Annotated in this window: 172 protein-coding genes, 2 tRNA genes and 1 pseudogene (2 of these 175 cut by a window edge); 93 read left to right on the top strand and 82 right to left on the bottom strand. The window is 72.2% G+C overall.

The window, feature by feature from the left end; all coding sequences use genetic code 11:
• The 3 genes from nrfD to WMF33_RS27315 all read right to left on the bottom strand — a co-directional run.
• Positions 1-907, bottom strand: partial view of an NrfD/PsrC family molybdoenzyme membrane anchor subunit gene (nrfD, locus tag WMF33_RS27325; protein ID WP_437331375.1) — the 5' portion only. The gene continues 437 nt to the left of window position 1, outside the view; 907 of the gene's 1344 nt are visible here — the first part of the coding sequence; the start codon lies at positions 905-907; the stop codon falls past the left edge of the window.
• Entirely contained in the window at positions 904-3930 is a 3027-nt protein-coding gene (locus tag WMF33_RS27320; RefSeq protein ID WP_437331374.1) for a TAT-variant-translocated molybdopterin oxidoreductase, read from the bottom strand. Before WMF33_RS27320 ends, nrfD begins: the two co-directional genes overlap by 4 nt.
• A 98-nt stretch (positions 3931-4028) precedes the next feature.
• Positions 4029-4679 (bottom strand): cytochrome c3 family protein, encoded by a 651-nt coding sequence (locus WMF33_RS27315; RefSeq protein ID WP_061628056.1) that lies wholly within the window; start codon positions 4677-4679, stop codon positions 4029-4031.
• Between the two features lie 258 nt (positions 4680-4937).
• On the opposite strand from WMF33_RS27315, the gene WMF33_RS27310 reads away from it, so the two are divergent.
• Complete coding sequence (locus tag WMF33_RS27310; RefSeq protein WP_437331373.1) at positions 4938-6368, top strand: PQQ-dependent sugar dehydrogenase; 1431 nt, start codon at positions 4938-4940, stop codon at positions 6366-6368.
• Positions 6369-6374: 6 nt separating this feature from the next.
• Here WMF33_RS27310 and WMF33_RS27305 read toward each other — a convergent pair whose 3' ends face one another.
• Entirely contained in the window at positions 6375-7457 is a 1083-nt protein-coding gene (locus WMF33_RS27305; RefSeq protein ID WP_437331372.1) for a hypothetical protein, read from the bottom strand.
• A gap of 10 nt (positions 7458-7467) precedes the next feature.
• Positions 7468-8985: a serine/threonine-protein kinase gene (locus WMF33_RS27300; protein ID WP_437331371.1), complete on the bottom strand. Its 1518-nt coding sequence runs from the start codon at positions 8983-8985 to the stop codon at positions 7468-7470.
• A 321-nt stretch (positions 8986-9306) separates the two neighbouring features.
• Between WMF33_RS27300 and WMF33_RS27295 the strand changes: the two genes are divergently transcribed.
• The 3 genes from WMF33_RS27295 (at position 9307) to WMF33_RS27285 (ending at position 16750) form a co-directional block, all read left to right on the top strand.
• Complete coding sequence (locus tag WMF33_RS27295; protein ID WP_437331370.1) at positions 9307-9930, top strand: TetR/AcrR family transcriptional regulator; 624 nt, start codon at positions 9307-9309, stop codon at positions 9928-9930.
• 429 nt (positions 9931-10359) lie between these two features.
• A complete protein-coding gene (locus WMF33_RS27290) occupies positions 10360-15657 on the top strand; it encodes a trifunctional serine/threonine-protein kinase/ATP-binding protein/sensor histidine kinase (RefSeq protein WP_437331369.1) in 5298 nt (1765 codons plus the stop codon).
• Positions 15658-15748: 91 nt separating this feature from the next.
• On the top strand, positions 15749-16750 hold the full coding sequence (locus WMF33_RS27285) for a response regulator (RefSeq protein WP_437331368.1): 1002 nt from the start codon (positions 15749-15751) through the stop codon (positions 16748-16750).
• A gap of 94 nt (positions 16751-16844) precedes the next feature.
• Here the strand turns inward: WMF33_RS27285 and WMF33_RS27280 are convergent, their stop codons facing one another.
• On the bottom strand, positions 16845-17846 hold the full coding sequence (locus WMF33_RS27280) for a hypothetical protein (protein WP_437331367.1): 1002 nt from the start codon (positions 17844-17846) through the stop codon (positions 16845-16847).
• 646 nt (positions 17847-18492) lie between these two features.
• Here WMF33_RS27280 and WMF33_RS27275 point away from each other — a divergent pair.
• Positions 18493-19776, top strand: coding sequence for a S1 family peptidase (locus tag WMF33_RS27275; RefSeq protein ID WP_437331366.1), 1284 nt, complete (start codon positions 18493-18495; stop codon positions 19774-19776).
• A gap of 569 nt (positions 19777-20345) precedes the next feature.
• Complete coding sequence (locus WMF33_RS27270; protein ID WP_437331365.1) at positions 20346-21332, top strand: serine/threonine-protein kinase; 987 nt, start codon at positions 20346-20348, stop codon at positions 21330-21332.
• Between the two features lie 24 nt (positions 21333-21356).
• Here WMF33_RS27270 and WMF33_RS27265 read toward each other — a convergent pair whose 3' ends face one another.
• Positions 21357-21884 (bottom strand): hypothetical protein, encoded by a 528-nt coding sequence (locus WMF33_RS27265; protein ID WP_437331364.1) that lies wholly within the window; start codon positions 21882-21884, stop codon positions 21357-21359.
• 493 nt (positions 21885-22377) lie between these two features.
• Between WMF33_RS27265 and WMF33_RS27260 the strand changes: the two genes are divergently transcribed.
• The 4 genes from WMF33_RS27260 to lon all read left to right on the top strand — a co-directional run bounded on the left by WMF33_RS27260 (position 22378) and on the right by lon (position 28350).
• Positions 22378-22980, top strand: coding sequence for an RNA polymerase sigma factor (locus WMF33_RS27260; protein ID WP_061623474.1), 603 nt, complete (start codon positions 22378-22380; stop codon positions 22978-22980).
• Complete coding sequence (locus WMF33_RS27255; RefSeq protein WP_437331363.1) at positions 22977-23852, top strand: tetratricopeptide repeat protein; 876 nt, start codon at positions 22977-22979, stop codon at positions 23850-23852. Before WMF33_RS27260 ends, WMF33_RS27255 begins: the two co-directional genes overlap by 4 nt.
• A gap of 54 nt (positions 23853-23906) precedes the next feature.
• Positions 23907-25715, top strand: a complete 1809-nt coding sequence (locus WMF33_RS27250; RefSeq protein WP_437331362.1) for an LA_2272 family surface repeat-containing protein — start codon at positions 23907-23909, stop codon at positions 25713-25715.
• A 235-nt stretch (positions 25716-25950) separates the two neighbouring features.
• Complete coding sequence (gene lon / locus WMF33_RS27245) at positions 25951-28350, top strand: endopeptidase La (protein ID WP_437331361.1); 2400 nt, start codon at positions 25951-25953, stop codon at positions 28348-28350.
• A 340-nt stretch (positions 28351-28690) separates the two neighbouring features.
• Here the strand turns inward: lon and WMF33_RS27240 are convergent, their stop codons facing one another.
• Positions 28691-31453, bottom strand: a complete 2763-nt coding sequence (locus WMF33_RS27240) for a PAS domain S-box protein (RefSeq protein WP_437331360.1) — start codon at positions 31451-31453, stop codon at positions 28691-28693.
• Between the two features lie 272 nt (positions 31454-31725).
• Here WMF33_RS27240 and WMF33_RS27235 point away from each other — a divergent pair, with 272 nt between their 5' ends.
• Positions 31726-32319 carry a serine/threonine-protein kinase gene (locus tag WMF33_RS27235; RefSeq protein ID WP_437331359.1) on the top strand — a complete coding sequence of 198 codons (594 nt, stop codon included), beginning with the start codon at positions 31726-31728 and terminating at the stop codon, positions 32317-32319.
• Here the strand turns inward: WMF33_RS27235 and WMF33_RS27230 are convergent.
• From WMF33_RS27230 to WMF33_RS27220, 3 genes are all read right to left on the bottom strand, one after another.
• Positions 32288-32521 (bottom strand): hypothetical protein, encoded by a 234-nt coding sequence (locus tag WMF33_RS27230; protein WP_020737398.1) that lies wholly within the window; start codon positions 32519-32521, stop codon positions 32288-32290. The two genes, WMF33_RS27235 and WMF33_RS27230, sit on opposite strands and share 32 nt — an antisense overlap.
• Positions 32518-32718, bottom strand: a complete 201-nt coding sequence (locus WMF33_RS27225; RefSeq protein WP_437331358.1) for a hypothetical protein — start codon at positions 32716-32718, stop codon at positions 32518-32520. The genes WMF33_RS27230 and WMF33_RS27225 overlap by 4 nt, the downstream gene beginning before the upstream one ends.
• Before the next feature lie 127 nt (positions 32719-32845).
• On the bottom strand, positions 32846-34426 hold the full coding sequence (locus tag WMF33_RS27220; RefSeq protein ID WP_437331357.1) for an aldehyde dehydrogenase family protein: 1581 nt from the start codon (positions 34424-34426) through the stop codon (positions 32846-32848).
• Between the two features lie 373 nt (positions 34427-34799).
• Between WMF33_RS27220 and glgB the strand changes: the two genes are divergently transcribed.
• The 4 genes from glgB to WMF33_RS27200 all read left to right on the top strand — a co-directional run bounded on the left by glgB (position 34800) and on the right by WMF33_RS27200 (position 39770).
• Positions 34800-37046 (top strand): 1,4-alpha-glucan branching protein GlgB, encoded by a 2247-nt coding sequence (gene glgB / locus WMF33_RS27215; RefSeq protein ID WP_437331356.1) that lies wholly within the window; start codon positions 34800-34802, stop codon positions 37044-37046.
• A gap of 594 nt (positions 37047-37640) precedes the next feature.
• Entirely contained in the window at positions 37641-38252 is a 612-nt protein-coding gene (locus tag WMF33_RS27210; protein WP_437331355.1) for a response regulator transcription factor, read from the top strand.
• Positions 38253-38518: 266 nt separating this feature from the next.
• Positions 38519-39031: an Hsp20/alpha crystallin family protein gene (locus WMF33_RS27205; RefSeq protein WP_437331354.1), complete on the top strand. Its 513-nt coding sequence runs from the start codon at positions 38519-38521 to the stop codon at positions 39029-39031.
• 223 nt (positions 39032-39254) lie between these two features.
• Positions 39255-39770, top strand: a complete 516-nt coding sequence (locus WMF33_RS27200; RefSeq protein WP_437331353.1) for an Hsp20/alpha crystallin family protein — start codon at positions 39255-39257, stop codon at positions 39768-39770.
• A gap of 9 nt (positions 39771-39779) precedes the next feature.
• Here WMF33_RS27200 and WMF33_RS27195 read toward each other — a convergent pair whose 3' ends face one another.
• The 6 genes from WMF33_RS27195 to WMF33_RS27170 all read right to left on the bottom strand — a co-directional run bounded on the left by WMF33_RS27195 (position 39780) and on the right by WMF33_RS27170 (position 45849).
• Positions 39780-40403: a hypothetical protein gene (locus WMF33_RS27195; RefSeq protein WP_437331352.1), complete on the bottom strand. Its 624-nt coding sequence runs from the start codon at positions 40401-40403 to the stop codon at positions 39780-39782.
• A complete protein-coding gene (locus tag WMF33_RS27190; RefSeq protein WP_437331351.1) occupies positions 40400-40963 on the bottom strand; it encodes an FMN-binding protein in 564 nt (187 codons plus the stop codon). Before WMF33_RS27190 ends, WMF33_RS27195 begins: the two co-directional genes overlap by 4 nt.
• Before the next feature lie 87 nt (positions 40964-41050).
• A complete protein-coding gene (locus WMF33_RS27185) occupies positions 41051-42424 on the bottom strand; it encodes a protoporphyrinogen/coproporphyrinogen oxidase (protein ID WP_437331350.1) in 1374 nt (457 codons plus the stop codon).
• Between the two features lie 23 nt (positions 42425-42447).
• Entirely contained in the window at positions 42448-43944 is a 1497-nt protein-coding gene (locus WMF33_RS27180; RefSeq protein WP_437331349.1) for a hypothetical protein, read from the bottom strand.
• 79 nt (positions 43945-44023) lie between these two features.
• Positions 44024-45634: a hypothetical protein gene (locus tag WMF33_RS27175; protein ID WP_437331348.1), complete on the bottom strand. Its 1611-nt coding sequence runs from the start codon at positions 45632-45634 to the stop codon at positions 44024-44026.
• Positions 45631-45849 (bottom strand): hypothetical protein, encoded by a 219-nt coding sequence (locus WMF33_RS27170; RefSeq protein WP_437331347.1) that lies wholly within the window; start codon positions 45847-45849, stop codon positions 45631-45633. Before WMF33_RS27170 ends, WMF33_RS27175 begins: the two co-directional genes overlap by 4 nt.
• A gap of 172 nt (positions 45850-46021) precedes the next feature.
• On the opposite strand from WMF33_RS27170, the gene WMF33_RS27165 reads away from it, so the two are divergent.
• Positions 46022-46708: an SMI1/KNR4 family protein gene (locus WMF33_RS27165; protein WP_437331346.1), complete on the top strand. Its 687-nt coding sequence runs from the start codon at positions 46022-46024 to the stop codon at positions 46706-46708.
• A 172-nt stretch (positions 46709-46880) separates the two neighbouring features.
• Entirely contained in the window at positions 46881-48458 is a 1578-nt protein-coding gene (locus tag WMF33_RS27160) for a serine/threonine protein kinase (protein WP_437331345.1), read from the top strand.
• 173 nt (positions 48459-48631) lie between these two features.
• Here the strand turns inward: WMF33_RS27160 and infC are convergent, their stop codons facing one another.
• The 3 genes from infC to WMF33_RS27145 all read right to left on the bottom strand — a co-directional run bounded on the left by infC (position 48632) and on the right by WMF33_RS27145 (position 51770).
• A complete protein-coding gene (gene infC / locus WMF33_RS27155) occupies positions 48632-49354 on the bottom strand; it encodes a translation initiation factor IF-3 (RefSeq protein ID WP_437331344.1) in 723 nt (240 codons plus the stop codon).
• Positions 49355-49598: 244 nt separating this feature from the next.
• Positions 49599-51665, bottom strand: a complete 2067-nt coding sequence (gene thrS, locus WMF33_RS27150) for a threonine--tRNA ligase (RefSeq protein ID WP_437331343.1) — start codon at positions 51663-51665, stop codon at positions 49599-49601.
• A 33-nt stretch (positions 51666-51698) separates the two neighbouring features.
• Positions 51699-51770: transfer RNA gene (locus tag WMF33_RS27145), tRNA-Val, on the bottom strand.
• Between the two features lie 602 nt (positions 51771-52372).
• Here WMF33_RS27145 and WMF33_RS27140 point away from each other — a divergent pair.
• The 9 genes from WMF33_RS27140 (at position 52373) to WMF33_RS27100 (ending at position 63369) form a co-directional block, all read left to right on the top strand.
• Positions 52373-53515 (top strand): transketolase, encoded by a 1143-nt coding sequence (locus WMF33_RS27140; RefSeq protein ID WP_437331342.1) that lies wholly within the window; start codon positions 52373-52375, stop codon positions 53513-53515.
• Positions 53516-53733: 218 nt separating this feature from the next.
• Complete coding sequence (yajC, locus tag WMF33_RS27135; protein ID WP_020737383.1) at positions 53734-54168, top strand: preprotein translocase subunit YajC; 435 nt, start codon at positions 53734-53736, stop codon at positions 54166-54168.
• Between the two features lie 55 nt (positions 54169-54223).
• Positions 54224-56377, top strand: coding sequence for a protein translocase subunit SecD (gene secD, locus WMF33_RS27130; protein WP_437331341.1), 2154 nt, complete (start codon positions 54224-54226; stop codon positions 56375-56377).
• Between the two features lie 77 nt (positions 56378-56454).
• On the top strand, positions 56455-57696 hold the full coding sequence (gene secF, locus WMF33_RS27125) for a protein translocase subunit SecF (protein ID WP_437331340.1): 1242 nt from the start codon (positions 56455-56457) through the stop codon (positions 57694-57696).
• Positions 57697-57781: 85 nt separating this feature from the next.
• The gene (recJ, locus tag WMF33_RS27120; protein ID WP_061625084.1) at positions 57782-59554 is read left to right on the top strand and encodes a single-stranded-DNA-specific exonuclease RecJ; all 1773 of its coding nucleotides are present in this window, start codon (positions 57782-57784) and stop codon (positions 59552-59554) included.
• 40 nt (positions 59555-59594) lie between these two features.
• Positions 59595-60374 (top strand): ABC transporter ATP-binding protein, encoded by a 780-nt coding sequence (locus WMF33_RS27115; protein ID WP_061625085.1) that lies wholly within the window; start codon positions 59595-59597, stop codon positions 60372-60374.
• 35 nt (positions 60375-60409) lie between these two features.
• Positions 60410-61525, top strand: a complete 1116-nt coding sequence (locus WMF33_RS27110) for an MlaD family protein (RefSeq protein ID WP_437331339.1) — start codon at positions 60410-60412, stop codon at positions 61523-61525.
• 237 nt (positions 61526-61762) lie between these two features.
• Positions 61763-62962, top strand: coding sequence for a pyridoxal phosphate-dependent aminotransferase (locus WMF33_RS27105; RefSeq protein WP_437331338.1), 1200 nt, complete (start codon positions 61763-61765; stop codon positions 62960-62962).
• 335 nt (positions 62963-63297) lie between these two features.
• Positions 63298-63369 (top strand) — tRNA-Val (locus tag WMF33_RS27100).
• Between the two features lie 317 nt (positions 63370-63686).
• Here WMF33_RS27100 and WMF33_RS27095 read toward each other — a convergent pair.
• Together WMF33_RS27095 and WMF33_RS27090 are read right to left on the bottom strand one after the other, a co-directional pair.
• Positions 63687-64646 (bottom strand): hypothetical protein, encoded by a 960-nt coding sequence (locus tag WMF33_RS27095; protein WP_437331337.1) that lies wholly within the window; start codon positions 64644-64646, stop codon positions 63687-63689.
• Positions 64647-64685: 39 nt separating this feature from the next.
• Entirely contained in the window at positions 64686-66281 is a 1596-nt protein-coding gene (locus tag WMF33_RS27090; RefSeq protein ID WP_437331336.1) for a TIGR02266 family protein, read from the bottom strand.
• Between the two features lie 254 nt (positions 66282-66535).
• On the opposite strand from WMF33_RS27090, the gene WMF33_RS27085 reads away from it, so the two are divergent.
• Positions 66536-66901, top strand: a complete 366-nt coding sequence (locus tag WMF33_RS27085) for a PilZ domain-containing protein (RefSeq protein WP_061627742.1) — start codon at positions 66536-66538, stop codon at positions 66899-66901.
• A 489-nt stretch (positions 66902-67390) separates the two neighbouring features.
• Here WMF33_RS27085 and WMF33_RS27080 read toward each other — a convergent pair whose 3' ends face one another.
• The 6 genes from WMF33_RS27080 to pilB all read right to left on the bottom strand — a co-directional run bounded on the left by WMF33_RS27080 (position 67391) and on the right by pilB (position 74625).
• Positions 67391-69136: a hypothetical protein gene (locus WMF33_RS27080; RefSeq protein ID WP_437331335.1), complete on the bottom strand. Its 1746-nt coding sequence runs from the start codon at positions 69134-69136 to the stop codon at positions 67391-67393.
• 132 nt (positions 69137-69268) lie between these two features.
• A complete protein-coding gene (locus tag WMF33_RS27075; protein WP_437331334.1) occupies positions 69269-70366 on the bottom strand; it encodes an OmpA family protein in 1098 nt (365 codons plus the stop codon).
• A 62-nt stretch (positions 70367-70428) separates the two neighbouring features.
• Positions 70429-70707 (bottom strand): DUF4398 domain-containing protein, encoded by a 279-nt coding sequence (locus WMF33_RS27070; RefSeq protein WP_020737372.1) that lies wholly within the window; start codon positions 70705-70707, stop codon positions 70429-70431.
• Positions 70708-70882: 175 nt separating this feature from the next.
• Entirely contained in the window at positions 70883-71575 is a 693-nt protein-coding gene (gene lexA, locus WMF33_RS27065; protein WP_061627745.1) for a transcriptional repressor LexA, read from the bottom strand.
• Positions 71576-71780: 205 nt separating this feature from the next.
• On the bottom strand, positions 71781-72920 hold the full coding sequence (locus WMF33_RS27060; protein ID WP_437331333.1) for a type IV pilus twitching motility protein PilT: 1140 nt from the start codon (positions 72918-72920) through the stop codon (positions 71781-71783).
• A gap of 4 nt (positions 72921-72924) precedes the next feature.
• A complete protein-coding gene (gene pilB / locus WMF33_RS27055) occupies positions 72925-74625 on the bottom strand; it encodes a type IV-A pilus assembly ATPase PilB (protein ID WP_437331332.1) in 1701 nt (566 codons plus the stop codon).
• 105 nt (positions 74626-74730) lie between these two features.
• Between pilB and WMF33_RS27050 the strand changes: the two genes are divergently transcribed.
• The gene (locus WMF33_RS27050; protein ID WP_437331331.1) at positions 74731-75957 is read left to right on the top strand and encodes an FHA domain-containing protein; all 1227 of its coding nucleotides are present in this window, start codon (positions 74731-74733) and stop codon (positions 75955-75957) included.
• Positions 75954-77303 (top strand): serine/threonine-protein kinase, encoded by a 1350-nt coding sequence (locus WMF33_RS27045; RefSeq protein ID WP_437331330.1) that lies wholly within the window; start codon positions 75954-75956, stop codon positions 77301-77303. The genes WMF33_RS27050 and WMF33_RS27045 overlap by 4 nt, the downstream gene beginning before the upstream one ends.
• A 13-nt stretch (positions 77304-77316) precedes the next feature.
• On the opposite strand, the gene WMF33_RS27040 is transcribed toward WMF33_RS27045, so the two are convergent.
• A complete protein-coding gene (locus WMF33_RS27040; protein WP_437331329.1) occupies positions 77317-77613 on the bottom strand; it encodes a hypothetical protein in 297 nt (98 codons plus the stop codon).
• A gap of 149 nt (positions 77614-77762) precedes the next feature.
• On the opposite strand from WMF33_RS27040, the gene WMF33_RS27035 reads away from it, so the two are divergent.
• A complete protein-coding gene (locus WMF33_RS27035; protein WP_437331328.1) occupies positions 77763-80555 on the top strand; it encodes a tetratricopeptide repeat protein in 2793 nt (930 codons plus the stop codon).
• A gap of 54 nt (positions 80556-80609) precedes the next feature.
• Here WMF33_RS27035 and WMF33_RS27030 read toward each other — a convergent pair whose 3' ends face one another.
• Entirely contained in the window at positions 80610-82757 is a 2148-nt protein-coding gene (locus WMF33_RS27030) for a M3 family metallopeptidase (protein ID WP_437331327.1), read from the bottom strand.
• Positions 82758-82856: 99 nt separating this feature from the next.
• Positions 82857-84377 (bottom strand): hypothetical protein, encoded by a 1521-nt coding sequence (locus WMF33_RS27025; protein ID WP_437331326.1) that lies wholly within the window; start codon positions 84375-84377, stop codon positions 82857-82859.
• 255 nt (positions 84378-84632) lie between these two features.
• On the opposite strand from WMF33_RS27025, the gene WMF33_RS27020 reads away from it, so the two are divergent.
• Positions 84633-84911, top strand: coding sequence for a hypothetical protein (locus WMF33_RS27020; protein ID WP_437331325.1), 279 nt, complete (start codon positions 84633-84635; stop codon positions 84909-84911).
• 33 nt (positions 84912-84944) lie between these two features.
• On the opposite strand, the gene pruA is transcribed toward WMF33_RS27020, so the two are convergent.
• Positions 84945-86585: an L-glutamate gamma-semialdehyde dehydrogenase gene (gene pruA / locus WMF33_RS27015; protein ID WP_437331324.1), complete on the bottom strand. Its 1641-nt coding sequence runs from the start codon at positions 86583-86585 to the stop codon at positions 84945-84947.
• A 170-nt stretch (positions 86586-86755) separates the two neighbouring features.
• On the opposite strand from pruA, the gene WMF33_RS27010 reads away from it, so the two are divergent.
• Positions 86756-87751 carry a DUF2804 domain-containing protein gene (locus tag WMF33_RS27010; RefSeq protein WP_437331323.1) on the top strand — a complete coding sequence of 332 codons (996 nt, stop codon included), beginning with the start codon at positions 86756-86758 and terminating at the stop codon, positions 87749-87751.
• 19 nt (positions 87752-87770) lie between these two features.
• Here the strand turns inward: WMF33_RS27010 and ligA are convergent, their stop codons facing one another.
• Together ligA and WMF33_RS27000 are read right to left on the bottom strand one after the other, a co-directional pair.
• Entirely contained in the window at positions 87771-89795 is a 2025-nt protein-coding gene (gene ligA, locus WMF33_RS27005) for an NAD-dependent DNA ligase LigA (protein WP_437331322.1), read from the bottom strand.
• 13 nt (positions 89796-89808) lie between these two features.
• Positions 89809-90294: an NUDIX hydrolase gene (locus WMF33_RS27000; protein ID WP_437331321.1), complete on the bottom strand. Its 486-nt coding sequence runs from the start codon at positions 90292-90294 to the stop codon at positions 89809-89811.
• A gap of 151 nt (positions 90295-90445) precedes the next feature.
• On the opposite strand from WMF33_RS27000, the gene WMF33_RS26995 reads away from it, so the two are divergent.
• Positions 90446-91204, top strand: a complete 759-nt coding sequence (locus WMF33_RS26995; RefSeq protein ID WP_437331320.1) for a hypothetical protein — start codon at positions 90446-90448, stop codon at positions 91202-91204.
• Between the two features lie 59 nt (positions 91205-91263).
• Complete coding sequence (locus tag WMF33_RS26990; RefSeq protein ID WP_437331319.1) at positions 91264-92082, top strand: carbon-nitrogen hydrolase family protein; 819 nt, start codon at positions 91264-91266, stop codon at positions 92080-92082.
• A gap of 85 nt (positions 92083-92167) precedes the next feature.
• On the opposite strand, the gene WMF33_RS26985 is transcribed toward WMF33_RS26990, so the two are convergent.
• The 3 genes from WMF33_RS26985 to WMF33_RS26975 form a co-directional block, all read right to left on the bottom strand.
• On the bottom strand, positions 92168-92749 hold the full coding sequence (locus WMF33_RS26985) for a helix-turn-helix domain-containing protein (protein WP_061625148.1): 582 nt from the start codon (positions 92747-92749) through the stop codon (positions 92168-92170).
• 405 nt (positions 92750-93154) lie between these two features.
• On the bottom strand, positions 93155-95092 hold the full coding sequence (locus tag WMF33_RS26980; protein WP_437331318.1) for a DNA gyrase/topoisomerase IV subunit B: 1938 nt from the start codon (positions 95090-95092) through the stop codon (positions 93155-93157).
• Between the two features lie 2 nt (positions 95093-95094).
• A complete protein-coding gene (locus tag WMF33_RS26975) occupies positions 95095-97497 on the bottom strand; it encodes a DNA gyrase/topoisomerase IV subunit A (RefSeq protein WP_437331317.1) in 2403 nt (800 codons plus the stop codon).
• 310 nt (positions 97498-97807) lie between these two features.
• Between WMF33_RS26975 and bamA the strand changes: the two genes are divergently transcribed.
• Positions 97808-100456 carry an outer membrane protein assembly factor BamA gene (gene bamA / locus WMF33_RS26970; protein WP_437331316.1) on the top strand — a complete coding sequence of 883 codons (2649 nt, stop codon included), beginning with the start codon at positions 97808-97810 and terminating at the stop codon, positions 100454-100456.
• 296 nt (positions 100457-100752) lie between these two features.
• Positions 100753-101514, top strand: a complete 762-nt coding sequence (locus tag WMF33_RS26965; protein ID WP_020737351.1) for a rhomboid family intramembrane serine protease — start codon at positions 100753-100755, stop codon at positions 101512-101514.
• A 75-nt stretch (positions 101515-101589) separates the two neighbouring features.
• On the opposite strand, the gene WMF33_RS26960 is transcribed toward WMF33_RS26965, so the two are convergent.
• The 9 genes from WMF33_RS26960 to WMF33_RS26920 form a co-directional block, all read right to left on the bottom strand.
• Positions 101590-101892 (bottom strand): hypothetical protein, encoded by a 303-nt coding sequence (locus tag WMF33_RS26960; protein WP_437331315.1) that lies wholly within the window; start codon positions 101890-101892, stop codon positions 101590-101592.
• Between the two features lie 135 nt (positions 101893-102027).
• On the bottom strand, positions 102028-103947 hold the full coding sequence (gene rpoD / locus WMF33_RS26955) for an RNA polymerase sigma factor RpoD (protein WP_020737349.1): 1920 nt from the start codon (positions 103945-103947) through the stop codon (positions 102028-102030).
• Between the two features lie 120 nt (positions 103948-104067).
• Entirely contained in the window at positions 104068-106017 is a 1950-nt protein-coding gene (dnaG, locus tag WMF33_RS26950) for a DNA primase (protein WP_437331314.1), read from the bottom strand.
• A 199-nt stretch (positions 106018-106216) separates the two neighbouring features.
• The gene (gene atpC, locus WMF33_RS26945; RefSeq protein WP_437331313.1) at positions 106217-106774 is read right to left on the bottom strand and encodes an ATP synthase F1 subunit epsilon; all 558 of its coding nucleotides are present in this window, start codon (positions 106772-106774) and stop codon (positions 106217-106219) included.
• Positions 106775-106781: 7 nt separating this feature from the next.
• The gene (atpD, locus tag WMF33_RS26940) at positions 106782-108206 is read right to left on the bottom strand and encodes a F0F1 ATP synthase subunit beta (RefSeq protein WP_437331312.1); all 1425 of its coding nucleotides are present in this window, start codon (positions 108204-108206) and stop codon (positions 106782-106784) included.
• A gap of 216 nt (positions 108207-108422) precedes the next feature.
• Positions 108423-109253, bottom strand: coding sequence for a 16S rRNA (adenine(1518)-N(6)/adenine(1519)-N(6))-dimethyltransferase RsmA (gene rsmA / locus WMF33_RS26935; protein WP_437331311.1), 831 nt, complete (start codon positions 109251-109253; stop codon positions 108423-108425).
• A 9-nt stretch (positions 109254-109262) separates the two neighbouring features.
• Positions 109263-110939 carry a DUF58 domain-containing protein gene (locus tag WMF33_RS26930; RefSeq protein WP_437331310.1) on the bottom strand — a complete coding sequence of 559 codons (1677 nt, stop codon included), beginning with the start codon at positions 110937-110939 and terminating at the stop codon, positions 109263-109265.
• 6 nt (positions 110940-110945) lie between these two features.
• On the bottom strand, positions 110946-111923 hold the full coding sequence (locus WMF33_RS26925) for an AAA family ATPase (RefSeq protein WP_437331309.1): 978 nt from the start codon (positions 111921-111923) through the stop codon (positions 110946-110948).
• Complete coding sequence (locus WMF33_RS26920) at positions 111920-113383, bottom strand: DUF4350 domain-containing protein (RefSeq protein WP_437331308.1); 1464 nt, start codon at positions 113381-113383, stop codon at positions 111920-111922. Before WMF33_RS26920 ends, WMF33_RS26925 begins: the two co-directional genes overlap by 4 nt.
• A gap of 219 nt (positions 113384-113602) precedes the next feature.
• Here WMF33_RS26920 and WMF33_RS26915 point away from each other — a divergent pair, with 219 nt between their 5' ends.
• The 10 genes from WMF33_RS26915 to WMF33_RS26870 all read left to right on the top strand — a co-directional run bounded on the left by WMF33_RS26915 (position 113603) and on the right by WMF33_RS26870 (position 120837).
• The gene (locus WMF33_RS26915; protein ID WP_080682315.1) at positions 113603-113785 is read left to right on the top strand and encodes a hypothetical protein; all 183 of its coding nucleotides are present in this window, start codon (positions 113603-113605) and stop codon (positions 113783-113785) included.
• Between the two features lie 459 nt (positions 113786-114244).
• Entirely contained in the window at positions 114245-114511 is a 267-nt protein-coding gene (gene rpsP / locus WMF33_RS26910; RefSeq protein WP_012237071.1) for a 30S ribosomal protein S16, read from the top strand.
• A 1-nt stretch (position 114512) separates the two neighbouring features.
• Positions 114513-114764 carry a KH domain-containing protein gene (locus WMF33_RS26905; RefSeq protein WP_012237070.1) on the top strand — a complete coding sequence of 84 codons (252 nt, stop codon included), beginning with the start codon at positions 114513-114515 and terminating at the stop codon, positions 114762-114764.
• A gap of 12 nt (positions 114765-114776) precedes the next feature.
• Complete coding sequence (gene rimM / locus WMF33_RS26900; protein WP_061625140.1) at positions 114777-115289, top strand: ribosome maturation factor RimM; 513 nt, start codon at positions 114777-114779, stop codon at positions 115287-115289.
• Between the two features lie 40 nt (positions 115290-115329).
• Positions 115330-116121 (top strand): tRNA (guanosine(37)-N1)-methyltransferase TrmD, encoded by a 792-nt coding sequence (gene trmD, locus WMF33_RS26895; protein WP_437331307.1) that lies wholly within the window; start codon positions 115330-115332, stop codon positions 116119-116121.
• Positions 116118-116693, top strand: a complete 576-nt coding sequence (locus tag WMF33_RS26890) for an RNA methyltransferase (protein ID WP_437331306.1) — start codon at positions 116118-116120, stop codon at positions 116691-116693. The genes trmD and WMF33_RS26890 overlap by 4 nt, the downstream gene beginning before the upstream one ends.
• A 68-nt stretch (positions 116694-116761) precedes the next feature.
• A complete protein-coding gene (queG, locus tag WMF33_RS26885; RefSeq protein ID WP_437331305.1) occupies positions 116762-117943 on the top strand; it encodes a tRNA epoxyqueuosine(34) reductase QueG in 1182 nt (393 codons plus the stop codon).
• 136 nt (positions 117944-118079) lie between these two features.
• The gene (locus tag WMF33_RS26880) at positions 118080-118976 is read left to right on the top strand and encodes a lysophospholipid acyltransferase family protein (protein ID WP_061621384.1); all 897 of its coding nucleotides are present in this window, start codon (positions 118080-118082) and stop codon (positions 118974-118976) included.
• Positions 118977-119065: 89 nt separating this feature from the next.
• Complete coding sequence (locus WMF33_RS26875) at positions 119066-119791, top strand: DUF72 domain-containing protein (RefSeq protein WP_437331304.1); 726 nt, start codon at positions 119066-119068, stop codon at positions 119789-119791.
• The gene (locus WMF33_RS26870) at positions 119788-120837 is read left to right on the top strand and encodes a hypothetical protein (protein WP_437331303.1); all 1050 of its coding nucleotides are present in this window, start codon (positions 119788-119790) and stop codon (positions 120835-120837) included. Before WMF33_RS26875 ends, WMF33_RS26870 begins: the two co-directional genes overlap by 4 nt.
• Before the next feature lie 426 nt (positions 120838-121263).
• Here the strand turns inward: WMF33_RS26870 and rpmB are convergent, their stop codons facing one another.
• From rpmB to WMF33_RS26855, 3 genes are all read right to left on the bottom strand, one after another.
• Positions 121264-121488: a 50S ribosomal protein L28 gene (gene rpmB, locus WMF33_RS26865; protein WP_061623235.1), complete on the bottom strand. Its 225-nt coding sequence runs from the start codon at positions 121486-121488 to the stop codon at positions 121264-121266.
• 212 nt (positions 121489-121700) lie between these two features.
• Positions 121701-122843 (bottom strand): hypothetical protein, encoded by a 1143-nt coding sequence (locus WMF33_RS26860; protein ID WP_437331302.1) that lies wholly within the window; start codon positions 122841-122843, stop codon positions 121701-121703.
• A gap of 13 nt (positions 122844-122856) precedes the next feature.
• A complete protein-coding gene (locus tag WMF33_RS26855; RefSeq protein WP_437339522.1) occupies positions 122857-123714 on the bottom strand; it encodes an N-formylglutamate amidohydrolase in 858 nt (285 codons plus the stop codon).
• Between the two features lie 195 nt (positions 123715-123909).
• Between WMF33_RS26855 and xerD the strand changes: the two genes are divergently transcribed.
• Positions 123910-124800, top strand: coding sequence for a site-specific tyrosine recombinase XerD (gene xerD, locus WMF33_RS26850; RefSeq protein WP_063823690.1), 891 nt, complete (start codon positions 123910-123912; stop codon positions 124798-124800).
• Positions 124801-124815: 15 nt separating this feature from the next.
• On the opposite strand, the gene WMF33_RS26845 is transcribed toward xerD, so the two are convergent.
• The 7 genes from WMF33_RS26845 to WMF33_RS26815 form a co-directional block, all read right to left on the bottom strand.
• Entirely contained in the window at positions 124816-126621 is a 1806-nt protein-coding gene (locus WMF33_RS26845) for a serine/threonine-protein kinase (protein ID WP_437331301.1), read from the bottom strand.
• A 4-nt stretch (positions 126622-126625) separates the two neighbouring features.
• On the bottom strand, positions 126626-127270 hold the full coding sequence (locus WMF33_RS26840) for a hypothetical protein (RefSeq protein WP_437331300.1): 645 nt from the start codon (positions 127268-127270) through the stop codon (positions 126626-126628).
• A 146-nt stretch (positions 127271-127416) separates the two neighbouring features.
• Entirely contained in the window at positions 127417-128460 is a 1044-nt protein-coding gene (locus WMF33_RS26835; RefSeq protein WP_437331299.1) for a DUF4340 domain-containing protein, read from the bottom strand.
• The gene (locus WMF33_RS26830; protein WP_437331298.1) at positions 128457-130424 is read right to left on the bottom strand and encodes a Gldg family protein; all 1968 of its coding nucleotides are present in this window, start codon (positions 130422-130424) and stop codon (positions 128457-128459) included. The genes WMF33_RS26835 and WMF33_RS26830 overlap by 4 nt, the downstream gene beginning before the upstream one ends.
• Entirely contained in the window at positions 130421-131146 is a 726-nt protein-coding gene (locus WMF33_RS26825; RefSeq protein ID WP_020737327.1) for an ABC transporter permease, read from the bottom strand. The genes WMF33_RS26830 and WMF33_RS26825 overlap by 4 nt, the downstream gene beginning before the upstream one ends.
• Positions 131143-132222 carry an ABC transporter ATP-binding protein gene (locus tag WMF33_RS26820; RefSeq protein WP_437331297.1) on the bottom strand — a complete coding sequence of 360 codons (1080 nt, stop codon included), beginning with the start codon at positions 132220-132222 and terminating at the stop codon, positions 131143-131145. Before WMF33_RS26820 ends, WMF33_RS26825 begins: the two co-directional genes overlap by 4 nt.
• A gap of 306 nt (positions 132223-132528) precedes the next feature.
• Positions 132529-133419 carry a hypothetical protein gene (locus WMF33_RS26815; RefSeq protein WP_437331296.1) on the bottom strand — a complete coding sequence of 297 codons (891 nt, stop codon included), beginning with the start codon at positions 133417-133419 and terminating at the stop codon, positions 132529-132531.
• Positions 133420-133765: 346 nt separating this feature from the next.
• Between WMF33_RS26815 and WMF33_RS26810 the strand changes: the two genes are divergently transcribed.
• Complete coding sequence (locus tag WMF33_RS26810) at positions 133766-135649, top strand: type VI secretion system Vgr family protein (protein WP_437331295.1); 1884 nt, start codon at positions 133766-133768, stop codon at positions 135647-135649.
• Between the two features lie 9 nt (positions 135650-135658).
• Here WMF33_RS26810 and WMF33_RS26805 read toward each other — a convergent pair whose 3' ends face one another.
• Entirely contained in the window at positions 135659-137515 is a 1857-nt protein-coding gene (locus WMF33_RS26805) for a DUF2169 family type VI secretion system accessory protein (protein WP_437331294.1), read from the bottom strand.
• A gap of 221 nt (positions 137516-137736) precedes the next feature.
• Between WMF33_RS26805 and WMF33_RS26800 the strand changes: the two genes are divergently transcribed.
• The 4 genes from WMF33_RS26800 to WMF33_RS26785 are packed head-to-tail and all read left to right on the top strand — an operon-like array spanning position 137737 to position 141609.
• The gene (locus tag WMF33_RS26800) at positions 137737-138975 is read left to right on the top strand and encodes a DUF2169 family type VI secretion system accessory protein (RefSeq protein ID WP_437331293.1); all 1239 of its coding nucleotides are present in this window, start codon (positions 137737-137739) and stop codon (positions 138973-138975) included.
• Positions 138968-140197, top strand: coding sequence for a DUF4150 domain-containing protein (locus tag WMF33_RS26795; protein ID WP_437331292.1), 1230 nt, complete (start codon positions 138968-138970; stop codon positions 140195-140197). Before WMF33_RS26800 ends, WMF33_RS26795 begins: the two co-directional genes overlap by 8 nt.
• A gap of 11 nt (positions 140198-140208) precedes the next feature.
• Positions 140209-140958: an ankyrin repeat domain-containing protein gene (locus WMF33_RS26790; protein ID WP_437331291.1), complete on the top strand. Its 750-nt coding sequence runs from the start codon at positions 140209-140211 to the stop codon at positions 140956-140958.
• Between the two features lie 9 nt (positions 140959-140967).
• A complete protein-coding gene (locus WMF33_RS26785; protein WP_437331290.1) occupies positions 140968-141609 on the top strand; it encodes a hypothetical protein in 642 nt (213 codons plus the stop codon).
• Between the two features lie 204 nt (positions 141610-141813).
• Here WMF33_RS26785 and WMF33_RS26780 read toward each other — a convergent pair whose 3' ends face one another.
• Positions 141814-142203, bottom strand: coding sequence for a cupin domain-containing protein (locus WMF33_RS26780; RefSeq protein WP_437331289.1), 390 nt, complete (start codon positions 142201-142203; stop codon positions 141814-141816).
• 103 nt (positions 142204-142306) lie between these two features.
• Here WMF33_RS26780 and WMF33_RS26775 point away from each other — a divergent pair, with 103 nt between their 5' ends.
• Positions 142307-143503, top strand: a complete 1197-nt coding sequence (locus WMF33_RS26775) for a BMP family ABC transporter substrate-binding protein (RefSeq protein WP_437331288.1) — start codon at positions 142307-142309, stop codon at positions 143501-143503.
• A gap of 21 nt (positions 143504-143524) precedes the next feature.
• Here WMF33_RS26775 and WMF33_RS26770 read toward each other — a convergent pair whose 3' ends face one another.
• From WMF33_RS26770 to WMF33_RS26750, 5 genes are all read right to left on the bottom strand, one after another.
• Positions 143525-144199 carry a cysteine hydrolase family protein gene (locus tag WMF33_RS26770; protein ID WP_437331287.1) on the bottom strand — a complete coding sequence of 225 codons (675 nt, stop codon included), beginning with the start codon at positions 144197-144199 and terminating at the stop codon, positions 143525-143527.
• Positions 144196-145797, bottom strand: coding sequence for an ABC transporter ATP-binding protein (locus WMF33_RS26765; RefSeq protein ID WP_437339521.1), 1602 nt, complete (start codon positions 145795-145797; stop codon positions 144196-144198). The genes WMF33_RS26770 and WMF33_RS26765 overlap by 4 nt, the downstream gene beginning before the upstream one ends.
• Positions 145797-146495 (bottom strand): biuret amidohydrolase, encoded by a 699-nt coding sequence (biuH, locus tag WMF33_RS26760; RefSeq protein ID WP_437331286.1) that lies wholly within the window; start codon positions 146493-146495, stop codon positions 145797-145799. The genes WMF33_RS26765 and biuH overlap by 1 nt, the downstream gene beginning before the upstream one ends.
• Before the next feature lie 82 nt (positions 146496-146577).
• Positions 146578-147507: an ABC transporter permease gene (locus WMF33_RS26755; protein ID WP_437331285.1), complete on the bottom strand. Its 930-nt coding sequence runs from the start codon at positions 147505-147507 to the stop codon at positions 146578-146580.
• Complete coding sequence (locus WMF33_RS26750; protein ID WP_437331284.1) at positions 147507-148607, bottom strand: ABC transporter permease; 1101 nt, start codon at positions 148605-148607, stop codon at positions 147507-147509. The genes WMF33_RS26755 and WMF33_RS26750 overlap by 1 nt, the downstream gene beginning before the upstream one ends.
• A 47-nt stretch (positions 148608-148654) precedes the next feature.
• Here WMF33_RS26750 and WMF33_RS26745 point away from each other — a divergent pair, with 47 nt between their 5' ends.
• A complete protein-coding gene (locus WMF33_RS26745; protein ID WP_437331283.1) occupies positions 148655-149815 on the top strand; it encodes a hypothetical protein in 1161 nt (386 codons plus the stop codon).
• A gap of 351 nt (positions 149816-150166) precedes the next feature.
• Positions 150167-151876, top strand: coding sequence for a recombinase family protein (locus WMF33_RS26740; protein WP_437331282.1), 1710 nt, complete (start codon positions 150167-150169; stop codon positions 151874-151876).
• Between the two features lie 12 nt (positions 151877-151888).
• Here WMF33_RS26740 and WMF33_RS26735 read toward each other — a convergent pair whose 3' ends face one another.
• The gene (locus WMF33_RS26735) at positions 151889-152392 is read right to left on the bottom strand and encodes a hypothetical protein (RefSeq protein WP_437331281.1); all 504 of its coding nucleotides are present in this window, start codon (positions 152390-152392) and stop codon (positions 151889-151891) included.
• Between the two features lie 252 nt (positions 152393-152644).
• Positions 152645-153373 (bottom strand): annotated as a pseudogene (locus WMF33_RS26730) (ABC transporter permease subunit); the annotation flags it as partial.
• A gap of 467 nt (positions 153374-153840) precedes the next feature.
• On the opposite strand from WMF33_RS26730, the gene WMF33_RS26725 reads away from it, so the two are divergent.
• The 5 genes from WMF33_RS26725 (at position 153841) to WMF33_RS26705 (ending at position 160061) form a co-directional block, all read left to right on the top strand.
• The gene (locus tag WMF33_RS26725; protein WP_437331280.1) at positions 153841-154827 is read left to right on the top strand and encodes a hypothetical protein; all 987 of its coding nucleotides are present in this window, start codon (positions 153841-153843) and stop codon (positions 154825-154827) included.
• A 248-nt stretch (positions 154828-155075) separates the two neighbouring features.
• Positions 155076-156371, top strand: coding sequence for a Kelch repeat-containing protein (locus WMF33_RS26720; protein ID WP_437331279.1), 1296 nt, complete (start codon positions 155076-155078; stop codon positions 156369-156371).
• A 324-nt stretch (positions 156372-156695) separates the two neighbouring features.
• Positions 156696-157010, top strand: a complete 315-nt coding sequence (locus WMF33_RS26715) for a hypothetical protein (RefSeq protein WP_437331278.1) — start codon at positions 156696-156698, stop codon at positions 157008-157010.
• Between the two features lie 302 nt (positions 157011-157312).
• Complete coding sequence (locus WMF33_RS26710; protein WP_437331277.1) at positions 157313-158461, top strand: AraC family transcriptional regulator; 1149 nt, start codon at positions 157313-157315, stop codon at positions 158459-158461.
• 520 nt (positions 158462-158981) lie between these two features.
• On the top strand, positions 158982-160061 hold the full coding sequence (locus WMF33_RS26705; protein WP_437331276.1) for a hypothetical protein: 1080 nt from the start codon (positions 158982-158984) through the stop codon (positions 160059-160061).
• A gap of 287 nt (positions 160062-160348) precedes the next feature.
• On the opposite strand, the gene WMF33_RS26700 is transcribed toward WMF33_RS26705, so the two are convergent.
• From WMF33_RS26700 to WMF33_RS26675, 6 genes are all read right to left on the bottom strand, one after another.
• Positions 160349-161770 carry a PEGA domain-containing protein gene (locus tag WMF33_RS26700; RefSeq protein WP_437331275.1) on the bottom strand — a complete coding sequence of 474 codons (1422 nt, stop codon included), beginning with the start codon at positions 161768-161770 and terminating at the stop codon, positions 160349-160351.
• A gap of 11 nt (positions 161771-161781) precedes the next feature.
• The gene (locus tag WMF33_RS26695; protein WP_437322484.1) at positions 161782-162549 is read right to left on the bottom strand and encodes a hypothetical protein; all 768 of its coding nucleotides are present in this window, start codon (positions 162547-162549) and stop codon (positions 161782-161784) included.
• Entirely contained in the window at positions 162546-166103 is a 3558-nt protein-coding gene (locus WMF33_RS26690) for an nSTAND1 domain-containing NTPase (RefSeq protein WP_437322483.1), read from the bottom strand. Before WMF33_RS26690 ends, WMF33_RS26695 begins: the two co-directional genes overlap by 4 nt.
• 56 nt (positions 166104-166159) lie before the next feature.
• Positions 166160-167179: a hypothetical protein gene (locus WMF33_RS26685; protein ID WP_437322482.1), complete on the bottom strand. Its 1020-nt coding sequence runs from the start codon at positions 167177-167179 to the stop codon at positions 166160-166162.
• A 33-nt stretch (positions 167180-167212) separates the two neighbouring features.
• Complete coding sequence (locus WMF33_RS26680; RefSeq protein ID WP_437322481.1) at positions 167213-167641, bottom strand: hypothetical protein; 429 nt, start codon at positions 167639-167641, stop codon at positions 167213-167215.
• Between the two features lie 97 nt (positions 167642-167738).
• Complete coding sequence (locus WMF33_RS26675) at positions 167739-169082, bottom strand: ATP-binding protein (protein ID WP_437322480.1); 1344 nt, start codon at positions 169080-169082, stop codon at positions 167739-167741.
• Positions 169083-169418: 336 nt separating this feature from the next.
• Between WMF33_RS26675 and WMF33_RS26670 the strand changes: the two genes are divergently transcribed.
• The 24 genes from WMF33_RS26670 (at position 169419) to WMF33_RS26555 (ending at position 197332) form a co-directional block, all read left to right on the top strand.
• Positions 169419-169997 (top strand): DUF4255 domain-containing protein, encoded by a 579-nt coding sequence (locus WMF33_RS26670; protein ID WP_437322479.1) that lies wholly within the window; start codon positions 169419-169421, stop codon positions 169995-169997.
• Positions 169994-170806, top strand: coding sequence for a hypothetical protein (locus WMF33_RS26665; protein WP_437322478.1), 813 nt, complete (start codon positions 169994-169996; stop codon positions 170804-170806). The genes WMF33_RS26670 and WMF33_RS26665 overlap by 4 nt, the downstream gene beginning before the upstream one ends.
• 12 nt (positions 170807-170818) lie before the next feature.
• Positions 170819-172147: a phage tail sheath family protein gene (locus tag WMF33_RS26660; RefSeq protein ID WP_437322477.1), complete on the top strand. Its 1329-nt coding sequence runs from the start codon at positions 170819-170821 to the stop codon at positions 172145-172147.
• 3 nt (positions 172148-172150) lie between these two features.
• Positions 172151-172624, top strand: a complete 474-nt coding sequence (locus tag WMF33_RS26655) for a phage tail protein (protein ID WP_437322476.1) — start codon at positions 172151-172153, stop codon at positions 172622-172624.
• Positions 172625-172633: 9 nt separating this feature from the next.
• Positions 172634-173083, top strand: coding sequence for a phage tail protein (locus tag WMF33_RS26650; protein ID WP_437322475.1), 450 nt, complete (start codon positions 172634-172636; stop codon positions 173081-173083).
• A gap of 102 nt (positions 173084-173185) precedes the next feature.
• Complete coding sequence (locus WMF33_RS26645; RefSeq protein ID WP_437322474.1) at positions 173186-173662, top strand: phage tail protein; 477 nt, start codon at positions 173186-173188, stop codon at positions 173660-173662.
• A 2-nt stretch (positions 173663-173664) separates the two neighbouring features.
• A complete protein-coding gene (locus WMF33_RS26640) occupies positions 173665-173850 on the top strand; it encodes a DUF5908 family protein (protein WP_437322473.1) in 186 nt (61 codons plus the stop codon).
• A 2-nt stretch (positions 173851-173852) separates the two neighbouring features.
• Positions 173853-174569, top strand: coding sequence for a CIS tube protein (locus tag WMF33_RS26635; protein WP_437322472.1), 717 nt, complete (start codon positions 173853-173855; stop codon positions 174567-174569).
• Positions 174570-174586: 17 nt separating this feature from the next.
• Complete coding sequence (vgrG, locus tag WMF33_RS26630; protein ID WP_437322471.1) at positions 174587-176278, top strand: type VI secretion system tip protein VgrG; 1692 nt, start codon at positions 174587-174589, stop codon at positions 176276-176278.
• A gap of 17 nt (positions 176279-176295) precedes the next feature.
• Positions 176296-176463, top strand: coding sequence for a hypothetical protein (locus WMF33_RS26625; RefSeq protein ID WP_437322470.1), 168 nt, complete (start codon positions 176296-176298; stop codon positions 176461-176463).
• Positions 176453-176869, top strand: a complete 417-nt coding sequence (locus WMF33_RS26620; protein ID WP_437322469.1) for a GPW/gp25 family protein — start codon at positions 176453-176455, stop codon at positions 176867-176869. Before WMF33_RS26625 ends, WMF33_RS26620 begins: the two co-directional genes overlap by 11 nt.
• Positions 176870-176876: 7 nt before the next feature.
• A complete protein-coding gene (locus WMF33_RS26615; protein WP_437322468.1) occupies positions 176877-177311 on the top strand; it encodes a hypothetical protein in 435 nt (144 codons plus the stop codon).
• A gap of 15 nt (positions 177312-177326) precedes the next feature.
• Positions 177327-181541: a baseplate J/gp47 family protein gene (locus tag WMF33_RS26610; protein ID WP_437322467.1), complete on the top strand. Its 4215-nt coding sequence runs from the start codon at positions 177327-177329 to the stop codon at positions 181539-181541.
• 69 nt (positions 181542-181610) lie between these two features.
• Positions 181611-182633, top strand: coding sequence for a hypothetical protein (locus WMF33_RS26605; protein ID WP_437322466.1), 1023 nt, complete (start codon positions 181611-181613; stop codon positions 182631-182633).
• A gap of 65 nt (positions 182634-182698) precedes the next feature.
• Positions 182699-184690, top strand: a complete 1992-nt coding sequence (locus WMF33_RS26600) for a hypothetical protein (protein ID WP_437322465.1) — start codon at positions 182699-182701, stop codon at positions 184688-184690.
• A gap of 4 nt (positions 184691-184694) precedes the next feature.
• Complete coding sequence (locus WMF33_RS26595) at positions 184695-186287, top strand: hypothetical protein (protein WP_437322464.1); 1593 nt, start codon at positions 184695-184697, stop codon at positions 186285-186287.
• Entirely contained in the window at positions 186284-187795 is a 1512-nt protein-coding gene (locus tag WMF33_RS26590; protein ID WP_437322463.1) for a contractile injection system tape measure protein, read from the top strand. Before WMF33_RS26595 ends, WMF33_RS26590 begins: the two co-directional genes overlap by 4 nt.
• 78 nt (positions 187796-187873) lie before the next feature.
• A complete protein-coding gene (locus WMF33_RS26585) occupies positions 187874-189220 on the top strand; it encodes an eCIS core domain-containing protein (RefSeq protein ID WP_437322462.1) in 1347 nt (448 codons plus the stop codon).
• A gap of 145 nt (positions 189221-189365) precedes the next feature.
• Complete coding sequence (locus tag WMF33_RS26580; protein WP_437322461.1) at positions 189366-190652, top strand: hypothetical protein; 1287 nt, start codon at positions 189366-189368, stop codon at positions 190650-190652.
• Between the two features lie 98 nt (positions 190653-190750).
• Positions 190751-192448, top strand: coding sequence for a peptidoglycan-binding domain-containing protein (locus tag WMF33_RS26575; protein ID WP_437322460.1), 1698 nt, complete (start codon positions 190751-190753; stop codon positions 192446-192448).
• Entirely contained in the window at positions 192445-193665 is a 1221-nt protein-coding gene (locus WMF33_RS26570) for a hypothetical protein (protein ID WP_437322459.1), read from the top strand. Before WMF33_RS26575 ends, WMF33_RS26570 begins: the two co-directional genes overlap by 4 nt.
• Before the next feature lie 42 nt (positions 193666-193707).
• Positions 193708-195063 (top strand): metallophosphoesterase, encoded by a 1356-nt coding sequence (locus tag WMF33_RS26565; protein ID WP_437322458.1) that lies wholly within the window; start codon positions 193708-193710, stop codon positions 195061-195063.
• Complete coding sequence (locus WMF33_RS26560) at positions 195063-196754, top strand: hypothetical protein (protein WP_437322457.1); 1692 nt, start codon at positions 195063-195065, stop codon at positions 196752-196754. The genes WMF33_RS26565 and WMF33_RS26560 overlap by 1 nt, the downstream gene beginning before the upstream one ends.
• 2 nt (positions 196755-196756) lie before the next feature.
• Positions 196757-197332: a hypothetical protein gene (locus tag WMF33_RS26555; RefSeq protein WP_437322456.1), complete on the top strand. Its 576-nt coding sequence runs from the start codon at positions 196757-196759 to the stop codon at positions 197330-197332.
• Positions 197333-197358: 26 nt separating this feature from the next.
• Here the strand turns inward: WMF33_RS26555 and WMF33_RS26550 are convergent, their stop codons facing one another.
• Positions 197359-198612, bottom strand: coding sequence for a hypothetical protein (locus WMF33_RS26550; protein ID WP_437322455.1), 1254 nt, complete (start codon positions 198610-198612; stop codon positions 197359-197361).
• 179 nt (positions 198613-198791) lie between these two features.
• Between WMF33_RS26550 and WMF33_RS26545 the strand changes: the two genes are divergently transcribed.
• Together WMF33_RS26545 and WMF33_RS26540 are read left to right on the top strand one after the other, a co-directional pair.
• On the top strand, positions 198792-200786 hold the full coding sequence (locus WMF33_RS26545; protein ID WP_437322454.1) for a CHAT domain-containing protein: 1995 nt from the start codon (positions 198792-198794) through the stop codon (positions 200784-200786).
• A 22-nt stretch (positions 200787-200808) separates the two neighbouring features.
• Entirely contained in the window at positions 200809-202482 is a 1674-nt protein-coding gene (locus tag WMF33_RS26540; protein ID WP_437322453.1) for a hypothetical protein, read from the top strand.
• Positions 202483-202910: 428 nt separating this feature from the next.
• Here WMF33_RS26540 and WMF33_RS26535 read toward each other — a convergent pair whose 3' ends face one another.
• Both WMF33_RS26535 and WMF33_RS26530 read right to left on the bottom strand, forming a co-directional pair.
• A complete protein-coding gene (locus WMF33_RS26535) occupies positions 202911-203540 on the bottom strand; it encodes a response regulator transcription factor (RefSeq protein WP_437322452.1) in 630 nt (209 codons plus the stop codon).
• Complete coding sequence (locus tag WMF33_RS26530) at positions 203537-205753, bottom strand: ATP-binding protein (protein ID WP_437322451.1); 2217 nt, start codon at positions 205751-205753, stop codon at positions 203537-203539. Before WMF33_RS26530 ends, WMF33_RS26535 begins: the two co-directional genes overlap by 4 nt.
• A 366-nt stretch (positions 205754-206119) precedes the next feature.
• On the opposite strand from WMF33_RS26530, the gene WMF33_RS26525 reads away from it, so the two are divergent.
• Positions 206120-211894 (top strand): Ig-like domain-containing protein, encoded by a 5775-nt coding sequence (locus tag WMF33_RS26525; RefSeq protein WP_437322450.1) that lies wholly within the window; start codon positions 206120-206122, stop codon positions 211892-211894.
• A 3-nt stretch (positions 211895-211897) separates the two neighbouring features.
• Positions 211898-214405, top strand: coding sequence for a penicillin-binding protein 1C (gene pbpC, locus WMF33_RS26520; RefSeq protein ID WP_437322449.1), 2508 nt, complete (start codon positions 211898-211900; stop codon positions 214403-214405).
• Positions 214406-214445: 40 nt separating this feature from the next.
• Here the strand turns inward: pbpC and WMF33_RS26515 are convergent, their stop codons facing one another.
• Both WMF33_RS26515 and WMF33_RS26510 read right to left on the bottom strand, forming a co-directional pair.
• Positions 214446-215720: a DUF1501 domain-containing protein gene (locus tag WMF33_RS26515; protein ID WP_437322448.1), complete on the bottom strand. Its 1275-nt coding sequence runs from the start codon at positions 215718-215720 to the stop codon at positions 214446-214448.
• A gap of 8 nt (positions 215721-215728) precedes the next feature.
• Complete coding sequence (locus WMF33_RS26510) at positions 215729-218074, bottom strand: DUF1588 domain-containing protein (protein WP_437322447.1); 2346 nt, start codon at positions 218072-218074, stop codon at positions 215729-215731.
• A gap of 392 nt (positions 218075-218466) precedes the next feature.
• Here WMF33_RS26510 and WMF33_RS26505 point away from each other — a divergent pair, with 392 nt between their 5' ends.
• The gene (locus tag WMF33_RS26505) at positions 218467-219768 is read left to right on the top strand and encodes a sigma 54-interacting transcriptional regulator (RefSeq protein WP_020737266.1); all 1302 of its coding nucleotides are present in this window, start codon (positions 218467-218469) and stop codon (positions 219766-219768) included.
• A 328-nt stretch (positions 219769-220096) separates the two neighbouring features.
• Here WMF33_RS26505 and WMF33_RS26500 read toward each other — a convergent pair whose 3' ends face one another.
• The 3 genes from WMF33_RS26500 to WMF33_RS26490 are packed head-to-tail and all read right to left on the bottom strand — an operon-like array spanning position 220097 to position 223138.
• Positions 220097-220789: a hypothetical protein gene (locus WMF33_RS26500; protein ID WP_437322446.1), complete on the bottom strand. Its 693-nt coding sequence runs from the start codon at positions 220787-220789 to the stop codon at positions 220097-220099.
• A gap of 59 nt (positions 220790-220848) precedes the next feature.
• Positions 220849-222009 (bottom strand): GNAT family N-acetyltransferase, encoded by a 1161-nt coding sequence (locus tag WMF33_RS26495; RefSeq protein ID WP_437322445.1) that lies wholly within the window; start codon positions 222007-222009, stop codon positions 220849-220851.
• Positions 221999-223138: a quinone-dependent dihydroorotate dehydrogenase gene (locus WMF33_RS26490; RefSeq protein WP_437322444.1), complete on the bottom strand. Its 1140-nt coding sequence runs from the start codon at positions 223136-223138 to the stop codon at positions 221999-222001. The genes WMF33_RS26495 and WMF33_RS26490 overlap by 11 nt, the downstream gene beginning before the upstream one ends.
• A gap of 242 nt (positions 223139-223380) precedes the next feature.
• On the opposite strand from WMF33_RS26490, the gene WMF33_RS26485 reads away from it, so the two are divergent.
• Positions 223381-224676: a M18 family aminopeptidase gene (locus WMF33_RS26485; protein ID WP_437339520.1), complete on the top strand. Its 1296-nt coding sequence runs from the start codon at positions 223381-223383 to the stop codon at positions 224674-224676.
• 52 nt (positions 224677-224728) lie between these two features.
• Here WMF33_RS26485 and WMF33_RS26480 read toward each other — a convergent pair whose 3' ends face one another.
• On the bottom strand, positions 224729-225988 hold the full coding sequence (locus WMF33_RS26480; RefSeq protein WP_437322443.1) for an agmatinase family protein: 1260 nt from the start codon (positions 225986-225988) through the stop codon (positions 224729-224731).
• A 203-nt stretch (positions 225989-226191) separates the two neighbouring features.
• On the opposite strand from WMF33_RS26480, the gene WMF33_RS26475 reads away from it, so the two are divergent.
• Positions 226192-227136: a fatty acid desaturase family protein gene (locus tag WMF33_RS26475; RefSeq protein ID WP_437322442.1), complete on the top strand. Its 945-nt coding sequence runs from the start codon at positions 226192-226194 to the stop codon at positions 227134-227136.
• Between the two features lie 105 nt (positions 227137-227241).
• On the opposite strand, the gene WMF33_RS26470 is transcribed toward WMF33_RS26475, so the two are convergent.
• Positions 227242-227562, bottom strand: a complete 321-nt coding sequence (locus WMF33_RS26470; protein ID WP_020737259.1) for a KGG domain-containing protein — start codon at positions 227560-227562, stop codon at positions 227242-227244.
• Between the two features lie 511 nt (positions 227563-228073).
• Positions 228074-229159: a 3-phosphoserine/phosphohydroxythreonine transaminase gene (gene serC / locus WMF33_RS26465; protein ID WP_437322441.1), complete on the bottom strand. Its 1086-nt coding sequence runs from the start codon at positions 229157-229159 to the stop codon at positions 228074-228076.
• A 206-nt stretch (positions 229160-229365) separates the two neighbouring features.
• Here serC and WMF33_RS26460 point away from each other — a divergent pair, with 206 nt between their 5' ends.
• Together WMF33_RS26460 and WMF33_RS26455 are read left to right on the top strand one after the other, a co-directional pair.
• Positions 229366-230328, top strand: coding sequence for a ferritin-like domain-containing protein (locus tag WMF33_RS26460; protein ID WP_437322440.1), 963 nt, complete (start codon positions 229366-229368; stop codon positions 230326-230328).
• A 16-nt stretch (positions 230329-230344) separates the two neighbouring features.
• Positions 230345-230686 carry the start of a 1-aminocyclopropane-1-carboxylate deaminase/D-cysteine desulfhydrase gene (locus WMF33_RS26455; protein WP_437322439.1) on the top strand. It continues 867 nt past the right edge of the window, so 342 of the gene's 1209 nt are visible here — the first part of the coding sequence; its start codon is at positions 230345-230347; its stop codon lies off the right edge, out of view.

Here is a 230686-nt window from a genome sequence, read left to right as displayed (position 1 = left end):
TGACGATCCAGCCCGTGACGAGCGTCAGCTTGCTGAGGTTGTCGAGGTGCCGCTGGGTGACGACGCGCTCCAGGTGGAAGATCCGGCGCGCCGGGATGAGGAGCGTGAGCACCATCGCGAAGCCGGAGAAGATGGCGCCCGCGACGAAGAACGGGGGGAAGATGGTCGAGTGCCACCCCGGGACGAGCGATATCGCGAAGTCGCTGCTCACGATCGAGTGCACCGAGAGGACGAGCGGCGTCGCGAGGCCGGCGAGGAGGCCGTAGAGGAGGCGGTAATGGCGGTAGTCTTGCGCGGAGCCGCGCCAGCCGAGCGACAGGATGCCGTAGATCACCCGGCGGCGGCGATCGGGCGCCCGATCGCGCAGGGACGCGAAGTCGGGGACGAGCCCGAGGTACCAGAACACGAGAGAGACCGTGAAGTACGTGAAGATCGCCGCCGCGTCCCAGGGCAGCGCGCTCTTGAACTGAGGCCAGACCCTCAGCGTGGAAGGGTAGGGGATGAGCCAGTACGCGAACCACGGCCGGCCGAGGTGCAGGAGCGGGTAGAGGCCCGCCTGGACGACGGCGAAGAGGGTCATCGCCTCGGCGAACCGGTTGATGCTCGTGCGCCAGCGCTGCTCGAGCAGGAGCAGGATCGCCGAGATGAACGTCCCGGCGTGCCCGATGCCGATCCAGAACACGAAGTTGATGATCCCGAACGCCCAGCCCACCGGGATGTTGTTGCCCCAGACGCCGATGCCGCTCACGATGGTGTAGGCGACGAGCGTCAAGAGCACGATCGTCCCTGCGCCGGTGAGCGCGAGCGCCGCCCACCAGAGCCGCGACCGCGGCTTCCAGACGACCGACAGCAGCTCTTCCGAGAGGGCCTCGTCGGTGGGCCTCCCGAGGATGAGGGGTTGTGTCACGGCTCGCCGAGCTCCGGGTTCTCGTTGTCGACGCGCGCGAGGTACATCGTCCTCGGCCGGGTCCCCTGGTCGTGCAGCACCGCGTAGCTCCGCGGCTCGTTCCGCCACGCGACCATCGGCGTCTCTGCGTGCTCGAGCGCCCCGAACTGGATCGCCCGCGTCGGACAGGCCTGCTGGCAGGCCGTGACGACCTCGCCCGGGCGGATCCCGCGCTGCTCGACGCGCGCCGCGATCTCCGCGCGGCGGATCCGCTGGACGCAGTACGTGCACTTCTCCATGACGCCGCGCTCCCGCACGGTGACGTCGGGGTTGCGCTGGAGCCTCGCGAGCCCCGTGTTGTAGGCGTGGAGCTCGTGGTAATCGAACCAGTTGAAGCGGCGGACCTTGTAGGGGCAGTTGTTCGAGCAGAACCGCGTCCCGACGCAGCGGTTGTAGGTCATCTCGTTGAGCCCGTCGGGGCTGTGCGTGGTCGCGTTGACCGGGCACACGTACTCGCACGGCGCCTTCTCGCAGTGCTGGCACAGCATGGGCTGGTGGACGACGCGCGGGTCGCGCGGGTCGCCGGAGTAATACGTGTCGATGCGGAGCCAGTGCATCTCGCGGCTGTTCAGGACCTCGTCCCTGCCCACCACGAGGACGTTGTTCTCGGCCTGGCACGCGACGACGCACGCGCTGCACCCGGTGCAGATCGAGAGATCGATCGTCATGGCCCATTGCGCGAGCGCCACCCCGGGTGCAGGCACCGCGGGCATGAGGGACGGCTGCGGCCCCCTGAACGCCTCCGTGAAGTCGGGGTGCTCGCGGTAGACGGCGAGGGGGACAGAGAGCGCGATGGGCCGCCCGCGCACGCTGAAGTGCGTCTGCGTCAGGGCGAGCCGGTGCTTCTCCCCCGGCCGCTTGCGCACCGAGAGGCCCGCCGCGAAGAACGGCGCGTCCGCGGTGCGGAGCCGGTACGCGTCCGCCCCCACGCCGGCGGCGATCGACTCGGCGCCGCTCCGCCCGTAGCCGAGCGCGAGCGACACCATGCCGTCGGCGTGCCCCGGCGCGACGAGGACCGGTATCGAGATCGTCCGCCCCCGGAGCTCGAGATCGACGACATCCTCGCTCTCGACGCCGAGCGCTCTGGCCGTGTCCGGGCTGAGCAGCGCGGCGTTGTCCCAGGTCAGCTTGGTCATCGGATCGGGCAGCTCGAGCAGCCACGGGTTGTTGGCGAACCGGCCGTCATAGACGTTGGCGTCCACCGAGAAGGCGACCTCCAGGACCGCCGCCGGCGCCGGGACCGCCGCCGCGAGCTGCCCGAGGGCCGCGAGCGCCCCGTCGGGCCGCAGCGCGGCGCCCTCGCGCGGGGCCGCGCTGCCCTCGACGAGCCCGCGCCGGAGCGCCTCCTCCCAGAACGCCTCGAAGTCGGCGCCGCCCCGCCGCGCCGACCAGGCGTCGCGCAGGAGCTGGCGGGCGCTCCGGCGCGGCTCGCCCGCGAACACGGCGAGCACCTCGGAGGCGGTCCTGCCACCGAAGAGCGGCTCGATGAGCGGCTGGACCATCGAGATCGTGCCGTCGTAGGCGCGGGCGTCGCCCCAGGCCTCGAGCTCGTGCGCCGCGGGCACGAACCAGCTGCAGGCGGCCGCGGTCTCGTCCTCGTAGAGCCCGAGGTAGACGCGGTTCGGGACGGAGCGGAGGAGCGCCGCGAGCTCGAGATCCGCGGGCGCCGTGTAAACCACGTTGTCCTCGAGGATCACGAGCGTATCGACGCCGCCGGCCCGGATCTCGTCGGCGAGCGCGGCGAGCTCCTGCTCCGCGGCGCCGGCCGAGATCAGGGTCGGCCCGGTGACCCACGCGGCGCGGTCGTTGCCGAGCGCCGCGTTCATGAGGTGCGCGAGCGCGTGGACCGGCGGGGGCTGCCGCTCCCCCGCGACGACGACGCTCGCCGCGGCGCCGCGCGCGAGGTCGCGCGCGAGCGCCCTGACGAACGGCTGCTCCTCGGCGCGCACGTGCGCCCGGAGCGGCTCGAGCGCGCCGAGCGCCTGGGGCGGGATGGCCCCGGGGCGCGGGCCGATTGCGAGGAAGAGCTCCGCCGCGATCGCCGCGGCGAGCGCCGGCACCTCGCTCGGGCGCTTGCGCAGCCGGTGGTCGGCCATGCTCCCGGTCGGGCTCAGGCCGGGCTCGACGACGTAGAGGCGGTTCATGGTGCCCGTCGGCGAGCCGACCCGCCTGCGCTCGGCGAACTGGCGCGCATACGGCACGCTGAACGGCATCGACGCGAGGAAGTCGGCGTCGAGCGCGAGGATGACGTCCGCCGCCCGGAAGTCGTACTGGGCCTGGAGCGGCGCGCCGAAGGCGAGCGCGGCCCCGCGCGCCGGATGGGCCGACCGGGCGGGCGCGTAGAACGTGAACCGCGCGGCCGGATGGCGCGCCTGGACGCGGCCGATGAGGTCGAGGATGAGCGGCGAGCCCGTCGGCCGGAGGACGAACCGGAGCCCGGCGCCGCGGTCGCTCCGCGCCGCGCCGAACTGCTCGATGAACGCCTGCCACGCCGCCGGCGCGGCGCCGCGCCGCGCCGCGCGCGCCCGGTGCTGATCGTAGAGGCCGAGCACCGACGCTTGCTCGTGAACGCCGGTCGCGCCGAGGCTCGCCGGGTGCTCCGGGTTGCCCTCGACCTTCGTCGGCCGCCCCTCGTGGTTCTCGACGAGGATGCCCGTGGCGAACCCGTCGAGCTCCAGGCTGGTGGCGTAGTACCGGAGGATCCCCGGCGTCACCTCCGGCGGGGTCGTCACATAGGGCACGATCTTGTCCGCGGGCCTCGATCGGCACCCGGAGACGCCCGCGAGCGCCATGCTCGCGCCGAGGAGCTTGAGCCAGCCCCGCCGGCTCACCGCGCCCGGGTCGCCCTCGCCGCCGGGGAGCTCTCGCGCCGCGGCCTCGCGGAGCTCCGGCGACTCGAGGAGGTCCGCGAGGCTGCGCCAGTATGCCTTGCCCGTCTTGCCGTCGAGCGCCGCGCTCCAGGGGGTCTGTCTCTGATCAGCCATCATCCCTCTTCAGGTCCTCGGCGGCCGGCGCCGCCGACTCGAGTGCTCTCCGCTGTTCGCCGCATGCCGTCTCCTCGCCTCCGCCTGCTCCCGCGCGCTCACCTGTGGCACGCCGAGCAGTGCTCGAGGCGCCTCACGCCGAGCTCCCGCGCGACTTGGCGGCCGATCCGCTCCGCGTCGGGGCCGGCGTCCCACTCCATGTCCGTGACGGCGGATGGCGGGCGGAGGTGCCGCTCCGGCGCCCTGTGGCAGTCGAGGCACCAGCCCATCGTCATCGGAGACACCTTCCGGACGTCGGGCATCTGGTCCACGCGGCCGTGGCACGTCACGCAGCCCACCCCCTTGTTCACGTGGATCGCGTGGTTGAAGTAGACGAAGTCGGGGATGTTGGTGACGCGGTTCCAGGCGATGGGCGTGTTCGAAAAAAAGCTGTTCCGGACGACCTCGAGCTTGGGGCTCTGATTCCAGATCTGGCTGTGGCACCCCATGCAGAGCGTGGTCGACGGCATCCCCGCCGTGCCGGCGCGCTCGACCGTGGAATGGCAGAACCGGCAATCGATGGCGTCGTCCTGCACATGGTGCCTGTGGTCGAACTGCACCGGCTGCTGCACGGGCTGGTTCCGCCCGGTGTTCCAGTCCGTGCGCACGTAGATCATCGGCGCTGCCACGGCCGCCGCGCCGCCGAGGAGGACGACGGCGATGGCGATTCGGAAGGCGGTGTTGCTCCAGCGCGGAAAGACGGATGCCATGATCTCGTGTAGCCGGCCTCGCTCGATGGGCGGCGTGGCGGCCATCTCCATCGATGCGGAGATCGCCGGGGTCGTTTCGCGATCTCGTCTCGCGCGCGCGCCGGGATCTCGCCTCGCGCGCGCCCCGGGAGCCGCGCGCTCAGGCGATCCCGGAGCGGCGCCGTCCGGCGTGCGCTCGATCGCGCCATGCGCGCGAGCGCCGTCCGCGAACACCAGATCTTCGCCTCGTGGGACGGAGATCTGCGATATCTTGCCGTGATGAGGCCATCGAACTCTGCCCTATCGCCCCTCCTGGTCATCGCGCTTCCGGTGGCGGCCGGGCTCGCCTTCTTCGCGTGCTCGCGCGACGAATCGATCTCCCCGCTGCCCCTCGGCACCGGCGGCGCGGCCTCCTCGGCCTCCTCGACCGGCGGGCCGGGCGGGAGCGGCGCCGGCGGTGACGGCGGCGCCGGCGGAAGCGGCGATGCCGGGGGCAGCTCCGGCGGGGGCGGCGCCGGCGAGGGCGGGGCCGGCGGTGACGGCGGCGATGGCGCGAGCGGCGGGGGCGGCGCGCGGCTGAGCTGCGCGCCGCCGTCCGAGGACGAGGGCGCGCTGAAGCTCACCCCGCTCGTCACCGGCCTCGAATCCCCGATCCTCGTGAAATCCGCGCCGGGCGACCCGACGCGGCTCTTCATCGTGACGCAGCCCGGCCAGATCCTCGTCCTCGACGAGGGGGCGACCGAGCCGACGGTCTTCCTCGACATCCGGGACCTCACCGTCTTCGCGGACGAGCGCGGCCTCCTCGGGCTCGCGTTCCACCCGGAGTACGAGAGCAACGGCCGCTTCTTCGTCCACTACTCCGACAAGGCGACGGGCGGCGACACGCGCGTCGTCGAGTTCGCGCGGGGCGAGCGCCCGGACGTGGCCAATCCGACGCCGGTGGCCACCTACCTCGAGCAGGCGCAGCCGGCGCGCAACCACAACGGCGGCTCGCTCGAGTTCAGCCCCGTCGACGGCTTTCTCTATCTCGCGCTCGGCGACGGCGGCAACAGCAACGATTCCGGCCCCGGCCACTCGCCCATCGGCAATGGCCAGGATCTCACGACGTGGCTCGGGAAGATCCTTCGCCTCGACGTCTCGACGCACCCGTACCGCATCCCGGAAGGCAACATGACCGGCGAGGGCGTCCTGCCCGAGATCTGGGACTATGGCCTGCGCAACCCGTACCGCTTCAGCTTCGACGCGTGCACGGGCGATCTCTACATCGCCGACGTCGGACAGCGGCTCTGGGAGGAGATCAACATCGAGCCGGCGGGGCAGGGCCGGAAGAACTATGGCTGGCGCGTCATGGAGGGCGCGCACTGCTTCTCGCCGGCGGAAAACTGCGATCCCGAGGGCACCACCACGCTCCCCGCCGCCGAATACGGCCATGCGGGGCAAGTGATCGAGGATTGCTCGGTCACCGGCGGCTACGTCTACCGGGGCAGCAAGATCCCCTGGCTCCGGGGCAGCTATCTGTTCGGCGACTACTGCAGCGGCCGGATCTGGACGCTGAGGTACGAGGGCGGGGTGGCGTCGGCGCCCGTCGACCGGACGGACGATCTCGGGTCGTTCCGCTTCAAGCTCGCCAGCTTCGGGCAGGACGGCACGGGCGAGGTCTACGTCATGGATTTCGGCGGCGGCGCCGTGTACCGCATCGATCCGGAGTGATGGCGCTCACATGGACCAGCGGAGCCCGGCGTAGCGCGGGCCGAGGACGAGCTCGGGCGGCGGCGCGGAGGCGGCCTTCTTCTCCGGCTGGACCGGCACCTTGCGGCCGCCGACGATGGCGAGCGGGATGCCGACGCCGGCGAAGACGACCCCGCCGACGATGAGCGCGACCCCGGCGTCCGCCGCGCTGGCATCTTCCTCGTAGGTGAAATCTTCCTCGAACGGGTCGGTGGGATCCCCGGTGTAATCCGGGTCCGTGGCCGAGCTCGCGGCGAGCGCCAGGCCCCCGCCGAGGAGGGCCACGGCGCCGATGCTCGTCAGGACGATGCCCGTGACCATCATCCCCTTGCTGCGGCGCCGGGTCAGCGGCTGCGGCGGGGGGGCTGGCGCCCGCCCGGCCACAGGCGCGAGCGCGGCGCCGCTCGCCGGCGGGGCGGCGGCGCGCGCCGGCGGCGGCGCGGCGGGGCCGCTCACCGGCGGGGCGGCGGCGCGGGCCGGCGCGCCCGCGAGCTGCGGGACGGCCACCGTCTCCGAGGCGCCGGCCTTGTTGAGCTCGACGGTCTTCACGAACGGCGATCGGCCGGCGGCGGAGGCCTCGACCGTGTGCTTTCCGGGATCCACGGGCACCGGCGTGCCCCACTGCGCGCGCCCCACGAGGGCGCCGTCGCGCTTCACCTGGAGGTCGGCCGGGGCGTCCGCGGGCGCCGTGATCGTCAGCCGGATGAGCTTCGGCTCCAGCGCCGTGGCGCGCTGCCGCGCGACCTTCTCGCGCTCCGGCTGGCCGGCGGCCTTGGCTGCGCCCGCCACGTCGAGGAACGTCGACCAGGCGCTCGCCGTCCGGCCGACCTGCTCGTAGCAGGCCGCGAGGTTGAACTGCGTGCCGATGCCGGGATCGAGCCGCTGGCTCTCCTCGAGCTTGGGGCACGCCTCGGCGTGCTTGCCCTGGGCCATCAGCTGCCGGGCCGCGTCGAACAGCGCCTGCGCCGCCGCCGTGTCGGCCCTGGCGTCGCGGCCGCCCCCCACGAGGGCGGCAAGGAACATCGCGAGCGCCAGCAGGCGCCCGAGGTGCTGCATGGGCAGGCTCGTCATGGTCGTGTCCTCACTTGCGATCGTCGAACAGGTTGCCGCTCGCCGGCGCGGCGGAAGGAGCGGCGGCCGGCCGGGCGGTCCGGGGCTGCGGCGCGGCCGCGGCGCCCGCGGGTGCGGGTGCGGGTCGAGGAGCGGCGCTCGCCGGGCGCGCCGCCGCGGGCTTGCCGCCGGCCGGTGTCGCGGAGGCGGCCGCGGCCGGGCCCGGCGCGGCGCGCTCCTCCGTCGGCGAGGGCGCCTCGACGCCGCCGGGCGTGACGGCCGGCGAGAGCGCCGCGGGCGCGTCCGGCGATGCCGCGGAGGCCGCCGGCGACGGCGCCGCGGGCGCGTCCGGCAGCGCCGCGGAGCCCGCCGGCGACGGCGCCGCCGCGGCGCTGGCGGACGGCTCGGCCGGGGCGCCGTCGCGGCCCGCGCGGGCGCTCAGGAAGCCGAAGATCCCGAGCGCGACGGCGAGCGACAGGCCGATGCCGGCCAGCGCGACGAGCCCCACGGGCCGCTTCCGCCGCACGACCGTCCCCGTCCACGGCGCGGAGGTGCTCGCCATCGTCGGCGAGATCGTCCCGCTCCGCGCCGGGGCGTCCGGCCGCGACGGCGCCGAGCTCCGCGAGATCCCGCTGATCCGGTCGATGGAGACCCGCGCGCGCCCGCTCGCGAACGGCGCGAGCGCCTCGGCCAGCGCCCCGACGTCGCGGAACCGCCGCTCCGGCAGCTTCTCCAGGCACCGCTGGATCACCGCCTCGAGCGCCGGGGGCACGTCGGGGCGGAACGAGGCGAGCGGGCGGGGGATCCCCTGCATGATCGCCACGCAGAGCTGCGGCATGGTCGCGCCGTCGAACGGCGGCGCGCCCGCGAGCAGCTCGAACAGGATGACGCCGAGCGACCAGATGTCGGTGCGCGCGTCGACGTCGCGCGCGGACTTGAGCTGCTCCGGCGACATGTAGAGCGGCGAGCCCATCACCGCCGTGGTGTCGGTGATCCGCGGATCGGCGCCGCCGGTCGCCACCTTCGAGATCCCGAAGTCGAGCACCTTCACGCACGGCGAGCCGTCGGCGCGCCGCGTCAGGAACAGGTTCGCCGGCTTGAGGTCGCGGTGGACGATGCCCGCGGCGTGCGCCTCGGCGAGCGCTTCGCAAGCCTGGAGCACGTATTCCACGGCGATCTGCGGCGGCATGGGCCCGCCGGCGCGGAGCGCGTCGGCGAGGTCGCTGCCCGACAGGTACTCCATCACCATGTACGGCGTGCCCGACTCGAGCGTCCCGACGTCGGTCACGCGGGCGACGTGCTCGCTCTTGACCTTCACCGCGGCGCGCGCCTCGCGCACGAAGCGCTCGGCCAGCGTGCGCGAGTGGGCGGCCGAGGGCAGGAGCAGCTTGATCGCGACCTGCTCCTCCAGCTGGAGGTGGGTGGCGGCGACGACGACGCCCATCCCGCCGACGCCGATCACCCGCTCGACGCGGTACTTGCCGGCGATCACCTGCCCCTGTCGAACCAGCCCTTCGGCTTCGTCGTGTGTCGGCGCGGTGCTCGTCATCGATCGGTCCCTTCGGCCCGCCGGATCGCGGATCGCGTGAAACGCGCGATCTTCGCGGAGAATCCGGCGCAAAGCCAGCCCACGATAGCCGCCGGGCGGACGGCAATCAACGTCATGGCTCGGCTCCGTCGCGCGCCTCCCCCGGCCCCGCGCCCGCGCCCGCGCGCCGCCCGCGCCTCCTCCGGCGCCCGCGCGCCGTCCACGCGGCCCGCGCCTCCCCCGGCGCCGCGCGGGGCCCGCGCCGCCCCCGGGGGGGGTCCCGCCGACGCCTCGCCGGGACGCTTCCCCCGGGCGTGAATCCGAGAGAACATCGCTCACGCCATGGAGCACGGTCACCCCGGCGGCGCGAGCGAGCGGCGTCAGCGGATCCTCGAGGCGACAGAGCGGCTCCTCCGCCGGTACGGGCCTGCCAAGACCACCGTCGCCGACATCGCGCGCGAGGCCGAGATCGCGGTCGGCGCCGTGTACCTGGAGTTCGCCTCGAAGGACGCCATCGTCGAGGAGCTCTCCCAGGGCCAGCACCGCGCCGTCATGGCCGCCATGCGCGCCGCCGCGGCCGTGGACGACCTGCCCTTCTGCGACCGGCTGCGCGCGGTGTTCGACGCCCGCGCGCGCTCCTTCCTGGAGCTCGCCGGCTCGGGCGCGCACGCCTGCGACCTCGTGCATTGCCAGAGCCGCGCCGTGAAGGCGGCCCACGCCCGCTTCCTCGACGAGGAGCGCGCCCTCCTCCGCGACCTCATCGCCCGCGGCGCCCGCGCGGGCGAGCTCGACGCCGAGGATCCCGAGCTCGCCGCGCGCGCGCTCCTCCGCGCCTACGCGAGCTTCTCCCCTCCGTGGCTGTTCCAGAGCTCCCGCGAGGAGGCGTTGGCGATGTTGTCCGCGGTCCACCGGATCGTCCTTTACGGCCTCGTCGGCCGCGCGCCCGCCCCCAAGCCGAGGCGCTGACGCGACGCGGGCGTATCCCCGCTCGCCGGCCCAGCCGCCTGCCCGGGCGGGCGCCGCGCGGCGGGCCCGAGATCCCGAGTCGCCGCCCCGGCGGCGGCGCGGGCCAGCGAGGCTGTTTGACGGGCTGCGTAACGCGCCTGCGCGGCGCGAGCTCGCGTCTTCCGGCCACGAAAGACCTCGATCCGCGCACCGCCAGGGCCAGTGTGCGCACTCCCTGGCTCGATGATCTCGAGCGCGCCAACACGCGCCAACACGCGCAAGCACGCGCAAACGTCGATAGCCGCCGAGTTCTCCCTGGAGTTTCGACAATTTCTGTGACAGCCGCGGATCGGCGGCTTATTATCCGCCCCTTGCTGGAGGGCAGTCATCGCCTCGCCAGATCGGAGCAGAGCCTTGCAAGCAGCTGTGGGCTATCGAAGCGAAGAGGTTGTGCAGACGACAAATGAGCGGTGGAGCCTCGTGCGCGCCGTGCGCGAGAGCGACGAGCGCCGCGTGCTGCTCAAGGGGCACCTCGACTCACCTCGTCATACGGCTGCTGCGGCCGCTTCTGCGCTGCTCAACGAATTCGAGATCACCCGCTCTCTCGACGCCGCGCGCGCGCTCTGCCCCGCGCGGGTGGAGCTCTCCGGCGAGACACCGGTGCTCGTCTTCGAGGACGAGGGGCTCGTGCCCCTCGACGCGCTCCTCGCGCGCGCTCCGCTCCGGATCGCGCAGCTCCTCTCGTGGGCGGCGCGCATGGCCGACGCGCTCGCCGAGGTGCACGGCGGCGGCGTGATCCACAAGCACATCCAGCCGCAAAGCTTCCTCGTCGACCCCGGGACTGGCGCGGTCCGGCTCACCCATTTCATGTTCTCGACGCGGCTCCGCAAGGAGCACCCGCAGGCCCAGAGCACGGTCGAGGAGGGCAGGCTCCCCTACATGTCGCCGGAGCAGACGGGCCGGATGAACCGGACGCTCGACTGGCGAACAGACCTCTACTCGCTCGGGGTCGTGTTCTACGTGATGCTCGCCGGGCGCCTGCCGTTCGACGCCTCGGGGCCGCTCGAGTGGATGCACGCGCACCTCGCCCGGCCGCCCGCGCCGCTGCCCGAGGACTCCGTCCCTCCGGCCGTGTCGGCCATCGTGATGAAGCTCCTCGCGAAGGACGCGGAGGAGCGGTACCAGAGCGCAGAGGGGCTGTCGAAGGACCTGGAGCGGTGCCAGCGCGCGCTCCGCGAGGCCGGGCGGATCGACCCGTTCCCGCCCGGCGAGCACGACGTCTCCGGTCACTTCCGCATCCCGCAGCGCCTCTACGGCCGCGAGGCGGAGGCGCAGCAGTACCTGTCGATCTTCGAGCGGGTGCTCCAGGGCAGCCGCGAGATGATCATGATCACGGGCTATTCCGGGATCGGCAAGACGTCGCTCGTGCACGAGATCTACAAGCCGCTCACGCGGGAGCACGGCTATTTCATCTCGGGCAAGTTCGACCGTCTCCACCGCGGGATCCCGTACTCCGCGGTGATCCAGGCGCTCCGGAGCCTGCTCCAGCAGGTGCTGGCGGAGAGCGCGGAGCGCGTCGAGGCCGCGCGGCAGTCGCTGCTGAAGCGCCTCGGGAGGAACGCGTCGCTGCTCGTCGAGGTGCTGCCCGAGCTCGGGATCGTCCTTGGCGCCGGGAACGTCCCGCCCGCGCCGGCCGAGCTCGGCCCTGCCGAGGCGCAGCACCGCCTCCTGCTGGCGTTCCGCGGGGTCCTCAAGGCGTTCTGCGGCCGCGAGCAGCCGCTCGTCCTGTTCCTCGACGACCTGCAATGGGCCGACGCGGGCTCGCTCTGGCTGCTCGAGGGGCTCCACGGCGGCGAGGATCTCGGGCCCTTGCTCCTCGTCGGGGCGTACCGCGACAACGAGGTGAACGAGAGCCATCCGCTGTGCCTGACGCTGAGGTCCGTGCAGGCGACCTCGGTGACGGTGAACACGATCAAGCTCTTCCCGCTGTCGTTCGCGTCGCTGACCCGGCTCGTGGCCGACACCCTGAGGCAGGACGCGAGGGCGGTGGAGCCGCTCGCCTGGCTGGTCATGCACAAGACGGAGGGGAACCCGTTCTTCGCGCGGCAGTTCCTGCAGGCGCTCGACGCGGACGGGCTCGTCTACTTCTGCCCGGAGGAGCGGCGCTTCGGGTGGGACATCGAGAAGATCGAGGCGCGCGGGTTCACCGAGAACGTCGTCGAGCTGATGAGCGGGCGGGTGCGCGGCCTCGACGCCGGGACGGTCGAGCTCCTGAGGCTCGCCGCGTGCATCGGGAACACGTTCGACCTGGAGACCCTCGCGGTCATCGCCGGCCTCGACCGGGCGGAGGTCGCGCGCCGCCTCGTGCCGGCGATCCGCGACGAGTACATCCTCGCGGTCGGCGAGCCCTCGAGCGCGCCGGGCGAGGCCGCCGGCCGCTACCGGTTCCTGCACGACCGGGTGCAGCAGGCCGTCTACGGGCTCATCGACAGGCCGCAGCGCGAGGCGGTCCACCTCCGGATCGGCCGCCGGCTGCTCGCAGCCGCGGGGCCGGAGGAGCGCTCCGAGCGCATCTTCGAGATCGTCGAGCAGCTCGACGAGGGGCTCGGCCTCGTGCAGTCGGTCGAGGAGCGGCTCGCGATCGCGCAGCTGAACCTGGAGGCGGCCGTGCGCGCCAAGCAGGCGACCGCGTACGCCGCCGCCCGGCGGTACCTGGAGGCGGGCCGCGGGCTGCTGCCGGCCGGCGCGTTCGGGTCGCACTACGCGCTCGCGTTCGCCCTGCTGCGGCAGCTGGCCGAGGTGGAGTACCTGCTCGGGGCGATGGACGCGGCCGAGGCGCTCGTCACCGAGGCGCTCGGCTACGCCAGGACGCCGGTCGAGAAGGCGGACCTGCTGAAGCTGCGGATGGTGCAGTACACGATGCGCGGGCGCTTCACCGACACGGTGGAGGCCGGGCGGGAGGCGCTGGCGCTGGTGGGCGTGGCGCTGCCGTCGCGCGCGAGCGCGGCGGAGCTCGACGCGCTGGTCGAGGCCGAGGCGGCGCGGGTCGAGCAGCTGCTCGGCGGCCGGGCGCCGGCGTCGCTGATCGAGGCGGAGGAGATCGCGGACGAGAGCCAGCGGCTCGCGGTGGGCGTGCTCAACGAGCTGATGGCGCCGCTGTACATGCTCAAGCTCGAGAAGCTGAACTTCTTCGCGTGCTGCAGCATCGTGCGGATCTCGCTCGAGCACGGCCTCGCGCCCGAGGCGTCGTACGGCTTCGCGATGTACGGCGGGCTGATCGGGCATTTCTACGGCGACTACCACCAGGGCTACGCGTTCGGCCGGCTGGCGGCGGACATCGGGCTTCGGTTCCGGATGCAGGGCGACTTCTGCCGCGCCTGCTACATCCTCGGCAACAACATCCAGTCGTGGGTGCGTCCGCTGTCGGAGACGGACGCGCTGTTCCGGGACGGCTACCGGGCGGGCCTGGACGCGGGCGATCTCCAGTTCGCGGGCTACTTCCTGATCTACCTGCTGCTCAACCCGCTGTTCCGCGGCGCGAGCGCGCGCGGGCTGCTCGACGAGCTGCCCGCGTCGCTGCGCTTCGCCAAGCGCACCAAGCACACGGTCGCCACGCACAGCATCCTCGGCCTGCTGCTGGCGCTGCGGGACCTGACGGGCGACGCGGCCGCGGTCGCCGAGGAGGCGCTGACGGAGGAGCAGTACCTCAAGGACTGCGAGGCGCACCAGACGCGCTACGCGCTCTGCCACTACCAGATCCTCAAGGCGACGTGCCTGTACCTGCACGGCCTGCCCGCGGAGGCGCTGCGGCTGGCGGACGAGGCGGAGGAGAACCTCGGCTTCCTCGCGGGGAAGTTCCAGACCGCGGCGCTCCGGTTCTACCGCGCGCTGGCGCTGGCGGCGCTGTTGCCCGAGGCGGCGGAGGGGGACCGGGCGCGGCTCCGGGCCGATCTGGACGCGTGCCGCGAGCGGCTGCGCGGCTGGGCGGAGAGCTGCCCGGCGAACTTCGCCCACAAGCACGCGCTGGTCGAGGCGGAGGCGGCGCGGCTGGACGGCCGGGTGGACGAGGCCGCGCGGCTGTACGAGCAGGCGATCGCGCTAGGCCGGCAGCACGCGTTCGTCAACATCGAGGCGCTCGCGTGCGAGCTGGCCGGCCGCTTCTGGATGTCGCGCGGCAGGACGCGCGTGGCGCTCGACTTTTTGACCGACGCGCTGCAGGCCTACGGCCGCTGGGGCCTGGGCCGCAAGATCGCGCTTTTGACCGAGGAGTTCCCGCTGATCAAGCCCGGGCGCGAGCGGGGCGCGCGGGCGGACGTGTTCGACGCGGAGACGCTGCTCAAGGCGGCGCGCGTGCTCTCCGAGGAGCTGGTCGTCGAGCGGCTGCTCAGCAGCATGGTGCAGGTGCTCGTCGAGAACGCGGGCGCCGAGCGGGGGGCGCTGCTGCTCGTCCGCGGCGACGACCTCGCGCTGGTGGCGCTGGGCACGGCGCACCCGCCGGCGTCGAGGGCGCTGCCGTCGATCCCGCTCGAGGACCAGAGCGACGAGGTCTGCGCCTCGGCGGTGCGGCTCGCGGTGCGCACGCGGCAGAGCGTGATCTACGCCGACGCCTCGCAGGACCCGGCCGTGCGGGACGACCCGTACGTGAGCGCGCGCAAGGTCCGGTCGATGCTGTGCGCGCCGCTGCTGTTCAAGGGGCGGGCGCTCGGCGCGATCTACCTCGAGAACAACCTGTTCGAGGGGCTCTTCGGGCCCGAGCGGCTCGAGATCCTGCACCTGCTCGCCGCGCAGGCGGCCGTCTCGTTCAACAACGCGCTCGTCTACGAGAGCCTCGAGCGCATGGTGGAGGAGCGCACGCGCGAGCTCCGGAGCACGCAGCAGCAGCTCGTCGACGCCGCGCGCAAGGCCGGGATGGCCGAGGTCGCGGGCAGCGCCATGCACAACGTGGGCAACGCGCTGAACAGCGTCATGGTGCTGCGGATGCAGCTCTCGGAGAGGATCGCGGGCTCGCGCGTCCCGCGGCTCGGCCAGGTCGCGCAGCTCCTGAAGGCGCACCGGGACGACCTCGCCGGGTTCCTCTCGGACGACCCGCGCGGCCAGCGGCTGATCGAGTACGTCGACGAGCTGGCGCGCCACCTCGCGGCCGAGCAGGAGGCCGCGGCCGGCGAGCTCGCGGAGCTCGGCGAGTGCGTGGCCCGCATCCGCGACATCGTGTCCGATCAGCTGCGCAACGCCGGGATGAAGCTCATCGTCGAGCCGGTCATGGTCTCCTCGGTGGTCGAGGACGCCCTGCGCGTCGGGCTGAACCGCGCCGAGCGCGCGCACCACGGCATCGAGGTCGTCTGCGAGCTCTCGGACGAGGCGCGGGTCGAGACGGACCGGCACCGGCTGCTCCAGATCGTCACGAACCTCATCACGAACGCGCGGCGGGCGGTGTGCCACGCGGTGGGCCCGGATCGCCGGGTGCTCGTGCGGTGCGCGCCGCGGGAGGGGGGTGGCTGCTCGGTGGAGGTCGAGGACACCGGCGTGGGCATCGCGTCGGACCACCTGGCGCGGCTGTTCCAGCAGGGGTTCACCACGTGGCCCGAGGGCACGGGGCTCGGCCTGCACGCGAGCGTGCTGGAGGCCCGCCTGCTCGGCGCGGACCTCCGCGTGGAGAGCGACGGCCCCGGCCAGGGCGCGAAGTTCACGCTCGAGCTCCCGGCCACCGCGCCCCGGAGCGGGAAGCGGCGCGCCGAGGCGCTCGCTTGACGCGCGCCCGGGCGGTGCGTAGCGGCGATCTTCCGCGCACGGCAGGGCCGGCTCGCTCGGATCGAGGGGGCCGGCGCGGGCCGAGGTACCGATGAACAAGGCGAGCGTGCTCCACAGAACGAGGATCCTGGTCGTCGACGACAACGCCGCGATCCACAGCGATTTCCAGCGGATCTTGAAGGTCGGGCCCCAGAGGTCGTCGCTCGAGGAGCACGAGGCCGAGCTCTTCGGCGACCTCGACGCGCCGATGACGCTCCCGGTGGTCGAGCTCGACGTCGAGCTCACGCTGGCGCACCAGGGGGAGGAGGGGGTCGAGCTCGTGCGCGAGGCGCGGGCGCGCGGGGAGCCCTACGCGGTGGCGTTCGTGGACTTCCGGATGCCTCCCGGGATCGACGGGGTCGAGACGATCCACCGGATCTTCGAGGAGGATCCGGACGTGCAAGCGGTGTTCTGCACGGCGTACACCGACCTGTCCTGGAAGGAGATCGCGAGCCGGCTCTCGCAGGTGGACCGGTACCTGGTCCTCAAGAAGCCGTTCGAGCCGGTGGAGGTGCGGCAGATGGCCGCGGCGCTGAGCGCGAAGTGGCGGCACCAGCGGGAGCGCGCGAGGGCGCACGCGGCGCTGCTCGAGCGCGAGGCGCACCTCACCGAGCTCCGGCAGCGCCAGGAGGAGGAGAGCCGGCTGCGCGAGCGGGAGATCGCGCTCCGGGCGCAGGTCGAGGCGCTCGGGGCGCTGTCGACGCCGATCGTGCCGATCTCCCGGCGCGCGGTCGTGGTCCCGCTCGTGGGGGAGTTCGACGCGCGGCGCGGCGAGGGCATGCGGTCGGCGCTGCTCGCGGGGATCGTCGCGCGGGGCACCCGGACGGCGATCATCGACGTGACGGGCGTGCCGAGGATGGATGAGGCGATGGCGATGGAGCTCGAGCGGACGGCCGGCGCGGTCCGGCTGCTCGGCGCGGAGCCGGTGCTGACCGGCCTCGGCCCGGAGGCGGCGCTGCAGCTGGTCGCGCTCGGCGTCTCGCTTTCGGGGTTAAGGACGTTTTTGACGCTCCAGGAGGGCGTCGCGTTCGCCCTCCGGCGGCACAAGGTTTAGGTGCCCTGCTCGCAGGGGGGTGGATGCGCCCTGTGCGCATCCACCCTCGAGAGCAGGGTTGCCTCCAGCGCGCGTCGTGGGGAGAGCTCCGCGATCAGTTACACGACCCGAGGCGGGCCCATTCGGCCGGGCACCAGGAGGCCGGGTTGCTGGGTGGGCAGTCCGGGTGCGACCACCAGATCTGCTGCTTCGCCTGCCAGAACTGTCCGCCCTGGGTGACCAGCGTGCCGGGCGTATACACCTGCCCCGACTGCCATGAGGCCAGGCTGCTGCACTGCAAGCAAGACTCCCAGGTCGACGGCGACGCGCTGAGGTTCTTGTTCTGGTAAACGTAAGGAGGCTCGTTGTAGAACGACCAGGTGCTCGAGCCCGACATGTTCTGCCAGGTGCCCGAGGTGGTCTTCAGCTGCTGGCGCAGCATCTTGATGGGCGTATCGCAGGAGATCTGCGGCTCGGCGTACTGCGGGCCCACGTCGCGGAAATGCTCGATGTCGTGCGCGTACATCTCGACGGTCGTGCGCGTGTCCTGGGCGAGGAACTGCCAGCCGGCGCCGTCCTTCATGTCGACATAGAGGCAGAGCAGCGAGCCGTTCACGTCGGCGACGCGCGCGGACGTGCACCACTCGTACTTGAAGACGACCTGATCCCCGGGCTGCAGGCCGCTGAGCGAGCCGCCGCAGGTGCCCCCCGAGCCCCACTGGGTGTTGCAGCTCGAGTGATTCCCCGTGACCCCGTTGTCATCTCCGAAGTAGTAGACGAACCACCCGTCCGGGGTGTGGTAAATGCCGGACTCCAGGTTGTAGTACCACTGGCCCACCACGCCCCAGGCCTCGGACTCGTTGACGAACTCGGGGACCTCCCACTCGATGAGCCAGCCGCGGGTGTCTCCGACGTTGCCCGTATAGGTGCTCGTCAGATGGTAAGATCCGAGCAGGCTCGCCTCGCCGAGGCTCTCCTCCTCGACGGCGCCGCCGGCGGTGCACGCGGCGCCGCCGAGGGTTCCGAGGAGCAACAGCGCCGCGCCGACGCGCGGCCAGACGGCGCGCGACGCACGACGAGCATCGGTATCCATCGACAGGGTGCTCTTCTCGCTCATAAGGATTCTCCTGAGCCGGTGTTTTTCCCCCGCCGGGTGAGTACCGCAGACTCCGTCCGCTTGCTGTTAAGTTGTGTTAAGTCGTACGACTTGATCTCGGGATCAGACGCCGAACGCGCGGGTCGTCGCTCGCGAGGGAGGTCGATGCGCTGACGGCGAATTGGGCGGCGGCGCCGCGCGCCCGGGAGGCTGCCGGCGGCGCGAGGTGCCGGGATGAGGGCCGCGGCCTGGAGGCCGTGGCCTCCAGGCGTGGAGGCTCGCCCCTCCGGCGAGCCGCCCCGGGGTCGAGCGGCCGCGTCGGCTGCCGGGCGGGAATGAACTGCAGGATCGCGCCGATTCCGCCGTGATCTAAGCGCATCGGCGGTCGATGTTGGCTCGCGGCGAGCTCATCGGCACGCCCGTTGCTGATTGGCGGATTGCGGCGCACCCTCGGACGGGCGCCGCAGGATCGCCGATGTCGGCAGGCGGTTGTTCCGCGGCGAACGCGCGTGTCGTGCGGCGGCCTGCGCTCGGGATCCTTGGCTGGGCTCATCGGCGGAGTCACACCGCGTCTCCCCGACAGAGCCTTTGATCGACAACGGAGATGATCATGTACGATTGCCATCGAAAGACCACGCTGTCCCTCCAGTGGCTCGCCATCCCTGTCGTGACGGCGCTGCTCTCGGGATGCTTGACGGCCGATCCGGACGCGGAGCCTTCCCACGAGGACTCCGCCTTGGAAGGACACCTGTCGCCCAACGGATTTTCCTCTCCGTCTTCCGCCACCCGGGCCGAGACGGACTGGGAAGTGGCGGGGTTTGCCCGCGAGCGTGGCATCTCGTACGCCGAAGCGCAGCAGCGGCTCGGCTGGCAGACGCTCGCGCCAGCGCTCGAAGAGCTGGTCAGCGCCGGTCTGGGCGATCAGTTCGGCGGCACCTGGATCGACGCCGCGCGCGGCGATCGGATCATCGTCGGCGTGGCGGGCAAGGCCGGCACCGACGCGGTCGCTTTCGTGCGGGAGGCGGCCCGGAAGATCGGTCTGACCGAAGGGTACGACATTGTCGATGGGCGCCGCTCCATGGCGGAGCTCGAGCGCGCCAACGACTGGCTCGGCGATCGGATCGAGAAGGTCAACGACGGCGCGGACGCGACCCTGACCGCCGGATTGCGCGCGGACCTCAGTGCGGTCGAGCTGCAGGTACCAGCCGAGGGCCGGCTGACCGAAGCCCAGCGCGACCTGGTCGCCGCCGCGAGGGCGGAGCTCGGCGACGTGCTCGCGCTCGGCTCGTACGCCGGCCGCGCCACGGCGCGCGCGTGCGTCTATCCCCATTGTGACCCGCCGCTACGCGGCGGTATCCGGATCACCAACTCCGGAGCGGGTTGCACGGGGGCGTTCATCGCCAAGAGCAAAGTCAACGACGTGCTCTACCAGTTCACCGCCGGGCACTGCGCGCCCGGCAACACCGACGACTGGTCGACCCGCTTCACGGACAACTCCAGCCATGTGATCGGCTCCGTGTGGCACTGGGAGTGGCATAAGGGCGGTGACATGGCGATCCTGCGGATCAAGAACCCGGGCGGATGGGATCCGGAGCCGTGGGTCCACGTCACGAGCGGGCCGGACACGACGACCAACACGACGTATACGATCAAATCCGACAACACGAGCGTGCTGGGCATGCGCATCTGCACCACCGGCGCCTTCTACGGCCGCAGCGACTGCGGGTACGTCACCCAGCTCGGGGTGACGGCCACGTACGGCGGCGTGACCGTGCGCAAGCTGGGTCGGGGGTCGTTCTGCGGGACCGGCGGCGACAGCGGCGCGCCGATGTACGCCTCGCACGTGGCCTACGGGCTCCAGGTGGCCGGATACAGCGAGTGCGACAGCCTCTATCAGGGCATCCGGGCCGCCGAGTCGGTGCTGAACGTCAATGTCTTGCACGCACCGTAGCCGTCGCGCCGCGTACGGCCGTTGCGTCGGAATCTTGCGCGGAGCCGGCGCCGCCGGCGGAGAGGCGCGCGCGCGGCGCCCTGGGGCGCGAGCCCGATCGCGATCGAGGCGAACCTGCCACGATGGTTTTGCCACGATGTGACGAATTACCTCAGCGCTGCGCCCCACCGGGCATATCGCCGACGCGCGACCGGCGAAGCTCCCCGGTGGGATAGGGCCCCCACGTAGGTTGAGCCCTGGCCTCGGCTGGGGCGGATACCGCGGGGCACATGCCTTGCAGACATCGACGACGAACGCCGATTCGCCTCACTCCGACGCTTGTCCAGGAGACGAGCCGGCGGGCTCTCCGCATCTATCACACCTGACCAACCAGCGCTCTGCGCGCCCGGGGGCGCCGCCTCCGCGAGAGGAACTGCGCGTTCGCCGAGGCAGCTCGTTCTCGTCGAGGACGGAGCTCACGCCCTCGCAGGGATGACCTGTCTTCCTTGCGCCGGCCGCGCAGAGGCGCGTTCGGCGCTGTCGTGCGCGGACCCGGCTCGATCGACTCGTCAAATCAGGAGAGAGGCACCATGACCCGTGACAGCGTGATTCCAAGGTTGGTTGCGGGCCGCTACTGGACCGAACGACGGATCTCGGCAGGCGGCATGGGGACCATCTGGCAAGCTCTGGATCGCTATCTGGAGCGCCCGGTCGCCCTGAAGTTGATATCGGACACGTATGCCTCCGACATGGGCGCGCGTGAGCGGTTCGCGCGCGAGGCCAGGGCGGCGGCGCGGCTCGGCTCGGAGACGGATCACGTCGTACGGATCATGGACTTCGGCGTCGACGCCGGGACGCCGTACATCGTCATGGAGCTCCTCCACGGGGAGGATCTCGAGGCGCGCCTCCTGCGGCGCGGGACGCTGACCGTGCAGGAGGTGGCCGCGTTCCTGCCGCAGATCGCCTGTGCGCTGCGGAAGGCGCACGCGATCCGGCTCGTGCACCGGGACATCAAGCCGGCGAACCTCTTCATCTCGTCCCAGGATGAAGAGGAGAGGATCAAGCTCCTGGATCTCGGCATCGTGAAGGAGCTCGGTCGACCAGGGATCTCCACGTCGGGTAAGCTCCTCGGCACCCTCTGGTACATGAGCCCCGAGCAGCTCGACGGCAGGTCGCTGCTGGACCATCGCACCGACCTGTGGTCGCTCGGCCTCGTGATGTACCGGGCGCTCTGCGGACAGCTGCCTTTCCAGGGGAGGACCCTGGGAGAGCACCTGATGTTGCTCTCGATGGGCCGGGTCCCCCGCATCTCCGAGGTCGCGCCGGGGCTGCCCGTCGAGCTGGACGGGTTCTTCGAGCGCGCGCTGGAGAGGGATCCCGCGCTGAGATTTCAGACGGTCGAGGAGCTCGCGCGGACGTTCGCGGGGCTCGCCAAGGGATCCTGGCGTCCGCCGCCGCCGGTGGCGGAGGCGCGGGGCGAGCCCAGGCGCGCTTCGCTGGACGCCGACGTGCCCACCGCGAGCCTCGCGGCGACCCGACCCGCGAGCGCCGAGGCGACCCGGGTCACGGTGAGCTAAGGCCCCCGGGATACGCCGTGCGCCTCAGGTGCAGGTCCCCTCGACGCACTCGCTGCCGCTCGGACAGTCGCAGTCCGCCTCGCAGGAGATGGCCGGCTCGGGCGGCGGCTCGCAATAGCCGGCCTCGCAGGACTCGCCCTCGGGGCAATCGCACGACGCCGCGCAGGGCGTCTTGCAGGTCCCCTCGACGCACGCGCTGCCGCTCGGGCAGTCGCAGTCCGCCTCGCAGGCGCCCGGGTTCTCCGAGGAGCTCCCGCCCGCGCCGCCGGTGCTCGCGCCGCCCTCGCCGCCGGTGCCCGAGCCGCTCTGGCCGCCGGTGCTCGCGCCGCCCTCGCCGCCGGTGCCCGAGGGGTCATCATCATCTTCTTCTTCCTCTTCGCGGTCCGGGCGCCCCACGTGGGGTGCGTCGGGGCCTTCGTCCCAGAAGCACTCCTCCTCATCTTCATCCCAGTCGCAGCGATCGTTGGTGTTGATGTAACAACCCATCATCGTCGTCGAGACGAAGCACAAAGAGAGGCCGAGGCCCCACTCGAAGGCGGTGCGCATGCTCATACGTCATCACTCCTGATCAGCGATGGACCCAGGGCAGCGGCGCCGCACGTCCCGCGGCGCCCTCTGCCCACCCGACGCTGCGTGCCCGCCACCGCGCGCTCCGTTCAACGCTCCCGCGCCTCCGCACGATCTCGACGCTCACCCCGCCCGGAGCCCTCGACGCGGTGAGGTGGAACACGCCTGGAGGTCGACCTCGCCGGCCGAGGTCGATTTCCCCCGCCGGGGTTGAACGTTCCGAGCCCCTCCGGGCACGAAACCGACGCCGCCCCATGAACGATCCCCGCCACGCCGGGCACGAAGCCCTGTGCCACAGGTCGCCCCGACCCCCCCGACGCCCGTCGACGTCAAAAGGGCAGCGCCGCTGGGCCCGTTCGGATGTAACCATGACAACGCAGGGATGGACCGAGAAGGGACGGAGCGAGCGGCGGGCTTTCCGCCGGGAGAGGCGGCGGGCCCCGGTCACCCCGCGAGCGCCGCGGAGAGGTCGCGGCCGATGAGGGCCATCGCGCTCGTGATGCCGTTCCTCTTCTCCCGCGGCGCCGAGCGCGCGCAGGACGAGGAGGAGGCGCTCGTCGAGCGGCTGCGGCGCGGGGACGCCGCGGCGGTCGGCGAGGCGTACGACAAGCACTACGCGGCCGTGCGCGGGTTCGCCCGCCGCCTCACCGGCGACGACGCCGCCGCCGAGGACCTGGCGCACGACGTCTTCGTCAGCTTGCCGCAGGCCGCGCAGCGGTTCCGCGGCGGCTCGTCGCTGAAGACGTTCCTCATCGCGATCGCGGTCAACCACTCCCGCCACCACCTCCGCGCCGCCGCGCGCCGCCGCGCCGCCATGGAGCGGCTCGCCCTGGAGCCGGACGAGGACGACGCGCCGAGCCCCGAGCGGGAAGCCGGCCGCGCCGCGCTGGCCCAGGCCCTGAACCGCGCCCTCGACGCGCTGCCGGACGCGCAGCGCGCGACGTTCGTGCTCTGCGAGGTCGAGGAGCGCAGCGCGCGCGAGGTGTCCGAGATCCTCGGCGTGCCCGAGGCGACGGTGCGCACGCGGCTGTTCCACGCCAAGCAGAAGCTCCGGACGCTGCTGGAAGAGAGGACCCCATGAAGGACGACGTGCTCCGCGAGGCCGCGCGCGCGCTGCGCGAGGAGGCGGACGCGTCCGTCGCCCGCCGCGACGAGACGCGCGCCCGCGTGATGAGGAGCCTGAAGGCGCAGCGCGCCCGCCGGCTCACCACGGTCCGCGTGGTCGTCCCGCTGGCCGCCGTGCTCGTCGGCTCGGCCGCGTGGGCCTCGGCCGCGCGCTGGTTCCCGGACGCCTTCCACGACATCGCGTCCCAGCTCGGCCTGAGCGCGGCCGAGCCGCCGAGGGATCCTCCCGCGCCGCCGCCGCGAGCGCGCTCCGGGCCGCGGCACGCGGCCGACGCGCCCGCGCCCGAGGCGCCCGAGATCGCGGCGCCCGAGGTCGACGCGCCCGCGCCGCCGGAGGCCGAGGCGAGCGCCGCACCGGTCGCGCCCGCGCCGCCGCCGCCGTCTCTGCCCACCGCCGATCCCCCGGTCGCCCCCGCGCCGCAGCGCGCGCCGGAGCTCGCCGTCGCGCCGCGCGCCGCGCGGACCGCGCCCGCGCCGAGCGCCGCGCGCCCCGCGCCCGCGCGCGCGTCAGCGAGCGATCCCCAGGCCATCCAGCGCCCGCCGCCGGGGCCCGACGCGGACGCGCTCTATCAGGCGGCGCACCGCGCGCACTTCGTCGAGCGCGATCCCGCGTCCGCGCTCTCGGCCTGGGACGCTTACCTCGCGGCCGCCCCGCGCGGCCGCTTCGCCGTCGAGGCCCAGTACAACCGCGCCCTCTGCCTCGTTCGCCTCGGCCGCAAGGACGAGGCGCAGCGGGCGCTCGAGCCGTTTGCGCAGGGCTCCTTCGGCGGCTACCGCCAGGCCGAGTCGCGCTCGCTGCTCGAGGCGATGCGCAGCGCGGACGAGTGAGCGTGAGCGTCGCGCGCGTGAACGAACGCGCCGCGAGCGGGCACAGCACGGTCGATGAACACACCCCACATCGCTCCTCCGCCCGCGCCGCCGCGGGGCTCGCCGCGCCGCGATCGGAAGATGTCCGCGCGCGGCGCGGGCCTCCGCGCGGGCGTCGCCCTGCTGCGCGCCCTCGCGGCCGCGGGCGCCTTCGCCGCGGCCGCTGCGCCTCCCGCGCGCGCCCTCGCCGAGGAGCCGCGCGCCGCCGGCGTCGATCTCGTCGTCGACGGCGCGCCGTGGACGCTCGATCCCGACGCGGTGCGCGCCGCCGTCGAGCGCGAGCTCGGCGCTGGCGTGACGCTGGCCCGCGCGGCGGCCGCCGGGCGCCCCACGCTGGTGCTCCGCGGCGAGCCCGACGGCCGCGTCACGCTGAGCTACAGCGCCGCGGACGGCCGCCGCATCGAGCGCACCATCGACCTCCCCGGGGATCCCGATCGCGCCGCCGAGGCGATCGCCCTGCTCGCGGGCAACCTGGTCCGGGACGAGGCCGCGGAGCTCGCGGCGTCGTTCGGCAAGCGCGCCCCCGAGGCGCCGCCCGCGCAGCCGGAGCCCGCCGCGCCCGCGGCGCCTCCGCCCGCAGGCGGGCAGGCGGCGCCCGCGGGCGCCGCGCGCCCCGCGCAGGCCGCGCGCTCCTCGCGGCCCGCGCCCCCGGAGCCTCCCCGGTGCTCGCTCCCCGGCGCGAAGCACGTCTTCCTCGGCGCCGACATCGCCCCGTTCGTCGGCACCTCGACGTTCGACGGCACGAACGTCGTCCGCCGATACTCGCTCAACCTCGTCGGCGGGTACACGGCGGGCATCTCGGGCATCGAGGCCGGCGGCGGCGTCAACATCGCCTCGTCGTTCGTGTGCGGCACCCAGCTCGCGGCCGGCGCCAACCTCGCGCTCGGCCCGGCGCGCGGGGCGCAGATCGCCGCCGGATTCAACCTCGCGAGGTCGCTCTCGGGCGCGCAGGTCGGCTCGATCAACGTCGCCGCCGGCCCGGTCTCGGGCGCGCAGGGCGGCGTGCTCAACGTCGCCGCCGGCGCCGTGGACGGGGCGCAGCTCGGCGCGATCAACTTCGCCGCGGGCGCCGCGGCCGATCTGCAGCTCGGCGTGGTCAACGCCGCCGTGAGCGACGCGACCGGCGTGCAGCTCGGCGCCATCAACCTCGCCGTGGGCGCGGCGACCGACGTGCAGCTCGGCCTCGTCAACGTGGCGGCGGGCCAATGGACCGACACACAGCTCAGCCTGATCAACGTGGCCGCGGGCGCGTCGACCGACGTGCAGCTCGGGCTCGTCAACGTGGCCACCGGCAAGGTGGAGGGGACGCAGATCGGCCTCGTCAACTACGCCGACGCATCGCAGTTCTCGTTCGGGCTGCTCAACTTCATCCGCGACGGCCGCACCCACGTCGACGTGTGGGGCACGGAGTCCGGCATCGTGATGGCCGGCCTCAAGCACGGGAGCGTCCACGTCCACAACATCTACGGGGTCGGCGTCCGCGTGGCCGGCGACCGCCCCCTGCTGGCGTTCTCGCTCGGCCTGGGCGGCCGCTTCCATCTCCGCGAGCGCGCCTTCATCGATCTGGACCTGCTCGGGTACTCCCTCCTCGAGCCCTCGACGGGCAACCTCTCGGCCTGGATGACGCAGGCGCGCGCGCTCCTCGGCTACCGCCTCTTCCCCGGCCTCGCGGTCTTCGGCGGCCCCAGCTACAACGTCGCCAACGGCGCCACCGCCGAGGAAAGCCAGCTCAGCCCGTACGGCAGCAAAGCCCTCGGCGAGGGCGACACCGTGAACCCCTGGCGCGGCTGGCCCGGCCTCGTGCTCGGCGTCGAGGCGTTCTGACCTGACCGCCGCGCTCGCTCGCAGGGCGGGTTGACGGACGCGTGAACGAATTTACTTTCCGTTCATCGATTCATGGAGCTCGCCCGAGCGGTCGCTCGCGGCGGTCTACGTGAGCGACCCATCCGCGCGCCGCGCGCCGCCCTGACCCGGCGGAGGCGCGGCGCTCCGCAACCACCCGTCCACCGATCCGATCCGGCAGGGATGGCGCGAGCCTTTCGCTGCCCCAGGAGTTCGCATGAGCCAGCTTCGCAGCGGCGCCAGCGCGCCTCGCTCTCCATTCCCCCTGCTCCCGCTCCGCACGGGCGTGCTCTTCCCGGGCACCGTGCTCACGCTCCCGGTGGGCCGCGCCCGCTCGGTGGCGTTGCTCGGCGCGGTCCACCCCGGCGACGTGATCGGCGTGATCGCGCAGCGCGACCCCAAGCGCGAGGATCCGCGCCGCGAGGATCTCCACGACATCGGCACGTTCGCCCGGGTCGTCGACGTCACGCGCGTCTCGAACGGCTACCGGCTGGTGATCGAGGGGCTCGATCGCTTCGCGCTCACGGCCCTTGTCGAGACCGAGCCGTACTGGCGCGCCGAGGGCGCGCTCGCGCCGGAGTTCCCCGGCGACGCCGAGGAGGCGCGCCTGCTCGCCGCGTCGCTGCGCGAGCGCGCCCGCGAGCTCGGCCCGAGGACCGCGACGAACCTCGCCGAGATCGCCGCCGCGAGCCGGGCCGAGCCGGGCCTGTTCGCGGATCAGGTCGCCGGCGCGCTCGGGCTCCCGACCGAGAAGGAGATGGAGGTGCTCGCCGAGCTGCGCGTCGTGCCGCGGCTCCAGCGGGTCGCCGGCCTGCTCGCCGAGGCGGCCGCGCTCGCGGACCTGAAGAAGAAGATCGACAACGACGTGCGGCGCGAGCTCGGCAAGGGCCAGCGCGAGGTGATCCTGCGCGAGCAGCTCCGGGCCATCCAGAAGGAGCTCGCGGGCGGCGAGGAGGGCGAGGACGAGCTGTCGCTCCTCCGCCGGCGCCTCGACGAGGCCGGCCTCTCCGAGGAGGCGCGCGCGGTCGCCGACCGGGAGCTCCGGCGGCTCGAGTCGGTCGGCCCGCAGAGCGCCGAGCACAACGTGATCCGCACCTACCTCGAGTGGATCGCCGATCTCCCGTGGAGCGCGCGGGCGACCGTCAAGGACGACCTCGACGCGGTCCAGGCGAAGCTCGACGAGGATCACCGCGGCCTCGACGACGTGAAGCGCCGCATCCTGGAGCACATGGCGGTGCTCAAGCTGACGGGCAAGGCGCGCGCGACCATCCTGTGCTTCGCGGGCCCGCCCGGCGTGGGCAAGACCTCGCTCGGCCAGTCGATCGCCGACGCCACCGGCCGGCCGTTCGTGCGGATCTCGCTCGGCGGCGTGCACGACGAGGCCGAGCTGCGCGGCCACCGGCGGACGTACGTCGGCGCGCTGCCCGGGCGCATCGTGCACGCGCTGAAGAAGGCCAAGGTGAAGAACCCGGTCGTGCTCCTCGACGAGGTCGACAAGCTCGGCGCGGGCTTCCGCGGCTCGCCCGAGGCGGCGCTCCTGGAGGTGCTCGATCCGGAGCAGAACCGGACGTTCGTCGACCATTACATGGAGCTGCCGTTCGATCTGTCGGAGGTCGTCTTCCTCTGCACGGTGAACGACCTCGGCGCGCTCTCCGCGCCGCTCCGGGACCGGCTCGAGGTCATCGAGCTGTCCGGCTACACGCCGGACGAGAAGATCGCGATCGCGCGGTCGCACCTCGTCCCGAAGCAGCTCAAGGAGCACGCGATCGATGCGGGATCGCTGTCGATCACGGACGAGGCGCTGGCGGCGATCGTGCGCGACTACACGCGCGAGGCCGGGGTGCGGCAGCTCGGCCGCGAGATCAAGAAGCTGTGCCGGGCGGTCGCGCTGGAGATCGCCCGCGCGGCGGACGGCAAGGCGCCGCGCGTGGTGATCGAGGCGAGCGATCTCGGCAAGTACCTGGGCAAGGTCCGGTTCTTCAGCGACGTCGCGGAGCGGACGAGCGTGCCCGGGGTCGCGACCGGGCTCGCCTGGACGCCGGTGGGCGGGGACATCCTGTTCATCGAGACGTCGCGGATGGCGGGGAAGGGGAGGGTCGAGATCACGGGCCAGCTGGGCGACGTGATGAAGGAGTCGGCGAAGGCGGCGCTCACCTACGTGCGCAGCCACGCCGGCGAGCTCGGCGTCGACACGGCGAAGCTCGAGACGGAGGACCTGCACATCCACGTCCCGGCGGGCGGGGTGCCCAAGGACGGGCCGTCGGCGGGCGTGACGATGTTCACCGCGCTGACGTCGCTCCTCTCCGGGCGGCGCGTGCGCTCGGACACGGCGATGACGGGCGAGTGCACGCTGCGCGGGCGGGTGCTGCCGGTCGGCGGGATCAAGTCCAAGGTGCTCGCGGCGCACCGCGCCGGGATCACGCGGGTGATCCTGCCGCAGAAGAACGCGCGCGACGCGGAGGAGATCCCGGCGGAGGTGCGGGCTGGGCTGGAGATCATCTTCGTCGAGGACATGAGCCAGGTGATCGCGGCGGCGCTGGAGGAGGCGCCGATCGAGGCGGTGGGCGGCGGCGCGGCGGCGAACGCGACGGCGGGTGAGCCGGCGGCGGCCGCGTAGCGGAGGGGGGCGAGCGCGCGCGGCTGTGCCGAGCCGCGCGCGCCGGCGGGGGGCTGTGCGCGGCGGCGCGCGGGTGGGCGCTCGGCCATCCGCCGAGGCGGGCGGCGTGGGTGCTTGCGCTGAGAACACCGCCCGGCATGTCTCACTTCGGGCCATGCCTCCTGGGACGTTTCGTCGCGCGCCACACAAGGCGCGCCTGAGACGCAGAGCCCGCTGAGAGCTTATGGCACCTCGTTCGGTGCTCGCCGCGCCCACCCGCGCGCCGCCGCGCACAGCCCCCCGCCGGCGCTTACGTTGTATTGGGGGGCGTCGTTCGCACCGCCATGAGGCGCTCACGGGATCACGCGGGTGATGTCGTGAGCGACGCGAGGATCCGCTGGAGAGACGACAGATCGATCGGCTTGATGAAGTGCATGTCGAAGCCAGCCTCCCGGACCCGGCGCTGATCTTCCTCCTGACCATAGCCGGTCAGCGCGATCATCAGCGAGGGGGATGAGAGGCTTACGCTTCCCCTCAAGGCCCTGGCCACGCCATATCCATCCATCCCGCCAGGGAGACCGATGTCACACAGGATGACCTCCGGGCGGAACGAGCGCGCCGCCGTCACGCCGGCAGGCCCGGACAGGGCGACCTCGACGTGGTAGCCGTACAAGGTGAGCAGCGCCTGCAGGGTCTCCGCGGCGTCCACGTTGTCCTCGATGATCAGGATGCGCAGCGCGTGCGACGCGCCGCACGAGGGCGGCGCGGAGCGCTCCGACGGCGGGTCCTGGCTGCGCTCGATCGGCAGGCAGAGGACCATCTCCGTCCCGTGGCCGATTCCCCCGCTCCCGGCCGAGACCGCGCCGCCGTGGAGCCCGACGAGGCCCTTGACGAGCGCCAGGCCGAGCCCGAGCCCACCCCGGCTGCGGTCCAGGCTGCGATCGGCCTGGCTGAACGGCTCGAACATGCGCGCCAGCGTCGCCGGATCCATGCCGATGCCGGTGTCGCGGATGCGAACCACGGCGGAGCTCTCCGGCGTCGCCGACAGCGCGACCGTCACCCGGCCGCCCGGATCGGTGAACTTGTTGGCGTTGTGCAGCAGGTTGCTCACGGCCTGCGATAGCCGCGTCGGGTCGCCGAGCACCCAGACCGGCCCCGCCGGCAGCTCCAGATCGAGCCGCAAGCCGCTCGCCTCCAGCGTGCTGCGGTAATCCTCGGCCGTGTGCCGGAGGACGCGCACGAGGTCGCAGCGCTCCTTGCGGAGCTGGATCCTGCCGCGCGCGACGCGGGAGACGTCGAGCAGGTCGTCCACCAGCCGGGCCATGTGAGCGACCTGCCGGTCGATCACGCCGCACGCCCGCACGAGCGCCGGCTGCTGCACGGCCATGTGCCGCAGGAGCTCGACCGCGTTGCGGATGGGCCCGAGCGGATTGCGCAGCTCGTGCGCGAGCATCGCCAGGAAATCGTCCTTGCGCTGGTCCGCCTCCTTCAGGACCGCCTCTGTGAGCTTGGCGTCGTGGATGTCCGTGCAGGTGCCATACCATCGCACGATCTCGCCCGAGGCTCCCCGGATCGGCACGGCGCGGACCAGATACCACCGGGGCTCGCGGGCGGCGGGGAACGCGATGCGGTGCTCGATCTCGTAGGGAGCGCCGGTCGCCACCGAGCGAGACCAGGTGTCGAGGACCCGCTGGCGATCGGCCTCGGGCAGGAACGAGATCCAGGTATCGCCGGCCACCTCCGCCTGCTCCGCGCCGGCGAGCTCGAACCATCGACGGTTGTAGTAATCGATGCTGCCGTCCGGCCTCGCCATCCAGACGATCTGCGGCATCGCGTCGGCGAGCTGCCTGAAGCGCGCCTCGCTCTCGCGGAGCGCCTCGTCGATCTGCCGCCGCTCGGTGACGTCGTGGGCGATGCTGATGGCGAGTCGCCGGCCGGCGGCGTCCTTCCCCAGCGGCGCGGCGCTGAACGCCCAGATCCGCTGCTCGCCGCTCGCCGTGGAGATCGGGAGCTCGCGCTCGGCCGTGCCGCCGTCGGCATCGTAGAGGGACTGGATCAGGTCGCTCACGTCGCCGTTCCGCGCCCCGTACGCCCGTTCGAGCCACGCCGCGAGGGTGGGGATCTGGTCGCGGGTATACCCGCTCATCTCCGTCCACGCGCGGTTCAGGCTGATGACCTCGCCGTCGTCGGCGTGGATCATGATGGGGAACGGGGTCGCCATCACGGCGCGGCGGAACCGCTCCTCGCTCTCGCGCAGGAGCAGCTCCGCCTCCTTCCTCTCGGTGATGTCGATGACCGAGCCGATGTAGCCCAGGAGCTCGCCGTCCGGCCCGAGCCACGGCTGGGCCACGTCGATGCACCAGCGGTACGCGCCGTCGCGGCGGCGGAACCGGTAATCCATCCTGAAGGCCTCGCGGCGCGCGGTGGACCGCCGGAACGTCTCCGCCGCCGTCTCGTGGTCCGAGGGGTGCACCGCCGCGAGCCAGCCGAAGCCGAGGCTGGTCGCCTCGGGCTGGCCGGTGAGCTCGCGCCACCGCGGGTTGGCGTAAATGCACGAGCCGTCAGGGGCCGTGATCCAGATCACCACGGGCGCGTGATCGGCGATGTTCCGGAAGTGCGCCAAGCTCTCGAGCGGGCTCTCCTCCGCGTCCCTGCGCGCCGTGACGTCGCGCGCGGTCTCCTGCACGAGCCGCCGCCGGTCCATCCCCTCGACGACCTGCATCCGGGACTCGTCGATGTCGGTGGACGTGCCGAGCCAGCGGATCACGCGGCCGGCTCGGTCCCTGACGGGCTCCGCTCGGGCGAGGAACCAGCGGTAGGCGCCGTCGTGGCGCCGCAGGCGGAGCTCCTCGGCGAACGGCGCGCCGCGCGCGACGGCGGCCCGCCACGCCGCCGCGCTGCGGGCTGCGTCGTCCGGGTGGACCGCGGCGGCGAAGCCCGCGCGCGTCAGCTGCTCCGCGGTCAGCGCGGTGTACGCGCGCCAAGGCTCGTTGACGTAATCCCATGTTCCGTCGCCGCGAGCGGCCCAGACCATCTGAGGGAGCATCTCGGCGAGCAGGCGGAACTGCAGGTCGACACTACCCTCCTCGTCGCCCTGTCCCGGCATCGATGCTGCCGCGCTCATGTTCCAACCAGAGTACCTCGAACGCGCCGGAGGGCCAGGCCGCGACGTCCCGTGAGAGCGGACCATGGCCGCCGGGCGGAGGCGGCCTGGGGGGAGCGAGGGGCGCCGAGATAGCGTGGATGCGGGTTCGAACCGCTTGTACTCCATCGCTCCTTCTTCCGTTTCCTCCTTCCTGGGGCGTCCGCGGTTGTGCCCATGAGCTCCTCCGGAACCATCGCCTGGAGCAGAGCGAGGATGATGTCTCCCGACGTGAGGGGGAGCTGGAGCTCATCTTGGTCGAGGGCCCTCAGGCCCACGCGCGCGGGATCATCCACCGAGATCTCAAGCCGAAGAACCTCTTCCTTACCCGCCGCCCGGACGGGACTCCCACCCTCAAGGTGCTCGACTTCGGTTTGTCGAAGTTCATCGCCGTAGGTAACTCCATCAAGGAGGCGAGCCTAACGGCGACGGGCCTCATCATGGGCTCCATCCATTCCATGTCGCCCGAGCAGATCCGCAGCCTCAAATACGCGGATGTGCGCACGGACATTTGGGCCCTCGGTGTGATCCTATATCGCATGCTCACGGGGCGACACCCGTTCGAGGGTGACACTGACGCTGGAGTCACGGCGGCGATTATGGTGGATACGCCTACCTGGCTCCTGAGCCTGCGCCCTGACCTGCCGCCAGAGGTCGCGACGCTCGTGAGCCGGTGTCTCGTGAAGGATCCGACCGCCCGGGTCCAGGGCGTGACCGAGATCGCCCGCGTGTCTGAAGCGACTCCCCTCACCGCCCGCGCGGCGCTGGATGCCGGCGCCGCGCGGGCGGCTTCGAAGCGCTTGCCCTCGGTAGCGCTCAGCGAACGCGATAGATGCGGAGCACGGTGATCGTCCGCGCCTCGCGATCGATCGCGAGCACCGCGTCGTGGAAGCCCGCGCTGAGGAGGTAATGGGGCGCCTCCCATGCGAGCTCGCCCTCACCCGTCTCTGCGAAGCGAACGACCGCCCGGTCGATCATGAAGGCCGAGTGCATCGGCAGGCTGTAAAACGTCGCCAGGGCGGGGAAGTTCCAGACGACGCGGAAGCTCATCCGTCCCGCCCGCGAGCCAGCTCCTCCAGGGCCCGCGGCAGATCCTCGTGAGCGACGAGGCGCGCTCGGCCCGCCGCGATGTCGGCGAGGTCTCGCTCGAGCTCGGCGCGCTGCTCCGGCGTGAGCCTCTGCACACGCGGCGCGCGATCGAGGGCCGCAAGGATGGGGTCGCTCGGCGAGGCGTCGGGGCGGGGCATGCCTGCAGCGTGGATCGGAAAGGGGCAGGGGAGCAAGGGGGCGCGTCTGGCACGTCGCCAAGTGGCCGCCGTCCCCACCCGGCGGCCGTCCTGCCTGGCACCTGGCCGGCCCGCCCCGCGCCCTCGCCTAGAACAGCTCCCCGATCCGCCGGAGCAGGCTGCCGCTCGAGTAGAGCGCGCGCATGCCGCGCTTGAACCAGCCGTACGACGACTCGGTGTAGGGGAACCACGTCGGGTCCTTCGACCCGAGCGCGACGCGGTCCGCGTTGATGTGCTTCACGTCGCACATCTGCCGGAGCCCGTCCTCGCCCATCACCCGGCCGAAGCCGCTCTGCTTGACGCCGCCGAACGGCGCGTCCGGGAGCGCGCCGTTCATGAGCACGTCGTTCACCAGCACGCTGCCGGCCTGCAGGCGCTCGGCGAGCCGGCGGGCGTGATCCGTGTCCTCCGAGAAGACGTACGCGTTCAGGCCGAGGTGCGACTCGTTCGCCAGCCGGATCGCCTCCTCCTCGGTCGCGACCTGCATGAACGGCACCACCGGCCCGAAGATCTCCTCGCTCATCACGTTCATCCCGTGATCGCAGCCGGCGAGGATCGTCGGCTCGAAGAACTGGCCCTGCCCCGGCGCGCGCTTGCCGCCCGCCCTCACGCTCGCGCCCTTCTCGACCGCGTCCTTGATGAGCCGCTCGGCCACCTCGATCTGCGGCCCGAAGATGATCGCGCCGACGTCGACGAACTCCTTGCCCGGATCGCCCTGGTTCAGCCCCCTCGTGATCTCGACCGTGCGCTCGAGCAGCCGGTCGTGGATCTCGCGGTGCGCGTAGACCCGCTCCACCGCCACGCAGACCTGCCCCGCGTTCGCGAAGCCGCCGAAGACGATCGCCTGCGCCGTGCGCTCGATGTCCGCGTCCGCGCACGCGATGAGCGGCGCCTTGCCGCCGAGCTCCATCACGCACGGGATGAGGCGCTCCCCGCACGCGGCCGCCACCCGCTTGCCCGTGCTGACGCTGCCCGTGAACACGAGCATCTGGATGCCGCTGTCGATGAGCGCCGCGCCGGTCGGCCCGTAGCCGGTCACCACCTGGAAGAGATCCTCCGGCATGCCCGCGCCGTCCCAGATCTCCTTCTGCTTGAGCGCGATGAGCGGCGTCACCTCGCTCGGCTTCAGCACCGCCGCGTTGCCCGTCACCACCGCCGCGAGCACGTCGCGCAGCGCCAGCTGGAACGGGAAGTTCCACGGCGAGATCACCCCGATCACGCCGCGCGGGGCGTAGTGGACGAAGCTGCGCCGGTGCTTGAAGAGGTGGAGCTTGATCTCGCGCGGCTCGAGCGCCTTCGGCGCGATCTCGGCGAAGTACGTCGCCATGTCGGCCGCGACCAGCACCTCGTGCAGGAGCGCCTCGTGGCGCGGCTTGCCGCACTCGCGCGAGAGCAGATCGACGATCTCGTCGGTCCGGTCGACGATGGCGTCGCGGAAGCGGAGGACGCGCTGGCAGCGCTCCTCGACCGGCAGCGCGCCCCAGGCCTCCTGCGCGCGCCGCGCCCTGGCCACCGCGGCCCGCACCTCCTCGGCGCTCGTGTTCGGCGCCTCCCCGAGGAGCTCCCCGGTCGCGGGCGCGTAGCTGCGGATCGTCGCGCCCCCGTGCCCGTTCATGCCAGGACCGCTGCCGTTGCCGCCGATCGAGCGTTCGCTCACCACCTGACCCATGTTCGATCCCTCCACCTGTCGAGCCCCGCGCAACCCGCCGGATGGCCCCCGTGGCCCGCTGCTCGCGCCCGGACCGTACCCTCCCAGCGAAGGTACAGCAAATGAGCATTTGCTCAATTTCCCGACGATTCCCGCCGATTCCCGGTGAGAGCGCGCGCGGCGCCGCCCTCCGCGGCGCCCGCTGTTGCGCCGCGGACAAATGGTGAGCACACCGCGGTTGCGCCAGGGGCAGGCCGGACGGCGAGGGCCGCGCAGCATGTAGGGCGAGCCCTGGCTTTTGGCTCGGGCGTTCGTCGGGGCGACCCTGGCTCTCGTCTCGGGCGGACTCTCGGCATGACGTCGGCGAGAGGAGCCGGTATAGGCGGACCCCGACATGTTGGAACAACGAGAAGTCGATCTCATCGCGGCTGTGGAGCACCCGGATCCGCACCACGTGCTCGGCGCGCACGAGGACGAAGACGACCTGGTGGTCCGCGTCTTTCGCCCGGACGCCACCGAGATCGCGGTGCTCCCGGACGACCCCTCGCTCCCGAAGCAGCCCACGGAGCGCATCCACCCCGCGGGCCTCTTCGAGGCGCGCTTCCCCGGCGTCTCCTACCCGAAGGACGGCCGCTTCCTCTACCGGATCGAGCTGCGCTACCCGGACGGCAACGCCTCGGTCGAGCGCGATCCGTACGGCATGCCGCCCACGCTCGGCGACGTCGACCGCCATCTCCTCGCGGAGGGGAGGCACTGGGAGCTCTACCGCGTCCTCGGCGCGCACGTGCGCGAGGTGGACGGCGTCTCCGGGACGTCGTTCGCGGTCTGGGCGCCGAACGCGCGCCGCGTGAGCGTCGTCGGCGACTTCAACCACTGGGACGGCCGCCGGCACCCGATGCGCCGGATGGGCGAGGGCTTCTGGGAGCTCTTCATCCCCGGCGTCGGCGACGGCGCGCTCTACAAGTACGAGCTCAAGACCCCGGAGGGGCACATCACCGTGAAGAGCGACCCGCTCGGCCAGGCGATGGAGCTCCGGCCGGCGACCGCCTCGCGGGTCACGACGAGCCGCTACGCGTTCCAGGACGGCGAGTGGATGCGGACGCGCGGCCAGCTCGACTCACGCAAGAAGCCGATCGCCATCTACGAGGTCCACCCCGGCTCCTGGCGGCGCGTGCACGAAGACGGCCCGCCGTACGAGCACGGGATGCGCTGGATGACCTACCGCGAGCTCGCCGACCACCTCGTCGACTACGTGGCCGAGCTCGGCTTCACGCACATCGAGCTCATGCCGATCATGGAGCACCCGTTCGACGGCTCGTGGGGCTACCAGGTGGCGGGCTACTACGCCCCGACCAGCCGCTACGGCGATCCCGACGACTTCCGCTACTTCGTCGACCGGTGCCACCAGAAGGGCATCGGCGTGATCCTCGACTGGACCCCGGCGCACTTCCCGAAGGACGCGTGGGCGCTCGGCCGGTTCGACGGCACGGCGCTCTACGAGCACCTCGACCCGCGCCTCGGCGAGCACCGCGAGTGGAACACGTACATCTTCAACTACGGCCGGCACGAGGTGCGGAACTTCCTCGTCGCCAACGCCCTCTACTGGCTCGACGAGTTCCACATCGACGGCCTGCGCGTCGACGCGGTCGCGTCGATGCTCTACCTCGACTACGCCGCGCAGGGCGGGGACTGGGTGCCGAACCGGTACGGCGGCCGCGAGAACATCGAGGCGATCGACTTCATCCGGGAGCTGTCGAACCGGGTGCACGAGCGCTTCCCGGGCGCGATCCTGTGCGCGGAGGAGTCCACCGCCTGGCCGTCGGTGACGCACGCGACGTACGTCGGCGGGCTCGGCTTCGACTTCAAGTGGAACATGGGGTGGATGCACGACACGCTCGACTTCTTCAAGCACGAGCCGGTCCACCGCGCGTTCCACTACCACCAGCTCACGTTCGGGCTCATCTACGCCTTCTCGGAGAAGTTCCTCCTGCCGCTGAGCCACGACGAGGTCGTCCACCTCAAGCGGTCGCTGCTCTCGAAGATGCCGGGCGACTACTGGCAGATGCTCGCGAACCTGCGCGCGCTCTACGGCTACATGTGGGCGCACCCGGGCAAGAAGCTGCTCTTCATGGGCGGCGAGATCGGCCAGTTCGCCGAGTGGAGCGAGAAGACGGAGCTCGACTGGGGCCTGCTCGCGGTGCCTGCCCACGCCGGGCTCAAGCGGCTCGTGACCGACATCAACGCGCTCTACAAGAAGTATCCGGCGATGTACGAGCTCGACGACGAGCACCACGGCTTCCGCTGGATCGACTGCACCGACAACCTGCAGACCGTGATCTCGTTCATCCGCTACGGGGACGGCGCGGGAGACCAGATGTCGCCCTCGGGCCAGCACGTCGTGTTCATCGGCAACTTCACGCCGGTCCCGCGCCGCCCGTACCGCATCGGCGTCCCGCGCCGCGGCGCGTACCTGGAGGTGCTCAACACGGACGCCACCGAGTACGGCGGCAGCGGCGTGGGCAACATGGGCCGCGTCGAGGTCGAGGACATCCCCTGCCACGGGTTCCCGCAGTCGATCGAGCTGACGCTCCCGCCGCTCGGGGTGCTCTGGCTCATCCCCGAGCGCGACGCGTCGCCCTGACGCCGCACCCGGCGCGCGGCGCCGACGGCAACCGACGACAACCGACGACAACCGACGACAACCGACGGCAGAGAAGCGACGGCCGGCATCCCGCCGCGCTCCTCCGCCGCCGGCCCTCGCGAGGCGGCCGGCTCATCTCGCCCTCTCCTTTTTCAACCGCGACCGAGATCGATTGTCCGTCCAGGTCGGAGCACTCTCCGCGCTTGGCTGCGCCGTTCTCTCTCGTTCCGTTGTCTGTGCTCCGAGGCAGGCGCACTGCACAGCGGCCCGGGCGAGCAAGATGTCGTGCACGAAACCGGCTTGCACGAATTGACAAATTTCTTTACTAAGGAGTTTCCGCAACGGAAAGGGCTCCTCGACTCACCCGGGGCGAACGCGTCGAGGGGGGAGCCTTGTCCTGGCGGGGCCGCTTCTCCGGCGGCGAGCGGGGCAAGAGCGATTCGGTCGGTTGTCGGCGGGGGCCTCGCTGCTCGCTCGTCCTCACGCACCCGGCCAGCAGGGCCGATCTCGTAGACACGCTGTCTGCTGCTCGCCTGCTCCTCGAACGTACGCTGGGATGGACTGGCTCGCATCGAGCAGAGGTGGACCTTTTCAATGACGAGTCATCACGGCAAGCTCCTCGGTCACACGCTCGAGACGATGAGCCAAGGAGGTCCGCCCCGCTTCCTGACGCAGCCGCCGCCCGCGGCGTGGACGGGGCCTGACTCCGCGCGCGGGAACGAGGTCCGGAGGGTCCTCGTCATCGACGACAACCCCGCGATCCACCGCGATTTTCAGAAGCTCCTGTGCCCGGATGTGGGGACATCGGCGGACCTCGACGCCCTCGACGCGGCGATCTTCGGGGCGCCGGCGGCGGTCCCGAGGAGCACGTTCCAGGTGGACGGCGCTTGCCAGGGGCAGGAGGGGCTGGAGAGGGTCCGGCGGATGCAGCGGGTCGGCCGCCCCTATGCGCTGATGTTCGTGGACATGCGGATGCCGCCGGGCTGGGACGGCATCGAGACGATCGAGCGGATCTGGGCCGAGTGTCCGGACATCGAGGCCGTGATCTGCAGCGCGTACTCGGACTACTCGTGGCACGACGTGATCCGGCGCCTGAAGCGGCCCGAGCTCCGGCTGCTGAGCAAGCCGTTCGAGAGCAAGGACGTGCTCGAGCTCGCCTGGTCGCTCACGTCCCGGTGGCTGAAGCGGAGCGCGATCCGGCGCTGAGGCGGCGCGGGGCGTTGACACCCCGGGAGCGGTGTTTACACCTTGCAGTGGGTTCGGCAGGGGTCCTGAGCCAACGCCCCAACCTCGACACCGGTAAAGCGGTACAGAGGTGGTGAGCTCCCCCGTACCGGCTCTGTCCGACGGCCGCAGCGCGCCGGACAGCGCCCGGCCTGGAGCTCCTCTGTCCGCCGGGTCCTCCTGAACTGGCGCCCTCCGGCTCAGGCCCCCGCCGAACCCGCTCACGAGGAGCGCAAGGAGGAGACCTCGTGAGACGCACGAAGGAGGTTACCATGCTGGCGCGATACACTCCCTGGTTCTCGACAGATGCTCTGTTCCGGCCGCTCTTCGGCTTCCCCTGGAACCTCGGCGCGGACCTGGCTTCGACGGCGCTCGCGGGCGCTCCCCGGGTGGACATCCTGGAGAACGACGGCGGCGTGGAGCTCGTCTGCGACGTGCCCGGGTGCGGGCCCGACGACATCGGCATCACCGCGGAGAACGGCGTCCTGACGATCCACGTCCGCCGCAAGGAAGACAGCGAAGGCGCCGCGATGATCCGGAGCGAGCGCTATCACGGTGAGTTCACCCGTTCGTTCGCGCTGGGCGAGCACTACGACATGGATCAGGTCTCGGCCTCGCTCGAGAACGGCGTGCTCACCGTGAAGGTGGCGAAGCGGCCGGAGGCGACGCCGCGGCGCATCCCCGTCCGCCTGGGCGCGGACGACGCGAGCAAGCAGCTCGGCGCCAAGCCGTCCGAGGCTCGGCTGGAGGCGGCGTCGTGACGTGACAGCGGCCCTGGGCGCGCGCCCGGGGCCGCCCCCGCGGGTCTCCCGCGATGATCTGGCGATCTGGAGAGGAAGGCGTGAACTCGGCGGCGCGCTCCGCCGCCCGCGGCTCGGCGGTGGGGCGCGCTCTCCGGGCGGAGATGGGATGAGTGTGGCGATCCCGCTTCCGCCGGGCACGGGGCGCCGGACACGGGGCAACGAAGGAAGGGGGAAAACACCCATGTTGACGACCTACAATCGCTGGCTGACGAACGATCCCTGGGGCACCGCGGCCGCGATGTCGCGCGCCCTCGACGCTGTCTGGCGATGGCCCCTCGATGCCTCCGCCCCGCGGGCGGACGTCGTGGAGCGCGAGGACGCCTGGGAGATCGTCTGTGACGTACCGGGCATGGGCCCGGAGGACCTCCAGGTGGCCGCCGAGGACGGCGCGATCACCCTCCGCGGCGGGCGGCGCTGGAACGGCGGTTCGAGCGAGTTCGTGCGCTCGTTCCGGCTCGGGGACGCGGCGCCGTCGGCGGACGTCTCGGCGTCGCTCGCGAACGGCGTGCTCCGGGTGCGGGTGCCCAAGCGCGCCGCCCCGGAGGGGCGCGTCATCCCCGTGCGCGTCGGCGGCGCGAGCGCCGCCAGCGAGCGCGGCGGCGTGCTGAGGCGGCTCCGGGAGGGGCTCTCCCGGAGCGGCCGGGCGCTGGCGAGGATGCTCAGGCCCGAGCGTCGGGCCGCGTCGCCGGCGGCGTAAGGCGCCGCCTTACCGCGCGTCGTCGAGCGGCGCCGCCTCGCCCCGCCGCGATCGCCTCGGCAGCCACATGTCCACGGTCGAGACGACCGCCATGGCGCCGAGCGACAGCAGCATGGCCACGCCCGAGATCGGCATCAGCGCCGCGGCGCCGGGCGCGCTCCGGATGAGCCACGGCGCCGCGATGTGCAGCCCGCTCGTGACGACGGCCGCCGCCACGCCCCCGGTGTGCAGCCACGCCGGCAGCCGCGCGAGCAGCCAGAGGTGCGCGAGGATCAAGACGTAGACGGGCACCGAGAAGAGGTGGAAATGCGTCACCTCCAGCAGCTTCCGCTCGGAGATCTGCTCGACCAGGACCCGCGGCGGCTCCGTCGCGGCGGGGAGCTCGAGCTCCGGGCCGAGCTCGAGCGCCGGCCCGTCGGCCGCGGCGGGCGCCTGCGTCGGCGCGGGCGGCGGCGCGGCGGCCGGCGCGCCCGCGTAGTACGCGGCGGCGCCCGCGTCCTGCACCATCGCCCCGTAGAGGCGCCACGACACGAGCAGCCCGACGATCGAGGCGACCGCGAACGCCGTGTACAGGAGCTTCGCGCCGAGCGAGAGCGACCGCAGCCGCCCCGCCGCCGCGGTGAAATCCCTCACAGGGCGCCGCGCTTGAGCGCGAGCTGGAGGACGAGGGCGTCGCGCTTCACGCCGAGCGCGACCGAGCGCGACGAGATCGACGCGCCCGACACGATGTCGATGTCCTTGCCCGCCGTGATCGGGTCGCTCGCCGTCTTGCCCTGGAACTGGGCGCGGAAGCGGTCGCCGCGGACCTCGTCGCCGTACGCCTCGCGGTACTCGAGGATCTCGATCCGCTCCACCGCGCCGGCCGTCGAGAACTTCACGGCGAAGTCGATCGGCTCGTGCATCCCCTTCTCTTCGTCCTTGATCGCATAGCCGTCGGTCTTGCCGTCCGACTCCGCGACGTAGACCACCCACTCGCGCTTGACCGGCGCCCCGAGCTTCTTGGCGATCTCCTGCGCCTCGGCGTCGCCGAGGACGACCTTGCGGTAACCGACCTTCTTCGAGCTCGCGAAGAAGCTCTTCAGGACGGCAGGGACCGTCCAGTACGTCGCGCCGTGCGCGGGGAGCGCCGCCAGCGCGAACGCGAGGGCCGTGGCGGCGGCGAAGTGGGCGGTGCGGAGGCCGGAAGAACGCATCAAGACTCCGAGGAAACTGTCATTCGTGAAAGTCAAAGTCAACAGCGTTGGGCCGCGGGATCCGCTGGATCCCGCGGCGCGCGTGCCTCAGTCGCGCACCTGCACGTCGAGGTAGCGCTCGGCGCTCAGCACCCACGCCTCCGGGCTGCGGCCGGCCTCGACGTGGGCCACCGCGTCGGCCGCGATCGCGGCGCAGTGGTCCAGGTTGCAGTGCAGGAAGAGCGCCTGCCGCCCGAAGGGGAGCGCGCCGAGCGCGGCGGCGCGGCGCATCGCCGCGCGCCAGTCCTGGAGCCAGCCGCGCCGGTAGAGCGGGTAGACGCCGGGCACGAAGCGCTGGCGGGCCTCGATCGGCGCCACCCCGCGCGGGGCGATGCCGGCGCGGACGAGCTGGTCGAGCAGCGCCGCGAGCGGCCGGCCCGAGGCGAAGTCGCGCCCGCGGCCCCAGGCGCCCTCCGGGATCTCCACGCACAGCACCGTCTCGCCCGGGCGGCGGAGATCGGGCGCGTAGTTCTGCAGCTCGGAGACGCGGCCGAACCAGAAGCGCGGGTCGGGGCAGTAGTACGTCTCGGGCGCGCCGAGCCGCGCGCGCGGGTAGGCGAGGTAGACGAGGTACAGGCCGCGGTGCTCGAGGCGCGCGTCGGGCACGAGATCCGCGAGGTCGCCCGCGAACAGGACCGGCGCCGCGCCGGCGGCCGCGGCCACCCCGGCCGCGTCGAGGGCGGCGCCGCACTCGGCCCGGACGCCGGCCTCCGCGAGCCGGGCCTCGAGGTACGCGATGAGCGACGAGATGCCGGCCGGCGGGTAGACGAACCGCGCGAGGTCCGCGGCCGCGCCGCCGCGGCCGCGGGCGAGCCCCCGGAACAGCGCGAGCGGGCTGGTGGTGCTGATCCGCTTCTTCGCGACGGTCTGGGACAGCTCGGACGGCGGGATGCCCCAGACCTTCTCGGCGTAAGGCCGGTAGAACGACGCGTAGGCCGCGGCGCCGACGCGCTCGCGCACGAACCGCTCGAAGCCGACGTCCTCGCCGGCGATCGCGCGGTCGTGCTCCCAGCGGGCGAAGGCGGCGCGGCGGCCGCGCTGCGCGACGAAGCCGAGGCCCATCGCGGCGCCGGCGCGGAGGCCGAGCGCGCGCAGCATCGACGGGACGCTCGGGGGGTAGGGGACGTGCCGCTCGCCGAGCACGAGCACGCCGCGGCGCGGGCGCGACAGGAACGGGGAGCGCGCGTGCACCTCCCGGAAGAGCGGCTGCTCGAGGGCGGCGGGGTGGAGCCGGTGCGAGCCGAGGTCGCACGGCAGCCCGCGGAACAGCTCGGCGCCGGCGAGGCCGCCGGGGCGCGCCGCGCGCTCGAGGAGGCGCACGCGCCGGCCGGCCCGCGCGAGCAGCAGGGCAGCGTAGAGGCCGGAGATGCCGGCGCCGACGACGAGGCGCTCGGGCCCCGCGCCGTCTGGGCGGAGTGACATGGCGGTGCTCTCGGCCGGCGCGCTCAGTACATGAAGCCGAGCCCGAAGTTGAGCTGCGTCTGGTCGAACCCGAGGGTGCGGTCGCGCAGCTGGTAGTCGGCCTTGAGCACGAGCCCCTGGGTCGGCCGGTACGAGGCCCCGAGCGTGAGCTCGCGGACCCCGTACGAGGCGTTCTCGGTGTAGCCCTCGGGCACCGCGGACTGCGTGTCGTACGCCTCGAGGCGCGCGAACGGCAGGAGCTCGTGGCCCACGCCGAGCGGGCGGAGCACGTCGTAGGCGGCCTCGACGTAGCCGCCGCGGATCCGGGTGGCGACGGGGCTCGTGGGATCGATGAAGTTCGGCGCGCCGCTCTGGTTGAACGAGACCATGAGGGCGCGCGCCTCGGGCAGGTGCCACTGGGCGAACAGGATCCGGGTCTCCAGGCCGCTCCTGCGCCAGCGCGCGTCGAGCGACCAGCCGAGGACCGGGACCGAGAGATCGACCGGGGTGCCGTCGCGGAGGAAGAACTTGCCGTCGCCGTTCGGGCCGGCGTCGCTCGCGTACACCGACGCGCCGGCGACGACGCCGAGCAGCGGCTCGGCCTCGACGCGCGCGACGCCGGCCCACGCGTTGGCGCGGGCGAGCCCGCCGTTCTGCCGGCCGCCGGCGAGGCCGCCCGCGCGGAAGCCGAGCGGATCGAGGCCGGTCATCGCGTAGGCCTCGAAGCGCAGCCAGTCGAGCGGCTGCCCGAAGGCGCCGACGGCGATCTCGCGCCACGTCGAGGGGATGACGACGGTCTCCACCTTCGGCCGGACCACGCCGTGGAACACCGGGGGCTCGTGCCACTGGTTGATGATCCCCATCGGGACGAGCACGAGGCCAGCGCGCAGCCCGAGCGCGCGGCCGGCGGCGTTCCACTCGAGGTAGGCCTGCTCCAGCTCCGCGGCGCCGGGGCAGCTCGCGCAGGAGAGCGAGTGCTCCACCTCGAGCTCGACGTAGGACCGGATGTCGGTCGTGAACTCGTGCGCGACGAAGAGCACGAGCCGGGGGATGTCGGCGACCCACGCGCGCTCGCCCTCGCGGCCGGTCGTGGTGCCGCGGACGTGCACCTCGCCGTAGCCGCCGATCGAGGTGCTCGTCGCGCTCGCGCCGGCGCTCCGGAACCGCTGCTCGGTCAGGCCGCGGACGAGCTCGTGCTCCGGCGCCTGCCCGGCGCCGAGGCCGACGGCGGGCTTCGGGGGCTCCGGCGGCGGCCCGTCGTGCTCGGGCGGGAGGTCGAGGACCGGGCCGTCCGGCGCGGGCTGCGCGGCGGGCGCGGGTTGCGCGGCGGGCGCGGGTTGCGCGGCGGGCGCGGGTTGCGCGGCGGGCGCGGGTTGCGCGGCGGGCGCGGGTTGCGCGGCGGGCGCGGGTTGCGCGGCGGGCGCGGGTTGCGCGGCGGGCGCGGGTTGCGCGGGCGCGGGCTGCGCGGCGGCGGCGAGGGGCAGCAGCGCGCCGAGGACGACGCCCGCAGAGCGAGGCCACAGGGACGAGATCGCTTTCATGACGAGGACCGGGAGCCCCGCGAGGCGCTCGGCAGGGCGGGAGTCTTCGCGCCCTTGAAAACGGAGGTCAACCTCGTTTTCAGCCGGCCGGCGCGCCGCGCGGCGAGCGCGGGAGCGATCGGCCCGCCGGAGATCCGGCCGGCAGCGCCTCGAGCAGGGCGAGGTCGCTCCAGAGCGCGTCGACGTAGCGCGAGCGCGGGCGCGCGAAGCGGATCGAGATCGCGTAGCCGCGGCCGGCGAGCGCGTCGCGCGCCGCGGGCGAGAGCGCCTCGCTCGTGATCAGCGCGCCGCCCGGGCCAGCCTGCTCGACGGCGCGGACGAGCTCGTCATCACCGCGGACGCGCACCGGCCGCCGGCCGGGCGCGCCCTCCTGGATCATCCGGTCGAGGTCGCGCGTGAGCACGGGGCGCTGCTCGGCGCCGGCGTCGCGGAGGAAGCCCACGATCGCGGCCGCGGGCGAGGGCGCCTGGTGCTGGCGCGCGAGGGCGATCGCGTCGGCGAGCCACTGCGCGGCGAGGGCCGCGACGAGGGCGGCGGGCGCGGCCGAGCGGAGCGCGCGGCCGCGCGCCGCGCCCGCCGGCAGGAACGCGGGCGAGCGCGCGGGCGAGAGCGCCGCCGCGCCGGCGGCCAGGGCGACGACCAGGAGCGGGACGAGCGGCAGCCAGTGACGCGGCTTGAAGGCGATGTTCTGTCCGAGGAGCGCCCAGACGAAGTACGCGAGCGCCGAGGCGAACAGCTCGGGCTGGTCCCGCGCCGCGCGCGCGGCCCGCCGGAGCGGCGCGGCGCGGAGCGCGGCCGCGGCGAGGAGCGCGAGCAGGATCGGCGCGCCAAGCCAGCGCGCCGCCGGGGCGTCCGGCCACGCGCCGCCGAGGCCGTTGGCCCAGATCCCCCAGACGACGCCGTGGAGCCGATCGGCCGGCGACGAGACGGTGATCGCCGTCCCGCCCCAGCGGGTGAAGTGCCCGAGCCCCTGCACCCACGTCGTCGCGACGAGGTCGCGCGGCGTCGCGATCAGCACGAGCGGCACGAGCCACGCGAGCGCGCCGGTCGCGAGGTCGCGGCCGCGCGCGAGCCACGCGAGGCGGCCGCCCTCGCTGCGGGCGATGACGGCGAGGCAGGCGAGCGCGAACGGGAAGTACGAGAGCCGCACGCCGAGCCCGACGCCGAGCAGCACGAGCGCCGCCGTGCGCGCGCGCGCGGCGCTCGCCTCGCGCGCGGCGCTCGCGTCCTCCGCCGCGCGGCGGAGGCGCCGGCCGCGAGCGCAGAGCCAGAGCGCCGCGGTCGTCACCGCGGCGCCGGCCATGTCGCTGAGGAGCTTCTCGGACGACAGCCACAAGAACGGCGAGGCGAGGGCGAGGATGCCGGCGAACGCCGCCGCGCGCCGCCCGGCGACCTCGCGCGCCAGCAGGGCGGTGAAGGCGACCGCGGCCGCGCCCGACGCGGCGCTGACGAGGGCGAGCGCGGCGCGCGGCGCGGCGCCCAGCAGCGCGAGCCCCTTCGCCGCGGCGATGAACACGGGGTAGTACGGCGCGTGCGGGCGCAGCGAGGCCACGTCGAACCGCTCGACGCCGAGCGCGAACCGGAGCGCGTCGATGTCCTCGTCGTGGTCGATGCGGAACCAGAGGCGCGAGGCGAGCGCGGCGGCAGTGAGCGCGGCGAGCGCGGCGAGGTCGCGCCGCTCCTCGCTCACGAGCCCGAGCCGGAGCCCGATCCCGGCGCGTGCGTCGGCGCGCCGCAGTCCGGCGCGTCCGCGCCGGCCGCGCCAGCGCTGACGGTCGCGCCCGAGCCAGAGCCCGAGCCGGGCAGCGGCGCCGCCGGGGTGTCGCACTGGTCGAACAGCTCCTCGCCCGCGTAGTCGAGGCACGCGGTCGCGAGCGACACGAACACGAACGTGGCGCCCGCCATCACAAAGGCGGTGCGCAGCGATGCCCAGGAGCCCAAGCCGGCCACGCAAGCACCGTGCCGCCGACGCAAATGCATGTCAAGCGCGCGTGTTCCGAGATCGGGGCCGGGGCGGAGGCGCCGGGCGTCGCGCGTTTTTTGCTCCTCCCGGCGCCGCGCGCGTAGGGTCGCGCGCATGGAGTGGCTCGAGTCGATGCACCGCATCCGCGCGCTCAAGCTGGAGCTCGCGCGGATGGACCCGCGGCGGGGAATGCCGATCGCGCCGCCGGCCGGGGCGCCCGAGGCGGCGATCGCCGGCGTCGAGCGCCGCCTCGGCATGCCGCTGCCGCCGAGCTACCGCGAGCTGCTCGCGCGGCACGACGGCTGGCCGCAGCTGTTCGCCGGCGCCAGCTTGCTCGGGGTGCGCGCGCTCGCGCGCGGCTCGTACATGGACGTCGGGCGGATGGTGCTCGAGCTGTGCGAGGGCGAGGAGGCGCGCCGCGCCGGCGAGCGCGACGTCGCGCCGTCGAGCTTGCGCGGCCGGTACAGCGCGCGCAGCGCGCTCGTCCCGTTCGGCATCGACGCGGCGGCCGAGACGGTCTTCGCCTGGGACCCGGAGGCGAGGTCGCCGGACGGCGAGCTCGAGGTCATCCTCTGGACGAACGACGTCGGGATGCGCCTCTCGGGGTTCGCCGAGCTCCTCGACATGGTGAAGGAGATGCTCGCCGCGGAGCTCGACGATCGCCGGAAGCGCGCCGCCGAGCAGCTCGATCTGACGCCGCGGCTGCGCGCGGCGGTCGCGCCGCGGAGCCGCGCGCGCGCGGTGGCGGTGCCGCTCACACCTCAGCCTCGCCCGTTCGCGCGGAGCGCGCTCACGGGCTGACGCGGCGCTGCTCGCCGAGCCCGGCCGCGCCGCGCTCCGCGGGAGCTCGCGCCCGGAGGCATGAAACGCGCTCGTCACACGGCGCGCCGCGCGCGGCGTGGCATGGCGCGGCGTCGGGAGACGAGCCGGTTGTTTCCGCGCGCAGCGTGGGACGTGATGTACTAGGCGGAGCATGACGGAAGCCCACCAGCAGCAGCGCTACCGGGTCGTCGAGCGGCTCGCTTCGGGCGGCATGGCCGAGGTCTTCCTCGCCGAGAGCGCGGGGATCGAGGGGTTCAAGAAGCAGGTCGCGATCAAGCGCGTGCTCCCGCACCTGAGCGAGAAGAAGCGCTTCATCGCGATGTTCCTCGACGAGGCGCGGCTGTCCGCGCACCTCTCGCACTCCAACGTCGCGCAGGTGTTCGACATCGGGGTCGGCGACAACGCCTACTTCATCGTGATGGAGTACGTGGACGGCGCCGACCTGAAGGCCGTCCTCGAGTCGATGCGCAAGGCCGGGCGCACCCTCCCGGTCGAGTCCGCCGTGTTCATCACGGCCAAGCTCTGCGAGGGGCTCACGTACGCCCACGAGCTCCGGGCGGCCGACGGGCACCCGCTCAAGATCGTGCACCGGGACATGTCGCCCCCGAACGTGCTCATCACCAAGTACGGCGAGGTGAAGATCGTCGACTTCGGCCTCGCCAAGGCGACGAGCCAGCTCGAGAAGAGCGAGGCGGGGATCATCAAGGGCAAGTTCAGCTACCTCTCGCCCGAGGCCGCGCAGGGCCTCGAGGTCGATCACCGCACCGACATCTTCGCGGTGGGCGCCATCCTCTGGGAGATGCTCTCGGGCAAGCGGCTCTTCCTCGGCGAGACCGACTACCAGACCGTCAAGCTCGTGCAGCAGGCGCAGATCCCGCTGCTCTCCGAGATCAACAGGGCGGTGCCCCCCGAGCTCGATCGCATCATCGCCCGCTCGCTGGCCCGCGAGCCCGGCGATCGCTACGGCTCCGCGCGCGAGTTCGGCCGGGATCTCACGAACTTCCTGTACAAGTTCGGCCGGCCGGTCAGCGCGTACGACATCGCCGAGCACGTCCGCAGCGCCATGGCGCTGAAGAAGCGCGCCCCCGCGTCGGACAAGGCGTCGTTCATCGACAGGCTGATCGAGGAGACGCTGCTCGAGTTCACGTCGCTCCCGGACGACAAGGCGGCGCCGAGCGCCGCTCGGCCGAGCGAGCCGCTCAAGATCTCGGCCTTCGAGGACATCGGCAAATGGGCTGACGAGATCAAGGTCTCGGCGCCCGGCGAGGACCTCATGCGGCGGTCGCTCGCCGAGGTCTCGGTCGAGGAGGGCAACCTCGCCGCGCTCGAGGAGACCGACGCGGGCATCTCGCCTGCGAAGTTGCTGGCGTACCCGCAGGCGAGGCCCGCGGAGCCGCCGCTCGCGCCGCCCCAGCCCGCGCGCCCGCCGCCCCAGCCCGCGCGCCCGCCGCTCGCGCCGCCCCCGCCTCCGCCGCTCGAGCGGCGGGCCGAGCCGACGCTGGCCTCCCCGCAGGCGGCGCCCGCCCCGCCGCGCCCTGCGCCGCCCGCGCTGGCGCCGGTAGCCCCGCCCGCGCCCCCCGCGCCGCTCGCCCCGTTCGCGCCGCACGACCTGGAGGCGGAGCTCCGTCCGATGAAGACGGGGGCCGGCGCCGTGAAGGCCGTGCTGCTCGTCGCCGCGCTCGCGGTCCTCGCCGCCGGGGCGTGGCTCGGCGGCCTGATCCCGCACTGAGCCGGCGGCGCGCGTGCCCCTCGCCGCGCCCGCGGCGGTCCGGCTCGCGCTCAGCGCCCTCCGCGATGCGGGGGAGCGCGCCGCGCACGAGCCCGCATCGCAGAGGGCGCGACGCGATGCGCGCCCCGGAAGAGGCGCGGCCGTCGTCCTGAGGCGCGCGCTCTCCGGACGGGCTACTCGTTCCCGCCCTCGCCCTCGTCGTCCTCGTCGTCGTCCTGCTCTTCGAGCTGCCTCTCGAGCTTCTCGATCTCCTCTTCCTCGGCGTCGTCCCCGGTCGGAGCGGCGCGCCCTTCCTGGATCGCCTTCTGGCGGGCCTTCTCCGCGGCGGCGCGGGCCTGGGCCACCTTCTGCAGGATGGCGGGCTTGGGCGCCATCATCAGCGTCATCGTGCGCTGCTCCATCATCGGGCGCACCTCGACGTTCGCGATCTCCTCGCAGTGCTGGACGATCCAGTCGAGCTGCTCCTGCGCCTTCTCCGGGTGCGTGATCTCGCGGCCGCGGAAGCGCACCGTGAACTTCACCTTGTGACCTGCGCCGAGGAACCGGTGCGCAGCCCTGGTCTTGAACTCGAGATCGTGATCGTCCGTCTTGGGACGGAGCTTGATCTCCTTGATCTCCACCACACTCTGCTTGCGCTTCGCCTCGCGGGCCTTCTTCTTCTCGTCGTACTTGTACTTGCCGAAGTCGAGGATCTTGCAAACCGGAGGATCCGCCTTCGGGTTGACCTCGACGAGGTCGAGCCCCTTCTCCTGAGCCCGGCGCAGCGCCTCGTGGGTCTGCATGATGCCGAGCATCTCGCCATCATCGCCGATGACGCGGATCTCCGGGACGCGGATGCGCTGGTTGATGCGGATCTGCGGCCCCCGCTGGGCCTGCCGAGGGTCGAAGCGTCTCATCGCCATGTGATATTTCGCTGCCTCCTTGTGTTCTGTGCTTCCGAAAGCGACGGACCGCCGCTTCGCGACCGAGTGTGGTCGCGGCGACCATCACCATGCCAATGTCGCCTGACTCCGCGCCGCAGGCAACGGCAGCAAGCACAGCGGCCGCCGCGGCCCAGGGGCGCTCGAGAGCCCTGGTCTGCCGGGCTCGACGGGGGTAGGGGAAGGCCTGCCGGCGAGAGGGGCCGGCCGGAACGACGGATCACGAACTGGGGGCGCTCGCAGCCAGGCGGGGGGGCTTCGACTCCGCGGCGAGCCGGTCGGCGAACTCCTCGAGCGCCATCGCCCCGAGGTCCTTGTTGAGATCGCGCGACCGGGGGGCGACCTTGCGGCCCTCGGCCTCCTTGTCGCCGACCACGACCACGTACGGGACGCGCGTCAGCCGCGCCGCCCGGATCTTGGCGCCGAGCTTGTCGGAGCTGAGGTCGGCCCGGGCGCGGAGCCCGCGGCCCCGGAGGTACGCCACCACCTCTTGCGCGTAGGCGGCCTGCTTCTCGCTGACCGTGACGATGATCGCCTGCTCCGGGGCCAGCCAAGCCGGGAAGGCCCCGCCGACGTGCTCCAGGTAGACCGAGAAGAACCGCTCGAGCGAGCCGAGGATCGCCCGGTGCAACATCACGGGGCGGTGCACGCCGCCGTCGGCGCCGGTGTACTCGAGCTCGAAGCGGTCGGGCAGCGCGTAGTCCACCTGGATCGTGCCGAGCTGCCAGCTCCGCCGGAGCGCATCAAGGACGTGGAACTCGAGCTTCGGGCCGTAGAACGCGCCCTCCTCGGGCGCGATCTCGAAGGGGAGGCCGGCCTGCTTCAGGGCGTCCGCGAGCGCGCCCTCCGCGGCGTCCCACTGCGCATCGGTGCCGATGCGCTTCTTGGGCCGGGTCGCGAGCTTGATGTCGATCTTGGCGAACCGGAAGGCGGCGTACACCTCGAGCAGGAGGCGCAGGAACGCCTGGATCTCGCCGTGCATCTGCTCCGGGGCGCAGAAGATGTGGGCGTCGTCCTGGCAGAAGCTCCGCACCCGGGCGAGCCCATGGACGACGCCGCCGCGCTCGTACCGGTGGAGCCGGCCGAAGTCGGCGAGCCGCCACGGCAGCTCACGGTAGCTGCGCCGCCGCTGGCCGAAGATGAGGCAGTGGCTCGGGCAGTTCATCGGCTTCTGGGCGAGCCGCTCGAGCTCGGCGAGCTGCTCCAGGACCGCGGCGTCGCGCTTCTTGTCCGCGTCCTTGTAGACCGCCGCGTCCGCCTCGCCGGGAGAAACCCCGAGCCGCAGCGCGAGCCGCGCCGCGTCGAGGTGCTCCGCCGTGACGGGCAGGTACATGTTCTCGCGGTAGTTCGGCAGGTGCCCGCTCGTGTCGAACAGCCGCTTGTCGAAGATCTGCGGCGTGATGACCTCGTCGTACCCGTAGTCGACGTAGAGGTCGCGCATGTACTGGACGAGCGAGTTGTACACGTGCGCGCCGCGCGGCAGGAGGAACGGCATGGCCGGCGCGTACTCGTGGAACATGAAGAGCTCGAGCTCTTTCCCGAGCTTCCGGTGGTCGCGCTCCTTGGCCTCCGCGAGGAGCTTCAGGTGCTCGTCGAGCGCGGCCTGGCTCGGGAACGCCGTGCCGTAGATGCGCTGGAGCATCGGGTTGCGCTCGTCGCCGCGCCAGTAGGCGCCGGCCACGCTCACCAGCTTGACGGCCTGGAGCAGCGAGGCGTCCGGCACGTGCGGGCCCTCGCAGAGGTCGACCCACTCGCGCTCGCCGTCGCTGTGCCGGTAGAGCGAGACCTCCTCGCCCGGCGGGATCGCGTCGATGAGCTCGCGCTTGTACGTCTCGCCCATCTGGGCGAAGAGCTCGTGCGCCGCCTCGCGGTTCACCACGTCGCGCCGGAACGGGCGGCCGGCGGCGATGATCTCGCGCATCTTCGCCTCGATCTTGGCGAGATCCTCGTCCGTGAAGGGGCCGGTCGGCTTGTCGAAGTCGTAGTAGAAGCCCGCCTCGATGGCGGGGCCGATCGTGACCTTCGTCCCCGGGAAGAGGCGCTGCACGGCGTCGGCCATGATGTGCGCCGTCGAGTGCCGGATGATGCGCAGGCCGTCCGGATCGCTCGTCCGGACGGGCTCGATCCGGGTCGCGCTGTCGCGAAGGAAGGGGGTCTGAAGATCGAGGAGGCGCCCGTTGACGCGGGCGCCGATGACGGTGCGGTCCTTGGCGAGTTCGTCGGCGAGAGCCTCGCGCACCGTGGTGCGGGCCGCCGAGGCGGCCTGGGCTGTCTGATCGAGGGCCATGAAACCTCGCAGGCTAGGTCTCCTGCTGATTTGTAGGCGCGGCCGGTTTCGAACCGGCGACCCCTACCGTGTCAAGGTAGTGCTCTACCACTGAGCTACGCGCCTATGTCCCGCTCGCTCGGCGCGACGCCGACGAAACGGAGAGCGCCTCCTATCAAGGGCCGGAGAGTCCGTCAAGCGATCAATTTTTCGGGTTCGCTTTTTTCTGCGGCGCGAGGGCCCGGCGTCCTTCCCGCGCGGTGCTTCCCGCGCGGGTATCCGCGTCGGCGCCCTGGCTCGTCGGCGCGCCGGCAGGCCAGCGCCCTGGCTCGTCGGCGCGCCGGCAGGCCAGCGCCCTGGCTCGTCGGCGCGCCGGCAGGCCAGCGCCCTGGCTCGTCGGCGCGCCGGCAGGCCAGCGCCCTGGCTCGTCGGCGCGCCGGCAGGCCAGCGCGCCAGGCGACCCGCCCGAGCCGCTGGCGGGTCGTCCGTCTGCATCGGACACGAGCGCGACGCCGCCCGCGGCTGAGCTTGGTGACGGCGTCCGACCGCGCGACCGCTGCAGAGCCGCATGCGACAGGAGCATTACCTCGGGGCGAAAGCTTCATTTCTCGGAGTTACGTCCAGGCATGGATGATCGCGATCGCGGCGCCGCTTCTGCCCGGTCGCTGCGCGGAATCCGATCGCGCTCGCGCTTGACCTCGCGTGCGGCTCGGGCGACGAACGGCTGGATGGCAGTGCCTGACGGTCTGGGCGCGCCGCCGGATCCGGCGGCGGTGATCGCACATGTCGAGGTGGCCGCGGGGAGCGCGCTCTTCGCCGCGCACGCGGCCGTGCCCGGCGATCTGCCGATCGAGCGCGCCGCGTCCGCCGCCGAGGCGATCCGCGGCGCCGCGGCGCGCTCGCGCGCCGGACAGCGCGCGAGCGTGGTGCTCGGCGCCCACGAGCTCGTCGGGGCCCTCGCCGCGCTCGGCGAGGCGGCGGCGGTGCGCACGCCGGTGACGGTGCACGTCATCGAGCGGCGCGGCGGGCCCGCCGTGGGGCGCGACGAGCTCGCGCCGGCGCTCGACGTCGGCGCGGGGGTGCTCGTCACCTGGAGCAGCCAGGAGGCGGCCGACGTGGCGCTCGTGGCGCGGCGCGCCGCCGAGGACAGCGAGACGCCGTTCCTGCACCTCGTCGACGCGCTGCCGTCGGACGTGTCCGCCCTCGGCGCGGCGCGCGATCTCGCCGCCCGCTTCCTCGGCTCGGAGCGGAGCGCGCCGACCTTCACCGACGCGGCGCCGGGCGAGAGCGACGGCGACGGGGGCCCTCGCCCGAAGGGGCGCGGCGTCGTCCGGAAGCGGGCCGAGCGGGGCTTCTGCGCGCGCGTGCCGTTCGCGCTCGCCAGCGCGATGCGGGAGCTCTGCGAGCTGACCGGCAGGCCGCTCGGCGCGATCGAGCGCGTCGACACCGCCGACGCCGAGGAGATCATGGTCGTCGTGGGCTGCGCGTTCCCCGCGGCCCGCGAGGTCGTGCGCAGCCTGCGCGCGCAGGGCCGGCGCGTCGGCCTCGTCGGCGTGCGCGCGCTGCGGCCGTTCTACGGCGCCGAGGTGGTGAAGACGCTCGGCCGCGCCAAGGCCGTCGTGGTGCTCGAGCCGCTCGACGTGCCCCTCGCGCCGCACGGGCCCGTCGCCGCCCTGGTCAAGGCCGCGTTCGCGGACGCGCTCACGTGGGCCCCCGGCTTCCCCGGCGTCGGGCGCATCCCGCCGATCATCTCCGCGACGTTCGCGACGATCGACGGCACGATCACCGAGCGCGACGTGCGCCTGTCGCTGGCGGAGATCGCGAGCGGCGAGCGGGCCCGCCGGCACATGGTGTTCGGCAGCGACGGCTGACGCCGCGGGGGCGGGCGGCCGCGGCGCGGGCCCGGACGGCCGGGTGGGGCGGATCCGGAAACGGCCGTAAGGCTGTATTCCCGTCGCATCCGGGTGAGGCTGCCCGCCTAGCTCCTTGCGCGACCCTTGGATCCTGGGTATGGAGGCGGGCCCCGGGGGGTTGGGAGAGGCCCGCAATTTGCGGGCGAGCCCGTCGGGGCCCGGAGACACGCGTCACCTTGGCAAGCTCAAACTGGTTCCAGCCGAACGCCGCCCCCGGGCGCGCGGGCAACGCGCCCGCGGCGCCGGTCGAAGGTCAATCGCCGCCGCCCTCTGGGGGGCAGGAGGCGCCGCCCGCGCCGTTCGGCGGAGGGGCCTTCTCGTTCCTCATCCTGGCGCTGCCGCTGCTGCTCATCTTCGTGATGACGCGGAGCCAGAACAAGAAGCAGAAGCAGCTCGAGTCGAACCTCAAGGTGGGCGATCGGGTGGTCACCCAGTCCGGGCTCATCGGCAAAATCACCGACATCAACCCGAACTCGCCCCGGGTCAAGCTGGAGATCGCCCCCGGCGTGAACGTGCAGATCCTGAAGAGCGCGATCCAGGGCCAGGACCCGGGCGAGGTCGCGGCGGCGGACGCCAAGGTCGCCGACGCGGCGAAGGACAAGAAGTCGTAGGCCGGCGCTCGGCCCAACAGGAAGCTCTTTACCGCCCCCCGCGGCGCCACACTCCATGCTCCTAAACATCTTTCAGTACGGGTTCGCCGGCGTCGCCGGCCTGTGCCTCATCGGCGCGTGGCTCAGCCGCCCGCGGCGCAGCGTCTTCGTCTGGGCGGCGCTCGCCGCCGGCGCGGCCGCCGTCGCGGCGCACTACCAGGTGTTCTGGGCCCTCGCGGTGTTCGGCCTGATGGTGCCGTGGGCGCTGTTCTGCGCCGGGCCGTGGATCGATTTCGCGTGGCGCGTGAAGACGGGCTTCGTGCTGTTCCTCGCGCTCGGCTCGGCCCTCTGCATCTACCCGACCTACCACGACGAGCGGTACGGCCGGCCGGACCACACCGGCCTCTCGTCGGAGGAGGTGTCCGAGCAGGAGACCCAGGCGAGGCGCGGGGAGCTCGGGTTCAGCCGCTTCCTGACCTCGAACGTCCCGTTCCGGCTGGTGCGCGGGCTCGACCTGAAGGGCGGCCTCCGGCTCGTCTACACGGTCGACGTCGACGAGGCGATCAGCGACAAGCGCGACCGGTACTACGACGACCTGCGCGCGGCGCTCGCGACGGCGTTCGGGTTCCACGAGGGCGACAAGCCGCCGACGATCGAGGAGATGCAGAAGCTCCAGACGAAGCTCCGCATCGAGAAGTCGCGCGAGCACACCGACACGATCGCCATCACCTTCGACGACCCGGCGGACGCCGAGAAGATCAACGACGCGTTCCTCGCGAAGTTCCTCGGGGAGCTGCAGCTCCAGCGCTCGGCGGACCGCAAGGTCGTGAGGTTCCGGATCCGCGACGAGGTCTCGAGCAGCATCCGCGAGCGCGCGGTGTCGCAGGCCAAGGAGACGGTGCTCCGCCGCGTCGACGGCCTCGGCCTCAAGGAGGCGAGCGTCTCGACGCGCGACGAGGACGTCATCATCGAGGTCCCCGGCGACGACGAGGCCTCCTTCAACACGATCCGCGAGATCATCAGCCAGACGGCGCGGCTCGAGTTCAAGATGGTCGACGACGACCAGGACTTCTTCGAGCCGATCGCGAAGAGCGCCAAGGAGGAGGATCTCCCGAAGGGGCTGACGTTCTCGATCGAGAACGCGCCGGTCGGCCCCGGGAAGACCAAGCCGGTGCATTTCGCCCGGATGGTGCGCGCCGAGCACGAGGAGATGCGCGACACGCTCAAGCGGCTGCGCGAGTGGGTCGGGACGCTCCAGGTCCCGCCGGACAACGAGGTCGGCTACGGCAAGCTGTTCGAGTACAACGAGGAGAAGGACGTCATCGAGGAGATCGGCTGGCGGACGTACTTCCTCTTCAGCAAGGCCGAGATCACGGGCGACATGGTGCGCGACGCGCAGGCGCTCCCGGATCAGAGCGAGGGCGGCCTCGGCGGCTGGTACGTGTCGATGGAGTTCACCCCGACCGGCGCCGACCGGTTCGAGGACATCACGGGCAGGAACGTCAAGCGGCGGTTCGCCATCATCCTCGACGAGAAGGTCGAGAGCGCGCCGGTCATCCAGACGAAGATCGGCGGCGGCCGCGCGCAGATCACGATGGGCTCGCAGAACCCCGACCAGCAGCTCCAGGACGCGCGCAAGCTCGAGCTGGTGCTCCGGTCGGGCGCGCTGCCGGCCCCGATCTCCCCGTCGAACGAGCAGCGCATCGGCCCGTCGCTGGGCAAGGACGCGATCCAGCAGAGCATGAAGGGCGCGATCGCGAGCGGTGTGCTCGTGGTCGTGTTCATGGTGATCATCTACAGCCGCGCCGGGCTCATCGCGGACATCGCGGTCATCTTCAACCTCATCCTGCAGATCGCCGTCCTCGCGATGTTCGGCGCGTCGATGACGCTGCCCGGCATCGCCGGCCTCGTGCTCACGATGGGCATCGCGGTCGACGCCAACGTGCTGATCAACGAGCGCATCCGGGAGGAGCTCAGGGCGGGCAAGAGCCCGCGCGCCGCGGTCGACGTCGGCTACGACAAGGCGTTCAGCGCCATCCTCGACGGCCACGTGACCACGCTGATCTCGGGGCTCATCCTCGCGCAGTACGGCACCGGCCCCATCAAGGGCTTCGCGATCACGCTGATCGTCGGCATCGCGATCAGCCTGTTCACCGGGGTCGTGTGCACCCGCCTGATGTTCGACTGGGCCGTCCGCGGACGGAAGATCAAGAAGCTCTCGCTCGGCTGAGAACGGGGCCGCTGGAGCGGATCTCCGGCCTTTGAGGGAGAACGCGCGAGCGGTTCTCCGATGGTTGAGACACGACGATGGAACTCATCAAGCCTGGCCGTCAGTTCGACTTCATGAGCAAGCGCTGGCTCTTCATCGGGCTCAGCGGGATCTTGCTCATCCTGTCGATCATCTCGTTCATCGTGCCGGGGCCGACGCTCGGGACCGATTTCAAGGGGGGCACCGAGGTCGAGGTCGCCTTCAAGGCTCCGGTCTCGAGCGCCGAGGTGCGCGAGGCCGTCACGAAGTCGGGCTTCGACTCCCCGGATGTCGTATCCGTCGCGGACCAGGCCAACCCGAACCGCTACCTCATCCGGGTCCACGAGGTCTCGGCGCTCTCCGAGCAGCAGAAGGCGGCGGTGCGCGAGCACATGTGCCTGGCGCCCGAGGGCGGCTCCGTCCCCGAGGACCGCTGCCCCGAGGCGGTGCGCGCCACCGAGGTCAAGTTCAGCCCTGGCGGCGACAAGATCTCCACCCGCTACGAGGTCGCCCCCGACCTGGAGGGGATCAAGAAGCAGCTCGAGGGCATCGAGGGCGTCGAGATCAGGCCCGGCGCGAACAACCCGCACATCGTGAGCGAGCGCGACCACAAGGTCGAGCTCTACCTGAAGTCGAAGGGCGACCAGCTGATGGACGGCCTCCGGCAGCACCTCGGCGCGGACAAGGTGCCCGACCAGGCGCTCCGTGTGGAGTGGATCGGGCCGAAGGCCGGCGCCCAGCTGCGCGACGCGGCCATCAAGAGCGTCCTCATCACGATCTTCTTCATCATGGCGTACATCGCGTTCCGGTTCGACATCCGGTTCGCGCCCGGCGGCATCCTCGCCCTCATCCACGACGTCGGCATCGCGCTCGGCGCCATGGTGATCACGCAGCGCGAGATCACCCTCTCCACCGTCGCCGCGCTGCTCACGATCGTCGGCTACTCGATCACGGACACGGTCGTCGTCTACGACCGGATCCGCGAGAACCTGGGGAAGCACCGCGACATGAGCTTCGCCGCCGTCATCAACTTCTCGCTCTCCGAGATGCTCGGCCGCACCATCCTCGTGTCGGCGACGACGTTCCTGTCGCTCGTCATGTTCCTCTTCTACGGCACGGGCGTCATCCGGGACTTCGCGTTCACGCTGGTCGTCGGCATCGTCGTCGGCACGTACTCCTCCATCTACGTCGCGGCGCCGCTCACCGAGTGGATCGATCGCCGGTTCTTCGGCTCGGCCGCCGGCAAGCGCAGGAAGGTCAACCGCGTCCGCACGCAGAAGCGCGCCGACGCGGTCGTCTGAGCGCCCCGCCGCGGCCGCGGCCGCTCGCGCCGCCCTCGACCCAGACCATGGACGCCTCCGCCGCGCCGGTGTACCGGCTCTCGCGATGACGAGCACCGTCACGGAGGCCTGGAAGGAGCTCGCCGAGCGCGAGGCGCCGACCCCCGCCTCGCACGCGGCCCGCAGCGCGCCCTTCGTCGAGCGCATCGCCGACCCGGGCGAGGCGTCGCCCGAGGCGCTCGCGATGGCGCGCGAGCTCGGTCTGTCGATCACGGTGGCGGACATCCTGCACCGGGCCGGCCGAGCTCCGGACGAGGCGACGCGGCGCTTCCTCGACCCGCGGCTCTCGCACCTCACGTCGCCCGACGCCATGGCCGATCGCGAGGCGAGCGCCGAGCGGATCGCGCGCGCCGTGCGCGCCGGCGAGCGGATCGCCGTCTTCGGCGACTACGACTGCGACGGGATCACCGCGACCGCCATCATGACGGGCGCGCTGCGCGCCCTCTCGGGCCAGGTCGTGCCGCTGCTCGCGACGCGCGCCGAGGGCAGCTACGGTCTCTCGGCCCCCGCGCTCGAGCGCGTGATGCGCGCCTGCCCCACGCTGCTCATCACGTGCGACTGCGGCTCCAGCGATCACGAGCGGCTGGCCGCCGCGCGCGCGGCCGGCATCGACTGCGTCGTCATCGATCACCACCTCGTGCCGGCCGAGCCGCTCCCGGCGATCGCGTTCCTGAACCCGCACCGCGCCGACTGCGGCTTCCCGTACAAGGGGCTCGCGTCCTGCGGGCTCGCGCTCTCGCTCCTGGCCGCCGTGCGCAAGAAGCTCGGCTCGTCCCTCGACCTCCGCCCCTACCTCGACCTCGTGGCCATCGGCACCGTCGCCGACGTCGCGCCGCTGACCGGCGACAACCGCGCGCTCGTGCGGGCCGGCCTCACCGTGCTCCAGACCGGGCCCCGGCCCGGGCTGCGGGCGCTCGCGGCGCTCGCCAACCTCGATCTCGGGCGCGGCGCCTCGGCGGAGGACGTCGCCTTCCGGATCGCGCCCCGCCTCAACGCGCCCGGTCGGCTCGGCGACCCCGACATCTCGCTGGAGCTCCTGCTCGCGCACGACGGCGTGACCGCGTCCGCGCTCGCCGCCACGGTGGAGCAGGCGCAGATGAAGCGGCGCGCCATCCAGGACGAGATGCTGGCGTCGGCGCTCGCCGAGATCGAGCGCGCCGGCTTCGATCGGGATCCCGCGATCGTCATCGCGCGGCAAGGCTTCCACCCCGGCGTGGTCGGCATCGTCGCGGGCCGGCTCACCTCCCGCTTCGGCAAGCCCACGATCGTCATCGGCCTCGAGGGCGCCAAGGGGCGCGGCTCGGTGCGCGGCCCAGCGGGCGCGCGGCTCCACGACGCGCTCACCCGCTGCCGCGCCGAGCTCATCGGCTTCGGCGGCCACCAGGCGGCGGCCGGCGTCGAGGTGCGCGCCGATCGCGTCGAGGCGCTCCGGGCGGCGTGGTGCGACGCCTTCCGCGACCAGGAGCTCCCCGCCGCCGCGGCGCTCGCGGCCGCCCACGCCCGGCTCGACGATCGCGACGATCCAGCGGCCGTGGCGCGCGATCTCGAGCGGCTCGAGCCGTGCGGCGAGGGGAATCGCGCGGCGCACGTCCTCCTGTCGGGCGCGGCCGTGCGCTCGGCGAGGAACCTGAAGGGCCACCTCAAGCTGGAGCTCACCTTCGCCCGCCGCGAGATCTCGTGCTTCGGGTTCGAGCTGGGCGAGCTCGCGGCGCGGTTCGCCGGCGGGCGCGTCGATGTGGTGGGCCGCCTCCGGCGCGACGCCTGGCGCGGCGGGGACGCCGTCGAGATCCGGATCGAACACGTCGCCGCGGCCGACTGAGCGTTCGCGGCGGGCCTCGGCGGCGTGCTAGCGTGGGCGCGTGGCTGAGCCGCTGATCCGGTTCTCGCATGTGCGCAAGGCCTTCGGCCCGAAGGTCATCTACCGCGACCTGAACCTCGAGGTGTACCCGGGCGAGACGCTCACCGTCATGGGCGGGTCGGGCGTCGGCAAGAGCGTCATGCTCAAGCTGCTCATCCGCCTGCTCGACGCGGACGATGGAACTATCCAGTTTCACGGTGAAGAGATCACGAAGGTGAGCGAGGCGCGCATCGCCCGGGTGCGCCAGCGCATCGCGATGCTGTTCCAGGGGGGCGCCCTGTTCGACTCGATCTCGGTCGGCGAGAACGTCGCCTACGGCCTGCACGAGCACTACCGCAAGGAGATGACCGAGGCGCAGATCGCCGAGCGGGTGAACTGGGCGCTGTCGCTCGTCGGCCTGCCCGGCATCGAGCAGATGCGCCCGGGGGACCTGTCCGGCGGCATGAAGAAGCGCGTCGGCCTCGCGCGCGCCATCGCGGTGCAGCCCGAGGTGCTGCTCTACGACGAGCCGACGACCGGGCTCGATCCGATCAACACCGAGCGCATCAACCACCTCATCAAGGGCCTGAAGCAGGCCCTCAACGTGACCAGCATCGTCGTGACACACGACATGAAGAGCGCGTTCTCGATCTCGGATCGGATGGCGATGATCTACCGCGGCGAGGTCATCGCGACCGGCACGCCGGACGAGTTCCGGGCGTCCAAAGATCCGCATGTCGCCGATTTCATTACCGGGACCGCGCCGGTGAACGAGGACGTCCAAACGCTTCTCGGGGCGTGACGATCCACCCAAGATCGCGCAAGATGCCCTTCTGCATGGGCAGAGCGCGCGATCTGAAGGTCGGACTCTTTGTGCTGGCGGGCCTCGTCCTTTCCGCCGTAGTCATTTTCCTGATAGGCGACGAGCGGCGGCTCTTCGACTCCTCGGTCGAGTTCTCGACGAGCTTCAGCGACGTGCAGGGGCTGAAGCCGGGCGCGCCCATCCGTATGGGCGGCATCGACATCGGCCACGTCGCCGAGGTCGGCTACGGCCCCGATCCGAAGGACACGAAGATCTACGTGAAGCTCGAGGTCGTCGAGAGCGAGGCGGGCCGGGTCAAGACCGACAGCGTGGCCCAGATCGCGAACAAGGGGCTGCTCGGCGACAAGATGCTGGAGCTCACGAAGGGGCAGAGCCCCGACGCGGTGCCGCCGGGCGGCCACATCCCTGGCGAGGTCCCGACCGACGTGATGGGGAAGGTGGCCGGGATGGCCGAGAAGGCCGAGGCCACGCTCGACAACATCCAGAAGGTCTCGGAGAACATCGCCGACGAGCGGCTGCACAAGGATCTCCGCGAGACGGTCGCCTCGGCGAACACGCTGATGAAGCAGGTGACCGAGGGCGAGGGCTACCCGCACCGCTTCCTGACCGATCCCGAGGAGGCCGAGCGCATCTCGCGCACCCTGGCGAGCCTCGACCGCGTGAGCACGGAGCTCGCGGGCACGCTGCGCGAGGTCAGGGGGGTCGTCTCGCGCGTCAAGGAGGGGCCGGGGTTCGCGCACGACGTCATCTACGGCGACGGCCCGCAGAAGCAGATCCAGCAGTTCGGGAACGCCGCGGACGAGGTCGCCATGACGCTGAAGGGCATCCGCGAGAGCGACAGCCTCGCGCACGACGCGCTGTACGGCGGCAAGGGCGACGGCGCCGAGGCGCTCGCCAACGTGACGGCGATGACCGGCGACCTGCGGGCGATCGTGCACGACATGAGGGCGGGCAAGGGGACGCTCGGGGCCCTCCTGGTCGATCCGTCGATCTACGAGGACATGAAGAGCCTCCTCGGCAACGTGCAGCGCAACGACGTGCTCCGCGCGCTCGTGCGCTACTCGATCAAGCAGGACGAGCAGAAGCCCGCAGTCCAGGTCGGCGGCGCGACGCCGTCACCCTCTCCGTAGCGCCGCACGCGATGCGTCCGACCGCGCGTGGTCGGGCTTACAGCGCTGCCTCGCGTCGGCTCGCTCGGCTCCGCCTGGCCTGCATTCGGCCGCTGCACGTGCGCGCGGGCGCTCGAGGCGCGGGCGTAGGCGGGCCCTGCGCGCGCGGCGCGAGGCACATCCGGGCCGCCGGCGCAATCGTCGGGAGGGCTAGCGCCTTGCGTCGTCCCAGGCCGCCCTTTATTCCTCTTTGTCCCGATGCCCAGGAAGCTCGCTGACCGTCTGTCGGCCGTCGCGCCCAGTGCAACGCTCGCCATGGCGGCGCGGGCCGCGCGCCTCCGCGCCGAGGGGCACACGGTCTACGCCTTCGGCGTCGGCGAGCCGGACTTCGACACGCCCGAGCACATCCGCACCGCGGCGAAGGCGGCGCTCGACGCCGGCGCCACGCACTACACGGCCGTGTCCGGCACGCCCGAGCTGAAGTCGGCGATCTGCGCCGCGACCGAGCAGCACCGCGGGTGGCGGCCTCTGCCGAGCCAGGTCACCGTGAGCGCTGGCGCGAAGCACGCGCTGTTCAACCTCGCCGCCGTGCTCTTCGAGCCGGGGGACGAGGTCGTCATCCCGGCGCCTTACTGGGTGAGCTATCCCGAGCAGGTGCGCCTGTTCGGCGCCGCGCCGGTCGTCGTCGAGACCACCGAGGCGACGGGCTTCCGCCTCACGGCGGACGCGCTCCAGGCCGCGCTGACGCCGCGGGTGAAGGCGCTCGTCCTGTGCACGCCCTCGAACCCGACCGGCTCGGCGTACGCGGAGGAGCACCTGCTCCCGCTCGCCTCGGTCCTGCGGCGCCACGACTGCTGGATCATCGTCGACGAGATCTACGCCGACCTCACCTACGACGGCTTCCGGCATGTGTCGCTCCCCGCGCTCGCGGAGGACCTCGCCCCGCGCGTGATCGTCGTCGACGGCGTCAGCAAGACCTTCGCGATGACCGGCTGGCGCATCGGCTGGAGCATCGCGCCGATCGAGGTCGCGAAGGCGCTCGACGTGGTCCAGGGCCAGAGCACCACGAACGCCGCCGCCGTGTCCCAGGCCGCCGCCGTCGCGGCCCTGAACGGCCCGCGCGACGCGGTGTTCGCGATGCGCGCGGCCTTCGCCCGGCGGCGCTCGCTCATGGTCGAGGGCCTCAACGCCGTGCCCGGGGTGCGCTGCCGGATGCCCGAGGGCGCGTTCTACGCGTTCGCCGACGTGCGGGGGCTGTGCGGGCGCTCTTTCCAGGGGAAGACGCTCGCGAGCGACGAGGACGTGGCGACGTGGATGCTGGAGCAGTCGCACGTGGCCGCGGTCGCCGGCACCCCCTTCGGCGCGCCCGGCTATCTTCGGTTCTCCTACGCCTGCGACGAGGACCACATCGAAGCGGGCCTCGCCGCGCTCCGGCGCGCGGTCGCGACGCTCGATTGACGGGGCGCGGCCCACCGCGGGTCGATGCGTGGTCCGCAGCATCGGGGCAGCGGCAGCGGCCCTGCTTGCGCCACGGCGTGACGGTCCGGGGGGCGTGGAGGCGGTTGCCTGCCTGGTCCACGCCCCGCGCGGAGGCGCGCGAGAGCGCGCGACGACGCGCGACCGAGCCTCGGCCAGCGCCGGGAGGCGCGCCGAGGGGGGGCCGCTGGCGCTTGGTTTCCCGAGCGCCGCGAAGAAGTTCGACATGGGCAGCGAGTTCTTCTTGTCGAACGCCGATCTCTGAGTTAAAAGCGCCACGTCTTTCCGAAACGGCCGGGTGACGACCGGCTGGCATCGGGCGCATAACTCAGCGGTAGAGTGCGTCCTTCACACGGACGAAGTCACAGGTTCAAATCCTGTTGCGCCCACCCCGATTCGTTCCCGTCGCGAGCTGGTCCAACGCATCGAGTCGCCTGCGCGACGGTGCCACCAGCGGCAGGCGACGGAGCAGTTAGACGAGAGATCCCGCGCCGATCGCGGTGCGGTCCGCGCCATGGGCGCTCCGAAGTGCCCGCGCCGGTCGCGGTGCGGTCCGCGCCGTGGGCTCCTGTTCGCGGGGCGTGCCAGCGCGGCCAGGCGCGCGGGACGACGGCGACGACCCTGCCGCGGGCTAGACGAGGGCGCCCGCGGACCGCGTCGCGGTGGCAGCGGCGAGGCGGGGCTCACCCGACCTCGACGGGGCGGATCAGCGCGCGGCGCTCCCCGCGGGCGGGGTGGCCGCCGCCTTCTTGCGCTTCTCGATGACGCTGGCCGTCGCGCGCAGATCCTTGGCGACGGCGCCGCACTTCAGGCAGTTGCGCATCCGCAGGACGCCGCAGCGCTGCGGGGTGAGCAGCGACTTGATGTAATGCAGCGCGCGGACATCGCCCTCCTCGCGCGCCCTGGCGATCAGCGCCTTGGTGGGGCATCCGGTGAGCCGGCGCAGATCGTCGGCGATGAGCAGCGCGGGCGACGCCATCTGCCGCACGCTGGGGTCGAGCAGCTGCTTGCTCGCGTTGTCCCGGATCCAGTCGCCGAACCTCGGCGCGGTCACCACCTCGTAAAGCAGGTCGGGACCGCGGCTTCCCATCTGCTTGGCCATCAGATCGAGCGCGGTGAGCGCGACCTCCGGGGGGCCGTTCGCGATCCTCAGGAGGAGCTGCTTGACCTCGTCGTTGCCGGTCTCCTCGGGGGCGATCTCGAACAGCCGCTTCGTCGTGGCCACCGCGGCCGCGTACGCCTTGTCGCGCCCCTGCGCGAGCGCGAGCGCCCGGAGGACCGGGGGGTCCTCCGGGTACCGCTGCGCGAGCGCGCCGAGCGCCGCGATCCCCTCGGCTTGGGCCTTCTCGAGCTCCGAGGCCTGCGCGCGGGCAGGCTCGGCCTTCGCCGGGGCGTCGGGCTCCGCAGGGTCGAGTGCGGACGCCGGCTCGGGCGACGGCGCGTCGGCGCGACCGCTGCTGCTGCTGCTGGGGGCGGCGGTGGGCGCAGGCCTCCGCGCCGAGCCGCTGGGGTCCTGCTCGAGCACCGCCACGGCCGTCGGGTTGCGGAGCGCGACCGCGGCGCAGACGAGCCCGGTGGCCGCCAGCAAGCCGAGCGCGGCCAGGGGGGCGGCCGCCCTCGGGCGACCCAGACCCGGTTCACCGACCTGACTACCCGAGCCGCTCATTGCAGCTGCCTCTCCCGCGGATGGCCCACGGCCTCGCCCTCAACCGTAAGGATCGTCGTTCTTCGGCGCCTTCGGCCTCGGCCTGGGCGTCGGCTTGGGCGGCGCCGGCGTGGCCGTCGTCGTGGGCGCCGGGGGCTCCGCGGTCGCCTTGGGCGCTGCCGGCTCGGCCGTCGTCGTGGGGGCCGGGGGCTCCGCGGTCGCCTTGGCGGGGGCCTCGGCGGTCGGCGCGGTGGTCGCCGCCGGCGCGGCCGACGCTTCCGGCGCCGCCGACGACCCAGGGGCGATCGGGGGCGCGGTGGTCGCCGCCGGGGGCGCGGCCGTGTCCGTCGCCGCGGGCGCGACCTCCGCCGGCTGGGGCTTCTCCTCCGGAGCCGCGGGCTTGGCCGCGGGCTGCTCCGGCGCGGGCGCTGCCGGCGTGGGCGCGGGCGCGGCCGGCTCCGGCTTGGGATCGCTCTGCCCGAACACGAGCCAGAGCGCGCCGCAGAGCGCAGCCGCGACCAGCAGGATCGTGAGCAGCCGCCCGGTGCCGCTGCTCTCCTCTTCCTGCGCGAGCGGGACCTTGCCGGTGGTCGCGGCCTTGGCGGCGACCGCCTTATCCTCCTTCGGCTTGGCTGCCGCAGGCTTTGCCCTGGCCGCGTCGTCGGCCGCCTTGTCTTCCTGGCGCGCGGCCTTGCCGTGCAGCTCCTCGGAGGGCGTCCTGTCCGCCACCTCCGCCGGCTTCTTCGCCGCGGCGACCTTGGCGGGCCTCGTCTCGGCGGCGGGGATCTCGTCCCGCGCCTCCCGCTCGTTCGCCAGCTGCGCGACCGCCGCGACCGGGATGGCCGCCGGCTCGGCCAGCGGCTTCGCCCGCTCCTCCTTCGGCTCGGGCGCGGGCTCGGGCTCGGCCCTCTTCGGCGGGGTGGGGATGAGCGGCTCCTTGGATGCGCCGATCTCGTCCAGCGAGCCGCCGGCCTCGGCGAGCGCCTGCTTCAGCAGCTCGGCCGCCTGCTTCATCATCGTCCGCTCGTCGGGCGGCGGCATCTCTTTCTCGGGGTTCGTCTTGGGGAAGAAGCTGCCGGCCTCCGCGGGCTCGGCCTTCTTCGCGTCCCCCTTGCCGGCGTCGCCCTTCGAGGTCGCCCCGATCGCGCCGAGCCCCAGCATCGTCGACGCGCGCTTCACCTGCGCGGCCTGCGCGGCCTTCGCGGCCGCGGGCTCGGCCTGCGGCGCGGCCGCCGCTGCGGCCGCGGGCTCCGTCACCTCGTCGCCCAGGTCGGCGCGGTCGGTGATGCCGGCCTCGAACGCCGACCCGGCGCCCTGCTGCGCGTCGACGAGCCGGGTGATCACGGCCTTGGACTTCTCATCGATCTTGATGAACTTCACGCCCATGCCGGACGGGTGCGCGTCGCTCGCCTGCGCGGGCTCCCGCTTCCATACGACGCGGCCGACGCCGGCGATGACGGCTTGCTCGTCCTGCAGCCGGATCTCGAACTTGAGCAGCGTGCCAGCGGGGAAGGGCGACGGCGTCTTGATGAAGATGCCGCCACGGCTCACGTCATGCGAGTGGTGCTCGATGAACTCGTCGACCGTGGCGCTCTTGTAGCGCACGGTCATCTGCAGCACCCTCGCTCGCGGATCTTTGCGTGTGTCCTGGGCCATCAGGGTAGAACTCCGGTCTACTTCGCGACTCGCTCCTGCGGATGTGGTCCGCATGTTAACCCAAGGTTCGCCGCGAAGCCCAAAGGCTAACACGTGGCGGTCCGCTTTACCGAACGCGGCCATGGGCTACCGGGCGAGCACGCTGTTCGAGCGCGCGCGCTCGCGCCCGTGCCCCTGCGCTGCAGGGGTTGGTGAACCGCGCGTGAGCGCGCGCCGCTCGTGATATGTTCGCGCTGACTGGAGAATGCGCCGGGATGGCTGTCCGGGACCACTTTCGCGCTCACGCGAGGCGACGCGTCGATCTTGGAGCGACCCTGCGCGATCGGCAGTCGATCGAGGAGCACGGCGTCCGCATCCGCGATTTGGGGCTGGGCGGCGCCGGCATCGAGCTGTCGGAGGCTCAGCTCGCGTCGGAGCTGCTCGATCCCGAGACCGCGGTGACGCTCGAGGTCACGACCCCGAACCTGTGGGATCCGCTGAGCCTCCGCGGCCGGATCGCCTGGATCCGCCGTGGGCCGGCGGGGCGGCCGGCCCGCGCGGGCGTTCGCTTCGAGCATCACGATGCCGGCGCGCTCTATGCGCTCTACCAGCTGCTCGGCACCGAACGCTTCGACCTCTAGCGCGGGGGGCGCCCGCTGCGGATACGGGCCCACCTCGGCGTTTTCGGTGCTCGGCGCACGTGAGTGCGCCTGCGCGCCGAAAACGCCGATCTGGGCCCGTCTCCTGTGCGGGCGCCCCCCGCGCTGCGACGGCGATGGGGGAAGGGGAGCGAGGGGCGGATCGGCACGGCGGAGTGTGTCTGTGCCGGGAATGTCGCTGCGTGTGCGGGAATGGCGGCGCGTTGGTGCCGCGTCGATCCGGTGTGCGGCGCGAAGCGTCGATGATGGAGCGGGAATAGGTCGGGAACGGTAGGCCCCCAGCGAGGGAGCACGTCGCGCGGCACGGCGCGGGGGATGGGCCGATGTTTGAGCCTGGGACATCATCTCTCCGGCGCTCGCGCCGGAGGGATGATGTCCCAGGCGAGTTCGGCGGGGCCCCCGCGCCGTGCCGCGCGACGTGCTCCCTCGCTGGGGGCCGGGCAGCTCGGCAGGCAGCTGGCTGGAGAGGCCCTAGAGGGCGAACACCGGGCCGATCGTGGGAGCCAAGACGAGCCCGAGCGTCGGCCACATCAGCATGACCTTCAGCTCGGCGGACACACCGAGATTCTCGGTGATGCCGTAGACCACGCCGGCCCCGGCCGCCGAGAAGTTCCGACCGGTGATCTGGTAGGCGTCGAGGTTCTCGACGAAACGGGTGTCCGCCGGGCACCTGTTGCTGGCGTTCCCATCCTGCAGCGAACCGTCGTCCCTCCGGCGATCGCACACATCCACGGGGACCGACGCGTTCACCTGGGCCAGGCCGATGGGCGACAGGAACCCGTAAGGGCGGAATCCGCCCTTCTCGACAATCCGATCTCCCAGGAAGAAGTACGTGGCGCGGAGCTCCCCGTGGAGCGGCAGGAAGCTGAGCGCCTGGAGATGCGGGTTCTGCTTGTCGTCTCCCACCCACGGCGTCGGCGGCTGCTCGGAGGTCGGCGAGCCGCCGAAAGCAAACCCGAGCCGCGCGCCCACGAGCAGCGGCAGATCCGCGAAGAGCTGCCGGTCGTACGACAACATCACGCGCCCCCCGGCAGGGCTCAGGCCACCCTTGACCCCGTTCGTTCCGGGGAGATCCGCCGGCTCGCCGTAGAACTGCTTGCCGTTGCTGCCCGGGTAAAAGCAGGCGTACGCGGCGTCGCTGCCCGAGCAGACGTAATCCGTGCCGCGCACGAGGAGCAGATCGAGCTCCCCCCAGAGGCCGAACACGTTGCGCTTGCCCTTGCCCCCAGCGGCCCCGCCGCCCCCGGACCCTTGCTCGCACGTCCCGTTCAGGCAGACGAGCCCGGACTGGCACTCCACGGTCTCCTCGCAGGACGCGCCCCAGCCCTTGTCCCCGCGCTCGCCTCCGACCTCGGGGCAGCCAGGCAGGCCAGGCGGGCAATCCTCCTTCGCCGCGCAGCGCTGCGGCGGCTCCTGGCCGGGGAGCGACGGCGCCGTGTCGATCTCGTTCTTGATCGGCACCCGGTGCGGCGCCTGCATCGAGCCGGCCGTGCCCACCGGGTCGCCCGCCTCGTCCCGCACGATCACGAAGTACCGGACATCGCCGGTCGTCGTGACATCCTCGCAGGGGATCTCCGCCCCGAAGCCGCTCCCCATGGGCGCCATCTCGACCGACTTCCACTTGGGCGAGCCGAACGGCTTGTACCGCAGCGTCGCCTTGGACGCGTCGATCTCCTCCGGGATCTCGATGTAGACGGGCACCGGCGTGTTCACCGCCTGCTCCGCCACCGGCGTGTGCGGGACGTCGCCCGCGGCGGCCTTCGCGGGCTTGCCGCCCTCGCCCGGCGCATCCTCCGCCGGCTTCCCGGCGGCCTGCGCCTCCTTCTGCGCCTCCTTGAACGCCTGGGCCAGCTCGGGCGTCGTCAGCGCGTCGATGAGCGCCGCCTTCGGATCGGCCTGGAGCGCCAGCACGAACTCCGCCCTGGCCTGCTCCAGCTTGTTGCCGCCGCCGTACACCGTGCCGAGCGCGATGTGCAGCTTGCCGATCACCGGCTTCGTGCAGGCGTTCCTCTCGCACTTCTTCAGCGCGTCTCGGAGCTTCTTCTCCGCCTTGTCGAACTCGACAGAGAGATAGTCATCGTCCATCGCCTGGTTGTGCAGCTTCATCGCCTCCGCGTCCTTCTCACCGGCGGCGCTGGCCGCCGCCGGCGCGCCGAGGACGAACAGCGATGTCAGAGCGAACGCGAGGCGAGCGCGGCGGGAACGACGGAAAAACACGGGTTCGGACCTCCAGGAAAGGCTGGGGAGGGGCGCTTGCTTTTCAGGATCGGAGCCACGGGGGCTCCCGGACGGCGCGGTCGAGATCGCACGTACCCCCGACACGTCGGGCGGCGCTCCAGCAGCTCTGGGCTACTGCGCGCCGCTCTCCGTGCGGACGAACTGCACGCGCCGGTTCAGGGCGCGGTTCTGATCGGACGTGTTCGGCACGATCGGCTGCTCCATGCCGTAGCCCTTCGACGTCAGCCGCGCCTCGTCGATCCCCTTGGCCACGAGGTACTTCTTCACCGAGGCCGCGCGCCGATCCGACAGCTTCTTGTTGTACGCCGCGGCGCCCTTGTTGTCGGTATGCCCCTGGATCTCGATCTTGATCTTCGGGTTCTGCTGGAGGACCTCCACCACGGCGTCGAGGATCGGGAAGCTCTCGGGCCGGATCTTGTCCTTGTCGAACTCGAAGTGGATCTGCTGCGTGATCTTGATCTCCTTCTCGGTGACGATGACAAGGCTCGGCTTCTTCGGGCAGCCCGGCTTGTCGCCGCCGACCACGCCCGGCTCGTTCGGGCACTGGTCCTCGAGATCGACCACGGTGTCCTGATCGTTGTCCGGCTCCGGGCAGCCGTCGGCGTCCTCGTAGCCGTCCGGATCCTCCGGGTCGTTCGCGCAGTTCTTGCCGGTGCTGTCCTTGTCGTTCAGGTCGGGGATCGTGTCGAGATCGTTGTCGAGCTCGGGGCAGCCGTCCTCGTCGAGGTAGCCGTCCTTGTCCTCGGGCAGGAGCACGCAGCTGTCCTTGCTGTCCGTGATGCCGTCGCCGTCGGTGTCCGGATCGTCCGGGCAGCCGTCGTCGTCCTGGAAGCCGTTCCACGTCTCGGCGTCGCAGGGGCACTTCTTGTCCTGCGGATCGAGCAGCCCGTCGCCGTCGCAGTCGCCGGGCGCGGGCGGCGGCGCGTCCTCGATGAACCCGCGCTCGGCGCACTTCTGCGGCGGCGAGAGATCGTAGGCGGCGTGCGTGTTCGCCTTCGCGATGTCGAGGTGCTCCTTGGCGCGCGCGAAGAAGCCCTGATCGAGCTCGACCTTGGCGAACGACAGGTGCGACTTCGCCATCGCCAGCTCGCGCGGCGCGCAGCGGAGCGCGCCGTTGCGCTCCGCCTGGTTCGCGATGGTGGTCAGCGCCTCGATGTCGCCGCGCATGACCGGCACCTGCGCGCACGAGAGCGCGGAGACCGCGATCAACGCGACGCCGACGGTGCCGGCGCGGCGAGCGCGGCGGGAAGAGCGATGCCTCGTCCGAATGCTCATCGACCCGCGCCCTCGTGCGCTTGCTTCGCCAGGGTGATCGCCTTCTCCGCGTACTCCTCCGCGACGTCGGCGAAGTCGATCGCGTCGCCGTAGTCGGCGGCCGCGGCCTCTTCGCGCGCCTTCCAGAGGTGCTCTCGCGCGGTGTAGTACTCGTACGGCGCGTACTTCGCCGCGCCGAGCGCCTCGGCGGTCTCGAGCTTGCTCGAGGCCGAGTTCGCGGTGAACGCGTAGATGGCGCCGCCGCAGCCGCTCGTGAGAGCTGCCGCGAGCACCATGCCCGCGCCTGAAATCAAAATCCCGAATCGCCGCCCGTGCGTCGTCACGATCGCGTTCTTTCTGGAGCGGGCCCCTTAGACCGTCTGCCCGGTCGTCGCGACGCTATCAAGGGCGCTCGGCGCGCGTCAACCGGCTCGGGGAAGGGAGGAGGAGGTTAGGAGGAGGAGGAGGAGGTTAGAGCTTCCGGTAGACGCCCACGACGACGCCGAGCAGCATCGCGGGCTTGAAGTCGCTCGCCCGGACCAGGATGGGCGCCATCGCCGCGTTGGCCGGCTGGAAGCGCACGTAGTCCTTCTCGGGGAAGAAGTACTTCACGGTGGCCTCGTCGCCGATCAGCGCCACCACGATGTCGCCGCGCTGCGCGGTGAGCTGGCGGCGGACGAAGATGTAGTCGCCGCTGAAGATGCCCGCCTCGATCATCGAGTCGCCCGTGACGCGCAGGCCGAACACCTCGCGCCCGCCGCGCACGAGCGTCCGCTCGATCCGGACCGTGTCGAGCACGTGCTCCTCGGCGAGGATCGGCAGGCCCGCGGCGATCCGGCCGACGACCGCGATCTCGACGAGGTCGTCCTCCTGGTCGTTCGCAGGGGCGTCGTTGCCGCCGCCGACGAGCGCGCCGCGGAGCTCGGCGCCGCCGCTCGAGCCGCCGCCGTCGAGGTCGCGCGGCCGCAGGGCGCGCGACTTCATGTCCTCGCGGGTGAGGTAGCCCTTGCGCTCGAGCGCCCGGAGGTGATCGTTCACCCCGTTCGTCGAGCGGATCCCCATATGCGCGCCGATCTCGCGCAGCGTCGGCGGGTACCCGCGCTCGCTGATCGACTGCCGGATATAGTGAAGCACCTGCTGTTGTCGCTCGGTGAGCCCCTGCATCGGGCGGAACCTACTGAACGGTTGGGTAGATGTCAAAAAAGTGTGGAGGTACCTCTCCACAGGCCCGAATTTGCCGCGATTTTGGGGGCGCCGGCGCGCTGGTCGGGCGCGGCGCGCGGGGCGGCGCGGCGCGCGGGGCGGATCGCGCGGTGAGCCGCGGGGCGCGTCGAGCGTGCAGGGTGAACCGAAGGGCAGGGGCCCGCGATCAGGGCTGCTTCGGGAGGTTGTTCCGCGAGCTCATGGCCTGGCGGGGCTCGAGCATCGCCCGGATCTCGTCGGGGTCGGCGGCGGCGGCGAACATCTCCTCCAGCGTGATCATCCGGCGCTGGTAGAGCGAGACGAGCGACTGCGCCATCGTCTGCATCCCGCTGCCGGCCTGGCCCACCTGCATCTGCGAGTAGATCTGGTGGAGCTTGTCCTCGCGGATGAGGTTCCGGATCGCGGCGTTCGGGATCATGACCTCCATCGCCATGACGCGCCCCGGGCCGTTCGAGCGCGGCAGGAGCAGCTGGGTCATCACGGCGACGAGCGTGAACGACAGCTGCTGCCGCACCTGCGACTGCTGGTGGGGCGGGAAGACGTCGATGATGCGGTTGATCGTCGAGATCGCCGAGTTCGTGTGGAGCGTGGCGAACACGAGGTGGCCCGTCTCGGCGATCGTCAGCGCCGACTCGACGGTCTCCAGGTCGCGCATCTCGCCGACGAGCACGACGTCCGGATCCTGGCGCAGGGCGTAGCGCAGGGCGTCCTTGAACGACGCGGTGTCGGAGCCGATCTCGCGCTGGTTCACGAGCGAGAGCTTGTGCGGGTGCAGGTACTCGATCGGATCCTCGATCGTGAGGATGTGGAGGCGCTGCTCGGAGTTGATCTTGTCGATGATGCTCGCGAGCGTGGTCGTCTTGCCCGAGCCGGTCGGGCCCGTCACGAGCACGAGGCCGCGCGGCTTGGCGGCGATGTCGAGCACGACCGGCGGCAGGCCCAGCTCGTCGAAGTTCATGATCCGGAAGGGGATCTGCCGGAAGGCGGCCGCCACGGCGCCGCGCTGCATGTAGATGTTCGCGCGGAAGCGGGCGAGCCCCTTCATGCCGAACGACAGATCGAGCTCGTTCCGCTGCTCGAACGTCGCCACCTGCTCCTCGCTCAGCACCGAGTAGCAGAGCTGCCTCGTGTCGCTCGGCATGAGCGGCGGGAGCTTGAGCGGCACCACCGTGCCGTCGATGCGCAGGAGCGGCGGCGTGCCGCTCGTGATGTGCATGTCGCTCGCGCCCTTCTCCACCATCGCGCGGAGGAGCTGCTGGAGCGTGTACCTGAGGCCCTCCTGCTGTCCGACGAGCTCCGTGGTCATGCGCTCAGTCCCCCATCGTCACGCGGCCGACCTCCTCGGTCGTCGTGACGCCCGCCAGCACCTTCTCGATCCCGCTCATCCGGAGCGTCAGCATCCCGCCCTTGATGGCCGCGGCCTTGAGCTCGGCCGTGGACGCGCCCTGGAGGACCATCTCCTTCAGCGCGTCGGTGAAGCGCATGACCTCGTAGAGCGCGACGCGGCCCTTGTAGCCGGAGCCGTTGCACGTCTTGCAGCCCGCGCCGCGGACGAGGTCCGCGCGCGCGACCTGCTGCTCGGTGAAGCCGAAGTCGAGGAGCACCTTCGGGTCCACGCGCAGCGGGACGCGGCAGTCGGGGCAGATCTTGCGCGCGAGGCGCTGGGCGAGCACGAGGTTCACGCTGGCGGTGATGAGGAACGGCTCGACGCCCATGTTGAGGAGGCGCGAGATCGTCGACGGCGCGTCGTTCGTGTGCAGCGTCGAGAGCACGAGGTGGCCGGTGAGCGCCGCCTTGACGGCGATCTCGGCGGTCTCGAAGTCGCGGATCTCGCCGACCATGATGATGTCCGGGTCCTGCCGGAGGAACGAGCGCAGCGACATCGCGAAGTTCAGCCCGATCTCGTCGTGCATCTGCACCTGGTTGATGCCGTGCAGGTTGTACTCGACCGGATCCTCGGCGGTGCTGATGTTCGAGCCGATCTGGTTGAGCTCCGAGAGCGCCGAGTAGAGCGTCGTCGTCTTGCCGGAGCCGGTCGGGCCGGTGACGAGGACCATGCCCCACGGCTGGCCGATCGCCCACTTGAAGTCGGCGAGCGGCTTCGGATCGAAGCCGAGCTTCGCCATGTCGAGCTGCAGGTTCGACTTGTCGAGGAGGCGGAGGACGATCTTCTCGCCCCAGATCGTCGGGAGCACGGAGACGCGGAAGTCCATCTCCCGGCCCCTGCCCATCTTCAGCTTGATGCGGCCGTCCTGCGGGAGCCGCCGCTCGGCGATGTCGAGCGAGCTCATGATCTTGAGGCGGCTCGCGATCGCGTTCTTCAGCTTGATCGGCGGCTGCATCTCCTCCATCAGCACGCCGTCGATGCGGTAGCGCACGCGGAGCTTCTTCTCGTACGGCTCGACGTGGATGTCGCTCGCGCCCTTCTTGATGGCGTTCAGGAGGATCGCGTTGACGAGCCGGACCACGGGCGCGCCCTCGGCGGCCTTCTCCAGCTCGAGGACGTTCACGTCGTCGGCCTCGACCTGGAAGCCGACCTCCTCCTCCCCGAACTCGCTCAGCACCTCGTCGTAGGACGGCCCGACGTTGTACGCGCGCTCGATCGCCTCGGTGATGCCCGTCTCGGACGCGACGACGGGCTCGACGTTGAAGCCCGTGAGGAACTTGATGTCGTCGATCGCGTGCAGGTTCGTCGGGTCGGCCATCGCGACGACGAGCGCCGTCCCCGACCGGGAGATCGGGATGATCTTGTGCTTCTCGCAGACCTCCCGCGACACGAGGCGCGAGACCTCCGCGTCGATCTCGTACTCGTCGAGGGCGACGGCCGGGACGCGGTACTGCGTCGAGAGGAAGCTCGTGATCTCGCCGTCGGAGATGTACCCGAGCTTGGCGAGGGCGTAGCCGAGGTTCTGCCCCGTCTTGCGCTGCTCCTCCTGCGCTTGCCGGAGCTGCTGGAGGCTGATGAGCTTTTCGCGGACGAGCAGTTCGCCGAGGCGGTGGTTGGTCGACATCGAGGGCGCAAATCCTGCGGGCGGCGAGGGAGGGAGTCAACGCTGGCGGTTGGGGCCGGCGCGCTTCAAGGGTAGGATGTCGGATGCTGGTGAGGATGGCGCTGCGTGAGTCTCTTTGAGTGGTTCGGGCTCAAGCGGGGGGACAGCCGTCGCAGGGCGGCCGAGGCCAGGGAGCTCGCCGGCGATCTCGCGGGGGCGGTCGAGCTGTACGTCGACGCAGGGATGCCGGACGACGCGGCCCGGGTCCTGCTCCTCCGCGCCGACGCCGAGCGGAGCGTCGAGAAGCGGATCGCCTTCTGCGCGTCGGCGTTCCGCACGGCCGAGAGCCCGGAGCTGAAGCGCGCGGCGCTCGGGCGCAAGGCGCTGCTCGCGTTCGACCTCGTGCGCGCGCGGGGCGCGAGCGCGATGCGGAGCGAGGTGCTGGCGGTCGCGCGCGAGCTCGAGGCGGCGGGCGAGCTCGAGCGCGCCGCGGACGCGTACGCCTTGGTCGGCGACACCGAGTCGGAGACGCGCGTCCTGGCCGCGGCCGGCGCGATCGACCGGCTGGAGGAGCGGCTCCGCGCCTCGATGACCGCCGAGCGGGACCAGCGCGAGCTCGCCGCGACGCTGCGGAGGATCGCGGATCTCGACCGGATGGCCGAGCGCCGCGAGGCGGTCGCCGTCGCCGAGGCGTGGGCGGGCGGAGGCCGCGGCGGCGAGCAGGTGGCCGACGCGCTGCGCGCGATCCGGGCGCGGCTCCTGTCGGGGCCGGTCCTCTCGCTCGAGCTCGGCGGCGCCGTCGTGCGGTGCGCGCTCGGCGACGAGGTCACGATCGGCCGCGGCGAGGCGACCATCGTCGTCGCGTCCCGCGCCGTCAGCAGGACGCACGCGCGGATCCGGCGCGGCCCGTCCGGCATCGAGGTCGAGGATCTCGGGACGCGCAACGGCACGACGCTGGCCGGCGCGCGGCTCACGGCGCCGCTGCCCGTCGGCCGCGGCGTGCAGATCCTGCTCGGCGGGGAGGTGCCGTGCGCGATCGCCCCCGGGATCGGGCAGGGCTGCGTGGTGGACGTCGCGGGCGAGCGCTTCACGGCGCCGCTCGGCGAGCTGCCGGTGGGCCCGTGGCGGATCCGCCTCGATCCGGCGGGCGCCTCGGCGTTCGTGGCGCTGAAGACGCCGCCGGGGGCGCCGCCGCCGTTCCTCGGCGACTACCAGCTCGCGCCGTCCGTCGAGCTCTGCGCGGGCGACGCGATCGCCGCGTCGCGCGGGGGGACGCCGGTCTTCCGGGTGCTCGCCGCCGGCCAGGCCTCGCCGACGCGGCGCGACGGCGGCGGGGAGGGCGGGCCGGCGTGAGCCTGTGGCGGCGGCTCAAGGAGCGGCTCGGCGGCGCCGCGGCGGACGGCGGCGCGCCGGCGCCGGGCGGGGGTGCCGCGTCGGGTGCGTCGGACGTCGCGCGCGGGGCGGACCCGGCGCGGGCGGCGCGCCCGGCGGCGGACGCGCGGGCGCGCGGGCGCGCTGCGCGCGAGGGCGGTGGCGACGAGATCGCGCGCCTGCGGAGCTCCGGCGCGCGCGACGGGCCCTCGACGGACGAGGTGATCGCGATCCTGCGGCGCGCGCGGGGGACGCTGCGGGAGGCCGAGGCCGTGGCGCACCTCGTCGCCGCGATGGCGGAGCGGCCGCTGCCGGATCCGATCCGGGTGGCGTGCGCCGATCTGCTCGCGGCCCGGGGCGACGAGCTGGGCGCGCTCGCCGTGCTCGAGGGCGCCGCGGCGCGCGAGCGCGGCGGCGCGGGGCGCGCGCCGCCGGTGTCCTCGACCGAGGGGCTCGTCCTCGCGGCCGACCTCTACGCGTCGCTGGGGCAGCTCCCGCGGGCGGTCGGCGCGATCGAGCGGGTGCTCGTCCGGGAGATCGACGCGCCCGGCGCGCGCGAGCGCCACCAGCGGTGGCGGGCGGCGCTCGGCGCGGAGCGGCCCGCCGTAGCCCGCGTGGAGGACGTCACCGTGGTCGCGCCCGCGGCGGGCAGGACCCCGTTCCGCCTGCTCCGCGAGGTGGCGCGCGGCGGCGCCGGCGCCGTCTACGAGGCCGAGGACGAGGTGCTCGGCCGGCGCGTCGGGTTCAAGGTCTACCACGGGCGCGGCGGCGATCGGGCGCACCTCACCCGCGAGGTGCGGCTCGCCGCGGCGCTCTCCGGGCCCGGCGTGGTGCGGGTGTTCGACGCGGACCCCGACGAGGGGTGGATCGCGCTGGAGTGGATCGCGCGCGGCTCGGTGCGGGACGTGCTCCGCGCCGGCGACGCGGCGTCGCTCGCGCCGATCGCGCGGTGGGCGCGCCCGCTCGCGCGCGCGCTCGCCCGCATCCACGAGCGCGGTTACGTCCACGCCGACGTCAAGCCGGCCAACGTGCTCCTGCGCAGCCTCGCCGAGCCCGTGCTCAGCGACTTCGGGCTGGCCAGGCCCCGCGGCGCGCCGTCCGCCGGCGGCAGCCCCGGGTACGTCTCGCCGGAGCGGCTCGCCGGGCGGCCGAGCGACCCGCGCGACGACGTCTACGGCTACGGCCGCGTGCTCGAGGACGTCCTCGTGCGGCTCGAGCCGCTCGGGGGCGAGGGGCTGGCCCCCTGGAAGGAGCTGTCGCTGCGGTGCCTCGGCCCGGACGACGAGCGGCCGCCGGACGGCGCCGCGCTCGTCCGCGCGGTCTGCTGAGCCCCGCGGCGGCTCAGCAGGCGTCGAGGCAGCGCCTGTACCGGTCGAACGCGGCCGCGTCCGTCCCGTCGAACGCGCCGCAGGGGACCTCCGCGGCGCAGGCCGACGCGCAGCGGACGGCGCCCTCGCACGACGCCTCGCTGGACATGCCGCTGCCCTGGTAGCCGCACTCCTCCATGTGGTCCTCGGCCTCGTCGCACACGCTCTCGCAGCCCGACGCGAGGGCGACCGCGAGCGCGAATGACGCGGCGCGAGCTCTTCCGGAGCTGCCGGGCGCTTCCGTCCACCAACGACCCCTGCCTTTGCTCATGCGTGCTCTCTCCCGGAGTGATGTCTCGTACGGGGGACCTCGCGCTGCGTCGGAGTTGCGTGCCGGATGGCAACCTTCTTCGCTTCGGGCGCGGCCCTGGGTAGATTGCTCGCCTGCATGCGCGTACGCAACGAGGAGGGGGCGCCCTGATGCGCTTGGCGATCGTCGCCACGCCCAGCTTGCACCGCGACCAGCGGCCGGCGCCCGGCTCGCTGGACGGGGATCTCATCCGGGCCCGCCTCTCGCTGGACGACGCCGGCTTCCGGGTGGTCGACATCGATCCCGCGCGGGACCTCGCGGAGCAGCTCGACGCGCTGTTCGACGAGCTCACGGCGACCCGGCGGACCCTGGTCGACGCGGACGACGCCGCGCGCGATGAGGCCTCGACCCTATTTTTGTTCTACGCCTCCACCGCCGTCGCGCTGTCGCCGGACGGGGAGCTCTTCCTCTGCCTCGACCCCGAGAACCCCGGCGTGGGCGACGCGCTGGGCGACGTGGCCGCGGTGTTCCGCGATCGCGCGCGCGGCGAGGTGCTCTTCGTCCTGGAGTGCCACCACGGCCCCGGGGCGACCTCGCGCGCCGTCGTCACCGCCGCCGAGCAGGCGGTGGCGTCCCCCGTGACGGGCGTCGAGCTCCTCGTGGCGGCCCACCCGATCGGCTCGCTCGACGCCGATCTGCCCTCGGTGCTCACCCGCGCCTTCGTCGAGCACCTCGACGAGGCCGACCCGGATCGAGGCCTCACCGCCGAGGAGATCTTCCGCCGCGTCGAGGGGAACCCCGGCCTCGCCCGCGCCATCCCGTGCTTCGCGCGGGCGAGCGGGCGGGGGGAGTTCTCGGTGCTCGTCCCGCGCGGCGGCGCGCCCGGCCGGCGCCCGGCCAGGGCCGAGGCGGCGCGGATCGAGGCCGCGGGCGGCGCCGCCACCACCCCCGCGTCCGCGCCGGACGACCCGGTCGCGCAGTACCTCGCGGCCGGCGACACGCTCGCCGCCGCGTCGGACCTCGACGGGGCGCTCACGGCGTACAAGAAGGCGCTCGCGCTCGTCGGGGTCGCGCAGCGGGACGCGCGCGCGGAGGTGCACCTGCGCATCGCCCAGGCGAGGTGGCGCCAGCAGCGGCACCGCGAGGCGATCGAGGGCTTCGAGAAGGCGCTGGCGCTCGCGCCCGAGCACCGGCCCGCGCTCGAGGCGCTGGTCGAGCTCCACCTCGCCGAGCAGGACTTCGCGAGGCTGCGCACCGCGGAGGAGCGGCTGCTCACGCGCGTCGAGGGGGACGCCGATCGCTTCGGGCTCCTCGTGCGCTTCGCCGAGCGCTGGGAGATCGTCGCCGGGGATCCGGCGCGAGCGCAGGAGCTCCTCGAGCGGGCGCGGGAGATCCGCCCCGACGACGCCGCCGTCCTGCGCAGCCTGGGTCGGCTCTACGAGGCGACGGGCGATCTCGCGGCGTCGCTCGACGCCCGCCGCTGTCACGCCGAGCTCCTCCCGGACCCGCGGCAGCGGGCGGTCGCGCTCCTGGAGCTCGCGCGCGCCGCGATGCAGGGCGAGGCCCGCGCGACCTTGACCGAGGTCACGCGCGAGCAGGACGGGATCGAGCTGCTCGAGCGCGCGCTGGACGCCGACCCCACGTTCCTCGATCCGCTCGCGCTGATCGCGATCCTCCTCTCGGCGCGGCAGGAGTGGGGCGAGCTCGAGCTCGCGTACCGCCGCATGCTCGACCGGGCGCAGCGCATCGCCGACCCGCGCGTCCGGAGCGACGTCACGTGGGAGCTGTGCCGCCGCCTCGGAATGCTCTTCCGCGATCACCTCGAGGATCCGAGCTCCGCGCTGGAGGCGTTCGAGGGCGCGGTGGTCGAGCGGCCGGACGACGTCCCGGGGCGGCTCAGCGCCGCGTCGCTCGCGCGGGGCGCCGGCCGGCTCGAGCGCGCGGCCGCGCACCTCCAGGCCGCGGCGGTGCTCGATCCGGGCAACGTCCAGGTGTTTCACGACCTGTTCGACACCTTCCAGAAGCTCAGGCGCGTCGACCAGGCGTGGGCCGCGGCGAGCGTGGCGGTTTACCTGGGCGCGGCCGAGGCGCGGGAGCGCTTCATCTTCGAGGAGCACCGGCCCGCGGGCCTCGTGCAGCCCGCGCGCGGGCTCAGCCCGGGCAGCTGGGATCTCCTGCGCGCGGCCGATCGCGATCGCGCCCTCGAGGAGGTCCTCGCGTCGGTCGCCGACGCGGCGGTCCGCGCGCGGCTCGCCCAGCGCGCGCGGGACAAGCAGATCCCGCACATCGATCCGGCGGCGCGCGCCGACGCGGAGCGGAACGCGGCGGGCGTGGTGCGCCTGTTCTCCTGGGCGAGCCGCTGCCTCGCGATCCCCACGCCGGCGGTCTACCTCCGCAAGGACGCGCCCATCGCGGTCGCGGCGGTGACGGTCGAGGAGCCGAGCGTCCTGGTCGGCGGCGAGGCGCTCCGCGGGCGGACGGCCGCCGAGCTCGCGTTCCTGGTGGGCAGCCACGTCGCCTACCACGTCGGCCCGCACCGCTTGCTCCTGCACTTCCCCTCGCTCGAGGAGCTCGGCGTCTGCCTCGCCGCGGCGGTCAAGGTGGCGCGGCCGTCGGAGCCTGTCCCCGCCGAGCTCGAGGGCGCGGTGCTCGCGCTGATGCCGCTGCTCGACGAGCGGCTGACGGAGCGCGAGCGGGACGCGCTGGAGGCCGCGGTGTTCGAGCTCTACGAGATCCGCGCGCCGCTGGATCTCGCCCACTGGGTGGGCTCGGTGGAGCGGTGCGCTGCGCGGGTCGGCTACCTGCTGACCGGCGAGCTCTCGGTCGCGGCGTCGTCGCTCTCGCGCGGGGACACGCCGGGCGTGCTCACGGCGGAGGAGAAGATCGGCGATCTCCTCTCGTTCACCGTCTCGGACGCCTACCACGCCCTGCGCGAGGAGCTCGGCGTAGCCATCGAGCCCTAGCTCCGCATCGGACGTCCTGCCGGAGCCCCGCGTCCGCTCTCGGCCGGCGCGCGTTCACTCCTTGCCCTGGAGGTAGGCGAGGTAAGCGTTGTGGCTCGGCGGCCTTCCGAGGAAGCGGGCGACGAGATCGCCTGCCTCGACGCCGCCCCCCTTCGCGAGCACCTCGTCGCGGAAGGCGCGCGCGACGGCCGGGTTGAGCAGGCCTTCCTGCTTGAAGCGGGTGAGCACGTCGCGCGAGAGCGACAGGGCCCACTGGTAGCCGTAATAGCCCGCGTCGTAGGTGATGAGGTGCCCGAAGCTCGACTGCAGGTGCGTGCCCTTCACGAAGACGAAGGACTCGTTCGCGCGCTGCGCCTGCTCCACGACCAGGGTCGTATCGAAGCCGGGCTCGCGGGTGTGGAGCTCCAGGTCGATCGACGCGAGGGTGAGCTGTCGCTGCGTCGCGAGCGCTCGGCCGAAGCCCCGCGCGCGGGTCATCGCCTGGAAGAGATCGTCCGGGATCCGCTCGCCGGTCGCGTGGTGCTTCGCGAACAGATCGAGCACCTCGCGGGACCACGCCCACTCCTCGAACATCTGGCTCGGCGCCTCGACGAAGTCGCGCACGGTCGAGGTCCCCGAGTAGGAGGCCAGCTCCGAGCGCGTGAGGAGGTGGTGCAGCACGTGCCCGAACTCGTGGAAGAACGTCACCACGTCCTCGTGGGACATGAGCGCCGGCTGCGCCCCCGGCTTCGGGAAGTTGCACTCCAGCGCCGCGACGGGGGTCTGCCACGACCCGTCGGCGAGCCGCTTCGCCGTCCGCACGGCGAACATCGCCGCGTGCTTGTACTTGTCGGGCCTGCTGTAGAGGTCGAGGTAGAACTTCCCGATCGCCTTGCCGTCGGAGCGCACCTCGTACGCCGTCACGTCGGGGTGCCAGGCGTTCGCGGGGACCTCCTTGTACTCGAGCCCGTACATCCGCGCCGTGATGTCCATGAGCCCCTGCTTGACCGCGCCGATCTCGAGGTAGGCCGAGAGCGCCTGCGAGTCGAACTGGTACTTGGACGCGCGGACCCGATCTTCGAGGAAGTAGCGCTCGGAGGGGGGGAGCCTGTCGGTCGGCTTGCCGCCGAGCCGCACGTGCTCCTTCATCAGCTCGGCGAACTCGGCCTTCGCGGGCTCCTTCAGCGCGGCCTTGACCTGGTCGAGGAAGGCGCGCACGGCGCCGCTCGTCTTGGCCATGCGCGGCTCGATGGCGTAGTCGGCCCAGCTCTTGTAGCCGAGCATCCTCGCCTTCTCGGAGCGGAGCGCGAGCAGGCGCTCGAGCAGCTTCACGTTCTTCTCGCCGCCGCGGTTGGTGAACAAGACGTAGAGGTCGAGCGCGGCCTTGCGGTCCTTCGCGTAGGTGACGAACGGGAAGAAGTCGGGGTAGTCGGTGCTGATCTCGACCTTGCCGTTCGCCTTGGGCGGGTGCTTCGCCACGTACTCCTTGGGCAGCCCCTGGAGCGAGGCGGGCGCGATCTCGATCGACCCGGTCGACGCCGACAGGTTCGCCATGAACTCCTGTCCGATGCGGGTGATCTGCTCGTTCACGTCGCGGAGGCGCTGCTGCCGGTCGGGCGGCAGCGACAGCCCGTTGCGGCGGAAGTCGCGGAGGACATCGGCGAGGAGCCGCGCGCGCTCGCCCTTGAGCGCCTCGCGCGCCTCGCCCGTCTGGGCGTACGCCTGGAGGACGGCGGCGAGATCGGCGTCCAGCCACATCGCGGTCGTGAACCTGTCGACCTTCGGCTCGCAGAGCCTTGCGGCCTCGCGCACGGCCGCGTCCGGGTGCGCGACCCCCATCAGGTACGGGAAGTCGCCCGCGCTGTTCACCTCGAGCACGGCGTCGTCGAACCGCCCGAGGGTCGCGGCGTAGGTGAGCGTCTCCGGCGGCGCGCCGCGGAGCGCCCTGATCGCGGCGAGGTGCTCCTCGGCGGCGCGCAGGTGATCGTCGCAGAGCTGCTTCACACCGCCCGCGGTGATCCCCTGCGGGACGGGGTCGAACTCGGCGCGCGCCGGCGCCTCCGGCGGCGGCGTCGTCGCTGGGCGCGAGGTCGTCGCCGGAGGGGCGGCGCCGCGAGGCCCATCCGGCGGGGCGACCGCGCCGGTCCGAGGGCCGGCGCTGCAGGCGACGAGCAGGACGAGGGAGAGGAGCCCGGAGCGCGCGGGCGTGTGACCGACCTTCATGTCGGTCCGGCTATACCACGGGGGTTTGGGGGGGGCCGGGCCCCTCGCGGCTCGATCCCCGCGGGAACGGGGGCTCGAGCCGCGCGGTGCTTCATGCCGTCAGTCGGCTGCCGGCGGCAGGTAGGCGAAGAGGCAGTTATAGCCTCGGCCCGTCACGTCGGCGGCCGGGGTGCCGGCCGACACCCGGACGAGCAGCCGGTTGCCTTCGGGGGCCTCCGGGATCGCTTGCGACTCGACGAACAGCTCTTCCGCTTCGGTCTCCGTGGCCGCGTAGTCGGCGCCGATCTCGGTCCCGTCGCCGTTCAGCACCTCGGCGCGGAGCTCGCGGACCCCGGAGCCGTGGCGCTGCGCTCCGCAGATGACGGAGATCGTCCAGCCCTCTCCTGTGTCGTCGAGCGGGAGCTCGTAGACGTCGACGTCCGGCGTCTCCTCGGTGCCAGCGAGCTTCCCTTCGACGGCGAAGCTGACGCCGCCGCCTTGGTTGGGGAAGCTGGCCAGGTCGCCTTCGGGCGTCGCCACGTCGCCGTTGGTCTCCTCCGCGGCCTCGAGCGGATCGGAGCTCGCCCGGCTGTGCAGCAGGATGTAGAAGTCGTTCTTCCCCACCTCTCCTGCGGGGCGCTTGACGAAGACGAAGTACTCTTGCCCGGCCTCCACCGGAACGGCGATATCGCCGCCCTTCGTCGGGTCGACCTTCGCGTAGGCGCTCGTGAGATCGGTCGCGTTGAAGACGGCGACCTCGTTGACGTCGACGGTCGAGCCGTTGCCCTCGGGCCCGCTCGGCCCGGAGAAGTTGAACTGGGCGAGGAGGGCGTTCTCGAACTCGGGGGTCGCCGGCGGCGTGAACGAGTACACGTCGACGTCGGCCTCATCCGCGAAGCTGCCGAACACGAACGTGGTGTAGTAGGCCGACTCGTCCGCGGTCAGCTCGTACGGCATCTCCACGGCCTGCTCGGCGTCGTTGTTGGGCTCCGTCTCTCCGACGAGGCTGTCGGCCTCGTCGGCCCCCAGATCGAGCGGGAGGAACTTCAGCGTGTAGTCGAAGCTGACGACCTCGGACGGGTCGAAGCAGCCGTTCGGGAAGGCGGACTCCGGGAAGGCGGCGTTGCAGTCCTGGACGACGACGAAATACTCGCCGTCCGCGGGCAGGACCGTGAGCAGCTCGCTGTCGTTCGTGATGCCGCCCTCGGGATCGTCGTTCTGCGCGATCTGGTTCCCGTCGGCGTCGAGCAGCGTGATGACCGTGTCGGGGTAGGTCGGATCCCGCTCGTCGTCGGAAGGCTTCGCGTCGGTGACGAGGTAGACCGGCAGACCCTTGGTCCCGGTGAAGCTGAAGTAGTCCCCGTCCTCTTCGAGCGGCTCGAGCGTCCCCTCTAGCCCGTTGTTCCCGGCGGGGAGCTCCTCTGCTTCCTCGATGCTGTCGTTCCCGTCGTCTACGGGGCCCGAGCCCGAGGAGGTGCTGGTGGCGACGCCGGTGGTGGTCGTCACGGTCGACGTCGTGGTGCTCCCGGCTCCCCCCTCGCCGCCGCTGCCGCCGCTGCCGTCGTCATCGCCACCGCAGCCCGCGGCGGTCGCCGCCATCGTGCCGAGCACGAAAAACCCGAGAAAATACATCGACCTCATGGCACCTCCAAGAACGTTTGCGCACCACAGCAGCATTTCGTGTGGCTGCGTAGGAATAGTACACCTACACGGCTGCTCATCCTGCGCGCCATGGGAGCGCACGGTTTTGACGGTCCAAGATCTGGACTATCCGCGGCGGATGGTGGCTGCTCCACAGGGAGATCTTCAAGGCGCGCGGAGCGAGCTGTGGAGCTCGGTGCTCGCCCCTCGCCGCCGGCGGCGCGGCGTGCTCCGATGGCTGGCGGAGCCTCCGCCATGCCCCGCCCCGCGCTCGCCATCGCCCTGTTGCTCTTCGCCCTCACCCCTGGCTGCTCGAGCAGCGGCAGCGATCCTTGCGAGGTCGTCTGCGCCAAGAGCGCCGAGTGTCAGCCCGACGGCCCCGGCGAAGACATCTGCATCGACCTCTGCCGCAGCGAGTCGGCCCGCGTGTCCTATCGAACGGCCATCGAGCGCCAGGCCGAGTGCTACGAAGAGAAGGGCTGGTCCTGCGCCGACCTCGCGATCGGCGCCTGCGACTACTCGCCGGAGGATTGAGCGGCGAGGCCCGCGGCCTCGTCGGCGCGCACCTTATTCGGCGGCCATGAACGGGTAGGCGACGGCGCGCGGCGGGGCGAGCGTCTCCTTCACGACCCTCGGCGAGACCCACCGGAGCAGGTTGAACAGGCTGCCCGCCTTGTCGTTCGTGCCGGAGGCGCGGCCGCCGCCGAACGGCTGCTGCCCGACGACGGCGCCGGTCGGCTTGTCGTTGATGTAGAAATTCCCTGCCGCGAAGCGGAGCGCGTCGCTCGCCGCCTGGATGAACGCGCGGTCCCGCGCGAACACGGCGCCCGTGAGGCCGTACGGCGACGTCTCGTCGCAGAGCGCGAGCGCCTTGTCCTCCTCGCCGTCGGGGTAGACCCAGACCGTCAGCACCGGGCCGAACAGCTCCTCGGTCATCAGGGGGTGGCGCGGATCCGTGGTCTCGATCAGCGTCGGCTCCACGAACCAGCCGTCGCTCCCGTCGTGCGCGCGCGCGCCGCCGCCGCACACGAGCGAGCACGCCGCGTCCGCCTTCGCCTCGGCGATGCGCCCGGTGAGCCGGGCGTGAGCGCGCCCGTCGATCACCGCGCCCATGAAGTTGCGGAAGTCGGCGACGTCCCCGATGCGGATCGCCTGGATGTGGCCCGCGAGCCGGTCCTTGAGGGCCGGCCAGAGCGAGCGGGGGATGTACGCGCGCGACGCGGCCGAGCACTTCTGCCCCTGGTACTCGTACGCCCCCCGGACGAGCGCCACGGCGAGCGCGTCGACGTCGGCGCTCGCGTGCGCGAACACGAAGTCCTTGCCGCCGGTCTCGCCCACGATGCGCGGGTAGCTCCGGTAGCGCCCGATGTTCTCCCCGATGCGGCGCCAGATCGACTGGAAGACCGCGGTCGATCCCGTGAAGTGGATGCCGGCGAAGTCCGGGTGATCGATGCACGCGTTCGACACGAGCTCGGGCGGACCCATGACGAGGTTGACGACGCCGCGCGGCAGGCCCGCCTCGATCAGGAGCTCCATCACGAAGTGCGCGGCGTAGAGCGCGTTCGCCGACGGCTTCCAGACCACGGTGTTGCCCATCAGCGCCGGGGCCGCGCACAGGTTGCCCGCGATCGCGGTGAAGTTGAACGGCGTCGCCGCGAAGACGAAGCCCTCGAGCGGGCGAGGCTCGGCGAGGTTCCAGATGCCGGGCGCGCTCGCCGGCTGCTCCGCCGCGATCCGGTGGGCGAAGTGGACGTTGTAGCGGAAGAAATCGATGAGCTCGCAGGCCGAGTCGATCTCCGCCTGGTACGCCGTCTTGCTCTGACCGAGCATGGTCGCCGCGTTCAGCGCGGGGCGGTACCGGGTCGCGAGCAGCTCGGCCGCCTTGAGGAAGACGGCGGCGCGCTCTGTCCACGGCGTCCGCGACCACGCGCGGTGGGCTCGTTTGGCCGCCTCGATCGCGCGCGCGACGTGCTCGGCGCCGCCCTGGTGCGCGCGGGCGAGCAGGAGATCGCGCCGGTGCGGCGCGCGGACCTCGTCGAGCGCTCCGGTCCGGATCGCCTCGCCGTCGATGACCATCGGGATGTCGATCGTCTCCCGCGACCGGCGATCGAGCTCCGCCTTGAGGGCCGCGCGCTCGGGGCTGCCGGGGGCGTACGCGAGGACGGGCTCGTTTTGGGGGCTCGGTGGCGTGGCGATGGCGTCGATCATGACGCGAGTCTAGCGGGGGAGACGCGGGCGCGCAGCGCTCCGGCGCAGCCGATCCGGGCCTCGGCGTGAGCAGGATGGCTGCGCAGGACAGCGCTCGCCGCATTTCGCGGATGCCATGTTCAGGCGCCGCCCGCCTTGGGCGCCGACCGCGCCGTCGCTACGCTCGTGCGATGCGCGAGCTCGTCACGCCGCCCGACGCGATCCTCGATCCGAGCACGGGGGCGGCGCGCGTCGGGTCCTACCGGGGCGAGCTCCCGCGCGTCGACCTGAGCCCGCTCGCGCTGCGCGGGCTCGATCGCCTGCTCAAGCACAAGCGGTGGACCTACGTCGCGATCGCGTCCGACGAGGTCTTCATCGCCGTGGCGGTCGTGCACCTCGGCTACCTCGCGATCACGTTCGGCGTCGCCTTCGACAAGGCGGGCCGGCGGCTGCTCGTGGATCGCTCGACGTTCTGCCCTCCCTTCTCGGCGAGCGTGGGCGACGCGGGCGGCTCCGCGCGCGCGTGGCTGCCCTCCGCGCAGGTGCGGATCGAGCGCCCGCGCGGGGAGGCGAGGGGCGCGGTGACCGCCGCGTTCCGCGGGCTCGAGCTCACGGCGCGGCTCTCCGCCCGCGCGGCCCCGCAGGCGCTCTCGGCGATCGCCGAGGCGCCGGGCGGCGTCCTGATCGCGACCGAGAAGCGGCTCCTCCTCGGCGTCGAAGGCGAGGCGTCGGTGCTCGGTCGCCGGATCTCGCTCGACGGCGCGCTCGCCAGCTACGACTACACGAGCGGCCTCCTGCCGCGCCGCACGACCTGGCGCTGGGCGCTCGCGCTGGGCCGCGCCGAGAGCGGCGAGCGCGTCGGTCTCAACGTGGGCGAGGGGTTCATCGGCGACGCCGAGTGCGCGATCTGGCTCGACGGCGCGCTCATCCCGCTCGCCGAGGGCCGGTTCACCTTCGACGCGGCGCGGCCGCTCGATCCGTGGCACGTCCGGACCGTGGACGGCGCCGTGGACCTCCGGTTCGTCCCCGGCGCGGCGCACTCGAACCACACGAACCTCGGCCTGGTCGCCTCGGAGTTCATGCAGCCAATCGGGCTCTACTCCGGCACGATCCGCCTCCCGGACGGGCGTCACCTCGAGCTCCGGGACGTGCTCGGCGTGACGGAGGCCCAGGACATCACCTGGTAGCTCCGGCGGCTCGCCCCGGTCAGCCGCCGCGGCGATCGGCGATGAGCTTGTCGAGGTCGTCCTCGGTGATGAGCTTGGTGCCGTACTTCCGCGCCTTGACCGCCTTGCTCGACGCGGACGCCACGTCGGCGAGGACGAGGTAGTTGAGCTCCTTCGTGACGCTGTTCAGCACCCGGCCGCCGTTCGACTCGACGAGGTGGGTGAGCTCGCCGCGGGAGCGCGTGCCCGCGCCGGTGAAGCAGAACGTGAGGCCGGCGAGCGGCCCCTCGGCCTCGGGGGCGACCGGCACGATGCCGCCGGCGAGCAGCCGCGCGATCTCGTCGCCGCGCGCGCGCAGCCCGCGGACGATGCTCGCGGCCTTGATCGCGCCGAGCCCCGGGATGCCGGCGAGCTCGTCCTCGCCGGCCGCGAGGAGCTTCTCGATCGTGGTGTACCCGGCGGACACGAGCAGCCGCGCGGTCTGGATCGCGAACCCCTCGATGCCGAGCGCCGCGAGGAAGATCGGCAGCGTGAGCGGCAGCCGGCTCTTCAGCTGGTCGAGGCACTTCGTGGCGCTCTTCTCGCCGCGCCGATCGAGCTCTGCGATGTCCTTGACCGTGAGCTTGTAGAGGTCGAGCGGCTCTCGCACGAGGCCCGCGGCCACCACCTGCTCGATCAGCTTGTCGCCCCACTCGAGCGCGCCGATGGCGTCGATCCAGTTGTGGATGCGCCCCTCGATGAGGGCGCGGCACGCGGCGTTCCGGCAGAGCAGGTACTCGCCCTCGACGACGAGCGGCGCGCTGCAGACCGGGCAGACCGACGGCGGGAGCGCGACGGGCCCGCGCTTCTCGACGACCTCCTCGACGTACGGGATCACGTCGTTGCGGCGCGAGACCAGCACCTCGTCGCCCACCCCGATGCCGAGGCTCCGCACGTTGGCCGCGTTGTGCAGCGACGCGCGCCGGACGTTGGCGCCGGCGAGCTCCACCGGCTCGACGATCGCCACCGGCGTGACGCGCCCGCTCGGCCCGGTGTCCCACTGGATCGCCACGACCGTCGTCACCTTCGCGGGCGACGCGAACTTGAAGGCGACGGCGCCGCGCGGCCGCCGGTTGACATCGCCGAGCAACCCCTGGAGGTGGAGCGAGTCCACATACACGACGAGCCCGTCGATCTCGTAGTCGAGGCCCGCGCGGAGCTCGCTCGAGTACCGCCGGTAGAGCTTCACGACGTCCTCGACGTCGCCGTGCGCGGTCTGCGGCGTCGCGAAGCCGAGCTCGCGCAGCCACGCGAAGCGCGCCCGGCACGTCGGGATCTCGAGGTGCTCGGCGACGTCGTAGAACAGCACCGTGCAGTGCTCCGCCCCCTGGCCGTCGAACCGCTTGGCCGCGCCCGCGGCCATGTTGCGCGGGCTGGTGACGCCGGGGAAGTAGCGCTTCATGTCCGAGAGGCGGAGGATGATCTCGCCGCGCACGGACAGCCGTCCCCGCTCCCGGATCCGCGAGGGGACGCCCTTCATCCTCGCGACGTTCGCGGTGATCCGCTCGCCCCACTCGCCGTCGCCGCGGGTGATGGCGTCGACGAGCTTGCCGCCCTTGTAGATGACCTCGATGGAGATGCCGTCGAGCTTCTCCGCGACGAACAGGTCGTCCGCCACGCTCGCGCGGGCGGAGCTCGCCGGCTGCGCCGCGCCGTCGCCGCCGTGCCCGTCCTTCTCGAGGATCTCGTCGCAGCGGGCGACCCAGGCCCGGAGCTCGTCCTCGGAGACGACCTTGTTGAGCGAGCCCATCGGGATCTCGTGCCGCGCCTTCTCCCACTCCGTGATGAGGGAGGCGGAGCCGACCCGGGCGAGCACCGGGTGCGTGGGATCCAGGGCGCGGAGCTCGTCCTCGAGGGCGTCGAACGCGGCGTCCGAGATCTCCGGGTGCCCTGCGTAGTAGCTCGCCCTGTATTTCTCGATGCGCTCGGCGAGCTCATCGATCCTGGCCTTGTGCTTCGGATCCGTGGCGAGCCCGCCCTGCAGCGGATTGCGCGCTCCGGCCTCGTCGTGGTGTGCCTGCGTCATCGCTTGCCTCGGCTCACTCGAGCTCCGCCTCGCCGGCGCGCCGGGCGGCGGCGAGGAAGTCCCCCATGCCCATCGCGAGCTCGGCCGGGAGCTCGTCGTCGCGGAACAACCGGACCTCGCGGATCTCGAGCGGGTTCTGGGGAGGGCGCGTGGGCGCGCCGATCCGGGCGGCGACGACGACCGTCACCGCGTGGAAACGGACGTCGCGATCGGGCCGCGAGTACACGCCCACGACCCGCCCGAGCTCGACCTCGGTGACGCCGGCCTCTTCGGCGAGCTCCCGCACGATGCTGTCGCGGAGCGTCTCGCCCCACTCCAGGGTTCCTCCTGGGAGCGCCCAGGTTCCGGTGTCGCTGCGGCGGATGAGCAGCCACCGGCCGTCGGCGGTCTGCGCGGCGGCGGCGATCCCGACGACGGGCCGCCGGAGCAACGCCCGCGCGACCTCCTTGGCCAGGGCGAGCACGGAGCGGGGCAACAACGAAAGGGGAGCGATTTCCATGAGAATTTTTGCGACGTGTCAGCAAAGCATAGAAGCGATCGGCGGCTACCGGGAGAGGGTTCCGTGCGACCTCGGCCGATCTCCTCGCACGGCCGTGAGCCGCGCGGCTCGGCTCGGCCCCGGGTGAGGGGCAGGCTACGCTCGCAGCATCATGTCGTTTGTGGAGAGGGCGCTGCGCGCTCCTGTCGGATCGTACGGCCGTGTTGTCCGCCGTGGCGCGATGGCGTGGGGCGCCGCGCTCGCGCTCGCGTCGCTTCCGAGCTGCACCGAAGAGCGGCTCCCTCCGCCGCGCCCTCCTGCCGGCGCGTCGAGCGGCGCGGGCGCAGCGGGCGGCGCGCCGCCGGATGCGGGCGTCGACGAGGGGCCTCGGCCGTCGAACCTCTGCGAGTGCGTCGCCGCGTACGGCGGCGAGGCCGGGCGCTGCGGCGATTGCTTCAACGAGCATGCCTCGCGCGGCGCGCGCTGCGAGGCGCAGCTCTCGGCGTGCGACGCCGAGCCCGGTTGCAGGCCGATCAGCGTGTGCCTCAAGGGCTGCGGTCACGACAAGGCCTGCCAGGCGGCGTGCGTGTTCCCGGACGACGCGGGCGCCGCGCACCAGGCATTCCAGCAGGTGCTCGCGTGCGTGTGCGCCGCGTGCGCCGCGAGGTGCGCCTACTACGATGCGCCGCTGGAGTGCGCCGAGCCCGGCGCCGGGGGCGCGGGCGCCGGTGGAGCTGCGGGCGCCGGTGGAGCTGCGGGCGCCGGCGGAGCTGCGGGCGCCGGCGGAGCTGCGGGCGCCGGCGGAGCTGCGGGCGCCGGCGGAGCTGCGGGTGCCAGTGGAGCTGCGGGCGCCGGCGGGGAAGCGGGCGGTAGCGGAGCTGCGGGCGCCGGCGGGGGAGCGCGTGCGTTCCGGGGACGAGGAACCCGGTGAGCTCAGCGCCCTCGCTCGCGCGCGGTCCGCTCCGGCGCCTCGTGCGGTAGGCTTGCCGTATGCAGAAACCGGTGATCTGGGCGGCCCTTCAGCTCTCCAGCCAGGAGAACGTGAGCGACAACCTGGCGCGGATCGAGGCGCGCATCGCGGAGGCGGCGAGCCGTGGCGCGACGACGGTCGTGCTGCCCGAGAACTTCGCGTACATGGGCAACGAGGAGGGAAAGCGTCACATCGCGGAGGACCTCGACGCCGGCCGCGGTCCCATCGCGCGCCGCCTCGCCGACGCGGCGCGGTCCGCTCGGGTGACCATCGTGGCCGGCGGCTTCCCCGAGCGCGCGCCCGACGCGGCGAGGCCGTACAACACCTGCGCGGTCTTCGGACCCGACGGCCGGCTCACCGCCCGCTACCGGAAGATCCACCTCTTCGACGTCGAGATCGCCGATGGCACGAAGTACCGCGAGTCGGCGTCGACGACCGCCGGCGATGCGCCTGTCGTCACCGAGATCGACGGCGTGAAGGTCGGGCTGTCGATCTGCTACGACGTCCGCTTCCCGGAGCTCTACCGCGCGCTCTCGTCGGCGGGCGCCGAGGCGATCGTCGTCCCCGCGGCGTTCACCCTGCTCACGGGCAAGGACCACTGGCTGGTCCTGCTCCGCGCGCGCGCCATCGAGGCCCAGGCGTACGTCGTGGCGGCAGCTCAGTGGGGCAAGCACCCCGGCGCGCGGGCGACGTTCGGAAAGTCGTGCGTGATCGATCCGTGGGGTGAGGTGATCGCTCAGGCGTCCGAAGGGGAGGGGATCGCGATGGCGATGCTCGATCCCGCCTATCTCGAGCGAGTCAGGGCGAATCTACCGTCGCTCAAGCACAGGCGACTCTGATCGCGATGTCATGGGGGTAAGCACTTTGTCTCGCGCCGGGGCGTGGTGGTTCCGGCGCTTCGCGTGGCCGACGTCTTGCGTCCGTTCACTCGGCCGAGGCGTCGCTCTCCTCCTCGCCGGCCGGGGGCAGCGCGCCGCCGCGCTTCGACAGGAGGGCCCGGAGCTCCGCCGGCCGGCGGAAGCCGATGCGGCGGGCGACCTCCCCCTCGGTGTGCCCCTCGCGTAACAGCGCGCGGGCGCGCTCCGCGCGCACCTCGTCGTAGTAGACGTGGGGCGATAGCCCGAAGGCGGCGCGGAAGAGCCGCGCAAAGTGAAACTCGGACAGATCGAGATCCAGCGCGACCTCGTAGGAACGGATCCTCTGGCCGCCTTCGGCGGCGCTGCGGATGCGGTCACGGCCGAGCAGGAGGCGCTCCGAGGTGCTGCGCGGGAGGGGGCCCCCCGAGCGCGGCGGCGGGGTGGAGCGCGAGGCGACGGTGGCCGCAGCGCGCTCGCGCAGCGGGGGCGCGCTGTAGCTCTGCGCCGCGGCGACGGACGTCGGGAGCGCCGCCGACGCGCCGCTCGGGGTTGCGATGGGCGAGGCCGAGACCGACAGGGAGCGTGCGGCCGGCGTGCTGTGGGACGAGGAGGGTGCGATCGGAGTCGAGATGGGAAGCGCAGTCGTCACGAGTACCTCTCCAGCGGTGTAAGGGCGATGTGCCGCGGTCATCGCGGCCGTCGGCGCGACGTATTGCAACCGGTAGGCCGCAAGCGGACGCAGCGCTCCTGGCTCAGGTGAATCGGCGCTCCACAGCGCAAAACGCCGCGTTTGCTCGTCAACCTGCACGCGATGTCATGGGGGGTGTGGCCCACCGTTCACGTGGCACAGTCGCCAGAGATCACCCGTGCCTGGCACAACGTGCCTGTGCGGCGCACGCCGCACGCACGCACGCCTCGTCGGTCGCACGCATCGCGACATCGTCGCGGCGATCTCGTGTCTGTCAGAGGATGAATACGAGCGCGCGTCCGTGCATCCAATGAGGTTCGCGCGCGCGCGCGAAGGCGCCGCGACCTCCGGGGCGCGGGGTCGACGTCACACGTCGATCTCGGCGTTCGGCGCGCGTTCCATGATGAAGCGGAAGCGGGCCTGCGCGTCCTTGCCCATCAGCTCGTTCAGGATGCGATCGGTCTCGATCTCTCCCTCGATCACGATGCGGAGCGCGCGTCGGCGGCGGATGTCGAGCGTCGTCGCCTTGAGGTCCTCCGCGGGCATCTCGCCGAGTCCCTTGAAGCGAGAAATATCCGCCTTGGCTGTCTTGGGGAGCTTTGCGAGGACCCGGTCGCGCTCTGCGTCGTCGAGGGCCCAGTGCGTCTCCTTGCCGACGTCGATCCTGTAGAGCGGCGGCTGCGCGAGGAACACGTGCCCGCCGCGGAGCAGGCCGGGCAGGTGCCGGTAGAAGAACGTCAGCAGCAGCGTCGCGATGTGCTGGCCGTCGCTGTCGGCGTCCATCAGCAGAAAAATCCTGCCGTAGCGCAACTTGGACGCGTCGAAGTCCTTGCCGAACCCGCAGCCCAGCGCGCTCACGATGTCCTGGAGCTCCTTGTTGCCGAGCACCTTCGAGGTGGAGGCTTGCTCGGCGTTGAGCACCTTGCCGCGCAGCGGGAGGATCGCCTGCGTCCGGCGATCCCGGCCCTGCTTCGCGGAGCCGCCTGCGCTGTCGCCCTCGACGATGAAGAGCTCGCTCTCGCTGGGATCGGTCGAGGCGCAGTCGGCGAGCTTGCCCGGCAGGTTGAGCCGATGCGACACCGGCGTCTTGCGCAGGACCTGCTGGGTCGCCTCGCGCCGCGCCTCCCTGGCGCGCGCCGCCAGGATCGCCCGGGCCACGATCGACTCGCCGGCCGTGCCGTTGTGGAGCAGCCACTGCTCGAGCGCGGGCCGGACCATGCCCTCGACCGCCGGGCCTGCCTCGGGGTTGTTGAGCCGATCCTTCGTCTGCCCCTGGAACTGAGGTTCCTGGATGTAGATGGACAGGACGCCCACGATCCCCTCGCGGATGTCGTCGGCCGTCAGCGTCACGCCCTTCGGCTGGATCTTCTTCGCGTCCATGAAGGCGCGGACCGCCTTCACGATCGCGGTGCTGAAGCCGGACTCGTGCGCGCCGCCCGCGTGCGTGGGGATGCCGTTGACGTACGACTTCACGTAGTCGTCGGTCGACTCCGTCCACTGGAGCGCGGCCTCCAGCCGGATCTCGCCCTCGCGCGCGACGTAGAAGATGGACGGGTGCGTCACCGCCTTGCCGCGCTGGGCGACCAGCTTCGGCAGGAAGTCCGCGATGCCGTTCGGGTGAAGGAGCTCGATCGACTCCCCGGACGAGAGGTCGCGGAACGCGATCGCGAGCCCTCCGTGGAGGTAAGCCTTGGCCTCCAGGCGCTCGCGGATGGTCTCGGGATCGAACCGCCGGCCCTGCCCGAAGATCTCCGGATCCGGCCGGAAGTGGACGCTCGTGCCGTGCTTGCGGGTGGGCGCGCCCTTCTTCAGCTTGCTGATCGGCGCGCCGCGCGAGAACGTCTGCTGGTGCTCGAAGCCGTCGCGCAGCACCCGGATCTCGACGAGCTCCGACAGCGCGTTGACGACGCTCGAGCCGACGCCGTGGAGGCCGCCCGAGACCTTGTAGTTGTCGCTCCCGAACTTCCCGCCGGCGTGCAGCGTGCAGAGGATGAGCTCGAGCGCGGGTCGCTTGTACCGGGGGTGCACGTCGACGGGCATGCCGCGGCCGTCGTCGGTCACGGTCACGCCCTGGAGATCGGCGTCGAGCGTCACCTCGATCCGCTTCGCGTGCCCGTTGATCGCCTCGTCGACGGCGTTGTCGACGATCTCCCAGAGCAGGTGGTGGTAGCCCCTGACGTCGGTGCCGCCGATGTACATGGCGGGGCGCTTGCGGACGGGCTCCAGCCCCTCGAGCACCTCGATGTCAGCGGCCGTGTAACGCGCGCCGGACGCGGCGCGGACGGGGGGATTCGTGGCGGCCATGTTCAGCTCACCTCCAGCGTCGGTACGACGACGGCCGGCGGCACCACGCGGACGAAGCGGTCGCGTCGCGCGACCGGCTCGCCCTGGGTGCCGCGCGGGCCGGCGATCTTGCTCGCGGCGATGTCGAGCGTCTTGCCCTTCTCCGTCTCGACCGTGAGCGCGTCGCTCGGCCCGAGGGCGAGCGCGGCGCCGACCAGGCGCTCGCCTTCGGCGACCCGCATGACGACCGAGCCCTTGCCCGGGCCGGAGAGCAGCGCGAGCTCCTCCACGGCGACGCTGAGCGCCCAGGCGTCGCTCGAGGCGCAGAGCACCCGATCGGCGCCGTCCACGGCGTGGACGAAGAGCACCTCGTCGCCCTCGTTCAGCTTGGCGAAGCGGCGCCCCGAGCGCGTCGACGGGTCGCGGTGCGGCCGCAGCGAGAACCGGAAGCCGAGGCCCCCGCGGGTGATCGCGAGCGCGAACGGCGGCTCCGGTTCGGCGGAGTCCGGCGTGGGCGCAGGGACGTCGAGCGCCCTCGGGTCGAAGGAGAGCATCGCGATCATCCGCTCGCCGTCCGCCAGCTTGAACAGCTTCTGCACGGGATCGCCGTAGCCGGTCGACTGCGGCACGTCGTGGATGCGGCACACGTAGCACGCGCCGAGGTTCGAGAAGAACGCGACCGTCGACCGCGTCGAGCCGGCGACCGCCGCGAGCACGCTGTCGCCCTCGCGGATGCGCGTCGAGGAGAGATCCTTCACCTCGCGCACCCGCTTCACCCATCCCTGCGCCGAGAGGATGACGTTCGCGTCCTCGGCCACGATGAAATCTTCCGCCTGGTACTCGGGCTCGTCGATCGAGCCGACCACCTTCGTGCGGCGCTTCTCGCCGTAGGAGCCCTTGATCTCGACGAGCTCGTCGCGGACGATCGCCCAGCGCTTCGCGTCGCTCTTGAGCAGCCCCTCGATCCGCTTCGCCTCGGCGCGCTTCTCGGCGAGATCCTTCTGCACGAGCAGGATCTCGAGGCGCGCCAGCCGGTAGAGCTTGAGCTCGAGGATCGCGTCCGTCTGCTCCTCGCTCAGGGTGAAGCGCTTCATCAGCTTCTCGGCCGCGTCGGCCTTGCCCTCGCTCTTGCGGATGATCCGGATCACCTCGTCGAGCGCGTCGAAGATCTTCTCGAACCCCTCGAGGATCGTGATCCGCCGCCGCAGCTCGCCGAGCTCGAACTCGAGCCGCCGCGTCACCGTCGCGTAGCGGAAGTCGAGGAACTTCGTCAGGATCTCGTGGAGGCCGAGCCGCCGCGGCGCGGCGATCTCCGCGTTGTCGGTGGGCACGAGGCAGGTGAGGTTGACCTGCACGTTGATCGCGAGCGGCGTCTGTTTGTAGAGGTACGCCATCACGAGCTGCGCGTCGGCGCCGCGCTTGAGCTCCATCACGATGCGCACCTCGCCGGTCGACTCGTCGCGCACGTCCACGAGCGTCGGCAGCTTCTTCGAGAGGATGACCTCGGCGATCTTCTCGACGATGGCCTTCCGCTCGATCCCGTACGGGATCGAGGTGATCACGAGCTGCGGCGCGGCGCCGCGCTTGCCGTCGCCCTCTTCCAGCTGCCACTCGCCGCGGAGCTTCAGCGAGCCCTGGCCCGACGCGTAGACCGCCTCGAGCTCCTTCTTCGTCGCGTGCAGCTGGCCCCCCGTCGGGAAGTCGGGCCCCTTCACGTACGACAAGAGCCGCTGCGTGGTGAGCTCGCGGTTCTCGATGAGCGCGACGCACGCGTCGATGACCTCGCCCAGGTTGTGCGGCGGGATGCTCGTCGCCATCCCGACCGCGATCCCCTGCGAGCCGTTCACGAGCAGGTTCGGGAAGCGGGACGGGAGGACGATCGGCTCGAAGCGGGTGCCGTCGTAGTTCGGCCGGAAGTCCACGGTGCGCTGGCCGAGCTCGCTGAGCAGCTCCAGCGCGAGGGGGCGGAGCTTCGCCTCGGTGTAACGCATCGCCGCCGGCGCATCGCCGTCCACGGAGCCGAAGTTCCCGTGGCCGGCGATGAGCGGCGCCCGCATCACGAAGTCCTGCGCCAGCCGGACCATCGCGTCGTAGATCGCGACGTCGCCGTGCGGGTGGTACTTGCCCATCACGTCGCCGACGACCGCCGCGCTCTTCCGGTACTTCGCGTCCGGCCCCAGGTGCAGGTCGTGAAGCATCGCGTAGAGGATGCGGCGCTGCACCGGCTTCAGCCCGTCGCGCACGTCGGGGAGCGCGCGCGACGTGATGACGCTGAGCGCGTAGTTCAGGTACCGGCGCTGCGCCTCTTCGGCGAGCGAGGTGTCGGGCGCCGGGGGCGGCGGGGGCTCGCTGTCGCCGGGCCGGCCGCCACGGCGGCCCTTGCGAGGCGCCTCACCGTCGGACGGAAGGGAGGGGGTTCGAGACACGCGTTACTCCAGGGAGTGCGCGGGCACCGGGTTGAACAGGTGCTCCGATGTTCAGGTGAACGCTGGCGAGCCTCGGCAATTACCCAGGGGCTCGCGCTCGGTCAAGGCTGCCTCGCGGGAATTTCTGGCAGCGCGTGCTCGCCTGCGCTCGTGCGGCCCCTGGCATAGCGTCAGATCGTCGAGAGATCGACCCGCACGCAGGGGTCGCGGCGCGACCCGTCGGCGATGCCCTGTTTTCGGCGTCCGCCCTTGAGACTCACGTCGCGCTGGGCTACGGGGTGGCGCCTTGTACGCGACAGGCACCCGTTCAATGCTTCGCCTCCCCGGCCGCTGGCTGCGGCTCGTCTGGCTCGGCCTCTTCCTGGTGTTCGTGGCGGCAGCGACGATGCGGCCGCGGCTCGCGGCAGCTCAGGTGCCCGGAGGAGCTCCGGGAGCGCAGCCGCCCGGGGGCGGCGCCCCACCGTCTCCCGCCGCGGCCGGCGCCGCTCAGCCGTCCGCTCCGGCCAACGCGACCGGGGGGGCCCAGCCTGGCGCCGGTACACCTGCGCAGGGGGCCGCTGACACGGCCGAGCCGACGCTCGACGTGGCCCCCACGGAGGCCGAGCTCGCCCGTGGCCAGCCGGTGGTCCAGGTCACGGTCGCTGGCAACCGGCGCGTCTCGACCGAGGACGTGCTCGTCTACCTGGGCCAGACGCGCGTCGGCAAGCCGTTCACCCCGGAGGGGCTGGCGCGCGACGTGCGCGAGCTCTGGGACTCCGGCCTGTTCGATGACGTCGAGGTCGACCTCACCCGCCGCGACGACGGGGTGAGCCTGCGGGTGCTCGTCCGGGAGCGTCCGAGCATCAAGGCCATCGAGTTCTCCGGCAACAACGAGATCGACAGCGAGGACCTCACCGAGGCGCTCTCGGTCGAGATCAAGACCGGCACGATCCTGAGCTACGCGGCGGTCCGCCGCGGCGTGCAGAAGCTCCGCGACAAGTACGCCGAGGAGGGCTACTTCCTCGCCGAGGTCAGCTACGAGGTCAAACCGGAGCGGGAGAACCAGGTCACCCTCAAGTTCACCATCAAGGAGCACGCGCCCGTCACCGTCCGGCGCATCACCTTCATCGGCAACCACAACATCCCGGACGAGGAGCTCCGGGAGGTCATGCTCACGGGGAACGGGGGCTTCTTCGCCTTCGGCACGGGCGGTCCGTTCCGCCAGGACGCGTTCGAGCGCGACGTCCTCGTCATCAACGCCCTCTACTACGATCGCGGCTTCCTCGCGGTGCAGGTCGCGACCCCCAGGGTGATGCTCACGCCCGATCGCACGGGCATCGAGGTCACGCTGACGATCAACGAGGGGCCGCGCTTCCGCATCCGCTCGCTCCGCGTGTATGAGCGGGACGCCGACGGCCGCGAGATCGAGCCGCTCGGCGGGCGCCGAGCGCTGCGCGAGATGGTGCGGGCCAAGCCGGGCGACTGGTTCAACCGCGCCGAGCTGGCGAAGGATCTCAGCGCGATCCAGACGCTGTACCGCGACGCAGGCTACGCCAACGTCGAGGCGGTGCCCGAGACCCAGCCCGATCCTGACCGGCGGGAGGTCGACATCTCCGTCGGCATCCGCAGGAACCAGCTCGTCTACTTCGGGCGCATCGAGATCCGCGGCAACACCAAGACGCGGGACAAGGTGATCCGCCGCGAGATGGAGGTGGAGGAGCGGCAGCTCTTCAGCGAGACGAAGCTCGAGCGGTCGAAGCAGCGGATCACGGCGCTCGGCTACTTCGAGCGGGTCGACATCTCCACCGAGCAGGGCGAGGACGACCAGCACATCAACGTCAACGTCGACATCGGCGAGAAGCCGACGGGCACCTTCCAGATCGGCGCCGGCTTCTCGAGCGTCGAGAGCTTCATCGCGACGGCGCAGGTCCAGCAGGCGAACCTGCTCGGGAGCGGCCAGTCGCTCTCGCTCCAGGCGCAGATCTCGGGCCTGCGGCGCCTCATCGACGTCCGCTTCTTCGAGCCGTACCTGTTCGACAGCCCGTTCTCCGCGGCGGTGAGCGTCTACAACCAGCTGCGGGCCTACAAGGAGTTCTCGCAGACCTCCACGGGCGGCTCGATCACGATCGGCTACCCGCTCATCGAGCCGGAGCTCCGCGCGCAGCTGACGTACACGCTGGAGAACGACGAGATCTCGTCGTCCACGACGACCGGCCTCGGCACGGCGGATCCGCGGTCCACGTTCCAGCGGCTCCCGCTCTACAACCTCTTCAACGACGGGATCACGTCCAGCATCCGCCCGGCGCTCACCTACGACACGCGCAACAACCAGCTCTTCCCGACGTCGGGCATCTACCTGCAGGGCTCGGTGGAGCTCGCCCACAGCGCGCTCGGTAGCCAGAACGAGTTCCTGCGGTATCGCGCCACGGGGCGGTTCTACTACCCGATCACGGACAGCCTGGTCCTCAAGCTGAACACCGAGGCCGGCATGGTGACGAGCCCGAACCCGGAAGGCGTGCCGATCTTCGCCCGCTTCTTCCTGGGCGGCATCCTCGACGTGCGCGGCTTCGAGATCCGGGACATCGGCCCGCGCCTCCCGCTCCGCGAGTCGCTCGATCCGAACTCCGCGCCGATCGCGAACGGCGCGAACATCGGCGGCAACCTGATGTACTACCAGAACCTGGAGCTGGAGTTCCCGCTCATCGAGGCGGTGCAGATCAAGGGCGTGGTGTTCACCGATCTCGGCAACGCGTGGAACCTCGAGAAGCTCTACTGCAACGCCGCCCCCGCTTCGCCGCACGACGTCACGAATCCGTGCTTTTCGCTCGAGCGCCTGCTCGATGTCCGCACGTCGTGGGGGTTCGGCTTCCGGTGGTTCTCCCCGCTCGGACCGCTGCGCTTCGAGTGGGGCTTCCCGTTCAAGCGCTTGCCCTACGAAGAGACGTACAAGTTCGAGTTCAACATCGGCAACTTCTTCTGAGTCGCCGGTCGGCGGGCGCAGCAGGGACGTGCGTGCCTCCAGCGCGCACCGCCCGGCGGCGCGCCCGCTGGCACGGTGGCGCGCGCTGCCCGCGGCGCGCGCTGCGCGGCCTCCTTGCGCGCTGCCAGGCGGACCCTGCCCCGGATCGTCCCGGATGGCGCGCTGCGTGCGGCGCGCCCGCGGCGCCCGCGCCGGCGCCGGACACGGAGCGAATCGCGGTAAAGTACGGGGGCAGCGGGTTGCCCGGCGGGGGCGCGGCTGTTAGGTGGAAAGCTATGCGCCCGGAGCACAGCTCAATGGGGTTCCCCAAGCCAGGCAAGGCCTTGCTGGGGATGATGATCGCGGTCGGCTGTATCTGGGTGATGTTCACCCTGGGGCTGAACTGGGGAGGCGCCGGGGAAGGCGTGCTCGAGCCATTCCTCGGCATCGGCGATCGCATCCTCCACGGCCAGGTATGGCGGCTGCTCACCGCGCCGCTCATCCACAGCCCGAGCGACCCGTGGCACTTCATCACGACGCTGCTCGGCCTGTACTTCCTCGGCACCTCGCTCGAAGAGCGCTGGGGTCCCGGCCGCATGGTGGCGTTCCTGTTCGGCTCCGCGGCCTTCGCGTTCGCGCTCCAGGTGGCGATCGGCGCGCTCTTCCCGAGGGTGGCCTCGCCCGTGTTTTACGGCGGCCTCGGCATGATCGAGGCCGTCGCCGTCGCGTGGGCGCTCGCGCACCGGCACGCCACGGTCCGCCTCTTCTTCGTCCTCCCGGTGACGGGCACCATGCTGCTCGTCTTCATCTTCGGCCTCTCGGTGCTCAACGTCATCGCCATGCGCGCCCCCCCCGAGGGGCTGATCACGCCGTTCGGCGGCATGCTGGCGGGCTACCTCTTCGGCGATTTCTCCCCGCTCCGCCGCTTCTACCTGCGGATGCGCTTCCGGCAGCTGCAGGCGCAGTCCGCCGCGCTCCGCCGCGTTCCCGCGGCGCGCGGCCGCTCCGGCGGCGTCCCGCTCCGGGTCATCCCCGGCGGCCAGAAGGACCCGCCGAAGGACAAGCGCTACCTGAACTGAAGCGCGACGAGCGCTACGTGAGCTGAAGCCGCCGCGGCGCGCCCCTCACGCCCCCCTGAGCACGCTCGCGCGCGGTCAGGGCGCGGAGCACCGGCGGAACTCGTCGAGCGTCTTCGCGCGCGTGAGGCAGTCGACCTCACCCGGATCCACCTCGCTCCCGGCGAGCTCCCGTTTGCAATCGGATGTCCACTCCGACGAGAGCCGCTCGCCCTCGCTCGCGATCACCACCGCGGCCTTCCCCGAGCTCCCCGGCTCCGCCGGTCCCGATCGCTTCGCCTCCGCCGCCCACGCGGCGCGCATGGCTTCGCCGATCCTGCGGCAGTCGTCCTCGGAGAGGGTCTTGCCGCAGCCGCCGCCGACGAGCGCGCCCGCGAGCACGAGGAGGGCCCGAGCGGCGCGCCGTGCGCCGAGGGAGCTCCCCCCCGCGCGGGCGCGAGGCTCGCCGGGGAGAGGCAGGCCGCGCGGCGAGCGCGCGGCGGCTACCTTCGGTTGCCGAGCAGGGCAGCCCACGGACTAGCTGTCGATGAAGCTCTTCAGCTGCTTCGACCGGCTGGGGTGCCGGAGCTTGCGGAGCGCCTTGGCCTCGATCTGCCGGATGCGCTCGCGGGTGACCTCGAAGTCCTGACCGACCTCTTCGAGGGTGTGATCGCTCTTCTCGCCGATGCCGAAGCGCATCCGGAGCACCTTCTCCTCGCGCGGCGTCAGCGTCTTCAGGACCTTACGGGTCTGCTCGGCGAGGTTCATGTTGATCACCGCCTCTGCCGGCGAGATCACGCTCTTGTCCTCGATGAAGTCGCCGAGGTGCGAGTCCTCCTCCTCGCCGATCGGGGTCTCGAGCGAGATCGGCTCCTTCGCGATCTTCAGGACCTTCCGGACCTTGTCGAGCGGGAGCTCCATCTTCTCGGCGATCTCCTCGGGGGTCGGCTCGCGGCCGTACTCCTGCACGAGGTAGCGCGAGGTGCGGATGAGCTTGTTGATCGTCTCGATCATGTGGACCGGGATGCGGATCGTCCGCGCCTGGTCCGCGATCGCGCGGGTGATCGCCTGCCGGATCCACCACGTCGCGTAGGTCGAGAACTTGTAGCCGCGCTTGTACTCGAACTTGTCGACGGCCTTCATGAGGCCGATGTTGCCTTCCTGGATGAGGTCCAGGAACTGGAGGCCGCGGTTCGTGTACTTCTTCGCGATGGAGACGACGAGGCGGAGGTTCGCCTCGACCAGCTCCGCCTTCGCGCGCTCCGCCATCCGCTCGCCCTCGCGGATGTTCTCGTAGGTCTCGCGGATCGCCGCGACGTCGATGTTGAGCTCCTCCTCGACCTTCTTCAGCCCCTTCTGGGCGTTCTTGATGGTCGACTCGAAGTCGTTGAGCTCCTCGCGGTTGACGTTGAGCTTCTTGGCGAGGCGGCCCTCGAGGGCGCGGTTGCCCTTCACCTTGATGAGCTCGCGCTTGAGCTCGCCCTTCGAGAGCCCCGTGCGGCGCTCCAGCTCGGTCGCGCCGGCCTCCGCCTTCTCGACCTTCGAGATGAGGCTCTTCAGCTTCTGGACGATCTTGTCGATCGTCCGCTTGTTGAGGCGCATCTCCTCGAGCGTCGTCACGAGCTCGGCCGTCGCCTGCGTCACCTCGACGTCGATCTGCTTGCGGCGGACCTCGGTCTTGACGTCTTTGCGCTCCTCGAGGAGCTCCGCCTTCTTCTTGTCGACGCGCTTCACCTTGTCGATGAGGCGGATGATGCGCCGGTCGGCCTCCTCCTCATCGAACTCCTGGTCGTCGTTCTCGGCGTCCTTGATGAGCTCCTTCACCCGGATCTTGTGCTTCCGGAGCTTCTCGCCGAGATCGATGATCTCGCGGACGGCGATGGGGGAGTCGAGGATCGCGGCGTTGACCTTCTGCTCGCCGATCTCGATCCGCTTCGCGATCTCGACCTCGCCCTCGCGAGTGAGCAGCGAGACGCTGCCCATCTTGCGGAGGTACATCCGGACGGGATCGTTCGACTTCGAGTAGTAGTCGACGTCCTCTTCCTCGCGGTCGGGCGTGACGACGAGCTTCTTCTCGCCCGCCTCCTCGTCGGCGATGCGCTTCGGCGCGATCTTCACCTGGGTCGCGCCGTCGACGATCTCGATGTCCTCGTCGCCGAGGGCGCCCACCACGTCGTCCAGCTGATCGGGCGCGACGTCCGCGGGAAGCGCGTCGTTCACCTCGTCGTAGGTGAGAAAGCCTTTGCTCTTGCCGGTCTCGACGAGCTTCTCCAGGGTCTTCCGGTCCTTCTCGGACCGCTCGGCTCGGATGCCCGCGTCTCCTTTGTTGCTTGGGCGTGCCCCTCCCTCAGCGTGCCCGCGTGTCGAAGCGTGCCGCGCGCCGTTGAGCGCGCCGCCCCCCGCCGCCCTCGCGACCCCGCCTGCCCGACCGGAAGATTGCTTGGCCTTGCTCGCCATTACCTCATGCTCCACTTACGGCGACCAGCTCGCCGCGACCGACAAGACACACCAAATGATTCCGAGAAACTCTAGGGATCACGCACGTCGGGCCGCCACGTAGGGGCGACACGGAACGCATCAAGGAAGACCGAGCCCCCCCGCTCTTCGCTGGAATAGATCACGCAGCAACGCGTTTTCAGCATCGGCGTCGACCGCGCTCTTCTGGAGCTGGCTCATGACGGCCGCCTTCTGTCGCGCCAGGGCCTGCCTGCTCAACTTTTGTGAATTCTCCAAGAGCGTCGCCTTGGCCGTTGAGGCCGCTTCGAAGACAGGCGAGACCAGCCGTCCAGCCGCGAATGAATGGATCGGAGCCGGGACTTGCGCAAGAAATTCGCCGGCGGCAAGTCCCATTTCAAATGTGAAATTTTGACGCGCTGCGACAACCGCCAGGGCGACCTCGCCCTCGAGGCATTCCAGCGCGCTCTGCACCTCGTCGTCGGCCAGAAGCTCGGGAAAATCCAGGATCGAGCCGAGGATCTCGAGGCTGACCTCCTGGACCTGCGCGCGTGAGCGCGCGCGCTCCCACGTCTCGGTCGTCTGTCCGGATGGGGTCACCTCGCGGGTGGGCTGGCCCCGCGGCCGGGAGAGCGACTCCTCGACGACGCGCTCGAGCTGCCGGAGGTCGTCGGGCGAGCGGCCGCCGATCACGAGCTTCGAGGAGACGCGATCGGCGTAGAGCTTCGCCATCATCCTGAGGTTCGGATCGTCCTCCTCGGCGAGCAGCGCGGCGACGGCGCGCACGCGGGCGAGCTGCTCGGGCAGCGACGAGCCGCCGAAGCTGTCGCCGTCGAGCGCCTCGTCGATGAGGTGCTCGAGCAGGCCGCGCGCGGCCTTGAGGATGCGGGCGACGGCGTCGGGGCCGTGCTTGCGCGCGAGGTCGTCGGGATCGACGCCCGCCGGCAGCACGGCGACGCGCGCGCTGAGGCCCGCCTCGCGGCACGGGGAGCGCGCCGCGCGCGTGGCCTTCTTGCCGGCCGCGTCGCCGTCGAAGAGCAGGGTGACCGCGGGCGCGAAGCGCTTGATGAGCTTCGCCTGCCCGGGCGTGAACGCGGTCCCGAGCGGGGCGATCGCGTGGCCGATGCCGCGCGCGTGGAGGGCGACGACGTCGAAGTTGCCCTCCACGAGCACCGCCTCGCCGCGCTGCCGGATCGCCTGGCGCGCCTGGTAGAGCCCGAAGAGGTGCTCTCCCTTCGTGTAGATCGGCGACTCGGGGCTGTTGATGTACTTCGCCGGGGCGCCGTCGGCCTGCGGCGCAGGGCCGCTGATGCCGAGCGACGAGAGCTCGGCGGGGCTCGGGTCGGGCAAGGCGCGCCCGCTGAACGCGATCACCCGGCCCATGACGTCGGTCACGGCGAACATGAGCCGGTGGCGGAAGCGGTCGTAATGGCCGCTCCCCGACGAGCGCGGCACGAGGAGCCCGACGCGCTCGGCGAGGACCGGGGAGACGCCTTGCTGCCGCAGGTAGGTGGCGAGCGCGTCCCAGCCGAACGGGGCGTAGCCGATCCGGAACGCCTGGAGGGCCTCGGAGATCGGGTCGACGCCGCCGTCGCCGTCGCGGAGGGGCAGACCGCGTCGCGCGAGCTCCTCGTGGGCGTGGCGCGCGAGCGGGTGGGGGCCGCTGCCCGGGCCGCCGCGGAGGCTGTGCTCGAAGAACGTCGCGGCGAGGTGGTTGACGGCGTAGAGGTCGTCCTTCGACCTGCGCGCCGCCTGCGCCTCGCGCCGCTCGGCCTCGGTCATCGACTCCGCCACCTCGATGCCGGCGCGCTCGGCGAGCGCGCGCACCGCCTCGGCGAACGTCCGGCCCTCGAGCTTCATCACGAAGTCGATGGCGCTGCCGGTCTCCTTGCAGCCGAAGCAGTGATAAAACCCGCGGTTCGGGTTCACGTGGAAGCTGGGCGTCTTCTCCTTGTGGAACGGGCAGAGCCCGGTGAAGGAGAGCCCGCGGCGCGTGAGCCGCACGCTTTCGCCGATGAGCGCTACGAGATCCGTGCGCTCTTTCACGAGCGCGATCGTCTCCGGAGAGATCATGGGCTGCCTTGAGGGCCCCGTGCGCGCGGGGCCCGCAGAACATCACGGGTGGACCCAGACAGCGTGGCGCGGTTCGCGCCAGCGCCTCGGCGGTGCGGATAGCTCGCGAAGCGGGAGATCCCCCAGCCCCTCGCGGCTTGTGTGAAGAACAGTGTCCTGTGCGGCGGCCGCACGCGCAAGGCGGTAGCCGCCAGGTACGTCACTTCGGATCGGGGAACGGAGAGCCGGGCCTCTTGTGGTCCGTGAGGCTCTCGTCGGGCTGGGAGGCCTCGACCATCTCCTCGACCGACGGCGCCTCGGCGTGATCGGCGAGGAATCGCGTGTCCTCGCGGACCATCGGAGGGGGCGGGTCGCCGATGAGCTCGAGCTCGGTGGCGAGCCACTGCTCCTCTTCGATGAGCTCACGACGGCGCGGATCAGTCAGGTCGCCTTGCCAGTGGTCGAGCTCTGCATCGACCTCCTTCAGCCGGCGGCGCACCCGCACGACGTCGACGTCGTCCTTCATGGCGAAGCGCTCGGTGAGCAGCAGCGCGGTATCGTTGGCGACCTCGACGAATCCATGATGGACGGCCAGGCGGTGCTCCTGGCCGTTCTGGTGGTACGTCACGAGGCCGGTCCGGAGGGCGGCGAGCAGGGGCAGGTGGCCCGGGAGCACGCCGAACTCGCCGGCGACGCTCGGCGCGGTCACGTCGGTGACCTGCTCGCGCAGGGCGACGCCGGTCGGCGTCACGATCTCGAGGAGGATGGTGTCGGCCATGGCCGCGTCAGGCCGCCTTTCTCGAAGCCCGAGCCTTCACCTCGTCGATGCCGCCCACCAGATAGAAGTCCTGCTCGGCGACGTGGTCGAGCTTGCCATCGAGGATCTCCTCGAACCCCGCGATCGTGTCCTTGAGCGGGACGAGCTTGCCCTCGAGGCCGGTGAACTGGGCCGCGACGAAGAACGGCTGGGACAGGAACTTCTGGATCTTGCGGGCGCGCGACACGATGAGCTTGTCGTCTTCGCTGAGCTCGTCCATGCCGAGGATGGCGATGATGTCCTGGAGATCCTTGTAGCGCTGGAGCGTCTGCTGCACGCGCCGCGCGACGGAGTAGTGCTTCTCGCCGACGATCTGGGGATCGAGCATCGTCGAGTTGGAGTCGAGCGGGTCGACGGCCGGATAGATGCCGAGCTCCGAGATCGCGCGCGAGAGCACGGTGGTCGCGTCGAGGTGGGCGAAGGCCGTGGCCGGCGCGGGATCGGTCAGGTCGTCCGCGGGGACGTAGATCGCCTGCACGCTGGTGACGGAGCCCTTCGTGGTCGAGGTGATGCGCTCCTGGAAGGCGCCCATCTCGGTCGAGAGGGTCGGCTGGTAACCGACGGCGCTCGGGATGCGGCCGAGGAGCGCGCTCACCTCGGAGCCCGCCTGGGTGAACCGGAAGATGTTGTCGACGAACAGGAGCACGTCCTGGCCCTCCTCGTCGCGGAAGTGCTCGGCCACGGCGAGCGCCGAGAGCGCGACGCGGGCGCGAGCGCCCGGCGGCTCGTTCATCTGGCCGTAGATCAGCGCGGCCTTCGAGATGACGGGGCTGCCGTCGGCGAGCTTCGACTCGCTCATCTCGAGGAAGAGGTCGTTGCCCTCGCGCGTCCGCTCACCGACGCCGGCGAAGACCGACACGCCGCCGTGCGCCTTCGCGACGTTGTTGATGAGCTCCAGGATGAGCACCGTCTTGCCGACGCCGGCGCCGCCGAACAGGCCGATCTTGCCGCCCTTGCGGTAGGGGGCGATGAGGTCGATGACCTTGATGCCCGTCTCGAAGACCTCGACCTTCGTCGACTGCTCGATGAACGGGGGCGGCTCCCTGTGGATGGGCGCCAGCTTCTTGGCGTGCACCGGGCCGGCCTCGTCGATCGGCACGCCGACGACGTTCAGGATGCGGCCGAGGCACTCGTTGCCGACCGGCACCATGATGGGCTTGCCCGTGTCGCGGACTTCCATGCCGCGCACGAGGCCGTCGGTGGAGTCCATCGCGATGGTGCGCACCGTCGACTCGCCGAGGTGCTGGGCGACCTCGAGCACGAGGTTGTCGGGCTCGGCCGAGATGCTCGGGTTGCTCAGCTTGAGCGCGTTCAGAATCTTGGGCAGCTGGCCCGACGGAAAATCGACGTCGACGACCGGTCCGATGACCTGGGTGATCTTTCCAACAACCATGGAGCGGGAGCCCTCCTCGTACGAGCTTTGACGAGTCGCGCGGCCCACTAGCACGGGCCTGCGCGTCCGACTAGTGGCCGCATACCAGAAATCCCGCGGAGCTTCTCGCCGATGTCTCGAGGCGAGGCGCGTGCGGCGCGAGGCCTTGTCTTCCCGGGGCGTGGCCCCATAGAGCGCGATCGCCCTCCGGCGAGCGGCGCCCGCGCGCGGACGCGGTCAGCGGCCCCGCGCGGCGGCGATCCGCGCGAACGCCTCGACGCTGAGCGTCTCGCCGCGCGCGTCGAGCGAGATGCCGGCGTCCTTCGCGTGGCGCTCGAGCTCCTCGGACGACCAGCCGTAGAGGTTCTTCCAGGCGTTTCGGAGCGTCTTGCGGCGGGCCGAGAAGGCGGCGCGCACGGCGGCGCGGAAGGCGTCGGTTTCCTCGGCGCGCCTCGGGCGCCACGGCGTCAGGACCACGACGGCGGAGTCGACCTCGGGCCTCGGGTAGAACGCGCCGGCCCGCGCGACGAGGAGCCGGCGCACGTCGAACGCGGCCTGCACGAAGACCGAGAGCGCGCCGTAGTCGCCGCTGCCGGGGGCCGCGATGAGGCGCTCCGCCACCTCGAGCTGCACCATGAACACCGCGCGATCGATCTGGTCGGCGATCGTGGTCGCCTGCTCGAGGAGCCGGCCCGTGAGCTGGTACGGGAGGTTCCCGGCCACCGCGTGCGGGCGCGGACGGCCGGAGAGCGAGGCGACCCAGTCGACCTGCGCGGCGTCGGCCTCGAGCAGCGTCAGCCGGCCGCCCTCGATCGGATCGGCGAGCTGCTCGCGCAGGATCGGGACGAGGTCGCGATCGCGCTCGATCGCGACGACGTGCGCCGCGCGATCGAGGAGCGGCCGCGTGAGCGCGCCGAGCCCAGCGCCGATCTCGATCACCGCGCCGCCCGTGGGCGTCGTGGCGGCCTCGGCGATCCGGCGCGCCGCCTCGACGTCGACGAGGAAGTTCTGCCCGAACCCCTTCTTCGGGGCGAGGCCGCGCGCGCGGAGCAGCTCTGCGATCGACATCGTTCGTCCTCAGGTCTGCGGCGGGGGCGCCCCGCCGTGGGGCGCGGCCGCGGTTGGGCTCGGCGCGGCTGCGGTGGTCGGGCGAAGCCGCACCACGCGCACGCCGGCCTTTCGGAGCGCCGCCTCGCGGCGGGTCTGCGCCACCCGCGCGCGGACGAGCACGGCCTCGGCCGCGATCGGCGCGAGCTCCTGGAACGCCTTTTCTGCCGGCGTGGGGCTCCGTTGCTCGTCGTCCGCCTCGCTCTCCTGCGGCCGCGGAGGCTCCCAGGGAGGAGCGAGCCCCGGCTCGAGGTCGGGGAGCGTCCACATCACGTGAACCGCCCTGCGCGAGAGCCGTCGCACGGCCTCCGAGAGCCGGCCCAGCTGCGCGTCGGCGGGCGGCGGCGCGAGGACGTAGACCATGCTCGCGCGCGGCTTGGTGCGCGCGATGTGCGTGAGCGACTCCGCGACGCTCACGGCGGGATCGCGCCGGTCTGGCTCGGACCGCGCGGGCGACTCGATGCCGTAGCTCGCGAGGTAGCGGCGCAGCGTGCGCTCGCGCTGCGAGCGCCCGAGCGGCGCCGGCGCCGAGAACGGCGCGCGCGAGCGCATCGACTCGGCGCGGGCGGCCAGCCGATCGAGGTCGCCGCGGCGGAGATCGTCGAGGCCTCGCGCGTCGAGCGGCCTGAGGTGCTCGAGGACGCGCGCCGCGACGTCCGTCTCGTCGAGCTCGCTGCGATCCGCGTCGTACGTGCCGCACCCGACGGTGAGCGCGTGCGCGATCTTCTGGCCGTGCCCGGGACCGTGGTCGGGCGCGATCGTCACGCGAGGGCCGGGCGCGAGGATGATGAGCCCGACGCGGTCGCCGCGGCCGAGGTGCCGCGTGGCGATGGCCGAGGCCTCGTCGATCATGAGGTCGAGCGGCGCGCGGCCGAGCGGCCCGGCCCAGAGCTCCACGGCCGCGTCGACGAGGATCCAGACCACATCCCGCTCCTCGCGCTCGAACTCGCGCACGAGCAGCGTGCCCCGGCGCGCGCTCGCCTTCCACGCGATCTTCCGGAAGGGATCCCCCGGCTGGTGCTCTCGCAGCTCGCGGAGGTCGTCGCCCTCGCCGCGCACGCGCCCGGGCTTGCCGGAGGCCGCGAGCAGGTGGCTGCGCCCGCCGCGCGGCTGCGTCAGGTACGGCATGAAGGGGCGCGGCAGGACCTCGATCCCGTAGGGGTTCGCGAAGGTCAGGGGCACCTCGAAGAGGCCCGGAGCGCCGTGCACCTCGAGCGCGAGCCCGTGGAGCCCGTGCTGGCCGACGCGCGGCGTGCGCACGACGACCTTCACCTTGAGGCGCCCCGAGGCGGAGACCTCTCCGCGGCTCGGCTCGATGCGGACGTCCAGCTGCGACGAGGCGATCGCGCGCAGCTTGACGTAGCGGGCCGCGAGCGTGTCGCGGTTCCGCACCTCGGCCTCGATCTCCACGGTGCCGCCGCGCGCGGACCGGAGGACGCGCCGCGAGCCGCCCCAGAGCATCTCGAACCCGGCCGCGCGGATGCGGGCCACCGACACGAGCGTCACGCCGCGGGCGAGCGCGATGGCGACGAGGATCGCCCCGCCCCAGCCGACGATCGCGGGCTCGCGCGCGATGAGCCCTGCGCCCATGACCGCGACGCCGGCGATGGCCAGGTGGGCGGCGGTGCGCGTGGGGTAGAGCTGCATGGGGAGCTACGCCGGCCGCGCCGCGCGGCGGTAGCCGACGCGCTGCACCGCCTCTTCGATGATCGCGTCGCGCGCCTTCGGATCCACGTCCGCGTCCGGCACGAGCACCAGGCGGTGCGCGAGCGCCGCGGGCGCCATGCCGCGCACGTCGTCCGGCGTCACGAACGGACGCCCGCCGATCACCGCCGCCGCCTTGGCCGCCTGGATCAGCGCGAGCGTGGCGCGCGGCGACGCGCCGAGCAGCACGCGGGGGTGCGTCCGCGTGAACCCCGTGAGGTTGACCGCGTACTCGTACAGATCCTCCTCGACGTGGATCCGCCGCGCGACGCCCTGGAGCATGAGGAGGTCCTGGACGGCGAGCGTCGCCCGCGCCCGCGGCGGCTCGACGTTGTGCGCGCGGAGCATCGCCACCTCGTCCTTGTGCTGCGGGTAGCCGAGGCTCACGCGGATGAGGAACCGGTCGATCTGCGCCTCCGGAAGCGGGTAGGTCCCCTCGAGATCGATCGGGTTCTGCGTCGCCAGCACCATGAAGGGGGACGGCAGCTCGAAGCGATCGCCCTCGATCGTCACCTGCCGCTCCTGCATGGCCTCGAGGAGGGCCGACTGGGTCTTCGCCGGGGCGCGGTTGATCTCGTCGGCGAGCACGAGGTTCGCGAAGATCGGGCCGGGGCGCAGCGTGAAGGTCCCCTCCTTGGGCGACAGGACGTAGGTCCCGGTGATGTCGGCGGGCAGGAGGTCGGGCGTGAACTGGATCCGCCGGACGGACGCGCCCAGCGCGGCCGCGAACGCCTTGACCAGCGTGGTCTTCGCGACGCCGGGGACGCCCTCCAGCAGCACGTGTCCCTGCGCGAGCAGGGCGGTGAGCATCAGATCGATCGCGCGCGGCGATCCGATGTAAACGCGCGTGATCTCCCGCCGGACCGCCTCGATCCGCTCCCTGGCAGCGGAGATTTCGTCGACGGCGACGGCCTGAACCTGGTTCATCGAGCGCCTTTGTCAGAGGGTGGTGTTGCGGGCTTCGCTGCCGCGGGTGAGGGCCGCGCCTCGGGGGACGCGGTCAAAGGGTCGGAGGGCGCGCCGGGGTGAGGGTGAGGTCCCCGCGGCGGCTTTCGGCCGTCGGCGCCGCAGGCGGCGAGGACGCTCCGCACGACGTCGGCGGCGTGCAGGAGCGCGGGCCGGGACACGTTCGCCGGCTTCCCGGCGACGACGGACGCTTCGACTCGGTACATGGTGCCCAGTACCTCCTTGAATGCCGAGAGGGTCCGCTCGTCAAGAGCTCCCTCTCGGGCCACGAGCCGCGCGACCGCCTCCTGCGGCGGGTTTGTCTCGAGGCCGAACCGCACGGACAGGGCCTCGAACAGGGCGCTCTTCAGCTCGAGGAACGCGAGCCCGCGCGGGGACGAGGGGGCGGCGAGGACGGCGAAGCGCCCGGCGGCGCCTCCCTGCGCGACGAGCGGCGTGGGGCGGGCGTACCGGGGAAGCGGGCCCCGGTAGGGCCGCGCCGAGGCGCGCGCGGTCCAGATCGCGAGGGCGAGGCCGGCGAGGGCGGCGAGGGCGAGGAGGGCGCCGCCGGGGAGCCCGTCGCGGCGGGCGTCCTCGACGGCGGACGCGAGCGCCTTGAGCTGCGCGTCGAAGTCCTTGCGGAGCGACGTCTCGCCGCCGAACGAGCTCTCCTCGTCGAACCGGTTCGCGACGATGTAGAGCCGACCCTTGTGCGGCTGAGCTCCATCCTCGTCGACCAGGTAGCGGGTCAGGCCCGAGGCGAAGGCGCGGTTGCCCGGGTACCGGAGCATCATGTTCATCAGCGCGGACGGGTCGCCCATCGCGAAGAGCCGGCCCTTGCCGACCTGCCCGGCGACGGCGACGATCACGTCCGGCTCGCTGAGCGCGCGGATCCGCAGCACGGGCGAGAGGTTCGGGTGCCGGAGGCCGGTCGCGTGGTTCGTGACGAGCCGATCGACGTGGCTGACGACCGGGTGCCGGCCGACCGAGTGGCCGCCGACGGTGTCGGCGACGGGCTCCGCGATGGCGAGGGCGGCGCGGTTCCGGAGCGCGGCGAGCGGCCGGGTCGGCGTCGGGATGCGCTCGATCTGGAACCGCCGGAGCGTGTCGTCGCCGCGGCCGAAGTCGTCGACGATCGCGAGCCGCCCGCCGGCCTTCATGAACGAGGTCGTCTCGTCCGCGTCGAGCGACTGCATCGGGTGGAGCACGAGGATGCCGTCCTCCGGGCCGATCTGGCTCCAGTCGAGCACAGCGACGGGGTGGACCCTGGCGACGCCGAGCTCCGCGCGCGCGATCTCGAGGAACTCCGAGCACCCCTCCCAGCTCGTGTCGTTCACGTCGAAGGCCGCGCTCGCTGTTCGAGCGGACGCGAGCAGCGCGATCAGGGCGACGAGCGCCGCGAGCGCGGCCTGGAGGGAGCAGGATGTCGCCCGCCGGCGCACCGGCAGACGCCGACGATCCCTGTGAAATTCGAAGGATGCGTGCGCAAGCCACGCGCCGTGCCGCGTCATGAGCGCCGCGAACATACCACTGTCGGCCCGAGCGATAACCTTGACCCGCCATCCCACATTGCTAGATTCGCTTCTAAGAGCGGGGTGCTTTCTCCCAGACCTCGTTCCACCAAATCGGCCGAGCACTCTACGAGGTGGAGGGGTTAGTCGATGCTTCCTCCGTTCATCATCGAGCAAATACGGCAGCGCGAAGAAGAGAAGGATCGGTCGCGAAGAGAAGAAATTCGACCGCGCCTCGAGCTGCCGATCGAACGCTACCCTGCACCTCGTCGTCTTCCCGACACGGAAGAGGACGATCCCAACCGGGGCGTCATCATCCTCGACCTGGGCTGACGCCACGTACGGCACGCCCCTCCGCGATCTCCCTGGAGACGCCGTCCCAACGGCCGAGCCCGCGGAACGTCCCCCCGAGCCGGCTCCGCTTTCCCCGCAAATCCCGAAACACCGGCGTCCACGCATCCTCCGATGCCCGCGCGTGACGCTCGGTTTCTCGTCTTACCCGAGCTCGTCCGGCGAGGACGGGATGACCGCAGGCCCGTGCCGCGTGCGGGGCACCCGCGTGCGCGGCACGCGTGCGCGGCACGGCACAGGGACGGGTGGGTGGTGCGGGCCTGAAAAGTTAACCGATGTGGGGCTTGCCACGCGTGTGCGGGGTTGACCCGAGGCAGGATCTTCGCCTAGGTTGCGCCCCCACTTCTGGCGCCGGGCACTGAACGAGCTACGCTCCGGCGCCTCAGAGCAGGCCGTGCGCAACGTGAGCACGGGCTCTTCCATTCGATCGAGGTTCTACAGATGGCCGTTCATATTCGCCTCGCCCGCGCGGGCACCAAGAAGACGCCCTTCTACCGCATCGTCGTCGCCGATCAGCGCAGCCCGCGCGGCGGCAGGTTCATCGAGCGGCTGGGCACGTACGACCCGCGCAGGACCGAGATCCGCCTCGACGTGCCCCGCGTGAGGCACTGGATCTCGAACGGCGCCCAGCCGACGCACACGGTGGCGCTGCTCCTGAAGCACCCTGGGCTCGCCCAGGCAGCCGCCCCGGCGGACGCCGCGAAGTAGCATGGCCTCCTCGACGTCTCCGCTGGTCGATCTCGTGGCGCTCGTCGCCCGCGCGCTGGTCGATCAGCCGGACCGGGTCGTCGTGCGCGAGGTCGCGGGCGACCGCTTCCCCCGGATCGAGCTGACGGTCGCGCGCGAGGACATCGGCAAGGTGATCGGCAAGGACGGGCGCACCGCCCAGTCGATCCGGACGTTGCTGAGCGCCGCCGCGAGCAAGTCGGGGCGGCGCGCGCACCTCGACATCCTCGACTGAGACGAACCCAACGTGGAGCGACGTTACGTTCCCGTCGCGGAGGTCTCCCGGCCGCACGGCGTCCAGGGGGAGCTGCGGCTCCGCGTCTACAACGAGGGCTCCGACCTGCTCCTCTCGCGGCCTCCGATCCGGCTGCGCCTCCCCGACGGCTCCGAGCGGGACGCGAAGATCGTCGCCGCGCGCCCGAACGACAAGGCGCTGCTCGTGCGGATCGCCGGGACGGACGATCGAGACGCGGCCGAGGCGCTGCGCGGCGCCGCGGTGTGCGTGCCCCGGGATGCGTTCGCGCCGCTCGCCGAGGGCGAGTTCTACGCGTGCGACATCGAGGGGGCGCGCGTGCTGACCCCCGAGGGCGACCTGATCGGGCACGTGAGGTCGCTCCAGTCGTATCCGACCTGCGACGTGCTCGTCGTGGTGAGGAGCGGCGCAGATCCGCTCGAGATCCCGCTGACCGAGAGCTTCGTCGGCAGCGTGGACGCGGAGCGGCAGATCGTTCAGCTGGTGACGCTGGAAGGCCTCGTCTGAGCCGCCGTCCGGCTCGAGGCGGCCCGCCGCGGCAGGTTCGATGCGCATCGATGTAGTGACCCTGTTTCCCGAGCTCTTCGAGGGATTTCTGGCGATCGGCATGGTCGGGCGCGGGCTCGCCTCGGGCGCGCTCGCCGTCCGGACGCGCAGCCCGCGCGAGTTCGGCCTCGGCCGGCACCGGAGCGTGGACGACACGCCCTACGGCGGCGGGTCCGGCATGGTGATGCGCGTCGACTGCATCGTCCGCTGCCTGGAGGCGCTCGACGAGGCCGCCGCGGAGGGCGCGCCTCCCGGCGCGGAGGGCGCGCCCCCAGCCCCCGCGCCGCGGGCGCACCGCGTGCTGCTCACGCCGCAGGGGCAGCCGTTCCGCCAGGAGAAGGCGATCGAGCTCGCGGCCCGCCCGGCCGTCGCGCTCGTGTGCGGCCGGTACGAGGGGTTCGACGAGCGGGTGCGCGCGTTCGTCGACGAGGAGATCTCGCTCGGCGACTTCGTGATGACGGGCGGCGAGGTGGCGGCGATGGCGGTGATCGACGCGTGCGTGCGCTTGCTCCCCGGGGTGCTCGGCAACGCCGTATCGGCGGAGCACGAGTCGCACAGCCCGGCGATGTCCGGGCTGCTGGAGTACCCGCAGTACACGCGCCCGGTGGAGTTCCGCGGGCACAAGGTCCCCGAGGTGCTGCAGCAGGGCAACCACGCGGCCATCGCGCGCTGGCGGCGCGCGCAGGCAGAGCAGCGCACGGCCGAACGCCGGCCCGACCTGTGGCGCAAGGCGCGCGGAGGAGAGCCTCCGCCGAGCCCTTTGCCGAACGATGGCGGCGAGGCGCGGCGATGAGGCTGTCGCTCGCGCTCGTCCACTACCCGGTGCTCGACCGCGCCGGCGAGGCGGTGACCACCGCGATCACGAACCTCGACCTGCACGACATGGCGCGGAGCGCGCGCACGTACGGGGCCGAGCGGCTGTTCGTCGTGCACCCGGTCGCCGCCCAGCGCGCGCTGGCGGAGCGGATCCGGGAGCACTGGGTGCTCGGGTCCGGCAAGCGCCGGATCCCGGATCGCGCCGTCGCCCTCGACGTGCTGGCCGTGGTCCCCAGCCTGGAGGACGTGTACGGCGCGCTGAGCGGCGAAGGGCGCGCGGGCGTCGAGGTCTGGACGACCGCGGCGGCGTCGCGAGGGCTCCCGGTGACGAGCTACGCGGAGACCCGCGCGCGCCTCGCGCAGGCGAGCCGCCCCGTGCTGATCCTGTTCGGTACGGGCTGGGGCCTCACGCCCGAGATCATCGCCGACGCCGACCTCCGGATCGAGCCCATCCGAGCGGCCGCGAGCACCGGCTACAACCACCTGAGCGTGCGCGCGGCGTGCGCGATCACGCTCGACCGGCTGCTCGGCGACCGGCACGCCGGGTGAGCGCTCGCGGCGCGCGCGGCGAGCGCGATGCCAGCGCCGCCGCCGGCGCCGCGGTCCATGCTACGGCCATGAGCGAGCGCGAGGCCCATCGCCCCGAGGGAGAGGCGAGCTCGGAACGACGGACGCACGATCGGCTGGTGCGCGAGCAGGCGTTCGCGCTCGGGTTCGACGTCGTCGGCGTCGCGCGCGCGGACGAGCCGCTCGGGGTGGAGCACGCGCGGTACCTCGAGTTCATCGAGCGCGGCATGCACGGCGAGATGCGCTACCTCGCGGAGTACGCGGAGCAGCGGCGCCGGCTGGACACCGACGCGATCCTCGAGGGGGCGCGCTCGGTCGTGTGCGTCGGCCGCAGGTACGCCCGGCCCAAGGACAGCGAGGGGCGCGACCCTCCGCTCGCGCAGGCGGTCGCGCGGTACGCGCGCGGGCAGGACTACCACAACCACCTGAAGCGCCGGCTGCGGCGGCTCGCGGCGTTCATCCGATCGCTCGCGCCGTCCGTCCTCGCGCGGCCGCTCTGCGACGTCGAGCCGGTGATGGAGCGCGTCTGGGCCGCGCGCGCCGGCATCGGCTTCGTCGGCAAGAACGGGCTGCTCATCACGCCGGGGCAGGGGAGCTACCAGCTGCTCGGCGAGGTGGTGACCACGCTGCCGCTCGTCCCCGACGTGCCCATCGCGGAGCGCTGCGGCTCGTGCACGCGCTGCCTCGACGCGTGCCCGACGCAGGCCTTCGACGCGCCCTTCGTGCTCGATCCGCGGCGCTGCGTCGCGTACCTGACCATCGAGCAGCGGAGCGCGCCCGCCGAGGAGCTGCGGCCGGGCATGGGTGAGCACGTCTTCGGCTGCGACGTTTGCCAGGAGGTCTGCCCGTTCAACAGGACCGCGCCGCCGCCCCTCGAGCGCACCGCGCCGTTCCATCCGCTGTCGCGATGGGAGGGGCGGGACGTCGACGACCTCGCGTCGCTGGACGAGCGAGGGTTCGAGGCGCTGACCGTCGGGACGCCGGTGAAGCGCGCGCGGCGCGGCGGGCTCGCCAGGAACGCGGCCATCGTCGCCGCGAACCGGCTCGCGCAGGGCGCGGAAGGCGAGGTCGCGGAGCGCGCGACGCGCGCGCTCGCCGCGGCGCTCGCCCACGACGACCCCGAGGTGCGCGCCGTCGCCGCGTGGGGCATGCGCCGCGCGGGCCGCGGCGAGCCGGCGAGCCCGGCCGCGCCGGAGCCCGCCGGTTCGCTCGACGAGCCCGGCGCCGGTTGAAGCGCAGCGGGCGCCGGGCTCGGCTTCGATCGCGGCGCGCGGCGTTTGGGCGCGGCGGTGCTCGGGCGCTCTTCGCGGGCGGCCGAGGATCCGCTACGGTGTCCGCCGGCAAGACGCCGCGCGCACGAGCACGAACGTGGATCTCCCTCCCAGGCTCCGAGCGCTCCTCGACGATCTGCGCCAGCACGATTCCGTGCTCTGGCGGCGTGCGGTGGACGCCGGGGTGACCTACGGCCCAGACCTCCTCGTCCGGCACAGCCCTGCGCTGTTCGGGCTCGTCTTCGGGGCCGTGCTGCCGGAGCAGCGGAGGGCCGTGCGCAGGAACCTGCGGCTGGCGCTCGGCGAGCGCGGGGCGCTCGACGAGTACCGGGACGTCGCGCGGGTGTTCATCAATTTCGCCAGCTGCCTCACCGACGCGTTCATCGCGGGCAGCAACCGGCCCGACCGGCTCACCGGCCTGTGCGTGAACGACGAGCACTTCACGAACGCGTACCGGCGCGGCCTCGGCGTGATCGTCGTCACGGCGCACACCGGCGGGTGGCAAGCCGCCGCGCCGCTCCTCCGCTCCGTGCACGCGGCCGACGTGCTCGTCGTGATGCAACGCGAGCGCGACAGCCGGGCGCAGGCCATCCAGGACGGCACGCGCGATCGGGTCGGCGTGCGGATGCAGCACGTCGACGACGATCCGCTCGCGGTGCTCCCGCTGCTCGCGCACCTGCGGCGGCAGGGCGTCGTGGCCATCCAGATCGATCGGCTCCCGTCCGGGATGCGCGGGCGCGACGTCGAGCTCTTCGGGATGCCCTGGCGCGTCCCGGAGGGGCCGCTCCAGCTCGCCGCGGCGAGCGGCGCGCCGATCGTCCCGGTGTTCACCCGGCGGACCGGCTTCATGGAATACGAGATCTGCATCGCGCCCCCCGTCTCGCTGCCCAGGCGGCCAGGACCGTCCGAGCTCGACGTCGCGGCGCGGCAGATCACGGCGGAGATGGAGCGCTTCCTGCGGGAGAACCCGACGCAGTGGTTCCACTTCGAATAAATCAAGGATTTTGAGCCTTAAATGAGAAATCGCGCCGCGGTCGGCCATGCGCTGCATCGGCGCGCAAGCTGGGTTAAGAGTGCGCGCTGATGGCCCGCCTCCTCGTCGGACTGCCCTCGCTCAAGGGGGATATCCAGAAGTACAAAGATCGCTTCGATCTGGTCGAGCTCCGTCCGGTCGATACGTCGTTGCCCCGCGCGACCACGCTGCGCAAATGGCGCAAGGCGGTGCCGCCGGGCTTCGTCTTCAGCGTCGTGCTGCCGCGCGTGGTCGGCGAGCTCGCGGCCGGGAAAGAGCTCGACGAAGCGCTGTCGACCTCGCTCGAGGTGGCGGCCGTGCTGGAGGCCCGCTGCGTCGTGCTCCAGACGCCGGCGTCGCTCCGCCCGACGGCGAGCAACCGCAAGAAGCTCGCGGCGCTCTTCGAGCGCCTGCCCGCCGAAGGGGTCGTGCGCTGCTGGGAGCCCGCGGGGATCTGGGAGCGCGACGACATCGTCGCGACCGCGCGCGCCGCGAAGGTGATCCCGGTGCTCGACGTCGCCCGCGACGCCGCGCCGCCCGGGCCCATCGTCTACACACGGCTGCGCGCGCTCGGAAAGTCCTCGTCGATCGGGGCGGCCGCGCTCGAGCGCGTCGCCGATCGCCTGCGCGGGCGGCGTGAGGTGTTCCTGGTCGTCGAGGGGGACCGCGCGTCCCAGATCAAGTCCCAGCTCGCGGCGTCGCTCGCGCGCAAGCCCGATCGCTCGACGGCTTCGGCCGTGGTAAGGCCTACCATGCCTATGCCGAACACCCTCGTCGCCGAGGACGAGGAGCAGTGATCCGCGGCGCGGCGGCCACGGCGAGCGACGCCTCCGCGGCTTCGGCCGCGCGGGCCGCGCTCGAGTCGTCCGGCAGCGCGATCGACGCGATCGTCGCCGGCTTCTTCGCGGCGGCTGGCGCGCAGCCCGACGTGCTGCTCGCGCCCGCCGTGGCGCTCGCGGCCGGCGTCGGCGTGGGCGCGCGGGCCTTCGACGGCCGGGCGATCCAGCCCGGGCGCGGCGCACCGCGGCCGCGCGGGTTCGTCGACGGGCAGAGCGTGCCGGAGGCCGCGCGCGTCGCGGTTCCGCGCTCGCTCGGGATGCTGGTGCTGCTGCACGGCTATCTCGGTCGCGCGCGGCTCCGCGAGCTGGTCCGCACGGGCGTCGCCGCGGCCGAGCGCGCGGGCGCGAGCGGGCGCGCCGCGCTGCTCCGCGAGGTCGGCTCGCTGGGCGCGCTGGCGCTGCGGGCGCGCGACGTGGAGCGGGCGCTGCTCGCCGTGGGCGGGCCGGTCGCCGGCGGGACGCTGACCGCCGAGGACCTCGCCGAGGCGGTCCCGGCCGAGGTGGAGGCCGCGTCGACCACGATCGCGGAGGGCGCGACGGCGCTCCAGGCGCCGTGGCCGGTCGGGGAGGAGGCGCGGCCCGCCGACGCCATCGTCGCCTGCGACGGCTGGGGCACGGTCGCAGCGCTGGCCTACGCGCGCACCGACGACGGGATCGCCGTGCCCGAGCTCGACATCGTGCTCGGCCGCGACGCCGTCCCGGTGCGCCGCGGGATCACGCGCCTAGCGCCCGGCACGCCCCTGCCGGCGGCGGCGCCGATCGCGATCCTCCAGCGCAGCGCCTTCGCGGCCGCGGTCGCGCTGACCGGCAGGCCCAAGCTCGAGGTGAGCGCCCTCGGCGCGCTCCTCCGTGGCACCGCGCTCGAGGCGGCCCTCCACGACGTCCGCACGCAGCTGAGCGCCGACGGCGCCCTCGCCGTCCTGCGCGACGATCGCGACGCGCGCGCGGCCCACCTCGCGCCCGGATTCTCGGCAGGAGCAGGGACGCCGCCGGCAGCCGGCTGAGGCTCGTCGTCGCCGGCAAAGGCTGAGGCGGCGTCGTCGCAGGGGGGCACGGCTCGTCCGGGGCTAGTTCCGCTCGCCAGGAGTCCGCCAGGGATCCGGAGCGAGAGTTCAACGCAAAGGCGCAAAGACGCAAAAAAGACTTGTAGTTTTGCGCCTTTGCGCCTTTGCGTTTATTTCTCGTCGCTCGCGAGGCAGATCCCTGGCGGGAGTTCTGATCCGCGGTCCTAGCGCCCGGGAGGCCGACCGAGCCCAACGTGTCGGCGCGGGTCGTGCGGCGCTCGGCGAGAAAATGAAAAAACCGCCAGAGCGCCAAGGACGCCAAGAGGAGAACGCTCGGCTCTCCTGGCGTGCTTGGCGTCCCGGCGGTTTCCGGCTCAGGTCGCTGTCGTCGGCGTGCTGCCCAGACGCGACCGGGCTCCGCGTGAGCTAGAGCGTGACGCCGTGGCGCTTCGCGTAGGCGACGACGCCGATCTTGTCGATCGTGCGGATGTCGCGCGTCGTGAGGTTGAGCTTCACGAAGCGGTTGAGCTCGGGGACCCAGATGCGCCGGGTCTGGATGTTCACGAGCTGCCAGCGCTTCGTCTTGATGTTGGAGTGGGAGACATTCTGCGCCAGAAGCTTCCGCTTCCCAGTGATGTCGCTCTTCGCCATGACGTCCTCGGTTGGAAGGGGACCGACCTCGGTGCCCCGACCCTAGTTCGATCAAGCTGGCCGAGCGCACGCCCTGCGCGGGGGAGCAGGGGGGCTCGGGAGCGCGGCAAAGTGAAGGAAGCCGGGGGACATGTCAAGCGTCCACCGGGGGTATCTCGCCGCAGCGCACCGGAGATCGCCCGCGGAGGGGTCGAGAGATGCTGGCGGCAGGCCTAGGTGAGCCACTCGCCGCCCGAGGGAGGCCGGCGATCCGGGCCGTCCTTGTCGTTCTCGGGGCGGTGCAGGTCGATGCGCCGGGCGTCGGCGGCGAGGCGCCAGGCCAGGATCTGGAAGAGGCCGAGGCTCGTGATCGCGGACGTCGCGGCGAACGCCAGGCCCGCGGAGAGCACGCTGACGAGGTCGCGCGGCGTGAAGGCGCTGAGCTGGGCCAGCCTGCCGACGACCAGGTCGGCCGTGAAGGCGAGCACCACCGCGACCGCGAGCGACGAGCCGGCGCCCGTCGTCTCCGCCCCCATGAAGCCGGTGAGGCTGGACAGCACCGCCAGGATCACCATCAGGGCGCCGAGCTGGGCCAGGTGAGGATCGAGCAAGGTGAGCTGCGCAGCGGCGTGCCCGAACGCGGGGAGCGCGACGAGGAACGCGGCGACGAGCAGCCAGCGCGCGCCGGCGTACGCCCGGTAGCGAGACCGGAAGACGAGCGCCGCCGGGAGCGCTATCGCCGCCACGGCCCGGGCGGCGCCCCAGCCGACCGCAGGACCAGAGCTTTGAAGGCCGATGACGGTCGCGATCGTCCCCAGCACCACCATCGCGAGGGCGCGCTGCCGGTAGCTCACCGACGTGAGCGCGGTGAACAGCGTGACGATGCCCAGCACGAACGCAGGCGGCCCCGCGACGACGCCGTCCGGGCGGAGCCCCGCGACCGACAGGCCGCCGAACAGGAGGAAGCCCACGCCCACCACGGCGCACCAGACCCGGGCCGCGTCCTGCGCCGGACGCATCGGCGCCAGGTCCTCCATGAGCGCCTCGGACGCGAGCAGCGGCTTGGTGACATGCTCGCGCGCGCTCGGGGGCGGCTCCTCGATCGTGATGGCCGGGCTCGACCCCGAGAGCCGCTCGACCTGAGCGGCGCCGATCGACGCCTCGGAGGGCCGCTCGACCTGAGCGGCGCCGATCGACGCCTCGGAGGGCCGCTCGACCTGAGCGGCGCCGAGCGGCGCCGCGGAGGGCCGCTCGGTCGGGCTGTCGCCGGCCGCGGCGCCCTCCGGCTGGGCTGGTGCTGCCTTGTCCCGTTCGGCGATCGCGCGACGGCTCGCTGGCGGGCGGTCGCGGTTCGCCTCTCCGTAAGGCTTTTCCATTGATGGAGCTGGATCAGATCTCACGGGCGTCGAAGGGGTTCTGGCGGAGCTGCCCGAGCAGCTCCGCCGAGGTGAGCCGCGCGACCAGGGTGCGCCCGAAGTCTCGCACGGCAGTGAATCCTTGCCCATCCATGGCGAGGGATTGCTCGTCCATGTACAGCCGGCGCGCAATCTCGATCTGCACGGCGTGGACGGCACGGTGCGGTTGGCCGTAGTGCGAGGTGCTGAACCCGCCCTTGTAGGGGTCGTCGTGGCGCACCGAGAAGCGGCAGGCGCGCGCGTGCTGATCGACCGCGTCGATCACCGCGCTCGCGGCGGTCGTCCGCCCGCGCGTGCCGGGGACGATGTCGGCCCGGCCGACCGCGCCCTCGGCGTGGCCGCGGCGGCTCTGGCTCGGCATCGAGTGCGCGCAGAGCAGGATCGCGAAGCCGAAGCGCTCGCGCTTGCGGGCGAGGATCGCGCTGAGGGTGCGGTGGTACGGCCGGTAGAAGCGGTCGAGCCGGCGCTCCACCTCGCGTCGCGGGAGCCGGGCGACCAGGACCGGCTCGCCGTCCGTGGTCACGCGCCAGATGAGCCCCCGCGGGAACGGCGCGCGGCCGCCGCCCTCGACCGCGTCGCCGTCGCAGTCGGCCTCGCTGCGGTTGAGATCGACGACCAGCCGGCTCATCCGCGCGAACAGGAGCGTCGCCCCCTCGGCCGGGGCGTCCTGGAACAGCGCGTCGACGTACAGATCGGCGTCGCGCCCGATGCTGCGCGCAGGCGCGACGGTCCAGGACAGCGACTCGGGATCCATGTGGACACCCGCGTGCGGTACTTCGACGAGGACCGGGCTTTCCGCTCCGCGGGGCTCGACGACCTCGAAGGGTGACACCACGGGGCTCACTGTGACGCATTCCGCGTCCGGCTGGAATCAGGACGGGGCAAGACGGGGCAAGACGGGGAGGTTCCAAGCCGGAAGGAAGGAAGAAGTGTTGCCGTCCAGGGCGTCCTCCTGGGTGCATCTGCTCCGCCCCGGCTTTCTGGCGGCTTTCTGGCGCACCTGGCCGCTTTCGCTGTAGCGTTGGCCGTGGATCTCGCGACCTGGGTGGACGCCTACCTGGACCACCTCCGCGTCGAGCGGGCTCTGGCGCCCCTGACGCTCGAGGCGTACGGCCACGATCTGGCCAAGCTGGTCGCCCATGCGGAGGCGGCGGGGGTCACGTCCGTCGACGGGCTCGATCAGGCGCTGATCGGCACCTACCTGGTCGCGCTCGGCCAGGCGGGCATCAGCGCGAGCTCGGCGGCTCGCCACCTCTCCGCGGTCCGCGGGTTCATCCGCTTCCTGCTCCGCGAGCGGCGGATCGAGCGGGATCCGTGCGCGCTGATCGAGCGACCCAGGGTCGGGCGGCGGCTGCCCAAGGTGCTCTCGTTCGACGAGATCGCGCTCCTCATCGAGGCGCCCGAGCAGGGGACGTTCAAGGGGCTGCGCGATCGCGCGATGCTCCACGTGATGTACGCGGCCGGCCTGCGCGTCAGCGAGGTGGTGCGCCTGAAGCTGTCCGACATCGAGCGGCGCAAGGGGATCGTGACGGCGCTCGGCAAGGGCGGGAAGCGGCGCCTCGTGCCGCTCGGCGAGCCGGCGCTCGCGGCCATCGACGCCTACCTGGAGGTGCGCGCCACGCACCCGCGCAGCGCGGCGACGCAGGTGCTGTTCCTGTCGCCGCGCGGCGGGCCGCTCACCCGGCAGGCGGTGTGGAAGCTCCTCGGCGGCTACGCGCGCGCCGTGGGCATCGCCAAGCCGAGCTCGCCGCACAAGCTCCGCCACTCCTTCGCGACGCACCTGCTCGAAGGGGGCGCGGATCTCCGGAGCGTCCAGGCGCTCCTCGGCCACGCGAACGTGGTGACGACCGAGATCTACACGCACCTCGCCGACGACCACGTGCGCGCCGCCTACCGGCGGGCGCACCCTCGCGCGTGAGCGGGCCGATCGCGGCTACTTGCAGCGCTTGAGGAACTTACCGCACGGCTTGTTCGTGGCCTGCCCCGCAGGCTGCGCCGGCGCCGGGGGGATCTCGGTGAGCTGGAACTCCTGCACGAGCGGCGTGCCGGCCTTGACGACGAGGCTCGTGCTGCGCGCGATGTAGCCGGTGCGCCTGACGCTCACCTTGTGCACGCCCGGCTTGAGCCCGAGCTCGACCTCCGGGGCCAGGGTCGTCTTGCCGTCGATGGTGATCTCCTCGCACGCGACGGGCTTGCAGGAGATCTTCACGAGCGGGTCGGCCGGGGCGCCGGCGTCGGCCGGGGCGCCGGCGTCGGCCGGAGGCGCGGTGGCCGGCGCTCCGGCGTCGGCCGGCGGCGCGGTCGCGGCCGGCGCGGGCTGCGTGGGCTCGGCCGTCGGGGCGGGGACCACGGCGGACGCCGTGGCCGACGCGCTCGGGCTCGGCTGCGGCTCTTCCCGGCGATCCAAGACGTACCACGCGGCGGCGGTGCCCCCGACGAGCAGCACCGCGACGACGCCCACCGTCAGCGACGCCGCCTTGCCCCAGGGCGACCGCGGCGCGGTGACCGCGGTCATCATCGCGATGGGGCTCTTCGGAGACGCGGCGGGGACGCCCTGGGCCGGAGGCGGCGGCGCCTGCGCGAGGCCCGCGTCGACCGGAGGCTGCGGCGACGGCGGCGCGGCCGGCGAGGGCGTCGGCGCGGGCGAGAGCGGGGCGTGCGGCGGCGGCGCGGGGGAAAACGGCGTGGGGGGCGGCGCGGCCGCGAACGGCGAGGCGGCCAGCTGCGTCGCGTCGGGCGCCGGCATCGGCGCGGGCGCGCTCGCCGCGGCGACGCCGTGGGCCAACGGGGCGGGCGCCGGCGCGTTCGCGGCGCGGGCCGGCGGCGCGGGCGCCTCGTTCGCCGAGGGGGACAGGGCGAGCGTCGAGCCGACCTCGATCGCCGCCGCCGAGAAGCCGCTGAGCATGGCCGCGAGCTCGCTCGCGGAGCGGAAACGCTCGCGCGGATCGTGCGCCAGCGCGCGCGCGAAGGCGGCGTCCAGCACGGGGCTCACCGGAACGCCGAGCTCCGCCGCGCGCGCCGACGCGGAGGGGCGCGGCGCCATGATCTCGCGCTGCCAGGCCGGCACGTCGACCTGACCCTGGCAGGAACGCCAGTACGAGCGGCCGGTGAGCGCGAAGAAGGCGACCAGCGCCGCGGAGAAGATGTCCGCGGCGGGGCCCGCCGGGGCGCCCGGCTGCAGCTGCTCGGGCGCGAGCCACGGGGCGGCGAGGACGTAGCCCTCCGGCGTCGGCAGCATGCTCCGCGCGAGGGACGGCCCGAAGTCGGCGACCCTCACGCTGCCCGGAGCGCTCGGGTCGAGGAACAGGTTCGTCGGCTTGAGGCCGTGGTGGGGCACCTCCCGCGCGTGCGCCGCGTCGAGCACCGCCGCGAGCGAGCGGAGCATCGAGCCGACCTCCTCGAAGCTCAGGGGTCGGCGCAGCGCGAGCTCCGAGAGCGACGGGACGTGGATCATGTCCGTCACCGTGAAGGGCGCGGCCGTCGCCGGGTCGTAGCCGGCCTCGAGGATGTGCGCGACGAGCTCGTGCGGCAGCCGATTCGTCTCGGCGACGTACCGCTGCAGGTGCTGCATCGCGTCCGGCCGCTGGCCGATGATCGGCGAGTACAGCTTGAGGGCGACGTCGCGCGCCTGCGCCGTCACCGCGCGGTAGGTGGCCGTCGCGCCCCCGTAGCCGAGGAGCGAGCGGACGGAGAACCTCCCCGCGACGACGCTGCCCGGCGCGACGTTCGGTGCCGTCACGAGATCACTCCCCCGCGACCGCGATCGACTCGATCGACTGCAGGATGGTCGCGTCGGCGCCGGAGCTGTCGTCGTCCGGCACGAACCCGAGCCCGATCACGATCTCGCCGTCCTTGCCGGTATCGGCGAAGATCAGCAGCGGGCCCTTCTTGGTCCCGCGCGCGGCGCCCTCCTTCTGCCACAGGCCGATCTTCCTTCCGGAGATCTCCTTGACGTCGTCGGGCTTCTTCCAGTTCACCTTCTTCTTGGGCAAGGTGACGTTGATCTCGCGCGCCAGCGCGTCGAGCGCGGCGTCGCGCTTCTCGGCCGCCTGCTTGCCCTCGCCCGTGTCGACCTGCGCCGTCGCCAGGGCAGGGCCCTCGTCCGCGGCCTGCGCGATCGTGGCGCTCTCTCCCTGGGCGTAGGTCCAACCCTTCACGGGCGTGAGCACGAGCGAGCTCCCGGCGATCTTCGCCCGGGTCGACTCCTCTGCCTGGCACTGCTCGTCGAGCGCCTTGCAGGGCTTCGGGGCAGGAGGGGGCGGAGGCGGAGGCGCCGCGGTCACGGGCGGCTCCGGCGTTACGGGTTGCGGTGGAGGCGGCGAGCTGCACGCCGCGGCGAGCGCCGCCGCAGCGCTCAGCGCCAGGGTGGGCCATCGTCGGAAGAACATTGCGGACGAGCGTTGCAGGACCGGCCCCGGGACGGCAAGTAAAGAGCGATCCCCGGGGGCGGCTTGCGCCGTGGGGCGCGGCCGGGGCCGCATGGAACGGCGAGCGCGCCGGGCGGCTGCTCCGGCGCGCTCGCGGGGTGCAGGGGCTACTTGACGACGGCGCCGACGTCCTGCTCGACCTGCTCGGCGACGCCCACCGGCACCTTGCCGTAGAGGCGGGTGCGCTCCGTGACCAGGAAGTAGTCGGGCTTGCCGCTCGCCCCGGGAGGCCCCTTCACGAGCTCCGCGAAGCCGATGTCGCCCGCGCGGCCGGTGTACTCGACCCGCACCACGACCTCCTTCTGCTCGGGGGGCGCGGCCACGTACTCGGTGGGGCGCAGGCGGTCGAGCTTGCTCATCCAGTTGCCGACGGTCTCGTCCTTCTGCTCGGGGCTGGCCGGATCGGCCCAGAACTTCTTGCCCTCATCGCCGCTGCGCGTGAGCTCGCGGCGCTTGTCGCCGACGATCACGCGCGCCTGGGTGAGATCGACGTCCTTCCACTCGTGCAGCTCCCGCTCCATGAGCCGCGACTCCGCGGTGTCGAGATCGCGGTAGATGTCGCCCTTGATGGCGTACACCTCGCCGGTGGCCTCGTCGCGCGCGTAGCGGTCCGCGCCGCCGGGCGTCGGGCCGCCGACGACCAGCTTGCGCTCGCCGCCGCGCAGCTTGACGGTGAGCGTGCCCTCCGGCTCGGCCAGGCCGAACTCGCTGGCGCGATCGTCGCCGATGCGGCCGACGGAGCGCAGCGCCTTCAGCGGCGCGATCGCCTCGGCGAGCTTGTTGCCGGCGGTCACCGACACGAACGTCGTCGTCTTGACCGTCGGCTCCTGCTCCGCGGGCGGCTCGTCCTGCGCCTCGTCGTCGTGGCCGTGCGCGTCGTCCTTCGGCTTCTCGGCCGGGGGCGTCGCCTTGCGCTCGGCCGTGCCGACGAAGTAGCGGCCGTCCTTGTCCTTCTTCGCCTCGAGGACGACCGTCTTCGACTTGGCCTCGAAGGTGATCCGCTCGACGTCCTCGGCGCGGCCGGCCCAGACGGTCACGTCCCCGGCCGAGAGCGCGGCCGCCGTCTTGTCGCGCGTCCAGACGAGGACCGCGAACAACGCCGCGACCACGACAAGGCCGAGGTGCACGAAAAAGCTGCGATCCAACCTCATGCGCGCCTCCCGCTCGCGCGCCGCCCGCGGCGCGTGATGAAGAGCCCGAGCCCCAGCACCATCGCCGGCGCCACGAGGATCGTGGCCCAGAACCAGACCTGGTCCTTCTCCTTCGTGTGCTCGATCCGGACGTCCTCGTTCGTCGTGATCTCCCCGGCGAAGCTCTCCTCGCCGCCGAGCCACCGGAACGCGTCGAGCGCGAGCACGATGTTGGGCTCGTTCCTGAACGCTGCGTCGCTGAACACGTCGGCGTCGGCGACGACGAACGCGCGCAGCTCCTTCTTGTCCTTGCCGTCGCCGCCGCCGGGCGCGAGCTCCTTCGAGACCGCCGCGGCGAGGTTGTAGGCGCTCCGCTTCTCGCCCTCGTCGAACTTGAAGTTGCCGTTCGCGTCGGCGAACGTCTCGCCCATCGAGCGGACGACGAAGTCGATCTTCAGGTCGCCGCCGTCCGCCTTGTCGAGCGACGCCGCGCCCGGGAAGATCGTCGGCGCCTGCTGCGCGTGGCGGCTCAAGGTCGAGACCGAGGCGTGCGAGGAGTACCGCGTCGTGACCAGCATCGCCTGGTCCGACTCGTTGAAGCGCCGCCGCACGTAGACCCGATCGTTCGCCAGCACCTCGGGCTTCCACGTGAGGCCCACGGCGCCGGCGAGCGGCGAGAGGTCGACCTTGGCCTCCGGATCGAGCGCGAGCAGGAGGTGCCCGCCCTCGTCGGCGTACCGCTTCAGGGCGGCGACCTCCTCCGGCAGGAACTCCTTCTGCGGGCCGAGCACGACGACGACGCCCGCGTCCTTCGGGAGCTCGCTGCCGAGCCCCTGCGCGAGCCCGAGATCCTTGACGACGTAGTTCTGGGACTCGAGGAGCTTGCGGAGGTTCTTCGCCGTCCGCCCCTCGGCCGCGTTCGTCGACTCGTTCATCTCGCCGTGGCCGACGGTGAAATACGCGGTGCGCTGCGCGCGGATCACCTTGAGCAGCGCCTTCTGGAAGTCGGCGTCGAGGCTCTTCAGCTTGGCGCCGGCGGCCTTGATGTCGGCGCCGATGTTGAGCGTCTCGCGCGAGGTGTCGCGCGAGAGCACGATCACGCCGTCCTGCGTGACCTTCGCCTCCTTGGCGAGCGCGGGGACGAGCAGCCGGTCCTGCATCTCCACGGTGATCTGCGGCGACGCCGCCTTCACCTCGCGCAGGTAGCCCTCGACCTCGGCGCCCACCTCGTTCAGCTGCGGGAAGAAGGCGGTGATCTTGAGCGGCTCGGTCAGGCTCTCGGCGACGCGCTTCGTCGAGTCGCCGGGGCGGGCCGTGCGGTAGTACGAGAAGTCCGCCTTGAGCTCGAGCTGGCTCGCGGCGTAGACGAAGAGCGCCGAGTAGACCGCGGCGAAGGCGAGCGTCACGCCCGAGAGCGTCGCGGCGCGCACCCGCCGGCCCTCGATCCGCTCGGCGCGCCGCATCGGCGCGAGCGCCGCCTCGCCGAAGAACAGCGGCACCGTCGCGATCACGAGCAGCGCGATCCAGCCGACCGTCGTGGCCGCCTCGACGCGCGCGCGCAGCTCGGGCGCGGCCCGCGAGACGCCGAGCAGGTTGCGCCCCGCGTCGGTCGTCGTGAAGTACGCCGCCACCGCCACGAGCCCGAGCGCCGACAGGATCGCGAGCGCGCGCTCGACGGCGCGGCGCTCGCCCGTCTCGCGCACGGCGGTCGCGAAGCGCAGCGCGGTGACGAGCGCGAGCGTCAAGAGCCCGAGCCCCGACAGCGCGTAGCGGAGCCCGTCGACCGTGGGCACCACGCGCTCGCCCAGGAAGATGGCGAGGAGCGCGCCCGCGTACGCCGGCACCATCCAGCCCCCGGCGCGCAGCGCGGGCGCCGCGGGCGCCGGCCGCTCGGCCTGGGGCGCCTCGTGCTGCGCGCCCGGCGCGGCGCTCGCGTCGTTGCCGCTGTTCTCGGCCTCGGCGGCCTGAGCGTTCTGGTCCTTCACCGCCACCTCCGTGCCCTCAGGGTGTGGGTCGCGGCGAGCAGGAAGAAGTACGCGACCGCGACGTAGTACAGGACGTTCTCCAGCCGGAGCACGCCGTTCAGGAACGGCTTCTGGTTGAGCGGGTAGAGGTTCAGCGCGCTCACGAAGTCGTTGAGCGGCGGCTCCGTCACGCGGGCGACGAGGAACAGGAAGCCGAGCGTCCCGATGATCGCCGCCCCGAGGATGACCGCGATGACCTGGCTCGCCGCCAGTGTCGACGCGAAGAGCCCGATCGCGAGCGACGCGGCGCCGAGCAGCAGCACCCCGGAGTAGCCGACCAGGATGTGCCCGACCGACACCCGGCCGTTCACGAAGATGAGCATCGGCATGTAGATCGTGATCGCGGTCATCAGGCCGACCAGCGCCAGCGCGGCGAGGAACTTGCCGGCGATGATCTCGCCGTCGCGCACGGGCGCCGTCTTGAGCAGGATGAGCGTCCCGCTCTCGCGCTCGCCGGCGATGAGCCGCATCGAGAGGATGAGCGCCGCGACCATGATGATGAACGCCGTGCCGTCGAAGAACTTGAGCAGCACCTCGGCCGACAGCCGCGCGCCCGAGCCGAGCGCCGCGACCTGGAAGTAGATGCCGTCGATGAGCAACGCCGCGGCGGCGACGACGTACCCGAGCGGTGACTTCAGGTACGCGGACAGCTCCCGCCGCGCGACGAGCAATGTCCCTCTCATGCCTCGCCCTCGCCTTCCTCCGCCTGCTCGCTCGCAGGGGCCTCGTTCGCCTGGCCGCCGGCGCTCGCCGCGTCGGCCGCGGCGGGCTTCGCCTTCGCTCGCGGCGCGCGCGTGGCGAGCCGCAGGAACACCGACTCGAGCTCGCGCTCGCTCCGCTTCACCTCGAGGATGCCGATCCCCGCCTGCACGAGCTCGGCGCACAGCGCCGCCCGCACGTCGCGATCGGCCTCGACCGCGAAGCTCACGACGTCGCTCCCCGGCTCGGCCGTGGGGAGCTGCTCGACGGACGTGACCCCCGCGACCTCGCGCGCGAGCTCCAGCGCCTTCGCCGCCTCGCCGCGCGTCACGCGGTAGCCGGCGCCCTCGGCCGCGGGGCCGCGCACCGTGAGCTCGACCCGGACGCCGTGGAGGAGCTTCGCCGACAGCTCCTGCTCGGTCCCCTGCGCGCCGATCTCGCCGTCCCGGATGACGAGGATGCGATCGCAGGTCTCGCTGATCTCGGAGAGGATGTGGCTGGAGAGCAGGATGGTGTGCTCGCCGCGCAGGCTCCGGAGCAGGGCGCGCATCTCGACGATCTGCACCGGATCGAGCCCGCTGATCGGCTCGTCGAGGACGAGCAGCCGCGGCTTGTGCACGATCGCCTGGGCGATGCCGACGCGCTGCTTGTAGCCGTGCGACAGCGCGCTGATCGGGTCGGCGGCGACGTCCTCGAGCTGCGTCACCGCGAGCGCCTCGGCCACGCGCCTGTCGGCCGAGCCGGCGTCGACGCCGCGCAGGCGCGCGGCGAAGTGGAGGAAGGCGCGCACGCTCATCTCGTCGTAGAGCGGCGGCCGGTCGGGGAGGTATCCGATGCGGGACCGCACCTCGTGCGGGTGGTCGACGACATCCAGCCCGTCCACGAGGACCCGGCCCGCGGATGGCAGGAGATCGCAGGCGAGGATCCGGAGCGTCGTCGTCTTGCCGGCGCCGTTCAGGCCGAGCAGGCCGACGATCTCTCCCGCTTCGATCGAGAACGACAGGGGCCCGATGGCCTTCCGGTCGCCGTAGTACTTGTATAGGTCGCTGATTTCGATCACGGCCGTGCACCCCTCCGCACAGGGAAGAAGCTCTCCGCGCCGGCGAATCGGACGCCGCGAAGCGCGGCGGTCCAGGCGCCAGCGGCCCCTTACAACAGCGGGTGACGGAAATCATTCCCGACGCGGTGCGCGCGGGCCGCCCGCCGGCGCGCGATCTCCCGTGCGGGAAGGAGAACGACCGGGACACGCCGCGGGCGCGGTGAGCGGAGCGACCAGGACGTGACGGATCTCAGCGTCCGGCGAGGATGCCCCGGTCCGGCCATGAGGGGGGCCGGGCGGCGAGCCGCCGGCGCGCTCGCCCCGGCGTCAGCAATGCTCGGCGATGATCGCCCAGCAGGCGTCCGCGAACTCCCGGTAGGTGGAGCGGTCGAGCGTCGCCTGCTTCACCGGCATCACGTCCTGGTGCTCGGCGAGCATCGGGCGCAGCGCGCCCTCGATGTCCGCGCTCGTCTCGATCCACAGGAACTCCTCGATGCCGTCGGTGATCTGGCCGCGGATGAGCTTCGGCACCTCGCTCAGCCGGACCTTCTTCGGGCTCCGCCGCGCGATCGACGACGCGATCTGCTCGGCGTGCGCGGGCCAGCGCCTGAGCGCCCGGTGGAACGTCGAGCCGACGAGCCGCAGGATCTGCTGGGCGAGCTTCGCCACGCGCGGGCGCTGCACGCGCTCCTCGTTCTCCGCGATCATCGCCAGGTAGTCGTCGCTGAGGAGCTTGCGCAGGTCGCTCGTGAGGATCTGCTGCGACTCGGGCGTCATCCGCAGATCCGCGACCTGCGCGAGGAAGATGTCGCGCAGGACGGTCAGGCGCGCCGTCACCGAGCCGGTCGGGGTCGTGTCGAGGATCTCGGCGAGCGGGTCGATCAGCCGGCGGCCGAACGTGGTGAGGATGTGATCGAGGATCCGCTTCTGGTGCTGCTCGTTGCCGAGCACCGACAGCGCGCGGGCGATGTGCGCCTTGCTCGGGGCGTCGACGAGGATCTCGAGGGGCTGATCCTGCGCCTTCCCCTCGTACATGCGGAGCGACGCGAACATCTCGCGGAAGGCGTCCGCCGCGGCCGCCCCCTCGCCCGGCTCGCCGTAGACCCGGATGACGAGCCCCGAGTCGGGGCCGGCGTCGAACAGCCGCCGGAGCTCTGCCCGGATGTCCTCGTCCGTGACGAGCGGCGCCGGGGGGAGCGACTTCCCGCGTGGATCCATGGAGCTCCAGCCTACGGCAAAGTGCGGTGCACCTGAACCTCTGTGCCGCGAGTGAAGAAGAATGCGAGCGCCGGGCGCGCTCTCGTCCGGTGAGTCCGGTGAAGCTGCGCGTGCGGCGATGTCGCACCCCGGCGCCACGGCGTCGTGCTGCCGTGGCGGCGGGGTGCGGTCGTCGTTCTCCGGTGTCACCGGATCGACACCGCGGGGCGCGGGGCCGGCCTTGTGGCGCGCGCGCTCCGCCGGGTACCATCCGCGGGTCGGTCCCGTCGCGTCCCGTGCGGGAGGAGCGGGCATGGGAGCATGTATGGACGGTGCGAACCCGGCTCATCAGGGGAAGGGAAGCGGCATGGCGGGCGCGCTGAGCGCGCGCGGCGAGGCCCGGGCAGCGGTGCACGTCGCCTCCGGAGACGCGCTCGACGTGCGCCAGTTCACGGCCACCGATCGCATGTCGGCGCTCTTCGAGGTGCGCATCGTCGCCGTGTCGGACAACCCGGACATCGACTTCGAGGCCGTCATCGGCCGGCCGATGCGGTTCGCCGCGCAGCGCGAGCAGGCCCGCGCGTGGTCCGGCGTCTGCAGCCAGCTCCAGCAGATCGCCGTCGAGGAGCGCCACCTCTCCACCTACGAGCTCACGCTCGTCCCCGCGCTGTGGCTCGCCACGCAGCGGCGCAACCACCGCGTCTTCCAGCACCTGTCGGAGATCGACATCGCGCTGAAGATCCTCGACGAGTGGGGGATCTCCCCGGCGCTGCGCCTCGCCGGGAGCTACCGGAAGCGCAAGTTCCGCGTCCAGTACGGCGAGAGCGACTACACGTTCCTCTGCCGCATGCTCGAGGACGCGGGGGTGAGCTTCTATTTCGAGAACGGCGGCGAGAGCCGGCTCGTCCTCGACGACGGACCCCACGGCAACCCCCGGCGCAGCCCGATCGCGTTCCGCGATCACCCGACCGACGCCGACCTCGAGCACGTCACCGAGGTGCGCGTCGGCCGCCGGCTGCGGCCGGGCAAGTACACGGTCCGCGACCACGACTACCGGAGGCCGGCGTCGTACGAGCTCGCGGCGAGCGCCGCCGGCCCCGGCGGCGTCGAGGAGCGGCTCGAGCGCTTCCACTACGTGCCCGGGGCGTTCCTCTACGAGAGCGACAAGGGCGACAGCACGCCGGCCGCCGACGACAAGGGCAAGTACCGCGCGGACGAGGCCGAGGGGGCCGCGCTCGCGCAGCGGCGCCTCGAGGCGAAGCGCGCCTCGGCCCGCGAGATCGCGTTCGAGACCAACACGATCGATCTCGCGCCGGGCACCGTCCTCTCGTTCCTCGACCACCCGAAGGCCGAGCTCGCGCCGGACAAGCCGCTGCTCGTCCTCGAGTCGACGCTCGCGGGCGAGGTCCCGGGCGCCTTCCGGCACGCGTGCCGCGCCGTGACCGCGGACGCCCCGTACCGGCCGCCGCTCCGCACGCGGAAGCCGCGCGTCCAGGGGGTCGAGTCCGCCACCGTGGTCGGCCCGCCCGGCCAGGAGATCCACGTCGACGAGTTCGGCCGCGTGCGCGTGCAGTTCCACTGGGATCGCGAGGGCCGCATGAACGACGCGTCGTCGTGCTGGATCCACGTGAGCCAGCCCTGGGGCGGCGCCGGCTTCGGCGGCACCAACCTGCCGCGCATCGGCCAGGAGGTGATCGTCGACTTCCTCGGCGCCGATCCCGACCGGCCGATCATCACGGGCCGGGTGTACACGAACCTCCAGAAGACGCCGTACAAGCTCCCCGAGAACAAGACGCAGAGCGGCTGGAAGACCAGCTCGTCGCCCGAGACCGGCGGCTACAACGAGATCATGTTCGAGGACGCGGCGGGCAAGGAGCTCGTCCGGGTGCAGGCCGAGCGCGACATGAACAAGCTCGTCAAGCGCGACGAGCAGGTCACCATCGGCAACGATCGCGTGAGCGCGATCGGCAACAACGAGGATCAGACCGTCGGCAACGACTTCACCAAGCTGGTGATGAACAGCGCGCGCGAGGTGGTCGGGATGAACCGATCGCGCGTGGTGGGCATCAGCGAGACGGTGGAGATCGGCAGCGTGCAGGCGACCCGGGTCGGGGACAGGGTCGAGATCGTCTGCGGCAAGTCGAGCATCGTGATGGAGAAGTCGGGCAAGATCGTGATCTCGGGGACCGACATCACGATCCACTCCAGCGGCCACACGCAGGTCTTCGGCGACCCGATCGACCTCAACTAGCCGTCGAGGTCACGGGGCCTCGGCCGCCGCCCGCATCGCCGCGCGCACCTGCTGGGCCGCCGCGGGATCCTTGACGACCCGCTCCAGCCACACGCGGCGGAGCCGGATCAGCGCGCCCTCGGGCAAGCCGAGCTCCTCGAGCGCCTGCGCTTCGTTCCCGCGCTCGGACGCGATCGCGAGCCGCGCGTAGTCGACCGCCGTGATCGGGCCTCGCTCGGCCTCCAGCGCCGCGATGTACGCCGCGTCGTACGACGAGAGCAGCCGCCGCTTCCCGCGCCCGACCTCGGCGCGGATCGCGTCGAGCCAGTGCGCGTGCAGCGCCTCCCACGTGTCCGGCGAGAGCGAGTCCGCCGCGAGGACCGCGGCCTCCGCGCCGGGGCGCGCCGCGAGCCGCGCCGCGATCGCCGCGCAGCGGGCGAGGGGATACGCGTCGACGGGCAAGCCCGGCTCCGCGGGCTCCTCCGCCAGCTCCGGAGCCGCCGCGGGGCGCGGCTCGATGACCTCCGCGGCGGGCGCGAGCGCCGCCGCCGGCGCGGGCTCCGCGGCGAGCCGCGCCGGCGGGGGGAGCGGCGCAAGGAGCGCGAGCGACGCGGGGGGCGCGGGCGGCGTGGGCGGCCCGTCGTCCGGCTCGAGCTCGTGCGGCGGGCCGCGGGATGGCTCCGGCGGGGACGCGTGAAACGGCAGCGCGGGCCTCGGGAGCACCACGGCGGGCACGAGCGTCTGCGACGTGTCCTCGTCATCGATCGGCGGCGACGACGGCGGCGCCGGCGAGAAGCGCGGATCGGCCGCGTCCGGCGCGGCTCCGGCCGGCGGCGCCGGGGCGAGCTGCGCGGCGCCTTGCAGGAACGGGAGCACCGCGGAGGGCCTCGACGAGAGCGGGGCCGTCATCGTGCCCGTGAGGCTCGGCGCGGGCTCGCCCTCGGTGATGAGCACGGCGCCCTCGCGCGGCGGGCGATCGAGCATGAGCTGCCCGCGCCACACGAGCGCCGCCACGCCGTGATCGGCGTCGATGACGAGCGTGTCGCAGCGGAGGGGCACGCGCAGCTCGACGCCGTTCGTCACCGCGATCGCGCTCGGCGCCGGCGCGCGGAGGCGCGTCGCGAGCCGCGGGAAGCGCGGGTGCAGGTGCTCGAGCACGATCGGCTCCGCGCCCGTCAGCTCGTTCGTCACCTGATCGAGCGGCGCGGCGTTGAAGTACCCGGTGTCGATGCCCTCGGGCAGCGGCCGCTCGGCCCAGCGCGCGTGATCCCAGCCCGCCGCGTGCCGGCGCAGGCGCTGCGCGCGGTCGGGCCACTCCGGCCGGAGCGGGCCGAAGCCGGCGGGCCAGAGGTGGCCCTGCCGGATCGCCGTCGACGAGGCCGCGGTCAGGAGGTTCGGCGCGCGCGATCGCCCCCATCGATCGGCGGGCGCTCCGTGGCCGGTCGGCACGCCGACCGGGTTCGAGGTGTGCGGACCGCCCGCGGCGCGCTCCCAGCGGAGCGGCATGCGCGTGAAGGGCGCGGGCTCGCCGAGCGAGCCATCGCGCGTGAAGCACGCGTCGCCGCGGACCTCGATCGCCTTGTCGATGTCGCCCACCGCGAGCCGCGCGATGAGCGACGTCACCGCGCTGCCCTCGGGCGCGTGCGCGTGGCCGACGACGAGCACCTCGCTCCACCGCTTGAACGGCGCGACCGGGCCCCACGGCTCGACGAGGCGCCGCTCGTCCGCTTCGCCATCCATCGGGGCCGCGGGGCCGCTCGTCATCGGCGACTCGAACGGCGCGAGCTCGAACAGCGCGTGGCACGCGACGGTGAGCACCCACGCGTCGGGTCTGGGTCGCCACTCCAGCGAGCTGGCGCGTATCAGGCCTTGGCAAACGAGGTGCATCGGCGATCGATCGGGCGCGCTCCGGGGCGACGTGCATCCCAGCGATGTCCCTCAGGATATCCGAGCCGCGGGACGGCGTCCGGGCGAACCTCCGCCGTCACGCCGCGGCCACGCGCGGGACGCCGCTCCGCCGCCTGCGCGACGCCGCGCGGCACCGCGGCGTCCCGCGCGGGTCGGCCATTGAAGGCGGTGGTGCCCTCCGATAGCGTCGGGGGGCGACGATGGAGTGCCAGAACCTCACCCCATTCGACGCCCTGGCCTACAGCGCCCTCGACGCGCACGACGAGGAGCACCATGTGCTCGCGCTCAAGGCCGCCTACCGGCTCGTCCCCGGGGAGGGCGGGGAGGCGACCCACCGCTGCGAGCTCCTCCAGGACGACGGCGCCGGGCGGCTGCTCCTGCGCGACGCGTTCGAGGGGGAGGCGAACGCGTCGAGCGTCCGCGCCGAGAGCGACCTCGCGCCGTTCAAGCCGCGCTGCGACGTGCTCGTGCGCGCGACCGCGTGGGCGCCCGGGGAGGAGCCCGCGGAGCGCTGGACGGCCCGGCTGCGCGTGACGGGGCGCGGCGCGCCGCCCCCCGGAGGCGACGCCGGCGGCCGCGAGCCGCCGCGGCGCGCGCTCGTCGACAAGACGCTGGAGGTGTGCGGGCCACGGTGGTTCGAGCGCGCGGCGGAGGGCTGGCAGCTCACCCGCCCCGAGCCGGCGGCGAGCGTCCCGGTGCGCTGGGAGCGCGCCTTCGGCGGCCGCAGCCTCGTGCGCGCCGCGCCCGGGAGCGCGCCGCTCCTCGACGAGGTGTGCTTCACCAACCCGGTCGGCTGCGGGTGGATGGAGGCGCGCACCCTGGACGCGCTGCGCGACGCCGGCGCGCCGGCGCCCGACCGCGTCGCCGCGCCGCAGATCGAGCGGCCCGACAGCCGGGTGACGCGCCTCGCCGTGGCGTCGCACCCGCCGCACGCGGTGGACGCCCCGCGGATGGCGGAGATCGCGGCGGACTACCCGTTCGCGCCGGCGGGCCTCGGGTGCGTGGGGCGCGCTTGGACGCCGCGGCTCCAGCGCGCGGGCACCTACGGCGAGGCGTGGGTGGCGGGCCGGCACCCGTTCCTCCCGGACGACTTCTCCTTCGCGTACTGGAACGCGGCGCCCGACGATCAGCAGATCCCGCACCCCGACGTCGGCCTGAGGGTCGAGCTCTGGAACCTCGCGCGCCCCGGGCTCGCGTGCGACGGGCGCGTCGCGTTCGAGCTGCCGCCGCACCGGGCGTTCGCGATGGTCTGGATCGCGGGGCTGCCGGTGCCGGTGCCCGCGGCGCTCGACACGCTCTCGGTGGACGCCGAGTCCATGGTCGTGACGTGCGTGTGGCGGGCGCTCGTGGCCCGCGCGCTCGGGGTGCAGCGGATGGAAGCGCGCTTCGAGGTCGACCCGCGCGCCCCGCTCCTGAAGATGGCGGTGGGCCGTGGCTGAGAACGTCCTCTCGCGCAAGCAGGAGCCGTGGATGGCGGTGTCGTGCGCGCCCGACGTGTGCAAGACGCCGATGGGGTCGAGCACGCCGCCCGTGCCGTACAACGTGGTCTCCAGGCTCGAGCCCGCGCTCGACGCGAGCGAGGACGTGCACGCCAACGACGGCCGCGTGCAGAAGCACGCCGCGACCGTGATGCCCACGACCGAGGGCGACGAGCCGGGCAGCGCGAAGGGGGTCGTGAGCGGCACCGTGGGCCAGCAGAGCTGGTCGCAGACGCACAGCCCGAGCGTCCTGGTCAACGCGCACCCGGTCGTGCGCCACGACGACCTGGCGCAGATGAACGGCGACAAGGCGGCGCAGGACAAGGCCGACAAGAGGGCGCGCTACCAGTGCCGCAAGGAGCAGATCGAGGCGGGCAAGAACAGCGACGACCCGGCGACGCGCGAGGCCGCCGCGCGCTTCGAGCGCAACACGATCGCCGCGGAGAAGGCCGCGCTCTCGGGCCACACCTACGACCCCTCGAAGCCCGCGCCGACCGGGTGGCGCGACGTCAGCGACGACCCCGAGGCGCTCGCGCGCTACGGGCTCACGCCCGGCGATCTCGACGGCAGCCGCCCCGGCGCCACGCGGCTCTACGAGCCCGACCCGGACGTCTTCGGCGGCGACATGCGGCCGACGGTGGCCTTCCGGGGGACGGAGAACGGCGCGGACTGGCAGAACAACTTCGCGCAGGGGCTCAACATGGACTCGCCGTACTACCGCGACGCCGTGCGCGTGGGGAACACGCTCGGGAACAGCGTGGACTACACGGGCCATTCGCTCGGCGGGGGCCTTGCGTCGGCGGCGGCGACGGCGGGCGGCTCGCGCGGCTGGACGTTCAACGCGGCGGGCCTCAACCCGGGCACGGTCACGGGCTACGGCGGCACGGAGCGCCCGGCCGACATCGCCGCGTACCGCGTCCAAGACGAGGCGCTCACGGGCTTCCAGGAGCAGGGGTGGAAGGGCACCCTGGCCGCGTGGGCCGCCGGCGGCCTGTGGGGCGCCCTGGCCAAGGTGGGCCTGAGCGCGGTCATGCCGGACGCCGTCGGCACGAAGTACGAGCTGCCCGCGTCGAGCCTCGACCCCTACAACCGCCACCTGATGCCCGACGTCATCAACGGCATCGAGAAGCAAAAGCAGGCGGACCAGCGGAAGATCGCCGAGAAGACCGGCAAGCGATGCTGAGCGGAGCCACGATGCGCGCGCCCGACCCCGACCGCTTCTTCCTCGGCCCGCAGCGCGAGCTCGCGCGGGCCATCGCGGCCGGCGATCTCGCGGCCGTCCGCGCGCTCGCGCCGTCGACCGATCTCGACGCGCCCGGCGCCGAGCACATGACGCTGCTCGTGTTCGCGATGCACTGGGCGTCGGGGCAAGAGCCCGCGCGTTTGCAGATCGTGACCGAGCTCGTGCGCGCGGGCGCCGACGTGCACCACGTGGTGCCGCTCCTCTCGAGCGCGCTCGATCTGGCGATCCTGGCGAAGAGCCCGGCGTTCTTGCGGGCGATGCTCGACGGCGGCGTGTCGCCCGACGCGCGGGTCGGCCGCGGCCACACGCCGGCGCTCTTCCGCGCGGCCTCGGAGGCCACGGTCGAGAGCATGCGCCTCCTGCTCGACCGCGGCGCGGACGTGGACGCCCGCGACTCGCTCGGGACGCCGGCGATCACCTACGCGCTGCGGGCGCTGCAGCTCGACCAGGTGGAGGAGCTGCTCGACCGCGGCGCCGATCCGCGCGCGGTGAACCGCCTCGGTCAGTCGTTCGCGCGCGTGCTGGAGGAGCTCATGGCGCGGCAGCTCCCGGGCTCGGCCGCGCTCCGGAAGATGGCGGCGCTCCGCGACCGGATCGTGCGGGCGGGGGTGCGGTGGCCGCCCGACCCCCCCGAGGTGGAGCGCGAGCGGATGCGGCAGCGCGGCGAGGAGCCGATCGTCCCCGTCGGCCAGCCGAGGTGAGGTGACACCATGGGATCCGGCAACACCATCGGGCGCATCGTCGGTCAAACCCCCGCGCGCGCGGTCCCCGTGGAGCAGGCCAACCCCGCCGTGCAGCTCGTTCAGGGCGTCGAGCGGCTCGCGCCGATGTGGCGGCAGCTCGAGGGGCTCGTGCAGCAGCTCGGCGGCGGCGGGCGCGGCGGCGCGCCGGCGGCGCCCGTCGGAGCGAGCGGCGAGGGGGCGGGCGCGCCGGGGCCCGGGGACGTCGCGTCGCCGGAGGAGCTCGCCGCGCGGCTCACGGCGCTCGGGCGCCTGGTGCGGACGCCGCCGGAGGCGATGGACGGGCCCGCGCGGCCCGATCAGGTCCGGACGCGGCAGATCACCGAGGAGATCCTGCGGCAGGCGATGGAGGTGTCGGGGCCCCGCGGCCAGCCGGTGCACGCGCTCGCGCTCGGCGCGGCGCGCGAGCGGATCGAGGCGCTCGCGGGGACGGCTCCGACGCCGGCGCAGGCGGCGCAGGCCGTGGAGAACGCCGCGACGATGGCCCTGATGCGCGGCGCCAACGGGCCGGTGCTGGAGATGCTCCGGTCGGTGCTCGCGGGGCTCCAGCGGGCGCTGCGCCTGGTTCAGGGCATCACGGGCAGGAACGACGGCGCGCAGATCCGGAGGTGAGGGGACCCGAGTGTCCGGATGGGCGGCCGGATGTCCAGATGAGCCACCCCGGTGTCCAGATGGGCGGCCCCGGTGTCCAGATGGGCGGCCGGATGTCCAGATGAGCCGCCCCGGTGTCCAGATGGGCGGCCCCGGTGTCCAGATGGGCGGCCCGGGTGTCCAGATGGGCGGCCCCGGTGTCCAGATGGGCGGCCCGGCGGGGAGTCAGATGAAGACGACGGGCTGCTCCCAGATCGCGAGGACGATGCAGCCCTCGGCGCTCGACACGCTGTGACGGGTGCCCGGCGTGTTCACCACCAGCGTGCCGGCGCGGTGGTGCCCGCGCTCGTCCGACTGCGAGCCCGCGAGCACGAAGATGTGCTCATGGCCGCGATGGACGTGCTGCGGAACGGACGCGCCCGGCGCATACCGCAGGAGCGCCGCCGATGCGCCCGCATCGCCGCTCCCGTAAAGCTGATGGATCTCGACGCCTTCCCGGAATCGACGCCACGGGATCAGATCTGGATTGGCAGTGAGCGCCGCCACATCCGAGACGATGAACGGCAACTGCACAGGTGCTGCATCCCGCGTTGCTGCTGGATTCGTGGACATCATCGCGAATCTCCCGTGTTGGTGGGACCTTGCCACATCGCGCCGCGCACGCTCAATGGCAATCGCGTGGGATGCGAACAATTCGCGGGCGGGAAAACTTTCAGAAATGAAGACGCGCGTACAGATCCAGGGTGTGAAGAGCACCCTGAGAAATCCGCGCCTCGACGGTGGGGCCGACGCGCCACGCCGCCGGAGCTCCCTCGCCCTCCTTGGCCCGCTGCTCGTCTCGCTCTCGCTGCTGCCGGCGGCGGTCGGCTGCAGCAGGGAGGCGCCTGGCGATCAGCCGCTCACGGTGGGCTTCATCTACGTCGGCGCCCGGGATGATTACGGCTACAACCAGGCGCACGCGGAGGGCGCCGCCGCGGTCGCCAAGCTGGCCGGCGTGAAGACCCGCGAGGAGGAGAACGTCGCCGAGACGGTCGCCGTGCAAAAGACGATCGAGAGCATGATCAACCTCGACGGCGCGGCGGTGATCTTCCCGACGTCTTTCGGCTACTTCGATCCGCACGTCCTCAAGGTGGCGGAGAAGTACCCGGACAAGGTCTTTCTCCATTGCGGAGGCCTCTACGACGCGTCGAAGCACCCGAGCAACGTCGGCAGCTATTTCGGGTACATCGACGAGGCAGAGTACGTGTCCGGCGTCGTCGCCGGGATGACGACGAAGAGCGGCAAGCTCGGCTTCATCGCGGCCAAGCCGATCCCGCAGGTGCTCCGCAACATCAACGCCTTCACGCTGGGCGTCCGGAGCGTGAACCCGGGCGCGACGACGGCCGTGATCTTCACGGGCGACTGGTCGATGCCCGTCAAGGAGGCGGAGGCGGCGAACAGCCTCATCGACCAGGGCGTCGACGTCCTGACCGCCCACGTGGACTCGCCCAAGGTGATCATCGAGCTCGCCGAGCGCCGCGGCGCCTTCAGCACCGGCTATCACACGAATCAGGCGACGCTCGCCCCCAAGGGGTACCTGACCGGGGCCGAGTGGAACTGGGCCAAGGTGTACACCGACTACATGGCGTGGATCCGCGAAGGGAAGCCGTATCAGCACCTCCTGCGCGGCGGCTTCAAGGAGGGGTTCGTCAAGCTCTCGCCGTATGGCCCCGCCGTCTCCGAGGAGGCGAAGAAGAAGGCCGAGGAGGCGAAGGCGGGGCTCACGGAGGGGACGCTCGTCATCTTCAAGGGGCCGATCAAGGACAACGAGGGCAAGGTGGTCATTGCCGAGTCCGCCGAGCAGAAGCAGACCGACCTCGTGCTGGAGAGCATGAGCTACCTCGTGGAGGGCGCGATCGGCTCCGTGCGACACTAGAGCGATGTGGCCCTCCGGCGCTCAGAGCGCCTTGAGGACCGCGGCGGCCGGCGCGGTCCAGCCGACGATGGCGCCCTGGGCGCGGACCATCTCCAGGGTCGCCGCCTTGAACTCGGGGAAATAGCTCTCGGTGGCGTCCTCGATCAACAGGCACTCGTAGCCGCGATCGTTCGCCTCGCGCATCGTGGTCTGGACGCACACCTCGGTGGTCACGCCGGCGATGAGCAGCTGCGAGACGCCGAGCGCCGCGAGCCGGGCGTCGAGCCCCGTCCGGTAAAAGGCGCCTTTGCCCGGCTTGGGGATGACGAGCTCCCCGGGCGCCGGCGCGAGCTCCGGGACGAAGTCGTTGCCCGGCTCGCCCAGCACGAGGATGCGCCCCATCGGCCCGACATCGCCGATCCGCATGCCCGGCGCGCCGCGGCTCCGCTTGGCCGGCGGGCAGTCCGAGAGATCCGGCCGGTGGCCCTCCTTGGTGTGGAGGATGGTCAGGCCGCGCTCGCGGAACGCGTCGAGCAGCGACCGGACCGTCGGCACGATGCGCTGGAGCCTGCGGACGTCGTTGCCGAGCGCCGCGCCGAAGCCGCCCGGCTCCAGAAAATCGCGCTGCATGTCGATGACGAGCAGCGCCACGGCGTCCGGCTCGGCGAGGCGGAACGGGTACGGACGCGCCGCGATCTCGGGGGCGCGCGCGGTCATCCGTGCCCCGCCATCGCGCCGCCGATCTCCGCGACGTCCGCCGCGGCGACCGTCGCCTCGTGGACGATGCGGCCCTCGCTCATCACGAGGATCCGGTCGGCCATCGCGAAGATCTCGTCGAGGTCCGCGCTCACGAGGAGCACCGCCGTCCCGCGGTCGCGCGCCCCGAGGATGCGGGCGCGGATCTCGGCCACGGCCGCGAAATCGAGCCCGAAGCACGGGTTCGCGGCGATCAGCAGCTCGATCCCCTCGTCCGAGCCCGTCCCGAGCTCGCGCGCGAGCACCGCGCGCTGCACGTTCCCGCCCGAGAGGCTGCCGATCGGCGCGTCGACCGAAGGCGCCTTGATGGCGTACTCCCGGGCGAGGCGCTCGGCCGACCGCCGCAGCGCCGCGCGGCTCACGCCGAAGCGGAGCGCGGTGAACGGCGGCCTGTCGAAGACGCGGAACCCGATGTTCTCCGCCACCGACATCGCCGGCACGCACGCGTTGCGCAGCGGCTCCTCGGGCAGGCACCGCACCCGGTGCCGCCGGGTCTCGTCGCGCCCCGCGCCGTACGGCTCGCCGTGGACCAGCACGCTCCCCGCCCGCGCGGAGCGCTGCCCGGCGAGCACCTCGACGAGCTCCTCCTGCCCGTTGCCCGAGACGCCGGCGATCCCGACGATCTCGCCGCGGCGGACGGTGAGCGTCACGCCGTCGAGCGCCGGCCGCCCGCGATCGTCGGCCGCGGCGAGCCCCTCGATGCGCAGGACCGCATCGCCGGCGGGCGCCCCGCCACGTGTCGCCGAGACCTGCGGCGGCTGCGCGCCGACCATCATCTCGGCCATGGCCGCGGGCGTGAGGTCCTCGATCTTCCCCCGGCCCGCCACCCGGCCGCGCCGCAGCACCGTGACCTCGTCGGCGAACGCCATCACCTCGCGGAACTTGTGCGAGATCATGAGCACGCTGATCCGCTGCTCCTCGGCCATGCCGCGGAGCGTCCCGAGCACCTCGTCGGCCTCCGCGGGCGTGAGCACCGACGTCGGCTCGTCGAGGAGGATGATCCGGCTCCCGAGGTAGAGCTGCTTCAGGATCTCGAGCTTCTGCTTCTCGCCCGCGGACAGCTCGCGCACGGCCGCGTCGGGGTCGAGCCGGAAGGGCATGCGCGCCATGAACGCGCGGATCGCCTCGCGCTCCTTGCGCCAGTCGATCACGAGCGGGAGCGACGGGCGCGCGAGCACGAGGTTCTCGGCGACCGTCATGTTCATGACCAGGGTGAAGTGCTGGTAGACCATGCCGATCCCCAGCGACCGCGCGTCGCGCGGGCTCCGGATCGACAGGGCGGCGCCCTCGACCCGCACCTCGCCCGCGTCGGCCTGGTGGTCGCCCATGATGCACTTGACCAGCGTGCTCTTGCCGGCGCCGTTCTCGCCGAGGAGCGCGTGGAAGCTCCCGGGCGCGACGCGCAGCGACACGTCGTCGAGCGCGAGCAGCGGCCCGAACCGCTTGGTGATGCCCGCGGCGGAGAGCGCCGGCGGGGGCGCGGGCGGGCCGGGCTCGCGGGGCGTCGCGGCGGCGCGGAGCGGCCGCGCCGCCGGGCTCGAGAGGGCGCGCGGGTCCATCACGACGCGATCGCCTCCAGGAGCGCGGCGGAGGTCGAGACCGCGCCGAACACCCCGTTCTGCATCGTGATCATCTTGAGGGCCGCGGCGTGGTTGCCGGGATCGGTGGCCGCGCAGCAGTCGGAGAGCAGCAGGCACTCGTAGCCGCGATCGTTCGCCTCGCGCATGGTCGTGTGCACGCAGACGTCCGTCGTGATCCCCGTGAGGATCAGGTTGTCGATACGGCGCTGGCGGAGGATGAGATCGAGGTCGGTCGCGCAGAACGAGCCCTTGCCGGGCTTGTCGATGATCGGCTCGCCGGGCAGCGGCGCGAGCTCCGGGATGATCTCCCAGCCGGGCTCGCCGCGGACGAGCACCCGCCCGCGCGGCCCCGGATCGCCGATGCCGACGCCCGTGCCGCGCCCGCCGTCGGTCCGGCGCGAGCGCCACCGCTTGTTCGCCGGGAGATCCGAGAGGTCCGGCCGGTGCCCCTCGCGCGTGTGCAGGACGTGGTAGCCGCGGCGGCGCGCCGCCGCGAGCACGCGCTGGATCGGCGCGACGCAGGCCCGCGTGAGCGCGATGTCGTAGCCGAGCAGGTCGATGTACCCGCCCTCGCCGCAGAAGTCGGTCTGCATGTCGATGACGATCAGGGCCGTCGTCTCGGGGCGGAGCGCCCCGTCGTACGGCCAGGCGTAGGGGTCAGCGGCCACGTAGGTCATGCGTCGGGTCCTCCTGTCCTTCTGCGGTTCGCTCGAAGTCGTCGTCGTTCGGGTCGTTCGGGTCGTTCGGGATCCTCGGGGGTCATCGGGCGAGCGTGAGCTCGGCGGGCTGGTCGCGCAGGGTGCGGGTCGCGGAGCTCGCGGCGACCATGATGGCCAGCGTGACGATGTAGGGCGCGGCGTTGAAGAGGTGGTAGCCCCAGGTGATGCCCACCGACTGGAGCGCCGGGCCGAGCGCGCTCGCGCCGCCGAAGAGGAGCGAGGCGGCGAGGCAGCGGACCGGGTTCCAGCGCGCGAAGATGACGAGGGCCACGGCCATGAGCCCCTGTCCGCTCGACAGGCCCTCGTTCCAGCTGCCGGGGTAGAACAGCGAGAGGTACGAGCCGCCGACGCCGGCGAGGAAGCCGCCGGCCATCGTCGCGCGCCGCCGGACGAGGTTCACGTCGACGCCCATCGCGCGGGCGGCGTCGGCGCTCTCGCCGACGGTGCGGAGCACGAGGCCGGGGCGGGTGCGGCGCAGCATCCAGAGGAGGAGCGGGGTGAGCGCGGCGCCGACGAGGAAGAGCGCGTTCACCTGGAGCGCGGCGCGCACCTGCGGCAGATCGCTGAAGGAGCCGAGCGAGATCGCGGGCAGGCGGGGCGCCGTCGGCTTGATGAGCGGCTTGCCGAGGAAGAAGGCGAGGCCGACGCCGAAGAGCATGAGCGCGATGCCGACCGCGATGTCGTTGACCCGCGGCTTCGCGCACAGCCACGCGTGGAGCGCGCCGAGCGCCGCGCCGAGGAGGCCGGCGGCGAGGACGCCGAGCCAGGCGGAGCCGGTGAGGTGCGAGACGCCGTAGCCGCCCATCGCGCCCATGACGAGCGTGCCCTCCAGGCCGAGGTTCACGCGGCCGCTCTTCTCGGTGAGGCACTCGCCGAGGCTCACGAAGAGGAACGGCGTGCTGATGCGGATGGCCCCGGCGGCGACCGCGAGGGGGATGCCCCAGAGGCCCAGCGCAGCTGCGTCGCTCATCACGCCACCGACGGCGCGGGCGCCGCCTGCCGGATCGTGGGCTCGCGGGCGACGCGGGCGCGCCCGTGGAGCGCCTCGCTCGCGAGGATCGCGATGAACAGGAGCCCCTGGAGCACGCTCACCGCCGCGTCGGGGAGCTGCGCCGTGCGCTGGAGCAGGCCGCCGCTCGCGCCGATGCCGCCGAGCAGGAGGGCGACCGGCACGATCGCGAGCGGGTTGTGGCGCGCGAGGAAGGCGACGAGGATGCCGGTGTAGCCGTAGCCGCTGACGAGCGACGCGTTCGCCCGGCCGTGGACGGCCGCGACCTCGACCATCCCGGCGAGCCCCGCGCAGGCGCCGGCGAGCATGCAGGCGATCACGACGAGGCGCCTGACCGGCAGGCCGGCGAGGAGCGCCGCGCGGACGTTGCCGCCGCTCATCGCGGCGGCGAAGCCGAAGGTGGTCCGGTGCATGAGCGCGTAGCAGAGCGCGCAGGCGAGGACGCCGCAGGCGAGTCCCCCGTGGACCTCGACGCCGGGCAGGTTCCCGAGCGCGTAGTCGGCGCCGATCGGGGCCGTCGACGGCTTGTTCAGGCTCGCCGGGTCGCGCAGGGCGCCCTCGACGAGGTGGTTCAGGAGCGCGATCCCGATGTAGTTGAGGAGCAGGCTGCTGATCGTCTCGCTGACCCCGCGGTAGACGCGGAGCGCGCCGGCGAGGCCGATCCAGAGCGCGCCCGCGGCGAGCCCCGACAGGGCCATCGCGGCGAGCGCCGCGGCGGGCGGCGCGCCCCACGCCCGCGAGGCCAGCGCGGCCGACGCGGCCGAGAGCCCGCCCACGACCACCGCGCCCTCGCCGCCGATGACGATGAGGCCGAGGCGCGCCGGCAGCGCCGTGCAGAGCGCCGTCAGCATGAGCGGGGCGGCGCGCAGGAGGGTGTTCTGGAACGAGAACCACGTGCCGAAGGCGCCGCGGACCATCTCGTAATAGACGCTCAGCGGGTTCGCCCCCTGGGCGGCCACGAAGGCGCCGAACGCGAGCAGCGAGGCCGCGAGGGCCCCGGCGGGGATGACGATCGCCTCGGCTGTCTCGCGACCGAGCAGCCCTTGCGGGAGGAGCTTCACGCCGCCGAGGATAAGGGGTCCAATATTTCCGCCCTTTTTCGGGGATCTTGCGGGTCGGCGACGGTGGTCGCGAGGGCTGGTGCGATGTGGTGGCCGCGGCGACCGCGAACGATCCGCACAGCGCGCCCGTTTCCCTCCGGGTCCCGGCCTTGCACGCGGCGCACTTCGGCCTGGTGACCCCGACCGGAGGTGTCTTTGGCATGCGGTGCGGCGGATCGTTTCTGCTTGTCCTGGGCACCAGCGTCTCTCTGGCGATGGTCCCGACGCGCGCAGCGGGCGCCGTCGACATGACCTGTGCGTCGAGCGCGACCCTGGAGGCGCTCGTCTCGTGCATCCGCGATCATCTGCCGGGCAGGGGCTCACGCAGGTTCGTCGCCCCGAGCTTCACGGAGACGAGCGCATGGCGGAGCATCGTCTCCGCCATGCTGCGCGGCGATTGCGGCTTCGCGCTCCCTTACAGCCTGTCGCCTCTGGTGAAGATCCGGCGCTTCCACGACGACGAGAGCGGCCGCGGCTACTGCGTGCTCATGGAGACCGCCGACTGGGACGGTGACGGGATCGTCGATCGGGGCTTCGGCGCCTTCATCGTCGACGCGAGCGCGGAGCGGGAGCTCAGCCATCAGGTGGCGCATCCGATCGCGGACGCGGGGACGGAGATGCAGGCCGTCACGGTCTTTAAAAGGACGAGATCTCGCACCTTCCTGCTGGCCGGGGCCCGTCGCGACGCGAGCCCGGGCGTGAGCGGATTCCATGGATTCTCGGTGAGCTCGGACGCTGCCCACAGCGCGGCGACCATGTTCCACGCGACCCACGTGGAGATCGCGGCCCATTACGGGGAGAAGCCGTGGTGGGCCATTCAGTGGCACGGCATGTCAGAGGACACGTGCGAGGTGGTCGACGTGCACCTCTCTCACGGGGTGGATACGGCCCCCGCGGCGGGCGACAAGATCGTGGAGCTCAGGAGCAATCTGCGCGCCCACGAGCCGACATGGCGGATCGGCGTCGCCGGCGGCCGTGAGTGCTCGTTGAACGGGACGAGCAACATTCAGGGTCACCACCTGAATAGCGTACTGAACAGCGCGCCGACGGGGTGGAACTACGGTGGCGCCGCCGCGCCCCCCTCCCGGCGCTTCGTGCACATCGAGCAGCACCCCGGGTTTCGCGATCCGGAGAGGTGGATTGCCGCGGTGCTGGCCACCTGGCCGTGAGGTCCGCTCCCTCGCGCCCGCGCGTCCCCTCTCGTCCCCGTCTTCCGTCTTCCGTGCTCGTCCTTCGTGCGCGTGCGCGATTCCGCGGAGCAGCGCGCACGCGCACGCGCACGCGGACACGGTCGACAAACTCGGGCTGCACTGGATGAGGCAGCTCGCCGTTCCGTTCCTGGGCCGTCGCTCGCGCTTCGCGGGCTCCAGGCTTGCGGGTGGGACAGCGAAGACATCAGGGGAAGGAGTGGAAGATCGAGCGCCGGAGCGTGGGGCAACGAGCGGCGGGCGAGCGGATGGCGCTCGTGGTCGAGCGGTTGCTCCGTCGCGCCAGCGAGGCGGGCGTCAGCGGAGGGGGACATGAGCACGATAGGGATGTATGCACGGGTCTCGACAGGCCGGCAGGAGCAAGAGCGCACGATCGAGTCGCAGGTCGCGGCCATTGACCACCATGTTGCGGCGATGGGAGCGACGATCGACCCGGAGCACCGCTACCTCGACGATGGCTGGTCGGGCGAGACGCTTCGGCGCCCAGGGCTCGACGCGTTGCGCGACGCCGTAGCGCAGGAGCAGCTCGACGCCGTCGTGATGTATGACGCGGATCGGTTGGCGCGGCGCTTCGTTGATCAGCAAATTGTGCTTGACGAGCTCACGCGCAAGGGCGTTGAGCTCATCTTCATCCACGGCGGGGCTGCGCGCACCGACGAGGAGCGGATGGCGCTGTCGATGCGCGGGGTCTTCGCCGAGTACGAGCGCGCCAAGATCCTCGACCGGACCCGCCGTGGCATGCTGCATCGGGCACGCTCGGGCGCGCCGCCGGGGTGGGCCAATCCTCCGTACGGCTACCGATACCTGCCGGGAGCTCGGCATCAGCCAGGCACGGTGGTGGTCGAGGAGTGCGAAGCGTCGGTGGTACGCCAGATTTTCGCGTGGGTAGGCTACGAGGGCCTGCCCTTGCGGCACGTTGCGCAGCGGCTCGAGGAGCAAGGGACCGCGAGCCGCAAGGGTCGGCCATGGCAGACGAGCACGATCGGGGGGCTGCTGCGCAACCGTGTGTACGTGGGCTGTGCCCATCACCAGAAGTACGAGGCCGCTGAACCGCGGCGCCCGCGCGATCGGCGCCACTACCGCCGCCGGCGCAAGTCGTCCTTCCGGCGCCGGCCGGAAGAGCAGTGGATCGGTGCGAGCGTGCCGGCGCTCGTCGACCCGGAGCTGTTTGCCACGGTGCAGCAGCGCTTGCGCGACAACCGGCAGCGTACGGCGGGGCAGGTTAAGCGCCCCTATCTGCTGCGGGGGCTGCTGATCTGTACTGAATGTGGCCGAACGCTGTGGGGACGCGCCACGGATTCCGGCGGGCGCGGCGAGTACCGGTACTACACTTGCGGCGGGCGGGATCGGTTCAACGGGCGTGACGCCGCCCCGTGCCCGCGCCCCTCGCTGCGCGCCGAGGACGTCGAGCAAGTGCTCTGGCAAGACCTGGAGCGCTGGCTCCAGGAGCCCGAGCAGCTAGCGGCCCAGCTCGACGCGCAGCGCGATAAGGCCCACACGATGCTGGAGGCGTACGAGCGGGAGCGCCGACGTCTCGTGCGCGAAGCGCGAGCCATGGAGGGAGCGATCAGCCGGCTGGTGGACGCTTACCAAGCCGGAGCGATCACGCTCGACGAGCTTCGAGCACGCCGAGACCGACTCGACGAAAGCAAGCAGCAGTGCGAGGCACGGCTCGCGCAAGGGCAGCACGACCAGCGGCGTGCGCTGCAGCAGCGAGAGGTCGTCGACGAGCTCCGGCAGCTGAAGGAGCGGCTGCGCCGAGGGCTGGAGCGCTGCACCTGGGAAGATCGCCGAGCGATCGTGGAACTGCTCGTAGAGAAGGTCGAGGTGACGACCACGATGCTGCGCGTGCACTACATCGTGCCGCTAGACCTCCACGGTAGTGGGGCGGGCGGGCACGGCGACGCGCGCCACCGTACGGACAGGCCGAAGGGTAAGCTTTGTCGACCGTGTCCGCGTGGTCACGCGCACGCGCACGGGGACGAGAGACGGAGACGAGAGGGGACGCACGGGCGCGAGTGAGCGCCGCTCTAGCTAGGGGGCCACCTGGTCGATGGTGACGTCCACCCCCTCGGTGACCGTGCAGTACCCGCCGTAGCTTGCCCCACAATCATCGATGTCGAAGGTGATCGTTCCATAGGGCTCGCCGCTGCTCGGTGCGTCGCTGTCCTCGTGGACGTCGGCGGCCGAGAGCCACGCGAACAGACGCCAGCGCTTCGTGTCGGTCGTGCCGACGCCGGAGCCGATCTCGTACGGATGAGGGAACGTCAGGCCATCCAGGCCCTCGTTGACCGTGATCCAACCACCTTCGGCGAGGTCGGGACCGGTGAACCGCGGGTCGTCCTTGTCGAAGGGCTCGTCCGAGGCCGGGACGGCGTGCACCCGGAGGGTCATGAGCCCGCTCGTGCTCACGCCCTCGCCCAACGAGACCTCGCCGCGCGCGCCGGGGCCCTCGGGATCGCCGAACGGGATGCACCCCGAGAGCCACGCGCAGAGGGCGGACATCGCGAGCCCAAGTACGGATTTACGATCAATCATGGTGTATCTCCTCGGTAAGCGACGTGCGATGGCGCGCTCGGCCACCGTCGTGAGCTGAACAGACGGGATCGCGACACACCGTGGGTACGTTCAAGGAAGGCGCCTCCTACCCGTGGATGATGGAAGCTGCCCGATCCTTCGCGGAATCGTGACCGGACGAGCGCCGGCGCGGCGAACAGCACGATTGCGGCGCCCGCGGCGCGATCCTGCGCGCGCTCCGACCCGGGTTGGGCCACGCGAACGCGGGCGCCTGACCGGCAGGCCGGCGAGGAGCGCCGCGCGGACGTTGCCGCCGCTCATCGCCGCGGCGAAGCCGAAGGTGGTCCGGTGCATGAGCGCGTAGCAGAGCGCGCAGGCGAGGACGCCGCAGGCGAGTCCCCCGTGGACCTCGACGCCGGGCAGGTTCCCGAGCGCGTATTCGGCGCCGATCGGGGCCGTCGACGGCTTGTTCAGGCTCGCCGGGTCGCGCAGGGCGCCCTCGACGAGGTGGTTCAGGAGCGCGATCCCGATGTAGTTGAGGAGCAGGCTGCTGATCGTCTCGCTGACCCCGCGGTAGACGCGGAGCGCGCCGGCGAGGCCGATCCAGAGCGCGCCCGCGGCGAGCCCCGAGAGGGCCATCGCGGCGAGCGCCGCGGCGGGCGGCGCGCCCCACGCCCGCGAGGCCAGCGCGGCCGACGCGGCCGAGAGCCCGCCCACGACCACCGCGCCCTCGCCGCCGATGACGATGAGGCCGAGGCGCGCCGGCAGCGCCGTGCAGAGCGCCGTCAGCATGAGCGGGGCGGCGCGCAGGAGGGTGTTCTGGAACGAGAACCACGTGCCGAAGGCGCCGCGGACCATCTCGTAATAGACGCTCAGCGGGTTCGCCCCCTGGGCGGCCACGAAGGCGCCGAACGCGAGCAGCGAGGCCGCGAGGGCCCCGGCGGGGATGACGATCGCCTCGGCTGTCTCGCGACCGAGCAGCCCTTGCGGGAGGAGCTTCACGCCGCCGAGGATAAGGGGTCCAATATTTCCGCCCTTTTTCGGGGATCTTGCGAGTCCGCGACGGCGCCGATGGGGCGCCTCGCGCCTGGACGACGCTCGCCAGCCCGGGCGCGGCGCGCCGCCGTCATGACGTGCGGCGCCACGGTGGCCGGGCGGGTCGAGCGATGCTGCGATGTGGTGGCCGCGGCGACCGCGAACGGCTCGCACAGCGCGGCGGCCTCGGCGGCGGTCTCTGCCTTGCAGTCGCGCTCGCCGACCGGTGATGTTGCTTGGCGATCATTGCGCAGGCGGCGAAGAAAGCGGCGAGCGCTCGCGCACCTGAAAGATCGGTGAATGCCGGGGACCGCGGCGCGCGACGCGGCGTGGACCGCGGCGAGCCTCGTTCATGTGTGCACGTGCACGGCGCGCCTCCCACGCGATCGCCGGACGATCCCACCCGTACACCCCCGACAGGAGGTATTGCTGCGATGCGGTTCCAACGATCGATCTCGCTCCTGCTCTGCGCCGGCGCGCTGATGGCGTCTCGCACGGCGGTCGCCGCCGACCTGACCTGCTCGTCGACCACGACGCTGGAGGCGCTCGCGGCGTGCGTTCGCGATCAGATGCCCGACAGGGACTCGGGGATCTTCGTCGCCCCGAGCTCGACGCAGATGAGCGCGTGGCGGACCGTCGTCCGCGCCATGATGGGCGGCAGATGCGACAGCGTGCTTCCGTCCAGCCTTTCGTCGTTCGCGCGGATCCGGCTCGTCCGTGACGCCTCCAACGGCCGCAGGTACTGTGTGCTGATGGAGGTCGCCGACCGAAACGGCGACGGGATCGTCGATCGCGGGTTGGGCACCTTCATCGTGGACGCGGCTGCGCAGCGAGAGCTCTTCCACGCGGCGGCGCACCCCATCGCGGACACGGGTACGGAGATCCAGGCCGTCACGATCTTCAAGGAGACGAGATCCCGCAGCTTCATGATCGCCGGCGCTCACCGCGACGCGAGCTTGGTCGAGAGCGATTGCCAGAGCTCGTCCGCGATCTCCGACGCGGCCCACAACGTGGCGAACATGTTCCACGCCACAACTCTGGAGCTGGCCGCTTATTATGGATCGAGGCCGTGGTGGGCCATTCAGTGGCATGGAATGGCGCAGAGCACCTGCGCGGCCGTGGACGTGCACCTCTCCCACGGGGTGGACGTCACCCCCGTGGAGGGCGACAAGATACTCCGGCTGAAGAACAAGTTGCTCGCGTACGAGCCTGCGTGGCGGGTCGGCGTCCCCGGCGGCGGGGTCTGCTCCCTCAACGCGACGACCAACGTTCAAGGCAGGCTCCTCAACGGCGTGCCGTCGTCCCGGGTCTGCGGCAGCCCCGCCGCGAGCTACAGCGGACGGTTCATCCACATCGAGCAGGATCCCGCCTTTCGCGATGCGGACAGCTGGATCCCCGCGGTCATGGACACCTGGCCGTGAGGCGGGCTGGAACGCCCTCCTCCTCATGGGGCCGGAGCCACGAATGACGCCGTGAGCGGGGCCGGCCCTCCGCGAGGACGCTTGACGGCACGCGCACAAAACGGAGCATTTCACCATACCTCGCCCTCCCTCCGCAATACGACGAACGTGCACCTATCGCCGGTGTGTGCCCCGTCGTAGCGTCCCGGTCGCGTCCCGTCGCGGCCCGACCCTGCCGCGGGCGCCCCCGCTGGAGCCGGAGAACACCCATGACCCGTAAAGGTACGCTCGTCCCGATCGCCTCCCTCTTCCGCATCCTCGTCCCGATCAGCCTCGCGCTCCTCGCGGGCGGCTGCTCGCAAGCGCCGGCGGAGATCCACGAGCGCCCCGGCGGGGACGAGACCGCGCAGACCGACGCGCAGCGCCTCGCCGTGGACCGAGGGGGAGGCCGCGTTCACGCGACGAGCTGCGGGGACGGCCCGAGCGAAGACCCGTCGAGCTTACCCTACTGGACCGCGATCGCGCAGAACGGAGCCGTCCCCGACGCCCTCTGGGACGGTTCGAGCGCGTATCAGGACGGCCGCTTCTACATCTTCGGCGGGTTGAACGGGACCTATCCGGACGACGAGCCCGTCGCCGATTTCAGCGTCTTCGACGTCGACACGCGGACCTGGCACGATCTCGGCCAGTACACGGGCGGGCCTTCCGCCCGGGCCGAGGCGATGATGTGGAGCGTCGCCGAGGACGACGCCCTGATCGTCTCCGGCGGGAGAGGTCCTTTCCGGCGCGGGCTCGATCTCACGCACCAGGACACGTTCCGGTTCGATCGGGTGCACGGGTGGACGCAGATCGCGCAGAAGCCGGCAGAAACCGGGCTCGCGAATCGCTCCACGGAGGCGGTCGCCGTGCGAGGGAAGGGGAAGCACAAGACCGTCGCGTACGCCTTCTCGGGCTCGTCGTCGACGTTATCGGCCTTCATCAACCGCCCGGACGGCCTCCAGCACGACCTGGTCCGCTACAAGAACGGCTGGAAGCAGGTCGCGACCGGCTCGCCTGTCCCGCGCGCTCGAGCCCATCATCCGCTCGTGTACTCCGAGGGCTGGAACGCCCTCTTGCTCTATGGCGGATACACGAACGACGCCGTGAACGGGACCGGCCTGTTCACGCCGGAGAACTACCTCGGCGACCTCTGGATGCTCGACGTCGACACGGAGACCTGGGAGCAGATCGCCTTCGACGAGGACAGCGGACCGGGCCACCGCGACAACGCGAAGCTGGTCGCCGACGAGCGCGGCCATCGAATCTGGCTCTTCGGGGGCAGCCAGTTCGACGGTACCACCCTGTCCGACGTCTGGTACTTCGATCTCGACACCGGGGATTGGACGCGCGTGGACACCGCGATGGCGGGGCCGGCGCCGGCGCCGAGGTTCGGCCAGTTCTCCTTCTCTCGCAGGACCGCCACGGCCTACGAGCTCTACATCTTCGGGGGAGCGACCGCGGAGTTCGCGCCGGTGCTGCTCAACGACATGTGGAGATTGACGATCCCCATGGCCGGCGACGACTGAACGAACAGGAGGTCGGCCACGGCCAGGAGGCGCCTTGAAGAGCTCCTCGAGCCACCATCCATGAACGGCGTGAAGCGCGGTCGTTCACGCGTCTCCTCCGGACACCTCATGACCACCACCTCTTGCTCCGAGCATCCCGAGGGGCTGCGGCGCGATGCCCACCCGCACGATGTTCTTAGGAATGATTAAGGCGACATCGGACGAGCTCGGCGTTACCAGTCGTGGAGCAGCGACATCCTCGAATCGCGTAGGAGGTCACAGGGCCTTGCTGGTCCTGGCCTCCACGGGCGCGCGTGTCGCTGACAGCAAGATAGGAGAAGAGAAATGGCAACGTCCGTAGTGTTTGGTTCGGTGCGGCAGTCTGACGGCGGGATGCTGAACCCCGGCTCCGGGGGCTGGTCTTCCACGAGGGTTTCGACGGGGAGGTACAAGATCACCTTCAATGCCACGTCGTCGCAGGCTCCGATCGTCGTCGTCACGCCGGTCGACGATGCCGGCAGGCAGTCCGCCGACAACCAGTTCTCGACGTACAACCACGAGCACAGCCCGCCAGCGGTGTATGTCTGCTCGGTCGACAAGGCTAGCGGTGCGCTGGAGGACGCGAACTTCTCGTTCGTCGCCTACGTCGTTCAGGCGTAGGGCGCATCCTGCCCGGCGGCTCACCTCGGGTCGCCGGTGGCGACGATCCTCCTCCCTCCGTTGAAGACCACGCCACGCCCTCACACCCCTCCACGGGCGCGGCTCCCGACGTGATGCGCGGACCGCGCTCTCCCCACCCGGGGTGGATCGCCGCTCCCAGCCTGCACCTGCCGAGACCACCGCTCCTCCGGCGGCCGGAGGGGGGAGGTCTGCCCCCAAAAAACCTTCCGGCGAGGCGCGCATGATGCTCAGCGGCCGGAAAATCCAGCATCTGCTGGCTCGACGCCGGCCTCGGTACGGCGATGAGCAGAGCTGTCTGGCTGGCTCCCCAGATTTTACATTTTCTGGAAATTGTGCTCCCTTCTCCTCCAATGCCGGGTCGTGCGCCTCGCTTTGTCCAGACAAGCCATAGGGGTGAAGGACCCTCCCGCGCCATGCAGGCGTCGGGGGCGGGGATTGCGCGGACTCGGCTTGTGTGCACCAGCGACGTCGGCGAGGCTCGGGAGGCCTTCCGCCGCGTTTACGTGGACGCGACCCTCGAGCCCAAGCGCGGCACATCGTTCGGCTGTGCGATGGAGGTCGCCTCCTTCGGCACAATCCGTGTCGTGACGGGCGACTGGCCCGGCGGAGGGCGGGCCTTTGTGCCGGCAGTCGGGGACCAATACATCCTGTCCCTCTCGGCCGAGGGCGAGAGCGCCGGCGACCACGCGGGCGAGCCCTTCCGCGTCGTGCCGGGCCGGCGGGGCGCGCTGTTTTCACCAGGGCGATCCTGCTCGCTCGATGTCAGCGGGGAGTTTCACGGGCGGACCCTCGTGATCGACCGCGGAGCGCTCGACGCCCACTTCATCACGCTCACGGGCGCTTCGCTGCGCGGCCCGATCCGGTTCGGTACGGCGCTCGACATCGAGGACGGACCGGGCCGCACGGTCCACGAGGTCGCGCAGCTCTTCCGCCGCCAGATCGAGCAGTCATGGGCCTCGCCGATGCTGCTCGCCGGGCTGCGGGGCGCCCTCTTCACGAGCATCCTGGTGCACACCCGGCACAGCCTATCGGAGATCCTCGATGCACCGCCGCCGCGCGTGGCCCCGGCGTGCGTCCGCAAGGCTGAAGAATACATGGCCGCGCACGCTGCGGAGCCGATCACGCTGGCCGACATCGTCGCCGCTGCGGGCGTGCCGGAGCGGTCCCTGCGCGCAGCCTTCGTGGCGAGCCGGGGAATGCCACCGATGGATTTCCTGCGGTGGCGCCGGTTCGAGCTCGCGCGCCGCCAGCTGGCCGAGCCCTCGGCCGGCACGTCGGTCGCGGGCGTCGTGGCAGCGCTCGGGCTCGGTAACCCGGGGCGGTTCAGCGTCGACTACAAGCGCCGGTTCGGCGAGAGCCCCTCCGAGACGCTGTCCACGGGGCGCGCGGCCACGGGCCTGCCGCGCCTCCGGCCGCGACGCCTGCCCTGAACGTCACGAGCGCTGGCACGCACGAGCGACAACTCCGGCGATAACGCAGCCCCGGGCCCACCGCCCGCAGCTCACCATGGCGTACCGGCAGCCGGGTTCGACGTCGGCGTATCGCACAGATCGCTATCGATCGCGTGCGCGAACGATGTCGCCTGTCCAGAAACGGCAGCGAACTGTCCACGAACGGCAAGACAAGCGCGCGGACGAGCTCGTCGCTGTTGCATCCTCGCCTGAACCTATGGTGGAAGATCGCTCCGTCATCGAACTCGGCAGGGTCGCCGCGGTCGGTCACGGCGGTGCGTCGTGGTCTCCGCAGGTGAGGCATTCAGGCAGCAGCAGGCGGCGGCGCGCGACTGGACCTGGGCGACGGGAACCGGCGGAGCGCACTCACCGAACGCCATGCAGGGGCCTGCGTCGACATCACCTCGGAAATGCCAATTCGACACTGGCATCAAACTTGAACAGACCGGCCCGACCCTTCTCCAGCCAGCGCAAGCACAACCTTGAAAGGATGACACCCATGCGGTTTCTTGCAGGTTCACGTCTCCGCTCTCTGACGATCCCGGCTCTCTCCACCCTGCTGCTCGCAGGCTGTACCAGCGCCGGCCCCTCCGCGGCCGACGGCGACGAAAACGGGGACGCCGTGGGCGGGGACCATGACGCGCTCACCCCCGAGCAGTGCACCTATTTCGATCCCGGCGGCACGGTCCAGATCTGTCACCACACCGGCTCCGCGACGAAGCCGTACACGATCCTTCGTATCAGCGACCAGGCGTGCGTCAACGCGCACAGCGCCCACGACGGTGACTACATCACCAGCACCGACCCGAGCTCGCCGCTCTACGACCCGACCTGCAACGGCCAGGGCTGCCTCCCCGCGAACGCGCCGTGCGACGCCACCCTCCCGTGCTGCGATGGCCTGCTGTGCCAGAACGGCACCTGCAGCGACCCCTGCGCCTCGGCCCCCTGCCAGAACGGCGGCGCCTGCGCCACGACCGAGAGCGGTTACACCTGCACGTGCGCGCCCGGCTTCTCGGGGACGAACTGCGAGACCAACATCGATGAATGCGCGCCGAACCCCTGCGTCCACGGCACGTGCAACGATCAGGTCAACGGGTACACCTGCACGTGCGCGCCCGACTGGACGGGGACGAACTGCGAGACGCCCGTCTGCGTCCCCACCACCTGCGCCGCTCAAGGAGCGACCTGCGGCTCGATCGCCGATGGCTGCGGCGGGACGCTCGACTGCGGATCGTGCGGATCGGGCTTCACCTGCGAGAGCGGCACCTGCCAGCCCACGGCGCCGGCGTGCCCGTGTGACGGCATGCCCGGGTGGGGTCCCCCTGCTCCCCCCGTCCAGTGCATCAACTACTCGGGTTTCATGGGCCCCGGCAGCGTCTACTACTATCTGAAGAGTGACGACAATGGCCACGAGGGCCCCTTCGTCGAGTTCGCTGTCAACGGCCAGTTCGGTCCGGAGCCCGACCAGTGCGGATACGTGTCGGTGGCCAACACCCTCACCACCATGCCGCTCACCAGCCCAGCTCAGGCGGACGCCTGCGTACAGAGCTTCCTGAGCTTCGCCGGCAGCTGCCCCTGAGCTGGGCGACGCTGCGTCAACATCACCTCGGAAAGCGCCGATTCGACACTGGCGTCTCACTTGACTAGCCGACCCGACCCTTCTCCAGCCAGCGCAAGCACAACCTGGAGAGGATGACCGACTCCCAGCGGGAAGGTGATCTTCTCTTGGAACCCGGGTCCGAACGCGGACACGGATTTCGGCCGGGGCCGGCGCGGGGAGGCTCAGGAGGGCCAGGCCCCGCAAGGCTCCAACGTCATCGTGGGATCTCCACCCGCGCGCGGCAGTGCGCCGAAGGCAGGTCGGCCTCAGTAGAAATCGCACCTGGCGCTCAGGGCAGGCATGAACAGCGGGAAGAGGGGGGCCGTGAGGGGCTCGCCCGGAAACCAGGCCGAGGCGGCTTGATCGACCCCAGCCGCGGTGTCGACGAACCCCCGCCGGCTCGACGCCGGCCTCGGCACGGCGATGAGCAGGGGCACCGCGAGCCCCAGGGTGAGCTCGACCCGCCTGGCCAGCCTGACGCCGGCGCGCACCTCGGGCGCGACGTACACGAAGCGCGCCGCCGCGCTCCGCTCGATCGGGCCGAACGACGGCGCGCCGCCCGTCGACGCCCGCGCGCTCGCGCGCGATTCCGCGACCGCGCCGAACAGCCCGCCGGCGCCCAGCCGCGCGTGGAGCAGGAGGCGCTCGCCCGACGAGTACCCGACCCAGGCGCCGAAGAGCGCGCCGCGGAGCGCCGTCGTGTCGTCGACGCGCACCGCGTACGACGCCCCGCCGGCGGCCTCGAGCGTCGCGACGCGCCCGCGGACGGCTTGCTGCACGCCCAGATAGCCCGCGGAGGCGCCGAACGAGAGGTGGTCGACGCCGTACCCTCCGTGGACGAGCAAGCCGACGCCAGACCCGAGGGGTTCGCTGCAGGACCCCGGGCACACCGCCGGCGTGCCTCCGCCGAACGACGCCACGAGCGGCGCCGCGGCGCTCACCTCGGCGAGCAAGCGGGGCGTACGGCGCGGGCCGCGCGCCTCGCGGTCGTCGATGGCTCCAGCGTCTCGCCCCAGCCGGATCCGGCGTGCGTCCGGCCCCTCGCTCGGCGGCTCGGCGACCTCGAGCGTGCCCGTCTCCTGGAGCCGGATCAGCCGTGCCGTCACCTGGACCGTCTCCCCGCCGTCCACGTCGAGGCGCTGCTCGAACGGCTGGTACCCCGCCTTGACCACGCGGACGGTGTGGGGGCCGCGAGGCACGCGCAAGGGCGCGCCGAGCGGCAGCTCGCCGCGCGGTACGCCGTCGAGCAGGACCGTCGCGCCCGGTTCGGCGCCCACGATCCCGATGGCCCCGACGGCATTGTAAAGGAGCTTTACCACCAGCAGGATGTCGCGCTCGTCCTCGCCCTTGAGCCGTTCGGAGAAGTCGCGCAGCGCGCTCTCGTACAGCTCGATGGCCTCCACGTAGCGCTCGAGCTGGATGAGACACGCGGCGGCGTTGGTCGTCCCGTTCAGCGTCACGAACAACGCGCGCGACGCCTGGAACTCGGCGAGCGCCTCGGCCCAGCGCTCCTGATCGCGCAGCGCGATGCCGCGCTGGAAGTGCGCGCGCGCGTCCTCGCGACGCCGGACCTCGACGGGCCCGCCCGGCTGCGCGGCGGCGAGCGAACCGAAGGGCAGCGGCGCCAGGAGCGCCGCCGCGAGGAGGAGGCCGCCATGCGCGGCCCGTCGGCGCGCCGTGCCCGGCATCGCGCGCGCCCTCATTCGAAGGCGTCTCCGGCCAGCACGCCGCTGCGCGGCTTGCCGCGCGCCTCCGCGGCCGCGCCGGTCGGGCACCTGGGGGTGACCTGCGCCGCCGGGGGACAGACGCACGCCGGGCCCTCGCTCGGCCGCGCGGCGCCGAGCGCAGCGCCCAGCGCGGATTCGGGCGGCGACTCCATCGCCAGGTGACCCGCCAGCACGTCGTGCTCGGCGGCGACACCGGGCAACATGGATTCGAGCGCCGGCTCCGGCGTCTCGGCGAGCTCCGGCGTCTCGGCGAGCTCCGGCGCGGCGGCGTCGACGGCTCCGGCGGCCGGCGGCTCGGCGGGCGCGGCCGGGAGGAGGCCGCGCCCGGAGCGGCGCGCCGCCCGCGCCAGCGCGGCGAGATCGAGCGAGGGCGGCGAGGCGCCGGCGTCCGTGAGGGTCACGGCGGTCTCGCCGTGCATCACCCCCCTGGAGACCCGCACCCGGTACGTCTGCCCGACCTTGCCCGAGAGCTCGATGACGCCGTCCCGCCGCCGCACCGGGACGCCGTCGACCTCGACGATGGCGTCGGCGGGCAGGACGAGCAGCTTCACCCGGCGCTCACCGGCGCCGAGCCTGTGCACCGCAGGCCGCGCCGCCGCGGGGGCGCGGGCCTCGACGGCGGTCTCGCCGGCGGACGTCGCCGGCTCGGCGCCGCCCTCCTCGACGCCGGGCTGCCCGCACGCGCCCAGGGCCGACATGAGCACCAGCGCCGCCGCCGCGGCCGTGTCGCGCGCCATCATCGCCCCCGGCCCTCCGCGAGGAGCGGCGCGCGCTGGTACGAGCGCTCGCACGCCACGTGCCGCTCCCGGGCGGCGGACGCCGTCTCCCCGAGGTAGGTGACGCGCATGTGCGGCGGCAGGCAATCGGTGTGCGCGGTCAGCAGGCGCTTCTTCAGGGTGTCCACGTCGATGCTCCAGGTGTGAATGCCGTTGTCCATGGCGACGGTCATCAGGCGTTGCCCTCCGTCGAGGAAGGCCAGCGCGATGACCGGCGCCGACGCGCCGAGCACGATGGGCGCGCCCTCGCCTGCAGCGCTCCAGAGGCGGACGGTGGCGTCCGCCGACGAGGTGACCACGCGCTCGCCGTCGGGGCTGAAGAGCGCGCGAAGGACCGCGCCGTCGTGCCCGCGCAGCACGACGGGCTCTCCCTCGCCGTCGGCGCGCCACACGCGCGCGGTCCCGTCGTCGGACGCCGTGACGACGCGCTCGCCGTCAGGGCTCCACGCGCCGGCGTGGACGCCGCCGCCGTGCCCGCGCAGCACGACGGGCGCGCCCTCGCCGCGCGCGCTCCACACCCGCGCCGTGTGGTCGAGCGACGTGGTGAGCACGCGGGCGCCGTCAGGGCTCCACGCGGCGGAGGTGAGCCAGTCCTCGTGCCCGCGCAGGACGACGGGCTCGCCCTCGCCATCGGCGCGCCACACCCGCGCGGTGCCGTCGTCGGACGCCGTGACGACGCGCTCGCCGTCGGGGCTCAACACGGCGGCGCGCACCTCGGCCTCGTGGCCCCTGAGCACGACGGGCTCGCCCTTGCCGTCGGCGCTCCATACGCGCGCCGTGCGATCGAACGAGGCCGTGACGACGCGCGCGCCGTCGGCGCTCGGCGCCGCGCTCGCCACCCACCCCTCGTGACCCCTGAGCACGACAGGCTCGCCCTCGCCGTCGACCCGGAAGACGCGCGCCGTCCGGTCCTCGTGCGCCGCGACGACGCGCTCGCCGCCCTCCACGATGGACGCCGCGTGGAAGAAGCCGAGGTCGCGACGCCGGTGCGGCATCGCCCGGAGCGGCTCGGCGCTCCACACCCTCGCGGTGCGGTCGGACGAGCGCTCCCACGGATCGGACGCCGCGGTGACGACGCGCGCGCCGTCGGGGCTCCACGCCGCGGAGCGGAGCGGCGCGCGGTGCCCGACCAGGACGAGCGGCGGGCCGCTGCCGTCCGCCGGCCAGAGGCGCGCCGTCCGGTCCGCGGAGGCGCTGGCGACGTACTCGCCGTCGGGGCGCCACGAGACGAAGGTCACGGCGAGCGCGTGGCCGGAGAGCACGACCGGCTCGGCGTCGCCGGCGGCGCGGAAGACGCGCACGGTCCGATCGGCCGAGGCGGTGGCCACGCGCAGGCCGTCGGGGCTCACGGCCGCGTGGAGGACGCTGTCCTCGTGCCCGGCGAGCACCACGGGCGCGCCGGCGCCCGCCAGCGTGAAGACGCGCGCCGTCCGGTCGCGCGAGCCGGTGACGACGCGCGTGCCGTCGGGGCTCACGGCCACGGAGATCACCTCGCCGGTGTGCCCGCGGAGGACGCGGCTCGTGCCGTTCGCGATCCGCCAGACGCGCGCCGTCCGGTCGTCGGAGGCGGTGACGACGCGCGCGCCGTCGGGGCTCCACGCGGCCGCGTTGATGCGGCCGCGGTGGCCCGCGAGGACGACCGGATCGCCCTCGCCGTCCATGCGCCACACGCGCGCGGTGCCGTCGGCCGAGGCCGTGAGCACGCGCGCGCCGTCCGGGCTCGCGGCCACCGCGGTGACGGCGCCGCGGTGGCCGCTCAGCACCACGGGCTCTCCCTCGCCGTCGGTGCGCCACACGCGCGCGGTGCCGTCCTCCGAGCCCGCGAGCGCGCGCTCGCCGTCGGGGCTCCACGCGGCCGCGAGGATGGCCCCGCCGCCGCCCTCGAGCACCACGGGCTGGCCGGTGCCGTCGGCGCGCCACACGCGCGCGGTGCCGTCGGCCGAGGCCGTGAGCACGCGCGTGCCGTCGGGGCTCCACACGGCCGCGGCGAGGGCGCCCGCGTGCCCGCGGAGGGTCGCGCGGAGCGCGTTCGCGTTGAGGGCGTCGCTCGCCAGCTCGATCCAGCCGCGGCGCGCGCTCGGCAGCTCCGCCTCGGGCAGGAGCTTCATCGCCAGCGGGAGCTGCGCGCGCACCGCGAGCTCGCGGAAGCCGGCGAGGATCCTGGCGTCGTGCGCCTCGGAGCGCCGCTCCTCCGCGGCGTCCCGCTGCCGGTCGGCCTCGCGTCGAGCCCGGACCTCCTCGACGCGCAGGCGATCGGCGCGGAGCTTCTGGCCGTACGCCACCGCGCCGAGCGCCGCCGCGCCGGCCGCGACAAGGAGCGCCGCCGCGGCGACGGCGGCGGAGCGGCGCCGCCGCGCGCGCTCCTCGGCGAGCCTCGCCTCCGCCTCGGCCCGCTCGCGCCGCCGCGCCTCCAGGTGCTGGCGCTGCTGCCGCTGCTCGAAGACCTCGCGCGCGAGCCAGTCGTGGCCGATCTCGAAGTACCGGCTCCCCTGGTGCTCCGCCGCGTGGAGGATGGCCGCCCCCTCCAGCGCCTTCAGCGCCGGCCCGAGCTCGTCCGCGGGGAGGATCCGGAGCAGCTCCTTCTCGGTGCGCAGCGTGCGGCTGCCGTCCGCCGTCACCAGGTGATCCTCGAGCAGCCGCTCGGCCCCGCCGCGCAGCGCGCCGAGGCCGGCGAGCGTCGCCTCCAGGTACCGGCGCAGGATGGCCTCGGCGTCGACCGCGCCTTCCGCCGCTCCCCCCTCCGCGCGCTGCGCGAAGAGCGCGCGGCACACGATCTGCGCGTACGCGGCCTGCGCCTCGGCCTCGTCGCCCGGGGCCTGGCCGGGCACGCGCACCTGGAGCAGGAGCGGGCGCATGTCCGCCGGCGCCCACGCCTGCGGCGGCTCGCCCGCGGCGGCCGCCTGGCAGACGGCCTCGCAGAGCTCGGCGACCGTCAGCGGGCCGACGCGGAAGCCGTGATCGAGGAGCCGGCGGTGCTCGCGCAGCCGATCGCGGAAGCGGCCGAGGTAGTCCTCGCGGAGCGACAGCACCAGGCGCAGGTTGCGGGTGGGCAGCCCGGCGAGGCGGTCCACGCAGTCGAAGAGCGCCTCGGCCTCGGCCGCGCCGCGCGTCGCGTAGAGCAGCTGCTCGATCTGATCGAGGTAGACGACGGCGAGCCGCGGCGACCCGCGCGCCGCGCGCTGCGCCGCCGTGAGCAGCGCGTCCGCGGGCGAGGCGCCGGCCGGCCGGTCGCCGAGGCCGAGGGCGCCGTACACCGCGTCCGCGAGCCAGCGCGTCGCGTCCTGATCCTCGGGCCAGGCGTCGACCCGCGCCACGCGGACCTCCTGCTTCTCGATGAGCGACGGGAGGACCGCCGCCTGCACCAGGGAGGACTTGCCCGCGCCGGACGGCCCGAACACGGTGACGCAGCGGTTGGCGAGGATGGATGCCTCGAGCCGATAGGCCAGGTCGCCTCGCCCGTAAAAGCGATCACGGTCGGAAGCGCGGTAAGGTTGGGGACCTGGAAAGGGGTTCTGCATTGCGGGGCAGCGAGAGCGAGTAACGGATGGATTCGGCGCAAACACCTGATTGGTTCTCAAGGATCCAAAGGTCGCTCCGGGGCTCGCGATCGACCCGGGGGCGGCGCGCTCCCGGGGGGCGCGCACTTGTCGGGCGACTCCGAGCGGGTCACCCAGCGACGGAGGTCGATGTTCGCCGTCCCCAGGAAGGCTCCCTTGAGCACGCGGACGTTGTAGGTGACGCCGGGCGCCGTCTTCTGCGCCTCTCCCCACTCGCCGAGGGTGCCGCCGAGCTCGATCGACGCGCCGCCCTCGCAAGAGAGCTTCCCCTTCCAGGCCGCGCGGCCCGTGTCGAGCGCCGCGATGTTGAACGAGCACGCGTCGAGATCGCAGACGTTGCCCGGACCCACGGCCGAGCCGGCGCAGTCTCTCTTCTGGTAAACCACGCTGAAGCACTCGGGATAGTCCGCGAAGAAGAGAGAGGTCCCCTGGAGCTTGCGGCCCGACGTGCTCGACGCGCTCACGGAGGTCCCTCCGATCGAGGAGGCGTCGATCGCCAGGGTCGCGGCGACCGCCTGCTCGGCCGCCACCTCGAGCGTCCCCGCCATGATCGCGCGCGTCAGCACCCTGACGTAGCTCGTCCCGGTCTCGGCGAACAGGCTGGTGCACGCGCCGCTCGCGTCGAGGTACACCGCCGAGAGCCTGCTCTCCACGAGGTCCGTCAGCGTGACGTTCGCGCTCCGCTCCGAGGACACGCCGGCCGAGGAGGCGACCTTGACGGCTGCGCCGAAGTCGCCGGAGAGCTTCCCGTCGAGCACGTCCCCGTAGTGGAGCGTCACCTTCGACCAGCTCGGCGCCGCCGTGCCCTGGTCGCCGTCGAAGCAGGCGTTGGTCTCGGGCTGGTCCCCGAGCAGCCGGCGTCCGAGGCTCGCGGCGCCGCTCGCCGGCGTCCGCGCGCGGTAGTCCGGCGCGAGGTCCTTGATCGCCTCGTCGAGCGTGACCGTCGCGGTGCTCGCGCACGCCGCGAGCGGGAGCGCGGCCAGCGCCGCGATCGCGAGGCAGATCGGCGAGCGCCTTCTGTCATCGTCAATCTTCACGGTTGATCTCCTTCGAGCGCGCCATGGCCGCGGTCAGGGCGAGATGGCCGAGAGGACGTCCTCTATCTCGCCGGCGAGCTGGTCGACGTCCGCCGCCGCGTCGTTGGCGAGCCAGTCGATATCGCCCTTCCGGCGGTAAACCTCGGCGCGGATCCGTGGGACGACCACGAGCTCTTCGTCCTGGGTGAGCTCGTCGGCGAGCAGGGTGATCGAGAGCTCGCACACCTTGGTGCTGCCCTCCGGTTCGGGGATCCGCAGGGTCACCGTGGCCGTGGCGCTCTCGGTGTCGAGGCGCGCGGCCGCGCGGCCCTCGAAATGGGCGGACAGGGCCTCGCCCACCGACCGCAGCAAGGTCTGTATCGCGCGCCTCGGTGGCTCGCCGGGGCCGAGCCGCGTACGAAGAGAGACGCCCACCGTCACCGACGACGATCCGCCGAACGCGACGGGCTCATCCCGATTCATGTGTTCTTTCGCTGGCACGGGCATACCTGCCATGAAACAGACGACGTCGCGTTTTGTCAGCTTAAGAGAAATTAAGGCGTGTCGTGCATGCGTCCGCTCAACCCGCCTTCCCCTGCTTGGCATACTCCTTCCGGATGCCCTGCAGGAGGTCGTCTGCCGTGAGGGGGCGGCTGCCCTCTCTCAAGGCCTCGAGCGAGGCGTAGCGGATCACGTTCATGATCGCGCCCCCCGCGAGCGCGTGCTCGCGCGCGATCTTCTCCAGGTCCACGGCGCCGTCGAGTCTCGCCTTGGGCGAGAGCCCCTGCCGCCACAGCCGCGCGCGCTCCTCGGCGCGCGGCATCGGAAAGTAGATGATCGACTCGAACCGCCGCGCGAAGGCGTCGTCGAGGTTGTCGCGCAGGTTGGACGCCAGGACCGCGAGCCCGTCGAAGGTCTCGATGCGCTGGAGGAGGAAGGAGACCTGCTGGTTGGCGTAACGGTCGTGCGCGTCCCGCGTCTCGCTGCGCTTGCCGAAGAGCGCGTCGGCCTCGTCGAAGAACAGGATCCAGCCCCTGCGCTCGGCCTGGTCGAAGACCCGGCCGAGGTTCTTCTCCGTCTCCCCGAGGTACTTCGACACCACCAGGGAGATATCCACCTTGTAGACCTCACGGCCGGCGGACTTGCCGAGCAGGCAGGCGGTCATCGTCTTGCCCGTGCCCGGCGGGCCATAGAAGAGGCTGCGGTAGCCGGGGCGCAGCTTCCCGGCCATGCCCCAGTCCGCCATCAACGTCCCTCCGTGCTCGATCCAGGTCTCGATCTCCTCGAGGTGCTTGCGGGTGCTGGGCTGCAGCACCACGTCCTCCCAGCCGAGGCGCGTCTCGATCCGCTGGGCGGGGAAGCCGGGCCCGCAGCCGCGCCGCCGCGGCTCGCCGGTGGTGAAGAGACAGAGCAGCTCCTCCGAGATCTGGAGGGGCGCCTTCATCGGCGTCACCTCGTCGCCGCCGCCGAGCCTGAGGACGTCGTGCCTTGCGAAGAGGTGCTCTGGATCCAGGAGGAGCTGCGCCGAGAACCGGACCGCGAGGTCGTCGCCGCCGAGGAGGAACGCCAGCGTCTCGGCCGTGGGCAGGAGCTCGCCGCCGGCGCTGAGCTGGGCGCCGCCGAACTCGGTGAGCCGCCGATCCACGGCGGCGTCGCGGCCGAAGCAGACGTCGAGGAGCTGGGGCCGCAGGTGCGGGACCAGGGCGAGCACCAGGGCGAGGCGCTCGACGAAGGAGAGCTGATGGCGCCGCACGAAGCCGGCATACTCCGAGCTCGACCCGCCGAGGTCCGGCGGCGCGATGTCGAGCACGCTCCCGTCGGTTGCACCGTTGCCGACATGGATCTTGATCCGCGCCTCGAGGACGCTGCGAAACCAGAATAGCTCCCGCTCGAGGTCGGCGGCGTTCTCCACGATCTTGGTCATCCTTGCCATACCCATCGAGCCGCGGCGCTCCTCCTCGCTCCAGAACCGCTGCGCGAAGGTGGCACGACGCGCCCCGGTCGCGCCGCTAAATACGAGGCTTCTTAAAATGGCTTAAGTTGTCGATGCGGCCGGCCGCGGGTACTACCGATGTCGAGCTCGGCGCCGGCGGGGGACCCATGACCTCGCCCGCGGGCGTCGATGCGCCGTTCCATCGTGGCGATCCGCTCGACGCCGCCTGACGCTCAGGCGTCGCGCCGCGGATGCGCTGACCCAAGATCTTCAAGGATGAGAGCCAATGAGCGCGGGACAAGCTCAGGGCTCCAGGAGCCATCAGCCGTGATCAGCAAACTCCTCGTCCTGCTCAGGAACACGGTGAACGAGCACCTGACCGCGAGCGCGGGCTGGCGCGGCCCGGTGCCCGACCAGGGGCCAGTCGCATTCCTCGACAGCGAGGCGGCGGACGGCCTCGAGCTCAAGCTCGGAGCCGTCACGCTCCTCCTGGTCAACCTCGAGGAGGATCACACGCTGAGGCCGGCCGACCCGTTCCGGGTGACGCTGCCGGACGGCACCACGCAGCGCGTCCAGCCGGCGATCCAGATGAACGCTTATGTCCTCTTCGCCGCCCGCTTCAAAGAGTACGAGCAAGGCCTGCGGTGCATCTCGCTGATCCTGCAGCTCTTCCAGGGCCGCCGGGTCCTCGATCACGAGAACACGCCGGCGCTGAGCGGCAGGATCGACAGGCTCACCATGGAGCTCTTGACGCTCCCGCTCTCCGAGCTGAACCAGCTCTGGGGCGTGCTCCGGAGCGCATATCAACCTTCGCTCCTCTACAAGGTCCGGATGGTCGTCTTCCAGGACGAGGACGCCTTCGGCGCGCCGCAGATCACCGAGCCGGTGCTGAGGATCCACCCGTGAAGCACGCCGCGATCCTCGAGGTGCTCTTGCAGCACGCGTTCTACACCGACCTCCGGAGTCCGGACCTCTCGATCGAGCCGAGCGACGCCACGGCGCGCCTGCTCCGCGATCATCGCTGTCTCTGGCGAACGAGCTCCCAGGGCGTCCGGGTCCTCTCTCCGCTCGACCCGACGGGACAACCGTTCCTCCCGCTCCCGGGGGACGCCGCGCTGCTCTTCTACCTGGCGGTCCGGGGCGGCGACTTCGCCGCCGTCACGGATCTCGCCAGCCTCCGCGGGCGCTCGGCGCCGGTCTTCACGGACGCCGGCGCGGGGACCGACGGCGAGCTGCGGCTCGCCCCCGCCGACCCGGCGCGGCCGCGGCTCCCGCCGGGCGCCCTCGCCGCCGTCGAGATCCGCCCCGGGAGCGCGCCGCGGCCCGCACGCTTCCAGGTGAGCTTCCCGGCCAGGCAGGCGCGTTGGGCCTACTACTGCGTCACCGACCTGGCGCCCGCCGGGGGCGAGCTCGCGGTGGTGGACGCCTCGCCCGCCGGGGCCGCCGGCGCGCTGCGCTTCAGCGCGGTGACGCCCGAGCCGACGGACCCGGTCGCGGCGCAGATCGAGCGTCGGTATCCCGGGATGCGCTGCGCGCGCTTCGTCTCCGACCAGCCCGTCGCCGCCCGCGCAGAGCCGAGGAGGAGCCTCGAGCTCCGGCTCGGCCCCGACCGCGTGGCGGGCCCGCTGCCCAATCCGTCGATGCAGAGCGCTGCAAAGGAGGATCTGCTGTTTCAGATCATCATGTATCGAGCGCAACCGTTTCAAACCCCCTGAGATCGAGGAACAATGCCTGCTTATAAGACGCCCGGTGTTTACGTGGAAGAGGTGTCGACCCTGCCGCCCTCTGTGGCGGAGGTGTCCACTGCGGTCCCCGCCTTCATAGGTTATACCGAGAAGGGCCCGCAGATCGCCCAGGTGAGCACGATGCTCGAGTACGAGCAGCTCTTCGGCGGACCCAAGCTCGCGAGCTTCACGGTCACGGTGGACGCCTCGTCCCAGGTGACCGGCGTGAAACGGAGCCCCGATCCCGGGTTCCTGCTGTACTACGCCGTGAGCCACTACTTCAAGAACGGGGGCGGGAAGTGCTATATCGTGTCCGCCGGAGACTACGCGTCGCCGCCCGCCAAGGACAAGCTCGCCGCCGGCCTCTCGCTGCTCGAGAAGGAGGACGAGCCGACGCTGATCGTCTTGACCGACGCCGTGAGCCTCGACGCCGCGGACTACCACGAGCTGTGCCGGGCGGCCCTCGACCAGTGCGGAAAGCTGGGTGATCGATTCGCGATCTTCGACGTCAAGAGGGACGCGGAGCCGGGCAAGAAGGACATCGACGTGTTCCGCGACGGGATCGGGACGACCGATCTGGCCTACGGCGCCGCCTACTACCCGTACCTCCAGACCTCCCTGAGCTACGCGTACGCGGACCCGGACGTCACCATCGAGGACGGGGCGGCGTCCGGGGTCGCCCTCGACACCATCAAGGCGAGCAAGACGGCGAGCTACCAGCAGGTCAAGGCGAGGCTCGCGGCCGAGCGGGTCGTCCTCCCGCCGAGCGCGGCGGTCGCAGGGATCTACGCCAGCGTCGACCGGGATCGCGGCGTGTGGAAGGCGCCCGCCAACGTCAGCGTCGCGGCCGTGATCGGGCCGGTGCTGAAGATCACGAGCGAGGCGCAGGACGCCCTCAACGTCGATCCGACGGCGGGTAAGTCGATCAACGCGGTGCGCGCGTTCACCGGCAAGGGGACGATCGTGTGGGGCGCGAGGACCCTGGCCGGCAACGACAACGAGTGGCGGTACATCTCGGTCCGGCGGCTCTTCATCATGATCGAGGAGTCGGCCCGAAAGGCGACCTCCTTCGCGGTCTTCGAGCCCAACGACATGACGACCTGGCTGAAGGTCAAGGGGATGATCGAGAGCTTCCTCTACGGCCTCTGGGAGCGCGGCGCGCTGGCCGGGGCGTCCCCGGCGGCGGCCTACTTCGTCAACGTTGGCCTGGGCAAGACGATGACCAACCAGGACATCCTCGAGGGGCGGATGATCGTCGAGATCGGGATCGCGGCCGTGCGACCGGCCGAGTTCCTCGTCCTTCGCTTCTCCCACAAGATGCAGGAGGCATAGGCCATGGCACTGACCAAGAGCGAGATCATGACCGCGTATCCTCTCCCGTCGTACAACTACCGAGTCGAGATCGCGGGCGCCGCGGTCGGCTTCTCGGAGATCTCGGGGCTCAGCATCAAGCGCGAGACGACGACCTACAAGGAGAGCCCCACCGGCGGGCCGGCGCCCGGTCCGGTGGTGATGAACATGCCGGCGCAGCGCACCGCGCCGACGATCACGCTGAAGAAGGGCATCGTCAAGAAGACCAGCGTCGCCGCGCTCTACGCCTGGATCAGCGCGATCCAGGTGAACCAGGTCGAGAAGAAGGACATCTACGTCCGCCTCTGCGACGAGAAGGGCGAGGCGGTGATCAGCTGGAAGGTGCAGAACGCCTTCCCCACCAAGCTCGACGCGCCCACCTTCACGGCTACGTCCAACGAGGCCGCCATCGAGAGCATGGAGCTGATGGCGGACGCGATCCTGATCGAAGAGGCGTAGAGCGGCGCGATGGCCCAGTCGACGGACACCCAGCGGACGAGCTACCCGCTCGCCGCGAGCAACTTCCGCGTGAAGGTGGGCGAGGCCTCGATGAGCTTCACCGAGGTCTCGGGGCTCGCGGCGGAGCGCGAGCACGTGACGTACGAGCACGGCCTGAGCTTCCAGGAGGGCCCGGCGATCATGACGTTCAACGCCAAGCGCTTCACGCCCGTCACCTGCAAGCGCGGCACCGTCCTCAGGGCAGATCCGCTGTTCCTGTTCGACTGGCTGGAGAAGCGGGACACCCGGAGCATGGAGGTCAGCCTCTGTGACGCGACGGGCGCGGCGGTGCTCGCCTGGAAGGTCGCCGTCGCGATCCCCGTCAGCCTCAAGGCGCCGGCCTTCAGCGCCGCCACGAACGACGTCGTCGTGGACACGCTCGAGCTGCGGGTCAGGGAGGTCTCCGTTGTCAGGCTTTGACGTCCGCGAGAGCGGCGGTCCCTCCGGCCGAGATCCGGGGCCCTGCGCGGACCCGCCGCGCGGCGCCCCGGGTCCCGGGCCCAGGGGGTGGAGGTCAGGATCATGAGCGCTGGTATCCCGGAGCTCGCTCCGCAGAGCGAGATCTTCGTCAACTTCCGCTTCGGTGTCTTCTTCTTCGCCGGCGGCGTGGTGCCAAACCCGCTCGACATCCGCTTCAAGAAGGTGACTGGGCTCTCGGCGACGGTGAAGACGACGCCGCTCGAGGAGGGCGGACAGAACCTCTACACCCACGCGCTGCCCTCGAGGGTCGAGCACGGCAACCTGGTGCTGGAGCGCGGCGTGGTCGCGGCTTCGCCGCTGCGCCTCGACTTCCACGCCGCCATGTCCCTCTTCAAATTCGCCCCCTCGAACGTCATCGTGACCCTCTTCGACGAGGCCTACACCCCGGTGTCGGCGTGGTTCTTCACGAGGGCCTTTCCGGTCAAGTGGTCGACCGCCGACCTCGACGTGGAGCCGAAGAAACCGCTCATCGAGTCGCTCGAGCTCGCCTACGCCCGCATGCAAAGCATCAAGGTGTGATCATGCCTGTGGAGATCAAAGAGCTGGTGATCCGCGCCGTCGTCGCGCCCCCGGAGGAGGCGGCGCGCGCGCGCGCCAGGGCGCAGCGCGCGCGCGCCGCCGCGTCCGACGCCGCCGGGCTGGAGGCCGTGGTCGAGGCGGCGGTCAAGGAGGTCCTCCGGGTCCTCAGGGCGTCGAAGGAGAGATGATCGTGGGACTGAACCTCTTCAAGCTCGAGAAGCTCAAGATCAAGGCGTTCAAGGACGTCGGGCGCCGGCAGCCGATCGGGGCGCCGTTCGAGGCGATGTTCAACCCGGCGTCGTTCTCGCAGCGCCACGCGATCGCCTGGGCGGCCAAGCAGGGGGTGGGCTCCAGCGGGCCGCAGCTCTCGTACAGCCGGAGCAAGCCGAGCGAGCTCACGCTCACCCTGGTGGTCGACGGCACCGGCGTGGAGTCGATGGGGGTCGTCGCGCCGGTGCGGAAGAGCGTGAAGGATCGCGTGAAGACGTTCCTGGACGTCACCTTCCGTTACAACGGGGTCATCCACGAGCCCAATTATCTCCTCGTCGAGTGGGGATCGCTGATCTTCTCCTGTCGCCTCTCCGAGGTCGACATCAAGTACACCGCGTTCGAGCGCGACGGCACCCCGCTCCGGGCCGAGATCGAGGTGACGCTGATCTCCGACAAGGCCGCCAAGGCGCTCGCCAGGGAGGAGGGCAAGACGTCGCCGGATCTGACCCACAGCCGGATCGTGCGCAGCGGGGACACGCTGCCGCTGCTGACCAGGGACATCTACGGCTCGTCCGCTCGCTACCTGGACGTCGCGCGATGGAACCGCCTGGACGACTTCAGGCGCCTGATCCCCGGCCAGGAGATCTTCTTTCCGCCGCTCGCCAGCCTGGGCGCCGGCACCTCCGGGGAAAGGTAGGCGACGCCATGCCCGCGGTGACTTCGACTATCCTCAGCGACGGCAAGCCGATGGATCCGGCCTACCAGCTCCTCTCGATCGACATCCGGAGAGAGGTCGACCGGATCCCCCGAGCGGAGCTGCGCGTGCTCGACGGCGACGCCGCTCAGCAGGCGTTCGCCGTGAGCGATACGGGCTTCTTCGCGCCGGGGGCGAAGATCGAGATCCAGCTCCGGTACGAGAAGGAAGAGGACCAGTGCGTCTTCAAGGGGGTGGTGGTGCGGCACGGGGTGGAGGCGGGCGGCGACGGCTCCGTCCTGGTGATCGGGCTCAAGGACGCCGCCGTCAAGCTGACCGGCGCGCGGCGGAGCGCCGTCTTCCGGAAGATGACCGACGGCGCGATCGTGAAACAGCTGATCGAGGCGGCGGAGCTCGAGGTGGGCACCATCGCCGAGACCAGGCCCGAGCACGCGGAGATGGTGCAATACAACGCCACGCCGTGGGACTTCATCGTCTCACGGGCCGGCGCGCTCGGCCTCCTCGTGGTCGTCGAGGACGGCACGATCTCGCTCCGGAAGATGGCGATCGAAGGCGCGCCCAGGCACCGCTTCGCTTATGGCATCACCAAGATCTTCGACGTCGAGATCGAGGCCGACGCCGAGCACCAGTACCGCGCCGTGGAGAGCGTCGCCTGGGACGTGAAGGAGCAGAAGCCCACCGCGGCCAGCAAGGCGAAGAGCGTCCGCGCGACCCAGGGGAACCTCGACGGGGGCAAGCTCGGCGACGCGGTCGGCAACGGCACCTGCGCGCTCTCTCACCCGGTCCCCGTCGCCGCGGAGGAGCTCCAGGCCTGGGCCGACGCCCGCATGGCGAGGAGCCGGATGGCGCTGCTTCGCGGGCGCATCGCGGTGCCGGGCTTCGCCGGCATCAGGCCGCTCGACGTCATGGAGGTCGCGGGGGTCGGCGAGCGATTCAACGGCACGACGCTGGTGACGGGGCTCCGCCACCGGGTCGACGCGTCGGGCTGGCGGACCGACGTGCAGTTCGGGCTCTCACCCGAGGAGCTCGCCTACAAGGAGGATCTCCGCGAGGCGCCGGCGGCCGGGCTCCTGCCCGCGGTGAGCGGGCTGCAGATCGGCGTCGTCGCCGATTTCGAGGACGATCCCGACGAGGAGCTCCGGGTCAAGGTCATCCTCCCCGGGGTCGACGCGAAGCAGGACAAGGCGGTCTGGGCCCGGCTCGCCGCGCCGGGCGCAGGCAAGGCGCGCGGGTACTTCTTCCGGCCGGAGCCCAAGGACGAGGTGGTGATGGGCTTCTTCAACGACGATCCGCGCCGCCCCGTGATCCTGGGGGCCCTCTTCGGGTCGAAGAACGCGCCCCCGGAGGCGATGGGAAAGCCCAGCAAGAAGAACGACAAGAGCGGGATCGTCACCAAGTTCGGGACGACGATACAGCTCCTCGACCCCGACGAGAACAAGGCGTCGGTGTCCATCGAGACAGCTAACGAGAACAAGCTGGTCATCGACGACAGCGCAAAATCGATCGTCCTCTCCGACCAGCACAAGAACTCGATCACCATGGGTGAGGATGGGATCGAGATCAAGAGCAAGGGGGATCAGAGCTCGATTGCCATGGGTAAGGATGGGATCGAGATCAAGAGCAAAAAGCATCTGAATCTGGAGATCAAAGGCAACGTCACGATCAGCGGCAAGAAGGTCGACATCAAATGAGCCAATCGGGACAAGAGGTGAGAGAAATCCATCTCTCGGTGACGGTGGACGAGGCGAACCTGATCCTGGAGGGGATGGGGCTGCTCCCGTTCGCCAGGGTCTACGCGCTGGTCGCCAAGCTGCAGCAGCAGGCAAGGGAGCAGCTCGCCGGCAAGCCCGCCCGGGAGGAGCCGGATGCAACCTGAGAGCTCTTTCCTCGGTCGAGGCTGGGCCTTCCCGCCCTCGTTCAGCCGCGGTGGCGCTGACGTGGAGATGGTCTCGGGCCCCGCCGACGTCCAGCAGAGCCTGCAGATCCTGGTGGGGACCTCGCCGGGCGAGCGGGTCCTTGCGGAGACGTTCGGCTGCGATCTCGCGAGCCTGGTGTTCGAGGAGCTGGATCAGGGGCTGATCAACACCATCGAGCGGCTCCTGACGGACGCGATCCTCGAGCACGAGCCCCGGATCCAGGTCGATCGGATCGACGTCGCGGAGAGCGATACCCAGCCGGGCTGCGTGCTCATCGGGGTCAATTACACCATCAGGGATACGAACTCGCGCTTCAACATGGTCTTCCCGTTCTATCTCACGGAGGCGACCCTCCCCGGGTGGTGAGAGCGCCATGGAGAGACTCATCCTCATCGATGGCGACAAGGCGATCTTCTTCCACACCTTCGAGGCCGCGCTCGTCCTGCCCAGGCCCGGAGAGCTGAAGGGGAGCGGCCCAGCGACGCTGAAGGGGAAGAAGCTCTGCGTCGAAGGCGACGAGGGCAAGGTCTCGGTCGCCAACTGCTCGTACGTGAAGCCGGGGTACCCCATCCCGGGCACGGGCACGCTGAAGATCGCCGCCCTCGAGAGCGATCAGAAGGCGAAGAAGACGAAGACCGGCGACAAGGCGGTCCTCCTGAAAGGGACCACGTTCACCGCGACGTTCGAGGTCCAGAACCCGGCGAAGCAGCCGCCGAAGGGGCCGGGGCCGCCGATCCTGGACTCGACCCCGAAGTACAAGGGCAAAGGCATGTTCACGACGACCAACAAGATCTTCAAGGGAACCTGAAAGGCAGAGCCATCCATGTCGAGCACGTCGAGAGAGCCTGCGGGCGTAGAGCGCGACGGTACGAGCCAGGCGGGGCGCGCGCTCGCCGCGCTCGATCCCGGCTACGTCTCGGTGGACGAGCGAACGTCCGCGGAGCTCCTTTCGTTCGCGCGCGCCTACGGCAAGGAGCTCACGTACTACGGCGCAGGCGGTGAGCCGGAGGGCGACTGGAGCGGGTTCGTCGGCTCGAAGCTCCGGCCCGAGGACGTCGCGGCGTTCCTCCGGGATCCCGGGAAGTTCACCCCCGAGGCCGCGCCCGAGCTCTACCGGCCGCATTTCGTCCTCTTCCTCGCGTTCCTGCAGCTCCTCGAGAGATCGCGGGCCGAGATCAACACGCTGACAGGAAGGCACCTCAACTTCTATTATCGCCAGGTCCTGCGGATGGCCCGGAGGCCGCCCGTCCCGGATCGGGTGAACCTGCTGGTCGATCTCGCCTCCCGCGGCCGGGAGGTCCTGCTGCCCGCTGGGACGCGCCTCGACGCGGGCCCGGACAGCCTTGGACGGGCCCGGATCTATGCGACCGATCGGGATCTCGTCGTCAACCGGACGCAGATCGAAGCGATCAGCTCCCTCTTCATCGATCGCCGGCGCGTGGGGCTCCGCGAGATCTCGAGCCGCCACGCGAACGACAAGCAGCGGGCGTGCGAGGCGATGTTCGCTCTCGCGATCGGAGACCCGCTCCCGCCCTATCCCGGCTCCGCTCAGCCGGTCGACTTCGCCGAGCTGACGAAGCTCCGCGACCTCGTGAGGCGCTCGGACAGCGACTTCTTCATGTCGCCCCCCACGCTGCGCGACCTGATGAACCGGCGGAAGCTGCGCGAGGAGACGCCCTCCGAGTGGGGCGAGATCCACGCCGCGCTGGAGCTCGCCGGCGCGAAGAAGAGGGGCGCGCCGTTCACGCTCGCCCGGAGCTCGCGGGATCTGGAGGCGAACCTCCAGGAGGCCGTGGGGCCTTTCACCTACGGCACGCTCGCCCAGGTGAGCACCGTCGACGATCTCTATGAGCACCGGGCGCGCGGCGACGTCCAGGCGTTCATCCAGGGGACGCTGTACTTCGCGCTCGCCGACTTCGAGCGGATGATGCAGCTCAAGAGGCGGTTCGACGCCGCGTGGGGCGAGATCAACCGCATCCTCGAGAGCGCCGGGCAGAAGCGGCGGAACGACCCGGACTACCGGCTGTTGCCCGCCGACGTCACGGCCTTCGCCGACAACGCGAAGGCGGCTGTCGGCATCGACGGCATCGAGGCGTACTGGGGAGAGGTCCTCGCGCTCGAGGGGTACTTCTATGTGCCGGCGGAGCGCTTCGCCGTGGCCATGGGCGAGGTCCTCGACACGCCGCAGAACGACTGGAACCAGGTATTTTCGATCCTCGAGGAGGCGCACCGGGAGAAGCTCCGCGAGGACCGCAGAGACGAGCTCCGGCGGCTCCACGAGGCCACGCCGCCGGCGCGGCTCGTGGACCTGATCCGGTACGTGCTGGGCGAGGCCCCGAGCCTGGACGAGGACCCCGCCGCGATGGACCGCCTCGAGGCCTACCTCGGCAAGCCGGATCTCGAAAAGCTCCAGGCGTCCGAGGCGGCGAGCGACTGGGAGGCGATCTATGTCCTCCTGGAGATCGCCGAGCGCAATCGGCTCGGCGAGCCGCCGGCGGAGAGGGAGGAGTGGTTCAACCTGTTCCCGGCGGAGGACGCCACCGCGGTGTCCATCCGCTCGGCGGTCACCGCGGGGGGCGCTCCCGCGTGGGCCACCTTCGGGGCGGCGCGGCCCTCCTCGAGCGCGGGCCCCGCTCCGCGGCCTGTCCTCGGCTGGGCCCTCTGCTCTCCGCTGCTGGTGCTCGGCGAAGGCGAGCGCGTCATCACCCTCACCCTGGGGTTCAGCTCCGCGCGCGCCCCCCTCGAGGATCTGTTCCGCAAGGGCGGAGAGCTCCCGCTGCTCTTCCAGCTCAGCACCGCCAAGGGCTGGCTCGAGTGCTCTTCCGTCGGGGTGCAGATCGGCCCGTACAAGGATCTGACCGGCACGACGTCCGAGGGCGACCCCTTGGGAGCCCGATTCACGTTGACCCTCCCGCCCGGCGTCGACCCGATCGCGGCGCCGCCTGCGGGGCTCGCCGGGATCGACAGCCCGTGGCCCGTCTTGCGGCTGATGCTCCGGCCGATCTGGAGCGGGGCATATCGGAAGTACGTGGTCCGCTACCGGGAGCTCGGCGACCTGCTGATGGTGTCCGCGCACGTGAAGGTGGAGGCCCGAGGGCTCAGGGCGCTCAAGCTTCAGAACGACGAGACGACGCTGGACGCGACGAAGCCCTTCGAGCCGTTCGGCAGCGCGCCGGCCGTCGGATCGCGCCTCGTCATCGGCCATCACGAGGTCGCCGGCAAGAAGCTCGACAGCCTGGTCATGAGCTTCCAGTGGATGGGGGCGCCGGCGGACCTCGCGGCTCATTACGCCAACTATCCGTCTGCCCCCTTCGCCTTCACCGCCAGGGTCAGCTTGATCGACCGGCGCGGGGAGACGGAGCTCGCCAAGGCAGCGCCGCTCTTCGGCGCGAAGAGCTCCGATCCGACGTCGATCGCCGTCACCACCGCGCTGGCCGCGGCCGCGGCGCCCGACCCCCGGGCGCTCGTCGAGGGCTCGAGCGACGAGGACCTGCCGGTCTCGGGGCGCACCCTGCAATGGGAGCTGAACGCCCCGGATTTCCAGCACGGGAGCTACCCTGTGGTGGCATCGAGCCAGGCGCTCGCCCTGTCGGTCGCCGTCGCCGGCAACCCCGCGGCGGTCGACGCCGCGCGGTACCAGGTGAACCCGCCTTACACGCCGAAGCTGAAGAGCCTGACGCTCGACTACGCGTCTTCGCTGGAGCTCCGCTTCGACGGCGCGCCGCGCGCCGCGGGCGTCGACCGGGTGTTCCACGTTCATCCCTTCGGCGCCTGTGATGGGGAGAGCGCGCGATCGAGCGCCGGCCTTCCCTTCCTGCCCAGGTACGAGAACGACGGCGAGCTCTACCTCGGCCTGCGCGACCTCGCCCCGCCCCAGACCGTCTCCCTCCTCTTCGAGATGGCGGAGGGCAGCGCCAACCCGGATCTGCCGCAGCGGCCCGTCCGCTGGAGCTGCCTGAGCGGCGACCGCTGGATCCCGCTGGAGCACCATCGGATCTCGGACACGACGCGCGGCCTGATCAACTCCGGAATCGTCGAGCTCGCCCTCGACCGAGTGGAGCCCAGCACCCGGCTGCGCGGCGATCTCTACTGGATCCGCGCCGCCGTGGAGCGGGACACCCGGAGCGTCTGCGACGCCGTCGCGGTCCACACCCAGGCGGTGACGGCCACCTTCGTCGACGACGACAACGCGCCGGATCACTTCGGTGCGCCGCTCCCCGCCGGGACCATCACCAAGCTCAGCTCGGCGATCCCGGAGATCGCGGGCGTGCGCCAGCCCTACGCGTCCCACGGGGGCCGGACGGCCGAGGGCGCGGACACCTGGGCCACGCGCGTCAGCGAGCGCCTCCGCCACAAGCAGCGCGCGCTCACGGTGTGGGACTACGAGCGGCTGGTCCTCGATCGGTTTCCGGCGATCTACCGGGTCAAGTGCGTGCCGGCGACGCTCGGCGAGCCCGGGACGGTGAAGGTCGTCGTCATCCCCGATGTCCGGAACGAGCTGCCGGCAGATCCTTACAAGCCCAAGGCGCCGACGAACCTGCTCGCGGACATCCGGGAGCACCTCGCGGCGCGGGCCCCCGCCTCCGCCTCGATCGCGGTCGTGAACGCCCACTACGTGGACGTCCGTGTCCGCCTCGGCGTGCGCTTCCGGGGCGACGGCGATGACGCTTACTACACCCGGCGGCTCAACGACGATCTCAACCGATTCCTCGCCCCCTGGGCCTACGCCGAGGGCGCCGACCTCGCCATCGGCGGGAGGATCTACGCCAACAGCATCGTCGATTTCGTCGAGCGCCGCCCTTATGTGGACTTCGTCGCGGGCATCAAGCTCTTCCGCAGCGAGGACGGAGAGAGGTTTCAACTGGTGCCGCCTCCGGCCGACGGGAGCGGGGCCTTCGTCGGGACGATGAGGCCTGACGAGGTCCTCACCTCGGCCCGAGAGCACGAGATCGATATCCTCCGCGAAGGTTTGTACGAAGAAGCGCGAATGACGGGCATCAACTTCATGAAGCTCGAGCTCGATTTCTTTATCCACTGAAAGCCTGGGATCACGCTCAGGCGCCCGAGGGACGTGTCGGCCGCTCGGTGAGAAAGGCAATCGCACACCATGGAAATCAACAAGAAGAGCCGTACTGAGCTGAAGGCGTACTTCGTCAAGAACGCCCTGCCGACGGAGGGCAACTTCAGGGATCTCATCGACGCGGGGCTGAATCAGAAGGACGACGGCCTCGTCAAGTCGGCCGATCAGCCGGTGCAGATCGCGGCGTCGACGGCCGGCGACAAGCCGGCGATCCACCTCTATGAGAGCTTCGCGACGGACACCAAACCCGCCTGGGTGCTGAGCCTGCAAGCCGGCGGCAAGAAGGGCCTCGGCATCGGCGACGGCAAAACCCGCCTCTTCATCGATGCTACGACCGGCGACGTGGGCATCGGCACGGCCGATCCGGCCGGCAACAAGCTCCGGGTGGCGGGGAGCGTCCTCGTCGACGGCGCCGACGGCAAAGCGCGCGTGAGCTTCGGCTCCAGCAATCGCCAAATGCTCAACCTCTATAAAGAAGAGCACGGGATCGGCGTCCAGGCCGGCACCACGTACTTCCGCAGCAGCTCGATTTTCGCCTTCTACAAGGGCGGCGCGCACAGCGAGGGTGCGCTCGAACCCGGCACAGGCGGCACCGCGATGCTCGTGATCAAGGACGGCGACGTCGGCATCGGCACGAACGATCCGGGCGGCTACAAGCTCAACGTCGCCGGCAACGTGAACGTGATGGGGACTCTCCGAAGCCCGATGTGGAACGTCACCCAGGTCCTCAAGCAGAAGCATGGACCGATGCCCGTCTCGGGCACGTTCCAGTCGAGCGGAGGCACGCTGCTCGTGTTCGCGTCCGGATCCGGCATAACGCATAGCAGCGCAGCTACGATCGGTATGGCCATCAAGCTCGACAAAACCCAGGTCAGCTCCGCCAACGCGTGGTCGAACGTGCAGGGTGCCCACCAGAGATTCGTCGCCGAGTCGCTGGTGCTCCAGGGCATCGCGGCGGGCTCCCACACGATCGAGCTCTCCTCACTGTTTGGCACCGATTCGGACGTTAATGATTACTTCTCCGTGACCGTGCTGGAGCTCCCGTTCTGACCAGGCGAGGAGGCGCTCGCCAGCCGACGACGCGGTGAACGGGGGAGAGGACTGGAGCCGGGACGATGGACTACGAATTTTTGCGCAGGGAAGGGATCCGCCAGCTCGAGCGGATGACGGGCGGGCAATGGACGGACTTCAACGCCCACGATCCGGGGATCACCCTCCTGGAGCAGCTCTGTTATGCCCTCTCGGATCTCGGCTACCGCGCCGGGTACGAGATCCCGGATCTGCTCGCCGACGGCGGGGACGATCCGTACCGGAGCCTCCACCATCCGGCCGAGATCCTCACCTCGCACCCGGTGACGCTGGCCGACCTCCGCCGGCTCGTCCTCGACGTGGAAGGCGTCAAGAACGCCTGGGTCGAGCCGGCCACGGCGGGCGCGCCCGAGCTCTATGATCTCCCCGTGGAGCGGGAGCTCCGCCTCGCGCCCAAGGACGTCGCATCCGAGCCGGTCCGCCTGCGCGGCCTCCACCGCGTCCTCATCGAGGCGTCGGAGCACAGCCAGGGCACCCAGGTCAGGGCCAGCGTCGCGCGAAGGCTCCACCAGAACCGCCCCCTGTGCGAGGACTTCGCCGAGATCAGGGTGCTGGAGCCGCAGCTCATCCAGGTCGAGGCCACCGTGGAGATCACGCCGGTGGACGACCCCGCGGCGCTGCTGAACGAGATCGGCCGCGCGATCGCCGACGAGATCGCGCCGCCCGTCCGCTTCGCGACGCTCTCGCAGCGGCTCGGCGCCGGCGCCAGCGTCGAGGTGATGTTCGAGGGGCCCCGGCTCGATCACGGGTTCCTCTCCGACGAGGTGCTGGCGAACGCGACGCGGAGGACCGCGATCCACACGTCCGATCTCATCCGCGCGACCACGGACATCGCGGCGGTGCGGGCGGTGAGCCGGATCCGCGTCTCCACGGGCGGCGCCAAGGAAGCGTGGTCCCTGCCGGTCGACCCGGATCGGGTCCCGAGGATGAACTTCGACGCATCCATCATCACCCTGATGAGCGCCGGGAGGGTGATCGCCCAGGCGAAGCCGGAGAGGGCGCCGGACGCCCCCCAGGGCGCGGGCGACAGCGCGCCCGCGGTGCCCGTGGGGCGCGACCGGAACGTCGGCGCGTACACCTCGGTACGGCAGCACCTCCCGATGCTCTACGGGGTCGGCGAGGCGGGGCTACCGGACTCGGCGACGCCCGCGCGTAAGGCGCAGGCGCGGCAGCTCGCGGCGTACCTGATGTTCTTCGATCAGCTCCTCGCCAACGCCTTCGCGCAGCTCGCCCACGCCAAGGATCTGTTCTCCCACGGCGGCGGCACGCGGACGTACTTCACGCAGGCGCTGGACCAGCCCGGCCTCCGGCTCGAGGAGATCCGCGCGCTCGACGACGGGCACCGGGCCCGGCTCGGCGACCTCGTGGAGACTCCAGAGGAGGTCGCCTCCCTCGAGCGGAAGAACCGCTTCTTGAATCACCTCCTCGCCCGCTTCGCCGAGCCGATCGCCGGTCACGACGCGGCCTCCGCGCCGATCTCTCCGGCGGAGCGCGCGCGGCGCAAGCAGCGCCTCTTGCAGCGATACCCCCGGATCAGCAGCGCGCGGGGGACGGGGTTCGATGGCCTCGAGCCCGCTGGCCCCGCCAACATGTCGGGGCTGGAGGAGCGGCTCCGCGTCACGCTCGGGCTCGCCGGAGGCGAGGAGATCGCCGTCGTCGAGCACATCCTGCTCCGACCGATGCCGGGCGACGAGCAGCAGGAGCGCCCCGGGCCGACGGACGCGCCCACGGACAGGCCGCCCGCGCTGCTCTCGGCCGCGCGGGAGAAGGACCCCTACTCGCTGCGATTGACGTTCGTCCTCCCCGACGGGGTGGGGCGATTCAGCGATCCTGCGTTCAAGCAGCTCGTCGAGAACACCCTCCGCGCGGAGACGCCGGCGCACCTGACACCGTATGTGCTCTGGATGGCGGCCGACGCCTGGGCGGCATTCCGGACGGCTCACGAGCAGTGGTTGCAGAAGCGGCGGGAGGTCCTCGCCGCGACGTTGGGCGTACACCTGGAGGAGCGGAGCTCGTAGAACCATGTCCACCGCGAGACCTATCGACGTGCGCTGCGCCCGGGACCGGCTCATCGATCTCCTCGGGCTCGGGGAGACCACCCCGATCCGGGACGTGAACGTTCAAGAAGCGCAGCTCACCGTGAACGTGGGCGCCCCCTGCGAGATCGCCATCGATCCCGCCCAGTCGGGCGTCAGGTACGAGCTGTTCGACGGAGACGCGGCGGTGGTGCCCGCCTGCTCCGTGGAGGGTACCGGGGAGAAGGCGATCCTCGAGGGGCCGATCATCGACAGGGTCGACAAGACCTTCCGGATCCGCGCGAGAAAGCTCGATCCCCTGACGCGCGAGACCTTCCTGCTCCAGAGCGCGACGGTGAAGGTCGGGCTGGCCACGGATCTCCCTGTCTCGACGCCGGAGATCGCCGAGGTGCCTCGCCTCGTCGACCACGGGAGCCGCGTGGTGGTGAGCATCTCGGGCAGCCAGGCGGGCGCGACGTATGGGCTGATCGACGGCGCGGGGCGCCCGATCCCCATGACGCCCCCCGGGCGCGTGAGCGGGAACAAGGACGGCGCCATCACGCTGACGGCCAGCCGGGTGACCGAAGACACGGTGATCCGCGTCGACGTCCGGAGGACGTTCGACGAGAGCGAAGGGCGCGCCCCGCTCCACGCGGTGCTCGCCGCGGAGCTGCCGATCGCGGTCCGCGCCGATCGGGATCTCGTGGTGTCGGCCGTCGGATCACCGGTCCTGCCGCAGGGCAGCGCCACCATCACCATCGCCGCGAGCCAGGCGAGCGCGCTTTACAGCGCCCACGTCCGCGCGCTCTCCACCGTGGACTTCGTGCCCGGCGCGGGGCCCACCCAGAGGGCGATCGCCGTCCCCGGCACGTCCGGCGTCGAGGTGTACACCCCGCGGCCTCCCGCGCTCTGGCAGGCGCCGGCCGGCTCCGTGCAGCACGGGGACGCGGCGCCGGGCAACGGCGGCGTCCTCGAGCTCGGCGTGGGGCCGCTCGTGGACGACAGCATCGTCGTGGTGCAGGCGCGCAAGATCCACACGGCGGCCGGCGCGCCGCTCGAGTCGGCGGTGCAGCTCGAGCAGGCGGCGGTCGTCCTCGTGAGGCCGGAGCCGGCGCCCCCGCTCGTGCTGCAGATCGCGGCGAACGCCGACGGCGCGAGCGGCACGCTGCTCGTCTCGGGCGGCCAGCCCGGGGTCTTCTACCATGTCTACCCGAGCAACGAGGCCGGTGAGCTCGGCCTGCCGGCGTATTTCCACCGGCTCGACGAGCGGGACCCGTCGATGAACAAGGGCATCGCGGCGACCGAGCCGGAAGCGGCGGACAAGGTTCCGCGCCGGGGGCTCCGGGTCGAGATGGATCTCGTGATCACGCGCGATCCGCCGGCGCCCGCGGCCCTGGAGCCGGCGTACGCGCGCCCGCTCGATCCCGTGGTGGACATCGCGCCGCTGCCCGTCGGCGGCGCGGTGGACGTGATGGCCATCAAGGCGCGCACCGGGATCGGGTGGGTCGCAAAGCGATCGATCGCGATCACCCCCATTGCCGAGGAGAGCTCGTCCAGCGAGCTGGGCTCTGCCCCCAACCCCCCGGCGACAGCGCCGTGACCGCGCCGTGCCATCAGATCCGCCGGCAGATCCTGGAGGTGACCGTCCAGGATCGCGGGGCGGCGTGGCGGCTGCAAGCCGAGCTTGGCCGTATCCACGCCGAGCGCCTCGAGGCGGTCATCGATCGGTGTTGCACCGAGCTCGGCGCTCCAGACCGCCTCCAGCGGGTCGCGCGGGTCGAGGTGGATCTCGGGCGGATCGATCCCGACGACCTGGAGCGCGATCTGGTCGACAAGCTCGGCCCACGGCTGCGCGAGGCGCTGGCCGCGCGGATCCGCGAGGAGGACGAGAAAACCGCGCTCCGGGGCGGAGATCCCGAGGTGATCTCCCGGCTGGAGCTCGTGGCGTCCTTCGCTCGCACCGGCAATCTCCCCTGGTGGGCGGACAGCTCGCGACCGCGGCTCCTGGACGAGACCCTGGGGCTGCTCGTGAAGCGCGCGGCGCGCCCGCTCGTGGCGTTGATGCGGGCGCTCGAGCGCGAAGGCGGCGCGCTGGCGAGGATCGTCCGCCACAGCCGCGACGCGCAGCTCTGGGCGCTGTTCGACGCCCTCGTGGCGTCCTCGCGAGCCGACCTCCCTTCGATGCCGGTGGAGCTCGTCGCCCTGCTGCGCGCGCACCCGGCGGTCGCTGGGGCCACGCCGGACGGCTTCCGGGCGTGCGTCTGGACGGGCGCGCTGCGGACAGCGTGCCTCGAGGAGAGCCCGAGCGACGGGCGGGTGGGCTTCGTTCGCGACGCGCTGGCCCGGATCGCGCTGGAGGCCGGCGTGACCCTCGGGGCTCTGCTCTCGGGGCTGCACGCGCCTCTGGGGCCGAGTCCATCGGCCTGGCCGGGCGCGCTGGGGGCGGTCATGCAGAGTCCCGGCGCAGCCGCGCCGGGGACGATCGGGCTGAGTCCCGGCGCGGTCGTGGAGAGGCCGGTCCGCGCGCCGCGAGGAGAGCATCCGTCGAGCGATCCGGGGGCCGCGGCTGCGGACCCGGAGCTGTCGGTCGATCCAGCGTACAGCGACGCCGACGAGGTCTACGTCGACAACGCCGGGCTGGTGGTGCTCTGGCCCTTCCTCGGGCACCTGTTCGAGCGCCTGGGTCTCTTTGCCGACGCGCAGTTCAAGGATCGGCGCGCCCTCCACCGCGCGGCCGGCCTGCTCCAGCACCTCTGCACGGGGGATCTCGAGCCGGCCGAGTACCAGCTTCCCCTGGCCCGCGTGCTCTCTGGCATGGCGGTGACCGAGGTCTTCGACTTCGGTCCTCCGGTCGCCGAGGCAGAGGCCGAGGAGTGCGTCCGCATGCTCACGGCGGCGATCGCGAGCGCGCCGATCCTGGGGGAGATGTCGATCGCCGGATTCCGTGGCTCGTTCTTGATGCGCAAGGGCGCGCTCTCTGCCCGTGACGGCGCGTGGCTCCTCCGCGTGGCGCGCGCCTCGTACGACGTGGTGCTGGATCGGTTTCCCTGGGGGATGAGCTGGGTGAAGCAGCCCTGGATGGAGGCGCCGCTCTCGGTGGAGTGGTGACCGCGGCTTCGTTGATCGCACGAATGGCGGTGACGCGCGGGGCCGCCTCGCCCCTCTCCCCGCGCCGAGGAGAGTCTCATGCGAATCGCTGTTGACCGGTCCACGCCGAAGACCTCGCGGAGCGCCGCGCGCACGTGGCGGGCCCGCCCTCCGGCGCCGCTGCTCGCGCGCACGAGGACGATGACGTCGGCGCGACCGCCGGCCGAGCCGGCGCGCGCGGCGCTGGAGCGCGCGTTCGGGGCTGAGCTCTTTGCGGGCGCGGCCACTCGGCCCGGCGTGGGGGGCGGGAGCGGACCGGACCGCGCCGTCAACCTCACGGGGATCCCGTCGCCGGTGAAGGCCAAGATGGAGGCGGCGTTCGCGGCCGACTTTTCCGGCGTGCGGGTGCACCCGAGCTCATCGCGCGCCGTGGCGCTGGGAGCGCTCGCGTACACGCAGGGGAGCGAGATCCACGTGGCGCCGGGCCAGTGGGCGCCGGAGACGACGCGGGGCCAGGAGCTGCTCGGGCACGAGCTCGCGCACGTGGTGCAGCAGCGGGCGGGGCGCGTGCAGGCGACGGCGCAGTACAAGGGGATCAAGCTCAACGACGCGCCGGCGCTGGAGGCGGAGGCGGACGCGATGGGGGCGCGGGCGGCCCGCGCCGGCTTGCCTCGAGCGATGGCGAGGGCGCCCGAGACGCCATCGGAGCCGCTGCGCGGATCGGGCGCTGTGGTTCAACGGACGCGCGACAAGCTCCCTCCTGGCGACGTCGCCACCGTGCGCCCGAGCATGGACAACTACGAGAGCCATGTTGCCCTGCGGGTGACACACTTTTTTACCGTATTTCTGAAGGCCGTTCTTCTGTGGCGGAAGTATGCGTCGCAGGGCGCCCTCCCCAATCTTTTCACCAACAACGCCGCGGCTCAGGCAGGTACCGGATTCCGAATCAAGAACGCTGCCACAGCGTCGCCAGGTGAAGGCAGATACGACGCCGCGCATTTGACGAACGTCACGCTTGTAAAGTCGTCGTTCAGCGGCGTGCCGTTGACGCCGAGAGACCAGGAGAATCTCGATGACTTGTATCGTGCCACTGCAGCGACGACGCCCCAGTTCCAGACGGCCAACGTCACCTCGGACAAGATCATCGACCGGCAGATGACGATCTTCAAGAACGACATGATCAAGGATCTGAACGCTGGGGCAGTGCTGGATCATAACTTCATACAAACGAACCTCGCGAAGTTCTTGGCGGATCTGGAGAATGATCTCCAGGCCAAGTCGCAGCAGTACCCGACCGTGGGCGCGGCCGCGGCCGATCAGTTGAAAGCCGATTCCTATGCGACTGCGCTGAAGGCCGTGACTGAGCTGAAGACAAGCATCTTCGATCAGTGCTTTTATGCTATCGCCAATGAGGTCGAAGCGTACAGCCGTTACAATCTGAGGTGAAGGGGGTGACGCCGCAGCCGTTCGCCGCTCTCCCTCATGTGCGACGGTTCGATGCGCAGCGGCGCGACCGCGCGTTCGTTGATCGCAGGATGGGCGGTGACGCGCGGGGCCGCCTCATCTCTCCGCCCGCGCCGAGGAGAGTCTCATGCAAATGGTCGTTGACCGGTCCACTCCGAAGACGTCGGGGAACGCCGCCCGCACGTCGCGGGCGCGCCCTCCGGCGCCGATGCACCTGCCGCGGAGGGCGCCGCCGCCGACCCGACCGCCGGCCGAGCCGGTGCGCGCGTCGCTGGAGCGGGCGTTCGGGGCCAATCTGTTCGCGGACCGGGCGGGCGCCGCGCGGGCGCCGCGCTCGAGCGCGCCGCCGGCCGGAGCGCCGCGGGTCGACACGGCCGCGTCCGAGGCGCTGGCGCAAAAGCCGGCGGAGGGGGCCGAGCGGCTGCTCGAGGCGGCCTCCGCCCTCGCGGCCGCGCTGCCGGGCGCCGCCGGGGAGGCTGCGCCGCCGAAGCCCGACTGGGAGACCCACCCGGCCCACCTTCGCCTCTCGGAGCGGGTCGCCGCCCTGGAGGAGCGCTATCCGGGCCTGAAGCTCAGCTGGGTCGTCGACTGGGCGCGCCGGTTCATCGAGCAGGTGGTCGCCAAGGCGGACGCCACGCCAGCGGACAAGGGCGTCTTCGACGATCGCCTGGAGCAGATGGCCAAGGAGCTCGCGGCGAGGATCGACGCCACGAACCCGCAGCTGCGGGCCGGGGGTGGGGCCCCGCAGAGGGGGATCTCGGGCGGCGCGGGCACCCACCTGTGGACGGGCGGGGTCGACTACAAGGCCGCTCAGGCCGCCGCCCGGCGGGCCGCCGAGGCCGAGAGCCAGGCTGGCAATCTGGACGCGGCTTCGGTGGAGATGACCATCGCCGGGGAGCTCCTCGACAGCATCAATTTCTCGGGGAACGGGATCGACTACGCGCCCGAGGCGGACAAGCTGTGGAACGAGCTGTCACGCGCCTTTGCCGGAAACGCTCGTGGGACGGTCCGCGTCCACACGTTGTACGGCGTCCGGAGCCCGAGCATCTTTTACTCGGTGGAGAGCCTGGCGCTGCTCCTCGTGCTCAAGGCCCAGGAGGAGCGCGAGAAGGTCGACAAGAAGCAGGACGGCCCCGTGGTCGACGAGATCCGGATGCTGATCTACTTCCGCAAGGGCGAGATCGACCCGGAGACGGGGCAGCTCTCGGTCCCGAAGGACGAGAGCGGCAAGATGAGGGAGGATCTCGTGAAGCAGCGGGAGGACCGCGTGACCACCTCCTACCAGCTCGAACGGGCGCGGGCGAACGCGTGGGACAAGTCGCTTGCCTGGGAGCCGACCTTCGCTGTCGCCGGATCGGTGAAGCACCGCGCCGCGCTCCTCGACGCGCGCCGCGCGGCGGGCTCGCCGGGCTGACGGAGCATGAAGGAACACCCCGTTTAATTTCTCTTAAGATGACGACGCTCGGTCTCGTCGGTTTCATACGGAGACGTCACCGCCGAAAGGGACCTGCCATGTCACGGAACGTCTTCCTGTTCGAGCTCGCCGCCACGCGCGGCGACGCGGAGGAGGTCGAGCGAGACCTGCTCTCGCGCGCCTCGGCCTTCGCGCTCGGAGCCTTTCCCACGCTCGATCCGGCGCTCTTCGCGCACCGGATCCTGCGCGGGAAGGGCGCGTCGTACACCTGGGAGATCGGCCTCGACGAGATCGAGGAGGCCCGGCGCGCGGAGCTCCACGCCGCGCTGCTCGAGCAGATCCAGACGTCGCTCGCGGGCGTGGCCGAGCTCCGATCCTCCGCCGCGTATGCCGACCTGACGCTCCCCGCGCCCGGCCCCGATCCCGCCCGGGCCAGGGGGGGTTCGGGCGGGGCGCTCTCGTTCGCGGACGGCGATCTCCCGGTCTGGGAGGATCACGCGCGCGGCTCGGGCGCGGTGGAGGCAGGGAGCGCGCTGCCCGAGCATCTCACCGCCGAGATCGCGCAGTTCCGCGCCGCCGTGCCGGTCGAGCCGGGGCTCAAGCCCTGGGGCGCAGGGCACGTCTACACAGGCAGCGCGGACAAGGCTCACCTCGCTTACCTGCACGGGTATATCGACGCCCGGGCGGCGAGGGCGAGCTCCGCCGATCGGCGGAAGATCATGGCCTTTCGCGCGTTTCAGGCGCGCGAGGGCAGCACCGCCGCCATCAACACCTACGATGACCAGATCGTCACCTGGGGGACGGGCTGGGGCGGCCGCGGCTGGCTGGGCAAGGTGATGGAGCGGGCGACCGCGAACGACGCCGTGCGCGAGGCGCTGGGCGCCGCCGGCGTCCGCTACCGCGGCAGCAACGTGTACGACGTCGTCGATCTCGACGCCGGCACGGTCGTCACCGGAGGCAAGGAAGCGCTCGAGATCCTGCGCCGCTCCGTCCCGCTCCTCCACCTGCTTATCGACCTGGCCAGGAACCCAGCCACGCGCGACGCGGTGACCGAGGCCCAGCTCCGCACGTTCATGGATGGCTCGGGCAACATCTGCGGCGCCGACGCGATCGCGACGCAGGCGCTGTTCAACCTGATCGCGCACCTCAAGCACTGGGCGCCCGGGTATGTGATCGGGTGTCTCGAGTGGGCCGTACCGCAGCTCGGCCCCGGGTCGCCGTCGGAGGAGCGCGACCGGCGCCTCGCCGCGCTCGTGGGCCGCTACTTCTACGGCAAGGCGCGCAAGCACCGGTGGATCCCGGACTTCAGGCAGTTCCGGCTCTACTTCCGGCACATGAAGGACGACGGGCTCGATTGCCTGGACGAGCCCTTCCTCCAGGCCGCGGCGCCTCCGGGGGATGACCCGTTCGCCGCCGCGATGGGCGCGCCCGCGGCGGCGCCCCCGCCGAAGGATCCGCGCCTCACGCGCGCGCCCCTCGCCGGACAACCCGACCTTGAGAGCGTCGCCTCGGGTCGGGGCGCGCTCCGGAGAGGGGCGAGGGGACCCGGGGTGAAGGCGTTGCAGGAGGCGTTGCTCGCGCTGGGCGAGAGCGCGCCTGGCGGCGCCGACGGCGCGTTCGGTCCGGGCCTCGAGGCGGCCGTGAAGCGGTTCCAGGCCGAGCGCGGCCTCGCCGCCGACGGCGTGGTCGGCGCGGCGACGCTCGCGGCCCTCGACGCGGCCTTCGACGCGGGCGCGGCGACCCGGGCGACAGGCGCGGAGACATCGAATCGAAGAGGAGAGGAGGAGCACCGATGACCGCAGAGAAGAGCGATGAGGGCGCCCTGCCGCAGGCGAGCGCCCCCGCGTGGGTGGACATGGATCCGACGCCCGCCGAGCCGCCCGAGGAGTGGCTGGCTCGCCCGGTCGCGTTCGCCGACGACGAGGCGCCACCGCAGCTCGTCCGCACCGTGAACCTGCTGGACCCGCCCGAGCACGGCCTGCGCGGGCCCGAGGACGCCGAGGGCCTCGCCGAGTTCATCCTGTCCCGCGCCAGGGAGGGGATCGGCGACATCTTCTCGCACCCCGATTACGACACCGCCTCCGGCGACCGCGAGGACTGGGCGCGGGCCATCGCCGAGCACCAGACCGGCATTCCGTACACGATGCCAGCCTTCTTCTACGGCGCGCAAAGAGGGGTCGCGAAGTCGATCTCGGGCAGCGGGCGGTACCCGATCGTGGGGCAGTGCCAGCAGTCGGTGACGACCGCGCTCTGCATCGGCGGCTGGGACGGCGGCCCGTACGGCGACATCGGCTGCGGGACCGACGCGCTGCCGGCTGCAGCTAGGCTGGGCGACGGCTGGACCTCCGTCCCGAAGGTGCTCGCCGACTGGCCCGACGACCTCTGGGAGAAGGTCACGGTCGGCTCGTGCCTCTTCTGGTCGGCGTCCGGGGCCGCGGGCGCCGGGAGCGGGCACGTGGCGATGGTGATCCGCAAGCACCCGGTCGAGCGCAAATGGCAGCTCTGGGACACCACCACGTCGTTCAACGACCCCGCGGTGCACGCCGCCGCCGGAAGGGGCGCGCGCATGCTCTGGGAGTCGCACTGGTGGCCGTTCATCCCGCCGGCGCTCTGCGGCGGTCGGTGGTCGTTCCGCGGCATCGCCCGGATCGACGGCCTCGGAGAGATCAAGAGCGATCTGAAGCCGCGCGGGCGCGCCCGCCTGCTCCTCCGGCGCCGCGGCGACGGCGCGCTGCTCTATCGCTCGGAGTGGATGTCGATGGAGGACGAGGGCCTCCCCATCTCCTGGCTGCTCCGTTCTCTGCGCGGCGCGCCCTTCCACGACCGCATCGAGCCCACGTGGTGCGTCAACTCGAAGTCCGACGCGCCGACCAAGCTCGCCCCGGACAACCGGCCGCTGCTCGACGTCTTCTGCGACGCCAGGGGCAACGCGAAGATGTCGTGGAGCCCGGCCCAGGGCCTGCACAACCGCCCTCACCAGGCGATCTGGGCGCCGCCCGCGGCGCTCCGCTGAGCCGCGGCAGCGGGCGCCCCAGCAACCCGGGAGACAACCCTCATGCGTACCCTCATCATCAGTGATCTGCACCTCGGCAACGGGGGTGACTACGACGTCTTCGCCGGGGGAGAGGCGCTGCCCGCGCTCCTCGACCGGATCGCGGGCGAGCCCGCGCGGGTCGTGGTCAACGGCGATGGCGTCGACTTCCTCATGAACGAAGACCCGCTGGAGCTCGATCCGGCGCGCGCCGCCGCGCAGGCCCGCGCGATCGCCGCCGCGCCCGCGAGCGCCGCCGTGCTGGAGGCGTTCGGGCGCGTCCTCGCGCGCGGCGGCGAGGTCATCGTCCGCCTCGGCAACCACGACGTGGAGCTCGCCGTCCCGGAGGTGCAGGAGATCCTGCGCGCGGCGATGGATCAGCCGTCCGAGGTCGCAGCGCGCCTCACGTTCCAGCTCGGCGACGCCCCCGCGATCCTCGACGTCGGCGGCGCCCGGATCCTCGTCACCCACGGCGAGCACAACGACAACTGGAACAAGGTCGACTATGGGCGCCTGGCCCGGCTCGACCGGTTCAGGTACGCGGCCGGCTCGGTCCTCGTGAAGCAGCTCATGAACCCCATCGCGCGGCGGCACGGCATGCGCTTCGTGAGCCTGCTCAAGCCCGATTTCCAGGGCGCGGCGCTCGCCGCGCTCGCGGTCGCGCCCGGGATCGTGAAGCAGCTCTTCAGCGCGGCCTCGCTCGATATCGCCTGGCAGCTCTTCAAGAAGGCGGGGTCGGCGGCCTCCTTCGCCGAGGAGGAGGAGGAGCTCGGGCTCGCCGAGCGGTTCGCCGACGCGGGCCTCGAGGCCGAGGAGGCGGCGGCGCTCGAGGCCGCGCTCGGCGACGGGCCCGCGGCGTTCGCCGATGAAGAGGCGATGTCGACCGCGAGCCTCAAGCTCGCGCGCGCCGGCCTGAAGCTCTACGCGGGCATGCAGAAGAGGCTCGCCGGCACGCTCGGTGACGAGTACTTCCGCCTTGAGCCCGATGAGGCCGAGTGGGCCGACGCCCGGCGCCTGGCGAAGAAGTTCGACGCCGGCGCGGTGGTGCTCGGCCACACCCACGCGGCCCGCTGGAAGGTGGCCGACGGCATCGCCTTCGCCAACACGGGCACGTGGATCTGGCTGATGCAGCTGCCGCGCTCGGACGCAGGAGACGAGGCGTGGGCCGAGTTCCTCGAAGAGCTGCGGAACAACCCGAGGCTCCTGCCCGAGCGGCAGCGGGCGGCGAAGACCGTCCAGCGCCTCACCGCCGTGCTCCTCGACGCGCACCCGGACGGCGGCGCGACGATGCGGCTCGTGCAATGGGACGATGGAGAGCTCCGCTCCCTGGAGGCCGCGCGCGTGCCCCCGGGGGGCGCGGCGCCTGGGAGGGAGGCGTGATGTCCGACATCGAGCTGCTCCTCTGCCACGCCGACGATCAACGACCCGTCCTCGAAGAGGGGTTGCCGCTCGAGTCCGCCGCGGACGAGCCGCAGCCCGGCGGAGAGGAGCTGATCCACGATTTCGCCGATTTCTCCGACGATCCCAACGACCTCTCGCTCCAGCGCTGGTCCGTCATTGCGCCCGAGGGGCCGGCGGGCGACGCCCTGCTCGCGCTCGTCGAGCCCCTGATCCGGAAGCGGGAGCAGGACCAGGGCGCGCCCGTCGTGCCCTATCGCGTCCCCGCCGGCATGGACGCGGACGCGGCGATCCGGTGGAGCAAGAGCGTCTATCATGACGAGTCGCTCGCGCTCGAGGATCTGCCGCGGTATCTGCTCGTGCTCGGCGATCTCGACGAGGTCTCGCTCGAGCTCCAGCAGGCGATGGCGAGCGAGGCGCTCGTCGGTCGCCTGGTGTCCCGGTCCGCCGCGGGCTACGCGGCGTACGTGGACAAGCTCCTCTCCTCGGAGCGCGCCCCTCCGCGGGAGGCGCGGGCGCGGGCGCTCTTCTTCACCGCGCAGGACGGCACCGCGGCGACCACCATCGGCCACAGGGCGCTCGTCGCGCCCAGCGTGGCGCGGTGCCGCGACACCCGGCAGAGGGGCGGCTTCAAGGCGAGGGACATCGAGGAGATCGGGTTTGACGGCGCCGAGGCGGCGAGGAGCGCGCTCCTCGAGCAGCTCGGGCGGCCGGAGCCGTCGATGCTGTTCACCATGAGCCACGGCCTGGGCGCGCCCCGCAGGGGATGGACGTCGGCGGACGAGCAGCGCGCCGTGCAAGGAGCGATGAGCCTGGGCTCCGGCGTGCGCATCGCGGCCGAGGACCTCGGCGACAGGCCCTTTCTGCCCGGCGGGATCTGGTTCTTCCTCGCGTGTTACGGCGGCGGGACGCCGGCGGCGAGCGCCTATCACCACTGGCTCGCCCGCCTGCGCGACGCGGGCGGCTTCGGCGGGCGGGTCGACGGCGTGCTCGCCGGCCTCCCCAGGCCGGGCGATCGGCCCTTCATCGCCGCGCTGCCGCAGGCCGCGCTGGCGAGCCCGCGCGGCCCGCTCGCGGTCATGGCCCACATCGATCTGGCCTGGACCTACAGCTTCCAGGACATGGGGCCCGACGGCAAGGACAGGGCGTCGCGGTTCGAGGGCGTCTTCAGCTCGCTGGTCAAGGGCGCCCGCGTGGGCAACTCGTACAACGAGCTCCTCCGTTACCTGGGGAACGCCAACCACGAGCTCGCCGCGATGTACAACCAGGAGGCGAGGGCCGAGACGGCGGGCAAGCCGCTCGCCCTCGACCAGGGTCGCGCGAAGCGGCGGGCGAACCTGTGGATGCTGCGCGAGGATCTCGCGGGGTACGTCCTCCTGGGGGATCCGGCGGCGCGGCTCGCGATCGACCGCGACAGGGGAGCCATCAAGGCCACGCCCGCGCCGGCGGAGGTGCGCTCGCCCGTCCCGCAGCTGCCCGCCGCTCCGCCGGCCCCGGCGGCGGGGCGCGCGCGGGACGCGGCGCGCATGCAGCGGGCCGTCCACGAGAAGATCCTCGGGGAGGAGGGCGACAGGAAGATCGCCGAGAGATACGGTATCACGCGCGAAGAGCTCCAGCGCTGGTACGACGCCTATTGCGAGGCCGGGCTCGCGGCGCTGGGCGAGCTGCCGTAGCGGTGCGCGCGCCCGAAGAGGAGCCCGACGCCCCGCCGGCCCGCCCCCCCGCCGAGCCCGTGGGCGAGGCGCCGCCACGCAGGGCCCGGCGGCGCCTCGCCCTGCGGTCGCGCCGCCGCGATCGTGTCGATAGCGTCAACACCAGCAGCCGGCTCCTCAGGGAGCAGCTCTGGACGCTCGCGCTGCTCGCCCTCCTCGTCCTGCTGCTCCTCGTGGCGCTCACGGCCACGGCGCGAGCTCCCGTCCAACAATGGCCTGCCTGGGGATATCGGACCCTCCTCGGCGTCTTCTCGTTTGGCGCCCTGGGAGCCACCTTCAGCGCTGCTCGATCGCTCAAGGGCTCTTCCCGCCGGGCCAGGGCTCACGCGCAGGCGTCGGACGCGCGGGTCACCCTCTCGCGCGCCGTCCTCGGGGCGCTGCCGGGGCTCGCCGCCTACGCGTTCCTCCAGTCGAGGGTGCTGAACCTCGGGGACGTCGACAACAGCAAGGCGTTCGCGATCGCGTTCATCGCCGGCTTCAGTGAGCGGCTCGTGCTCAAGGTGGCAGAGACGTTCGCCGGGGAGCAGAAGGCGCGGTAGCGGCGCCGGCGGGCACGCCGCGCCCGTCACGGGGCAGAGCGCGCGTCCTGAGGTCGCGCGTGGTCGGTCCGAGGCGAGACGAACCGGACGACGGCGCGCGGCGCGAGGCGATAACCGTGCTCATTGCGCTCGATGACGTCCCTGAGCCCCATGCGGCGGAGCTGGGTCAGGGCCACGTAGACGCGGTTGGCCCCCGCGTTCGCCACCGGCCGCTCGCCGGGCCAGCCGGCCTCGAACAGGTCCTGGAGCGAGAGCGCGGCGTCCGGCGCCTCGTCGTGCCGGTCGACGAGGGCCGTCACGATGCGGCTGAGCGCGTGGCCGAGCGTGTGCTTCACGCCGTCCTCCGCCGCGATCCAGCGCACCTCGCAGCCGAGGACCAGCGTGGGCGGGCAGGTCGGCGCCGCCTCCGCGGCGAGCGGCAGCGGCCGCCCGGCGAGCAAGCTGGCCACGAGCGACGCGAACGCCTCGGGATCAGGCGCCTCGCCGCAGGGCGCGAGGTGCGCGAGGTTGTGGAGGTCCGCGTCCTCGGCGCACCTTCGCGCGCGCCGCTCCAGCGGCTCGGGTGGCTCGAGCTCCATCGAGCGGTTGTTCCGGTCGGCGCCGCGCGCGCTCGCCGCGCTGCCCTGGACCGCATGGCGGAGCGACCGCGCGAGGAGCGACAGCGCGAGCTCGTCGCCCGCCGGGGTCGGCTCGCCGCCGGCCGCCACCTCGGGCGCCTGGAACTCCAGGACCCTGTCGATCGGCTGTCCTCCGGCCCTCTCGAGCGGAGCATCCCTGCCGTAGCCGACGAGATAAAAGCGCCCTTCGCGGGAGAAGAGGACGTCAGCGCACGAGACGCGACCGATGCAGACCGGCCGCCCGTGCTTCGGATCGATCACCGCGTGGGCCGCCCGCATCGCCTTGCGGAGGCTCGCGACGAGGCCGGCCGCGCTCCCGGGCGGCACCGTCCAGCCGGCGTCGTTCAGGAGGTTCGTGAGGTCGACGCCGTCGATCACGGCGTCACAGGCGAGCTCGATGTACGGCATTCCGTCGGCGACGCCGCGCGCCGCGACCTTCGGGATGAGCGGGTGATCGAGGAGCGCGTGGACGCGCTCGATCTCGGCGAATACGGCCTTCGCCCGCGCCGCGCTGACGGCCGGGCCGGGCACGATGACCACGCAGGGCTCCGCGTCCCCGGCGCGCGTCGCCGCGACGACGTGGAGGCCGTCGCGACGGCGGATGGAGCGCGGGGCCTCATATCTGCCGAGCCATCGTGAGCGAGAATCGTCCGTGAGTTCCATGATCGTGTCCGTTCCTCAGTCGCGCACGCCTGCCGGCACACATCATTAATCACGCCCCAAGGACGTTTCCGCCGATGCGTTCTTAATAGTTTTTAAGGTGAGAAATCCTCCTGCTGCGGTCTACAAAGCCACGGAGTCAGACATGGCAGGCAGCACAACGTAGCGAGGCTTGTCTTTCGATGTGGTTGGAGATCGAGCTCGACATCAGCGGTGACGAGGTGCGCGTCAACGCGCGTGGCAGCCGGGGAGAGCGCCCCGCGGGGCACGCGATAGCCTCCGAGCAGGGCCTCGGTGCCCTGCAGACCTTCGCCAACAAGATCGGGAGGGCGGTCCGCGGCGGTAAATCGCTCGATCCAGCGGCGGTGAGCGACTCGCAGGCGCTCCACGAGGAGGTGTTCAAAGGGGAGCTGCGCGACGTCCTCGCGCGGCTCGGCGAGGCGTCGAAGGGCGGTCCGCTCCTCTTGCGGCTCTTCGCCCGCGATCACGCGCTCCAGGCCGTCCCCTGGGAGGCGCTCTGCAGGCCGGGGACGTCCGAAGGGTTTCTGGGGACCGACCCCCGGGTGCTCTTCGCGCGCGGCGTCACCTCGTCGGAGCCGTGGGAGCCGCGCGAGGTCAAGGGCGCCGTCCGGGTGCTCGGGATCGCGCCGGGCACCGGCGAGCGGGCTCTCGACGTGCTGCGCGAGGCGCTCGCCCCGTCGATCGACGCCGGCGAGGTAGAGTGGCTCGATCCGATCGCCGGGCCGGAGATCAGCGCGCGGGCCCTCTTCGATCGGCTCCGTCGCGGCAAGAGCCCGCACGTCGTGCACTGGCTCGGCCACGGCGGCGTGGATCTCTCGGGCAAGCCCGTCCTTCGCGTGGCGGACGACGAGGACGGCGAGGAGGCCTGGATCACCGCCGAGGCGCTGGGCCGCGAGCTCTCCGCCGCCTTCTGCGAGGAGCTGCGCCTCGTGATCCTCGAGGCCTGCGAGGGCGCCAGGGCCGGCGCGCTCGGCAGCGCGGCGGAGATCCTGGCCAGGGCGGGCGCGGACGCCGTGGTGGCGCACCTCTGGCCGGTGAAGGCCGACGTGGCGCGCGCGTGCTCGACCGAGCTCTACCGCGCGCTCACGGGCGCGTCGCTGAGCCAGGGCGACATCGGCGCGAGCGTGGCGGCGGCGCGGCGGACGCTGCTCTCCCAGAGCGCCGAGGCGTTCTCGCCGATCCTGTACCTCCGCGGCTCGGACTCGGTGGTCTTCAACTTCCAGGGCCGCCGCGTGGCGAGGCCGGGGAAGAAGGGCCGATCGAGGGCGCTCGCGCCCGCGCTCCAGGGCCTGCTCGAGCGGCCGTTCACGATGGTGCTCGGCGATCTCGAGGACGATCGCGCCGCGCTCCAGCGGGAGCTCGAGCAGTTCATGCAGGAGAGCGGCGAGCCGGCGGCCCAGGGGATGTCGCTGAGCGCGCTCACCCAGCGCTGCGTGCTCCGGTTCGGGCAGGAGGTGCTGCACTCGCTCTTCCAGCAGGCGCTGACCGCTTCGCCCGCCGCGACGGCCCCGCCGCTCGTCGAGGCGCTCGCGCGCTTCGTCCGGCCGGGGGTCCACGTCACGCTGCTCTGGCGGCCCTGCCTCGAGCACGCGATCGCGCAGAGGCTGCCGCAGCGGACCGTGTACGCCATCCAGCCGTCCCTCCTGGGCGCTAGCGGCAAGCCGCGCGTCGTCAAGCGCGCCGCGGGGGCGGCGACGTGGAAGATGGATCCCGTCATGCCCAGGCGCTTCGATCTCGACAGCGAGATCGTCGTGCTCCGCCTGTACGGCGGCTACTCGGCCGAGCCGCGCCCCATCTTCTCGCCGCCGCTGCTCACCGAGGACGATCACATCCACGGCCCCCTCGGCGCTGACGGCGCCCGGCCGCCGCTATGGATGGAGGAGCTCCTGGCGCGGCCGCGCGTGCAGCCCGGCCTCTTCGTCGCGCTCTCGAGCCTCGACTTCCGCCACCGCATGCTGCTGCGCTGGCTCTACGATCAACGCCCTGCGCCCCCGGACAGCCTGGCCGTCCTCGCGCCTGGGGTCGAAGGGAGCGAGATCGAGATCTGGGGCAACGGCGGCGGGCTGCCCGGCACGGGCCACATCGCGGCCACGACCGGAGATCTGGTGGAGCTCGCGGAGCAGCTCGACGCCTTCGCGCTGGAGGACGCCTCGTGACACACCCGGGGAGCCATCGACCATGATCCCCGGCGAGGACCGGCTGGACCTCCTGCTCGCCGACGCCGACGAGCGCCGCCCCGTGCTCGACGAGGGGCTGCCCGACGACACCGCCCAGCGCGCGCCGAGGCCCAGGAAGGCCCGCGACGCCAACCACTGGCGCCGCACCGACGCCGATCGCAACGACCTCACCCTCCAGCGATGGGCGGTGATCGCGCCGGAGGGCCGGGAGGGCGACCGGATGCTCGAGGCCATCCAGCCGCTCGTCGCGCTGCGCGAGGCCGAGCAGGGCTCTCCCGCGCGCGTCTATCGCGTGCCGCACGGGATGGACGCCAAGCGATCTGCGGACTTCCGGAGAGACATCTACTGGTCCGAGGAGGTGGCGGAGGAGGACAGGCCCCTTTACCTGATGATGCTCGGCGATCTCCATCACACCTCGGTGGAGCTCCAGCACGCGCTCGCCAATGACGCGCTCGCGGGGCGCGTCCACTTCGCGGACGGTGCGGGAGAGACGGATCTCGCCGGCTATGCCGCCTACGCCGAGAAGGTCGTCCGCTACGCGCAGCGCGGCACGCCCGAGACCTCGCCGGAGCTGCTCTTCTACGCCGCGCCCGACGGCTCGGCGGCCACGCTCGCGGGCAAGCTCAGGCTCGTCGACCCGAGCCTGGCGACGTCGATGGAAGCGCACGCCAGGGGCAAGCTCCCCGCGGCCGCGGTGCGCGAGATCTCCGCCGGAAGCGTGGACGATCTGCTCGCCGGGGGCGGCGGCGCGCGCCCCTCGGTGCTGCTCTCGGTGAGCCACGGCCTGGGCGCGCCCCGGCGCGGCTGGCGCAGAGAGGAAGACGCCTGGCGGCGCCAGGGGGCGCTCGTGATCGCCCACGACGAGATCCTCGACGCCGAGCGGCTGCGGGGACAGGCGTTCTTGCCGGGAGGCATGTGGTTCTACCTGGCCTGCCTCGGCGCGGGCACGCCGGCGGAGAGCGTCTATCACGCGTGGCTCTCGCAGCTCGCGCAGGAGGATCGTTATGGCGGCAGCCTGAAGGCCGTGCTGCACAGCCTCCCCGCGCCCGGCCAGCGCCCCTTCGTCGCGGCCCTGCCGCAGGCCGCGCTGGCCAACCCGGCGGGGCCGCTCGCCGTCATCGGCCACGTCGACCTCGCGTGGACGTACGGCTTCTCGGGGACGAGGAGCCTGTCGGAGAGCAAGAAGTCCCGTATCTATCGCCCGCTCGAGGTGCTGGTCCGCGGCAGCCGCGCGGGGATCGCGCTGGAGGCGCTGATGGAGTTCTACCGCGGCGCGAACGACGAGCTCGCGCAGAGCTACCAGATCGAGGCCGACGCGCGCGCGGCGGGCCGCGCGGATCCTGCCGATCGCGCCGATCGCGCTCACCTGTGGATGCTGCGCAACGATCTCCGCGGCTACGTGCTGCTCGGCGATCCGGCGGCGCGGCTGCCGCTCCAGCAGCTCGCGCTGCGCGCCGAGGCGCCCGCGCCTGCCGAGGTGGGGTGTACCCCGCCGGAGGCGCCGGCCGGAGGCGCTGCGCCCGGGGCGCAGGCGCGGGAGGCGGCCGTGCTGGCGATGATCCGCGGAGACGAGGCGCCGCGCGCGATCGCGGGGCGCGCGCGGGTGTCGCTGGAGGCGTTGTGGAGCTGGGTCGACGCCTATCGCGCGGGCGGCCGCGAGCGACTCGGGCGGTGAGGGCGCCCCGCGGGGTCGTGCAACCCACATCATCGATCAGGCAGCGTTCGCCGGCATCTGCACGTCAAGAACGTGTGCGAACCACACGAGCCGGCGCGACGCAGCAGCCCCGGCGCCATGAGGCGCGAAGTACATGAGGTCTCTCTGGTGTCTGGAGCGCTCTTGCCGAGGCGGGTCATCACCGCTCAGCAGCGTGCGGCCACGTACCTAACGCCGGCGCAGGCGCGCGCGCCATCGTCCCTTCGGACAGCTTGACGCGCGACGGCACCCATGATGTCGCCCTGCGGTTGGGCTCAGGAAAGCGGGCTGTTCGTCACGCCCGGATCCAGCGCCCGCCGACATCGTCGATCCCGAGGCCGTATCCGCTCTCCAGGCGTCCGGTCCTCGGCCAGGCCTCGCAGATCAAGAGCCGCTCCCCGTCGCGGCGCTCACCCGTCGCGCCAGCGGCTCCGCTCCAGCAGCGCCGCGAGCTCCGCCGCCGAGGCCACCCCGAGCTTCGCCGTCGCGCTCGCCCGGTGCTGCTTCACGGTCGACTCGGCGAGCCCCAGCTCCGCCGCGATCTGCTTGTTCAGCTGCCCGCGCGCGATCCGGTCGCACACCTGCCGCTCGCGCGGCGTGAGCGCGTCGAGCCGCGCCGCGAGCGCCTCCCGTTCCTCCCGGGTCGCCCGCGCCCGCGCGTCGAGGTCCATCGCGCGCCTCACGGCCGCGAGCACCTCGTCCGCCTCGAGCGGCTTCAGCAGGAAGTCCACCGCGCCGTCCTTCATCGCCTGCACCGACGCGCGCACGTCCCCGTGTCCGGTGATGAAGATGAGCGGCAGCCGGCACCCGGACGCCCTGAGCGCCGCCTGGAGGTCGAGCCCGCCGAGCTCCGGCATCGCCAGGTCCACGATCACGCAGCCGGCCCGCGCGTCCGGCGCCGCCGCCGCGGACGCCAGGAACGCGCGCGCCCCCTCGAACAGCTCCACCTCGTAGCCCGAGGCGCCGAGCAACCGGCCCACGCTCCGCAGCACCGCGCCGTCGTCGTCGATCACCACGACCTTCGCCGTCACGCCCGTCATCGTTCCTCCTGCGCCGCCTCGCCCGGCAGCTCGAGGCGCGCAGCCACGCCGCCCGCGGGCGCGCGCTCGGCCCACAGCCGACCGCCGTGCGCGTCCGCGATCGACCGGCTGATGCAGAGCCCGAGGCCGAGGCCCTCCGACTTCGTCGTGAAGAACGGCTCGAAGAACCGCTCGAGATCATCCATCGCGCCCCCCTCGCCCGAGTCCTCCACCACGAGCGCCACGCGCCCGCCGGCGCGCGCCGTCCTCACGATCACCCGGCGGTCGCCGTACGGCCGTCCGGAGACGGCGTCGAGCGCGTTCGAGATCAGGTTCAGCGCCACCTGCTGGAGCTGGACCGCATCGCCCCGCACCGCGGGCAGGTCGGGCGCGAGCTCCAGCGCGATCGTCGCGCCGCGCAGGAGCGCGTCGTTGCCCACGAGCCGCGCCACCTCGCGCGCCGCCTCGTTCAGGTCGCACCGCTCCCTCTGCGCCTCGCCCTTCTTCAGCAGCACGCGCATCCGCCGGATCACCTGGCCGGCCCGCCGGGCGCCGGCGACGATCTCCTCGAGGGCGGCGCCCACCTCCGCGACGTCCGGCGCCGCGCGGCGCAGCAGGATCTCCGCCGCCTGTGCGCTCGTGAGCACCGCGGAGAGCGGCTGGTTGATCTCGTGCGCGATCGAGGACGCGAGCTCGCCCATCGCCGCGACGCGGTTGAGGTGCGAGAGCGCGCTGAGCGACTCGCGCGCCTGGCTCTCGGCGCGCTTCCGGCGGGTCACGTCGAAGTGGGAGACGACCGCCCCCCCGTCCTTCCACGAGAGCCGCCGCGCCCGCACCTCGGTCCAGCGCTCGGCGCCGTCGTGACGGTACTCGACCGTGCCCTCGACGTCGCGCCCAGCGAGCACCCCCTCCACGAGCTCCACGACCCGCCCGGCGCCAGCGTCGCCCGCCGCCGCGGCCCGCCGGAACGCGCCGAGGTAGCTCTCCCCCTCGGCGACACGGTCGAGCGGGCCCGGCGCGCCCTCGCGCGACGCGCGCGCCCACGCCCGGTTCGTGCGGTGCATCACCCCGGTCCTGTCCACGACCGCCACGAAGCCGACCATCGAGGCGAGCACGGCGTCGCTCATCGCCTGAGCGCGCCCGCGCCGCCGCCGCTCGATGACGAGCGCGGCGATCAGGGCGGTCTGGAGCGTGACCGCGACCGCGGCGCCCACCGCCCACCGGCGGTAAAGATCCCAGAAGGACGGCACCCGGAAGTGGACCTCGGCGCCGGGCGGCAAGCGCTCCTCGGGGATCCGGAAGAGGGCGAGCTCGCGCGCGTCGAAGGCGAGCGCGTTCGCGTCCGCGGCGCGGATCGGGATCGACGCCGCGGGCTCGCCGCCGAGGAGCCGCAGCGTGATCCCGCCCAGGTCGCGCCCGACCCGCCCGTAGTCGACGATCTCCCCGCCGACGATCCCTTTGCCGAGCCCGACGCCGTGGACGGAGAAGAACGGGCGCTGGGTGTGCGCTCGGATCCGCTCGAAGGCCTGTAGCCCGACGAAGCGGTCCCCGGCGCCATCCATGTAGAACGTGTCGAACAGGACGATGGCGTTCTCCGGGAGCGCGGCGAGGCGCCGATCGAGCTCGGCGAGCGGCAGGCTCGCGAGGTCCAGGAGCGCGACGCGGCCGGCGAGGGGGCCGAGATCGCGGGCGATCCCGTCGTGGCGCGCGCGTTCCCAGGGGCTCGCGCCCATGACGAGCGCGACCTCTCGCGTGTCGGGGAGGAGGCGCAGCGCGCCCTCCGCCGTCCGGAGCCACGCGTAGTCGAGCCAGATCCCGGTGACGTCCGGCGCGGCGGGCACCGCGAGGGCGGCGCTCCGGTCCTCGCTCAGGAAGAGCACGGGCACGCCGGACCACAGCTCGCGCCGCAGGTCGAGCACGACCCGGAGCACGTCGAGCCGGAGCGCGACGATCACGCCGGGGTGATAGCTGCTGTATTTCGCCCGATAGAAGCGGCGGAGCTCGCGCGTGTAATCGGGGGTGTCGAACCACGACAGGTCGAGGAACTCGAGCTTGAAGGTGACCGGCCCGCCCCACCCGACCCGCACCGATTCCCGGAGCTCGCCGTTGATCGAGGACATGGCCGGCGCGGTCGGGTCATCCGACTGGAAGACCAGGACCTGCGCCGGCGCTTGGTCCGCCAGCGCCGGCGCGGTCGCGCCGAACGCGATCGCGAAGGTCGCGATCGGGAGCACGAGCGCCGAACAGGAATTCCGTGGATGCCTCGACGGCGCCGCAGATCGCTCCCGCTCCCTTCTTCGCGCTGGTGTCGTCAACAAGAGAGATGAACTTATCACGGCTGTTTCGGCGTTCTCATCATGTCCAAAAGGGGGTTACCGAGGCGCGCAGACGACATGCGCCGAGCTGGCCAACGCGCGCCTCGACCTCCACGGCCGCTTGGCCGCGCAGCCCGGATGAAGGGCACGTTCGAGGACGCCGGCGCGGGGGGCCGCGCGTCACCGCCGCTCGTCGGGTGTGTCTCGCCTGCCACATCGCGCTCCGGCTTCCGCTGCCGACATGCCCCTTGCGCCCGCGGCACCACCATTGCTGAGTCGCGGGCCATGTCCGCCGCTTCGCGCCTCCGGTTCGCGCCCGCCGCCCTGGCGGCCACCGCCCTCAGCCTCGCATGCGTTCAGGGCGCGCGCGCCCCCAACGTCCCGCCCCGCGGGACCCTGGCCCCCGGCGCGCTCGACCCCGGCGGAAGGCCCGCGGAAGGCCCCTTCGCGGTGGTGTTCGGTGCGCCCCGCGGGCAGACGACGAGCCCCGCCGAGATCAGCCTCGTCTTCAACCGGCCGATGCGGCCGCTCGACCTCGCCGGCGGCGAGGCCGCCGCGCCCGCGATCCTCAAGCCGCCCGCGCCGGGGCGCTGGCGCTGGGTCGGCACGAGCGGCCTCACGTTCGCCCCCGACGGGCACCTGCCGCGCGGCACCGCGTTCACCGTCGAGGTCCCGGCCGGCACGCGCGCGCTCGACGGCAGCGCGCTCGAGAAGCCGTACGTGCTCTCTTTTCGCACCGAGCTGCCCAAGGTCGCGCGCGTCGAGCCGTGGTCGGGCAAGGACGACCTCCGGCCGGACGCGCGGTTCGAGCTCCGGTTCAACCAGCCGGTCGACACCGCCGAGGTCGCGCGGAGCGTGTCCCTCACGGCCGGCGGCCGCGCGGCCAAGGTGGCGTTCGACGTCCGGCGCCCCGACCCGAAGAACGAGCTGCTCGCCGAGGTCGTCCCGCGCGCGCCGCTGCCGCGCGACAGCGAGATCGAGCTCGCCGTGGCCGCGAGCCTCCGCGGCCACGAAGGGCCGCTGCCGGCCGGCGAGGAGCAGCGGTTCTCGTACCGCACCTACGGGCCGCTCCGGGTGGTGCGCACCGACTGCGATCGCGACACGCCGCAGGGGGCGTGCGCGACCGAAGGCGGCTTCTCGCTCGCCTTCTCGAACCCCGTCCGCCTCGCCGACGCCAAGCGGGCGATCTCGGTGGAGCCCGCCGTCAAGCTGAGGTGGCCCGGGTGGCTGGAGGACGACGCGTTCACGAGCCACATCCACCTCGGCGGCGCCTTCGCGCCGGGGCGCAGCTACCAGGTGCGCGTCGCCGCCGGCCTGCGCGACGAGCACGGTCAGGCGCTCGCCGGCGCCGCCACCCGGGAGGTCGCGTTCGGCGACCGCTGGCCCGAGGCGCAGATCGGCCTCACCGGGAGCGTGTTCGAGCCGGCGCAGCGGCGCGAGATCCCGGTCGTGTCCGTGAACGTGCGCGAGCTGTCGCTCGCGGTCGGCGCCATGACCGAGGAGGCGGTGCTCGCGCTGGAGGCCGATCCGCACAGCCCGGGGCGGAGCCCCAAGATGGACGAGATCGCGGCGCTGCCCGCCGGCAAGCGGTCGGTCCTGCGCCCGGCCGCCGCGACGAACACGCCGTCGACGCACCTCGTGCGGGCCAGCGAGGTGCTGGGCGGCGAGGGCAAGCGCGGGCCGCTCGCGATCGGGATCAGCTACACCGCCCGGCCCGGGACGCGCCACGCGCGCGCCGCGTCCGAGGCGGTGATCGCGCAGGTGACCGACCTCGGGATCAGCGCGAAGGTGTCGCCGAACGGCTCGCTCGTGTGGGTGACGCGCCTGTCGACGGGCGCGCCGGTGCCCGGCGCCAGCGTGTGGATCCGGACCCCGGACGCGCGTGCGCCCGCGGCGGTGGTCACCGACGCCGACGGGTTCGCGGTCGTCCCCGCGGCGGCGTACCGCCCGTCGGCCTCGTCGGGGCCGGAGCGCGGCGTGATCTTCGCGCGCTCGGGCGACGACTGGACGTACCGCCGCGTGGCCGACGCGCTCAGCGGGTGGCGCTTCGGCGCGCCGTCCGACTTCGGCGAGGCGCGCCCGTTCGGGATGGTGTTCTCCGACCGCGGCATCTACCGGCCGGGCGACACCGTGCGCGTGAAGGGGATCTTCCGCGAGGAGGCGGCGCGCGGGACGAGGACGCCGGCGGGCAGGCGCGTCGCGTTCAAGGTCGAGGGGCCCGACGGCGAGGCGCTCGTCACGCTGTCGCCGTCGCTCAGCGCCTTCGGCACCTTCTCGGCCGACGTGAAGATCCCGGAGACCGCGCGGCTCGGCACGTACAGCCTCGCCGCCACGGTCCAGGGGGGCGACGCGGGGTGGCCGGACGTGACCGGCAGCGTCGAGGTCGCCGAGTACCGCCCCGCCGAGTTCAAGGTGAGCGTGGAGAGCGACCGGCCGAGCTACGTGCGCGGCGACAAGGCGCGCTGGATCGCGCGCGGCGACTACCTGTTCGGGGCGCCGATGACCAACGCGGAGGCCCGGCTCTCGGTGACCCGCGCGCCGGCCGCGTTCTCGCCGCCGGGGATCGAGGGGTTCACGGTCCGCGAGGACGAGCTCACCGACGCGCTGCCGGACCGGGCCCCGCGCCAGTTCGAGGTGCAGAGCGGGCGCGAGAAGCTCGACGCGGCCGGGCAGGCGGCGATCGGCGCGGCGCTCGCCCTGCCCGGGCAGCGCGGCACCGAGTCCGTGACGTGCGAGGCGGAGATCACGGACGTGTCGCGGCAGGCGATCGCCGGGAGCTCGACGGCGCTCGTGCACCCGGCCGAGTTCTACGTCGCCCTCAAGGAGCCCGATCGCTTCGCGAAGGCGGGCGACGTGCTCCGGCCGGAGATCCTCGCCGTCGACCCGAAGGGGGCGCGCGTCGCGCAGGTCGCCGTCCGGGTCGAGCTCGTGCAGCGGACGTGGACGCTCGCCCGCGAGGAGAGCGGCAGCGCGTACCGCAGCGTGAGCGCGCCGGTCGACAAGGTCGTCGCGCGCTGCGGCGTCACGACGGCGGCGGCGCCGCGCAGCTGCGAGCTCACGGTGCCGTCCGGCGGCTACTACCTCCTGCACGCGACGGCCAAGGACCGCCGCGGCAACCCGGTCGGCGCCGCCGCCGGGGTCTACGCGCTGGGCGAGGGCGGCGGCGGCTTTGGCGACAGCGACCAGCTCCAGGTCGAGCTCGTGCCCGACCGCGACAGCTACGAGGTCGGGCAGACGGCGCGCGTGATCGTGAAGTCGCCGTTCGCGTCCGCCGACGCGCTGGTCACGGTCGAGCGCGCCGGGATCGCCTCGCACCGGCGGGTGAAGCTGTCGGGCGCCATGCCGGTGATCGACGTGCCGATCACCGACGACCTCCGGCCGAACGCGTTCGTCTCGGTGCTGCTCCTGCGCGGGCGCACGAAGCCGCCGCCCGCGCCCGGGAAGGGCGGGGCGCCGGGGCCCGACGTCGGCGCACCGGCGTTCCGCCTCGGCTACGCGCCGCTGCGCGTGAACCCGGAGGCGCAGCGGCTCGCGGTGCGCGTCGTCCCGGACAAGGTGGACGCGCGCCCCGGCGATCCGATCCGCGTGGACGTCGACGTCCGCGATCGCGCCGGCCGGCCCGCCCGCGCGGAGGTCGCGCTCTACGCCGTGGACGAGGGCGTGCTGTCGCTGACCGGCTACGAGACGCCGGATCCGGTCCCCGTCTTCGGCGCGCCGCGCAGCCTGCGGGTGGCGACCGTCGAGACGCGCGAGGCGCTCGCCCGCGTGCGCAACCCGTTCGCCGACCTCGGCGCCGACAAGGGGCGCGCGGGCGGCGGCGGCGCGCAGGGCGGCACGGGCGTGCGCCGCGACTTCCGGCAGAGCGCGTACTACCACCCCGCGATCGTCACCGACGCCGCCGGGAAGGTGAGCGCGAGCTTCAAGCTGCCGGACTCGCTCACGACCTACCGGGTGATGGCGGTGGTGGCCGCCGAGGACGATCGCTTCGGCTACGGCGAGTCGCGCGTGACGGCGAGCCAGCCGCTCATGGCCCGGCCGGCGCTGCCCCGCTTCCTCCGCGCCGGCGACGCGATCGACGCGGGCGTGGTCGTCACCTCGAAGGGGCTCGGCAAGCCGGCGACGGTCGAGGTGGAGGTCGCCGCGTCGGGGCTCACGCTCCAGGGCGCCGCGAAGCGCGCCGTGGAGCTCGCCCCGGGCGCGTCGGCCGAGGTCCGCTTCGCGCTCTCGGCGCCCCGGGCGGGCCCGGCGACGCTGCGCTTCCGCGCGAGCGGCGGCGGCGCGTCGGACGTTGTCGAGGTGACCCGCGAGATCAGGGCGCCCATGTCGCCGGAGGCCGTCGCGCTCTACGGCGACACGACCACCGCGAGCGCGGAGAAGCTCGGGGATCTGTCGGCGATCCGCGACGACACCGGCGGGCTCACGGTGAGCCTCGCGCCGACGGCGCTCGTGGGCCTCGGCGGCGGCGTGGAGCAGCTCCTCGAGTACCCGTACGGGTGCACCGAGCAGCTGACGAGCCGCATGGTGCCGCTCCTGTCGCTGCGCGATCTCGCGAAGGCCTACGGGATCGCGCTGCCGAAGGACCTCACCGCCGTGATCGGCAAGACGGTGCGGGAGATCCTCTCGCACCAGCGCGGGGACGGGGGCTTCGGCTTCTTCGCCGAGTCGGACAGGGCCGACCTGTGGACCACCGCGTACGCGCTGTGGGGCCTCGGCGAGGCGAAGCGCCACGGGGTCGCGGTGCCGGCCGACGCGGTGGAGCGCGCGACCTCGTTCGTGCGGGCGCGGCTCAACGAGGCCGGCGACGATCCGCTGCTCCGGGCGACGTCGCCGTTCATCCTCGACGTGCTCGCGGAGCTCGGCGCCCCGGATCCGGGGCGCGCGAGCCGGCTGTTCGACGAGCGCGAGAAGCTGCCGCTCTTCTCGAAGGCGCTGCTCGCGCACGCGATGGTGATCGGCAAGAGCGACCGGGCGGCCGTCGACCAGCTCGTGGGCGAGCTCGAGGGCGCGCTGCGCCTCGACGGCCCGATCGCGCGGGCCGTCCACAACCACGGCGATGCGTACGCGGTCCTCATGGACTCCGAGGCCCGCACCTCGGCGCTCGTGCTGCGCGCGCTGCTCGCGGCCCGCCCCGCGCACCCGCTCGCCGCGCGGCTCGCGGCCGGCCTGCTCGCGGATCGCCGCGGCGGCACGTGGCGCAGCACGCAGGAGACGGCGTGGGCGCTGATCGCGCTCGATGCGTACCGGAGGGCGCAGGAGAAGGCGGCGCCCGACTTCGAGGCGCGGGTGTTCCTTGGCCAGGCCGAGCTGTTCTCCGCGCCGTTCCACGGCCCCACGACCGAGCAGGTCAAGACGTCGATCCCCGCGGCGCGGCTCGCGAGCGCCGGCGGCGCGCCGCTCGCGTTCACCGTCGACGGGCGCGGTCGGCTCTTCTACGAGGCGCGGCTCCGCTACGCGCGCAAGCAGCTCCCGACGGCGGGGCTCGACCGCGGCTTCTATATCGAGAAGTCGCTGCGCGCGCTCGCGCCCGAGGACCTCGCCGCGGCGCTCGGCGGCGCGCCGCCCGGCGCCGCGGCGGGCGCGGCGCCCGCGTCGCTCGCCTTCGCCGGCGGCGACCTCGTGCTCGGCGAGATCCTCGTGGTGGCGCCCTCGCCGCGCGACTTCGTGGTCATCGACGACCCGCTGCCGGCCGGCCTCGAGGCGATCGACGCCCGCCTCGCGACGTCCGCGCGCTCGCTCGACGTCGACGCGGCGGAGGCCCAGGCCGACGCCGACGCCGACGCCGACGCCGACGTCGACCAGGACGACCTGCGCGCGACCGGCCGCGCGTACGAGCCGAGCCGCTTCGTCCGCGAGGTCCGCGACGACCGGGTCCTGTTCTTCGTCGACCACATGGCCGCCGGGATGTACCGCTACCGGTACCTCGCGCGCGCCACGACGCTCGGCGCGTTCGTGGTCCCGCCCGCGCGCGCCGAGGAGATGTACAGCCCCGAGGTCTTCGGCCGGACGGGCGCCCTCGCGGTCAAGGTCGGCAGCCGGGACGCGGCGCCGCGCCCGCGCTGAGCCGTGGGCGCGCTCTCCTCGCCCGGATCCGGCCGCGCGCGGCGCTGGCTCGCGGCCGCCCGCCCGCGCCTGCCGCTCCTCCTGCGCCGCGCGGCGCGGATCGCGCTCGCGCTCGCCGTCGCGCCGTGGCTCCTGCTCGCCGTCGCCGCGGCCCTCACGAAGCTCCCGCCGGAGCTCGCCGCTCCCGAGGAGCGCGCCGTCTCCACGGTGCTGCTCGACCGCCACGGCACGGTGCTCCGCGAGCTCCGCGCCGGCGACGGCGCCCGCGCGCGCTGGCTGCCGCTCGCCGAGGCCGGCGACCGCATCCAGCGCGCGCTCCTCGCCGCGGAGGACCGGCGGTTCGCGGTCCACCCCGGGGTCGACCCGCTCGCGATCGCGCGCGCGCTCGGCCAGCTCGCGGCGGAGCGGCGCGTCGTCTCGGGCGCGTCCACGATCACGCAGCAGCTCGCGCGCGCGCTCGTGCCGCGCCCCCGCACCGTGCGCGGCAAGCTCGGCGAGATGGCGCTCGCGCTGCGCATCGAGGCGTCGCTCTCGAAGCGCGAGATCCTCGAGCAGTACCTGAACCGCGTCGCGTTCGGCCCGGGCCTGCGCGGCGTCGAGGCCGCGAGCCGCTTCTACTTCGACAAGCCCACCGCGGACCTGTCGCTCGCCGAGGCCGCCGCGCTCGCCAGCATGCCGCGCGGCCCCGCGCTCTACGATCCGCGCCGCGGCGCCGGCCCGCTCGAGCGCCGCCGGAACCGCGTCCTCGACCGCATGCTCGCGGCCGGCCTCGCCGGCGAGGCCGAGGTCGCCCGCGCCCGCGCCGAGCCGATCGCGCTCGCCCCGAAGGGCAGCGGCCTCGGCGCGCCGCACCTCGTCCGCGCCGTGCTCGGCGGCGCGCTTGGTCCGGAGGCAGGCGGCTCCGGCGCCGCGCCGCTGCGCGGCCGGGCGAGCTCGATCACCCTGACGATCGACCGCGGCCTCCAGCGCGAGATCGAGGTCCTCGCGCAGCAGACCGTCCGCGGCCTCTCGGACCGCGACGTCGGCGCCGCGGCCGTGGTGGTGCTCGAGAACGCGACCGGCGAGATCCTCGCGTACGTCGGCTCGCACGACATCGAGGACGCGGCCGGGCTCGGCCACAACGACGGCGTCCTCGCGCTGCGCCAGCCCGGCTCCGCCCTCAAGCCGTTCGTCTACGAGCTCGCCATGGAGCAGCTCGGGTTCACGGCCGCGACCGTCCTGCCCGACGTCGAGCTCTCGTTCCCGACGGCGGACGGCAGCTACGCGCCGCGCAACTACGACGGGCGCTTCCACGGCCCGGTTCGCCTGCGGGACGCGCTCGCCAGCTCGTACAACGTCCCGGCGGTCTGGACGGCGGCCGCGCTCGGCCCCGAGCGCGTCCTCGCGCGGCTCCGCGAGCTCGGCCTCGGCTCGCTCGATCGCGAGCCGTCGCGCTACGGCGTCGCGATCGCGCTCGGCGACGGCGAGGTCCGCCTCCTCGATCTCGCGAACGCCTACGCCACGCTCGCGCGCGGCGGCGTCTACCTGCCGGTGCGCGCCGTGCGCGCGCTCGCGCTCGTGTCGCCCGCGGGCGGCCCGGTCTCCGATGTGGCGCCCGCGCGCGGCGCGCGCGTCCTCGACGCCGCGCGCGCCCGGGTGATCGTCGACATCCTCGCCGACGACAAGGCGCGCATCGCCTCGTTCGGCGAGGGCAGCGCGCTCGACCTGCCGTTCCCCGTGGCCGCGAAGACGGGCACCTCCAAGGGGTTCCGCGACAACCTCGCGGTCGGCTTCACGCCCGACGTCACGGTCGCCGTCTGGGTCGGCAACTTCGACGGCGCGCCCATGGGCGGCGTCAGCGGCATCACCGGCGCGGGCCCGCTCTTCCGCGACGCCATGCTCGCCGCCGCGCGCGTCCGGCCGCCGCGCCCCTTCGATCCGCCGGATCCCGAGCTCCTCGCCGAGGTCGAGGTGTGCGGCCTGTCCGGCATGAAGCCGACCGCCGTCTGCCCGCACCGCCGCCGGGAGCTCCTCCCGCGCGCCGACGCCGCGTCGCTCGCGCCGTGCGACATGCACGAGGCCGTGCGCGTCGATCGCAGGAACGGGCTGCGCGCCGGCGCCTGCCCGGGCGCCGTGGTCGAGGAGCGCGTCTTCGAGCGCTACGACGCGGAGCTCACCGCCTGGGCGCGCGCCGCCGGCCGCCCCGTCGCGCCCGAGGAGGCTTCACCCCTCTGCGGCCCGCTCCCCGGCGGCGACGGCGTCCCTCCGGCCGGCGCGCGCGTCCGCGTCGCGTACCCGCCCGACGGCGCCCGGTTCGTCCTCGACCCCTCGGTCAACTCGCAGCAGGCCATCCGGCTCCGCGCCGACGTCCCGCCGGGCGTGCGCCGCGCGCGCTTCGTGCTCGACGGCCGCCCGATCGAGGTCGGCCCGCCGTTCTCGCTCGACTGGCCGCTCGTCGCCGGCGCGCACCGGCTCCGCGTCGAGGCGGACGGCGCGTCCGCCGGCGAGGAGATCGCGTTCTCGGTGGAGTGAGCGGCGGGCGAGGGGAGCGGCCCTCCGCCCGCGGCGCGCGTCAGCCGAAGATCGGCAGGTCCTCTTCCTCGGAGAGCGGGAACCGCTGCGCGAGCGGGTCGTCCGCGACCTTCGCGAGCTTGCGCAGCGCCTTGTGGATGTGCCCCGGCTTGATCCGCACGCCGCCCTCCTTGGGCTCGAGCGTCACCGGATCGACCTCGAGCGGGTTGTGCCGCTCGTCCGTCGCGCCGATCACCCGGTTCCCCGGGATGCCCGCGCCGACCATCATCATGCTCGTGATGTTCCAGTGATCCTTGCCGTTGCCCTCGTTGTAGCCCGGCGTCCGCCCGAAGTCCGAGCCCACCACGATGACGATCCGGTCGGCGATGCCCTGCTCCTCCGCGGCCGTCAGGAGGAAGTCGACCCCGTCGCAGATGTCGGTGAGCCGCGGGATGTGGCTATCGTCGTGGTTGCCGTGGGTGTCGAACCCGCCGATCGACAGGTTCGCGCTGACGCAGATGCCGGCCTGGTAGGCCGCGAGCGCGACCTGCGCCTGCCGCCGCAGCGACGCCCGCTCGAACTCCGCGGGCAGGAACTGGATGAGCTGCTTGAGCTCGTTCTGCCCGACGCGCGAGGTGAAGAGCGTGCTCATCGCCTGCTTCACGTGGGGCAGGCGCTGCTGCTCGAGCTTCGCCATGTGCCGCGCCTGCCGCGCCTCGAGGATCCGCGTCATCGTGGCGTCGGTGTGGTACTGCTCGCGGTTCTCGCTGTTCGACGGATCGGTCCTGTTCGGGTAGGCGAGCCGCTGCAGGAGGCCGGTGTCGGGCACGCGGGTGACGGCCACGACGTTCGCCGTCGTGTCGTAGCCGCCGTTGCTGATGAACCCCATCGGCAGCGCGCCGCCGTGGACGCCGGCCACGAGCGCCGCGAAGCCCGGCTTGCCCTCGCGGAGCGTCCCGGACCACGTGTTGCGCACGCCCGCGTCATGGCTGTTCGTCGACGTGTCGATGCCGTTGACGATGAGCAGCCGGCTGTAATGCTTCTTGAAGAAATCGGCGTTGCCGCCGACCGGCGCGAACTTGATGTTGCCGGCGGTCCCGATCTCTTCGCGCAGGTAGCTGCGGTTCATCGCGTCCCGCGTCTTCTGCTCCTCGACGCTCGCCGCGCCCTTCGGGTCGCAGAGGCTCGTCGGGTCCCAGCCGCCGCTCGCGTGGATGTTGATCCAGAGGGGGCCCTCGTAGGGGCCGGCCGCCGCGGCGTCCCGCGACAGCGCGCCCGCCGCGACGACGCCCAGGCCCGCCATAGATGCCAGTTTGAGGAAGTCTCGACGTTCCATGGCTGCTCCTACTGGTAAAGAAACCTGAAGTCCGACAGGAGATAGGTCATGACGCTCATCCACGCGCGGATCGTGTAGTTCTCGTCCCGCTGGAGCTTCTCCTCGTTGGGCAGCGCGTCGCGGGTCCAGTAGTCGTTCTCCACCTCGCAGGGGCCCGGCAGCCACGTCGAGATCCGGCCCTCCTCGCCCTCCGCCTTCTTCATGCCCGCCTTGCCCTCCTCCCACGTCTCGACGAAGAGCTTGTAGGTCCGCTCGATCTCCGGATCTCCGATCTCGAGCGACTCGCCCAGCACCCGCTTGTGCAGGTACTGGATGTTCTTCTTGATCGCCTCGACCGCCGGCAGCACGTCGAAATCGTTCGTGTCCCGCGGCTCGAACGTCGTCTCGACGAACGGGAAGAGCAGCCGCTCCTCCTGCGGGAGCCAGAGATCGCGCGGCACCGAGATGCACGCCATCTCGTTCGCCATCCGGTCGGCGACGTTGGCCATGATCCCGTTCGGCTCGGTGATCCGCTGGATCACCTCCTCCGAGTCGATGCCGCCGTACAGCAGGCGGTAGGCGTCGCGCCGGAGCAGGTAGTCATAGCGGTTGCCGTCGTCCTCGAACGCCCTCGGCCGCCACGGATAGCCGGTCACCGCCCAGATCTTCCGGTGCAGCTGCTCGGGCCCGAGGAACCGCGTGCCGCCGAGCTGCGCGAGCGGATCGCCCTGGGACGACGCCTGCGCGACGTTGCGCGCGCGGAAATAGGGGCTCTTGACGATGGCCTTGACGACGGTCTTCAGGTTGTAATCGCTGTCGGCGAAGTCGTGCGCCATCGCGTTGAACGCGTGGTACTGGGCGAGGTACGCCCGGAACTTGGCGCTGAACTCCGGATCGTCGTTCGTCGGCGCGACGAGCGGCTTTTGCCCGGTGAGGCCCGTGTACATCGTGTAGACGGCCGCGAGCGCGAAGCGCGGGTCGTCGGCGACGCGCTGCGCCACCCACGAGAGCGCGCTCGGGAACTCGCTGAACGGCACCGACTCGGCGCCGAAGCCCGGCGGCCGCATGTCCTCGTACCAGGTGTCGTCCGCCTTGTAGCGGCCCGAGGAGTCGAAGCTGTGGAACCCGCCGGACAGCGGGTCCAGGGCGGCGTGGCAGACGGTGCACGCCGCGTTGTTCATCGTCGGGTTGAAGTCGGTGATCTTCGTCTGATCGAGCGGCTGCTCGGCGGTCTTCAGGATGTCGGTGCCGAGGAAGAACTGATAGACCATCCTCGCCCGGTGGCGGTTCCTGTTGGTGCTCGTCGTCGGGTGCCTGTTGAGGAAGACCGGCGAGGTGAGCACGCCCGCGAGCGGGATCGGGTCGCGCTTCACCGGGACGAACTCCTCCGGATCCGCGTCGTTCTGGAACTCGGCCGTCACGCCGTACGCCTTCGCGGAGAACGGGTTCACGACCGTGTAATCGGCCGTGAGGACCTCCTTGAACGACCGGTCGTTGCGCACGATGTAGGCGATGAGCTCGAGCGGCTCCCGCCCGACGCCCCGGTTCGTCCAGCTCTTCACCTTGTTGATGGCGTCCTCCAGGTCGCGCGCGCCGTATTTCTCGACCAGCGCGGGATCCTGCGGGAGGCTGTTGTACCACTTGGCGTCGTACGCGTCGCTCTTCAGCAGATCGACGGCCGCCTCGCCGTTCAGGTAGCGGTCGGTGAGGAAGAGATCGTTGTAGATCTCCTTCAGCCTCACGTAAAACGCCTCCTCGGTGAGCATCTGGTCCAGGATCGGGTCCAGCGCGTCCATGCCGCCCTGCGCGACGGCCTGCGCCTCGGCCTCGGTGGGCAGGCGGCCGGCGATCTCGAGGGCCGCGGAGCGGAGCGTGTCCTCCGGCCCGCTCATCACCACGCCGGCGAAGGACGCGTTGACGTCCGTCTCGCAGGACGACGGCTCCTTCGTGCGGTCGACCATCTCCCGGAGCGCCTCGTAGTCGGCGCCGTCCGCGTCGATGACGTGGCCGCCGCCGTGGTCGACCTTCTTCGTCGGCTTGAGGAGCACGTACGACTCGCCGCTCAGCTCGAGCCCGGCGAGCGATTTGAACGTCGCGAGGTTCTTGTCGAGGAAGCCCGCCTCGCTGCTCCCGGCGAGGATCAGCTTCGATTTCGCGGCCTGCCCCTGCGGGTTATGGCAGCCGATGCACTTCGTCGAGAGGATGGGGACCCACACCTTCTCGGCGAAGAACTGCTCGTCGGAGATACACGGGCCGCCGGCGTCGCCGGTGCAGCCGCTCGACCCGGCCGCGAGCGCGCCCGCGCCCGCGGTGAGCCCGAGGAGCCCCAGGGCCGTCGCGGCGCGCTTCCGGAGGTACCATCCTGTTCTCGGCATAAGCATCCTCGCCGGGGGCGCCTGCGCGCGCCCCCGCGTTGAAGGGACCAGGGGTGCGGACCCCCGGAGCCTCGTTGATCGACAACCCGTCGAAGCAGCCAAGGTGGGCTGTCGTTCAACGACGCCCGATGGAGCGGACTGGACAATCGTCCGCTTCATCTCCTGCGTAGCCCCGTAGTCTAACCCCTCTAGGGGTTCTCCCGCCATGCGCTCCGTACATCGCTTGATGTGAATTTTTTCCTGATATCTCTCGTGATTGTGAAGTTTTTTGACGCGACGCTGCGGCTCCTCCGGAATGCGCGTACCCGGTGCGCCCAGGTAGGCGTGGCCATGTGGTGGCGGGGTCGTACGTGGATGTGGTCAAGTCCGGGGAAATCGAATAACCGTTGGATATGAGCTCGACGAGGGATGCGACCCGCGCTCGCGCGGTGCAGTGGTTCGTTCGCGGCGGCACGCTGCGGGCGGCTGGCCGGGATCCGGTCAAGATCGGCATCGCGCCGGTCGTGGTGGGGCGCGATCCCAGCTGCGATGTGGTCGTCGACGATCCGGAGGTCAGCTCGACGCATTGCGAGCTGCGGGCCGAGGGGCCCGGCGTCCTCGTCCGCGACCTCGGCAGCAAGAATGGGACGTTCGTGTCGACGGTGCGCATCCGCGAGGCGATCCTGACGGCCGCGTGCGCCATCCAGGTCGGCGGCTCGGTGCTGGGCTTCGAGCCGCTCGACAAGGAGCGCGTCGACGTCGGCTTCGACGAGAGCTTCGGCCCGCTGATCGGCGCCTCGCCGCGGATGCGCCACCTGTTCCGCCTGCTGCGCGAGGTGGCCGCGACGGAGCTGTCGCTGCTCATCACCGGCGAGACCGGCACGGGCAAGGAGCTCGCGGCGCAGGCGATCCACGACAGCTCGAGCCGGCGCGGGGGTCCGTTCGTCGTCGTCGACTGCGCCTCGCTGCCCGGCGCGCTGGCGGAGAGCTTCCTGTTCGGGCACGAGCGGGACGCCTTCCCCGGGGCGACCGAGCGCAAGGGCGGCGCCTTCCACGAGGCGAACGGCGGGACGATCTTCCTCGATGAGCTCGGCGAGCTGCCGCCCGAGCTCCAGCCGAAGCTGCTCCGCGTGCTTTCCGAGCGGAAGCTCAAGCGCGTCGGGTCGCGGGTCTACGAGCCCGTCGACGTGCGGATCATCGCGGCGACGCGGCGCGATCTCGGCCGCAGCATGAACACCGGGCGCTTCCGGAGCGATCTCTTCTTCCGGATCGCCCAGATGCGCATCGAGCTGCCGCCGCTGCGGGAGCGGCGCGAGGACATCCCGCTGCTCGTCGAGAGCGTCTGCGCGCGCCTCGGCTGCCCGGAGCGCTCGGTGGAGATGGTCAATCTCATCACCACGACGCTCGGCCAGCACGATTTCCCGGGCAATGTCCGCGAGCTCATGAACGTCACCAGCGTGGCCGCGAGCCTGCCGCCGGGGGCCGAGGCGATCGCGGCGATCCTCCCGCTCGAGGGCGGCGGCGACGTCGTCGCGCCGACGTCGGCCTTCGGCGAGGCGAAGCGGAGCGCCGTGGCGGCGTTCGAGCAGCGCTACTTCAGCGAGCTGATCCGCGCCACGGGCGGCAACGTCAGCGAGATGGCGCGCCGCGCCGGCATGGAGCGCCACCACGTGCGGATGTTCTTGAGGAAGCACGGCCTGACCGCGAAGCCGTGAGACAGCACACGTCTTCCGGCTGCGGCCTCTCTGTTCTTTCCTAGAGCGGTTTTCAGCTGCGGCTGAACCACCGTGCGTCGGTTCGCGTCCCCGTCTTCCGTCTTCCGTCTTCCGTCTTCCGTCTTCCGTCTTCCGTCTTCCGTCTTCCGTCTTCCGTGCTCGTCCCGCGTGCGCGTGCGCGTGCGCGATTCCCCGGCGTCAGCGCGCACGCGCACGCGCACGCAGACGGTCACGGAGACGAGAGACGGAGACGGAGATGGAGACGAGAGGACGGAGACGAGAACCGGCGCACGGAAGACGCCTGCATCGAACCCGATCGAAAACCGCTCTAAGCGCCGCCCGCGCCGCCCGTCCCGGCGGCCCCGCCGCTGCCGCCGCTGCCGCCGCTGCCGCCCGGATCGCCGCCCGCGCCATTGCCGCCGGTGCCGGTCGGGTCGCCGCCCGCGCCGCCGCCGCCGCCCTCGCCGCCGCCCGTCGTGGCCGTGGTGGTCGTGGCCGGGCCGCCGCCGCAGCGCTCCGCGGAGCGGCAATCGGCGCAGGAGCACCCCTCGAAGTACGGCGCGCACGAGCCGTTGTCCGTGCAATGGTCCGTGCACCGCGGCGTGTCCGTGCAATCGGGGCAGGTGCAATCCTCGTTGGCGTTGCACCCCATGTCGCTGTTGCACCCGCGCGACGGGCTGCACTCGGCGACGCTGTTGGCGCAGTCCGGGCAGGTGCAATCCTCGCCGTCCGGCGCGTCGGGCCGCAGATCGCAGGCGCCGTCGTCCTTGCAGAAGCCGAGGCAGCTCGCCGAGTCCGCGCAATCGGGGCAGCCGCAGTCCTCGGAGACCTGGGCGAGGATCGTGCACCGCCCGTCCGGGCTGCCGCCGAAGCAGCCGAAGCCGAGCGAGCCGCCGGCGCCGGCGACCGTCGCCGCCGCGGCCGTCGAGGTCGCGTCGGCCGCCGGGCTGCTCGAGCAGCCGCCGCTCGCGGCGAGCCCGATGACGATGGAGGAGGTGAGGAGGGCAAGAAAGGCACGCATGCCCGACAGCATCTCTCCCGGGAGCGCGTCACGTCAACACCGCGCGTCGAGAGCCGCGCTCAGCGGAATGCCACGCTCGCGTCCGCCGTCTTCGCGCGCACGACGGCGCGCTCGCGCACCAGGAAATCGCGCACGGCCGCGTCGAGGCGCGGGTGCGCGAGGTGGTGGGCGCTGTGGGTGATCCTCGGAGCGAATCCGCGTACGAGCTTGTGCGACCCGCCCGCTCCCGGCTCGAAGCGGCGCAGTCCGCGGGCGATGCAGTCCTCGACCGGGTGGTAGTAGCAGACGTTGAAATGCAGGAACGGGCGCTCCTCCGAGGCGCCCCAGTAACGGCCATAGAGGGTCGTCGGCCCGGCGAGGTTGAACGCGCCCGCGATGGGCCGTTTGCCGTCGCGCGCGAGGACGACCTCGACGCCGCCCTCGCCCCCGGCGCGCTCCCCGGACGAGCGGAGCCGGGCCGTGATCTCCTCGAAGAAGGCGCGGTTCAGGTACTGCCGGCCCCAGGCGAACTTCTCCACCGTGGAGACGTAGTAGCCGAACATCACGTCCACGATCTCGGGCGTGATGTCCGCGCCGCGCAGCGTCTCGATCGACAGGCCCTGCTTCGCGACCTCGCGCATCTCGCGCCGGATCTGGTGCCGCCGCTTCGCGTTGAAGCGCGCGAGGAAGTCGTCGAGCGACCCGTACCCCTCGTTCTCGAACTGGAACTGGATGCCGCAGCGGTGGGCCATCGCCGCCTCCGACAGGGCGGCGGCCTCGTCCTCGGTCGGGAACAGGACGTGGGCGCCCGAGATGCGGCTCCGCGCCACCAGCGCGCGGAGCGTCTCGGCGAGCGCCGCGAGGAGCGCCGGGCGAGCCTCGGGCCGGCGCACGAGCAGGCGCGGCGTCGTGGCGGGCGTGAACGGCACCGCCACGACGAGCTTCGGGTAGTACGGCGCGCCGAGCTGGTGGGACGCCGACGCCCAGCCGTGATCGAAGACGAACTCCCCCTCGCTGTTGTCCTTCAGGTACGCGGGCGCGGCGGCGAGCAGGACCCCCTCGGCCCGGAGCGTGATGTGGTGCGGCAGCCAGCCCGCCTCCTCGCCCACGCACCCCGTCCGCTCGAGCGCGTCGAACCACGCCCACGAGAGGAACGGCGCCTCGCTCGCGCCGTGGAGCGCGTTCCACTCGCTCTCCGGGATCTCGCGGATGGTGCCGTGGACGTGCGCTTCAAGCTCCATGGCCGATCATAGCAGCGCGCGCAGCGCTGCCCGTCCGGCCTCCGACGAGATCCTGGATCGATCGCGCGCCCGCGCGCGCCACGAGCTCCGACAGCCCGCGCGCGATCGCGGCGGGGAGGAGGGGGCCGCCGTAGACGAAGCCCGTGTAGAGCTGCACGAGGTCGGCGCCCGCCTCGATCTGGTCCATCGCGTGCTCCGCCGACTCGACGCCGCCGGCGCCGATCACCGTGACGCCGCCCCCGAGGCGCGCGCGGATCCGCCGCACCATCGCGAGCGAGCGCTGCCGCAAGGGCGGGCCGCTGAGCCCGCCGGCGCCCATCGCCTCGACGGCGGCCGGGCTCGTCGCGAGCCCGTCGCGGCGCACGGTCGTGTTCGTCGCGATGACGCCGGCGAGGCCGACCTCCTCCACGACGGCGAGCAGCGCCTCGAGCTCCTCGTCGCCGAGGTCCGGGGCGACCTTGACGAGCAGCGGCAGCGGCCTCCCCGCGCCGCGGTTCTCCCGCATGATCGCCGAGAGGAGCGCCCGCGCGATCGCCGGCCCCTGCATGGCCCGGAGGTCCTTCGTGTTCGGCGACGAGACGTTGATCACGACGAAGTCGGCCGCGCGCCGCACCTCCCGGAAGCTCGCGAGGTAGTCCTCGATCGCGGGCTCGATCGGATCGAGCGGCGCGACGCGGGACTTGCCGATCGACATGCCGACGGGCACGCCGACCGCCGCGGCGCCGCCACGGTCGAGGAGCCGCTCGGTGACGCGCGCCGCGCCCTGGTTCGGGAAGCCGAGCCGGTTGATGAGCGCCCGGTCGGCCGGCAGGCGGAAGAGGTTCGGCGGCGGGTTCTCGGCCTGGGGCTGCGCCGTGACGGTCCCGAGCTCGACGAAGCCGAAGCCCAGGGCGGCGAGCGCGCGGGCCCGGCGGGCGTCCTTGTCGAAGCCGCCGGCCACGCCGAGCGGGGAGGGGAAGTCGAGCCCCATGGCGCGCACCGCGATGCGCCCGTCCCGGGGCGCGAGGCGGGCGCGCACGAGGGCGCGGAGCGGGGCGGCGTGCTCGAGCGGCGCGAGCGCGAGCATGCCGAGCTCGTGCGCCAGGCGGGGCGGCAGCGCGAAGAGGAGCGGTCGGACGAGGCGGTACATCGGGGCGCGTCTCCGTTGCGGCGCGGGGCCGGAGGGTCCGGCGCGGCGCGGCGGTGGGCGATACCATGGCGCAAAGGCCGCGTGGGTCGCCATGTCGGCGCGAGGGCGCCGGGCGGGGCGCGCGGAGGCTCTGCTAGACTCGGCGCCCCCACCTCATGACGACCCCCGAGATCCTCGATCGCCCAGGCGATCCCAAGCCTTCGACCGACCTTGGCGAGCGCTTCGCGAAGAGCGCCGACGAGATGTCGGCGCTGCGCGAGCGCGGCGCCCTGGCCGCGCGCGACCTCTGCGCCTTCATCGATCGCTCCCCGACGCCCTACCACGCCGTCCGCGAGGTCGCCTCGCGGCTCGCGGCGGCGGGCTTCTCGGAGCTCGGGGAGCGCGACGCGTGGGCGATCGCGCCGGGCGCTCGCCGCTACGTCATCCGGGGCGGGTCGACGATCGTCGCGTTCGTCGCCGGGGCCGAGCACCCGGCGGTCGGCGGCTTCCGCGTCATCGGCGCGCACACCGACTCGCCGAACCTCCGGGTGAAGCCGAGCGCCGAGCTCTCGCGGAGCGGCTACCAGCAGCTCGGGGTCGAGGTCTACGGCGGCGTGCTGTACTCGACCTGGCTCGATCGCGACCTCAGCGTGGCCGGCCGCGTCCACATCCGCAGGGACGGCCGGGTCGAGCGCCACCTCGTCGACCTCGGCCGCCCCGTCGCGCGCGTCCCGAACCTCGCGATCCACCTGAACCGCGGGGTCAACTCCGAGGGGCTCGTGCTGAACGCGCAGAAGCACCTCGCCCCCGTGATCGGCCTCGGCCGCGAGGCCGACCTGAGCGCCCTGCTCGCGCGCGCGGTCGACGCGCCGCGCGACGCCGTCCTCGGCTTCGATCTCTGCCTGTACGACACGCTCAAGGCGTCGATCGGCGGGCTCGCCGACGAGTTCATCTTCGCATCCCGCCTGGACAACCTCGCGAGCTGCCACGCCGCGACGGCCGCGCTGATCGGCGCGGGCGCTCCCGGCGCGGCGACGCGGGTCATCGCGCTCTACGACCACGAGGAGTGCGGCAGCCGGAGCGCGGTGGGCGCGGCGGGCAGCGTGCTGCGCGACGTGCTCGCGCGGATCGTCGACACGTACCCGGCGCGCGAGCCGCAGGCGTTCGCCCGGGCGATGGCGGGCTCGCTGCTCGTCTCGGCGGACATGGCCCACGCGGTGCACCCGAACTACGCGGACCAGCACGAGCCGCGCCACGCCCCGCAGGTCAACCGCGGGCTCGTGATCAAGTCGAACGCGAACCAGTCCTACGCGACCGACGGCGCGACGGCGGCGGAGCTCGAGGCGCTCTGCCATGACGCGGGCTACGCCCCGCAGCGCTTCGTCGTGCGGAGCGACCTCCCGTGCGGCAGCACGATCGGCCCGATCACCGCGGCCGCGCTCGGCATCGCCACGGTCGACGTCGGCGCGCCGATGCTGAGCATGCACTCCTGCCGCGAGATGGCCGGCACGCTCGACGTGCACCTCGCCATCGAGACCTACCGCCGCGCCCTGGCCTGATCATTCCCAGACCCGCGCCACGCCGCATCCCAGCGCCACCCGACGCGCCGGGCTAGCGACCGTTTTGGGCGTTGTCCTGCGAGAGGAGCGTGAAGCCGATCAGCTTGTAGAGGAGGCGGGCGCCGACGTTGCCGTCCCACTCGTCGTGGTCGTCCTTGGGGGCGACCTCGTTCAGGTCGAAGCCGACGATGCGGCGGCCGCTCCTGTGGATGCGGCCGATCAGCGCGACGGCCTGCTGGAACGACAGGCCCCCGGGCACGGGCGTGCCGGTGCTCGGGCACAGCGTCGGATCGAGCCCGTCGATGTCGAAGGTCACGTAGACGTCGTCCGGGAGGTCCTCCACGATCGCGTCGGCGATCAGGTGGAACGGCTCGCCCTCGAAGAGCCGATCGGCGATCGCGGCGTCGACGTGCGCGACCACGCGGCCGTTCGACTCGCGGATGAACCGGAGCTCGTCCTCGCTCATGTCGCGCAGCCCGACCTGGACGATCCGCGAGATCTTCGGGTGCCGGGTCGCGACGTTGCGCATGATCGAAGCGTGGGAGTCGGTGAACCCCTCGTACGCGTCGCGCAGGTCGGCGTGCGCGTCGACGTGGAGGATCCCCATCCCGGGGTAGCGCTCGGCGTGCGCCGCGATCGTGCCGTAGGGCGCGGAGTGGTCGCCGCCCACCAGTCCGACCAGCTTGCCCCGCTCCATCCACCGCTTCGCGATCTCGGCGACGCGCTCGTTCAGCCGCCGCGACAGCGCGTTCACCGCCGCGAGCCGCGCCTCCAGGTCCCGGTCGCCGGCGACCTCGCCCTGCGCCGCGATCACCGGCTCGGCCGCCGCGCACGCCTCCGCGTTCCAGCGGACGATGTCCGGGTCGACGTCGAGCATCGCGATGCCCTGCTCGTACGGCCGGCCCGTGTGCAGGTCGAAGAGGTCGATCTGCCGGCTGGCCCGCAGGATCGCCGCCGGCCCTTTGGCGGCGCCGCGACGGTAGGACACCGTCGGCTCCCAGGGCACCGGGATGAGGACCACCCGAGCGTCCTCGGCGGTGTGCGGCAGCCCGTAGATCCCGTGGCCGACCGCGGGGCCGTTCGGATCGAAACCGAGAGGGGATGAGCTCACGCGGCCACGTTGGCGGTTCGCGCAGAGATCGTCAAGCGCGAGCCGTGCCCGCCGAACGCGCGCAGAGGCGCGCCGGAGCGCGCCGGAGCGCTCTGCGGAGCGCGCCGGCGCGCTCCGCAGAGCGCCCGCGGAACCACGTCCGCGCCCGGGGCGATCTCCGGCGCGAGGTGCGTAGAGACGATCGCACCGCGCGCGGGACATCGTCGTGAAACACGGATGTCCCGCGCGATGGCGCGCAGCGCCCGTCGGAATCCAACTTCGGGGCTTCCAGCTGTGACGAAATGCGGTACGAAGGGGGCCGAGACGATGGATGACGGGCCGCCGCGCCCGTTCGGACTGGCCAGCGCCCGCCGCGCTGCCGGTCTGTCCGGCGCGCGGGGCCCTCGCACCCGTGAAGAACAGCCATGCTCCGCTACCGCGCCGACATCAAGACGCTCCTCTTCGTCGCGACCTATTTCGCCCTCGTGGCGGTGCAATGGGTCTACGCGCCGCGCGCGCTCTGGCTCGCGATTCCGCTCCTCGCGATGACCTGCGTGTTCTCGTTCCTCGGGGCCGTCGCGACCCACAACTCGGTCCATTGCCCGGTCTTCCGGCGGCGGTGGATGAACCGCGCGTTCCAGGTCGTGCTCACGCTCACGTACGGGCACCCGGTCAGCGCCTACGTGCCCGGCCACAACCTCAGCCATCACAAGTACACGCAGTCGCGGCGCGACGTGATGCGCACGACGAAGGTGCGCTATCGCTGGAACCTCTTGAACGGGCTCCTCTTCATGAGCCGCGTGGTCCGGGACATCCTGCCCGCCGACATGCGCTACTTCAAGGCGATGTACCGGCGCAACCCGCCGTGGTTCCGGCAGATGCTCCTCGAGTCGGCGGTGTTCCTCGGCGCGATGGGCGCCCTGCTCGCGCTCGACTGGGAGAAGTTCCTCCTCTACGTGCTGATCCCGCACCAGTACGCCGCGTGGGGGATCGTCACGATGAACTACCTCCAGCACGACGGCTGCGACGAGGACAGCGAGCACAACCACTCGCGCAACTTCGTCGGCCGGCTGGTCAACTGGTGGACGTACAACAACGGCTTCCACTCCATCCACCACATGGAGCCCGGCCTCCACTGGAGCCTCTTGCCGGCCGAGCACGCGAGGCGCGTGGCGCCGTTCATCCACCCGAACCTCGATCAGCCCTCGCTCCTCGCCTACCTGTTCCGCAGCTTCGTCTGGCCCGGCAAGCGCCTGCGCTACGACGGCGCCCCGGTCGTGCTCCCGCAGGAAGAGCCGGACGAGGAGTGGATCCCCGGCCCGAAGGAGACGCCGAGCGACGTCTCGCTGGGCGCGATCGCGCCGAGCTGACGGAGGCGCACCTCGCGGCCACGGCCGGGAGCCCCGGGCCGTGGACCGCGCAAGCGTGCAGAGAGCTGGCCCGGTGCCTCGGCGCCGGGCCGCTCGCCCCCTCGATCAACGCGGCTGATTCTCCCGCGGCTGATCTCCCCGCGACTCGCCACCCCGGCGACCGATCTCGGCCATGTGCTGGCGGTCGCCGCTCACGGCCTCGCCGCCCTTGCGGCCGATCTCGGCCATGTGAGCCCGGTCCTGGCTCACGCGCTCGCCGCCCCGGCGACCGATCTCGGCCATGTGCTTGCGGTTCTGGCTGACGACCTCACCGCCCTTCTTGCCGGCGGCGCGGGCCTCGTCGCGCGTGAACTCGTGGGCCGTGCCTTTCTCGTGGGCTGCCTTCCCACCCTTGCTGGCGATCTTGCGCTGACGCTCCTCATCCATGGCGGCGAACCCACGCTGCTGCCGCTCATTTGCCTGCCTCTGCGTCGCTGACGAAGGCGGGGGCTCGCTCGGCGAGGCCCCTCTCTCCTCCTGGTCCTCCTCACTCCTGGAAATCATCCCACGATCATCCATGCTCGCCATCATCCTCTCCTTACGGTTGGCTCGCTCGATTCAGGTCTCCGAACGGGGCCTCTGAGCCGGGAGGGGGCGGCGCTCGCCGTCCCCTCCCGGGCGGGTCCGAGGCCGGCATGGCCGTCCCCTCCCAGGTTCGGTCGGGGATTCAGCGTTCGCCATCCCCTCCCGGCGCCGAGCGGGAAGCGGCGTTCACCGCCTCCCTCCCAGCTGCGGAAAGGCCGACAGGCCCTTTCCGCGGGGGCCTGTTGTACCGGGCGGAACAACGTCAAGCGGGCTGAAGGTTGGGACGCGACGAATTGGGGGGAGGTTCGCCGGAGACGCAGGTGGAAACCTAGGCGAACCTGGAAATACCGAGAATGTCGTGTTCCCAGCGCGATCAGGCCCTCTTGGCGAAGTCCAGCATGAACGCCGTAAGGCGCTCCACCGATTCAACGGATACTGCGTTGTAGATCGAAACCCGGATACCCCCGGTCGACCTGTGCCCGGCGAGCCCCACCATACCCTCCTTTGCCGCCTCCGCGACAAAGCGTTTTTCCATCTCCTCGCTGGCAAGCCGGAACACCACGTTCATGAACGAGCGGCTCTCTTTCTCGACCGGGGCCCGGAACACATCCGGGTGCGCGTCGAGGGTTTCGTACAGCAGCTCACCCTTCTTGCGATTCCGTCGCTCGACCTCCTCGAGCCCACCGATCTCAAGCGTATACGCGAGTACGTTGCGCATGAGGTAGATTGCGAATGTCGGAGGTGTGTTGTAGAGCGAGTTGTTGGCAGCGTAAGTGGCATAACGGAAAATGACGGGAATGTCTTTTCGCCCGCTGTCAACGATGTCCTTGCGGGCGATCACGACCGTGATCCCGCTCGGCCCGATGTTCTTCTGGGCGCCCGCGTAAATCAGGGCAAACCTGGAGATATCCATCTTCCGCCACAGGATGTCGGACGACATATCGGCGACGAGCGGCACGTTGCCCGTCTCGGGCAGCCAGTGCCATTGCGTCCCGAACAGCGTGTTGTTCGTCGTCATGTGGACGTACGCGGCGTTCGGGTCGAGCGAGAGCTCGCTCTGGTGGGGGATGCGGGTGTAGCGCTTGTCGACCGCGGTGCTCGCGGCGACGCGGACGGTGCCGACGCGCTTCGCCTCCTCGAGGGCCTTCTCGGACCAGCCGCCCGTGAGGATGTAGTCGGCGCTCCTGCCGGGCGGCAGGAGGTTCATCGGCACGACGGCGAACTGCATGGCCGCGCCGCCCTGCATGAACAGCACGTGGTAGTCGTCCGAGAGGCCGAGCAGCTGCCGGAGCAGCGCGATCGCCTCGTTGTGCACCGCATCGAACGCCTTGCCGCGGTGGCTGTGCTCCATGATCGACATGCCCGTCCCCTCGAAGTCGATGAGCTCGCGCTGAGCGCGCTCGAGGGCGGGGAGGGGGAGCCCGGCTGGGCCGGCGTTGAAGTTGTGGACGCGCGCCATGGTGCTTCTCCTGAGGTTCGAGTCGGCGGCTCCTGATGCCGCCGCCGCGGCCGTATACCACGGGGGGCGCCGGCTCCGCCCGGGCGGGCCGAGCCGGAGCCCGGGCGCGGCGGGCGCTCGGCGGGCGCTCGGGCACAGGGCCCGCGCGCCTCGGGCCTGCCCGGGGGCGCGATCTGGGCTAAATTCACCGCTCTGGAGGCCGATCGATGCTGGTGACCCGCGAAGAGATGGCGTTCGATTTCCAGGGCGCCAAGCTCGATCCCGTCAAGGACAAGGACGTCATCGTCTGGGCCGTCCAGCAGTTCCTCTACGGCGAGATCACCGGCGTCCAGATCGGCCACTGGCTCTACAACGCGCCGGATCTCGAGTCCGCGCGCTTCCTCGCGCGCCAGGCCGTCGAGGAGTTCCAGCACGTCGGCAACTTCCTCCGCATCCTCGAGATCCTCGGCGCGCCGCCGGAGAAGGCCGCCTGGAGCGTGCGCTTCCTCGCCACCGGCCTCATGGGCGGCGACTGGTCCGAGCACGTCGCCCTCGAGATGGCCCTCGGCGAGGGCCTCGTCCTCCAGGCGTTCTACGCGATGATCGACACCGTGGACGAGCCGGAGATCGTCGCGATCCTGAAGCGGGGCGTGCGGCAGGAGGAGCGCCACGTCGACTTCGGCGAGCAGCAGACGAGGAAGGCGATCGCGGGGCGGCCCGCGCTCCGGCGGCGGCTGCTCGGCCTCGCGCTGGTGTCGCTCTGGGGCGTGTCGCGGCTCGAGGCGTTCATGAAGAAGCGCCTGCCGATGGACCACCCGGCGCTCCGGCGCCTGCCCGACCTGGTGCGCCACTCCGTGCGGATCGCGGAGCTCCGGCTGATGCGCATCGGCCTGACCGACGCGCCGATCTCGTCGATGTCGGCCGCCCGCAAGCTCGCGCTCGTGGCGGAGGCGTACGCGGGCAAGCTCGCGCTCGGCCTCGCCTCGTGGGTGCTCTCGGTGCTCCTCTTGCCGCTCCGGCTGCTCGGCCTCGCGGGGCCGAAGCGGCTGACGGACACGTACCTCCGCGATCCGCTGGTCGTGCGCGGCGGCCGGCTCGGCGCCGGGGCGGAGGACGATCCCGGCGACGCCGGCGAGCAGGCAGGGCCGGGCGGCCCTCCGGCGGGGCACGGCGCGGCGGCGCGTGCCTGAGCGCGAGGGGCGAGGGGTGGCGAGCGACGAGGAGGGGCGGGCCGACCGCGCCGGGGCGGCCGGCGCGGCGGGCGTTGCCGGCGCGGCGGGCGTCGCCGGCGCGGCGGGTGTCGCCGGCGCGGCGGGCGTCGCCGGCGCGGCGCCGGGCTTCCTGCCCGCGTCGCGCGAGCTGCCGCTCTTCGCCGAGCTGCCCGAGCTCGCGGGGCAGATCCCCTGGCGCCCGCTCGCGCACGCGCCGACGCCGGTCGTCCCCTGCGCGGCGATCGAGGGCTACCTCGGCCGCGGCGGCGTCTGGGTCAAGCGCGACGACCGGATCTCGCCGCTCTACGGCGGCAACAAGGTGCGGCGCTTCGAGTTC

The sequence above is a fragment of the Sorangium sp. So ce394 genome, from assembly GCF_051474665.1.
In the GTDB taxonomy this organism is placed as follows: domain Bacteria; phylum Myxococcota_A; class Polyangia; order Polyangiales; family Polyangiaceae; genus Sorangium; species Sorangium cellulosum_D.
This window is presented reverse-complemented; position numbering and strand designations above follow the sequence as displayed.

Excerpts from the sequence above, each read along its gene's own strand:
- WMF33_RS27320 (WP_437331374.1), bottom strand. The coding sequence starts at position 3,930 with ATGGCTGATCAGAGACAGACCCCCTGGAGCGCGGCGCTCGACGGCAAG.
- WMF33_RS27315 (WP_061628056.1), bottom strand. The coding sequence starts at position 4,679 with ATGGCATCCGTCTTTCCGCGCTGGAGCAACACCGCCTTCCGAATCGCC.
- WMF33_RS27310 (WP_437331373.1), top strand. The coding sequence starts at position 4,938 with ATGAGGCCATCGAACTCTGCCCTATCGCCCCTCCTGGTCATCGCGCTT.
- WMF33_RS27305 (WP_437331372.1), bottom strand. The coding sequence starts at position 7,457 with ATGACGAGCCTGCCCATGCAGCACCTCGGGCGCCTGCTGGCGCTCGCG.
- WMF33_RS27300 (WP_437331371.1), bottom strand. The coding sequence starts at position 8,985 with ATGACGAGCACCGCGCCGACACACGACGAAGCCGAAGGGCTGGTTCGA.
- WMF33_RS27295 (WP_437331370.1), top strand. The coding sequence starts at position 9,307 with ATGGAGCACGGTCACCCCGGCGGCGCGAGCGAGCGGCGTCAGCGGATC.
- WMF33_RS27285 (WP_437331368.1), top strand. The coding sequence starts at position 15,749 with ATGAACAAGGCGAGCGTGCTCCACAGAACGAGGATCCTGGTCGTCGAC.
- WMF33_RS27280 (WP_437331367.1), bottom strand. The coding sequence starts at position 17,846 with ATGAGCGAGAAGAGCACCCTGTCGATGGATACCGATGCTCGTCGTGCG.
- WMF33_RS27270 (WP_437331365.1), top strand. The coding sequence starts at position 20,346 with ATGACCCGTGACAGCGTGATTCCAAGGTTGGTTGCGGGCCGCTACTGG.
- WMF33_RS27265 (WP_437331364.1), bottom strand. The coding sequence starts at position 21,884 with ATGAGCATGCGCACCGCCTTCGAGTGGGGCCTCGGCCTCTCTTTGTGC.
- WMF33_RS27260 (WP_061623474.1), top strand. The coding sequence starts at position 22,378 with ATGAGGGCCATCGCGCTCGTGATGCCGTTCCTCTTCTCCCGCGGCGCC.
- WMF33_RS27255 (WP_437331363.1), top strand. The coding sequence starts at position 22,977 with ATGAAGGACGACGTGCTCCGCGAGGCCGCGCGCGCGCTGCGCGAGGAG.
- WMF33_RS27250 (WP_437331362.1), top strand. The coding sequence starts at position 23,907 with ATGAACACACCCCACATCGCTCCTCCGCCCGCGCCGCCGCGGGGCTCG.
- lon (WP_437331361.1), top strand. The coding sequence starts at position 25,951 with ATGAGCCAGCTTCGCAGCGGCGCCAGCGCGCCTCGCTCTCCATTCCCC.
- WMF33_RS27240 (WP_437331360.1), bottom strand. The coding sequence starts at position 31,453 with ATGAGCGCGGCAGCATCGATGCCGGGACAGGGCGACGAGGAGGGTAGT.
- WMF33_RS27230 (WP_020737398.1), bottom strand. The coding sequence starts at position 32,521 with ATGAGCTTCCGCGTCGTCTGGAACTTCCCCGCCCTGGCGACGTTTTAC.
- WMF33_RS27225 (WP_437331358.1), bottom strand. The coding sequence starts at position 32,718 with ATGCCCCGCCCCGACGCCTCGCCGAGCGACCCCATCCTTGCGGCCCTC.
- WMF33_RS27220 (WP_437331357.1), bottom strand. The coding sequence starts at position 34,426 with ATGGGTCAGGTGGTGAGCGAACGCTCGATCGGCGGCAACGGCAGCGGT.
- glgB (WP_437331356.1), top strand. The coding sequence starts at position 34,800 with ATGTTGGAACAACGAGAAGTCGATCTCATCGCGGCTGTGGAGCACCCG.
- WMF33_RS27210 (WP_437331355.1), top strand. The coding sequence starts at position 37,641 with ATGACGAGTCATCACGGCAAGCTCCTCGGTCACACGCTCGAGACGATG.
- WMF33_RS27200 (WP_437331353.1), top strand. The coding sequence starts at position 39,255 with ATGTTGACGACCTACAATCGCTGGCTGACGAACGATCCCTGGGGCACC.
- WMF33_RS27190 (WP_437331351.1), bottom strand. The coding sequence starts at position 40,963 with ATGCGTTCTTCCGGCCTCCGCACCGCCCACTTCGCCGCCGCCACGGCC.
- WMF33_RS27185 (WP_437331350.1), bottom strand. The coding sequence starts at position 42,424 with ATGTCACTCCGCCCAGACGGCGCGGGGCCCGAGCGCCTCGTCGTCGGC.
- WMF33_RS27180 (WP_437331349.1), bottom strand. The coding sequence starts at position 43,944 with ATGAAAGCGATCTCGTCCCTGTGGCCTCGCTCTGCGGGCGTCGTCCTC.
- WMF33_RS27170 (WP_437331347.1), bottom strand. The coding sequence starts at position 45,849 with ATGGCGGGCGCCACGTTCGTGTTCGTGTCGCTCGCGACCGCGTGCCTC.
- WMF33_RS27165 (WP_437331346.1), top strand. The coding sequence starts at position 46,022 with ATGGAGTGGCTCGAGTCGATGCACCGCATCCGCGCGCTCAAGCTGGAG.
- WMF33_RS27160 (WP_437331345.1), top strand. The coding sequence starts at position 46,881 with ATGACGGAAGCCCACCAGCAGCAGCGCTACCGGGTCGTCGAGCGGCTC.
- infC (WP_437331344.1), bottom strand. The coding sequence starts at position 49,354 with ATGAGACGCTTCGACCCTCGGCAGGCCCAGCGGGGGCCGCAGATCCGC.
- thrS (WP_437331343.1), bottom strand. The coding sequence starts at position 51,665 with ATGGCCCTCGATCAGACAGCCCAGGCCGCCTCGGCGGCCCGCACCACG.
- WMF33_RS27140 (WP_437331342.1), top strand. The coding sequence starts at position 52,373 with ATGGCAGTGCCTGACGGTCTGGGCGCGCCGCCGGATCCGGCGGCGGTG.
- secD (WP_437331341.1), top strand. The coding sequence starts at position 54,224 with ATGCTCCTAAACATCTTTCAGTACGGGTTCGCCGGCGTCGCCGGCCTG.
- secF (WP_437331340.1), top strand. The coding sequence starts at position 56,455 with ATGGAACTCATCAAGCCTGGCCGTCAGTTCGACTTCATGAGCAAGCGC.
- recJ (WP_061625084.1), top strand. The coding sequence starts at position 57,782 with ATGACGAGCACCGTCACGGAGGCCTGGAAGGAGCTCGCCGAGCGCGAG.
- WMF33_RS27110 (WP_437331339.1), top strand. The coding sequence starts at position 60,410 with ATGGGCAGAGCGCGCGATCTGAAGGTCGGACTCTTTGTGCTGGCGGGC.
- WMF33_RS27105 (WP_437331338.1), top strand. The coding sequence starts at position 61,763 with ATGCCCAGGAAGCTCGCTGACCGTCTGTCGGCCGTCGCGCCCAGTGCA.
- WMF33_RS27095 (WP_437331337.1), bottom strand. The coding sequence starts at position 64,646 with ATGAGCGGCTCGGGTAGTCAGGTCGGTGAACCGGGTCTGGGTCGCCCG.
- WMF33_RS27090 (WP_437331336.1), bottom strand. The coding sequence starts at position 66,281 with ATGGCCCAGGACACACGCAAAGATCCGCGAGCGAGGGTGCTGCAGATG.
- WMF33_RS27085 (WP_061627742.1), top strand. The coding sequence starts at position 66,536 with ATGGCTGTCCGGGACCACTTTCGCGCTCACGCGAGGCGACGCGTCGAT.
- WMF33_RS27070 (WP_020737372.1), bottom strand. The coding sequence starts at position 70,707 with ATGGTGCTCGCGGCAGCTCTCACGAGCGGCTGCGGCGGCGCCATCTAC.
- lexA (WP_061627745.1), bottom strand. The coding sequence starts at position 71,575 with ATGCAGGGGCTCACCGAGCGACAACAGCAGGTGCTTCACTATATCCGG.
- WMF33_RS27060 (WP_437331333.1), bottom strand. The coding sequence starts at position 72,920 with ATGACCACGGAGCTCGTCGGACAGCAGGAGGGCCTCAGGTACACGCTC.
- pilB (WP_437331332.1), bottom strand. The coding sequence starts at position 74,625 with ATGTCGACCAACCACCGCCTCGGCGAACTGCTCGTCCGCGAAAAGCTC.
- WMF33_RS27040 (WP_437331329.1), bottom strand. The coding sequence starts at position 77,613 with ATGAGCAAAGGCAGGGGTCGTTGGTGGACGGAAGCGCCCGGCAGCTCC.
- WMF33_RS27035 (WP_437331328.1), top strand. The coding sequence starts at position 77,763 with ATGCGCTTGGCGATCGTCGCCACGCCCAGCTTGCACCGCGACCAGCGG.
- WMF33_RS27030 (WP_437331327.1), bottom strand. The coding sequence starts at position 82,757 with ATGAAGGTCGGTCACACGCCCGCGCGCTCCGGGCTCCTCTCCCTCGTC.
- WMF33_RS27025 (WP_437331326.1), bottom strand. The coding sequence starts at position 84,377 with ATGAGGTCGATGTATTTTCTCGGGTTTTTCGTGCTCGGCACGATGGCG.
- WMF33_RS27020 (WP_437331325.1), top strand. The coding sequence starts at position 84,633 with ATGCCCCGCCCCGCGCTCGCCATCGCCCTGTTGCTCTTCGCCCTCACC.
- pruA (WP_437331324.1), bottom strand. The coding sequence starts at position 86,585 with ATGATCGACGCCATCGCCACGCCACCGAGCCCCCAAAACGAGCCCGTC.
- WMF33_RS27010 (WP_437331323.1), top strand. The coding sequence starts at position 86,756 with ATGCGCGAGCTCGTCACGCCGCCCGACGCGATCCTCGATCCGAGCACG.
- ligA (WP_437331322.1), bottom strand. The coding sequence starts at position 89,795 with ATGACGCAGGCACACCACGACGAGGCCGGAGCGCGCAATCCGCTGCAG.
- WMF33_RS27000 (WP_437331321.1), bottom strand. The coding sequence starts at position 90,294 with ATGGAAATCGCTCCCCTTTCGTTGTTGCCCCGCTCCGTGCTCGCCCTG.
- WMF33_RS26995 (WP_437331320.1), top strand. The coding sequence starts at position 90,446 with ATGTCGTTTGTGGAGAGGGCGCTGCGCGCTCCTGTCGGATCGTACGGC.
- WMF33_RS26990 (WP_437331319.1), top strand. The coding sequence starts at position 91,264 with ATGCAGAAACCGGTGATCTGGGCGGCCCTTCAGCTCTCCAGCCAGGAG.
- WMF33_RS26980 (WP_437331318.1), bottom strand. The coding sequence starts at position 95,092 with ATGGCCGCCACGAATCCCCCCGTCCGCGCCGCGTCCGGCGCGCGTTAC.
- bamA (WP_437331316.1), top strand. The coding sequence starts at position 97,808 with ATGCTTCGCCTCCCCGGCCGCTGGCTGCGGCTCGTCTGGCTCGGCCTC.
- WMF33_RS26965 (WP_020737351.1), top strand. The coding sequence starts at position 100,753 with ATGGGGTTCCCCAAGCCAGGCAAGGCCTTGCTGGGGATGATGATCGCG.
- rpoD (WP_020737349.1), bottom strand. The coding sequence starts at position 103,947 with ATGGCGAGCAAGGCCAAGCAATCTTCCGGTCGGGCAGGCGGGGTCGCG.
- dnaG (WP_437331314.1), bottom strand. The coding sequence starts at position 106,017 with ATGATCTCTCCGGAGACGATCGCGCTCGTGAAAGAGCGCACGGATCTC.
- atpC (WP_437331313.1), bottom strand. The coding sequence starts at position 106,774 with ATGGCCGACACCATCCTCCTCGAGATCGTGACGCCGACCGGCGTCGCC.
- atpD (WP_437331312.1), bottom strand. The coding sequence starts at position 108,206 with ATGGTTGTTGGAAAGATCACCCAGGTCATCGGACCGGTCGTCGACGTC.
- rsmA (WP_437331311.1), bottom strand. The coding sequence starts at position 109,253 with ATGTCGATCGCAGAGCTGCTCCGCGCGCGCGGCCTCGCCCCGAAGAAG.
- WMF33_RS26930 (WP_437331310.1), bottom strand. The coding sequence starts at position 110,939 with ATGCAGCTCTACCCCACGCGCACCGCCGCCCACCTGGCCATCGCCGGC.
- WMF33_RS26925 (WP_437331309.1), bottom strand. The coding sequence starts at position 111,923 with ATGAACCAGGTTCAGGCCGTCGCCGTCGACGAAATCTCCGCTGCCAGG.
- WMF33_RS26915 (WP_080682315.1), top strand. The coding sequence starts at position 113,603 with ATGCTTCCTCCGTTCATCATCGAGCAAATACGGCAGCGCGAAGAAGAG.
- rpsP (WP_012237071.1), top strand. The coding sequence starts at position 114,245 with ATGGCCGTTCATATTCGCCTCGCCCGCGCGGGCACCAAGAAGACGCCC.
- WMF33_RS26905 (WP_012237070.1), top strand. The coding sequence starts at position 114,513 with ATGGCCTCCTCGACGTCTCCGCTGGTCGATCTCGTGGCGCTCGTCGCC.
- trmD (WP_437331307.1), top strand. The coding sequence starts at position 115,330 with ATGCGCATCGATGTAGTGACCCTGTTTCCCGAGCTCTTCGAGGGATTT.
- WMF33_RS26890 (WP_437331306.1), top strand. The coding sequence starts at position 116,118 with ATGAGGCTGTCGCTCGCGCTCGTCCACTACCCGGTGCTCGACCGCGCC.
- queG (WP_437331305.1), top strand. The coding sequence starts at position 116,762 with ATGAGCGAGCGCGAGGCCCATCGCCCCGAGGGAGAGGCGAGCTCGGAA.
- WMF33_RS26875 (WP_437331304.1), top strand. The coding sequence starts at position 119,066 with ATGGCCCGCCTCCTCGTCGGACTGCCCTCGCTCAAGGGGGATATCCAG.
- rpmB (WP_061623235.1), bottom strand. The coding sequence starts at position 121,488 with ATGGCGAAGAGCGACATCACTGGGAAGCGGAAGCTTCTGGCGCAGAAT.
- WMF33_RS26860 (WP_437331302.1), bottom strand. The coding sequence starts at position 122,843 with ATGGAAAAGCCTTACGGAGAGGCGAACCGCGACCGCCCGCCAGCGAGC.
- WMF33_RS26840 (WP_437331300.1), bottom strand. The coding sequence starts at position 127,270 with ATGTTCTTCCGACGATGGCCCACCCTGGCGCTGAGCGCTGCGGCGGCG.
- WMF33_RS26835 (WP_437331299.1), bottom strand. The coding sequence starts at position 128,460 with ATGAGGTTGGATCGCAGCTTTTTCGTGCACCTCGGCCTTGTCGTGGTC.
- WMF33_RS26825 (WP_020737327.1), bottom strand. The coding sequence starts at position 131,146 with ATGAGAGGGACATTGCTCGTCGCGCGGCGGGAGCTGTCCGCGTACCTG.
- WMF33_RS26815 (WP_437331296.1), bottom strand. The coding sequence starts at position 133,419 with ATGGATCCACGCGGGAAGTCGCTCCCCCCGGCGCCGCTCGTCACGGAC.
- WMF33_RS26810 (WP_437331295.1), top strand. The coding sequence starts at position 133,766 with ATGGCGGGCGCGCTGAGCGCGCGCGGCGAGGCCCGGGCAGCGGTGCAC.
- WMF33_RS26805 (WP_437331294.1), bottom strand. The coding sequence starts at position 137,515 with ATGCACCTCGTTTGCCAAGGCCTGATACGCGCCAGCTCGCTGGAGTGG.
- WMF33_RS26800 (WP_437331293.1), top strand. The coding sequence starts at position 137,737 with ATGGAGTGCCAGAACCTCACCCCATTCGACGCCCTGGCCTACAGCGCC.
- WMF33_RS26790 (WP_437331291.1), top strand. The coding sequence starts at position 140,209 with ATGCGCGCGCCCGACCCCGACCGCTTCTTCCTCGGCCCGCAGCGCGAG.
- WMF33_RS26785 (WP_437331290.1), top strand. The coding sequence starts at position 140,968 with ATGGGATCCGGCAACACCATCGGGCGCATCGTCGGTCAAACCCCCGCG.
- WMF33_RS26780 (WP_437331289.1), bottom strand. The coding sequence starts at position 142,203 with ATGATGTCCACGAATCCAGCAGCAACGCGGGATGCAGCACCTGTGCAG.
- WMF33_RS26775 (WP_437331288.1), top strand. The coding sequence starts at position 142,307 with ATGAAGACGCGCGTACAGATCCAGGGTGTGAAGAGCACCCTGAGAAAT.
- WMF33_RS26770 (WP_437331287.1), bottom strand. The coding sequence starts at position 144,199 with ATGACCGCGCGCGCCCCCGAGATCGCGGCGCGTCCGTACCCGTTCCGC.
- WMF33_RS26765 (WP_437339521.1), bottom strand. The coding sequence starts at position 145,797 with ATGGACCCGCGCGCCCTCTCGAGCCCGGCGGCGCGGCCGCTCCGCGCC.
- biuH (WP_437331286.1), bottom strand. The coding sequence starts at position 146,495 with ATGACCTACGTGGCCGCTGACCCCTACGCCTGGCCGTACGACGGGGCG.
- WMF33_RS26755 (WP_437331285.1), bottom strand. The coding sequence starts at position 147,507 with ATGAGCGACGCAGCTGCGCTGGGCCTCTGGGGCATCCCCCTCGCGGTC.
- WMF33_RS26740 (WP_437331282.1), top strand. The coding sequence starts at position 150,167 with ATGAGCACGATAGGGATGTATGCACGGGTCTCGACAGGCCGGCAGGAG.
- WMF33_RS26735 (WP_437331281.1), bottom strand. The coding sequence starts at position 152,392 with ATGATTGATCGTAAATCCGTACTTGGGCTCGCGATGTCCGCCCTCTGC.
- WMF33_RS26725 (WP_437331280.1), top strand. The coding sequence starts at position 153,841 with ATGCGGTTCCAACGATCGATCTCGCTCCTGCTCTGCGCCGGCGCGCTG.
- WMF33_RS26720 (WP_437331279.1), top strand. The coding sequence starts at position 155,076 with ATGACCCGTAAAGGTACGCTCGTCCCGATCGCCTCCCTCTTCCGCATC.
- WMF33_RS26715 (WP_437331278.1), top strand. The coding sequence starts at position 156,696 with ATGGCAACGTCCGTAGTGTTTGGTTCGGTGCGGCAGTCTGACGGCGGG.
- WMF33_RS26710 (WP_437331277.1), top strand. The coding sequence starts at position 157,313 with ATGAGCAGAGCTGTCTGGCTGGCTCCCCAGATTTTACATTTTCTGGAA.
- WMF33_RS26705 (WP_437331276.1), top strand. The coding sequence starts at position 158,982 with ATGCGGTTTCTTGCAGGTTCACGTCTCCGCTCTCTGACGATCCCGGCT.
- WMF33_RS26700 (WP_437331275.1), bottom strand. The coding sequence starts at position 161,770 with ATGCCGGGCACGGCGCGCCGACGGGCCGCGCATGGCGGCCTCCTCCTC.
- WMF33_RS26695 (WP_437322484.1), bottom strand. The coding sequence starts at position 162,549 with ATGATGGCGCGCGACACGGCCGCGGCGGCGGCGCTGGTGCTCATGTCG.
- WMF33_RS26690 (WP_437322483.1), bottom strand. The coding sequence starts at position 166,103 with ATGCAGAACCCCTTTCCAGGTCCCCAACCTTACCGCGCTTCCGACCGT.
- WMF33_RS26680 (WP_437322481.1), bottom strand. The coding sequence starts at position 167,641 with ATGAATCGGGATGAGCCCGTCGCGTTCGGCGGATCGTCGTCGGTGACG.
- WMF33_RS26675 (WP_437322480.1), bottom strand. The coding sequence starts at position 169,082 with ATGACCAAGATCGTGGAGAACGCCGCCGACCTCGAGCGGGAGCTATTC.
- WMF33_RS26660 (WP_437322477.1), top strand. The coding sequence starts at position 170,819 with ATGCCTGCTTATAAGACGCCCGGTGTTTACGTGGAAGAGGTGTCGACC.
- WMF33_RS26655 (WP_437322476.1), top strand. The coding sequence starts at position 172,151 with ATGGCACTGACCAAGAGCGAGATCATGACCGCGTATCCTCTCCCGTCG.
- WMF33_RS26650 (WP_437322475.1), top strand. The coding sequence starts at position 172,634 with ATGGCCCAGTCGACGGACACCCAGCGGACGAGCTACCCGCTCGCCGCG.
- WMF33_RS26645 (WP_437322474.1), top strand. The coding sequence starts at position 173,186 with ATGAGCGCTGGTATCCCGGAGCTCGCTCCGCAGAGCGAGATCTTCGTC.
- WMF33_RS26640 (WP_437322473.1), top strand. The coding sequence starts at position 173,665 with ATGCCTGTGGAGATCAAAGAGCTGGTGATCCGCGCCGTCGTCGCGCCC.
- WMF33_RS26620 (WP_437322469.1), top strand. The coding sequence starts at position 176,453 with ATGCAACCTGAGAGCTCTTTCCTCGGTCGAGGCTGGGCCTTCCCGCCC.
- WMF33_RS26615 (WP_437322468.1), top strand. The coding sequence starts at position 176,877 with ATGGAGAGACTCATCCTCATCGATGGCGACAAGGCGATCTTCTTCCAC.
- WMF33_RS26610 (WP_437322467.1), top strand. The coding sequence starts at position 177,327 with ATGTCGAGCACGTCGAGAGAGCCTGCGGGCGTAGAGCGCGACGGTACG.
- WMF33_RS26605 (WP_437322466.1), top strand. The coding sequence starts at position 181,611 with ATGGAAATCAACAAGAAGAGCCGTACTGAGCTGAAGGCGTACTTCGTC.
- WMF33_RS26600 (WP_437322465.1), top strand. The coding sequence starts at position 182,699 with ATGGACTACGAATTTTTGCGCAGGGAAGGGATCCGCCAGCTCGAGCGG.
- WMF33_RS26595 (WP_437322464.1), top strand. The coding sequence starts at position 184,695 with ATGTCCACCGCGAGACCTATCGACGTGCGCTGCGCCCGGGACCGGCTC.
- WMF33_RS26585 (WP_437322462.1), top strand. The coding sequence starts at position 187,874 with ATGCGAATCGCTGTTGACCGGTCCACGCCGAAGACCTCGCGGAGCGCC.
- WMF33_RS26580 (WP_437322461.1), top strand. The coding sequence starts at position 189,366 with ATGCAAATGGTCGTTGACCGGTCCACTCCGAAGACGTCGGGGAACGCC.
- WMF33_RS26575 (WP_437322460.1), top strand. The coding sequence starts at position 190,751 with ATGTCACGGAACGTCTTCCTGTTCGAGCTCGCCGCCACGCGCGGCGAC.
- WMF33_RS26570 (WP_437322459.1), top strand. The coding sequence starts at position 192,445 with ATGACCGCAGAGAAGAGCGATGAGGGCGCCCTGCCGCAGGCGAGCGCC.
- WMF33_RS26565 (WP_437322458.1), top strand. The coding sequence starts at position 193,708 with ATGCGTACCCTCATCATCAGTGATCTGCACCTCGGCAACGGGGGTGAC.
- WMF33_RS26560 (WP_437322457.1), top strand. The coding sequence starts at position 195,063 with ATGTCCGACATCGAGCTGCTCCTCTGCCACGCCGACGATCAACGACCC.
- WMF33_RS26550 (WP_437322455.1), bottom strand. The coding sequence starts at position 198,612 with ATGGAACTCACGGACGATTCTCGCTCACGATGGCTCGGCAGATATGAG.
- WMF33_RS26545 (WP_437322454.1), top strand. The coding sequence starts at position 198,792 with ATGTGGTTGGAGATCGAGCTCGACATCAGCGGTGACGAGGTGCGCGTC.
- WMF33_RS26540 (WP_437322453.1), top strand. The coding sequence starts at position 200,809 with ATGATCCCCGGCGAGGACCGGCTGGACCTCCTGCTCGCCGACGCCGAC.
- WMF33_RS26535 (WP_437322452.1), bottom strand. The coding sequence starts at position 203,540 with ATGACGGGCGTGACGGCGAAGGTCGTGGTGATCGACGACGACGGCGCG.
- WMF33_RS26525 (WP_437322450.1), top strand. The coding sequence starts at position 206,120 with ATGTCCGCCGCTTCGCGCCTCCGGTTCGCGCCCGCCGCCCTGGCGGCC.
- WMF33_RS26515 (WP_437322448.1), bottom strand. The coding sequence starts at position 215,720 with ATGGAACGTCGAGACTTCCTCAAACTGGCATCTATGGCGGGCCTGGGC.
- WMF33_RS26510 (WP_437322447.1), bottom strand. The coding sequence starts at position 218,074 with ATGCCGAGAACAGGATGGTACCTCCGGAAGCGCGCCGCGACGGCCCTG.
- WMF33_RS26505 (WP_020737266.1), top strand. The coding sequence starts at position 218,467 with ATGAGCTCGACGAGGGATGCGACCCGCGCTCGCGCGGTGCAGTGGTTC.
- WMF33_RS26500 (WP_437322446.1), bottom strand. The coding sequence starts at position 220,789 with ATGCGTGCCTTTCTTGCCCTCCTCACCTCCTCCATCGTCATCGGGCTC.
- WMF33_RS26495 (WP_437322445.1), bottom strand. The coding sequence starts at position 222,009 with ATGGAGCTTGAAGCGCACGTCCACGGCACCATCCGCGAGATCCCGGAG.
- WMF33_RS26490 (WP_437322444.1), bottom strand. The coding sequence starts at position 223,138 with ATGTACCGCCTCGTCCGACCGCTCCTCTTCGCGCTGCCGCCCCGCCTG.
- WMF33_RS26485 (WP_437339520.1), top strand. The coding sequence starts at position 223,381 with ATGTCGGCGCTGCGCGAGCGCGGCGCCCTGGCCGCGCGCGACCTCTGC.
- WMF33_RS26480 (WP_437322443.1), bottom strand. The coding sequence starts at position 225,988 with ATGTCCCGCGCGCGGTGCGATCGTCTCTACGCACCTCGCGCCGGAGAT.
- WMF33_RS26475 (WP_437322442.1), top strand. The coding sequence starts at position 226,192 with ATGCTCCGCTACCGCGCCGACATCAAGACGCTCCTCTTCGTCGCGACC.
- WMF33_RS26470 (WP_020737259.1), bottom strand. The coding sequence starts at position 227,562 with ATGGATGAGGAGCGTCAGCGCAAGATCGCCAGCAAGGGTGGGAAGGCA.
- serC (WP_437322441.1), bottom strand. The coding sequence starts at position 229,159 with ATGGCGCGCGTCCACAACTTCAACGCCGGCCCAGCCGGGCTCCCCCTC.
- WMF33_RS26460 (WP_437322440.1), top strand. The coding sequence starts at position 229,366 with ATGCTGGTGACCCGCGAAGAGATGGCGTTCGATTTCCAGGGCGCCAAG.